At 61.3% G+C, this 230,686-nt stretch carries 204 protein-coding genes, 12 tRNA genes, 1 other RNA gene, 5 pseudogenes and 2 riboswitches (1 of these 224 only partly in view); of the genes and pseudogenes, 68 read left to right on the top strand and 154 right to left on the bottom strand.

Going from position 1 to position 230,686, the window contains the following annotated elements; translation table 11 throughout:
- Positions 1 to 137 precede the first annotated feature (137 nt).
- The 8 genes from secF to pdxT form a co-directional block, all read right to left on the bottom strand.
- Positions 138 to 1,133 carry a protein translocase subunit SecF gene (gene secF / locus BACI9J_RS08830; RefSeq protein ID WP_159734037.1) on the bottom strand — a complete coding sequence of 332 codons (996 nt, stop codon included), beginning with the start codon at positions 1,131 to 1,133 and terminating at the stop codon, positions 138 to 140.
- Positions 1,133 to 2,884, bottom strand: a complete 1,752-nt coding sequence (gene secD, locus BACI9J_RS08825) for a protein translocase subunit SecD (RefSeq protein WP_159734036.1) — start codon at positions 2,882 to 2,884, stop codon at positions 1,133 to 1,135. Before secD ends, secF begins: the two co-directional genes overlap by 1 nt.
- 114 nt (positions 2,885 to 2,998) lie before the next feature.
- The gene (gene yajC / locus BACI9J_RS08820) at positions 2,999 to 3,382 is read right to left on the bottom strand and encodes a preprotein translocase subunit YajC (protein WP_201296671.1); all 384 of its coding nucleotides are present in this window, start codon (positions 3,380 to 3,382) and stop codon (positions 2,999 to 3,001) included.
- A 143-nt stretch (positions 3,383 to 3,525) separates the two neighbouring features.
- Positions 3,526 to 4,602 carry a Holliday junction branch migration DNA helicase RuvB gene (ruvB, locus tag BACI9J_RS08815; protein WP_159734034.1) on the bottom strand — a complete coding sequence of 359 codons (1,077 nt, stop codon included), beginning with the start codon at positions 4,600 to 4,602 and terminating at the stop codon, positions 3,526 to 3,528.
- Positions 4,595 to 5,239, bottom strand: a complete 645-nt coding sequence (ruvA, locus tag BACI9J_RS08810) for a Holliday junction branch migration protein RuvA (protein WP_159734033.1) — start codon at positions 5,237 to 5,239, stop codon at positions 4,595 to 4,597. Before ruvA ends, ruvB begins: the two co-directional genes overlap by 8 nt.
- Before the next feature lie 113 nt (positions 5,240 to 5,352).
- Positions 5,353 to 5,931, bottom strand: a complete 579-nt coding sequence (gene ruvC / locus BACI9J_RS08805) for a crossover junction endodeoxyribonuclease RuvC (RefSeq protein WP_159734032.1) — start codon at positions 5,929 to 5,931, stop codon at positions 5,353 to 5,355.
- 65 nt (positions 5,932 to 5,996) lie between these two features.
- On the bottom strand, positions 5,997 to 6,752 hold the full coding sequence (locus tag BACI9J_RS08800; RefSeq protein WP_159734031.1) for a YebC/PmpR family DNA-binding transcriptional regulator: 756 nt from the start codon (positions 6,750 to 6,752) through the stop codon (positions 5,997 to 5,999).
- Between the two features lie 3 nt (positions 6,753 to 6,755).
- Positions 6,756 to 7,457 carry a pyridoxal 5'-phosphate synthase glutaminase subunit PdxT gene (pdxT, locus tag BACI9J_RS08795; RefSeq protein WP_159734030.1) on the bottom strand — a complete coding sequence of 234 codons (702 nt, stop codon included), beginning with the start codon at positions 7,455 to 7,457 and terminating at the stop codon, positions 6,756 to 6,758.
- 103 nt (positions 7,458 to 7,560) lie between these two features.
- Here pdxT and BACI9J_RS08790 point away from each other — a divergent pair, with 103 nt between their 5' ends.
- Positions 7,561 to 8,892, top strand: coding sequence for a Mur ligase family protein (locus tag BACI9J_RS08790; protein ID WP_159734029.1), 1,332 nt, complete (start codon positions 7,561 to 7,563; stop codon positions 8,890 to 8,892).
- Positions 8,889 to 9,665 (top strand): type 1 glutamine amidotransferase, encoded by a 777-nt coding sequence (locus BACI9J_RS08785; RefSeq protein WP_159734028.1) that lies wholly within the window; start codon positions 8,889 to 8,891, stop codon positions 9,663 to 9,665. The genes BACI9J_RS08790 and BACI9J_RS08785 overlap by 4 nt, the downstream gene beginning before the upstream one ends.
- Before the next feature lie 3 nt (positions 9,666 to 9,668).
- On the opposite strand, the gene BACI9J_RS08780 is transcribed toward BACI9J_RS08785, so the two are convergent.
- Positions 9,669 to 10,934 (bottom strand): CapA family protein, encoded by a 1,266-nt coding sequence (locus BACI9J_RS08780; protein ID WP_159734027.1) that lies wholly within the window; start codon positions 10,932 to 10,934, stop codon positions 9,669 to 9,671.
- A gap of 73 nt (positions 10,935 to 11,007) precedes the next feature.
- Between BACI9J_RS08780 and BACI9J_RS08775 the strand changes: the two are divergent.
- A pseudogene (locus BACI9J_RS08775) lies at positions 11,008 to 13,021 on the top strand (M3 family metallopeptidase).
- A gap of 61 nt (positions 13,022 to 13,082) precedes the next feature.
- Here the strand turns inward: BACI9J_RS08775 and pdxS are convergent.
- From pdxS to BACI9J_RS08740, 7 genes are all read right to left on the bottom strand, one after another.
- Positions 13,083 to 14,009, bottom strand: a complete 927-nt coding sequence (gene pdxS, locus BACI9J_RS08770; protein ID WP_105693961.1) for a pyridoxal 5'-phosphate synthase lyase subunit PdxS — start codon at positions 14,007 to 14,009, stop codon at positions 13,083 to 13,085.
- 254 nt (positions 14,010 to 14,263) lie between these two features.
- Entirely contained in the window at positions 14,264 to 14,893 is a 630-nt protein-coding gene (pgsA, locus tag BACI9J_RS08765; protein ID WP_159734026.1) for a phosphatidylinositol phosphate synthase, read from the bottom strand.
- Positions 14,883 to 15,476 carry an HIT family protein gene (locus BACI9J_RS08760; RefSeq protein ID WP_159734025.1) on the bottom strand — a complete coding sequence of 198 codons (594 nt, stop codon included), beginning with the start codon at positions 15,474 to 15,476 and terminating at the stop codon, positions 14,883 to 14,885. Before BACI9J_RS08760 ends, pgsA begins: the two co-directional genes overlap by 11 nt.
- 19 nt (positions 15,477 to 15,495) lie before the next feature.
- On the bottom strand, positions 15,496 to 17,505 hold the full coding sequence (gene thrS, locus BACI9J_RS08755) for a threonine--tRNA ligase (RefSeq protein WP_159734024.1): 2,010 nt from the start codon (positions 17,503 to 17,505) through the stop codon (positions 15,496 to 15,498).
- A 151-nt stretch (positions 17,506 to 17,656) separates the two neighbouring features.
- Positions 17,657 to 21,157, bottom strand: a complete 3,501-nt coding sequence (locus BACI9J_RS08750) for a DNA polymerase III subunit alpha (RefSeq protein WP_159734023.1) — start codon at positions 21,155 to 21,157, stop codon at positions 17,657 to 17,659.
- Positions 21,158 to 21,160: 3 nt separating this feature from the next.
- Positions 21,161 to 21,505: a DUF6504 family protein gene (locus tag BACI9J_RS08745; RefSeq protein ID WP_159734022.1), complete on the bottom strand. Its 345-nt coding sequence runs from the start codon at positions 21,503 to 21,505 to the stop codon at positions 21,161 to 21,163.
- 81 nt (positions 21,506 to 21,586) lie between these two features.
- The gene (locus BACI9J_RS08740) at positions 21,587 to 22,642 is read right to left on the bottom strand and encodes an FAD-dependent monooxygenase (protein ID WP_159734021.1); all 1,056 of its coding nucleotides are present in this window, start codon (positions 22,640 to 22,642) and stop codon (positions 21,587 to 21,589) included.
- 58 nt (positions 22,643 to 22,700) lie between these two features.
- On the opposite strand from BACI9J_RS08740, the gene BACI9J_RS08735 reads away from it, so the two are divergent.
- On the top strand, positions 22,701 to 23,237 hold the full coding sequence (locus BACI9J_RS08735) for a TetR/AcrR family transcriptional regulator (RefSeq protein WP_159734020.1): 537 nt from the start codon (positions 22,701 to 22,703) through the stop codon (positions 23,235 to 23,237).
- Between the two features lie 46 nt (positions 23,238 to 23,283).
- Entirely contained in the window at positions 23,284 to 23,673 is a 390-nt protein-coding gene (locus tag BACI9J_RS08730; protein ID WP_024816866.1) for a hypothetical protein, read from the top strand.
- Between the two features lie 3 nt (positions 23,674 to 23,676).
- Here the strand turns inward: BACI9J_RS08730 and BACI9J_RS08725 are convergent, their stop codons facing one another.
- Entirely contained in the window at positions 23,677 to 24,423 is a 747-nt protein-coding gene (locus BACI9J_RS08725) for an SOS response-associated peptidase (RefSeq protein ID WP_236558843.1), read from the bottom strand.
- Positions 24,424 to 24,592: 169 nt separating this feature from the next.
- Between BACI9J_RS08725 and BACI9J_RS08720 the strand changes: the two genes are divergently transcribed.
- The 3 genes from BACI9J_RS08720 to BACI9J_RS08710 all read left to right on the top strand — a co-directional run bounded on the left by BACI9J_RS08720 (position 24,593) and on the right by BACI9J_RS08710 (position 26,707).
- Positions 24,593 to 24,850, top strand: coding sequence for a mycoredoxin (locus BACI9J_RS08720; protein WP_018777778.1), 258 nt, complete (start codon positions 24,593 to 24,595; stop codon positions 24,848 to 24,850).
- 142 nt (positions 24,851 to 24,992) lie between these two features.
- Positions 24,993 to 26,078, top strand: coding sequence for an S-(hydroxymethyl)mycothiol dehydrogenase (locus BACI9J_RS08715; RefSeq protein ID WP_159734018.1), 1,086 nt, complete (start codon positions 24,993 to 24,995; stop codon positions 26,076 to 26,078).
- A complete protein-coding gene (locus BACI9J_RS08710) occupies positions 26,075 to 26,707 on the top strand; it encodes an MBL fold metallo-hydrolase (RefSeq protein ID WP_159734017.1) in 633 nt (210 codons plus the stop codon). Before BACI9J_RS08715 ends, BACI9J_RS08710 begins: the two co-directional genes overlap by 4 nt.
- A 42-nt stretch (positions 26,708 to 26,749) precedes the next feature.
- Here the strand turns inward: BACI9J_RS08710 and BACI9J_RS08705 are convergent, their stop codons facing one another.
- From BACI9J_RS08705 to BACI9J_RS08695, 3 genes are read right to left on the bottom strand one after another with little or no spacing between them, the layout of a single operon-like run.
- A complete protein-coding gene (locus BACI9J_RS08705) occupies positions 26,750 to 27,442 on the bottom strand; it encodes a lipoate--protein ligase family protein (RefSeq protein ID WP_442858659.1) in 693 nt (230 codons plus the stop codon).
- 56 nt (positions 27,443 to 27,498) lie between these two features.
- Positions 27,499 to 28,302, bottom strand: a complete 804-nt coding sequence (locus BACI9J_RS08700) for a thioesterase family protein (protein ID WP_159734015.1) — start codon at positions 28,300 to 28,302, stop codon at positions 27,499 to 27,501.
- A 31-nt stretch (positions 28,303 to 28,333) separates the two neighbouring features.
- Positions 28,334 to 28,822 carry a DedA family protein gene (locus tag BACI9J_RS08695; RefSeq protein WP_159734014.1) on the bottom strand — a complete coding sequence of 163 codons (489 nt, stop codon included), beginning with the start codon at positions 28,820 to 28,822 and terminating at the stop codon, positions 28,334 to 28,336.
- A gap of 80 nt (positions 28,823 to 28,902) precedes the next feature.
- On the opposite strand from BACI9J_RS08695, the gene BACI9J_RS08690 reads away from it, so the two are divergent.
- A complete protein-coding gene (locus tag BACI9J_RS08690) occupies positions 28,903 to 29,892 on the top strand; it encodes a hypothetical protein (protein ID WP_159734013.1) in 990 nt (329 codons plus the stop codon).
- On the opposite strand, the gene BACI9J_RS08685 is transcribed toward BACI9J_RS08690, so the two are convergent.
- A complete protein-coding gene (locus BACI9J_RS08685) occupies positions 29,889 to 31,391 on the bottom strand; it encodes an FAD-dependent oxidoreductase (protein WP_159734012.1) in 1,503 nt (500 codons plus the stop codon). The genes BACI9J_RS08690 and BACI9J_RS08685 overlap by 4 nt on opposite strands.
- A gap of 67 nt (positions 31,392 to 31,458) precedes the next feature.
- Positions 31,459 to 31,950 (bottom strand): DNA alkylation repair protein, encoded by a 492-nt coding sequence (locus BACI9J_RS08680; RefSeq protein ID WP_159734011.1) that lies wholly within the window; start codon positions 31,948 to 31,950, stop codon positions 31,459 to 31,461.
- A gap of 60 nt (positions 31,951 to 32,010) precedes the next feature.
- Here BACI9J_RS08680 and BACI9J_RS08675 point away from each other — a divergent pair, with 60 nt between their 5' ends.
- On the top strand, positions 32,011 to 33,099 hold the full coding sequence (locus BACI9J_RS08675) for a PDDEXK nuclease domain-containing protein (RefSeq protein ID WP_159734010.1): 1,089 nt from the start codon (positions 32,011 to 32,013) through the stop codon (positions 33,097 to 33,099).
- Between the two features lie 16 nt (positions 33,100 to 33,115).
- On the opposite strand, the gene BACI9J_RS08670 is transcribed toward BACI9J_RS08675, so the two are convergent.
- Positions 33,116 to 34,108, bottom strand: a complete 993-nt coding sequence (locus tag BACI9J_RS08670) for a dienelactone hydrolase family protein (RefSeq protein WP_159734009.1) — start codon at positions 34,106 to 34,108, stop codon at positions 33,116 to 33,118.
- A gap of 125 nt (positions 34,109 to 34,233) precedes the next feature.
- On the opposite strand from BACI9J_RS08670, the gene BACI9J_RS08665 reads away from it, so the two are divergent.
- Positions 34,234 to 35,640: an HNH endonuclease gene (locus BACI9J_RS08665; RefSeq protein ID WP_159734008.1), complete on the top strand. Its 1,407-nt coding sequence runs from the start codon at positions 34,234 to 34,236 to the stop codon at positions 35,638 to 35,640.
- Between the two features lie 58 nt (positions 35,641 to 35,698).
- Here BACI9J_RS08665 and nrdF read toward each other — a convergent pair whose 3' ends face one another.
- The 4 genes from nrdF to nrdH form a co-directional block, all read right to left on the bottom strand.
- Positions 35,699 to 36,673: a class 1b ribonucleoside-diphosphate reductase subunit beta gene (nrdF, locus tag BACI9J_RS08660; protein WP_011775019.1), complete on the bottom strand. Its 975-nt coding sequence runs from the start codon at positions 36,671 to 36,673 to the stop codon at positions 35,699 to 35,701.
- Positions 36,674 to 36,796: 123 nt separating this feature from the next.
- Positions 36,797 to 38,938 (bottom strand): class 1b ribonucleoside-diphosphate reductase subunit alpha, encoded by a 2,142-nt coding sequence (nrdE, locus tag BACI9J_RS08655; RefSeq protein ID WP_268891990.1) that lies wholly within the window; start codon positions 38,936 to 38,938, stop codon positions 36,797 to 36,799.
- 11 nt (positions 38,939 to 38,949) lie between these two features.
- Entirely contained in the window at positions 38,950 to 39,420 is a 471-nt protein-coding gene (gene nrdI, locus BACI9J_RS08650; protein WP_159734007.1) for a class Ib ribonucleoside-diphosphate reductase assembly flavoprotein NrdI, read from the bottom strand.
- A gap of 62 nt (positions 39,421 to 39,482) precedes the next feature.
- Positions 39,483 to 39,725 (bottom strand): glutaredoxin-like protein NrdH, encoded by a 243-nt coding sequence (gene nrdH / locus BACI9J_RS08645; protein ID WP_011775022.1) that lies wholly within the window; start codon positions 39,723 to 39,725, stop codon positions 39,483 to 39,485.
- A 396-nt stretch (positions 39,726 to 40,121) separates the two neighbouring features.
- On the opposite strand from nrdH, the gene BACI9J_RS08640 reads away from it, so the two are divergent.
- Both BACI9J_RS08640 and BACI9J_RS08635 read left to right on the top strand, forming a co-directional pair.
- Positions 40,122 to 41,087 carry a LysR family transcriptional regulator gene (locus tag BACI9J_RS08640; protein WP_159734006.1) on the top strand — a complete coding sequence of 322 codons (966 nt, stop codon included), beginning with the start codon at positions 40,122 to 40,124 and terminating at the stop codon, positions 41,085 to 41,087.
- A 50-nt stretch (positions 41,088 to 41,137) separates the two neighbouring features.
- Positions 41,138 to 41,641, top strand: a complete 504-nt coding sequence (locus BACI9J_RS08635) for a DUF2004 domain-containing protein (RefSeq protein WP_159734005.1) — start codon at positions 41,138 to 41,140, stop codon at positions 41,639 to 41,641.
- 24 nt (positions 41,642 to 41,665) lie between these two features.
- Here the strand turns inward: BACI9J_RS08635 and BACI9J_RS08630 are convergent, their stop codons facing one another.
- The 6 genes from BACI9J_RS08630 to BACI9J_RS08605 are packed head-to-tail and all read right to left on the bottom strand — an operon-like array spanning position 41,666 to position 46,763.
- Entirely contained in the window at positions 41,666 to 42,373 is a 708-nt protein-coding gene (locus BACI9J_RS08630; protein ID WP_159734004.1) for a hypothetical protein, read from the bottom strand.
- A complete protein-coding gene (locus tag BACI9J_RS08625; RefSeq protein WP_159734003.1) occupies positions 42,370 to 43,386 on the bottom strand; it encodes a vWA domain-containing protein in 1,017 nt (338 codons plus the stop codon). The genes BACI9J_RS08630 and BACI9J_RS08625 overlap by 4 nt, the downstream gene beginning before the upstream one ends.
- Positions 43,368 to 44,339 (bottom strand): vWA domain-containing protein, encoded by a 972-nt coding sequence (locus BACI9J_RS08620; RefSeq protein WP_159734002.1) that lies wholly within the window; start codon positions 44,337 to 44,339, stop codon positions 43,368 to 43,370. Before BACI9J_RS08620 ends, BACI9J_RS08625 begins: the two co-directional genes overlap by 19 nt.
- Entirely contained in the window at positions 44,330 to 44,800 is a 471-nt protein-coding gene (locus BACI9J_RS08615) for a hypothetical protein (protein WP_159734001.1), read from the bottom strand. Before BACI9J_RS08615 ends, BACI9J_RS08620 begins: the two co-directional genes overlap by 10 nt.
- Positions 44,790 to 45,743 carry a DUF58 domain-containing protein gene (locus tag BACI9J_RS08610; protein WP_159734000.1) on the bottom strand — a complete coding sequence of 318 codons (954 nt, stop codon included), beginning with the start codon at positions 45,741 to 45,743 and terminating at the stop codon, positions 44,790 to 44,792. The genes BACI9J_RS08615 and BACI9J_RS08610 overlap by 11 nt, the downstream gene beginning before the upstream one ends.
- Positions 45,744 to 45,755: 12 nt before the next feature.
- Positions 45,756 to 46,763 carry an AAA family ATPase gene (locus BACI9J_RS08605; protein WP_159733999.1) on the bottom strand — a complete coding sequence of 336 codons (1,008 nt, stop codon included), beginning with the start codon at positions 46,761 to 46,763 and terminating at the stop codon, positions 45,756 to 45,758.
- Between the two features lie 115 nt (positions 46,764 to 46,878).
- Here BACI9J_RS08605 and BACI9J_RS08600 point away from each other — a divergent pair, with 115 nt between their 5' ends.
- On the top strand, positions 46,879 to 47,082 hold the full coding sequence (locus tag BACI9J_RS08600; RefSeq protein WP_442858638.1) for a hypothetical protein: 204 nt from the start codon (positions 46,879 to 46,881) through the stop codon (positions 47,080 to 47,082).
- A gap of 7 nt (positions 47,083 to 47,089) precedes the next feature.
- On the opposite strand, the gene BACI9J_RS08595 is transcribed toward BACI9J_RS08600, so the two are convergent.
- The 5 genes from BACI9J_RS08595 to BACI9J_RS08575 form a co-directional block, all read right to left on the bottom strand.
- Positions 47,090 to 47,908, bottom strand: a complete 819-nt coding sequence (locus BACI9J_RS08595; protein ID WP_159733997.1) for a carbohydrate ABC transporter permease — start codon at positions 47,906 to 47,908, stop codon at positions 47,090 to 47,092.
- On the bottom strand, positions 47,905 to 48,774 hold the full coding sequence (locus BACI9J_RS08590; RefSeq protein WP_159733996.1) for a carbohydrate ABC transporter permease: 870 nt from the start codon (positions 48,772 to 48,774) through the stop codon (positions 47,905 to 47,907). The genes BACI9J_RS08595 and BACI9J_RS08590 overlap by 4 nt, the downstream gene beginning before the upstream one ends.
- Entirely contained in the window at positions 48,771 to 50,129 is a 1,359-nt protein-coding gene (locus BACI9J_RS08585) for an extracellular solute-binding protein (RefSeq protein WP_442858658.1), read from the bottom strand. Before BACI9J_RS08585 ends, BACI9J_RS08590 begins: the two co-directional genes overlap by 4 nt.
- A gap of 116 nt (positions 50,130 to 50,245) precedes the next feature.
- Positions 50,246 to 51,496 carry an ROK family transcriptional regulator gene (locus tag BACI9J_RS08580; protein ID WP_159733994.1) on the bottom strand — a complete coding sequence of 417 codons (1,251 nt, stop codon included), beginning with the start codon at positions 51,494 to 51,496 and terminating at the stop codon, positions 50,246 to 50,248.
- A 170-nt stretch (positions 51,497 to 51,666) separates the two neighbouring features.
- Positions 51,667 to 52,788 carry a class I SAM-dependent methyltransferase gene (locus BACI9J_RS08575; protein WP_236558598.1) on the bottom strand — a complete coding sequence of 374 codons (1,122 nt, stop codon included), beginning with the start codon at positions 52,786 to 52,788 and terminating at the stop codon, positions 51,667 to 51,669.
- 199 nt (positions 52,789 to 52,987) lie between these two features.
- Between BACI9J_RS08575 and BACI9J_RS08570 the strand changes: the two genes are divergently transcribed.
- Entirely contained in the window at positions 52,988 to 53,365 is a 378-nt protein-coding gene (locus BACI9J_RS08570; RefSeq protein WP_159733992.1) for a cupin domain-containing protein, read from the top strand.
- Between the two features lie 64 nt (positions 53,366 to 53,429).
- Here BACI9J_RS08570 and BACI9J_RS08565 read toward each other — a convergent pair.
- A tRNA-Ala gene (locus BACI9J_RS08565) sits at positions 53,430 to 53,502 on the bottom strand.
- 386 nt (positions 53,503 to 53,888) lie between these two features.
- Here BACI9J_RS08565 and BACI9J_RS08560 point away from each other — a divergent pair.
- Positions 53,889 to 54,479: a ScbR family autoregulator-binding transcription factor gene (locus BACI9J_RS08560; RefSeq protein WP_159733991.1), complete on the top strand. Its 591-nt coding sequence runs from the start codon at positions 53,889 to 53,891 to the stop codon at positions 54,477 to 54,479.
- A gap of 123 nt (positions 54,480 to 54,602) precedes the next feature.
- On the opposite strand, the gene BACI9J_RS08555 is transcribed toward BACI9J_RS08560, so the two are convergent.
- From BACI9J_RS08555 to BACI9J_RS08500, 12 genes are all read right to left on the bottom strand, one after another.
- Positions 54,603 to 54,675 (bottom strand) — tRNA-Ala (locus BACI9J_RS08555).
- Between the two features lie 116 nt (positions 54,676 to 54,791).
- Positions 54,792 to 55,196 carry a ribosome silencing factor gene (gene rsfS / locus BACI9J_RS08550; protein ID WP_024816897.1) on the bottom strand — a complete coding sequence of 135 codons (405 nt, stop codon included), beginning with the start codon at positions 55,194 to 55,196 and terminating at the stop codon, positions 54,792 to 54,794.
- Between the two features lie 59 nt (positions 55,197 to 55,255).
- A complete protein-coding gene (locus tag BACI9J_RS08545) occupies positions 55,256 to 56,479 on the bottom strand; it encodes a hypothetical protein (protein ID WP_159733990.1) in 1,224 nt (407 codons plus the stop codon).
- A 7-nt stretch (positions 56,480 to 56,486) separates the two neighbouring features.
- Positions 56,487 to 57,110 (bottom strand): nicotinate-nucleotide adenylyltransferase, encoded by a 624-nt coding sequence (nadD, locus tag BACI9J_RS08540; protein ID WP_236558588.1) that lies wholly within the window; start codon positions 57,108 to 57,110, stop codon positions 56,487 to 56,489.
- Positions 57,111 to 57,165: 55 nt separating this feature from the next.
- Positions 57,166 to 57,405, bottom strand: coding sequence for a hypothetical protein (locus BACI9J_RS08535; protein WP_159733989.1), 240 nt, complete (start codon positions 57,403 to 57,405; stop codon positions 57,166 to 57,168).
- An 83-nt stretch (positions 57,406 to 57,488) separates the two neighbouring features.
- Positions 57,489 to 58,853 carry a glutamate-5-semialdehyde dehydrogenase gene (locus BACI9J_RS08530; RefSeq protein ID WP_159733988.1) on the bottom strand — a complete coding sequence of 455 codons (1,365 nt, stop codon included), beginning with the start codon at positions 58,851 to 58,853 and terminating at the stop codon, positions 57,489 to 57,491.
- Positions 58,850 to 60,031, bottom strand: coding sequence for a glutamate 5-kinase (proB, locus tag BACI9J_RS08525; protein WP_159733987.1), 1,182 nt, complete (start codon positions 60,029 to 60,031; stop codon positions 58,850 to 58,852). The genes BACI9J_RS08530 and proB overlap by 4 nt, the downstream gene beginning before the upstream one ends.
- A complete protein-coding gene (gene obgE, locus BACI9J_RS08520) occupies positions 60,021 to 61,607 on the bottom strand; it encodes a GTPase ObgE (protein ID WP_159733986.1) in 1,587 nt (528 codons plus the stop codon). Before obgE ends, proB begins: the two co-directional genes overlap by 11 nt.
- A gap of 152 nt (positions 61,608 to 61,759) precedes the next feature.
- The gene (rpmA, locus tag BACI9J_RS08515) at positions 61,760 to 62,023 is read right to left on the bottom strand and encodes a 50S ribosomal protein L27 (protein WP_003803426.1); all 264 of its coding nucleotides are present in this window, start codon (positions 62,021 to 62,023) and stop codon (positions 61,760 to 61,762) included.
- Positions 62,024 to 62,084: 61 nt separating this feature from the next.
- Entirely contained in the window at positions 62,085 to 62,393 is a 309-nt protein-coding gene (gene rplU / locus BACI9J_RS08510) for a 50S ribosomal protein L21 (protein ID WP_024816904.1), read from the bottom strand.
- A 399-nt stretch (positions 62,394 to 62,792) separates the two neighbouring features.
- Positions 62,793 to 64,328 (bottom strand): bifunctional hydroxymethylpyrimidine kinase/phosphomethylpyrimidine kinase, encoded by a 1,536-nt coding sequence (locus BACI9J_RS08505; RefSeq protein WP_159733985.1) that lies wholly within the window; start codon positions 64,326 to 64,328, stop codon positions 62,793 to 62,795.
- Positions 64,319 to 64,417, bottom strand: a riboswitch (TPP riboswitch). (Overlaps the previous gene by 10 nt.)
- A 181-nt stretch (positions 64,418 to 64,598) precedes the next feature.
- The gene (locus tag BACI9J_RS08500; protein ID WP_201296540.1) at positions 64,599 to 67,769 is read right to left on the bottom strand and encodes an Rne/Rng family ribonuclease; all 3,171 of its coding nucleotides are present in this window, start codon (positions 67,767 to 67,769) and stop codon (positions 64,599 to 64,601) included.
- A gap of 469 nt (positions 67,770 to 68,238) precedes the next feature.
- On the opposite strand from BACI9J_RS08500, the gene BACI9J_RS08495 reads away from it, so the two are divergent.
- Positions 68,239 to 68,907, top strand: a complete 669-nt coding sequence (locus tag BACI9J_RS08495; protein WP_159733983.1) for a vitamin K epoxide reductase family protein — start codon at positions 68,239 to 68,241, stop codon at positions 68,905 to 68,907.
- Between the two features lie 79 nt (positions 68,908 to 68,986).
- Here BACI9J_RS08495 and ndk read toward each other — a convergent pair whose 3' ends face one another.
- From ndk to ileS, 4 genes are read right to left on the bottom strand one after another with little or no spacing between them, the layout of a single operon-like run.
- A complete protein-coding gene (gene ndk, locus BACI9J_RS08490; protein ID WP_062069281.1) occupies positions 68,987 to 69,406 on the bottom strand; it encodes a nucleoside-diphosphate kinase in 420 nt (139 codons plus the stop codon).
- Between the two features lie 41 nt (positions 69,407 to 69,447).
- On the bottom strand, positions 69,448 to 69,900 hold the full coding sequence (locus BACI9J_RS08485) for a DUF4233 domain-containing protein (protein WP_159733982.1): 453 nt from the start codon (positions 69,898 to 69,900) through the stop codon (positions 69,448 to 69,450).
- Between the two features lies 1 nt (position 69,901).
- A complete protein-coding gene (locus BACI9J_RS08480; protein ID WP_159733981.1) occupies positions 69,902 to 71,263 on the bottom strand; it encodes a bifunctional folylpolyglutamate synthase/dihydrofolate synthase in 1,362 nt (453 codons plus the stop codon).
- Positions 71,264 to 71,266: 3 nt separating this feature from the next.
- Positions 71,267 to 74,554, bottom strand: a complete 3,288-nt coding sequence (ileS, locus tag BACI9J_RS08475; protein WP_159733980.1) for an isoleucine--tRNA ligase — start codon at positions 74,552 to 74,554, stop codon at positions 71,267 to 71,269.
- Between the two features lie 325 nt (positions 74,555 to 74,879).
- On the opposite strand from ileS, the gene BACI9J_RS08470 reads away from it, so the two are divergent.
- A complete protein-coding gene (locus BACI9J_RS08470) occupies positions 74,880 to 75,944 on the top strand; it encodes an endonuclease/exonuclease/phosphatase family protein (RefSeq protein WP_159733979.1) in 1,065 nt (354 codons plus the stop codon).
- Here the strand turns inward: BACI9J_RS08470 and BACI9J_RS08465 are convergent.
- A complete protein-coding gene (locus BACI9J_RS08465; protein ID WP_159733978.1) occupies positions 75,941 to 76,732 on the bottom strand; it encodes an SDR family oxidoreductase in 792 nt (263 codons plus the stop codon). The two genes, BACI9J_RS08470 and BACI9J_RS08465, sit on opposite strands and share 4 nt — an antisense overlap.
- A gap of 72 nt (positions 76,733 to 76,804) precedes the next feature.
- Between BACI9J_RS08465 and valS the strand changes: the two genes are divergently transcribed.
- Both valS and BACI9J_RS08455 read left to right on the top strand, forming a co-directional pair.
- Positions 76,805 to 79,432 (top strand): valine--tRNA ligase, encoded by a 2,628-nt coding sequence (valS, locus tag BACI9J_RS08460; RefSeq protein WP_159733977.1) that lies wholly within the window; start codon positions 76,805 to 76,807, stop codon positions 79,430 to 79,432.
- Between the two features lie 342 nt (positions 79,433 to 79,774).
- A complete protein-coding gene (locus BACI9J_RS08455) occupies positions 79,775 to 80,650 on the top strand; it encodes an Fpg/Nei family DNA glycosylase (RefSeq protein WP_201296539.1) in 876 nt (291 codons plus the stop codon).
- A gap of 25 nt (positions 80,651 to 80,675) precedes the next feature.
- On the opposite strand, the gene BACI9J_RS08450 is transcribed toward BACI9J_RS08455, so the two are convergent.
- From BACI9J_RS08450 to BACI9J_RS08425, 6 genes are all read right to left on the bottom strand, one after another.
- Entirely contained in the window at positions 80,676 to 81,323 is a 648-nt protein-coding gene (locus BACI9J_RS08450; protein ID WP_159733975.1) for a mycothiol-dependent nitroreductase Rv2466c family protein, read from the bottom strand.
- Positions 81,324 to 81,371: 48 nt separating this feature from the next.
- On the bottom strand, positions 81,372 to 82,661 hold the full coding sequence (gene clpX, locus BACI9J_RS08445; RefSeq protein ID WP_062069254.1) for an ATP-dependent Clp protease ATP-binding subunit ClpX: 1,290 nt from the start codon (positions 82,659 to 82,661) through the stop codon (positions 81,372 to 81,374).
- 180 nt (positions 82,662 to 82,841) lie between these two features.
- Complete coding sequence (locus tag BACI9J_RS08440) at positions 82,842 to 83,501, bottom strand: ATP-dependent Clp protease proteolytic subunit (protein ID WP_024816918.1); 660 nt, start codon at positions 83,499 to 83,501, stop codon at positions 82,842 to 82,844.
- Between the two features lie 38 nt (positions 83,502 to 83,539).
- On the bottom strand, positions 83,540 to 84,151 hold the full coding sequence (locus BACI9J_RS08435) for an ATP-dependent Clp protease proteolytic subunit (protein ID WP_159733974.1): 612 nt from the start codon (positions 84,149 to 84,151) through the stop codon (positions 83,540 to 83,542).
- Positions 84,152 to 84,372: 221 nt separating this feature from the next.
- Positions 84,373 to 85,755, bottom strand: coding sequence for a trigger factor (tig, locus tag BACI9J_RS08430; RefSeq protein ID WP_159733973.1), 1,383 nt, complete (start codon positions 85,753 to 85,755; stop codon positions 84,373 to 84,375).
- A gap of 69 nt (positions 85,756 to 85,824) precedes the next feature.
- A tRNA-Pro gene (locus tag BACI9J_RS08425) sits at positions 85,825 to 85,899 on the bottom strand.
- A gap of 128 nt (positions 85,900 to 86,027) precedes the next feature.
- Here BACI9J_RS08425 and BACI9J_RS08420 point away from each other — a divergent pair.
- Positions 86,028 to 86,101 (top strand) — tRNA-Gly (locus tag BACI9J_RS08420).
- Between the two features lie 88 nt (positions 86,102 to 86,189).
- On the opposite strand, the gene BACI9J_RS08415 is transcribed toward BACI9J_RS08420, so the two are convergent.
- Genes BACI9J_RS08415 through BACI9J_RS08405 form a run of 3 tightly spaced genes read right to left on the bottom strand, consistent with a single transcriptional unit; the run spans position 86,190 to position 88,643 of the window.
- Complete coding sequence (locus BACI9J_RS08415) at positions 86,190 to 87,077, bottom strand: Fpg/Nei family DNA glycosylase (protein ID WP_159733972.1); 888 nt, start codon at positions 87,075 to 87,077, stop codon at positions 86,190 to 86,192.
- Positions 87,077 to 87,595, bottom strand: coding sequence for a ribose-5-phosphate isomerase (locus BACI9J_RS08410; protein ID WP_159733971.1), 519 nt, complete (start codon positions 87,593 to 87,595; stop codon positions 87,077 to 87,079). The genes BACI9J_RS08415 and BACI9J_RS08410 overlap by 1 nt, the downstream gene beginning before the upstream one ends.
- Positions 87,596 to 87,638: 43 nt before the next feature.
- Positions 87,639 to 88,643, bottom strand: coding sequence for a hypothetical protein (locus BACI9J_RS08405; protein ID WP_159733970.1), 1,005 nt, complete (start codon positions 88,641 to 88,643; stop codon positions 87,639 to 87,641).
- Positions 88,644 to 88,736: 93 nt separating this feature from the next.
- Between BACI9J_RS08405 and pepN the strand changes: the two genes are divergently transcribed.
- Positions 88,737 to 91,337, top strand: a complete 2,601-nt coding sequence (gene pepN / locus BACI9J_RS08400) for an aminopeptidase N (RefSeq protein WP_159736406.1) — start codon at positions 88,737 to 88,739, stop codon at positions 91,335 to 91,337.
- A 57-nt stretch (positions 91,338 to 91,394) separates the two neighbouring features.
- Positions 91,395 to 91,874 (top strand): OsmC family protein, encoded by a 480-nt coding sequence (locus tag BACI9J_RS08395; RefSeq protein ID WP_159733969.1) that lies wholly within the window; start codon positions 91,395 to 91,397, stop codon positions 91,872 to 91,874.
- Here the strand turns inward: BACI9J_RS08395 and BACI9J_RS08390 are convergent.
- Positions 91,871 to 92,869: an NAD-dependent epimerase/dehydratase family protein gene (locus BACI9J_RS08390; RefSeq protein ID WP_159733968.1), complete on the bottom strand. Its 999-nt coding sequence runs from the start codon at positions 92,867 to 92,869 to the stop codon at positions 91,871 to 91,873. The genes BACI9J_RS08395 and BACI9J_RS08390 overlap by 4 nt on opposite strands.
- Before the next feature lie 87 nt (positions 92,870 to 92,956).
- Between BACI9J_RS08390 and BACI9J_RS08385 the strand changes: the two genes are divergently transcribed.
- On the top strand, positions 92,957 to 93,655 hold the full coding sequence (locus tag BACI9J_RS08385) for a mechanosensitive ion channel family protein (protein ID WP_159733967.1): 699 nt from the start codon (positions 92,957 to 92,959) through the stop codon (positions 93,653 to 93,655).
- Positions 93,648 to 94,124 carry a globin gene (locus BACI9J_RS08380; RefSeq protein WP_159733966.1) on the top strand — a complete coding sequence of 159 codons (477 nt, stop codon included), beginning with the start codon at positions 93,648 to 93,650 and terminating at the stop codon, positions 94,122 to 94,124. Before BACI9J_RS08385 ends, BACI9J_RS08380 begins: the two co-directional genes overlap by 8 nt.
- A gap of 3 nt (positions 94,125 to 94,127) precedes the next feature.
- Here BACI9J_RS08380 and BACI9J_RS08375 read toward each other — a convergent pair whose 3' ends face one another.
- Positions 94,128 to 94,799 carry a hypothetical protein gene (locus tag BACI9J_RS08375; RefSeq protein WP_159733965.1) on the bottom strand — a complete coding sequence of 224 codons (672 nt, stop codon included), beginning with the start codon at positions 94,797 to 94,799 and terminating at the stop codon, positions 94,128 to 94,130.
- Between the two features lie 63 nt (positions 94,800 to 94,862).
- On the opposite strand from BACI9J_RS08375, the gene BACI9J_RS08370 reads away from it, so the two are divergent.
- Positions 94,863 to 95,768, top strand: coding sequence for an acyl-CoA thioesterase (locus BACI9J_RS08370; RefSeq protein WP_159733964.1), 906 nt, complete (start codon positions 94,863 to 94,865; stop codon positions 95,766 to 95,768).
- Between the two features lie 73 nt (positions 95,769 to 95,841).
- On the opposite strand, the gene ettA is transcribed toward BACI9J_RS08370, so the two are convergent.
- Both ettA and BACI9J_RS24310 read right to left on the bottom strand, forming a co-directional pair.
- On the bottom strand, positions 95,842 to 97,524 hold the full coding sequence (ettA, locus tag BACI9J_RS08365; RefSeq protein WP_159733963.1) for an energy-dependent translational throttle protein EttA: 1,683 nt from the start codon (positions 97,522 to 97,524) through the stop codon (positions 95,842 to 95,844).
- A gap of 57 nt (positions 97,525 to 97,581) precedes the next feature.
- The gene (locus BACI9J_RS24310) at positions 97,582 to 98,070 is read right to left on the bottom strand and encodes a DUF6993 domain-containing protein (protein ID WP_236558586.1); all 489 of its coding nucleotides are present in this window, start codon (positions 98,068 to 98,070) and stop codon (positions 97,582 to 97,584) included.
- A 115-nt stretch (positions 98,071 to 98,185) separates the two neighbouring features.
- Between BACI9J_RS24310 and BACI9J_RS08355 the strand changes: the two genes are divergently transcribed.
- Entirely contained in the window at positions 98,186 to 98,623 is a 438-nt protein-coding gene (locus BACI9J_RS08355) for an SRPBCC domain-containing protein (protein WP_159733962.1), read from the top strand.
- A gap of 41 nt (positions 98,624 to 98,664) precedes the next feature.
- Here BACI9J_RS08355 and BACI9J_RS08350 read toward each other — a convergent pair.
- Positions 98,665 to 98,737, bottom strand: a tRNA-Arg gene (locus BACI9J_RS08350).
- A 219-nt stretch (positions 98,738 to 98,956) separates the two neighbouring features.
- Between BACI9J_RS08350 and BACI9J_RS08345 the strand changes: the two genes are divergently transcribed.
- Complete coding sequence (locus tag BACI9J_RS08345; protein ID WP_159733961.1) at positions 98,957 to 99,511, top strand: single-stranded DNA-binding protein; 555 nt, start codon at positions 98,957 to 98,959, stop codon at positions 99,509 to 99,511.
- Between the two features lie 63 nt (positions 99,512 to 99,574).
- Positions 99,575 to 100,189 carry a GNAT family N-acetyltransferase gene (locus BACI9J_RS08340; protein ID WP_159733960.1) on the top strand — a complete coding sequence of 205 codons (615 nt, stop codon included), beginning with the start codon at positions 99,575 to 99,577 and terminating at the stop codon, positions 100,187 to 100,189.
- 27 nt (positions 100,190 to 100,216) lie between these two features.
- Here BACI9J_RS08340 and map read toward each other — a convergent pair whose 3' ends face one another.
- The gene (gene map, locus BACI9J_RS08335; RefSeq protein ID WP_159733959.1) at positions 100,217 to 100,984 is read right to left on the bottom strand and encodes a type I methionyl aminopeptidase; all 768 of its coding nucleotides are present in this window, start codon (positions 100,982 to 100,984) and stop codon (positions 100,217 to 100,219) included.
- Between the two features lie 101 nt (positions 100,985 to 101,085).
- On the opposite strand from map, the gene BACI9J_RS08330 reads away from it, so the two are divergent.
- The gene (locus BACI9J_RS08330; RefSeq protein ID WP_159733958.1) at positions 101,086 to 101,772 is read left to right on the top strand and encodes a DNA alkylation repair protein; all 687 of its coding nucleotides are present in this window, start codon (positions 101,086 to 101,088) and stop codon (positions 101,770 to 101,772) included.
- Positions 101,773 to 101,806: 34 nt separating this feature from the next.
- Here the strand turns inward: BACI9J_RS08330 and mptB are convergent, their stop codons facing one another.
- Positions 101,807 to 103,363: a polyprenol phosphomannose-dependent alpha 1,6 mannosyltransferase MptB gene (gene mptB, locus BACI9J_RS08325; RefSeq protein WP_201296669.1), complete on the bottom strand. Its 1,557-nt coding sequence runs from the start codon at positions 103,361 to 103,363 to the stop codon at positions 101,807 to 101,809.
- Between the two features lie 147 nt (positions 103,364 to 103,510).
- On the opposite strand from mptB, the gene orn reads away from it, so the two are divergent.
- The 4 genes from orn (at position 103,511) to BACI9J_RS08305 (ending at position 105,901) form a co-directional block, all read left to right on the top strand.
- Entirely contained in the window at positions 103,511 to 104,137 is a 627-nt protein-coding gene (gene orn, locus BACI9J_RS08320) for an oligoribonuclease (RefSeq protein WP_159733957.1), read from the top strand.
- A 141-nt stretch (positions 104,138 to 104,278) separates the two neighbouring features.
- Positions 104,279 to 104,354: transfer RNA gene (locus BACI9J_RS08315), tRNA-His, on the top strand.
- A gap of 104 nt (positions 104,355 to 104,458) precedes the next feature.
- The gene (def, locus tag BACI9J_RS08310; RefSeq protein WP_159733956.1) at positions 104,459 to 105,031 is read left to right on the top strand and encodes a peptide deformylase; all 573 of its coding nucleotides are present in this window, start codon (positions 104,459 to 104,461) and stop codon (positions 105,029 to 105,031) included.
- A gap of 3 nt (positions 105,032 to 105,034) precedes the next feature.
- On the top strand, positions 105,035 to 105,901 hold the full coding sequence (locus tag BACI9J_RS08305) for an acyltransferase domain-containing protein (protein WP_159733955.1): 867 nt from the start codon (positions 105,035 to 105,037) through the stop codon (positions 105,899 to 105,901).
- On the opposite strand, the gene BACI9J_RS08300 is transcribed toward BACI9J_RS08305, so the two are convergent.
- The 4 genes from BACI9J_RS08300 to rnpB form a co-directional block, all read right to left on the bottom strand.
- A complete protein-coding gene (locus BACI9J_RS08300; protein ID WP_159733954.1) occupies positions 105,886 to 106,686 on the bottom strand; it encodes an HNH endonuclease family protein in 801 nt (266 codons plus the stop codon). The genes BACI9J_RS08305 and BACI9J_RS08300 overlap by 16 nt on opposite strands.
- 135 nt (positions 106,687 to 106,821) lie before the next feature.
- Positions 106,822 to 107,031 carry a hypothetical protein gene (locus BACI9J_RS08295; protein WP_159733953.1) on the bottom strand — a complete coding sequence of 70 codons (210 nt, stop codon included), beginning with the start codon at positions 107,029 to 107,031 and terminating at the stop codon, positions 106,822 to 106,824.
- 73 nt (positions 107,032 to 107,104) lie between these two features.
- Positions 107,105 to 108,592 carry a glyceraldehyde-3-phosphate dehydrogenase gene (locus BACI9J_RS08290; RefSeq protein WP_159733952.1) on the bottom strand — a complete coding sequence of 496 codons (1,488 nt, stop codon included), beginning with the start codon at positions 108,590 to 108,592 and terminating at the stop codon, positions 107,105 to 107,107.
- 263 nt (positions 108,593 to 108,855) lie between these two features.
- An RNA gene (gene rnpB / locus BACI9J_RS08285) (RNase P RNA component class A) lies at positions 108,856 to 109,247 on the bottom strand.
- 58 nt (positions 109,248 to 109,305) lie between these two features.
- Between rnpB and BACI9J_RS08280 the strand changes: the two genes are divergently transcribed.
- Positions 109,306 to 110,070 carry a YaaA family protein gene (locus BACI9J_RS08280; protein WP_159733951.1) on the top strand — a complete coding sequence of 255 codons (765 nt, stop codon included), beginning with the start codon at positions 109,306 to 109,308 and terminating at the stop codon, positions 110,068 to 110,070.
- Here the strand turns inward: BACI9J_RS08280 and BACI9J_RS08275 are convergent.
- Positions 110,067 to 110,804 (bottom strand): zinc ribbon domain-containing protein, encoded by a 738-nt coding sequence (locus BACI9J_RS08275; RefSeq protein WP_159733950.1) that lies wholly within the window; start codon positions 110,802 to 110,804, stop codon positions 110,067 to 110,069. The genes BACI9J_RS08280 and BACI9J_RS08275 overlap by 4 nt on opposite strands.
- 87 nt (positions 110,805 to 110,891) lie before the next feature.
- Positions 110,892 to 111,803 carry a Nif3-like dinuclear metal center hexameric protein gene (locus BACI9J_RS08270; RefSeq protein WP_159733949.1) on the bottom strand — a complete coding sequence of 304 codons (912 nt, stop codon included), beginning with the start codon at positions 111,801 to 111,803 and terminating at the stop codon, positions 110,892 to 110,894.
- Between the two features lie 145 nt (positions 111,804 to 111,948).
- On the opposite strand from BACI9J_RS08270, the gene msrA reads away from it, so the two are divergent.
- The 3 genes from msrA to epsC all read left to right on the top strand — a co-directional run bounded on the left by msrA (position 111,949) and on the right by epsC (position 114,101).
- Complete coding sequence (msrA, locus tag BACI9J_RS08265; protein ID WP_159733948.1) at positions 111,949 to 112,473, top strand: peptide-methionine (S)-S-oxide reductase MsrA; 525 nt, start codon at positions 111,949 to 111,951, stop codon at positions 112,471 to 112,473.
- A 66-nt stretch (positions 112,474 to 112,539) separates the two neighbouring features.
- Complete coding sequence (gene cysK, locus BACI9J_RS08260) at positions 112,540 to 113,475, top strand: cysteine synthase A (RefSeq protein WP_024817121.1); 936 nt, start codon at positions 112,540 to 112,542, stop codon at positions 113,473 to 113,475.
- Between the two features lie 41 nt (positions 113,476 to 113,516).
- The gene (gene epsC, locus BACI9J_RS08255) at positions 113,517 to 114,101 is read left to right on the top strand and encodes a serine O-acetyltransferase EpsC (protein ID WP_159733947.1); all 585 of its coding nucleotides are present in this window, start codon (positions 113,517 to 113,519) and stop codon (positions 114,099 to 114,101) included.
- On the opposite strand, the gene BACI9J_RS08250 is transcribed toward epsC, so the two are convergent.
- A complete protein-coding gene (locus tag BACI9J_RS08250) occupies positions 114,098 to 114,937 on the bottom strand; it encodes an oxidoreductase (protein ID WP_159733946.1) in 840 nt (279 codons plus the stop codon). The genes epsC and BACI9J_RS08250 overlap by 4 nt on opposite strands.
- 119 nt (positions 114,938 to 115,056) lie before the next feature.
- Positions 115,057 to 116,493: an NADP-dependent phosphogluconate dehydrogenase gene (gene gndA, locus BACI9J_RS08245; protein ID WP_141285030.1), complete on the bottom strand. Its 1,437-nt coding sequence runs from the start codon at positions 116,491 to 116,493 to the stop codon at positions 115,057 to 115,059.
- Positions 116,494 to 116,715: 222 nt separating this feature from the next.
- Here gndA and BACI9J_RS08240 point away from each other — a divergent pair, with 222 nt between their 5' ends.
- The gene (locus BACI9J_RS08240; protein WP_159733945.1) at positions 116,716 to 117,444 is read left to right on the top strand and encodes a FadR/GntR family transcriptional regulator; all 729 of its coding nucleotides are present in this window, start codon (positions 116,716 to 116,718) and stop codon (positions 117,442 to 117,444) included.
- Positions 117,445 to 117,448: 4 nt separating this feature from the next.
- On the opposite strand, the gene BACI9J_RS08235 is transcribed toward BACI9J_RS08240, so the two are convergent.
- From BACI9J_RS08235 to BACI9J_RS08225, 3 genes are read right to left on the bottom strand one after another with little or no spacing between them, the layout of a single operon-like run.
- A complete protein-coding gene (locus BACI9J_RS08235; protein WP_159733944.1) occupies positions 117,449 to 118,498 on the bottom strand; it encodes an L-idonate 5-dehydrogenase in 1,050 nt (349 codons plus the stop codon).
- Positions 118,498 to 119,268, bottom strand: coding sequence for an SDR family NAD(P)-dependent oxidoreductase (locus BACI9J_RS08230; RefSeq protein ID WP_159733943.1), 771 nt, complete (start codon positions 119,266 to 119,268; stop codon positions 118,498 to 118,500). The genes BACI9J_RS08235 and BACI9J_RS08230 overlap by 1 nt, the downstream gene beginning before the upstream one ends.
- A gap of 35 nt (positions 119,269 to 119,303) precedes the next feature.
- Entirely contained in the window at positions 119,304 to 120,212 is a 909-nt protein-coding gene (locus BACI9J_RS08225) for an NAD(P)-dependent oxidoreductase (protein WP_159733942.1), read from the bottom strand.
- Positions 120,213 to 120,282: 70 nt separating this feature from the next.
- Between BACI9J_RS08225 and BACI9J_RS08220 the strand changes: the two genes are divergently transcribed.
- Positions 120,283 to 121,350, top strand: coding sequence for a D-2-hydroxyacid dehydrogenase (locus BACI9J_RS08220; RefSeq protein WP_159733941.1), 1,068 nt, complete (start codon positions 120,283 to 120,285; stop codon positions 121,348 to 121,350).
- Positions 121,351 to 121,358: 8 nt separating this feature from the next.
- On the opposite strand, the gene BACI9J_RS08215 is transcribed toward BACI9J_RS08220, so the two are convergent.
- The 9 genes and pseudogenes from BACI9J_RS08215 to BACI9J_RS08175 all read right to left on the bottom strand — a co-directional run.
- Positions 121,359 to 123,416, bottom strand: a complete 2,058-nt coding sequence (locus BACI9J_RS08215; RefSeq protein WP_159733940.1) for an acyltransferase family protein — start codon at positions 123,414 to 123,416, stop codon at positions 121,359 to 121,361.
- Between the two features lie 218 nt (positions 123,417 to 123,634).
- Positions 123,635 to 124,993 carry an MFS transporter gene (locus tag BACI9J_RS08210; protein ID WP_159733939.1) on the bottom strand — a complete coding sequence of 453 codons (1,359 nt, stop codon included), beginning with the start codon at positions 124,991 to 124,993 and terminating at the stop codon, positions 123,635 to 123,637.
- Positions 124,994 to 125,135: 142 nt separating this feature from the next.
- Positions 125,136 to 125,930, bottom strand: a complete 795-nt coding sequence (locus tag BACI9J_RS08205) for an IclR family transcriptional regulator (protein WP_159733938.1) — start codon at positions 125,928 to 125,930, stop codon at positions 125,136 to 125,138.
- A gap of 223 nt (positions 125,931 to 126,153) precedes the next feature.
- Positions 126,154 to 126,444 carry a hypothetical protein gene (locus BACI9J_RS08200; RefSeq protein WP_159733937.1) on the bottom strand — a complete coding sequence of 97 codons (291 nt, stop codon included), beginning with the start codon at positions 126,442 to 126,444 and terminating at the stop codon, positions 126,154 to 126,156.
- A gap of 113 nt (positions 126,445 to 126,557) precedes the next feature.
- Positions 126,558 to 126,630: transfer RNA gene (locus BACI9J_RS08195), tRNA-Val, on the bottom strand.
- Positions 126,631 to 126,696: 66 nt separating this feature from the next.
- Entirely contained in the window at positions 126,697 to 127,626 is a 930-nt protein-coding gene (locus BACI9J_RS08190) for an NAD-dependent protein deacetylase (protein ID WP_201296537.1), read from the bottom strand.
- Positions 127,627 to 127,655: 29 nt separating this feature from the next.
- Positions 127,656 to 128,153 carry a peroxiredoxin gene (locus tag BACI9J_RS08185; RefSeq protein ID WP_159733935.1) on the bottom strand — a complete coding sequence of 166 codons (498 nt, stop codon included), beginning with the start codon at positions 128,151 to 128,153 and terminating at the stop codon, positions 127,656 to 127,658.
- Complete coding sequence (locus BACI9J_RS08180) at positions 128,150 to 128,569, bottom strand: DUF3052 domain-containing protein (protein WP_026005795.1); 420 nt, start codon at positions 128,567 to 128,569, stop codon at positions 128,150 to 128,152. Before BACI9J_RS08180 ends, BACI9J_RS08185 begins: the two co-directional genes overlap by 4 nt.
- A gap of 526 nt (positions 128,570 to 129,095) precedes the next feature.
- Positions 129,096 to 129,980 (bottom strand): annotated as a pseudogene (locus BACI9J_RS08175) (class I tRNA ligase family protein); the annotation flags it as partial.
- A gap of 7 nt (positions 129,981 to 129,987) precedes the next feature.
- On the opposite strand from BACI9J_RS08175, the pseudogene aceE reads away from it, so the two are divergent.
- From aceE to BACI9J_RS08140, 7 genes and pseudogenes are all read left to right on the top strand, one after another.
- A pseudogene (gene aceE / locus BACI9J_RS08170) lies at positions 129,988 to 132,665 on the top strand (pyruvate dehydrogenase (acetyl-transferring), homodimeric type); the annotation flags it as partial.
- 1 nt (position 132,666) lies between these two features.
- A partial coding sequence (locus tag BACI9J_RS08165; RefSeq protein ID WP_442858637.1) for a transketolase-like TK C-terminal-containing protein occupies positions 132,667 to 133,008 on the top strand: 342 nt, incomplete at its 5' end.
- Between the two features lie 207 nt (positions 133,009 to 133,215).
- Positions 133,216 to 134,460 (top strand): PucR family transcriptional regulator, encoded by a 1,245-nt coding sequence (locus BACI9J_RS08160; RefSeq protein WP_159733934.1) that lies wholly within the window; start codon positions 133,216 to 133,218, stop codon positions 134,458 to 134,460.
- A gap of 88 nt (positions 134,461 to 134,548) precedes the next feature.
- On the top strand, positions 134,549 to 135,478 hold the full coding sequence (locus BACI9J_RS08155; RefSeq protein WP_201296668.1) for an ACP S-malonyltransferase: 930 nt from the start codon (positions 134,549 to 134,551) through the stop codon (positions 135,476 to 135,478).
- Positions 135,475 to 136,536: a beta-ketoacyl-ACP synthase III gene (locus tag BACI9J_RS08150; protein WP_159733932.1), complete on the top strand. Its 1,062-nt coding sequence runs from the start codon at positions 135,475 to 135,477 to the stop codon at positions 136,534 to 136,536. The genes BACI9J_RS08155 and BACI9J_RS08150 overlap by 4 nt, the downstream gene beginning before the upstream one ends.
- A 117-nt stretch (positions 136,537 to 136,653) precedes the next feature.
- Complete coding sequence (locus BACI9J_RS08145; protein ID WP_011692310.1) at positions 136,654 to 136,899, top strand: acyl carrier protein; 246 nt, start codon at positions 136,654 to 136,656, stop codon at positions 136,897 to 136,899.
- A 132-nt stretch (positions 136,900 to 137,031) separates the two neighbouring features.
- Complete coding sequence (locus tag BACI9J_RS08140) at positions 137,032 to 138,267, top strand: beta-ketoacyl-[acyl-carrier-protein] synthase family protein (RefSeq protein WP_159733931.1); 1,236 nt, start codon at positions 137,032 to 137,034, stop codon at positions 138,265 to 138,267.
- 114 nt (positions 138,268 to 138,381) lie between these two features.
- Here the strand turns inward: BACI9J_RS08140 and BACI9J_RS08135 are convergent, their stop codons facing one another.
- The 17 genes from BACI9J_RS08135 to BACI9J_RS08055 form a co-directional block, all read right to left on the bottom strand.
- On the bottom strand, positions 138,382 to 138,885 hold the full coding sequence (locus tag BACI9J_RS08135; RefSeq protein ID WP_018776197.1) for a DUF3145 domain-containing protein: 504 nt from the start codon (positions 138,883 to 138,885) through the stop codon (positions 138,382 to 138,384).
- Positions 138,886 to 139,123: 238 nt separating this feature from the next.
- On the bottom strand, positions 139,124 to 140,059 hold the full coding sequence (locus tag BACI9J_RS08130) for a tyrosine recombinase XerC (RefSeq protein ID WP_159733930.1): 936 nt from the start codon (positions 140,057 to 140,059) through the stop codon (positions 139,124 to 139,126).
- Between the two features lie 70 nt (positions 140,060 to 140,129).
- Entirely contained in the window at positions 140,130 to 141,362 is a 1,233-nt protein-coding gene (dprA, locus tag BACI9J_RS08125) for a DNA-processing protein DprA (protein WP_159733929.1), read from the bottom strand.
- The gene (locus BACI9J_RS08120; protein ID WP_159733928.1) at positions 141,359 to 142,900 is read right to left on the bottom strand and encodes a YifB family Mg chelatase-like AAA ATPase; all 1,542 of its coding nucleotides are present in this window, start codon (positions 142,898 to 142,900) and stop codon (positions 141,359 to 141,361) included. The genes dprA and BACI9J_RS08120 overlap by 4 nt, the downstream gene beginning before the upstream one ends.
- Positions 142,900 to 143,265, bottom strand: a complete 366-nt coding sequence (locus BACI9J_RS08115; RefSeq protein WP_159736402.1) for a YraN family protein — start codon at positions 143,263 to 143,265, stop codon at positions 142,900 to 142,902. The genes BACI9J_RS08120 and BACI9J_RS08115 overlap by 1 nt, the downstream gene beginning before the upstream one ends.
- Positions 143,266 to 143,377: 112 nt before the next feature.
- Entirely contained in the window at positions 143,378 to 143,722 is a 345-nt protein-coding gene (locus BACI9J_RS08110; RefSeq protein ID WP_018776202.1) for a DUF2469 domain-containing protein, read from the bottom strand.
- Between the two features lie 81 nt (positions 143,723 to 143,803).
- Complete coding sequence (locus BACI9J_RS08105; RefSeq protein ID WP_159733927.1) at positions 143,804 to 144,604, bottom strand: ribonuclease HII; 801 nt, start codon at positions 144,602 to 144,604, stop codon at positions 143,804 to 143,806.
- Positions 144,605 to 144,620: 16 nt separating this feature from the next.
- Complete coding sequence (gene lepB / locus BACI9J_RS08100; RefSeq protein ID WP_159733926.1) at positions 144,621 to 145,490, bottom strand: signal peptidase I; 870 nt, start codon at positions 145,488 to 145,490, stop codon at positions 144,621 to 144,623.
- Positions 145,491 to 146,168 (bottom strand): signal peptidase I, encoded by a 678-nt coding sequence (lepB, locus tag BACI9J_RS08095; RefSeq protein ID WP_159733925.1) that lies wholly within the window; start codon positions 146,166 to 146,168, stop codon positions 145,491 to 145,493.
- Positions 146,169 to 146,248: 80 nt separating this feature from the next.
- Positions 146,249 to 146,602 carry a 50S ribosomal protein L19 gene (rplS, locus tag BACI9J_RS08090; protein ID WP_014922079.1) on the bottom strand — a complete coding sequence of 118 codons (354 nt, stop codon included), beginning with the start codon at positions 146,600 to 146,602 and terminating at the stop codon, positions 146,249 to 146,251.
- Positions 146,603 to 146,868: 266 nt separating this feature from the next.
- Positions 146,869 to 147,669: a tRNA (guanosine(37)-N1)-methyltransferase TrmD gene (trmD, locus tag BACI9J_RS08085; RefSeq protein WP_159733924.1), complete on the bottom strand. Its 801-nt coding sequence runs from the start codon at positions 147,667 to 147,669 to the stop codon at positions 146,869 to 146,871.
- A complete protein-coding gene (rimM, locus tag BACI9J_RS08080) occupies positions 147,670 to 148,224 on the bottom strand; it encodes a ribosome maturation factor RimM (protein ID WP_159733923.1) in 555 nt (184 codons plus the stop codon).
- Between the two features lie 131 nt (positions 148,225 to 148,355).
- Positions 148,356 to 148,598, bottom strand: a complete 243-nt coding sequence (locus BACI9J_RS08075; RefSeq protein ID WP_011775119.1) for an RNA-binding protein — start codon at positions 148,596 to 148,598, stop codon at positions 148,356 to 148,358.
- A 1-nt stretch (position 148,599) separates the two neighbouring features.
- Positions 148,600 to 149,019: a 30S ribosomal protein S16 gene (gene rpsP, locus BACI9J_RS08070; RefSeq protein WP_017199647.1), complete on the bottom strand. Its 420-nt coding sequence runs from the start codon at positions 149,017 to 149,019 to the stop codon at positions 148,600 to 148,602.
- 234 nt (positions 149,020 to 149,253) lie between these two features.
- Complete coding sequence (locus BACI9J_RS08065) at positions 149,254 to 149,706, bottom strand: hypothetical protein (RefSeq protein ID WP_159733922.1); 453 nt, start codon at positions 149,704 to 149,706, stop codon at positions 149,254 to 149,256.
- A 107-nt stretch (positions 149,707 to 149,813) separates the two neighbouring features.
- Complete coding sequence (locus BACI9J_RS08060) at positions 149,814 to 150,686, bottom strand: VOC family protein (protein WP_159733921.1); 873 nt, start codon at positions 150,684 to 150,686, stop codon at positions 149,814 to 149,816.
- Between the two features lie 98 nt (positions 150,687 to 150,784).
- Complete coding sequence (locus BACI9J_RS08055; protein WP_159733920.1) at positions 150,785 to 151,867, bottom strand: amidohydrolase family protein; 1,083 nt, start codon at positions 151,865 to 151,867, stop codon at positions 150,785 to 150,787.
- An 82-nt stretch (positions 151,868 to 151,949) separates the two neighbouring features.
- A riboswitch (TPP riboswitch) is annotated at positions 151,950 to 152,057 on the top strand.
- Between BACI9J_RS08055 and thiC the strand changes: the two genes are divergently transcribed.
- Positions 152,053 to 153,891 carry a phosphomethylpyrimidine synthase ThiC gene (gene thiC / locus BACI9J_RS08050; protein ID WP_159733919.1) on the top strand — a complete coding sequence of 613 codons (1,839 nt, stop codon included), beginning with the start codon at positions 152,053 to 152,055 and terminating at the stop codon, positions 153,889 to 153,891. (Overlaps the previous riboswitch by 5 nt.)
- On the opposite strand, the gene BACI9J_RS08045 is transcribed toward thiC, so the two are convergent.
- Both BACI9J_RS08045 and ffh read right to left on the bottom strand, forming a co-directional pair.
- Entirely contained in the window at positions 153,879 to 154,601 is a 723-nt protein-coding gene (locus tag BACI9J_RS08045) for an alpha/beta hydrolase (protein WP_159733918.1), read from the bottom strand. The two genes, thiC and BACI9J_RS08045, sit on opposite strands and share 13 nt — an antisense overlap.
- Before the next feature lie 95 nt (positions 154,602 to 154,696).
- Positions 154,697 to 156,277, bottom strand: coding sequence for a signal recognition particle protein (ffh, locus tag BACI9J_RS08040; protein ID WP_159733917.1), 1,581 nt, complete (start codon positions 156,275 to 156,277; stop codon positions 154,697 to 154,699).
- 30 nt (positions 156,278 to 156,307) lie between these two features.
- Here ffh and BACI9J_RS08035 point away from each other — a divergent pair, with 30 nt between their 5' ends.
- Positions 156,308 to 157,846, top strand: coding sequence for a glucose-6-phosphate dehydrogenase (locus BACI9J_RS08035; protein WP_159733916.1), 1,539 nt, complete (start codon positions 156,308 to 156,310; stop codon positions 157,844 to 157,846).
- 92 nt (positions 157,847 to 157,938) lie between these two features.
- On the opposite strand, the gene BACI9J_RS08030 is transcribed toward BACI9J_RS08035, so the two are convergent.
- Positions 157,939 to 158,277 carry a P-II family nitrogen regulator gene (locus tag BACI9J_RS08030; protein ID WP_017199639.1) on the bottom strand — a complete coding sequence of 113 codons (339 nt, stop codon included), beginning with the start codon at positions 158,275 to 158,277 and terminating at the stop codon, positions 157,939 to 157,941.
- Positions 158,274 to 159,602, bottom strand: coding sequence for an ammonium transporter (locus tag BACI9J_RS08025; protein ID WP_159733915.1), 1,329 nt, complete (start codon positions 159,600 to 159,602; stop codon positions 158,274 to 158,276). The genes BACI9J_RS08030 and BACI9J_RS08025 overlap by 4 nt, the downstream gene beginning before the upstream one ends.
- A gap of 276 nt (positions 159,603 to 159,878) precedes the next feature.
- Between BACI9J_RS08025 and BACI9J_RS08020 the strand changes: the two genes are divergently transcribed.
- Complete coding sequence (locus tag BACI9J_RS08020; protein ID WP_159733914.1) at positions 159,879 to 161,099, top strand: MFS transporter; 1,221 nt, start codon at positions 159,879 to 159,881, stop codon at positions 161,097 to 161,099.
- Between the two features lie 64 nt (positions 161,100 to 161,163).
- On the opposite strand, the gene ftsY is transcribed toward BACI9J_RS08020, so the two are convergent.
- Positions 161,164 to 162,369 (bottom strand): signal recognition particle-docking protein FtsY, encoded by a 1,206-nt coding sequence (ftsY, locus tag BACI9J_RS08015; RefSeq protein ID WP_159733913.1) that lies wholly within the window; start codon positions 162,367 to 162,369, stop codon positions 161,164 to 161,166.
- Between the two features lie 20 nt (positions 162,370 to 162,389).
- Complete coding sequence (gene smc / locus BACI9J_RS08010; RefSeq protein ID WP_201296667.1) at positions 162,390 to 165,968, bottom strand: chromosome segregation protein SMC; 3,579 nt, start codon at positions 165,966 to 165,968, stop codon at positions 162,390 to 162,392.
- 349 nt (positions 165,969 to 166,317) lie between these two features.
- On the opposite strand from smc, the gene BACI9J_RS08005 reads away from it, so the two are divergent.
- Positions 166,318 to 171,240: a DUF4082 domain-containing protein gene (locus BACI9J_RS08005; protein WP_159733911.1), complete on the top strand. Its 4,923-nt coding sequence runs from the start codon at positions 166,318 to 166,320 to the stop codon at positions 171,238 to 171,240.
- A 131-nt stretch (positions 171,241 to 171,371) separates the two neighbouring features.
- Here BACI9J_RS08005 and BACI9J_RS08000 read toward each other — a convergent pair whose 3' ends face one another.
- The 8 genes from BACI9J_RS08000 to coaD all read right to left on the bottom strand — a co-directional run bounded on the left by BACI9J_RS08000 (position 171,372) and on the right by coaD (position 177,762).
- Positions 171,372 to 172,400: a TolB family protein gene (locus BACI9J_RS08000; RefSeq protein WP_159733910.1), complete on the bottom strand. Its 1,029-nt coding sequence runs from the start codon at positions 172,398 to 172,400 to the stop codon at positions 171,372 to 171,374.
- Positions 172,397 to 173,620, bottom strand: coding sequence for an MFS transporter (locus BACI9J_RS07995; RefSeq protein WP_159736401.1), 1,224 nt, complete (start codon positions 173,618 to 173,620; stop codon positions 172,397 to 172,399). Before BACI9J_RS07995 ends, BACI9J_RS08000 begins: the two co-directional genes overlap by 4 nt.
- An 80-nt stretch (positions 173,621 to 173,700) precedes the next feature.
- Complete coding sequence (locus BACI9J_RS07990; protein ID WP_159733909.1) at positions 173,701 to 174,441, bottom strand: hypothetical protein; 741 nt, start codon at positions 174,439 to 174,441, stop codon at positions 173,701 to 173,703.
- Positions 174,442 to 174,621: 180 nt separating this feature from the next.
- Entirely contained in the window at positions 174,622 to 175,593 is a 972-nt protein-coding gene (gene mutM / locus BACI9J_RS07985) for a bifunctional DNA-formamidopyrimidine glycosylase/DNA-(apurinic or apyrimidinic site) lyase (protein ID WP_159733908.1), read from the bottom strand.
- 3 nt (positions 175,594 to 175,596) lie between these two features.
- Entirely contained in the window at positions 175,597 to 176,307 is a 711-nt protein-coding gene (gene rnc, locus BACI9J_RS07980) for a ribonuclease III (RefSeq protein WP_159733907.1), read from the bottom strand.
- A 23-nt stretch (positions 176,308 to 176,330) separates the two neighbouring features.
- A complete protein-coding gene (gene rpmF / locus BACI9J_RS07975) occupies positions 176,331 to 176,534 on the bottom strand; it encodes a 50S ribosomal protein L32 (RefSeq protein ID WP_011775139.1) in 204 nt (67 codons plus the stop codon).
- Positions 176,535 to 176,567: 33 nt separating this feature from the next.
- Positions 176,568 to 177,095: a YceD family protein gene (locus tag BACI9J_RS07970; RefSeq protein WP_011775140.1), complete on the bottom strand. Its 528-nt coding sequence runs from the start codon at positions 177,093 to 177,095 to the stop codon at positions 176,568 to 176,570.
- 166 nt (positions 177,096 to 177,261) lie between these two features.
- Positions 177,262 to 177,762: a pantetheine-phosphate adenylyltransferase gene (coaD, locus tag BACI9J_RS07965; protein WP_159733906.1), complete on the bottom strand. Its 501-nt coding sequence runs from the start codon at positions 177,760 to 177,762 to the stop codon at positions 177,262 to 177,264.
- Between the two features lie 35 nt (positions 177,763 to 177,797).
- Between coaD and BACI9J_RS07960 the strand changes: the two genes are divergently transcribed.
- Both BACI9J_RS07960 and BACI9J_RS07955 read left to right on the top strand, forming a co-directional pair.
- Entirely contained in the window at positions 177,798 to 179,063 is a 1,266-nt protein-coding gene (locus BACI9J_RS07960) for an aminotransferase class I/II-fold pyridoxal phosphate-dependent enzyme (protein WP_159733905.1), read from the top strand.
- Between the two features lie 131 nt (positions 179,064 to 179,194).
- Positions 179,195 to 179,854 (top strand): spermidine synthase, encoded by a 660-nt coding sequence (locus tag BACI9J_RS07955; RefSeq protein WP_159733904.1) that lies wholly within the window; start codon positions 179,195 to 179,197, stop codon positions 179,852 to 179,854.
- Between the two features lie 22 nt (positions 179,855 to 179,876).
- Here the strand turns inward: BACI9J_RS07955 and rsmD are convergent, their stop codons facing one another.
- Genes rsmD through BACI9J_RS07935 form a run of 4 tightly spaced genes read right to left on the bottom strand, consistent with a single transcriptional unit; the run spans position 179,877 to position 184,834 of the window.
- Positions 179,877 to 180,443 carry a 16S rRNA (guanine(966)-N(2))-methyltransferase RsmD gene (rsmD, locus tag BACI9J_RS07950; protein ID WP_159733903.1) on the bottom strand — a complete coding sequence of 189 codons (567 nt, stop codon included), beginning with the start codon at positions 180,441 to 180,443 and terminating at the stop codon, positions 179,877 to 179,879.
- Positions 180,444 to 180,476: 33 nt separating this feature from the next.
- Positions 180,477 to 182,732, bottom strand: coding sequence for an ATP-dependent DNA helicase RecG (locus BACI9J_RS07945; protein ID WP_159733902.1), 2,256 nt, complete (start codon positions 182,730 to 182,732; stop codon positions 180,477 to 180,479).
- Positions 182,722 to 183,798, bottom strand: coding sequence for a DAK2 domain-containing protein (locus tag BACI9J_RS07940; RefSeq protein WP_159733901.1), 1,077 nt, complete (start codon positions 183,796 to 183,798; stop codon positions 182,722 to 182,724). The genes BACI9J_RS07945 and BACI9J_RS07940 overlap by 11 nt, the downstream gene beginning before the upstream one ends.
- 22 nt (positions 183,799 to 183,820) lie before the next feature.
- Complete coding sequence (locus BACI9J_RS07935; RefSeq protein ID WP_201296534.1) at positions 183,821 to 184,834, bottom strand: thiamine-phosphate kinase; 1,014 nt, start codon at positions 184,832 to 184,834, stop codon at positions 183,821 to 183,823.
- Between the two features lie 229 nt (positions 184,835 to 185,063).
- On the opposite strand from BACI9J_RS07935, the gene BACI9J_RS07930 reads away from it, so the two are divergent.
- The gene (locus BACI9J_RS07930; RefSeq protein ID WP_159733899.1) at positions 185,064 to 185,573 is read left to right on the top strand and encodes a DUF3515 family protein; all 510 of its coding nucleotides are present in this window, start codon (positions 185,064 to 185,066) and stop codon (positions 185,571 to 185,573) included.
- Positions 185,574 to 185,608: 35 nt separating this feature from the next.
- Here BACI9J_RS07930 and BACI9J_RS07925 read toward each other — a convergent pair whose 3' ends face one another.
- From BACI9J_RS07925 to leuC, 6 genes are all read right to left on the bottom strand, one after another.
- Positions 185,609 to 186,745: a D-alanine--D-alanine ligase family protein gene (locus tag BACI9J_RS07925; RefSeq protein ID WP_159733898.1), complete on the bottom strand. Its 1,137-nt coding sequence runs from the start codon at positions 186,743 to 186,745 to the stop codon at positions 185,609 to 185,611.
- The gene (locus tag BACI9J_RS07920; protein WP_159733897.1) at positions 186,745 to 187,797 is read right to left on the bottom strand and encodes an NAD(P)H-dependent glycerol-3-phosphate dehydrogenase; all 1,053 of its coding nucleotides are present in this window, start codon (positions 187,795 to 187,797) and stop codon (positions 186,745 to 186,747) included. Before BACI9J_RS07920 ends, BACI9J_RS07925 begins: the two co-directional genes overlap by 1 nt.
- Positions 187,794 to 188,567 (bottom strand): lysophospholipid acyltransferase family protein, encoded by a 774-nt coding sequence (locus BACI9J_RS07915; RefSeq protein ID WP_159733896.1) that lies wholly within the window; start codon positions 188,565 to 188,567, stop codon positions 187,794 to 187,796. Before BACI9J_RS07915 ends, BACI9J_RS07920 begins: the two co-directional genes overlap by 4 nt.
- An 11-nt stretch (positions 188,568 to 188,578) precedes the next feature.
- Positions 188,579 to 189,904 (bottom strand): UDP-N-acetylglucosamine 1-carboxyvinyltransferase, encoded by a 1,326-nt coding sequence (gene murA / locus BACI9J_RS07910; RefSeq protein ID WP_024817180.1) that lies wholly within the window; start codon positions 189,902 to 189,904, stop codon positions 188,579 to 188,581.
- Between the two features lie 208 nt (positions 189,905 to 190,112).
- On the bottom strand, positions 190,113 to 190,721 hold the full coding sequence (gene leuD / locus BACI9J_RS07905; RefSeq protein WP_062068930.1) for a 3-isopropylmalate dehydratase small subunit: 609 nt from the start codon (positions 190,719 to 190,721) through the stop codon (positions 190,113 to 190,115).
- A 9-nt stretch (positions 190,722 to 190,730) separates the two neighbouring features.
- Positions 190,731 to 192,182 (bottom strand): 3-isopropylmalate dehydratase large subunit, encoded by a 1,452-nt coding sequence (gene leuC / locus BACI9J_RS07900; RefSeq protein ID WP_159733895.1) that lies wholly within the window; start codon positions 192,180 to 192,182, stop codon positions 190,731 to 190,733.
- 123 nt (positions 192,183 to 192,305) lie between these two features.
- On the opposite strand from leuC, the gene BACI9J_RS07895 reads away from it, so the two are divergent.
- Together BACI9J_RS07895 and BACI9J_RS07890 are read left to right on the top strand one after the other, a co-directional pair.
- Positions 192,306 to 193,025, top strand: a complete 720-nt coding sequence (locus tag BACI9J_RS07895) for an IclR family transcriptional regulator (RefSeq protein WP_014922101.1) — start codon at positions 192,306 to 192,308, stop codon at positions 193,023 to 193,025.
- Between the two features lies 1 nt (position 193,026).
- Positions 193,027 to 193,563 (top strand): DUF1697 domain-containing protein, encoded by a 537-nt coding sequence (locus BACI9J_RS07890; protein WP_159733894.1) that lies wholly within the window; start codon positions 193,027 to 193,029, stop codon positions 193,561 to 193,563.
- Here the strand turns inward: BACI9J_RS07890 and BACI9J_RS07885 are convergent.
- From BACI9J_RS07885 to BACI9J_RS07840, 11 genes and pseudogenes are all read right to left on the bottom strand, one after another.
- The gene (locus BACI9J_RS07885; protein ID WP_159733893.1) at positions 193,560 to 195,179 is read right to left on the bottom strand and encodes a GTPase; all 1,620 of its coding nucleotides are present in this window, start codon (positions 195,177 to 195,179) and stop codon (positions 193,560 to 193,562) included. The genes BACI9J_RS07890 and BACI9J_RS07885 overlap by 4 nt on opposite strands.
- Complete coding sequence (locus BACI9J_RS07880) at positions 195,176 to 196,957, bottom strand: dynamin family protein (RefSeq protein ID WP_159733892.1); 1,782 nt, start codon at positions 196,955 to 196,957, stop codon at positions 195,176 to 195,178. The genes BACI9J_RS07885 and BACI9J_RS07880 overlap by 4 nt, the downstream gene beginning before the upstream one ends.
- A gap of 105 nt (positions 196,958 to 197,062) precedes the next feature.
- Positions 197,063 to 197,138 (bottom strand) — tRNA-Glu (locus BACI9J_RS07875).
- A 126-nt stretch (positions 197,139 to 197,264) separates the two neighbouring features.
- Positions 197,265 to 197,336 (bottom strand) — tRNA-Gln (locus BACI9J_RS07870).
- Between the two features lie 137 nt (positions 197,337 to 197,473).
- On the bottom strand, positions 197,474 to 198,202 hold the full coding sequence (locus BACI9J_RS07865) for an HAD family hydrolase (protein WP_159733891.1): 729 nt from the start codon (positions 198,200 to 198,202) through the stop codon (positions 197,474 to 197,476).
- Positions 198,203 to 198,217: 15 nt separating this feature from the next.
- Entirely contained in the window at positions 198,218 to 199,738 is a 1,521-nt protein-coding gene (gltX, locus tag BACI9J_RS07860; protein WP_159733890.1) for a glutamate--tRNA ligase, read from the bottom strand.
- A 121-nt stretch (positions 199,739 to 199,859) separates the two neighbouring features.
- Entirely contained in the window at positions 199,860 to 200,636 is a 777-nt protein-coding gene (locus tag BACI9J_RS07855; RefSeq protein WP_159733889.1) for a fumarylacetoacetate hydrolase family protein, read from the bottom strand.
- A complete protein-coding gene (locus tag BACI9J_RS07850) occupies positions 200,615 to 201,457 on the bottom strand; it encodes an MBL fold metallo-hydrolase (protein WP_159736400.1) in 843 nt (280 codons plus the stop codon). Before BACI9J_RS07850 ends, BACI9J_RS07855 begins: the two co-directional genes overlap by 22 nt.
- Before the next feature lie 219 nt (positions 201,458 to 201,676).
- Positions 201,677 to 201,906, bottom strand: a pseudogene (locus tag BACI9J_RS24765) (branched chain amino acid aminotransferase); the annotation flags it as partial.
- Position 201,907: 1 nt separating this feature from the next.
- A pseudogene (locus tag BACI9J_RS07845) lies at positions 201,908 to 203,017 on the bottom strand (branched-chain amino acid aminotransferase); the annotation flags it as partial.
- A 348-nt stretch (positions 203,018 to 203,365) separates the two neighbouring features.
- Positions 203,366 to 204,418: a 3-isopropylmalate dehydrogenase gene (locus BACI9J_RS07840; protein ID WP_159733888.1), complete on the bottom strand. Its 1,053-nt coding sequence runs from the start codon at positions 204,416 to 204,418 to the stop codon at positions 203,366 to 203,368.
- A 135-nt stretch (positions 204,419 to 204,553) separates the two neighbouring features.
- Between BACI9J_RS07840 and BACI9J_RS07835 the strand changes: the two genes are divergently transcribed.
- From BACI9J_RS07835 to BACI9J_RS07820, 4 genes are all read left to right on the top strand, one after another.
- Entirely contained in the window at positions 204,554 to 205,738 is a 1,185-nt protein-coding gene (locus BACI9J_RS07835) for a sensor histidine kinase (RefSeq protein WP_236558583.1), read from the top strand.
- 2 nt (positions 205,739 to 205,740) lie between these two features.
- Complete coding sequence (locus tag BACI9J_RS07830; protein WP_159733887.1) at positions 205,741 to 206,454, top strand: response regulator; 714 nt, start codon at positions 205,741 to 205,743, stop codon at positions 206,452 to 206,454.
- An 88-nt stretch (positions 206,455 to 206,542) separates the two neighbouring features.
- Positions 206,543 to 207,337, top strand: a complete 795-nt coding sequence (locus BACI9J_RS07825) for an ABC transporter ATP-binding protein (protein ID WP_159733886.1) — start codon at positions 206,543 to 206,545, stop codon at positions 207,335 to 207,337.
- Positions 207,338 to 207,340: 3 nt separating this feature from the next.
- Positions 207,341 to 209,806, top strand: a complete 2,466-nt coding sequence (locus tag BACI9J_RS07820) for an ABC transporter permease (protein ID WP_159733885.1) — start codon at positions 207,341 to 207,343, stop codon at positions 209,804 to 209,806.
- A gap of 113 nt (positions 209,807 to 209,919) precedes the next feature.
- Here the strand turns inward: BACI9J_RS07820 and metG are convergent, their stop codons facing one another.
- From metG to BACI9J_RS07775, 9 genes are all read right to left on the bottom strand, one after another.
- Positions 209,920 to 211,479 (bottom strand): methionine--tRNA ligase, encoded by a 1,560-nt coding sequence (metG, locus tag BACI9J_RS07815; protein ID WP_159733884.1) that lies wholly within the window; start codon positions 211,477 to 211,479, stop codon positions 209,920 to 209,922.
- A gap of 34 nt (positions 211,480 to 211,513) precedes the next feature.
- Positions 211,514 to 212,269: an ABC transporter ATP-binding protein gene (locus BACI9J_RS07810; protein ID WP_159733883.1), complete on the bottom strand. Its 756-nt coding sequence runs from the start codon at positions 212,267 to 212,269 to the stop codon at positions 211,514 to 211,516.
- A complete protein-coding gene (locus BACI9J_RS07805) occupies positions 212,266 to 215,076 on the bottom strand; it encodes an FtsX-like permease family protein (RefSeq protein ID WP_159733882.1) in 2,811 nt (936 codons plus the stop codon). The genes BACI9J_RS07810 and BACI9J_RS07805 overlap by 4 nt, the downstream gene beginning before the upstream one ends.
- A gap of 208 nt (positions 215,077 to 215,284) precedes the next feature.
- The gene (gene serA / locus BACI9J_RS07800) at positions 215,285 to 216,880 is read right to left on the bottom strand and encodes a phosphoglycerate dehydrogenase (RefSeq protein ID WP_159733881.1); all 1,596 of its coding nucleotides are present in this window, start codon (positions 216,878 to 216,880) and stop codon (positions 215,285 to 215,287) included.
- 287 nt (positions 216,881 to 217,167) lie between these two features.
- The gene (gene ilvC, locus BACI9J_RS07795) at positions 217,168 to 218,193 is read right to left on the bottom strand and encodes a ketol-acid reductoisomerase (protein ID WP_159702194.1); all 1,026 of its coding nucleotides are present in this window, start codon (positions 218,191 to 218,193) and stop codon (positions 217,168 to 217,170) included.
- A gap of 66 nt (positions 218,194 to 218,259) precedes the next feature.
- Complete coding sequence (gene ilvN, locus BACI9J_RS07790; RefSeq protein ID WP_011775174.1) at positions 218,260 to 218,772, bottom strand: acetolactate synthase small subunit; 513 nt, start codon at positions 218,770 to 218,772, stop codon at positions 218,260 to 218,262.
- A 2-nt stretch (positions 218,773 to 218,774) separates the two neighbouring features.
- Positions 218,775 to 220,679 (bottom strand): acetolactate synthase large subunit, encoded by a 1,905-nt coding sequence (locus BACI9J_RS07785; RefSeq protein ID WP_159733880.1) that lies wholly within the window; start codon positions 220,677 to 220,679, stop codon positions 218,775 to 218,777.
- A gap of 295 nt (positions 220,680 to 220,974) precedes the next feature.
- On the bottom strand, positions 220,975 to 222,696 hold the full coding sequence (gene ilvD / locus BACI9J_RS07780) for a dihydroxy-acid dehydratase (RefSeq protein WP_159733879.1): 1,722 nt from the start codon (positions 222,694 to 222,696) through the stop codon (positions 220,975 to 220,977).
- A 69-nt stretch (positions 222,697 to 222,765) separates the two neighbouring features.
- Positions 222,766 to 223,689, bottom strand: coding sequence for a LysR family transcriptional regulator (locus BACI9J_RS07775; RefSeq protein ID WP_159733878.1), 924 nt, complete (start codon positions 223,687 to 223,689; stop codon positions 222,766 to 222,768).
- A gap of 180 nt (positions 223,690 to 223,869) precedes the next feature.
- On the opposite strand from BACI9J_RS07775, the gene BACI9J_RS07770 reads away from it, so the two are divergent.
- The 4 genes from BACI9J_RS07770 to BACI9J_RS07755 all read left to right on the top strand — a co-directional run bounded on the left by BACI9J_RS07770 (position 223,870) and on the right by BACI9J_RS07755 (position 226,467).
- Entirely contained in the window at positions 223,870 to 224,838 is a 969-nt protein-coding gene (locus BACI9J_RS07770) for a sunset domain-containing protein (RefSeq protein WP_236558581.1), read from the top strand.
- 39 nt (positions 224,839 to 224,877) lie between these two features.
- Complete coding sequence (locus BACI9J_RS07765) at positions 224,878 to 226,005, top strand: PQQ-dependent sugar dehydrogenase (RefSeq protein WP_159733876.1); 1,128 nt, start codon at positions 224,878 to 224,880, stop codon at positions 226,003 to 226,005.
- 117 nt (positions 226,006 to 226,122) lie between these two features.
- Positions 226,123 to 226,198: transfer RNA gene (locus BACI9J_RS07760), tRNA-Lys, on the top strand.
- Between the two features lie 193 nt (positions 226,199 to 226,391).
- Positions 226,392 to 226,467 (top strand) — tRNA-Lys (locus BACI9J_RS07755).
- Positions 226,468 to 226,560: 93 nt separating this feature from the next.
- Here BACI9J_RS07755 and BACI9J_RS07750 read toward each other — a convergent pair.
- Positions 226,561 to 227,016: a MarR family winged helix-turn-helix transcriptional regulator gene (locus BACI9J_RS07750; RefSeq protein WP_159733875.1), complete on the bottom strand. Its 456-nt coding sequence runs from the start codon at positions 227,014 to 227,016 to the stop codon at positions 226,561 to 226,563.
- Positions 227,017 to 227,100: 84 nt separating this feature from the next.
- Here BACI9J_RS07750 and bcp point away from each other — a divergent pair, with 84 nt between their 5' ends.
- The 4 genes from bcp to BACI9J_RS07730 all read left to right on the top strand — a co-directional run.
- Positions 227,101 to 227,574, top strand: coding sequence for a thioredoxin-dependent thiol peroxidase (gene bcp / locus BACI9J_RS07745; protein ID WP_159733874.1), 474 nt, complete (start codon positions 227,101 to 227,103; stop codon positions 227,572 to 227,574).
- Positions 227,575 to 227,635: 61 nt separating this feature from the next.
- Positions 227,636 to 227,717 (top strand) — tRNA-Leu (locus BACI9J_RS07740).
- A 168-nt stretch (positions 227,718 to 227,885) separates the two neighbouring features.
- The gene (locus tag BACI9J_RS07735) at positions 227,886 to 229,553 is read left to right on the top strand and encodes an ABC transporter substrate-binding protein (protein WP_159733873.1); all 1,668 of its coding nucleotides are present in this window, start codon (positions 227,886 to 227,888) and stop codon (positions 229,551 to 229,553) included.
- A 79-nt stretch (positions 229,554 to 229,632) separates the two neighbouring features.
- Positions 229,633 to 230,686, top strand: partial view of a malate:quinone oxidoreductase gene (locus BACI9J_RS07730; RefSeq protein WP_159733872.1) — the 5' portion only. 452 nt of this gene lie beyond the right edge of the window; only the first 1,054 of its 1,506 coding nucleotides appear in the window; the start codon lies at positions 229,633 to 229,635; the stop codon falls past the right edge of the window.

Here is a 230,686-nt window from a genome sequence, read left to right as displayed (position 1 = left end):
CTCCCAGTCTATTCCCGCAGGTGAATGCTTCTGCAACCGGGCAGCACATGACGATGACACAGGCAAGTCAAAGAGCCGGCCTCCGCACTGGTGCGGAGGCCGGCTCAAGGCAAATCAAAGGGCTGTTCAGAGACTGTCTAGGCTCCGACTGCGGCTTCAGTCCTGCGATGGGCAACCCTCTTGGCTTGCTTCACCAAGTCAGGCTCGCTCTGGCGCAACCATGCATACAGCGGTGCCGCAATAAAGATCGTGGCAGCAGTACCAATGAGGATGCCCACAAACAAGGCCAATGAAAGATCCCGCAGCGTACCTGCCCCGAGAAGCCCGGCGCCAATGAAGAGGATCGCTGCAACCGGAAGAATGGCCACCATCATGGTGTTGATGGAGCGGACCAGGGTTTGGTTGACAGCAAGGTTGACCTCTTCGCCGAAAGTGCGGCGAGTGGACGTGGAAATGTCCGAGGTGTTCTCGCGGATCTTGTCGAAGACCACCACTGTGTCATACAACGAGTAGCTGAGGACGGTCAGGAAGCCAATGATTGCCGACGGCGTGACTTCAAAATCGCTCAGCGCGTAAACACCCGCTGTGGTGAACATGGTGACGAGCATGCCCACCAGTGCTGACAATGACATTTTCCAAGTTCGGAAATACAGCGCCATCAGAACAGCTGCCAATCCAACGAAGACCAGCAGTCCAATCAATGCTTGACGCGTGACGTCCTGACCCCATGTTGGTCCCACGAAGTTGGACGTTACCTCGTTCTCGGTGACCCCGTAGGCGCTGGTGAGGCCATCCTTGATCCGGTTCGTCTCGTCATCGGTCAACTGGTCCGTTTGGATGCGCATGGTGTTGCCGGCCACGTTGGCTACACGCGGAATGGCTCCCGGGACCACGTCATGAACGGCCTTTTCGCCGAGGGCGGCATCCGTGGTGCTCACGTTCGAAACGGTGAATTCCGAACCGCCACGGAACTCGATCCCAAGGTTGAAGCCGCCCTTGGCGACCGGAACCAGGATGGAGATCGCCACGGCGACGGCCGCAATGAGGAACCAGATCTTCTTCGAATTGACGAAGTTGTACGAGCGCTTGCCCGTGTAGAGCTCATGGCCGAAGGTCGCGAAGCTCGTAGTCATTACTTCTCCTCCTTGGTGCCGTTCGAAGTACCAGTCAGCTGGCCCTTCTCGGCAAGGCGCCTCTCGGCGATGGTCATGCGACGTTCGGCTTCGGCAGCAGCGCCGGCGTTGCGCGGCCTGACCACTACGGGCTTTTCGGCAGGCGTGCGAAGTCGGCCGGCGCCACGGTAGAGCGGGACTGCGCCGAGCCGGTCAGGAGAAAGTCCGGAGAACCGGTGTCCTTCGCCGAAGAACTTGGTGCGCGCCAAAACCTGCAGCATGGGGTGCGTAAACATGAACACCACGAGGAGGTCAGCCAAGGCGGTCAAGCCAAGGGTGAAGGCAAAACCGCGGACGTTGCCAACAGCAACAAAGTACAGGACCAAGGCCGCGAGAAGGTTGACGGCTTTGGAGGCCAGCACGGTGCGCTTGGCCCGCTTCCAGCCGTTCTCCACGGCGGAGACCAGTCCACGACCCTCGCGCAGCTCATCCCTGATGCGTTCGAAGTAAACAATGAATGAGTCCGCAGTCTGGCCGATGGCCACGATCAGGCCGGCTACACCGGCCAAGGAGAGGCGATAATTTTCCGTCCACCCAAGGATCGCGATCGCCAGATAGGTCAGCACACCGGCAACCACAAGGGAGGCGATGGTTACCAGGCCAAGAGCACGGTATTGGAAGAGGGAATAGACAACAACGAGCAACAGACCAATCATGCCCGCCAGCAGCCCGAGGCGAAGTTGATCGCCACCAAGCGTGGCCGAAATCTGCTCCTGTGATTGAATCTCAAAGCTAATGGGAAGGGCGCCGAAGCGGAGCTGATCCGAGAGGGCCTTCGCGGACGCCTGGGTGAAGTTGCCCGTAATCTGGGGCTTCCCGTCCGTAATGACAGCCAGGGCGCGCGGGGCGGAAAGCACTTTGTCGTCCAGGACAATTGCGAACTGCGACTTGGGATCGTCGGTACCCTGGGCCTGCGCCGCAACATAGAACTGGTTCAGGCGTTCGGTGACTGCCTTGAACTTGGCCGTGGCATCCGGGTTGAAAACAATGTTTACGCCCCAGCTGTTGGTCACGGAACCCTGGGCACCCTGAACCTGCGTGAAGGTGGAATCACTGATGTCCTGGCCTTTGACCTCAACCGGGCCAAGGATGTATTTGATGGCCGGAGTCTTGTCCGTGGCCGCCTCGCAGGTAACCAGCGGCTTGGCGGGGTCCGAACGGTCGCGCTTTTCAGCGGAGGGATTCACACAATCGAGGGCCTCAAATTCCTTGACGATGTCCGCAGTGACCCAGTTGATGTCGCTGGCATTTGCGGGCGCCGCCGTGGGCTTGGGAAGCTGATCCTCAGGGGTCCGCTGCTCTGCCGGTACAGCCGCAGGATCACCATAGGTGATGACCGGGCGGAAGTTCATGTCCGCCGATGCCTGAATGAGGTCGCGGGTCTCCTTGGAAGGAGTTCCCGGAAGACTGACCACAACATTCCGGCCCGACTGGGTGCTGATTTCGGCTTCGGCAACACCGGAGCCATCCACACGCTGCCGGATGATGGCAACTGCCTGGTTGAGTTGCTCCTCATTGATCTCACTGGAACCCTCCACCCGGGGTGCCAGGATCATCTGGGTTCCGCCTTCAAGGTCCAGAGCAAGCTTCGGAGCCCAACTGGCGTTGCCAGTGACTACTCCGCCAGCCAGGACAGCGGTTAATACAACGAAAATTGCTCCAAGCCAGGTCAGCACCCTGCGGGCTGAGTTTTTGGGGCCGGTCCGTGCCATTATCGATCTTCCTGTTATCGCCGGACAGCCGCCGGCCGACGCTGGTAAGCGTCTGCCGGCGGCTCTCCGCTGCCGTAGAAGTTGCCTTGCGCGGTGTCGCCGCGACTGACGGAGCTAGATGTCCTTCTTGTCCTCTTTGTTGAGGCGCGCGATGGTTTCTTCGGGTGTCTCGACGGCGGCAGGAGCTTCAGTCTGCGCGGCGGTCAGGGAAGAAGCGTCATCCGGAACGACCGGAGCTTCCTCGGGGGTCGTCTCGACCACCTTGGTGACAGCCTGACGGTGAACCGTGGCCTGGTTACCCGGGGAAAGTTCAATCACGACTTTGTTCTCGGCTTCGTCAATGGACACGATGCGGCCAAAGAGACCAAAGCTGGTCATGACGTCGACGCCCGGAGCGAACTTTGACTGCATTTCAGCCTGCTGCTGCTGGGTCTTCTTGTTTCGGCGGAACATCATGAAGACAAAGAGTCCAAGCATGACGAACAGCAATATGGTCATTGGATCCACAGGGAAGTTCCGTTCTGTACTTACGTTTTGGTTCACGGCAACGTCCCTGGCAGATCCGCAAGAGCGGCATTGATCAAGGACTCGAACGTGCCGAGCGTCATACCAGTCTAGTGGGAAAAGCTGAACAGAGCGTGTTAACCGATGGTATCGACGCTTTCGGCGTGGTTTTCGTCCTCACCGAACAGAGCAAGGGTCTCCTGACCAAAGACTCCGGCCGGGACGGCATAGCCAAGGTGGGTCCAAGCGGACGCCATGGCGATCCGCCCCCGGGGTGTGCGGCCCAAAAGACCCTCCCGGACCAGGAACGGCTCGGCAACGGTCTCCACGGTTTCTGGTTCTTCGCCCACCGCAATGGCCAAAGTGGACAGACCCACAGGGCCACCGTTGAACTTGGTGATGAGGGCTTCGAGGACAGAGCGGTCGAGCCTGTCCAAGCCGCGCTCGTCCACTTCATACATATCCAACGCCGCAGAGGCCGAACGTGCATCAATTTGATCAATGCCATGAACCAGGGCCCAGTCACGGACCCGGCGCAGGAGCCTGTTGGCAATACGCGGCGTTCCCCTGGACCGGCCCGCTATCTCCGTGAAACCCGCAGAGTTCACTTTCAAGTCCAGAAGACCTGCAGAACGCCGGAGGACGAGTTCAAGTTCTTCCACTGAATAGAACTCAAGGTGGCCGGTGAAGCCGAAGCGGTCCCTCAACGGACCCGGTAGAAGCCCTGCACGGGTTGTGGCGCCCACCAGTGTGAATGGCGGCAGTTCCAAGGGAATGGCAGTTGCCCCTGCACCCTTGCCCACCACGATGTCCACGCGGAAGTCCTCCATGGCCATGTACAGCATTTCTTCAGCCGGCCTGGACATGCGGTGTATCTCGTCAAGGAACAGGACCTCGCCCTCCGAGAGCGAGGAGAGGATGGCGGCCAGATCTCCGGCATGCTGGATGGCCGGGCCGCTGCTGATACGCAGGGGTGCGTTCATTTCTGCTGCGATGATCATGGCAAGGGTGGTCTTACCGAGTCCTGGAGGCCCGGACATCAAAACGTGATCGGCGCTGCGGCCACGCATCTTTGAGGCTTCAAGTACCAGGGCGAGTTGCTTGCGAACGCGGTGCTGACCTACGAAATCATGCAGGTTCTTGGGCCGGAGAGCGGCCTCAATGACCCGCTCTTCCGGTTCCTCTCCCCCGCTGACGAGTGACTGCTCAGCCACGGCTGCCTACACGGTTGCCTGCGCGGGCGCCGTCCTGGCCAAGCCAGCGAAGCGTAGCGCGAAGGATTTGGGCCACGTTTCCTGCGTCCACGAGTTCCGGCGAGTCTGCCATGGCTTTATCGATGCTGCCGTTGGCGTCCTTCTCGGACCATCCCAGGCTTGTCATGGCTGCGACAACCTGCGGCTTCCATTCGGCGTTGGGAGCTGCGGCGGGAGCGGTACCGGTTCCGGTTCCGTGGGGCACCAGCTTTCCGGCCAGCTCGAGGACGATCCTGCCGGCTACCTTGGGACCGATACCCGGCACCTTGGTGAACGTCTTGCTGTCACCGGTATGCGCCGCCACGCGGATGGCCTCCGGCTCGTGCACGGCCAGCACGGCCAGGGCCAAACGCGGCCCCACCCCACTGACGCTGAGCAGGACGTCAAAGACTTCGCGTTCGTCGTCGTCGGCGAAGCCGAACAGCGTCAGGGAATCCTCGCGGACGATCATGGACGTGAAGAGCTTGGCTTCACTTCCTGTTTTGAGGTGGCTCAAGGTCTGCGGTGTGGCGAAGACACTCATTCCCGCACCGTTGAGGTCGATTACAGCGGTGGACAAACCAACGTGGGCTACGGTTCCACGGAGAAAACTGATCAAGACCCGGCTCCTGAAATACTGCCTGCTCCGTTGCGTCATACTGCTGTCAGTATTGCGACCAAAGCGGACTATCCGAACATATCTACGAATACCCTAGCAAGGGGAGCTGACAATCAGCGTTTGCGGCGCGCTTTTGCTTCGGCGTCAGCCCATGCTTTCTGGGCGGCAGTGAGACCTCCCTCGCCGTTCGCACCCCCTGCTGAGCCCATTCCACTTCCTGCCCGCCATGCGTGGGTCAAGGCCAGCGCAAGAGCGTCCGCAGCATCGGCCGGCTTCGGCGGTGCATCCAGCCGCAAAATCTTGGTCACCAGCTTGGTAACAGCATCCTTGTTGGAGGTGCCGCTGCCGGTGACTGCCGCCTTGACCTCCGAGGGTGTGTGCAACGCGACGGGGATGCCTCGCCGGGCGGCCGCCACGATCACAACGCCTGATGCTTGGGCTACGCCCATCACGGTGCTGACATTCATCTGCGAGAAGACACGTTCGACGGCGACGACGTCCGGCTTGTGCAGGTCCAGCCATTCATCGATGGCCTGGGCAATCACCAGCAGCCTCTTATCCAGCGTCAGTTCAGCAGAGGTCCCCACCACCCCCACTGCCACCATGGTGGCCCTGCGGTTCTTCTCTATGTCCACTACACCGATGCCGCAACGGGTAAGGCCCGGATCGACTCCCAATACGCGAAGAGTCAAGTCCGGGCCTTCCTGGTTGATGCAAAGCTGCTATGTATCAAACTGACGCGGTGCGCCTGGGCCGGCTATTCGGCGTCGAGGGCAGCCTGGACTTCCTCGCTGAGGTCCGCATTGCTGTAGACGTTCTGGACATCGTCCAGGTCTTCAAGGGCGTCCACAAGCTTCATGAACTTCTTGGCGCCGTCAACGTCCAGGTCCACCTGCATGGAGGGAACGAATTCGGCTTCGTCGGTGTCGTAATCGATGCCGGCTTCTTTCAGGGCGTCGCGGATGGCCTGAAGGTCAGAGGGCTCCGAGTGAATTTCCCAGTTCTCACCACTGTCCTTGACTTCTTCGGCCCCGGCTTCCAGGACCGCCATCAGGATGTCATCCTCGCTGAGGCCGTTCTTGGGCAATACGACAACACCCTTGCGGGCAAAGAGGTAGCTCACGGAACCGGGATCGGCGATGGTGCCGCCGTTGCGTGAGATAGCCAGGCGCACCTCGGATGCAGCGCGGTTCTTGTTGTCGGTCAGACATTCGATCAACAGGGCAGAACCCTGAGGACCGCGGGCCTCGTACATGATCTCGGTGTAATCCACCACTTCACCGGTGAGGCCTGCCCCACGTTTGATGGCGCGGTCGATGTTGTCATTGGGAACCGAAGTTTTCTTGGCCTTCGTGACCGCAAGTTCCAGGCCAGGGTTGCCGGCGAGGTCCGGGCCACCCATGCGGGCAGCAACTTCGATGTTCTTGATCAGCTTTGCGAACGACTTTGCACGCCTGCCGTCAATGATGGCTTTCTTGTGCTTGGTGGTCGCCCATTTGGAGTGGCCTGACATGCTTTACGCTTCTCCTCTGATCATTCGAATAAAGAGTTCATGCACGCGTTTCTCTCCCGTCACTTCCGGGTGGAAGGAGGTGGCCAGCAGTTGGCCCGAACGCACTGCAACAATTCTAGCCACTCCATGCAAAGTAGCCGTGTGGCTGGCGTGATCGGGGTCAACCTGGGCAAGGACTTCCACGCCCGGGCCAACTCGCTCCACCCAAGGACCCCTAATGAACACCGCGTGAACGGGATCCACGCCGGACTCCCCTGCGCTGAAATCAAGGGCTTTGAAATCAAGGTCGGTTTCGAAGGACTCACGTTGACGTCCAAAAGCGTTCCTGCGGACCGTGATATCCAGCCCGCCAAACGTCTGCTGGGGATTTCCGTTCACGTCAGTTGCGGGATCGGCAATTTCATTGGCCAAAAGGATCATGCCGGCACAGGAGCCATAAACCGGCAAGCCCTCCGCGATGCGCTTTTGAAGGGGGTCACGGACTTCGAAGATCCGGGAGAGCTTGTCAATGGTGGTGGATTCGCCGCCTGGGATGATCAGGCCGTCAATGTCGTCGAGCTCTGAAGGGCGGCGAATACCCACGCCGGTGGCGCCGGCGGCCTCTACAGCGTGGATGTGCTCGCGGAAGTCGCCCTGGAGAGCCAGCACGCCGATCCGGAGTCCTGAACCCACGCGTGACGAAGCGTCGGAAAGGGGGTTGGTCATTCGACCATCATAGTGGTCCACGGCCTTCGTGACGCTGCCCGCGGTTGCCAAGCGGCCATGCCGGTCGCCGGCTCCATGCCCTGACTGGGATATATTACAGAGCATGCTTTCCTTCAGCGTTCCCCTCGGCAAGCTGGTCCGCACACTGTCCCGGCTCCGGGGCGGAGGCTCAGCTTTTCCCGGCTTGGTGGTTGAGAAAATCGATCCCGGCTTCATGCAGCGAACGCTGGCTTCGCTCCCCCTTGGCGTAGCTGTGGTCAGTGGCACCAACGGCAAGACCACCACTACGAAGATGGTGGTGGAGCTCCTCGAAAGCCAAGGCCTGAAGGTCTTCACCAACCGCAGTGGCAGCAACTTCACCCGTGGTGTGGCTGCCTCCCTGTTGGGCGATGTGGATTGGCGTGGCCGCCTCGACGCAGACATCGCCATTTTGGAACTGGACGAAGCTCACGCCGTGCACTTCGTCAACAAAGTGGAGCCGCGTTTCAGCCTGCTGCTGAACGTGCTGCGCGACCAATTGGACCGCTTCGGTGAAATCGACAAGACGGCCCGGCTTCTGGAGCACATTGCCTCCAAAACCACCGATACCGTTGTCCTGAACCGCGAAGACCCCCGCGTCGCCCGGATTGCCCAAGCCATCAACACACTTGACGCCGTTCACCATCCCGAAGTCCGCTACTTCGGCCTCGACGAGTCTTTGCGCAGCACCTTCCCCAACGACGACGAGATGCGCACCACCGGCATCGGCCCCTCCCCGTCAGGGACCTCTGTTGCCGCAGAGACCGGCGAGGACGTAGACCTGCCGGCTGCCGACGTCGTGCTCCGACGGGTCGGTGCCCAGGACGCCGATTTTGAGTTCGACGGCGAAACCGTCACCACATCCATGAAGCTGCGTGGCGTCTATAACATCTTCAATGCAGCGGCGGCTTTGTCGCTAGCGAGGTCCATTATGGGAACCGGACCCGTTGATACCCCCAAATTAGTGAAGGCTCTGGGGGAAGTTGCTCCCGCCTTCGGCCGTGGTGAAAGCCTCACAGTGGATGGACAACCACTGGAACTGGTGCTGGTGAAGAACCCCAGCGGTTTCCGGCTGGGGCTGAAGTCCTTTCCCGCCGGCGGATACGCCACCATGATCGCCATCAACGACAACTACGCAGACGGCAGGGACATGTCCTGGCTGTGGGACGTCGAGTTCGACTCCCTGCGCGAAGGAGGCGTTGAAGTCCTCACCGGCGTACGCGCTTACGACATGGCGCTTCGCCTTCAATATGACGACGTTCACTTCGGAGTGGTGGAACCAGACATCACAGCAGCATTGCGCGCCTTCATCGACGGTTCCCGGGGCAAGCCCAAACGCGTCTTCTGCACTTACACTTCCATGCTCGCCATCCGCCGCGAACTGGCCAAAATCACCATAGTTGAGGTGGTCTCATGACTTCGGAAGCCCAGCCCACACCAGATACCCATCCCACGCCGGACAACCAGTCCAGCAAGGGGACAATCCGCGTGCTCCAGCTCTACCCGCGCGAAATGAACATCTACGGCGACTGGGGCAACGCCCTGGTCCTCAAACAACGGATCAAGTGGCATGGCTACACCCCGGAGTTGCTCGAGTACAACGTGGGTGACGAATTCCCGGACGACATCGACATCATTGTGGGTGGAGGCGGGCAGGACAGTGGCCAGCTGGTCATTCAGAACGACCTCCAGGCGCGCGCCGCTCAGCTGAAGCAACTGGCGGAGGAGGGCGCGCCCATGCTGGTGATTTGCGGGCTCTACCAGTTGTTTGGGAAGTTCTTTAAAACCAGCACAGGACCTGTCATTCCCGGCATCGGCATCCTCGACGTTGAAACGCGCGGCACGGATGAACGACTCATCGGCAACGTGACCATGAAGTCCACCGAGTTCGGCGACATCCTTGGCTACGAGAACCACAGCGGGCAGACCACGTTGGGACCCGGCGTCGAGCCCTTGGGCACCGTGACAAAAGGCGCGGGCAACAACAGCAAAGATGGCCACGAGGGCGCCCGCTACAACAACGTTGTAGCGAGCTACCTGCACGGTTCGTTGCTCCCGAAGAACCCGGCCATTGCCGACTTCCTGATCCGCACGGCAGCCGAGCGCAAGTTCGGTAGTTTCGTGCCGGGAACGCCCGACGACGACTATGCACGCCTTGCGCGTGAACACGCCGCCCGCCGGCCGCGCTGAGCGCTACTTTTCTTTGGTGATCAGCAGTTCATGCGCCCCAGCGGTGGCTGCGCCCATCGACTCAACTACTGATTTGGTACGCTGACGGGTCTCAGCATCGGCCGCAGGGGTGGCGCAGACTCCCTGCGGTGCGTCGCTTGCCACGGAGCACCAACGGTACGGATCCCGAACGATTACCGACGGTGCCCAAGCAAGGTCCGAAGCAGTCCACACCCCTGAAGTGTTCTGGCTGAACTGCGCCCGAACCAGCAGCCCTTCATTGTTCAGGACATACCACGGTGACAATTCGGTGACACCGTTGCCCAAACCGTAGACGATCCACGTGCCCTTGTAATTTTCGATCGGCAACACCGAATGCGTGTGGTGACCGTAGATCATGGTGAACTGGCCGCTGTCCACCAACGCGTGCGCAACGTCCTGCTGCTGGGCGTTGGCTTCACTGGCGTACTCATCTCCGGCATGCATGACGCCCAGCACAATGTCAGCTCCAAGCGCCTTGGCTTGTGTTGCCTTCGCGATCATTGCCGCTGGATCCAGCTCGTCAACCAGCCAAGGGTATTCCGGAATCTGACCATTGTGGCCGTACGTGCCAATGATGACGGCCACCTTGGCAGCGTCCGTCTGGAGCATGAGAATCTCCTTGGATGCGGCCTCTGTCCTGTACGAGCCCGTGTGCTTCAGGCCTGCTGCATCCAGGGCGTCCAATGTTCGCAGCAATCCTTCAGTCCCGCGATCAATGGTGTGGTTGCTGGCCGTCGTGCAGGCCTTGTAGCCCACATCCTTGGAGGCCGTGATGATTTGCGGTGGCACGTTGAAAGACGGGTAGGCTGAGAATGGACCCTCCGGTGTAGCAACGGGCGTTTCCTGATGACAGATGGCGAGGTCGCTGTTGCGGATGTAGCGTCGCTGCCCTTCCAGAAGCGGAACGAATGTGTACCCCGGCTGTCCCAACGCTGCAGCGTCAGCTCTGGCTTGCTGCCAGAGCTGGGTATGAACCAACATGTCCCCGGTCACGGTAATGGAGGTGCAGCGGAGTTCCGGGCAAGCAGGCCCCTTGCCTGGGGTGGGGTTTGGTGCGGGGGTACGGGCTGGGCTTGGAGTCCCGGTGGCCGGTGCCGAAGCAGCGCTGCTGCGCTCAGCGTCATCGTTTTCTGCAATAACGCCGCAACTGCTCAGTGAGAAGGCAAGAACCATGCCACTGACCACGAGTGCCGCTTTGTGAGGGCGGAACCGGCCCACGGAAAATGTGATTTTGCCCATGAATTTCATCCTACGGCCGAAGCCCTGCTGATCAGGGCGTGCCGCCCTTGAGGACACGATTCTTACGTGAAAGAGTCACTTCATGACCAATCCGCTCTTGAGCCCCAGCACATTGCCCTACGGGCTTCCGCCCTTCTCCGGCATTTCGCCAGAGCACTATGCCGAGGCCATAGAGGCAGGTTTATCGGCGCATCTCAGCGAAATCGCCAGGATTGCCGATAACCCTGAGACGGCCACCCTGGAAAACACAGCCATGGCCATGGAGCGGTCCGGACTTCTCCTCAACAGGGCCGCCGCGGCGTTCTTTACAATGGTTTCTGCAGATGCTTCTGACACCATTAAGTCGCTGGAAACAGAGTTGTCCCCCAAGTTCTCAGCGCATCAGGACGCTCTTTACATGAACCGGGAGCTCTACGAGCGATTCGCAGCGATCAATACCACCGGCTTGGATCAGGAGTCGGCCCGCTTGGTGGAGGAGTACCTCAAGGAGTTCCGACAGTCCGGTGTTCAGCTCGATGATGCCGGGCAACAACGCCTGCGTGAGGTGAACGCCGAACTGTCCCGTTTGGGGACCGAATTTGGTCAGCGCGTCAAGGAAGCCATGAAGTCCGCCGCTCTGCTTCTTGACGACGCCGGTGAGCTCGCCGGCCTGCCAACGGAAGTGATCACCGGTGCCGCGGAAGCAGCAAAGTCTGCAGGTCATGACGGCAAGTTCCTGCTGACCCTGATCCAACCCAGCAACCAGCCCGCCCTGGCGTTCCTGGAGAACCGGTCCATCCGCCGTCGCCTCTACGAAGCGTCCCTGGCGCGCGGCACTGATGGCGGCCCCTTGGACGTTCGCGACCTGGTGAAAGCTACTGTCCGGTTGCGGGCGGAGAAGGCAGCTCTCCTGGGCTTTGCGAATTTCGCAGAGCTGGTGGTCGACCAGCAGACGGCGCCCGGTTTCAGCGAAGTGCAAGCCATGTTGGGTAGGCTGGCGCCGGCGGCCGTGCGGAATGCGCAATCGGAGGCGGACGCGTTGGCGGAAGCCGCGGGCCACGAACTCCAACCATGGGACTGGGCATACTATTCTGCCCGGGTTCGCAAGGAAAAGTTTCAGGTGGACGAGCAGGCGCTCCGCCCCTACTTCAGCCTCGAAACTGTCCTCAATGACGGCGTCTTCCATGCGGCGACACAGCTCTTCGGGGTGACTTTCCATGAACGCGACGACCTGGAGGGCTATCACCCGGATGTCCCGGTGTGGGAGGTCCGCAATGAAGACGGCAGTGGCCTCGGGCTGTTCCTGGGCGACTACTACACCCGGGAATCCAAGCGCGGAGGTGCCTGGATGAACTCCCTGATGGATCAGTCCCACCTGCTGGGAACGCGGTCCGTTGTCATCAACAACCTCAACATCACCAAACCGGCTCCCGGCGAGCCCACGCTTTTGTCTTTGGATGAGGTCCGTACGGTCTTCCACGAGTTCGGCCACGCGCTGCACGGCCTATTCTCCGATGTCACCTATCCGCGGTTCTCCGGAACGTCCGTACCGCGGGACTTTGTGGAGTACCCCTCCCAGGTCAACGAAATGTGGATCATGTGGCCTCAGGTACTGGGCAACTACGCCCGGCACCACTCCACGGGAGAGCCGCTCCCCCAGGACACGGTGGACAAACTCAATGCTTCAATGCTGTGGGGAGAAGGATTCGCCACCACCGAATACCTCGGAGCCGCGCTCCTTGACCTTGCATGGCACGTCATCTCCGAGGCGGAGGTGCCGGATGACGTTCTCGCCTTCGAGGCCAAGGCACTGGCCGATGCAGCCATCGCCCACCCCCTGATCCCACCGAGATACAGGACGGGCTATTTCCAGCACATCTTCGCCGGCGCGGGCTACGCAGCCGGATACTACTCCTACATCTGGAGCGAGGTGCTGGACGCCGACACCGTGGAGTGGTTCAGGGAAAACGGTGGCCTTACCCGGTCAAACGGGGAACGATTCAGGTCCGAGCTGCTCTCACGGGGTAACAGCAGGGACCCCTTGGAGTCATTCCGCCGCCTTCCGAGGTCGTGACGCAAAGCTGGAACCCCTCCTGAAACGCCGAGGACTGGACTAGTACGACGCCGGGCCGGTCACCTTGGAAGGTGACCGGCCCGGCGTCGTAGTTCTCCTGCTGTTTACCAGCCGCGCTCTGCGAGGCGGTGCGGCTGCGGGATCTCGTCCACGTTGATGCCCACCATGGCTTCGCCCAGGCCGCGGGAGACCTTGGCGATCACGTCAGGATCGTCGTGGAAGGTGGTGGCCTTCACGACGGCGGCGGCGCGCTCTGCCGGGTTGCCGGACTTGAAGATACCCGAACCAACGAACACACCGTCGGCGCCGAGCTGCATCATCATCGCAGCATCAGCCGGCGTGGCGATGCCACCGGCGGTGAACAGGACAACGGGGAGCTTGCCGGTGGCGGCAACTTCCTTGACCAGCTCGTACGGGGCCTGCAGTTCCTTGGCCGCAACGTACAGCTCGTCCTCGGGGAGGGCTGCGAGCTTGGCGATCTCCGAGCGGATCTTGCGCATGTGCCCGGTGGCGTTGGAAACATCACCGGTGCCGGCCTCGCCCTTGGAACGGATCATGGCCGCGCCCTCGTTGATGCGGCGCAGGGCCTCACCCAGGTTGGTGGCACCACAGACGAAGGGAACGGTGAAGTTCCACTTGTCGATGTGGTTGATGTAGTCGGCCGGGGTCAGGACCTCGGACTCGTCGATGTAGTCAACACCGAGGGACTGCAGGACCTGTGCTTCAACGAAGTGGCCGATGCGGGCCTTGGCCATCACAGGGATGGACACCGCGGCGATGATCGCATCGATCATGTCCGGGTCCGACATGCGGGAGACGCCGCCTTGGGCGCGGATATCGGCAGGTACGCGCTCGAGCGCCATGACGGCGACGGCACCGGCGTCCTCAGCGATGCGGGCCTGCTCGACGTTAACGACGTCCATGATGACGCCGCCCTTGAGCATCTCCGCCATGCCCCGCTTGACGCGGCTGCTGCCCGTGACGCTGTTCGCGGACGAACCGGCTTCGTTGCTTACATCTGGTGTAGACACAAAAACCCCTATGGGTAGATAAACGACCTTCTTGCCGGAGGCGCGCGCAGCCACACGACCGCAATCAGCGCACACCGGGTTTCAGGTCAAGGTGACCAAGTACTAGTAATAGTAGTCCCACCTTGCATGCCGGCAGTACATTCATTACCCCTGTAGAGGGCAACAAAGCGGGCTGTGGTAGGTCAGCTGCACAATTGAGCTGGAACGACTTTGGTCGGTTGCCAGTTCCCTGGGAGCGACTGGCCTCTCGAGCATTACGCTGCGGCAGTTCCGTCTGCTTCGGCCATTGCCTGCCGCCGCACGGTGGACATCCGCTGGACAATGGTGATCACACTCGCCAGGGCCAAAAGGATCAGCGTCCCGAATAGAACAACAGGTGGCAGGCCCAGCCCCGTGAGCCCGGTGATAAACAGTACGGACGCGAGTCGTTCTGCACGTTCTGCGATTCCCACACTGGCCTGGTAACCCAGGGATTCCGCTTTGGCCCTGGCGTAGGAAACAACCATTCCAAGAACCAGGCAGATGACGGCAGCAGTAGCAATCGCAGGATCGTCACCACCGGTGAAAAACCAGATGGTGAGGCCTGCAAAAATGGCGCCATCAGCGAGCCTGTCGAGGGTGGAATCCAGGAAGTTGCCCCAACCTCCGCTGCGGCCCTGCAGCCTCGCCATGATTCCGTCCACTACGTCCGAGAAGGCGAAGAACGCAACCACCACTGAGCCCCACCATAAGAAGCCCAGCGGGTAAAGGACGAGCCCGCCCAAAATCACCCCTAAGGTCCCTGCAATGGTCACGGCGTCCGGAGACACACCGATCTTGAGGAGCCAACGCGCTAAAGGAGTAAAAAGTGAAGTGAAGAAGCCGCGCGCATGCCTATTGAGCATTCGACTCCCCCGGCCAGGCTTCGGCCACAAGCTTGCGGACCTCATCGAGTGTCTGCGTGATGGCCTTGGTCTGGGCGATGATGGGGAAGAAGTTTCCGTCCCCGCCCCAGCGCGGAACCACATGCTGGTGGAGATGCGCGGCGATGCCGGCACCTCCGGTCACGCCTTGGTTCATGCCGAGGTTGAAGCCGCTCGGATTCGAAACCTTCCGCAGCACGCGCATCGCCGTCTGCGTAAGTTCAGCGAACTCGGCCGTTTCCTCCACGGTGATGTCTGTGTAGTCGGGGACGTGCCGGTAAGGGCAGATCAACAGATGACCGGGATTGTAGGGGAACAGGTTGAGGACAACGTAGCAGGTCCTTCCCCGATGCACGATCAGGGATTCCTCGTCCGAGCGGGTTGGTCCTACACAGAACGGGCAATCATCCTTGTTTTTGAATTGATCCTGCCCGCCCTTGATGTAAGCCATCCGGTGCGGAGTCCACAGGCGCTGAAAAGCATCCGGTACGCCCGCCAATCCGAAGTCATCGGTTACGTCGGCGTCACCCGGTAGGTCATGTGCCGCGCCTGTGTTCTCCTGCACCGTCTTTGTTTCCGTTCCGTCAGCTCTCGCGGTTCTTGACGGCGTCAACGATCCTTCGGACCGCCTCGGCCACTGGAACGCCGTTGTCCTGGCTGCCATCCCGGAAACGGAAGGACACTGCACCGGCTTCGGCGTCCTCTCCACCTGCAATCAGGACGAACGGGATTTTGTCCTTGCTGGCTGTGCGGATTTTCTTGGGGAACCGGTCCGAGGAGATGTCCACCTCGGCACGGATGCCGGCCGCCTTGAGCTGTCCCACGACGTCGAACATGTAGTCGTTGAAGGTCTCGGCCACAGGAATGCCCACTACCTGGACGGGGGCGAGCCAGGCCGGGAAGGCTCCGGCATAGTGCTCGGTAAGCACGCCCATGAAGCGTTCCACGGAACCGAACAGTGCCCGGTGGATCATAACGGGCCGCTGGCGTGTGCCGTCGGCTGCCTGGTACTCCAGCTCGAAACGCTCCGGCAGGTTGAAGTCCAACTGGATGGTGGACATTTGCCAGGTCCTGCCAAGTGCATCCTTTGCCTGGACAGAGATCTTGGGACCATAGAATGCTGCTCCGCCCGGATCCGGAACCAGTTCCAGACCCGAGGCAGCAGCGACCTCGGAAAGCGTGCGGGTGGCTTCTTCCCAGGCGGCATCGTCACCAACGAACTTCTCTTCGTTCTTGGTGGAGAGCTCCAAGTAGAAGTCATCCAGACCGTAGTCCTTGAGAAGGCCCAGCACGAAGTTCAGCGTAGTGGTGAGTTCATCCTTCATCTGCTCGCGGGTGCAGTAGATGTGGGCGTCGTCCTGTGTCATACCGCGGACACGGGTCAGGCCGTGCACAACGCCGGACTTCTCGTAGCGGTATACCGAACCGAATTCGAACAGCCGCAGCGGAAGTTCGCGGTAGGACCGGCCCCGTGAGCGGAAAATCAGGTTGTGCATGGGGCAGTTCATCGGCTTCAGGTAGTAGTCCTGAGCCGGCTTCCGCACAGAGCCGTCTTCGTTGAATTCGGCGTCCACCTGCATCGCCGGGAACATGCCGTCCTTGTACCAGTCAAGGTGCCCGGAGACCTCGTAGAGGTGGCCCTTGGTGATGTGGGGTGTGTAGACGAATTCATACCCGGCATCCACGTGGCGCTGGCGGGAGTAGTCCTCCATGGCCTTGCGGATGATTCCGCCCTTGGGGTGGAACACAGGCAGGCCGGAGCCCAGTTCATCGGGGAAGGAGAAGAGGTCAAGTTCCACGCCGAGCTTGCGGTGGTCGCGGCGCTCAGCTTCGGCAATGCGTTCCTGGTACGCCTTGAGGGCTTCCTTGGTGGGCCACGCCGTGCCGTAAATGCGCTGCAGCTGCTGGTTGTTCTGGTTGCCGAGCCAGTATGCCGCGGAAGAACGGGTCAAGGCGAAGGCGTTGGAGATGATCTTGGTGTTTTGCAGGTGAGGACCCCGGCAAAGATCACACCAGATGCTCTCGCCGCTCTTGCGATCCACATTGTCGTAGATGGTGATGTCGCCTGCACCGACCTCAACGTTGACGCCTTCCGCGGCGTCCGTGGAGTCGTTCTTCTTGCCCAACAGCTCCAGCTTGTAGGGCTCGTTGGCCATGGCTTGGCGGGCCTCGTCCTCGGTGACAACACGACGCACGAATTTCTGGTTCTGGTTGATGATTTTTTGCATCATCTTTTCCAGTGTGCGCAGGTCTTCAGGGGTGAACGGCTCAGCGACGTCGAAGTCGAAGTAGAAGCCGTCAGTGATGTAAGGGCCGATGCCGAGTTTGGCATCGGGGCGCAACTGCTGCACAGCCTGGGCCATGACGTGAGCTGTGGAGTGGCGAAGAACGTTGAGACCGTCGGGGGAATCGATGGTGACGCCTTGGACGTCAGCGCCCTCGGTGAGTACCTGGTCCAAGTCTTTAAGAACACCATTGACACGGGCTACAACGACGTCGCGGCGCTCGAAGAAGAGTTCCGCGCCGGTAGTCCCTTCCGTCACCTTGGTCTCTTCGCCATCGACGATGAGGGTGATCTGTTGGGCATCTGACACGGGTGTCTCCTATTCATAGTTAAGGCTTCATAGCTTGTGGCGTACGGGGACCACAGCCAGCCACCGTCAATCGTATCTGCTTCGGTGAAGGCGTCCAAAGCAGCGCGCCGTGGCCGGATCGGGCTGCTCGAGGCAGGAGTTTGTTGCAGGTTCAGCTTCCCAGACCTGTAATGGCAAGGTTCCTGGAGATACCGTGGAGCGGCCCATGACGGGTGTATTCGTCCGATAGCCCAGCCTCAGCAGGAAGAAGCTCGGAATAGGGCAACTCTTCGGGACGGCTGAGGTCCCAGGCTTTGCTGGCACTAAGGCTGATCCCTTTGGGCCCGGTCCGCCTGGTGGTTCCCCTGATCAGCAGCAGGCGGGTACCAAACAGCAAAGGTCCGGACTCTTCCTGGGCCTCATGGAAGAAGACAGAGTCCACACAACCGGTGCCGTCATCAATGCTGATGAAGACAACACGCCGCCCGCCCCGCATGGGAGGGGTCTGGGTGGCAACCCGGACCCCTGCCACCAGGACTTCGGTTCCGTTGCGTAAGCCCAGGAGCTTATCGGCAGTTGTGACCCCCAGTTTGTCCAAGAGGGGTCGATGGCTTTCCATCAAGTGTTCACTGACGTCCACAGCCATGAGATCAAGTTCTGCCCTGACGTTATCCACCATGGTTGGCTCAGGAAGTTCGGGAGCAAGGTTTCTCAATTCAACATCACCCAGGGCAAATGACAGCTGGCCCTCAATGACATCCGGAGCTTTTTTGGTGGCGCTGCTTTGCAGGGCCTGCAAATGGTGCACCAAGTCAGCACGGTTGGCTTTTCCACCGGAGTCCTTATGCAAGGCATCAAAGGCGCCCAGCTGGGCCAGTCTTTTGATGTTCGGCTTACTTACCCTTGCCCTGGCCCGCAGGTCTGCCAGGGAGTCGTAAGGCTGCCCGGCAACGATCCTCTTAAGTTCCGCTCCGGAAAGTCCATAAATGCCCGTCAGGCTCAGGCGGATGCCCAGCTTGCCCTGATCCGGGCCGTGCAGGATCTTCTCCACTCTGTATTCCGCCTGGCTCCTGTTGATATCCAAAGGCAGGATGGGAATGCCAAGACGTCGTGCCTCAGCTACCAGCAGCCGCTTGGGATACATCCCGGGATCGTGTTCCCATAGCCCTGCCAGAAAGGCCTCCGGATGGTGGGCTTTGAGCCAGGCCGATTGATAGGTAGGTACGGCAAAGGCAGCGCCATGGGCCTTACAGAAGCCAAAACTGCCGAAGGCTTTCAGCGTTCCCCAGACTTTATCCACTACTTCGGGTGAGTACTTCTTTATTGCTTCTCGTCTGAAGTACTTCTCTACTCCCGGCTCATGCACTTCGTCACCAAGGGCGCGGCGAAACTCGTCAGCCCTGTCCAAACCGCAATCGGTCATGACGTGGAAGGTCTTCAGGATCTGCTCATGGAAAACGGTCACCCCGTGCGTTTCCTGGAGGACGGGTTTGAGGTCTTGATGGGGATAAATCTCAGGAGCAAAGCCGTGCCGGTGCTCCAGGAAGGGCCGCACCATATCCGACTTCATGGGTCCGGGCCTGAAAAGGGAGATATCGATGATGAGGTCGTTGAATTCCCTGGGAGCCATCTTGCCAATGAGTTCACGCTGTCCCGGTGATTCGATTTGGAAACAACCAAGTGTGTGGGTACTGCGGATCAGTTCATAGGTGGGTTCATCGTCGAATGGAACGGAGTTGAGGTCAATCCTGCCGTCAGGAGCAATGTAGTCAGGACCACTTCCACCTGGCTCCACCGGGTGCTTCCCTGCTGCGACCACTTCAGCTTTGGAGGGATGAAGACGAATCACTTCCCGGACAGCGAAGGCCATTGCACTCTGCATCCGGACGCCCAAGACATCCAGCTTGAGCATCCCCATGGGATCCATGTCGTGTTTATCGAATTGGCTCATGGGCAGGCCCAACCCGCTGGGTTGGACAGGGGTTCTATCCAGGAGAGTGGCATCTCCCAAGATCACTCCGCAGGGATGCATTGAAATATGCCGGGGCAGACGATCCAGCCTTTCGGTGAGATCCACCAACAGATCCAACTGTTGATTCTCCTCCAGGGCTCCCCGCTCCACCCGGCCGGCAAAATCCCGAAGCTCGGGCTTCTCCACCAGGGCTTCCCTGAATTTGCGTGCAGAGAATCTCCACAGTTGCTTGGCAATCTCACCGACTTCCTCGTCCGGCATTCCCAAGGCCATACCGGCATCCCTCACGGCACCACGCGCCCTGTACCCGTTTTGCATGCTCATCAAGGTGACGCGCTCGGCCCCGAATCGGTCAAAAATCTTTCGGTAGACGTTGTGCCTTTCGGCACTTTCCACATCAATATCGATGTCAGGAAGGGTTGACCGACGACCGGAGAGAAAACGTTCGAAAATGAGGTCGTGGCGTATCGGGTCAACCTGGCTGATATCGATCAGGTAATTGACAAGGCTTGAAGCGCCGGATCCCCGGGCGGCTACCCGCACACCCATATCGAGGATCATCCTTGAAACCTCTGCCACTGTGAGGAAGTACGAGGCAAACCCGAGCCGGCTGATGATCCCCAGCTCATGCTCCAACCGCGAGTGCAGTTGCTTTTCTGCATCCCCGTTGATGCCGGGGAAGCGTCTGTTGATTCCTGCTTCGCAGCGTTGGGAAAGTTCCACCATGGGGTCTGCATCGATGCCGATGATGGAGGCTTCGGGGACTACCGGCCTTTTCCAACCCATGTCCAGGATGGGGTCGATGCGGCATTTGTCTGCGAGCGCTTCGGTGTTTGAGAGGAGCTTGGTGAGGTCCGCTTTTCCTTGGCCTGCGGAGTTCATGATCTCTTTGGCGAGTTGGAGCATTTGCTGAGGGGTTTTCAGCCATCCCTGTCCTGTTGGTTGGAGGAGGGGTTCTGTGGAGAGTTCCGGAAGGGATTTGAGGGTGCGGGCGGAGTCGAGGACGTCTGCGGTGGCGGCGCCGTCCTGTGCGCAGTAGCGGACGGCGTTGCTGAGTATTGCGGGGATGTTGTATTCGAGGGCGAGCTTGAGCATTCGTACTGCGTGGGCTGTGCTGAGTGGTTCTCCCGGGGCGCTGAGGTGGGAGACGACTTCGGCCACCATGGTGCCGGGAGGCATGGCGTCGATCCATTGTTTGAAGAGGGTTCTGGGTTTGAGGTATTTGCGGCCTCCCATGGCTCGGCCTACATCGGAGTCTGGTCCTATGAGTACGGTGAGGACTGGTTTGAGGGTTTTGGGGTGGAGGGTTCTTGAGGCGAGTTCTCCGCGTGTGACTGCAACGGGGATTGTTCCGCCGGCTTTTCCTGAGGTGCGTGCATGGGCGTCGGATATGAGGCGGCATAGTGCCCTGTATCCGGCGCCGTTGTTGTTTCCGTGGGCGAGTACGACGACGCGGCCGGAGACTTGTGTGCGGTGGTCGCCGTCGTCGTCGAATACTGCGAGGTCTACCCCGACGATGGGGTGGATGCCTGCGTCCATGCACGCTTTGAGGTGTTTGATGGTGCCGTACAGGCCATCACGGTCTGTGCAGGCGAGAGCCGTGGCTCCGTCTGTTGCTGCTGTTTGGGCCAGTTCTTCAGGCCAGGAGACGCCGTAGTGTGCGCTGAAGGCTGTGGAGACGTGCAGGTGGGTAAAGCTCAAGGTTCACGCTGCTTCTTCGGGTTCTACGGCGCGGGATGGCGCGGCGTCGTGGATGCGCAGGAGTCTCCAGCGGCCGCTGCCCAGGTGGCGGACGAGGTCCAGCGTGATGGAGTGGCTGGTTTCTGTTTCAGCTGCGGAGGGTTGGAGTTGTACCCGCCAGATCTCGTGGTCAACCAGCCCGGCTCCGCTTCCCAGGGGGGCACGGTTTTCTTCAACCCACCATTGGCGGCGTTCATACCAACGCTCAGGTTTGTTGGCTACTGCGTACAGTGTGCCTTTCCATTGGACTCCCTGCGGCTGGCCTGTGTCCGTGCAGTTCACAGCTATTGATTCACTGAACAGCCCCATATTTTCACCTCTTCACGCCGGAAAACCTGATTCGAAAGTATGTTCGAATAAATCCAGTTTACGCTGACGCTCCGGCAAAACCTACTTCGAAGTTTGCGCCTTCTCCCGGGTTCGCGACACCCGCTTCCCCACCTGTTTGATCAAGGCGTCGCGCATCGGTTGTGCACTCCGGGCGAGCGCCACGTTCCCCATGAGGGATGAAGCAATCCGAAGTAGTTGCGTGCGGATGACCCTCTTTCTGCCATAAGCCGCGAGCGCCTCTTCCCTGGGCAGCTCGTTCAGAAGTCCTCCCAGCGTCACGGCATCGATCAACGCTTCGCAGGCGCCCCGTCCCAGGTTGGGGGTCATGGCATGGGCGGCGTCCCCCACCAGCACAGTATTCCCCTGCGCGTAGTGCGCCAGGGGTGGTGAAATCCAGATCCGTTGGGCCAGGGAGGTTTCCGGGGTGGCTTTTGCGAGTACATCCTGAACAGCGCGAGAGTGGTTTGCGTAGCGGTTTCTGGTCACTTCAAGGGCCTCGGCGACGTCTACTTTTTCCGGCCCAAGGTCCGAGCGGAAGGAGGCATACCAGTTGCTCCCGCCTCCGGCCGGGGCCAGCCCGAATATTTGACCACGCCCCCAGTATTCGCCGATGTCCTCTTTGTGCGGGGTTCCGGGAATGACACCCCTGACGGCCAGGAACGGTGTGGGCCTGGCTGCGCTTTGCCTTCCCAGGAGTTCCCGCCGAACCACGCTGTTGACCCCGTCCGCCCCCACGGTCAAGCCTGCAACATCCGGCAGGCGCTCCACCCTGCCTGCTTCCCGGTGCACAGAGCGGGGAACTGCACTGTCCAAAAGCTTCAGGAGCTCGGGCCGGGATATTCCTACCAGCCCTTCGCCTTCCATGGAGAGCAGGGGTTCTCCCGACGGTCTGCGAAGTGCCCCGGTTTTGATGATGGCGCCGCGGCTCCGGACGGCGCCAAGGAGCCCAAGCTTTGAGAGCGCCTGCTGCGCTTCGGGCCACATGGCCAGTGTTGTGCCGACAGCGGGGAGTTCAGGTCTCTGCTCGAAGATGGTGACCTCGAATTTGCCGGGGTCCAGCATGCCTGCGAGCGCCAGTCCAGCGATTCCTCCACCAATGATGTCCACTTTTTCCATTGGCTCACTGTACTACTACATTTGTAGTATCCATAGGGGTTGAAGCTAGACTTTCGCCATGCCGGACCGCCGAACAGAACTTGCCGACGCCGCCCTGGCCGTTGTTGCCGCCAAAGGCCTGAAGGGACTCACCCACCGTGCCGTCGACGCTCAAGCCGGCGTTGCCGTAGGAACTACCTCGAACTATTTCCGCAACCGCGCCGCACTGATGGGCGCCGCCGTCGACCGCGTTGAAGAACGCGACCGCCTTCTGCTGCAGCAGGGTGGAATGGTCATCCCGACGTCGGTAGCCGCCTTGGCCGGGCAGATCGCCGAAGCAGTATTGGGGCTCGCGCAGGAGAACGCCGAACTGACCCGCGCCAGATTCGCCTTCGCCCTGGACCAGCCCGGCGTTGTGGCCGCCGGGCACGAGCGCCTGGTATCGGCGCTGGCACAACTGCTCGAAGCCCTGGATATATCAGAGGCACGGGACCGGGCAGAGTCCGTATCCGACTACAGCGACGGCCTGGCGATGCACCTGCTGACCGCCCGTGAAGGGCAGGATATTGACCGTGCCGCCGTGGCGAGGAGCATCCGGCGACTCTTGGAAGGATGAGAGCCAAGGGGTGGACGCCAGCCGGTCCGCAGAGCAGGATTGTGGCATGAGCACCAATGACGCACTCCTGAAGCAGGTCAATATCTCCGCCGAAGAGGACAACCTCGTGGCACGGTTTGAAATCGATGGCAACATACCAGGCTCCGGCGCTTACGTCGTGGGCCTTGTTGCTGCCAGCGAGGACTATTCCTCACAGCGCAGGCTCGGCATCGAGTTCATGAACGGCGAGGCGATCTCCTTCTATTCCTTCAACCACTCCCTCAGCGCGGAGGAGAACTACGACATCAAGGGCGTGGAGCATTCCGGAAACGTCATCACCGGGAACTTCCCGATGTCGGCCATCCACGGACTCAGCAAAGGCCATGTCATGACAGGCTTCAGCGAAGCCGACGGCCGGGAGTTCCAATCCGGCGTGCCCGTCACCGAAGCTCTCTGACCCCTAAAAGAGCGCTTCCACCGGTTCAATAAGTTCCGGTGAGTTATTGCGGACATTACCCACCGCGGCGCCCACCGCGTCCAACGTCCACCCAGCCGCGGCGTCGTGTGCCCGGGAACGGACCAGATCCACCAACCCTTGGGCGTCTTTCTCCCGCGGATCCAACCACGCTTCCATCGTCTCAGTGCTCATGGGCAACGGAACGCGGTCATGAAGTGACGTCAGTTCGTCAAACACCGAAGCACTGCGCCGGGTCTTCGCCTCATCAACCGTAGGGGTATCGGCAGTGAGGATGGACATGGACAACAACCAACGCCCCGGATCATCATCGGATGCCGACTGATCCCGCCACCACTCATACAAGCCCGCAAAAACCAGACCATGCCCACCCCCCGGGTGCACATAATAGGGTTGCTTGTTCTTCCCCTCACCCTTTTTCCACTCGTAATAGCCATCCGCCGGAACCGCGCAACGCCTGGCCACAGCGGCCTTCTTGAAAGACGGCTTCTCCAGCAGCGTCTCACTCCTGGCATTGATCAGCCGCGCACCACCCTTGGGGTCCTTGGCCCATGAGGGAACCAGGCCCCACTTCGCCACATGAAGCTGCCGTTTCACGGCATCGTCAACCAGCCGCTCAAGCACAATGGGAACGGCATCGGTCGGTGCCACGTTCCATGACTTCTCCAGCGCAATCTCGTTTTCAAGTTCGGCATCGAAATCGGCGAGCAAATCCCCCACCGCACGAGCCATCACATAGCGTCCACACATGGCAACAGTCTGCCTTCTGATCGCACAACGCACCAGCACAGGCATGTGACGTAACCCTGCTTCGCCGCCCAACGGGAATTATTCGGATGCGGGTTACCGTTGATGACAACGAACCATCCCGTGCAAACCACCAAATACCAAGGAGAGCTCTGTGGACTTCACTCCCGACTCCGGCACCATCACCATGTTCTCTACCACCTGGTGCGGCTACTGCAACCGCCTGAAGAAGCAGCTGGACGCCAAGGGCATCGGCTACACCGAGATCAACATCGAAGAAGTCGATGGCACCGCCGAACTCGTCGAGCAGCTCAACGGAGGCAACCGCACCGTGCCCACCGTGCTCTTCCCCGACGGAACCGCGGCCACCAACCCGTCCGCCTCCGAGGTTGAGAGCCGTCTGGCCGCATAGGCTGCCACCCACAGTTGAGGGCCCGCACGGAACAATCCCACTCTGTCTGTCACCTGTGATAGACAGAGTGGGAATCCGTAGCGGGCCCCTTTGTCTTTAAACAGGACCCGCTCCCCAAACAGCCCGAAGGGAACATCTCTCCATGGTCCACGCAGTCAAAGGCGTCGTCGTCCGCTCCAAAGGCGCCCCCGCAACCCTCGAAACCATCCTGGTTCCCGAGCCCGGCCCCGGCGAAGCATTGGTGGACATCCTCACCAGCGGCGTCTGCCACACAGACCTCCACTACAAGCTCGGCGGCATCAGCGACGATTTTCCATTCCTCCTCGGCCATGAAGCCACCGGCGTCGTCAGCGCAGTCGGCCCCGACGTCACCGATGTAGCCCCCGGGGACCGCGTTGTCCTCAACTGGCGAGCCGTCTGCGGCAACTGCCGCGCCTGCAACCGGGGCCAGGCCCAGTACTGCTTCAACACACACAACGCCACCCAAAAGATGACACTCGAAGACGGCACGGAACTCTCACCGGCCCTCGGCATCGGCGCGTTCATCGAAAAGACCCTGGTGGCTGCCGGTCAATGCACCAAGGTAGACCCCGACGCCGATGCCGCCGCAGTGGGGCTCCTCGGCTGCGGCGTCATGGCAGGTTTGGGCGCAGCGATCAACACCGGCAACGTCAAGCGAGGCGACTCCGTTGCCGTCATCGGCTGCGGCGGGGTGGGCGTAGCAGCCATCGCCGGCGCCGCGCTCGCAGGGGCCACCACCATCATCGCCGTCGACATCGACGCAAAGAAGCTCGAGCGCGCCAAGGACCTCGGCGCGACCCACACCGTGGACTCGTCCGCATCTGATCCCATCGAAGAAATCAGGGCCCTCACGGGCGGCTTCGGCGCAGACGTGGTGATTGACGCCGTCGGACGTCCCGAAACCTATAAGCAGGCCTTCTACGCCCGCGACCTCGCAGGCACTGTTGTCCTGGTTGGTGTTCCCACACCGGAAATGACCCTGGAACTGCCGCTGCTGGACGTCTTCGGCCGCGGCGGATCACTCAAATCATCCTGGTACGGAGACTGCCTGCCCTCCCGGGACTTCCCCATGCTGGTAGACCTGTACAAGCAGGGCAAGCTGGACCTGGACGCCTTCGTCACAGAGCGCATCACCATCAACCAGGTGGAAGAAGCGTTCGATAAAATGCACGAAGGCGCAGTCCTCCGATCGGTGGTTGAGCTGTGAGCACCCTAACAATTGACCACGTGGTCACCTCCGGCACATTCTCCCTCGACGGCGGAACATGGGATGTGGATAACAACGTCTGGATAGTCGGCGACGACTCCGAGTGCATCGTCATCGACCCCGCCCACAACCCCGAAGCAATCCGGGAGGCAGTGGGTGACCGAACCGTCAAAGCCATCTTGCTGACGCACGGCCATGACGACCACATCAGTTCCGCGGGCGCTTTCAGGGAGCTCGTCAACGCCCCCATCCACCTGCACCAAGACGACTGGATGCTGTGGAAGGCCGTGTTCCCGGACGCTGATCCGGATGTCGCGATCGCAGATGGTGACGAATTCACTGTTGCCGGTGCAACACTGAAGGCGATCCACACGCCCGGACACTCTCCAGGCTCCGTGTCCTTGCACCTGGCCAGCGAGGACACACTCTTCAGCGGAGACACGCTGTTCCAAGGAGGGCCTGGCGCGACGGGACGCTCCTACAGCGACTTCCCTACCATCCTTGAGTCCATCAGGACCAGGCTCCTCTCACTGCCGGAGGAAACCGTGGTCCGCACTGGCCACGGCGACTCCACCAGCATCGGTGCAGAGAAGCCTCACTTGGATGAGTGGATCGCGCGGGGTCACTGACCCGAACGAGGTCTCCTTCCGCAGCCTGGGACGGTAATCCCGTTACCCCACCAGGCTGCGGAAGTCGCCGTCGACGATCTCTGCGTAACCGCGGTAAGCCTCAATCACAGCGTCCTCCACGGTTGGTACGTCCAGATGCGGGAGAAGGTCGTTGGCGGCCCCGGCCGTGGCGGTGTCCCATTCCAGGCCAAGCGCGGCGTACGACGCTGCCAGGACCTCGCGAATAGGTTTGGAGTTTTCCACCACAATTACTGAGCTGAAGAGCCAGCCTCCGGAAACAACGCGCTGGGCCGTGCCGATGAGCTTAATACGGTGCGCAGGGAAATCAGGGTCCTCACCGTGGACACTGAACTCCCCCGGACAGTACTCCCCCGGGATTTCGCCGACGGCGGCATGGACACCAACGCTGCGGAGGGCGCCGGCCAACAACTCGCCAAACTCCGAAAAGCGCGCCTTGGCGCGAACGATTGCGTCCGGGTGCGGCTCGATGTGATCGATCACCAACGTCCCTTGGTGATACGCAGCGGCACGGCCTCCGGCCTTGCGTATTAGAGGCTCGAAACCGAGCTCCCGGCAGGCCTCCTCCGCAGCGTGAAACCCCGGCAAGTTTGCATCGCGCTGACCGAAAGCAACAGTTGGCTGAGGTCGGTACAGGCGCAGGGAGGGGCCCAGCTTGCCGTTACGTGCGCGCTGAAGCAGCTCCAAAGCGAAGTCGAGGTCTCCCGCTGCACCCATGGATTCCGTCTGGCGGTAGACCGTGAGCGTGCGTGACCCTGCTCCCGTCCCGGCCACTAGCTTTTCCTCAAGGTCAGGATCTGCTCGGCCCGCCCGAAGGGTCCGTTGACATCATGGAGGACGGTGGACGTCAGCCCGATGCCGTCCGCTCCAAAAGAGACCTTGTTGTCCAGGCCCAACCATTCACCGGATGGGGCACGATACATATGGATTTGAAGATCAACGTTGGGAAAAATGTAGCTGTTCTCCCCCGGAGGAACGCGGGCTGCTATGCCGTTGGCGGTATCCACCAGGCCCATGAGGCGGGCCAGATCAGAACTTTCACGGTTGTTCGTAAGCGGGTGGGACGTGCGGATCCACACCTTGCCGGATCCCGGACGGTGACCCTCGGCAATTCGCATCTCCAGGGACCGGATGTATCCCCCTGGCCATACGCTGGCGCCGTCCCATGGCTTGCATTCATCAGGGGCCGGCATGGGCTCATCTTCCACTGCCGCAACAGCGCTGGTGTCGCTGGTGACCATGCGCCAGGAGGCAGCACGGATGGCCACACGGCCTCCCGCTGACAGTTCTGCCTGGATGAGTTCAATGGTCCTTCCCGGCCTCAACGTCGAGGTGGTGATCTGGAATTCACCGCCGGGAATCAGCCCAAGGATTTCATAGCTGATTCGCGCCAGTCGGACGTCATCCCGTGGCTCGTGACGGACCAAGGCATCTGCGATGATGCCCGACGCGGGAGCCATATGTTGCTCGTGGGGATTCCATGCACCCTGGGCATGGATAGTGGACCTGTAACGGCCCTCGCCCAGAGACTCGTAGTAAAAGTCGCCGTCCGCCAGTTCCGGTAATGCAGTAGTCAACTCAGGCCTTTCGCCGATCCAGCTGTAGAACTCAGACCACTGTATCCGCTGATTTGGCCCTCGTCCGACGCCGACGGAACACGAGAACCCAAGCACTAATTGCCGCCCAGGCCGCTACACCCACTGCAGCTCCTATGGGTGAGGCCGCCGCTACCGCCAGCCAAGCCTCCAAGGCAGCAAGACCAATGGTCGCGTAGAGCAGCGCCCACACGACAGAACCTGCCACGGCTGCCGGCAGGTACCGTCGCAGCGGCATGCGGGCGGCACCGGCTGCGAGGTTGATGGCCGTTTGGAGGCCAATGGTCAGAAAAGAGAGTACGACGGCGTAGGGACCCCAGCGCTGGATCAGCGCCTGGGCGCGGGCTGCTTTGGGCCGTTCCAACGAGCTCCCGAAGCGGGTGTGAGCGAGACCTGCTACGGCTCCCCGCCCGATCCAGTAGGTCACATTGACGCGGATCATCACAATAGCGAAGAGCACCGCGAGTGCGACGCCGAAAGGCAAACTCATGATCTGATCCACTCGACTTAGGCTACCCTAAGCCGCGGGTCAATGAAGACTCGGTCCCGTGGTCTGTTGTGGAGAAACCCTAGGATGAGTGCATGGACCTCCGCGACGCCGCCAACGAGTTGTACGCCGTGACACCTCGTGAGTTCACGGCCGAACGAGCCGGACTGGCCCGCAGAGCCAAGGATGCCGACCAGAAGGACTTGGCCAAAGAGATTGGCGGTCTCCCCAAGCCGGCCGCCGGCGCCTGGGCCATCAACATGCTCGCCGTTCACAAGCCCGAGGTGATTGACGGCGTCGTACGCTTTGGTGTTTCTCTGCGAACCGCTCAGGAGGATGGCGACGCAGAAGCCTTCCGTGAACTGGGGCAGCAACGCCAAAGCCAACTGACAGCTGCCGTGCATGCGGCCAAGGATCTTGCGTCCGAGCTTGGCGCTCCCCTGAGTGCAGCCGCAGCATCCGACGTTGAGCAGACATTCAGGGCAGCCATGGCCGATGCCGGAGCCGCTGCCGCGGTAAAAACAGGGAGGCTGGTAAGGGGGCTCAGCGGCAGCGGCTTCGAGGCCGTTGACCTCACTGGTGCCATTGCTGCAGCAGGTCCCGACGACGAGCCCGCCACTGAAGCTGGAAATGCGCCTGCCAAACGTTCAGCCAAGACCAAACCCGCGCCACTTTCCAAGAACGTGGCGCCTTCCAGAGACGCTCCGTCCAAGGAGAAGGCACCCCCGCAGAAATCCTCTCAGGACGAAGCCACATCCTTGGCCGATCGGCGGGCAGCCAAGCAAAAAGCAGCATTGGAAGAGGCCCGCCGCGAATTCGAGGCCGCAGACCAAACAGCCAAGGAAGCGGAAGCGGCAGCATCTGCAGCGTGGGACACCGTCAATGACTTCGCAGAACGCCGGGCAAACCTCAAATCCGGGATTGAAGACCTCAAGAAACGTCTGGCCACCCTGGAAGCCGAACTCATTGGGATCACCCGTGATGCCGAATCTGCGGAATCGGACAAAAAACGTGCCGTACGTGCGGCAACACAGCAACGACGCGCCGCGGACCAAGCCCAACGGCGCGTCGACCGGCTGAGCTAGTCCTTCTTCTTGACCGGCGATTTCTGCAAATGATGCGTCGCCGGGCCCTCGAGGTACTTTCCTTCCGGGGTGAAGCGCGAACCATGCAGGGGGCAGTCCCAGGACTTTTCGGCGTCGTTCCAGCTCACAATTCCACCCAGGTGCGCGCAGCTCGCGGAAACCATGCAAACTTTGCCGTCCACGGTGGAGACTGCTGCCGGTTCACCCTTGTACAGCCCCACCACGCCCGTTCCCTCTTCGGGGCGCGTTTGGTCTGTGATTTCAGCATTAGCCTTGATTTTTGCCCTATCCTCCACCATTCGCTTGGTAGTGCTCGCATTGAGCCGTACCGCCTGGAGGGCACCTTGGGGTGAGGTGACGCGGTGATGGATCACAGTTGCCCAGTCGGACTGGCCGCCCAGGATGTCAGAGGTGATGGACAGGGCTGCAGCGACCCCATTGCTCATCCCCCACTTGTTGTAGCCGGTGCCAAAGAAGATCCTTCCATGGCCGCGGGGAAGCTTGCCGAAGAACGGCATGAGGTTGGTGGCTTGGTAGTCCTGGGCCGACCACGTGTGTGTGACCTCCCCACCCGGGTAGTGCTGCGTTGCCCAACCGAGCAGGTCATCCAGATGCGACTTCGGCGATTTCGCCCGGCCCGCCGTGTGCCCGTATCCGCCCACCAGGAGCAGCTCGCCTTCAGGTGTTGGTTGCGTGCGCTGGGAACGGGTGGGCGAATCGATGGACAGGTACATCCCCTTCGGGATCTCGCCCGGGACCTTCAACGCTGCAGCATAGGAGCGGTTTGGCTCAAGCTTGGCAAAGTACAGGCCCCTGTCCAAGATGGGGGTGCCCGTAGCAATCACCACAGTGTCGGCCGTGAAAGTGCCCTTGCGGGTGGAGACCTCCATGGGCTGCTCCGAACCGACGTTCTGCACCTGCATGTCCTCGACGATCATGCCGCCGTGGTCCCGGATGTCCCTGGCGAGTGTTTCCAAGACATCCATGGGGTGAATCTGGGCCTGACCTTCCAGCTCCAACGCCTCCACTACCGGAAACGGCAGCCCGGGGTCACGACTGAAGTGGACGTCCAAACCTGCGTCCCGCGATACCGCAGCCTCCTCGCGGAGCCGCCGGCCGCCGTCGTCGGTGGTTGCGAACGTGACCGCAGTCCGGCGCTGGAAGGGGATACCCTGCTGCTCCATGTACTGCGTCAGCCAGGCCTGTCCGCTCTTGTTGGCCTCCACGTACGCTTGCACCACCTTGAGGGAGTACTGGCCGCGAAGGTTCGAGAGTGCTCCACCTTGGAGGAGGCTCAGCTTGCCGGTGGTATTGCCGGTGGTCACCGCCCCCAGTGTTCGGGCTTCGAAGACGACTACCCGCTGGCCGGACCTGGACAACAGCAGGGCGGCCACCATTCCGGTGAGCCCGGCGCCTACAACTATGGTGTCAAAGTGCTTTTCTTCGGGGATTGAGTCGGACATGAAGCGGGATTCCCGGTCCAACCACAGCGATTTCATCGATTAGCCTGCCTCTCAATTCACTGGCATGTGGTGAGGGAAACGCTAGGCGGCTCGCAGGTGCATATCAAGGGGTGGCGGTACCTGTTGCCAGAGCCGCCGCATGCTGTAGTTCGGGGTCCGGATCTGCAGCCCAGCGTTCCAGTACCCGTTGGGCACGTTCCTTCGCGAGGCCGTCCAGGCGCGCCATCAACGGCCTCACGACGTCCGCAGCCAGGGGATCCACCAGTTCCCTTGTGCCGGCGCTCCTGATGAAGCCTTCAATACGGGTGAGGTCGGTGTTGACCAGGACTCCCACTTTGCTTTGCAGCAGAACCACTGCTGCCAGGCGCCGTTCAAACACAGGTTCGGCCCACAGCTCCGAGCTGAGGGCAGTGACGTCGTCGTGGTCCAGGTTCTTGTACCGCTTGAGGGTGTCCCGGATGGTTCCGCGCACGGCACCCACGGACGCGCCGTACACCTTCAGGCGGCCGCCCAGACGCTCGCTGGCCTCCGCAGCTTTCTCCCACGTGGACTCCATCTGCAGCGTGTAATCCACGAATTCACCGGCTTCACTCACTCGTCTATTTTGTCAGTGCCTCACCTTAGCGTGGTCACACCAGCAATCGACAGGAGCACCATGACGTCCCAAGAGCTCGCCACAGAAGCATCTTTTCCGGGTGTCCCGGCTGCTTCATCCATGCCCCACTGGTACCCCACACTGCTTAGCACTGTGGCTCAGGAGGTCCGCGTGGGCAGGACCCGGGCTGTGGCGGCGGCCAACAGCGAGCTGTTGAACTCGTACTGGAGCATCGGCCGGCAGCTTGCGGAACGTGAATCCGAGCAAGGCTGGGGCGCCAAGGTTGTTACCCGCTTGTCTGCCGACATCCGCACGCGGTTTCCGGAAGCAAAGGGCTTCTCCCCCAGAAACCTGCGGTACATGAAGAGCTTTGCCCAGGCTTGGCCGGACTTCCCAATGTTGCAAGCGCCGCTTGCAACATTGCCCTGGTACCACCAGATCGCACTGCTGGAAAAGCTCGACGACGCCGCCACGCGCCTTTGGTACGCTGCGGCGGCTGCCCAACACGGATGGTCCCGCAACGTGCTGACGCACCAGATTTCAACGCGCCTGCACGAGCGATCAGGCCAAGCCATCACCAACTTTGCCTCCACCATGGTTCCTGCAGATTCGGATCTGGCGCAGCAGGCAACCAAGGACCCCTACGTCTTCGACTTTTTGTCCATGACTGACCGGCACACTGAACGGGACTTGGAGCTGCAGTTGGTGAAACATGTGGAGAAATTCCTGTTGGAGCTGGGCCAAGGCTTTGCCTTCGTGGGCGAACAGGTCCGGCTGGAGATTGCCGGCGACGAATTCTTCGCTGACCTGCTCTTCTATCACCTGAAGTTGCGTTGCTACATGGTGATCGAGTTGAAGGCCGTGAAGTTCGAGCCCGGCTTCCTGGGTCAGCTTGGCATGTACATGGCAGCCGTGGATGATCTCATGGCGCATCCTGACGACAAACCCACCATCGGACTGCTGTTGTGCAAGGAGAAGAACAGCGTGGTGGCAGAGTATGCACTGCGTGGATTCAACGCTCCCGTGGGCATTGCGGAGTGGAAAACCTCCCTTGCTGACTCCTTGCCCGACGAACTGGTGGCGAGCCTGCCGAGCATCGAGACCCTGGAGGCCGAGCTGGCGAGTGAAGCTGCACGGCTGCAGGGCTGACTTCGGGTAGGGCGGCTTAGAGGTTGTCCTTGAACCACGCCAGGGTGTCGTTCCACGCTGCCGTTGCCTGGGCCTCCACGTAGCGTTCACTGGTGTCGTTGTGGAAGGCATGGTCCACTCCGGGGTACACCTTGAGCTGGTGCTTGACGCTGGTCTTGTCCAGCGCTTCTTGGAGTTGCGGCATGGCTCCGGTGATGCGTGCGTCGTTCTCGGCATAGACACCGAACACGGCCGGCTTGATGGTGGGCACTTTGGCCAGGTCCGGCGCGGGACCATAGAAGGCTGACGTGGCCTTGAGCCCGCCGATTTCCGTGGACGCCTGCCAGGTGATGCCGCCGCCGAAGCAGAAACCGATCATGGCGATCCTGCCCTCTTCTACAAATTCCTGGCCGTTGAGGTACTCGAAAGCGGCTTTGAAATCATCCACGTGACGTTGGGCCCCTGCCTGCGTCAGCGCGCCCGGGACAGCATCCGGATCCATGTTGGCCGTGCCGCCCTCCCTGCTGAGGAGGTCCAGCGCCAATGCGGCGTAGCCTTCCTTGGCGAAGCGCCGGGCGACGTCCTGAATGTGCGGCGTCAGCCCGCGGTTCTCGTGGCAGATCAGCACGCCGGGCCCCTTCTGCCCACCCTCGGGCCTGGCAAGGTAGCCGCTGATTTCCGTTCCACCGGAGTCGAAGGTGATGGTTGCTGTTCTCAGTCCAGCTGCGCCTTCCGGGACAGACAAGGGACTCTTGGCGTTGGGAACTACGGTTGTGGCGTTCCCAGACGTTGCCGCCGTCCCTTGCGAGACCACGGAGGACGAGGGCGAAGGCATGGGCATTGGGTCCGTGGTTCTGGGAACCTCCTCGGGAGTGCAGCCCACCAAGGTCATGGCCCCAGCGGCCGCGGTCATGCTTCCCATAATGAACGCCACCCGCCGGGTGAACGTCGTGTGCGACATTTCCCCCGAGCGGAAGTCATCGTAGAACTCTTCGATCAAATACTTCTCGAACTTTTCCAGCTGCACCATGGTGAACCTTTCCAGACGATGTGATGATCCTCTCCTGATGTGAAGACGCGGGCAAGGGTGGGAGGCTCAACGCCGTTGCCGGGCAAGGGTCCAATAATGTCAGTGCCCCCTGCGAGACTGGGATCATGAAGCAGATCCGGGAAAAGCAAGCGCAGACGACGACGTCCGTTGCGCCTTGGGCCGCATCCCGGAGCGTGGCTCAGTGCGGCACCGTAAGTAGTGATTTGATCGAGCAGTTGCGGGTGCTGGAGGAGATGAAATCGGCCATCACGGCTTTGCAGGCGCGGGTTGCTGTGGCTTTTGATCTGGCCCAGCGTGCTGAGCAGGCTGATGCCGGTGTGCCTGCCTCGGAGCGTGGTCAGGGGGTGGGTGCTCAGGTGGCGTTGGCGCGCCGAGAGTCCCCGAATCGTGGCTCGAGGTTGTTGGGGTTTGCGAAGGCTCTTGTCACGGAGATGCCACACACGTTGGCGGCGTTGAATTCGGGGTTGTTGAATGAGTGGCGGGCCACGCTTCTGGTGAGAGAAACAGCGTGCTTGAGTGCTGAGGACCGGGCTGCTGTGGACGAGGAGCTCGCCCCGGATGCCGGGACCTTTGAGGGGAAGGGTGATCGGGCGATCGTTGCGGCGGCTAAGGCTGCCGCGTACCGTCGTGATCCGCGGTCGGTGGCGGGTCGTGCGAGCCGTGCTGCTGCGGAGCGGACCGTGAGTCTGCGTCCTGCGCCGGACACCATGACGTACCTGACCGCCCTGCTTCCCGTGGCCCAAGGCGTTGCGGTGTACGCGGCGTTGACACGGGCGGCTGATTCGGCGCGTTCCACCGGGGAGGCAAATCCTGGCGGGGTTGTCCGGACCCGTGGCCAAGTCATGGCGGACACTTTGGTCCAACGGGTCACCGGTACACCGGGTGGGTTCGCGGGGATCAACCTGGACCTGGTCATGACCGACCGCACCCTGTTCCAAGGCGACAGTGAACCAGCGCGGTTGCAAGGCTACGGAATCGTCCCGGCGGAATGGGCAAGGGAGCTAGTCGCCCGGGGCCCGGGCGGCAGCTCACGTCGGATGCTCGGTTCCGGACGGTCAGCGGGGGCGGCCCAGTCAGCGGGCGCAACGCAGGAAGCCCAGTTAGCGGGGGCGGCCCAAGCAACACGGGACCCGGAGTTCGATGTTTGGCTTCGCCGGCTCTACACGGCGCCGGCTACGGGAGAACTCCTTGCTACCGATTCCAAGGCCAGGCTCTTCACGGGCCGGTTGCGGCGTTTCATTGAAATCCGCGACGATACCTGCCGCACGCCCTACTGCGACGCGCCCATCCGGCACATTGACCATGTGGTTCCGTGGCGTTCCGGCGGCAAAACGAACCTTGGGAACAGTGCCGGGTTATGCGAAGCCTGCAACCACACCAAAGAAAACCCCGGGTGGAGCAGCAGAGAGGTTCACGCCGATGTGAATACCTTGGAAATCAGCACCCCAACCGGCCACACCTACCATTCAAAAGCACCGCCCCTGCCAGGGCATTCGTCGTCTAGAACGTGATCAGACACAAAAAAGGCGGACAGCGACTGCTCGCTGTCCGCCTTCCAAAGACGTCTGCTTAGAACTCCCAGTCCTCATCCTCGGTGTTGACAGCCTTGCCAATCACGTAGGAGGAGCCCGAGCCGGAGAAGAAGTCGTGGTTCTCGTCCGCATTCGGGGACAGGGCCGACAGGATGGCCGGGTTCACGTCGGTGACGGAAGCCGGGAACATGGCCTCGTAGCCGAGGTTCATGAGGGCCTTGTTGGCGTTGTAGTGCAGGAACTTCTTAACGTCCTCGGCCAGGCCGACTCCGTCGTAGAGGTCGTGCGTGTACTGGACTTCGTTTTCGTACAGCTCGAAGAGGAGTTCGAACGTGTAGTCCTTGATTTCCTGCTTGCGGGCCTCGGAAACCTTCTCCAGGCCCTTCTGGAACTTGTAGCCGATGTAGTAACCGTGCACGGCCTCATCACGGATGATGAGGCGGATAAGGTCAGCGGTGTTCGTGAGCTTGGCTCGCGAAGACCAATACATGGGCAGGTAGAAGCCCGAGTAGAACAGGAAGCTCTCCAGCAGCGTGGAGGCAACCTTGCGCTTCAGGGGATCGTCGCCCTGGTAGTAGTCCATGACAATCTGCGCCTTCTTCTGCAGGTTCTCGTTCTCGAGGGACCAGCGGAAAGCGTCGTCAATCTCCTTGGTGGAGCACAGGGTGGAGAAGATGGACGAGTAGGACTTGGCGTGCACCGACTCCATGAAGGCGATGTTGGTGTACACGGCTTCTTCGTGCGGAGTGATCGCATCCGGAATCAGCGAAACAGCGCCCACGGTGCCCTGGATCGTGTCCAAGAGCGTGAGCCCCGTGAAAACGCGCATGGTGAGCTGCTGCTCGTCCGGCGTCAGGGTGTGCCACGACTGGACGTCGTTGGACAGCGGCACCTTCTCCGGGAGCCAGAAGTTGTTGACCAACCGGTTCCAGACTTCCACGTCCTTGTCGTCCTGGATCTTGTTCCAGTTGATGGCCTCGACGTGTGTCAGCAGCTTGACCTTTTCGGTCATTTCATCCCCTTTAAGCGATGGTTTTTCTTGAGATAAGCCTACGACGGCGGGTGGTGGCCCGCCGTCGTAATCTTTAGTTTTGGATGCGGCCAAGGCCACAACTAATCAACCGGTAAGGGTTGACTAAAGCATGCAGCTAACGCAGCCTTCCACCTCAGTGCCCTCCAGCGCGAGCTGGCGGAGACGGATGTAGTAGAGGGTCTTGATGCCCTTGCGCCATGCGTAGATCTGCGCCTTGTTGATGTCACGCGTGGTGGCGGTGTCCTTGAAGAACAGTGTCAGGGACAGGCCCTGGTCCACGTGCTGCGTGGCAGCAGCGTAGGTGTCAATGATCTTCTCGTAGCCGATTTCGTAGGCATCCTGGTAGTACTCCAGGTTGTCGTTGGTCAGGTACGGAGCCGGGTAGTAAACGCGGCCGATCTTGCCTTCCTTGCGGATTTCAATCTTGGCGGCCACCGGGTGGATGGAGGACGTGGAGTTGTTGATGTAGCTGATGGAACCGGTAGGCGGCACGGCCTGCAGGTTCTGGTTGTAGATACCGTGCTCCATGACCGAAGCCTTCAGCTCGCGCCAATCATCCTGGGTGGGGATGTGGTGGCCGGCGAACAGTTCCTTGACGCGGTCCGTTTCCGGAACCCATTCCTGCTCGGTGTACTTGTCGAAGAATTCACCGGATGCGTAAGTGGACTTCTCGAAGCCGCCGAACTTCTGGCCGGTCTCAATAGCGAGACGGTTGGAGGCGCGCAGAGCGTGGAACAGCACCGTGTAGAAGTAGATGTTGGTGAAGTCCAGGCCCTCTTCGGAACCGTAGTGGACGTGCTCGCGGGCAAGGTATCCGTGGAGGTTCATCTGGCCGAGGCCGATCGCGTGGCTCTGGGCGTTACCCTGCGCGATGGACGGCACGGAGTTGATGTAGGACATATCGGACACGGCGCTGAGGGCGCGGATGGAGGTCTCAATGGAGCGACCGAAGTCCGGGGAATCCATGGTTTTGGCGATGTTCATGGAACCGAGGTTGCAGGAGATGTCCTTGCCCACGGTCTCGTAGCTGAGGTCCTCGGCGTAGATGGACGGTGAGGAAACCTGCAGGATCTCCGAGCACAGGTTGCTCATGGTGATCTTGCCGTCGATCGGGTTGGCCCGATTCACGGTGTCCTCGAACATGATGTACGGGTAGCCGGACTCGAACTGGATCTCCGCGAGGGTCTGGAAGAACTCGCGGGCGCTGATCTTGGTCTTCTTGATCCGGGAATCGTCAACCATCTCGTAGTACTTCTCGGTCACCGAAATATCGGAGAACGGAACACCGTAAACCTTCTCCACGTCGTACGGGGAGAAGAGGTACATGTCCTCGTTCTTCTTGGCGAGCTCAAACGTGATGTCCGGAACCACAACACCCAAGGAGAGGGTTTTGATACGGATCTTCTCATCAGCGTTCTCGCGCTTGGTGTCCAGGAAGCGGTGGATGTCCGGGTGGTGGGCGTGCAGGTAGACGGCACCTGCACCCTGGCGGGCACCGAGCTGATTGGCGTAGGAGAAGCTGTCTTCGAGAAGCTTCATCACGGGAATGACGCCGGAGGACTGGTTTTCGATCTGCTTGATCGGAGCACCGTGCTCGCGGATGTTGGTGAGCGAGAGAGCCACACCGCCGCCACGCTTGGAAAGCTGAAGCGCGGAGTTGATGGCGCGGGCGATCGACTCCATGTTGTCTTCGATACGGAGCAGGAAGCAGGAGACGAGCTCGCCGCGCTGTGCCTTGCCGGCATTGAGGAACGTGGGGGTAGCCGGCTGGAAGCGGCCGTCGATGATTTCATCGACGAGGCGGTTCGCCAGGTCTTCGTCGCCGCGTGCCAGGTGCAGGGCAACCATGCAGACGCGGTCTTCGTAGCGCTCCAGGAAACGCTTGCCGTCAAAAGTCTTCAGCGTGTAGGACGTGTAGAACTTGAAAGCGCCGAGGAAGGTCTCAAAGCGGAACTTCTTCTTGTACGCGCGGTTGAAGAGGTCGCGGATGAAATTCATCGTGTACTGGTCAAGGGTTTCGCGCTCGTAGTACTGGTTCTTCACCAGGTAGTCGAGCTTCTCTTCCAGGTCATGGAAGAACACCGTGTTGTTGTTCACGTGCTGCAGGAAGTACTGGTGGGCAGCTTCGCGGTCAGCTTCGAACTGGATCTCGCCGTTGGGGCCATACAGGTTCAGCATGGCGTTGAGCTCGTGATAACCCAAGCCCTTGAAAGCCTCAGGCAGCGGCTTCTTGACCGTGTCCACAGCGCCCCCGGTTACTTCTGTTTCTGCGACAGTTGTGTCCAAAACTTTTCCAGCCCTTCGTTGACCCGCTGAACGTCTTCCGGCGTTCCCATGAGTTCAAATTTGTAAAGATGCGGCACCTTGCACTTGACGGAGATGATGTCCCCCGCCGCGCAGTAGTTGTCCGCGAAATTGGTGTTTCCTGCTCCGATAACACCGCGGATCAGTTCCCTGTTCCTGGGATCGTTAAGAAATCTGATGACCTGCTTCGGCACGGAACCTTCGCCGTTTGTCCCGCCGTAAGTGGGCAGTACAAGGACAAAGGGTTCGAGGGCTCTCAGCGGAGCATCCTGGGCATATAGCGGGATGCGTGCAGCATCCGTACCCAGTTTTTGGACGAATCGTTTGGTGTTCTCGGAGGTCGAGGAAAAGTAGATGAGGTGACTCCTCGTGGTCACAGCTTCCGCAGCATCGCGTACGGGTGCCGCTGCCAGCGGTGCCATGGGAGTCACCTCCACTACATAGGAATTCTTAGTGTGCTGTGGTGGCGAAGTTTGAATGAAACTTAGGCCACGGAGGAAACGGCCTGGGCCAGTTCCTCGATCTTGTCCGGGCGGAAGCCAGACCAGTGGTCCTGCTCGGTTACGACAACCGGCGCCTGCATGTAACCCAGCGCCTTGAGACGCTCGAGGGCCTCGGCATCCTGCGAGATATCCACGCTCTGGTAGGCAATGCCCTTTTTGTCCAGTGCCCGGTAGGTTGCGTTGCACTGAACACAGGCCGGCTTCGTGTAAACCGTTACGGTCATGATCCCTGTCCCCTTAGTTGAAGTCTGTCGCTCTTCGTATCTGGCGGGCTCAACCGGAACTAACTACTGAATCCGATACCGGCCCGCGGGCTGCCGTGACAGCCAACACGCTCTGATTTTGTCTTGTGCTGGTTTCCCGCTCAATCCGTAAATCGATACTACATGTAGTGCAAGAGAAGAACTGGAACCCCAAGATGATGTATTACAAGTATGTCATTCAATCCACCGCTCGTCCACAGGCAAGGGCTCTCAAAATGTCCGCGATTCCGCCGAATTGAGAGATGTCATCCACACCCTGTGGACTACTTAGCCACATTTAATCTCCAGCGTGTCGCCCGGATACGGCGTGTCGTGACACTTTGAAAATGTGGCGTGGCGAACAGCTAAAATCGGCTGATGGTCAACCTTCTCCATCTCCGCACCTTGATGGAGGTCACCCGGCTGGGATCCTTCGCCGCCGCTGCCGCCCAGCTCGGTTACACAGCCTCGGCAGTCTCCCAACAGATGGCAGCGCTGGAACGCGATACCGGCGTCGAACTCTTCCAAAGGTCAGCACGCAGCGTTATTCCAACGGAGGCCGCGATGACCATGACCCGGCACGCGTCCAAGGTACTGACCGACGTCGAGGCTCTCATGGCAGCAGCCTCGAGGACCAACGACTCCCCCGCGCAGGAACTGCGGCTGGGTATCTTCCCCAGCCTGGCTACCTACGTGCTGCCGGAGATTTTGCGGAACCAAAGGTGGAACGGGCTGGGCATTGAGTTGCGCGTCTCCGTGGCCGAACCGGCGCAGACCATTCAAGGCCTGCGCAGCGGCGGCGAACTGGATGTGGCGCTGGTCTATCAGGTGGGTCAATCCGGCCTGGCATGGCCACATTCACTGGAGCGACAGTGGATTGGCGACGACGACTTCCGGGTAGTGCTGCCTGCGTCCTGGAAAATCCGGGAAGACGCCGAGATTGAAGCCGCACACCTCTCGGACATGCCATGGATCGTCCACCACCCCGGCACCAGTGATGCCCTGGTGATCGAACGCCTCTTCGCCAGCTGCAACCTCCACCCCCGCGTGGTGGCATACAGCGACGACTTCCATGCGAGCTTGGAAATGACCGCCGCCGGCCTGGGTGCCTCGCTGGTACCGGAACTGGCGCTGCGGAACCGACCGCCCGGCGTCGTGGTCCTTGACGTTCCGGACATCCGGCTGGCGCGGAATGTGTTCGCCTTGCTCATCAATGAAAAGCGCACAGCCCAAGTGCAGTTGTTCACACAGTTGCTTGCGGACACCCTCCGGGACACCTCGGGAAAGAGCGGGCTCCACCCCCTGAAATCCGCTCCTGTCAAGGGCCGGAACCTCAAAAGGTGAATTGGTGCGAAGTGCTGGAACCCGCCCGTTGTTGGGGTTAGATTGATCACATGGGCAAGGTAGCGAGCAAACATTTCGGGGAGATCGAGCTCAACCACGGGCGTGAACATTGCTTCGTCGCAAGACACGAACTCGGCGGCAACCAGCTGGAGCTGGACCTCAACGTCACCGCGCACGACCACTTCGACGAGGCGGCCATGCGCAAGGTGGACTACAGATTGCGCTTCCTGCCCGAGCTCGTGGATCAAGTCAGGGAAATGATCGCCGACGAACTGGACCAGGACGGCACCAACCCCCAACAATTCCTGCACTTCCACAGCTCCCAGCTAAAAGAAGAGCAACTCGAGTCCGTCTTCGGCGTCACCGACAAAGGCCAGCTCACCAACGACATCTTCCTCAAAGCCCTCAAACTCGGCCACGTTGCCATCTACCCGGGCCAGCCGGAGCGGTACTTCGTGCTGGACTTCACCCTCGGTTCACACTTCACGGACGAGCTGCTGGTGGCGGCCGCCGACGAAGACGGCGTGGTGGACGACGAAATCCTGTGGGAGTAGCCCCCTTCCTGAATTTGGCTAAGTTCACCACGGCCGGTCCACGCCCGGGGCTTTGTCCGGCCCCCGCAGGTACTCGCCACGCTCCTGGCCCTCGGAACGACCACGCTGGGCTTGTTGCGCACTCTCTTCAAGCCGCTGAAGCTGCTCCTGGTTGGGGGCTGATGGGGTGTCTTGGGTAGGTGCGGAAGGGTCCTCGGTTGGCGACTTACCCGCAGAGATCTTGCCATTGAGACGGTCTTGAGCCGCGTCCAGGCTCTCACCCTCACCAGCTGAGTTTGCCGGCCCGGCCGCATGGCATTGCTGCGGAGCACTTTCCACTGCGGCCTTGGCTTCCTTGAACAATTGGACCGCAGCATCCGGTTCCCCGACCCCGTCACCCAATTTCTCTATGCTCAACACCAGGTTCACGCGCACCCTGCATTCATCAACGCCCGCCCCCGCCGCCAACGCCGACTCAAAGTCCTTCCGTGCAGAAGCGAAGTCACCAGCCATAACGTGGGCGTCGCCCGAGGCGAAGAGTCCCTTATGGGGTTCCAGAAGGTTGGCCACTTGCAGCCACGACGCCGCATTGGCCACCCCCTCCTGTTCGCCGGCGTCGAAGGACTGCCCGGCCGAAGCGCCCAGCACACCAACACTCAAGAGCTTCGCGGCGACGGCGAGCGCCAGGAGCGCAGGTGGCGCTGACCAGAGCGCGAGCCGGCGTCGCCGTCGTCGTGAGTTGTCCTGGTTCATGGGGCGGGCTCCTTCCGCATGGCAGGCCGAAGGGATCGTAGGGCGGTGAAGTGCCGCAAGGGTTCCTGGATTGCCAGGAGGAACGCGGCCAGGGCGAGCAGCCAGTACAGTTCCACACGGCCCGGAGCGTCAGGGGTTATTGCGCCCATGGCACCGGGGCGGGCTTGGCTCAGCATTTCCGAGGTTGGCTCGGTGCCTGTCCTGTGGGTGTAAGGGACGTGGAGTTGGTCTGCGATAGAGCGCAACTGGCCTTCATCGATCCGTGAGACGGCGTCCTGCGGGGTATCGGAGGTTTTGTCCCTCACATAACCGGCGTCGGCTTTGGAGGTTTCCTTCATCCGGCCGCCTTGCCCGCTTCCGTAGCCGAGTACCGCTCCCCCGGCCACATTGCCGGCGTCCATGGGAGCCGGCGCTTCTGTACTGGTGTTTTCACCGTCGCCGGCGTAGAAGACCAGAGCGGGGCGACCGGGGTGTTGCTGCTTGGCGGCTTCGAGCCTTTCTTTCAGGAGTTGCGCCGCTCCGGTCACGCTGCTTCCTTTGGCGTACCTGCTGTTTTGGGGTTGCAGGGTAGCCATGGCGGTTTGTAGTGCTGTTGCATCCTGTGTCAGGGGCATGCGGACGGTGGCTTTGTTGTCGAAAGTGATAAGCGAAAATTTGGCTCCGGCGAGTTCTTTGGCGATGGCCATGACGTCCTGTTGGACTCCTGATAGCCGGGGGCTGGTTCCGTTGTAGTCTTCCGCGGCCATGCTGGTGCTGGTGTCAACCACGAAGAACACGTCCAGGTCCGTTGTGCCGGTTTGGGTTTGCCCGCCATCCCAGCCGGGCCGCAGAGCTGCAAGGAGTAGAAGTGCGACGGCGGCACTCCGCAACGCTGCCGGCTGCCAGGTTCGCTTCGGCCGGCTTCGTCCACGGTGAGCGAGGGTCCATGCGGTGAAGCCCAGCAAGGTGACGAAGCTCAGGGCCAGCAGGGGCCAGGGGATGATGGGTGCGAAGGTCATGGTTCCAGCCGCCATCCCAGCAGCAGCATGCCTGTACCGGCAAGCAAGGCGACTCCCAATGGCCAGTCCGGGGCGTCAGCAATCGCTACCCGGGGCGCTGCACGGTAGCTGGCGGCTTCAGTCTCCTGCACTTTCCGGACGATGCCCGGCACGGCGTCCGGGCTATCCAAGGTGAAGTAGCTGCCACCGGTTTGTTCAGCTGCTGCCTTGAGCAGGCCTCCGGGCTGCTCGGGTTGCCCGCCATAGTCCATGTCTCCGGGGTTGAGCGCGTGGACCTTTACTTTTTTGTCGGCGGCCACGGCTGCGGCTTCCTCCAAGGTAAAGATGGGTTCACCGGAGAGGAAGTTGTCCGTGGCCAGAACCACGGACCGCGAGCGCTCCCCTGCCTCGGTGCCGGGGAAGCTCTGCACGCAGGATGCCAGCCCGTCACCTATGAGGGAGGAGCCTTCTCCGTTCCAGGTGCCGTCAAAGAAGGACCCTGTACCGCTGTCCAAGGCTTCCTTGGCTTGGGTGAGCTGTTGGGCGGCGAATTGGTAGTCGTCGGTGAGCGGGAAGAGTTGGACGCTGCTGCTGTCGAAGATGACCATCCCGATTCTTTCACCGTCGAATTCCTTGGCCAGGTCTTCGAATACTGCTGCGATGGCGGCGTCTGTGCTGGTCATGGACCCGGACACGTCAAGGCACAGCACAATGTCCCTGTTCCTGATTTCCGGTTGTTCTGTTGTGCGGTGGACGGGTCTCGCCGCGGCCGTGACGGTGGCAGCGAGGAACACCGCGCCCAACACCACTGCGAGCGCCAGGCGTGTGCGGTGCCGGCGTAGGGCCTGCTGGTATTCAGGGAGACCGGTGAGCCGTTCACCGTGGGCGATGGGTCTGGTCTTTGAGGAACGACGACGGCCATACAGCCAGGCGGTGAAGGTCACCGCTGCTGCGGCCAAGGGAAGTATCCACCAGTAGCTCAGTTCCATGCGCGCACCACCTCTCGCGCGGCTTCTGCTGAATGCCTGACGGAGTGAACCGGCACGGATGCGAATTCGTTGGGATAGATTCCGGCTATACCTGATGCCAGGTCTTTGAATTCGTGGCGGTGGAGGTCTTCGAGGGTCATGGAGGTCATGGGCAGGCCGGTGGCTGCTCCGGCGAACTCGCGCACGAGCAAGCTCAGCTTTTGGTGGGCGTCGCGCTCGGGCAAGCGGCCGGCGTCGGCGTCCGTTGCTGTGGCGTCGATTGCAGCCAGGCAAGCGGTTCGAAGTGACTCAAGGTTAGGAAAACGTGGGGCCGGAGCACCCGGGTGGGCTGGAGCCTTCTGGCGGCCGGACAGGAGGATCCACGCGTACCAGGCTCCAATGAGGAACACCAGTACGATTCCAAGCCATAACCAGTGCGGTTGATACTGCAGAGGTGAATAGAAGCCTGCGTCATCCTGCACGGGTACCGCCCCTGCCGGAGGTCTTTGCCGTGAAAGCCCGTGAGCGGTGCTTTTCGAGGAGTGCGAAGACTGAGGTCAGGACGTCTTCACTGCCGGTTGTTTGTTCCTCTGCAATCCCGAGCCGGTAGAACACTTCCCGCCGCTGCCTCTCGCGTTCCAGTGTTGCCGCAGCGTAGGCGGCACGAACCTTCGCGTTTATGGCCAGGGAAAAGGGAATTCCTTGCCCCGTGCCTACATCGGTGCTCTCGGCCATAAGGCTCCCTGACCCTTCAATGGGTTCGGCGTCGGGCCCGGCAGCGAGTCGGGCGTCACGCACGGTCAACCACAGTACTTCGTGCCGGCCGCGCAGCCTGCGCATCAAAGTCTCCGTACGGGTATCGGGCAGGAACTCATCCGCAACGGCGACAATGAGCAAACGGCCCTTCAAGTACCTCAACACGTAATCCAACTGTTCGGCGATCCCACTGGCCGGCGCCTCCAGGGATGCGCTCGCATCCACTTCGCGGAGCAGCCTTTCCAGATGCTCTTCGCCGCTGCTGGGCGGGAGGTACTTGGACGCAGTGGCGTTCCCGTGCAGGAGACCGACGTCGTCACCGTGACGGGAAGCCAGGTAACCCAGCACTCCGGCTGCATGGACGGCAATGTCCTTCTTGGGCTCCCCGGACAATGCTTGCGCGGCCATGTTCCTGCCCGTATCCACCAACAGGAGGACGGAGTGGCGGCGAACTGCCACGTAGCGCTTGACCAGTGGTGACCCGTGGCGGGCAGTGGCCTTCCAGTCGATGTCCCGGACCTCGTCGCCAGGGACATACGCGCGCAGTTCATCGAAGTCCAGGCTGCGGCCTTTGAAAACCGAACCGTATTCGCCGTCCAGTAGGGTCAGTGTCCGGCGGTGGGCGAAGATGAACATCTTCGATTTAACGCGGCGGAGGAGGCTGGGCACGTGCCGGCCCCGCTACGGCGTCTGAACGGATGCCAACACGGCATCGATCACGGTTTCTACGGAAATTTCCTCAACCACAGCATCGAATCCGAGGATGATGCGGTGACGAAGGATCCGATGCGCGAGGTTTTTGACGTCCTCAGGAATGACGTGGTCACGCCCCTTGAGCAGGGCCATGGCGCGTGCTGCCTGGCTGAACGCTATGCTCGCCCGCGGGCTGGCCCCGAATTCCACCACGTTGGCCAGCCGGGGCTCCAGATACTGTGAAGCATTGCGGGTGACATACGCGAGCCCCACTATGTAGCGAACGATCGCCGGATCTATATATACCCTGCGAACCAATTCCTGAACCTGCATCACAGCGTCAAGGGAGGCAGCGGCCGGAGGCTTCTGTTCCGCACTGAATACTCCGGAGTCAATCCGCCGGATGACTTCGGCTTCCTCCGCAGGGCTCGGATAGTCAAGAACGTCCTTGAGCATGAACCTGTCCATCTGTGCTTCCGGAAGACGATACGTCCCTTCCTGCTCGATGGGGTTCTGTGTGGCGAGCACCAGGAAGGGCTGCGGCAAAGGATAGGACTCGCCGCCGATGGAGGTCTGACGTTCCTGCATCGCTTCGAGCATGGCACTCTGCGTCTTGGCACTTGATCGGTTGATCTCGTCCAACAGGACAATGTTGGCGTGAACCGGTCCCAGTTGCGTGACGAAAGTACCTTTGGCGGCGTCGAAAATCTGCGTACCCGCGATGTCGCTGGGCAGCAGGTCCGGTGTGCACTGTATCCGGCGGAATTCTGCACTCACCGACTCAGCTATGGCCTGAGCCGCTGTTGTCTTGGCCAGGCCGGGCACGCTTTCCAACAGCACATGGCCCCCGGTCAACAAGCCGATAACCAACGTCTCACGCAGCCTCGCCTGGCCCACCACTTTATTTTCGAAGCTGCGGACGATGCTGCCCACGAGTTGCTGGGCACGCGCCATATCCGGGGCATCGATTCCGGCCATGGCTGTGATCTGTTGCACTCGTGGTCCCCTCGCTGGCGTTGATGTCAAACGGCCACTCTATCCAAGCCTTCCTGGATCCACCCCGCAATGGGGACCCCTCCCCATGTGGACTCCGGAGGTCTATCCTTTTGCCATGCATCAGCTACCAGCCGCCTATCAGAACTACCTCGCTTCCCAGGACCAGCACGTCATTGACGCCGTACGGCCGGTCCTGCTCCAATCCGCAGCGGACCAACGGCACGGAGTCCGGATTGTTTACAACACAGGGTCCACGGGCCACCAAGCCCACCTGGACGAATCAATACCTTACGGCGAAATCATCGAGGACATCGACTGAAAAACAGCTAGCCCTTCATAGCGCCGGAGAGGGCGAATGAGTTTCCCATGCCACGGAATACCAGCGCGTAAAGCACCAGCACAGGAACCGAATAGAGAATGGAGAACGCCGCCAGCTGGCCATAAGCAATAGCGCCGTGCTGGCCGAAGAAACTGAAGATGGACACCGCGGCCGGCTGCTTGCCGGTGGACAGCAACAGGATGAAAGGGACGAAGAAGTTCCCCCATGCCTGGATGAAAACGAAGATAAACACCACTCCCAGGCCCTGCCTCATCAGCGGCAACACAACGCGCCTCAGTGCTACAAGGCTCGATGCCCCGTCCACCCACGCTGCTTCCTCCAATTCAAGAGGCACCGAATCCATGAAGTTCTTGGTCATCCAAATCGCCATGGGCAAAGTGGTGGTGGCCATGAAAAAGATTGTGGCCGCCATGGAATCCAGAAACTGCAGCTGAACAAACAGACCGTAGACAGGCACCATGATGGCCGTCACCGGCAACGACGTTCCAAACAGCACCGTATACAAGAACGGCTTATTGAACCGGGACTGGTACCTGGACAACGGATACGCGGCGAGAACAGCAGCAACGACATTGACCACGGCAGTACCCGCTGACAACAGGAAACTGTTGGCCAAAGGCCGGAACAACAACTCTGGAGTCATCACAGCACGGAAATTCTCAACCGATGGCGCCACCGGAACTTTGGTCTGGTAACCGGCATGCGGATCGAAGGCTGCCAACAGCAACCACAGCAACGGCGCAACAAAGCACACACCGATTACCGCCAAAGCGATGTCCGCACCCGGTTTGGCCCTGGTGATCATGCCCGTTGCTCCCGTAGCAGCCGGACGTACACCACACCGAAAACCATGCCCAGGAGAATCAGTACGGAAGCAACAGCGGTGCCGTAGCCGATGTCACCGAACTTGAAGGCCTCCTGATACGCCAATACGGGCAACGTGGTGCTGGCATTGGCAGGACCGCCTGCAGTCATCACCCAGATCAGGGTAAACACGGCTAACGTCTGAAGCGTGATCAGCATCAGGTTGGTGGCTATGCTGCTCCGTATCAGCGGAAGCGTGATGAAGGCGAGCCGTTGCCAGCCTCGGGCGCCATCCATAAGTGCCGCTTCTGCCACATCGCGGGGAACATCGGCCAACGCTGCCCTGTAGACCAACATGGAGAAAGCAGTCCCCCGCCACGTGTTCGCCAGAACGATTGCCACCAAGGGAAACGAGTACAACCAATCCGGTCCCTCGCCTCCAAAGGAACCCAGCACTTGGTTGAGCGTTCCGTCCCTGTTGAAGTAGGCATACGCGGCAAACGCTGCCACAATCTCAGGAAGCACCCAAGCAGCCACCACGGCGGTTCCTACCCACGATGCCGTTGCCCTGCGCGATCGCGTCATCAGCAAGGCAATGCCCAAGCCCAACACGTTCTGTCCCACCACGGCGGACGCGGCAACGAACACCACCGTAAGCCACGCCGCCAACGGGAAGGAGTCATCGCTGAACATCCGAACATAGTTCTCCGCACCCACCCACTGCGGATCCCTCGCAGCCTTCCCCGACAACGCGGCGTCCGTAAACGATGCGTAAAAGGACCACAGCACTGGAGCCAGCAGGAATACCAGGAGCAGAAGAACAGACGGAACTACCGGGAGCAGCCGCAGGAAGCGGCGAATTCTCATTTCTCCAGGACCTTGTCCTCACCTACCAGCTTACGGACGGTGGCATCGTATTCAGCCGCTGCGTCCTCAGGACTTTGCTTACCCGTGATGACCGACTCAGTAGCTACTTGGACGGCAGTGGAAATCCGGGGGTAATCGGCGGTCGCAGGCCGGTAGTGCGTCACTTTCACCAAGTCCGATACATCCTTCACAAACGGGTTGGCTGCCAAGTAATCAGGCTCGGAGGCAACGTCGGTCCGCACGGCGATCTGGGAATTGCTGACGTTGTAGGCAAGGGCATTCTTCTTGTTCAGCACGGTGGTAAGGAAGCTAAAGGCAAGCTCAGGGTTCTTGCTCTTGGCCCCCACAGCCAAGGTCCAACCGCCGGACATGCTCACGCCGCCGGGATCCTGCCCCTTCTGTGTAGGGAACATCGCTACGCCCATGTCCTGCTCATAGCCGGCCCACTCATAGGTGCCGCCTTTCTGCCAGAACGACGGCGAATAGGAACCTTCCACGGTTGCGCCAAGTTTGCCTTGCGGGAACCACTCGCCAAAAACCTTCTTCCAGACGTTGGCGTCCAGCGCTTCGGCGGGACTCACGGCGAGTTTCTCGTCATACAGAGTCTTCAGGAATGCCAAGGAGTCGGTGAATCCCTGGGAACCCACTACCCATTTCTTTTCACCCGGGTCATACAAACTGCTGTCCGTGCCATACAGCAGCTCGTAAAAGCCCTGCATGACAGTCCCTTCGCCGGTGCCCTTACCTGCATACATATTGAAGGGGATGACATTGGGATCTGCGGCCTTCATTGCGCGGGCAGCGCTCAGAATCTCGTCCCAGGTTTTCGGCTGCCAAGGCACCGCAATTCCAGCCTTCTGCAGGACAGCCTTGTTGTACCAGATTGCCCGGGTATCGGTGCCCAACGGAACCGCATAGATACCGCCATCGTCCGCACGGCCGGCCTCCTTGGCTGCTTCGTTGAACTCCGACCAGTCATCCCATTTCTCAAGATAACCGTCCAACTTGAGCAGGTAGCCGGCGTCGACGTCGGAACGCACCTTGAAAGTGTCCTCATAGAAGACATCCGGTGCCGTGTCACCCGACCGCTGAGCCAAGGCCAGCTTGGTCCCATAATCGTCGTCATCGGCCTGGATGGGCTGGAGGTCCACTGTCACTCCGGTGTTGGAGGCTTCGAATTCTTTCTTTGCGTCCTGCATGGCCTCGTCCAAGGCCGTGAACGAATTGGTCTTCTGATAAACGATCTTCAGGGATTTGCCCGCCGCAGATTCAGGCGTTGAAGAACAAGACGTCGCTGCCGCAAGTACGGCAGCGACTGAAACAAGGGCGGCGGCGAACTTCACCTGTGCTTTTATCACTGGGCGGCGCATGTTGCTCCATTCAGTCGAACGTGGCTGCAGCCCCCATGCTTCACCGTGACACACCTGCGACGTGGCCGAGCCTTGTGGATATTTACTTGTCCTGCCTGAAGCTAGCCTTCCAGCAGGAGCCGCTGCGCCCGCGGTGCCAGCATGTGCTCCAAAACCAAGCAGGCTGCACCAATGGCGCCAACGTCTTCACCTACCCCGGAACCCACAACCTCGAGATCGTGGATCATGCGGGCTGCGTTGTTTTTCTCCAACAGTTCCGGAACGCGGGCCATGAAGTACGGCGCCATGCGCCCCCAAAACGGACCGCCGAAGACGACGCGCTCCACGTCCAGAGTGTTGGTCACTACGGAAACGGCACGTGCAACCAGTGTTGCGGACTTGTCCAGGATGGCGATTGCCTTACTGTCACCGGCATCTGCAGCGTCGCACAACTGGGCGTATCTTTCCTGGACTTCAGGCCCGTCCGCTCCGGCCCGGTGCCCTTCCAGAACACCAGCGGCCTCGGCCTCGGCCACCAGCACCTGCGGGATGCACGAGGATTTCACGCAGCCACGCAGCCCACAGTCACACTGCGGACCGCCGGGGTCTACGACGATGTGTCCGATTTCGCCAGCATTGCCCGAGGTCCCGCGCACTACTTCGTCATTGAGGACAATGCCACAGCCGATGCCGGTTCCCATGTACATGAACACGAAGCTTCCGGCACCGCTGGCTCCGCCAGCCCAGGTTTCCGCCACAGCGGCGCTGGTCACATCCTTGTCTACCAGCGTTTCCATGCCGGTCGCTTCGGCCAAAGCTTCCCTGATCCGTACGCGGTTCCATCGCGTCAGGAGCGGCGGCTCCACCACAGAACCTTCGTCGAGGTCGATCGGGCCGGGAACAGCGACGCCCAGTCCGGCGATCTTGGACGCATCCACCCCTGATTCCTCGATGAGGATATTGATCTGTCCTGCGATGCTGGTGATTACCCCTGCCGGATCCCCGCCGGGGGTGGCCATGCGGGAATGCTTGACGACGTCACCGAGCAGATCCAGAACAACAAAGGTAATGACGGCCGGGTCCAGGTGAACGCCCACAGCGTACATCCCGGCTGGGTTAAGGCGCAGTATGGTCCTGGGCTTGCCGGGCCCTGACCCTTCCTTGCCGGCCTCCATGATCAACTGCTGATCCAGCAGACGTCTGGAAATGTTGGAAATCGTCTGCGGGGAGAGGCCCACGATCTGGGCCAACTCAACGCGGCTAAGGCCGCCTGATGAGCGGCGGATCGCCTCCAGAATGACGGTTAGATTGAAGTCCCCCATGCGGGGAAGGTTGGTTCCGCGCCTCGGTGTCGGCTGCCGGATCTCAGTCACTGATGCCCCTCGTCATTGGGATGAACTTCGTCGATGTTGGTCTTTGTCTGAATCGTACGATACCGCTGCCCTTACGGATATGAGCACACGCGGACACCGGCATCAGGGCTTGGTAACGATGCCGTTGGAGTGCAGTGGCCGGCATGCGCTCAACTGCTTTTGGATTCCGCTCAGGACTTGCGGCTGCGCGTTACCGTGAATTTCGGATTCCGGCCTTCCTCCACTGTTGGCCCGATCTGCCGTTCAAGGGCAGCCCTGTATTGCAAGTGGCTGTTGTAGACGGTCCACAACTCGCCGCCCGGAGCGAGGACCCGGGCTGCGGCCTGAAACATTTTCAGCGCGGCCCCTGCGTGCACGCTGGCTCCCAAGTGGAACGGAGGGTTCAGAAGGATGAGGTCTGCGCTGCCCGGCTCCAAGGTGGACATGGCGTCATCGTGAATCACCACCACCCTCCCGCCCAGCCCGTTCGCCGCTGCGGTGGCCTTGGCTGATGACACGGCCGCCGCGGATTGGTCGGTGGCCACTACGCGGGCTTCCGGATGCCGAAGGGCGTACATGGTGGCGAGAATACCGGTTCCGCAACCCAGGTCCACAGCCCGCCGGGCGGGCGGCATACGGTCCATGAACGTCAGCAGATAGCGTGTACCTATGTCCAGGCGGGCGCCGGAGAAAGCCGCACCGTGCGCACACACTGTAATGCCCAGTTCCGGGAGGGTTTCCACCACCGGAAAGGGAAGCTCAACAGAAATTGACTTGGGGTCCCGCGCCATCAGGACCCGGGACTTCCGACGGGCAAGTTGCGGCTGGACTGAGGAGAAATAACGTTCCAGTACTGCATTCATGCCAAGGGACATGTGCTTGACGCGACCCCCGGCGAGCAGGACTGCATGCGGGGCTGCAAACCTGGCAACGGCGTCGGCGATTTCCTCCAACTCAGCCAGCGATTTAGGCAACTGCAGAAGCACGACGTCGGCCTCATCAAGTAATTCCCGGCCCAACGGGTGCTCAGTGAAGAGACCATCCAAACCGGAAGATGCGGCGTTGCGTTTCAGCGCAAGCCTTCCGGTGAAAAGATCCTGGTTGACGCGTACATGTCCAACGCCGAGCCCGGCCAGGGCGCCCAAAGTCAGAGCGCCGTAGCGGTCGCCAATGACAACTACCTTGGTGTCGGGGGCAAGCAGATCTGCAGCCGTTTCCAGCAGAAGCCTGTCTGTGGCGTCAAAGGCCTGCAGATTCTCCGCTTCGACGTCAGGAAGCCTGCTCAAACTACCCAAGAGCGCTTCAACATCCATTACCGTCACCGTGCGGTTCTCGCTTTCATGCTTAACTGTCTCGACTTTGGGGTGGCTTGGGAGGAACCTAGTGCTTGCACGATGCAAACACCTGCCATGCCCTCGCACCCCGGCGGAAGCAGGCATAGGTCGCGGCGGCCTCTGGAGCCAGGCACCGGGATCCACCTACCATTGGGCTCCCCTCCCTCTGTGAGAAGCCATGAGTGTCAATGTTGTCACGAACCTTGAAGTAAAGTCCCACAACTCTCCCGACGAAACGAGACGCCCCGACAAGACGGTGCTGGACCTCGTCACCGTGGGAGAGTACACCATCGGTCGAATGACCTTTGAACCAGGCTGGACCTGGGCCGACTGCGTCAAACCCGTAGTTGGCACCGACTCTTGCGAGCTAAGCCACGTGGGATTCTGTGTCTCCGGCACATTGGAAGTAGAAACCAACGACGGCGGCAAAATCAGCATTTCGGCCGGCGATTCCTACTCCATCCCGCCGGGTCACAACGCTCACGTGGTAGGTGACCAGGCGTTCCAAGGCGTTGAATTTGTGAGCGGCGCCGAATTCGCCCGCCCCGCCGGATAGTTCCAGGAGCGTGAATTGGAACAAAAAAAGACCCCGCTCAATGAGCGGGGTCTTTCAACCGAAGTGGAGCTGAGGGGACTCGAACCCCTGACCCCCTGCATGCCATGCAGGTGCGCTACCAGCTGCGCCACAGCCCCGGATTTTACTGAAACTACATTGACTGCAAACGGTTTGATTTCTCTTCCCGTCGAAGCAACTCGTCAATACTAACCACATTCACGTAAGAAGCGAAATCGCTGCAGCATGAGCTGCATCACTGCTCCCGCCTGCCCTGCTGAGGCCGGCAGCAGCTGAGGTGCGTTGGATTACTCCCCCGCACCTCCCCCCAAAACCAGCTGCGCTGGAGCCGCCTGATAAAGCGTGCGGGCTCTCTGAAAGTCTAGATTCTCATTCGCCCAAAACCAAACCGTTCAGTCGGTTTACAGCTCTGCCGTCCGTTAGGCCCCCGATGGTAGCGTTGTGGAGTCTCGACGGCGGCATGGCCCTCCGTCTCCCACCTCACCCGAGAGGCCATCCACCACCGATGCAACAACGCGCGAAAGACACCCGGCTCTCCGTCATCGAAGGCGCGGGCAGGGTTTTCGCCGAAGTCGGCTACGGGAACGCCAGCCTCACCGACATCACCAAGCGGGCAGGCGTGACCAAGGGTGCGCTCTACTTCCACTTCACCTCAAAGCGGGAATTGGCGCTGGCCGTGATCGAGGAACAGCACGCGATCGTGCTGGCGGCCGGGTCCGAGATAGCGGCCTCGGAAGCACCCGCCCTGGACAGGCTCATGGGACTCTGCAGAATGTTCGGGCAACAACTCCTGGACGAACCAGTGGTTCAAGGCGGCATCCGGCTCACCTTCGAAGCCTCTGCCTTCGACGCTGACGTCTCAGGCCCGTACCAGGACTGGATCAACACAGCAGAGCAACTGCTGCTGGAGGCAGCCATGGATGGCACCGTCCGCGCCGACGTTGATTCCGCAGCCTTTGCCAGATACCTGGTTGCCTCCTTCACCGGGGTTCAGATGGTTTCCGATGTCCTGACATCACGTGAGGACCTGATGCTCAGGATCGAACAGATGTGGCAGTTCATGCTGCCGGTGCTGCGTCCGGCAGCCACGAGCTAGCTGTACTGCCGGCCGGAGTTCCACTCAGAGAGATTTTTCGCACGGAGCCCCGAAACGGACTCCGGGCACGAAAAAGGCCCTGCCGTCTTCATGTGATTCATGAAAACGGCAGGGCCTCATTTGTGGAGCTGAGGGGACTCGAACCCCTGACCCCCTGCATGCCATGCAGGTGCGCTACCAGCTGCGCCACAGCCCCATATTCTTGCTGCTTCACGTTCAGCTTTTCAGCTTTCCGCGCCGAAGCAACTCAAATATCTTAGAACAGCATTTCCGAAAATTCCAAATCGGACATATTTCGGCTGGCCGCTGCTCTTAGTGCTCGGAATCCTCAACGGAAACAGCCTTGGCAGAAGCGTCATCACCCAATTCGAGGTCCACCACAGGGCAGTCCTTCCACAGCCGCTCCAGAGCGTAGAACACTCGATCCTCGGAGTGCTGGACATGGATCACGATGTCCGCGTAGTCCAACAGAACCCAACGACCCTCTGATCGTCCTTCGCGGCGTACAGGACGAAGGTCCTGCTTCATCAGTTCTTCCTCAATACCGTCAACAATGGCGTTGACCTGACGCTCGGTGGGAGCCGATGCAATCAGGAAAACGTCGGTGAGCGCCAATCGCTCGCTGACGTCCAGCGCGACAATGTCCTCGGCAAGTTTCTCTGCCGCGGCACGCGCGGCGTGACGGGCCAAGGTAATGGATTGTTCATGTGCAGACACGGGGTACTCCTTGTTGTGGCCAGGGGCCTATGTTTGGCGTGAGCCGTTGTTCAGCGGAATTAGCCGCTGGTGATCATAATGATGCCGACGATGAGGGCCACGATGCCCAATGCCAGGACGCCGAACTGCATCAACCTGTTTCGTTGCGCGCGGGCCAGGCCTGCAGTGTTGGCGTCCAGGGGGTCGAGGCCGTACGCGGCGCTGGCCGAAACCGGCAGGCGCTGCCCCTCTTCGCTTGCCTCCGCCGTAGGCTCGGCTCGGTTACGGGCCGACTTCGCTACCGCTTCTGCCCGGGCAAGAACGCCGGCGCGGCCACGTGTCCCCGGCTTTTTAGCGGGAGCCTGCCCGGAGCCTACTTTCGGCCCGGCTGAAGTGACCAGCGGGACAAACGTCGTGCTGGGGCGCTTCATGACAGGACGTTCGATTCCCGGCATCTTGACGAACTCCAACGGAGTCACCATTGCGAGGTTGTTGGCCGTGGACGGACCTGCAGTGGCGGACGGCGACTTCCCGTTCCCCCCGGTAGCCGAATCCGGCTTTCCGGCAACCGGCGCACTCTTTCCGGAATCAGGGGTGCTCTTTCCGGAATCAGTTTGGGTCTTCTCGGCAAGCTTCTGCTTGGCGGCGGCACGTTTGTTCAGGACGGCAGCACGCTCGGCGAGGGCAATCTGCTGGGCAAGAACATCAGGATCCACAGCCAAGGGATCCTGCTCGGCAATATGCTCCAGCTTTGCCGTCTGATTTTCCACCTGGGCGGCGATCAGTTGCCGAACAGCAAGTGCCTGCTCCACGGACATTTCGGACTCCGCGGGGGCCTTGCTGTTCCCCGCAGCATCCGCCGGGCGCACGGGAGCGCCCGGAGACTTCGGCTGCGGTGCGTCCTTTTCAGGCCCGGACGCCGGAACTGAACCCGCGGGCGCGGGAACAATGGGATTCATTGAGGTGGCAACTTCGGCCTGAAGTTGCTGAAGACGCAGCTGCCGACGTGTGGGGGGTCCCCCGCCGGAGAGTTGCTCTTCCTTGTCGGCCAGTTCCTTGATAGTGCGCAGGGCTGCACGATCCCTGGCGCGGATTTGGGAGGAACGTTCCTGGGCTGCCGGGCCCACGGCATCCACCGGAACATCGGCGGCACGTCGATTACGGCCGTTGGGACGCTCAGTGTGCGGAGGGTTTTCCACCTCCGCAGGCGCGGAGGTCTCCACTTGCTGTGCGTCGGGGTGTTCTTCCCGGGCGCGCCGAAGCTCACGCCTGCTGCGGATGGGTCGCTGGTCCTGGCTGCTCATTCAAAACTCATTCAGTACGTGCTTGGTCGTCTGATGCGGAAAGTGCGGGCGTCAGCTCCGCTGCATTGGCGGGCGCTGCGTAAAGTCCATACTTTGCGATGTACTGCACCACTCCGTCAGGTACGAGGTACCAGACCGGATTCCCTGCGCCCACTCGGGTCCTGCAATCCGTGGAGGAGATTGCCATGGCGGGGACTTCCAACAGGCTGACGTCATCGGTTCGCCCCAAATCATTGAGTTCATGTCCGGGACGGGTAACGCCGACGAAGTGAGCCAGGGACCACAACTCGTCCACATCCTTCCACGAAAGGATCTGAGCCAAGGCATCTGCGCCCGTGATGAAGAAAAGGTCAGCGTCAGGACGCTCTTCACGGAGGTCACGGAGGGTATCAATGGTGAACGTGGGGCCCGGACGATCAACATCAACCCGGCTGACTGTGAACCTTGGATTCGAAGCTGTGGCGATCACCGTCATTAAGTAGCGGTGCTCCGGCTGGCTGACCAGCTTGTGCGACTTCTGCCACGGTTGGCCTGTAGGAACAAAAACAACTTCATCCAAGCCGAACTTTGCTGCCACTTCACTGGCAGCAACAAGGTGGCCGTGATGGATGGGATCAAACGTTCCACCCATCACGCCCAGCCGGAGCCTGCGCCCCGCCTCCCCACGCGGTGTTGCGGCGATAATGTTAGTGGCCTTGGCCGTGCGTGTGCTTGTTGGGGTGCTGGCGGTGCGGATCAGCGTGCTCTTCCACAGCCTCATGGCGGTTGCCAAGGTTGGTGTAGGAAAGGGTAACGAACAGCAGAACCAGCATGAGGGTGAACATCACGACGCCGAAGACCCACGGCTCGGCCCACAACGGAGCGAGTTCCTCGTGGCCGCCTTCAGTTTGGGCGGCAATGGACGTGGCGATCTGCTGAAACAGCATCTTCTCCCCTAGTTGGTTCTCAAAGGATTTTCGACGGCAGGGCTCCCCACCGTTCCGGACTTCTGTTCTATGTTACCGCGTTGCTAGGCGCGGATCTGGCCCTCACCCTGGACGATCCACTTGGTGGTGGTCAGTTCCGTAAGGCCCATGGGACCCCGGGCGTGCAACTTTTGGGTGGAAATACCTACTTCGGCCCCTAGCCCGAGCTCGCCGCCATCAGTGAACCTGGTGGAGGCATTGACGATCACAGCTGCAGAATCAATGTCCGCAATGAACTTCTCAGCGTTGGCCAGGTTGTTGGTGAGGATCGCTTCCGTGTGGCCGGTGGTCCAGGTCCGGATGTGATTGACAGCCTCATCCAGGCTGTCCACCATGGCAACGGCGAGATCGAGGTCCATGTATTCGGTGGCCCAGTCCTCGTCATCAGCGGGAACAGTCTCAATGTCCTTGCCCAAGGCAGCAGCGATCCGCTCGTCCACGTGGAGCGTGACACCGGCTGAACGCAGCGCTTTGGCAACGGCAGGCAGCACGGTGGCGCCGGAATGCACCAGCAGGGTCTCCACCGTGTTACAGACGCTGGGACGCTGCGTCTTTGCATTGAGGAGAATCTCCACGGCCATTTCTTCGTTCGCGGACTCGTCGATGAAGATATGGACATTGCCTTCGCCCGTTTCAATGACAGGCACAGCGGAGTTGGTGACCACAGTCTGGATGAGATCGCGTCCGCCGCGGGGAATAAGGACGTCGACGCGGCCGCGGGCGCGCATCAGCACGTTGGCTCCTTCCCGCCCATACTGATCCACGGTCTGCACGGCGTCGGCGGGAAGGCCCACGGAATCCAGCGCTTCGCGAAGGATCCGAACCAGTGCCTCGTTGGTGTTTGCGGCGGCGGAACCCCCGCGCAGGATAACTGCATTTCCGCTCTTCAGTGCCAGTCCCGCGATATCCACCGTGACGTTCGGGCGGGCCTCGTAAATAGCGGCCACAACACCCATGGGGACGTTCACCTGGCGCAAGCGCAGTCCATTGGGAAGCGTCTGTCCACGGACCACATTGCCCACGGGATCGGGCAAACCCGCCAGGTTCTCCAAAGCGGCCACCAAGCCGTCAATGCGTGCGGGGGTCAAGGTCAAACGGTCCAGAAGTGCCTGTGAGGTACCGTTGGCGCGGCCCAAGGCCACGTCCTTGGCATTGGCCTCCAGCACGTGCTTCCGGTTCTCCACCAAGGCAGTTCCGATCGCGCGCAGGGCACGGTCCTTCCACGCCCGGTTTGCCTGGCCCATGCGGCGGGCAGCCTTACGGGAGCGGTCCGCGATGGCGTGAACGGCGGCCTGAACATCTTCCGCCGACAACGGCACGCCGCCCGCCGCAGGGTTCTCCGGCGTCTGGCCGGGCGTACCGGAAACGTCGGAGATCACAGGGGCGTCAGGGGTCAGCGCTTCAGTCATGCTCCAAGTTTAGATGAGCGCGAGGCCCTCAGGAGCACCAGATCGTCAACATGAACAACTTCGCGGTCGTAGCCGCGGCCCATGGCCTGTCCGAGCTCCTGGGTAGTACGGCCCAGCATGCGCGGGAGTTCCTCGGAAGAGTAGTTCACCAGGCCCCGTGCCAACACCGTCCCGTCATGGGCAACCATCTCAACAGGGTCTCCGGCTTCGAAGTCACCACTGATCTCTGTTATCCCAGCGGGAAGGAGTGACCTATGCCGGTCCCGCACAGCCTTCACCGCGCCGTCGTCGAGCATCAGCCTGCCCTGAACAGTGGCCAGATGCGCCAACCAGAGAAGGCGGACCGGCTTGCGGTTGCCGTTCACGGCAAACCAGGTCCCAACCTCTTCGCCGGCCAAAGCTGCGGCAGCGTTGGCCGTTGAAGTCACCAGGGCGTGGATACCGGAGCCGGCAGCAATGGACGCTGCCTCCACCTTGGTCATCATGCCGCCGGTTCCTACGCCGGCTTTGCCCGCCTTGCCGATGGTCACGTCCTCGAGGTCCTGCGGACCACGGACCAGCGGAATGCGTTGAGCCCCTTGGGACGGCGGGCCGTCGTAGAGGGCGTCGACGTCGGAAAGCAGCACCAGCGCATCGGCGCGGACCAGGTGTGCCACCAACGCAGCCAGGCGATCGTTGTCGCCGAAGCGGATCTCATGGGTGGCCACGGTGTCGTTTTCGTTGACTACCGGTACCACGCCGAGGTTCAGCAGCCTGTCCAAGGCGCGGAAAGCGTTGGTGTGCTGCGTCCGGCGCATGAGGTCATCGGCAGTCAGCAGCACCTGGCTCACTGTTACGCCATGGGCGCTGAAGGCTTGCGTGTACCGCGCCATCAGGAGCCCCTGCCCAACGCTGGCGGCAGCCTGCTGGGTGGCCAGGTCCTTGGGCCGCTTGGCCAGGCCCAAAGGAGCAAGACCGGCAGCGATGGCACCAGAGGACACCAGGATGATCTCAGTACCCGCGTTGCGCTTTTCGGCAAGGGCATTGACCAGCCCCGTGAGGGACTTTTCGGAGATGCCCCCCTTGATGCTGGTCAGTGAGGATGACCCCACTTTGACAACAATGCGCTTGGCGCTGGCAAGGGCTTGGCGTTCAAGGCCCTCAGCCGTGTCCGGAGCGTCGAGGGTCCTAGTCGTCATCACCGGAATCCAGGTGGCTTTCCTTCACTGCCTGGGCGCGGCGACCACTGACGGACTCAGTCCAAATACCGGCCTTGCGCTCAGCTTCAAGCTCGGCCCTCGCAGCTGCCTTTGCTTCGCGGCGCTCAATTTGCTCATCACGCTTCTGTGAACGCGTGGGGCGGTCGCCAATGTCCGCAACGCGAATATCAGTACCACGGGGCGTTGCCAGGAGTTCGGCACCGGCCATCATGGTGGGCTCCCAATCGAATACCACGCCGTCATCTTCACCAATGACCACGGTGTCGCCCGGCTTGGCGCCAACCTTGAACAACTCGGTTTCCACGCCAAGCTTGGCAAGGCGATCTGCAAGGTAGCCAATGGCTTCCTCGTTGGTGAAGTCAGTCTGCTTGACCCACCGCACGGGCTTTTCACCCAAGACGCGGAACAGCGGCTCGAGGTTCTTCTCCTCACGGCGGATCTTGAAGCCGGACTCGTTGACAGCGCGGGGACGCAGGACCGGAGGTGCCACCTTGGGCGGGGCAGTCTGAACGGCATCCCTTGCTGCCTTGACAATCTCAGCCATGGCAAAGCCAAGCTGACGCAAACCTTCGTGGCTTGTTGCCGATACTTCAAAGACGCGGTATCCGCGGGCTTCGAGGTCAGGGCGGACAAACTCGGCCATGTCCTTGCCGTCGGGAAGATCCACCTTGTTGAGGACTACCAGCTTGGGACGCTCATTAAGGGGCACCACTTCACCGTCAACGCCGGCGTAGCTCATGTCCACTGCGTACTTCTCAAGTTCGGCTTCAATGATGGCGAGGTCGGAGAGGGGATCGCGGTCTGACTCAAGGGTTCCGCAATCGAGGACGTGCACCAGTGCGGCGCAACGCTCCACGTGACGCAGGAAGTTATGGCCCAGACCCTTGCCCTCGCTGGCCCCCTCAATCAGGCCGGGAACATCGGCAATGGTGAAGCGGACCTCGCCGGCCTGCACCACGCCAAGGTTGGGAATGAGGGTGGTGAAAGGGTAATCGGCAATCTTCGGCCGGGCAGCAGACATGGCTGCAATCAGGCTCGACTTACCGGCAGAAGGGAATCCAACCAGCGCGATATCTGCAATCGACTTCAGTTCCAGGACGATGTCGCTGGACTCACCTTCGATGCCCAGCAGCGCAAAGCCCGGGGCGCGGCGCTTCTGGGATGAAAGGGATGCATTGCCCAGGCCGCCTTGGCCGCCGGCGGCCGCAATGTACTCAGTACCCTCGCCAACAAGGTCAGCCAGGACTTCGCCGTCCTTGGTCTTGACCACGGTGCCATCGGGCACGGGAAGAATCAGGGTTTCACCGTTCTTGCCGCCTCGCCAGTCACCCATGCCGGGGCCGCCGTTGGTGGCGTGGCGGTGGGGAGCGTGGTGGTAGTCGAGCAGTGTTGTGGTCTGAGCCGAGACTCGAAGAATGACGTCGCCGCCATTGCCACCGTTGCCGCCGTCAGGGCCACCGAGCGGCTTGAACTTCTCCCGCTTGACAGAGACACAGCCGTGGCCGCCGGTTCCGCCGGATACGTGCAGGACTACCCGGTCTACAAAGCTCGCCACGTGGATCTCCTCAGTTGCTGTCTTACAGCGTTTGTTGCTGTTGCCAGCTGTTGCAAAAACCAGTGCGCTAAAGCGCCCTAGTCGATTGTAATGCGGTTAAAAGAACGGTGGAGCGGGCCGCTTGGCCCGCTCCACCGGTTCAGAACTTGTTGTTACTCTGCAGCTGCAGCAGCAACAATGTTCACTACGCGACGGCCGCGGCGAGTACCAAACTCAACCGCACCGGCCTGCAGTGCGAACAGGGTGTCGTCGCCACCGCGACCGACGCCTGCACCGGGGTGGAAGTGGGTTCCACGCTGGCGAACGATGATCTCGCCAGCGGAAACTACCTGACCACCGAAACGCTTGACGCCCAGGTACTGAGCGTTGGAGTCACGACCGTTGCGAGTGGAACTCGCGCCTTTTTTGTGTGCCATGTGAAATGCCTGCCTCTAAATTTCTGGGGAAACTGAAAAACCTGAACAGCGGTAACGAAAGTTACGCGATGCTGGTGATCTTGATCTTGGTCAGTTCCTGACGGTGACCCTGACGCTTCCGGTAGCCGGTCTTGTTCTTGAACTTCTGGATGACGATCTTCGGACCACGGAGGTCCTCAAGGATCTCAGCCGTGACCTTGACGTTGGCCAGTTCCGCAGCTGCGGAGGTGACCTTCTCGCCGTCAACCAGGAGCAATGCGGGCAGCTCAAGCGTGCTACCGGCTCCACCGGGGACGCGGTTCAGCGTTACGTAGTCTCCAACGGAAACTTTTTCTTGGCGGCCGCCTGCGCGGACAATCGCGTACACCACTTGGGTACTCACTTCTCTCGACGTTTATTACAAAATTTGCGTGCGGAACCTTGGACCGGAATCAGGCCTGGTTCGCGCTGTGCCTCAACGCCGTGGACTTCTGATCGAAGTCCGCGAGTCATCCCATGAACAATTCCAAGGGGCATAACCCAAGTGTTGGCGTAAGCACCGAAGATCAAGATTACGCTAGTTTGACCTTCAGCTGCAAATTAGGCCGGGTCCGGAGGCTACCTGGTGACTTGCATCACCAGTTGTAACGGACCCTCCCGGCACCGTGCCCATACAGCCTACCGTGTTTGAGCGAGATTAACGCGATTCGGCCAAGGACGCGCGGACGTGTCCTTGCAAACGCACTGAATCCTGCGGAGGTGAGCCTGCGGAAGCGCGGCACGGAAAAGCTCAAGCAAACAACCTGGGGGCATCAAAGAACGCGGTCTCGTAGCGGCAGGACTGGGTAAAGGCGTCCATCATGGCGACCCTCTCCACGTCAGAAGCGGCGGCTGCTGCAGCATCAGTGAGATTGATCGCTTTCCGCGTTGCCGCAGCGAAGTCCTCGTCAGCATAAGTCGTCAACCAGTCGGCATATGCATGATCGGCGGGGGCTCCGGCATCCATATAGGCGGCATGCAGCTGCCGGCCTACCTCCGCGTACAGCCAGTAGCAGGGCAGGATAGCTGCAAGGACCACTGCGTAACTGCCGGAAGCAGACGTTGCCAGCAAGTGGTCCACGTAGGACTTGGTGACCGGACCGGTCTCCGTGGAGGCCTCGCGGGTGCTCAACCAGCTCCTGTGCAACTCCGACTCCACTTCCAAGCACTGTTGAGAGGCCTTAGCCCAGAACAGCTGTTCTTCCTCGGTGGGGGCAAGCGCGCCGGCACGCGCCAAGACCCTTGAATACCCGTTGAGATAGATCGCATCCTGGGCAAGGTAGTAAGCGAAATCACGTTCGGGGAGTTCACCGGATTGAAGTTGTTGAATAAACCGAAGCCCGTAGATTGACTCCAGTTCAGGAACAGCCGCTTTCCACAGAGTCGCAGCAAAGGCACCCGGCGATGACGCCCGCCGGAGGTGGTGGAAGTGATCAACAGGCCCGATCCCCTGCCCCACCCGGAGTTCTTCCGAGGCAGTCAACGCACCCTGCAGCCAAAGCTTTACCTCCCGCAGTGAAGCCTCCCAGTCACCCGTGCGGGCCTGGACCGTGGCCAAGGCGGAGGATAGAGAGCAACCGGTACCGTGGCTGTTCATCGTCAACACGCGAGGTCCCGTCACCTCCACCACGTCCCGCGACAGCAGCCCCGTGGTGTTCACCAAAGCATCAGGGCACTCCGTACCCGACAGGTGGCCGCCCTTGACCAGGACAGTATTGCCATACTCCGCAGCAAGCCGTTTGCCTTGGTCCAGCGCCGATCCCCAATCGGCAGCCTCGGGCTCCCCCAGCAACATTGCCAGCTCCGGAAGGTTTGGTGTCACCAGGTCAGCCAGAGGCAGCAGAGAACGCAGGGCCTTCCCTGCGGACTCCCGCAACAGGCGGTCACCGCTGGTTGCCACCATTACTGGATCAAGGATCACGACGGCGGGGCGCACCTCTTCGAGCCAGTCCCTGACCTGGTCAATGACGGCAGCATCGCCAAGCATTCCGATCTTGACAGCATCAATGGTGATGTCAGCGCTGATGGCGTCCAGTTGCTGACGCAGGAAGTGCGCGGGCGGGACGTGGACAGCCGTGACCCCCACGGTGTTCTGCGCAGTCAGGGCCGTGATTGCAGCCATGCCATACCCGCCCAGCGCTGCGATGCTCTTCAGGTCCGCCTGAATCCCGGCACCACCTGAAGGGTCCGAGCCGGCAATACTGAGAATGCGTGGAATGGCACGGGCCGCCGTGTGAGTCCCGGGAGCGTCGATCGGGTACACGGATGAGTATGTTGATAAAGCCATGAAGACATCCCTTCGCCGGTGCTAACCGGACAGGTTCAACGGGTCTGGATCTCAGCCTGGCCCAACGCCCGGCACCCCGTGTCAGTCCCCAAGCCTAGCCGGGAAGATATGTGGGGCGGGAACCAAACCACGCCAAAGCCCCGATGTGACCAGGGGATGCTTCCCCTGCCTTGGACTGAAGGGGACGCAAGAGGGCCCCGCACCACTGCCAATGGCAGTTGGTACAGGGCCCTCCCGGCGGCTTTTACGCTATAAGAGCGGCTTGTCTCATTAGAGCTCCGAGGCCGGAACCCCGACTCCAAGGATGATGGGCTCATCCGTGGATACCTTCTTAGCCGGCTCCACAGGCGCCTTGGCCTCATGAGCTGAGCCTCGGGTTGCTGATGCGGTCACCTCGTGGTGCTCCACACTGGTCTCATTGGCCGCACCCTGGGCCCTGCTGGCGCTCCGGTTGCGACGACCACGACGACCCCGCGGAGCTGAAGCAGCTTGGGGATCTTCCTCTGCAGCCTGTACCGGAGAGTCCGTCTTCGAGGACCCGGCGGCCTCCTGGGTAGCAGCAGCTTCCGGAGCAGCGCCGAGGTGGGAGAAAGCTTCTGCCAGGAGATCCAGGCTCATTGCCGGTTTGGCCGCCGGCGGTTCCTCGTGGTGCTCCACGAACGGCAAGGCAACTTCTTCCCCGCCGAAACGAAGGACCGGAGTGGACCTTGCTTCCTGGACAGCCGCTTCCTGGACAGCTGCTTCGCGGGCAGTCGCTGCTGCTTCGCTGCCGGTTGCCGGGCTGGCTGGCTCGTGTTGCACGCCGGCCCGCGCCTGCTCTTCAGCACGGTGCACTTCGTCGTCGTGCAAGTGCGCGGCGTGCGCAGCAGCTGCGATGGTTGCCAAGGCAGCCCTGGTGGCCTCGGCCTTGGCTTGCCGGGCAGGATCCTGGGTTTCAGCCGGGGTGGCAGGAGCAACCGGGGTGGACGTCGTCGTATGGACCTGCGCGGGAGCTTCGGCAACAGGTTGTCCCCCGCCCTTCCCGCGGCGGCGCTTGCGCTCGGTCCGTGCAGCAGGCTGCTGGACCTCGGCCTGGGGGCGGTGATGCTCAGCAGCCACCACGTTGGCGCGGCGGTGCTCAACGGGCTCGTCGTGAGTGACTACGCCACGGCCGGCGCAGTGCTCGCACTGCTCGCCGAAGACCTCAAGCAGGCCAGTGCCCATGCGCTTGCGTGTCATCTGGACCAAGCCCAGGGACGTTACCTCGGCCACCTGGTGCTTGGTGCGGTCGCGGCCGAGGCACTCCACCATGCGTCGCAGCACGAGATCGCGGTTGGATTCAAGGACCATGTCAATGAAGTCGATAACGATGATGCCGCCGATGTCGCGCAGACGGAGCTGACGAACCACTTCTTCGGCCGCTTCAAGGTTGTTCTTGGTGACCGTTTCTTCAAGGTTTCCACCACTACCGGTGAACTTGCCGGTGTTGACATCCACCACAGTCATGGCCTCGGTGCGGTCAATGACCAACGAACCACCGGACGGCAGGAAGACCTTCCGCTCCAGGGCCTTGTGGATCTGCTCATCGATGCGCCAGGCAGCAAAGATGTCCTGATCCTTGGTCCACTTTTCAAGGCGGCCCACCAGGTCAGGGGCAACGTACGTTACATAAGCCTCGATGGTGTCCCAAGCGTCGTCACCGGAGACGATCAGCTTGGAGAAGTCCTCGTTGAAGACATCACGGACCACCTTGATGGTGAGATCCGGCTCGCCATACAGGAGTTCAGGAGCCAGAACCTTGGTGGACGAGGCCTGCCCTTCGATGCCTTCCCACTGAGCGCGCAAACGGTTGATGTCGTGCGTCAGTTCTTCCTCCGAGGCACCCTCAGCGGCTGTGCGGACAATGACACCGGCGTTTTCCGGCAAGCGGTCCTTCAAGATGCGCTTGAGGCGGTTGCGCTCAACGTCGGGGAGTTTGCGGGAGATGCCGGTCATGGAACCACCGGGCACGTATACCAAGTAGCGGCCAGGAAGGGAGATCTGGCTGGTGAGGCGGGCACCCTTGTGGCCCACGGGGTCCTTGGTGACCTGGACCAGGACGGAGTCGCCGGACTTCAGGGCGTTCTCGATGCGGCGCGGCTGGCCTTCAAGGTTAACCGCATCCCAGTTGACTTCACCGGCGTACAGGACGGCGTTGCGGCCACGTCCGATGTCTACGAAAGCAGCTTCCATGGACGGCAGCACATTCTGGACCTTGCCCAGGTACACGTTGCCGATCAGCGAGTCCTGCTGGGTCTTGGACACGAAGTGCTCGGCGAGCACACCGTCTTCCAGGACACCGATCTGAATTCTGTCGTCGCGCTGACGGACAATCATTTGGCGGTCCACGGACTCGCGGCGGGCCAGGAACTCAGCCTCGGTGATCACTTGACGGCGGCGACCCGTCTCGCGCGATTCACGGCGGCGCTGCTTCTTGGCCTCCAAGCGGGTGGAGCCCTTGACGCCTGTCACGCGGTTGGACGGAGCCGTCTCTGTGATGGGGCGCGGGGCGCGCACGCGGGTGACCGTGTTGGGCGGATCATCATCCGAGCCGCCCGTCAGTTCAAGATCCTGGTCTCCACGACGACGACGGCGGCGACGACGTGACGTCACGCCTTCTTCGAGGGCTTCGGCTGCCGGCGCGTCCTCGTCCTCGGACTCGGTGCTGTCTTCAGCCTCGTTCTCCTCGCGCTCGGTTCCGCGGCGGCCACGGCGACCACGGCTCCTGCGGCGACGACGGCTTCCGGCGTCGTCCAGCTCGCCTTCGGCACCGGCTTCGGTTTCCTCCTCGGGCTCCTCCGCCTTTTCTTCCACGGGGGCAACACGGGGAACAGTAGTGAGGTCCGGAGCCTGGAAGATCATGGAGGTGATGGAAACGGGCTCCATGAACAGGGAGGTGGATGCTGCCGGGGCCTGCTCCTCGGAGGCGGCCTCCCCGGCTTCGGGCGTTGCGGCTTCCTCGGCTGCAGGCGCAGCGGCTTCCACGGCCGGGGCCGGATCTTCAGCGGCAGGCTCTTCGGGCTGGGAGCTGTTTCCCGGCGTCGTGGTTTCCTCGACTGCTTCCGCAGCAGCAGTCGCCTCCACGGCCTCAGCCTTGGGCTTGGTAGTACGACGACGACGGACCGGCTTTTCGGGGGCAGGCTCGTCAGCTGATGCGGGGATCGGTTCGGCAGTGGCTTCCTCGCCCAAGCCCGGTAGCGGCTCGGCGGTTTCCACCTTCTTGCGGGAACGGGTGCGGCGCACCGGTGCCGCAGTGGCTTCGGCGGCACCTTCCGGAGCGGAGACCTCCGCCGAAGGTGCATCTGCGTCGACAGCAACCTTGGGCGCAGCCTTGCGCCGGGTCCTGGTGGCTTTCTTTGGAGCTTCCGCAGTTTCCGCGGGAGCTGCCTCGTCATTAACGGCTACAACCTGGTCATTATCCATATGTGGCAACACTCCTGCCCCAGCGACACCGCCACATCCGGCGCCCAGTGGAGCAAATATTGTCAAAACCCGCAGGCGTTGACAGAAGTCGGCAGTATGCCTTCCGGTTCGCACCAGCATTGGGGTGCGGCAGCCCTGGAAGGCCGGCGGCTTTATTCTGAAACCCGTTGTTCTGCTGCCACAACCAGGTGCCGTCCATTGTCATGGCGGGCCTACCGGGGATCACGTGATCCAGGCATGCCCAGCTCATACTGGCGGTCTTGGGAACAAAGTCACCGGACCGGATGACGAATGTGGATCGACTCCCGGCCATGTTCATTCTCTCACACCCCTGCACATTCCCTGCGAAGGCCGCTGTGTCGCCGTTCGCACCCTCTTGCTGGGGCCTGCGTCCAGTCTTCAGAGTTACAATCCTCCCAAGAGCCATTCCCGGCTTCCGGGCCATTCGTCGAAAAGGATTACATCCGCGATGCCAAGCACCGCCAGGGAAAACCTGGCCAATCAAGCCACAAGCCGTGTGGAGGACGCATCCGCCTACCGGGATGACCTCCCTGCAACGGTCCGCGACAAGCCTTTCGCCTGGCTGCTGTTGATCACCGGGATTATTGGCTGGTTGGCATCCGGCGCCCTGGTGCTGGAGAAACTTGAGGTGCTCAAGGATCCCGACCATGTGACCGTGTGCGATGTAAATGCCTTCATCTCCTGTGGTGAAGTGATGCAGACACCGCAGAGCTCGGTGTTCGGGTTTCCCAACATGTTCATCGGGATCGTCGCTTTTGCCGTGATCATCACAACGGCTATGGGCATCCTCGCCGGAGCCAAGTATTCACGGGGTTACTGGCTGGGACTGCAAACCGGCGTCACCCTCGGCTTTGCCTTTGTTGTGTGGCTGTGGTCGCAGGCGCTCTATGTCATCCACGTGCTGTGCCCGTTCTGCATGGTGGTGTGGGCCGCCATGATCCCCCTGTTCGTTTGGGTGACCATCCGCAATGTCACCACCGGAGTCATCAAAGCGCCGCCGGCAGTGGTGAAGCTTTTGTCCGGGTATGGGTGGATCATCGTGGCTCTGCTGTACGTAGCCGTGATCGCCACGATCTTCTTTTCCTTCATGCACCTTTTCGTAGCCTCGACAGCATAGAACCACTGCTCGCGAGATAACAGTTAAGGCCAATGTTCATCAAGAACATTGGCCTTAACTGTTATCTCGGGGGGGGTGTTTAGCCCTCGAACCAGATCTTGATTTCACGCTCGGCGGAGTCAACCGAGTCGGAACCGTGAACCAGGTTCTGCTGGACAGCCAGGCCCCAATCGCGGCCGAAGTCGCCGCGGATAGTGCCCGGTGCCGCGGTGGTGGGATCTGTGGTTCCGGCCAGCGAGCGGAAGCCCTCGATCACGCGGTGTCCTTCGAAGACGGCCGCGATGACCGGTCCGCTGAGCATGAACTCAACCAGTGGCTCGTAGAACGGCTTGCCCACGTGTTCCTCATAGTGCTGTTCCAGCAGCTCGCGGGTGGCGTTGACCTTCTTCAGCTCCGCCAGGGTGTAGCCCTTGGCTTCGATCCGGGCGAGGATGGTTCCGCCCAGGTTGCGGGCGACGCCGTCGGGCTTGACCAGGACAAGGGTCCGTTCAATGCTCACAGTTGCTCCAATGCGGTAGGTAGGTGGTTTTCCCAGCCAGTTTACGGGGTTTGTGGATCGGCCTGGTCACCATGGGCTGCGTTCCATTCGGCTTGCTCGCGGTCGCGCTGGGCCACCTCGCGGTCAATCCGTATGCCTGCCCTGATCCCGTACCACCAGCAGATGGCAAACAGGATCCCCACAATGAACATGGTGGGTTCGGCAAAGCCCGTGAGGATCAGCACCAGCTGCAGCACCCAGCCCAGGGCGATGCCCCACGGCTTGGAGAGCACGGCGCAGGCCAAAACCAGCACCACCGTCAGGGCAATGCCCACCCCCAAAATGATGCCGGGGTCAACTTCCCCGCGCCTCAAGCCAAAGACCGCCAGTGTGCCGAAGAAGGCGACGAACGCTTCGAGCAGCAACACGGTGGAAGCGAACATCACCTTGGTGGACCGGCGCTTTTTGGGCATGCCCGGCCGCCACTCGCGCTGGGCTTTGGTCATTTTCGCCATGCTAGGCACTCGCCTTTCCCAGGAGGATCCGGGCCTCGGCCACCACAGTGATGGAACCAGTCACCAGGACGCCGCCGGCGAGGTCATCATTGGATTCGGCACGCTCAATGGCCCACTCCAAGGCGTCGTCGAGTTTCTCGGCGATGTGGACATTGTCCTCACCGAAGCCGAGGTCGACGGCGAGTTCGGCCAGTTCCGCCGCCGGAACGGCGCGGGCGGAGTTGGATTGGGTGAAGCAGAACTCCTCAGCCAGTCCACCGAGGGACTCCTTGAGGGTTTTAAGGATCTCTTCGGCATCCTTTTCCCGCAGAACGCCAACCACTACTACCAGCTTGCTGAAGCTGAAGGCCTCCTGGATTGCTTCGGCGGAGACGCGGATGCCGTCCGGATTGTGCGCAGCGTCCACCACTACGGTGGGGGCAGTGCGTACTACTTCGAGCCGGCCGGGTGAGGTTACCGTGCCAAAGGCTTCCTTGAGTACCTCGGCGTCGAGTTCCTTCTCTCCCCCACCGAAGAAAGCTTCCAGGGCGGCGACGGCGACCGCTGCGTTTTCGGCCTGGTGGGCACCATGGAGCGGCAGCAGCAGGTCCTCGTAGCGTCCGGCCAGTCCCTGAATGGTGAGGACCTGTCCACCCACGGCAACGCTCCGGGACTCGACCCCGAATTCAACGCCCTCAAACCGGAACGGAACGTCCACTTCGCGGGCTTTCTCCAACAGCACCTGCGCAGCATCCACCGGTTGTGCGGCGCTGACCAGGAAGCCGCCCGGTTTGATGATGCCCGATTTCTCGTAGGCAATCTCCTCAGTGGTGTCGCCCAGAAGATCCGTGTGGTCCAGCGAAATCGGCGTAATCACCGAGACTTGGCCGTCCCCCACATTGGTGGCATCGGTGATGCCTCCCAATCCAACTTCCATGACGGCAACATCAACAGGCTGGTCAGCGAACACCGCAAACCCCAGGATAGTGAGGCACTCGAAGTAGGTCAGCCGCGGCTGGTTGTCGGCAACAAGCTCACTGTCCACGATCTCCAGATAAGGGTGGATTTCGTCCCAGATGCGCACAAACGTGGCGTCCGGTACTGGTTCGCCGTCGATGCTGATGCGTTCTGTCACCTTGGACAGGTGCGGGCTGGTGTAACGGCCCGTGCTCAGCCCGTGAGCCCGCAACCCGGCCTCAATCATGCGGGCCGTGGAAGTTTTTCCGTTGGTACCGGTGATGTGGATGATCGGGTACGCCTTGTTCGGCTCCCCCAAGACGTCCATGGCACGGAACAACGGAGCCAGGCGCGGTTCCATCTTGTTTTCCGGGGCACGGCCCAGAAGTTCCGCGTAGACACTCTCAACCGAAAATTCGTCAGTCATGGATCAGGCCCCTGCCTTTGCAACCCTGACCTGGGGTTCTTCAACGCTTGCCAGCAGAACCTCCAGTTCCAAGGTCAACGTTTCGGTCTTGACGAGCTCCGCGTTGGCTTCCAAGGCGTCAACGACGTCCTGAGCGGCCTCTACGGATGTACGGATGCGGTCGCTCACTTTCAGTCCGGCGTCCTTGCGCGCCTGCTGGATAGCGCGAACCATGTCGCGGGCCAGCCCCTCGGCAGCAAGTTCCGGAGTGACCTCCGTGTTCAGGACCACAAAACCTCCGCCGGGCAGAACAGCAACAGCCGAGCTGCCGCCGTCGGCCGTTTCCGCCACCACTGTCTCCAGCGTGTATTCCTGCGGCTCAAGCTCCAGGCCGCCAGCCACTACAACGCCAGAGTCGCTGACAGACCAGTCGCCGGACTTTGAACCCTTGATGGCCTGCTGCACGTTCTTGCCCAGGCGCGGACCCGCGGCACGCGCGTTGACCACCAGCTTCTGCTCGATCCCGAACTCTTCAGGCGAGGCGGTCGCTGCGTCCAGCAGGCGGACCGAACGCAGGTTCAGTTCATCGGCGACGACGGCGGCAAAGCCTTCCAGCGCGTCCGCACCAGGTGCCACCACAGTCAGTTCCTGCAAGGGCAAGCGGACGCGCAGGTTCGCAGCTTTCCGCAGGCTGGAGCCGGTGGAGCAGATCTGCTGTACACGGTCCATTGCTTCAACCAGCCCGGGATTGGACGGGAACAGCGAAGCGTCAGGCCAGTCAGCCAGGTGGACCGAACGGCCACCCGTGAGCCCCCGCCAGATCTCTTCGGTAACCAGCGGCAGCAAGGAGGCAGAGACGCGGCACACTGCTTCGAGGGCCGTGTAAAGGGCATCGAAGGCGTCAACGTTCTCGTCGAAGAAACGCTGCCTGCTCCGGCGGACGTACCAGTTGGTGAGCATGTCCAGGTAGCTGCGCAGTTCATCGCAGGCTCCGGAGATGTCGTAGCTGTCCAGGCTTGCGGTGACGGTGCGGACCAGGTCCCCGGTGTTGGCCAGGAGGTACTGATCCAAAGTGTCGGCGTAGCCGTCGTAGCGCAGCTTCGCCTCATAACCAGCGCCACCGTTGGCAGCATTGGTGTAGAGCGTGAAGAAGCTGTACACATTCCACAGCGGCAGGATGACCTGGCGGACGCCGTCGCGGATGCCCTGTTCGGTGACCACAAGGTTCCCGCCGCGAAGGATGGGGCTGGACATGAGGAACCAGCGCATGGCGTCGGAGCCGTCGCGGTCCAGGACCTCGGAAACGTCCGGGTAATTGCGCAGGCTCTTGGACATCTTCTGGCCGTCTGAGCCCAGCACGATGCCGTGGCTGATCACATTGCGGAACGCTGGTCGGTCAAACAGCGCCGTCGACAGGATGTGCAACATGTAGAACCAGCCGCGCGTCTGTCCGATGTACTCCACGATGAAGTCGGCGGGGTTGTGGGTGTCGAACCATTCCTCGTTCTGGAACGGATAGTGAACCTGGCCGTACGGCATGGACCCGGAGTCGAACCACACGTCAAGAACGTCTTCTACACGGCGCATGGTGGACTTGCCTGTGGGGTCGTCCGGGTTGGGACGGGTCAGCTCGTCGATGAACGGCCGGTGCAGGTCAACCTGTCCTTCATTGTTCATGGGGAGCCGGCCAAAGTCGGCTTCAAGATCGGCCAGGGAACCGTAGACGTCGGTCCGCGGGTACTCGGGGTCGTCGGACTGCCAGACGGGGATGGGCGAACCCCAGTAGCGGTTACGGCTGATGGACCAGTCGCGGGCATTGTCCAGCCACTTGCCGAACTGGCCATCCTTGACGTTGCCCGGGATCCAGTTGATCTCCTGGTTCAACTCGGACATGCGGTCCTTGAACTTGGTGACCTCCACGTACCAGGAGGACACGGCGCGGTAGATCAAAGGGTTCCGGCAACGCCAGCAGTGCGGGTAGCTGTGCTCGTAGCTGGCCTGACGGACCAGGCGTCCGTCGGCACGGAGCACCTGTGTGATGGGCTTGTTGGCGTCGAAAACCTGGAGACCGACGATCGAGGCAAGCTCGCCGTTGGCAAAAAGCGGCAGGAACCTGGCGCCTTCGTCCACGGATAGGACCACAGGGATACCGGCGTCCTCACAGACTTTCTGGTCATCCTCACCGTAGGCCGGAGCCTGGTGGACAATGCCCGTACCGTCGGTGGTGGTGACGTAGTCGGCCACCAGGAAGCGCCACGCATTCTGCGTGCCGTATTTCTCGGCATCAGCAAAATCATTCCAGAGCGGTTCGTACTCGAGGCCCGCCAATTCGGTGCCCGTGTGGGTGGACACAACAGCGGCAGCCGCGGCAGCGGCGTCGTCGTAACCCAAGTCCTTGGCGTACGACCCCACAAGGTCAGTTGCCAGCAGGAAGCTGCCCGATACCGGCGCCTCAGCGGAGGCTGCCTTGACGCCGTTGGGTCCTGCAGGCAGGACGGCATAGGAGATTTCCGGCCCGACGGCGAGCGCCAGGTTGGTGGGCAATGTCCAGGGCGTCGTGGTCCATGCGAGTGCCTGGACGTCGGCAAGAGCCTTGGAGAGTTCGGAGTCCCCGGCTTTGATGGGGAACGTGACAGTGACTGTTTGGTCTTGGCGGTTCTTGTAGACGTCGTCGTCCATGCGGAGTTCATGGTTGGACAGCGGCGTTTCGTCTTTCCAGCAGTACGGGAGGACGCGGTAGCCGTTGTAGGTGAGGCCCTTCTGGTGCAGCTGCTTGAAGGCCCAGAGCACGGATTCCATGTACTCGACGTTGAGGGTCTTGTAGTCGTTCTCGAAGTCCACCCAGCGGGCCTGGCGCGTGACGTAGGCCTTCCACTCGTTGGCGTATTTCATCACGGAGGCGCGGCAGGCGTCGTTGAATTTGTCGATGCCCATGGCTTCGATCTGGGTCTTGTCGGTCATGCCCAGTTGCTTCATGGCTTCGAGTTCGGCTGGGAGGCCGTGCGTGTCCCAGCCGAAGCGCCGCTCTACCCGCTTGCCGCGTTGGGTCTGGTAGCGGCCTACGAGGTCCTTGGCGTAGCCGGTGAGGAGGTGGCCGTAGTGCGGGAGGCCGTTGGCGAAGGGAGGGCCATCGTAGAAGACGAACTCGTTGCTGCCGTCCTTGCCCGCATCGCGTTGGTCGATGCTGGCCTGGAAGGTGCCGTCTTCATCCCAGTATTTGAGGATGCGCTCTTCGATTTCCGGGAACTTCACGGAAGCGGACACGCCGTGCGTGCCGGAAGAAGACGCTGAGGCCTTGGGGTAGTGGGTCATCTCATATCCTGTGATAGCTGGTTGACTGTCAGGATGCGAGGACGGCTTCTGTGCTGCCTGTCGGCTGCGCAGGTACCGCGGTACCACCTCACTTACCGGAATGGATGTTCCGGCCTCTCATTACTGCTGTGACGGGCTTACCCGTCCGGTTCTACTGGGCGCAGGCCACCTTGCAGGGGTCAGTGCTGTTCTTCCGGAAGCTCACCGGTGATGGCCGGGTCAAAGCTGCTCCCCCAAGTCTAGCGTCAGTGCGGCGCCTGCTCTACCCGCGAGTTCATCCTGTGGTTGGAGTCCGGTGCGTGTGGTGGTGCATAGACTCAAGGCCATGACACACCCCATACCGGCCGTGATGGAAGCCCGCCCCGTGCCACGCCGCGCTTCGGTGGTGTGGTCGGTGTTGGCGCTGCTTGCTGCACTGCCCGTTTCCGGGGTGTCGATGTTCCGGGCCATTCCCGTGGAATGGCCCTTGATTGTGGTGCAGCTGCTGTCCTTCACTCCATGGTTGGTGCTGCCGGCAGCGCTGGCCCTGGCGCTTGCTGTTGTGGGGCGAAGGCTTTGGGTCATCGTCACCACCGTGGCGCTGTTGGCGGTTCAGCTGTTGTGGCTGTTCCCGCTGGACGCCGGAAAGCCGGAGTCCTTACCTGCCGGTACGCCCGCAGTCCAGTTGAGGGTGATGAGCCTCAACTCTGAATACGGGGAGGCGGATGCAGCGACCATTGTGAGGCTCGTCCGCGAAAACGGGATTCAGCTCCTCACCATCCAGGAGCACACACAGGGCCTCGAGGATGCCCTGCACTCCGCCGGCATGGAAGAGGTGCTACCGAACCTCCTCAGTGAACCCAACGACGACGCGTCCGGCGGCGCTGTGTTTTCCGTCTTTCCGCTTGAGGCCGTGGGGCTTTTGCCGGACACCCCGTTCCGGATGGACGTCATGCGGGTCCTCCTGACGGACCCGGCGTCCGGCGCCAAGTCCACGCTGAGCCTGACCAACGTGCACACACTGCCGCCGGTGGACGAGCGGATCGGTCAGTGGCGGAGCGACCTGGATAAAGTAGCCCGTCAGGCGTCCAGGCCAGGGAATCAGTTGCTGATGGGCGACTACAACGCTACGTATGACCACTCCGAGTTCCGGGCGCTGCTGGACACTGGCCTGAGTCGGCAGGACGCCCGCGCGGGCGTCCAGGATGGCAGGAAGCTCGTGGACGTAGGGACAGCCTCCGGTGCACGGTTCTCACCCACCTGGCCTATGGAAGGGCTTCCGCTTCCGGGCATAGTGCTGGACCACATGGTCACCTCACCCGGTATCGGCAGCAGTGACTACTCGGTTCACCAGATTCCCGGCAGCGACCATGCGGCCATCATGGCCACTCTGATCGTCCCGGCCGGTTAGCCTTCTTTGCGGACCAGCTTGTGGTTCGCGGCCTGCGCCACGGGGCGGATCACAATCTGGTCGAGGTTAATATGGTGCGGCAAGGAGACCGAGTAGGCCACTACTCCCGCCACGTCCTCGGCTGTCAGGGGCTTTTCCACCCCGGCGTAGACCTTAGCCGCCGCGTCTTTGTCGCCGAGCCGGTTCAGTGCGAACTCCTCAGTCTGCACCAGTCCGGGAGCCACCTCGATGACGCGGACGTTATTGCCCACTTCTTCCAGGCGCAGGGCGTTGGTCATGGCATGCTGGGCAAATTTTGCTGCGTTGTAGCCCGCCCCGCCTTCGTAGGCGGAAAGCCCTGCGGTGGATGTCAGGTTCAGGACGGTGCCTTCGCCGTTTGCCCTGAGCATGGGCAGGAAAGCCCGGGTGATTTTCATGGTGCCCAGGACGTTGACCTGGTACATCCAATCCCAATCTTCGGTGTCTGCGTTCGCGATGGTGTCTGCACCCCGTGCGCCGCCTGCGATGTTGATGAGTGTGTCAGCACCTCCGGCTTCGGTGACCGCGGCCAGCAAGGCGGCGACGTCGTCGTCGGCCGTGATGTCAGCCCGGAACGGAACAGCACCGGTGGCCGCTCCCAAGGCGTCGAGCCGGTCGGCCCGGCGCGCCACGGCAAAAACCTTCCAACCTGCAGAAACCAGAGCCTTCACCGTTGCCTCACCTATGCCTGTGCTGGCACCGGTGACCACCGCCGTCTTGTTGTTCCCTGCATTGTGTCCGGAAGGTGTGTTGTGCTCTGCCAAAGTCATGGCACTACCTTATCGGGGCGCATGCTCCTCCCACGGGCGGGAGGTAACGCCAGGCCATGAAACAATTGACCCATGGCTGAATCAACGCAGGGTACAGACACGCCCGCCACCGCCCCCATCAACGTTCCCGACAAGCCGGCCCTTGAAGGCCTTGAGGCTGCCCTGACGCAGCGCTGGCTGAAGGAAGGAACCTACAAGTTCAACCCGGACACCACCCGGGAGCAGGTCTACTCGATCGACACTCCCCCGCCCACGGCTTCCGGCTCGCTTCACGTGGGCCACATGTTCTCCTTCACCCAGACTGACGTCCAGGCCCGTTACATGCGCATGACCGGCAAGAACGTCTTCTACCCCATGGGATGGGATGACAACGGCTTGCCCACCGAGCGCCGTGTCCAGAACTACTACGGTGTGCGTTGCGATCCCGCCATCCCTTACAAGGCCGACTACACGCCCCCGGCACAGCCGGCAAAGAACCAGCGCGATTTCGACGTCGTTTCGCGCCAGAACTTCATCGAACTGTGTGAAGAACTCGCTGTTGAGGACGAGAAGGTCTTCGAAAACCTGTTCCAGACCCTTGGCTTGTCCGTGGACTGGGATCTGACCTACCGCACCATTGACGACACCTCACGTGCGGTGTCCCAGCGTGCCTTCCTCGCGAACCTCTCTGCCGGTGACGCCTACATGGCCGAAGCACCCACTCTCTGGGATGTGACGTTCCGTACCGCTGTTGCCCAGGCTGAGCTTGAGGACCGCGAAGTGGCCGGCGCGTACTACCGCTACCCTTTCTTCACCGAAGACGGCGAAAAGATCTTCATCGAGACCACCCGCCCGGAACTGCTCGCGGCCTGCGCGGCTTTGGTGGCCAACCCGGACGACGAACGGTACCAGCCGCTCTTCGGCAAGACTGTGAAGTCTCCGCTCTTTGACGTGGAGCTTGAAGTCAAGGCCCACCCCCTCGCCAAAGCGGACAAGGGCTCCGGCATTGCAATGGTGTGTACCTTCGGTGACCTGACCGACGTCACATGGTGGCGCGAGCTGCAACTGCCCACCCGCGCCATTATGGGCCGCGACGGCCGCATCATTGCCGAGTCCCCGGAGTGGATCACCACCGAGGCAGGCAAGGAAGCCTACGCCGCGATCGCCGGCAAGACCGCCTTCTCGGCCAAGGAAGCCGTAGTTGAACTGCTTAAGGCAGCCGATCTGCTGGACGGCGAACCGAAGAAAATCACCCACCCGGTGAACTTCTTCGAAAAGGGTGACAAGCCCTTGGAAGTTGTCACTTCCCGTCAGTGGTACATCCGCAACGGCGGCCGCGACGAGCAACGCCGTGAACGCCTGATCGCCCGTGGCCATGAAATCGCCTTCCACCCCGCGTTCATGCGTTCCCGCTATGAGAACTGGATCGCCGGACTCAACGGTGACTGGCTCGTATCCCGCCAGCGCTTCTTCGGCGTGCCCATCCCCGTGTGGTACCCGCTGGACGCCCAAGGCAACCCGGATTACGAGAACCCAATCCTGCCCTCTGACGAGATGCTCCCGGTGGATCCTGCCGCGGATGCAGCACCCGGCTTCGAAGAATCGCAGCGCGACCGAGCCAACGGCTTCACGGGTGACGCCGACGTGCTGGACACTTGGGCCACGTCATCTCTGACCCCCCAGATTGTGGGTGGCTGGAGCCGCGACGAGGAACTGTTCTCCAAGGTTTACCCGTTCGACCTCCGCCCGCAGGGACACGACATCATCCGCACGTGGCTGTTCTCCTCTGCAGTTCGGGCGGATGCCCTCCAGAAGAGCGCCCCGTGGAAGCACGCGGCTATTTCAGGCTGGATCCTTGACCCGGACCGCAAGAAGATGTCCAAGTCAAAGGGCAACGTAGTTGTACCCACGGATGTGCTGAACGAGTACGGTTCGGACGCCGTCCGCTACTGGGCAGCATCCGCGAAGCTCGGTGCTGACACGGCCTACGAGATCGCCCAGATGAAGATCGGCCGCCGCCTGGCCATCAAATTGCTGAACGCTTCCAAGTTCGTCCTGAACCTCGGTGCCACCGAGAATTCAGTGGTGACCTCTGACCTGTCCGTGCTGACCAACCCACTGGACCGGGCGCTGCTGGCACAACTCTCAGACGTTGTTGCCCAGTCCACCAAGGCGTTCGAAAACTACGACTACGCCCGCGCCCTCCAGATCACTGAGTCGTTCTTCTGGCAATTCACGGACGACTACGTGGAGCTCATCAAGGACCGCGCGTACGGGGCCGCCGGCGAGTCGGAACAGGCCTCGGTCCTGGCCGCTTTGGCCACCACGCTGGACTCGCTCCTGCGCCTGTTTGCGCCGTTCCTGCCCTTCGCAACCGAAGAGGTCTGGGGCTGGTGGCGGACAGGATCCGTTCACCGTGCCCCCTGGCCCGCAGCTTTGGAGATCACCGATGGTGACACCACCATGCTCGGGACCGTGGGCATTGCCCTTAGCGGTATCCGAAAGGCCAAGTCCGAGGCAAAGGTCAAGCAGCGGACCGTGGTGTTGACTGCATCCATCACAGCATCCGAAGTATTGGTAGCCCAGTTGAAAGCCGGCCTTGGTGACCTGAAGGCAGCAGCCAACGCGAAGGAGATCACCCTCCAGTCCGGTGAAGGCGAACTGACGGTCAGCGATGTGGAGCTGGCACCGGCCGAGGAATTGCCTGCGTCACAGCCGTAGCCCACAGCCCATTGGGCAGAAGTTTTTGGGCAAAGGGGAAGCCCCATCAGCGTTTTGCCGTTGGTGGGGCTTCGACTTTTCGGCTGTCCGGTGATGACTTGACAGTCTGGCGGAATCCTTGGAATTTCAGGTCTTCCTACCTCATCACTGGTAGGTTGCTTCCAACTTCGCCAGAGGCTGCGTTGGTTGCAATCACTGAATCTTTGGTTTCCGTGTCCCTCTTCTTTCGAAGTGGGTAAACCCATTGTTGTCCCGTTGGAGACGATTCACAAGGCCTCGGAAAGAACTACAAACCTGTAGTTCTCCTGCCACGGGATGGCCACCTATGGCAGAGTATTGACCATGCCGGAACTGCCCGAAGTGCACGGCCTGTGCATGTACCTGGATACCCAACTCCGTGGAGCCGTGCTGACTGAGGTCCGCATCAACTCCTTCTCGGCACTCAAGACGGCGGACCCGCCCTTCACGGCACTTGAAGGCAGGACCATTCTTGGTGCACAGCGCATCGGCAAGTTCGTATGCCTCGATGCTGACGGCCTGTTCTTTGTGTTCCATCTAGCCAAAGCCGGCTGGGTCAGGTACACCGAACACCCATCCTCTGCCGGGTTGCGCATGGGTAAAAGCAACATCTCAGCACGGCTCTTGCTCCACCGGCCTGCCGACGACGCGCACATCGGCGTTGACTTGACCGAAGCGGGAACCAAGAAGAGCCTGGCCATCTACGTGGTTAAAGATCCTCAGGACGTACCGGGCATAGCCACGCTGGGACCGGAGCCCCTCAGCCCCGATTTTGATCTGGATGCCTTGGCGGCCATCGTTGGGTCAAGCTCGCAGCAAATCAAAGGACTCCTGCGCAGCCAGAGCGTGATCGCCGGAATCGGCAACGCTTACAGTGATGAGATTCTCCACGCCGCCAGGATTTCACCCTTTGCCAGCGCCAAGTCCCTGGATCAGGCAACGGTGGCGCGGCTTTATCAAGCCATGCAGGAAGTCCTTGTGGGCGCCGTTAACGCAGCAGCCGGCAAACCCTCCAGCGAGCTCAAAGACACAAAGCGCAGTAACTTCCGAGTCCATGCCAGAACCGGCCAGCCCTGCCCGGTGTGCGGGGATACCGTCCGTGAGGTGTCCTTTGCGGACACCTCACTTCAGTACTGCGCCACGTGCCAGACCAATGGGAAGATCCTGGCCGATCGGCGTACCTCACGGTTCCTCAAGTAAAGGTTCCGCCAAATGAATTCGGGGACTAGTTGAATTCGGGGCTTTCGGTACGGCTGCGCTTGAGCTCGAAGAAGTGGGGATAGCCTGCCAGAGTTACCGTGGCGTCCCAGAGCTTACCGGCTTCCTCACCGCGGGGAATACGAGTCAGGACCGGACCAAAGAACGCCGTGCCGTTGACGGCCACCACGGGAGTTCCAACGTCCTGGCCAACCAACGAGATGCCGGCCTCATGACTGGCGCGCAGCTTGGCATCATATTCGTCCGAGTCTGCGAATCGTGCCAACTCAGCGGGAAGACCGGTCTCAGCCAGGGCCTTCTGGATCACCGAGGCACGGTCCTTGTTACCCTCATGGTGGATCTGCTCCCCCATGGCGTCATACAAGGGCTTCACGTAGCTACTGCCATGGATTTCCTGGGCTGCGATAATCACTCGAACCGGGCCCCAGCTGTCATCCATCATGGCCCGGTAATTCCCGGGAAGGTCGCGGCCTTCGTTGAGCACTGAGAGGCTCATGACGTGCCATTCGGTCTCGATGCCCCGGACCTGTTCCACTTCGCCGATCCAGCGGGAAGTGATCCACGCGAACGGGCAGACGGGGTCGAACCAGAACTCAGCCTTGTTGACGTTCTCTTCGGACACAGGTAACTCCTCTGAAGGGTATGAAAGCGACATGACGGCCACCCCAAAAGGGCACCCCGTCTTGTTTAGGCCAACAGGAGGCTAGGCCGACTTATTCCGGCGCTTGGCGACGACGTCGTGGGCAATCATGGTTGGTTGTGCGGTCTTGGCAACGACGTCGGCCGTGATCACCACCGTTGCGATGTCATCCCTGCTGGGGAGGTCGAACATAACGGGCAACAGTACATCTTCCATGATGGCCCTGAGGCCACGTGCGCCCGTGCCACGCTCAAGGGCCTGGTCCGCTATGGCGTCCAAGGCGTCATCCTCGAACTGCAGCTCCACACCATCAAGCTGGAACATCTTCTGATATTGCTTCACCAGAGCGTTCTTTGGCGTGGAAAGGATCTGAATCAACGCCGGCCGGTCCAAGCTGGAGACTGTAGTGATCACTGGAAGCCGTCCGATGAATTCCGGGATGAGGCCGAATTTGAGCAAGTCCTCCGGCATGACTTCGCCGTAAGTGTCAACATTGTCCCGGGCCTCGTTGAGCGGCGCACCGAAGCCGATGCCCTTGCGCCCGGACCGCGAACCAATGATGTCTTCCAGTCCGGCGAAGGCTCCGGCCACGATGAAGAGAACGTTGGTGGTGTCGATCTGGATGAATTCCTGATGGGGGTGCTTCCGGCCGCCCTGGGGCGGAACGGAAGCTACGGTGCCTTCCAGGATCTTCAGGAGAGCCTGCTGCACACCTTCACCGGAAACGTCGCGGGTGATGGAAGGGTTTTCGCTCTTCCGGGAGATCTTATCGATCTCATCGATGTAGATGATACCTTGCTCGGCCTTTTTGACATCATAGTCAGCAGCCTGGATGAGCTTGAGCAGGATGTTCTCTACGTCCTCGCCAACATAGCCGGCTTCCGTTAGAGCGGTGGCGTCAGCTACGGCGAACGGGACGTTGAGACGGCGCGCCAGTGTCTGGGCGAGGTACGTCTTTCCGCAGCCTGTAGGGCCGATCAGAAGGATGTTCGACTTGGCGATCTCCACATCCTCGTGATGGGACCCCTCACCGAGGCTGCCGGCCTTGGGTGCGTGTCCTGCCTGGATGCGCTTGTAGTGGTTATAGACAGCTACTGCCAACGAACGCTTGGCCGGCTCCTGGCCGATGACGTATTCCTGCAGGAAGTCGAAAATTTCGCGGGGCTTGGGGAGTTCAAAACTGCCGAGGTCGGAAACTTCAGCGAGCTCTTCTTCGATGATCTCGTTGCAGAGCTCGATGCACTCGTCGCAGATGTAAACACCGGGCCCGGCAATCAGCTTTCGTACCTGCTTCTGGCTCTTTCCGCAGAAAGAACACTTCAGCAGATCCGTGCTCTCGCCAATCCGAGCCATGTGGGAATCCCTTCGTTGCATGCGGGTGATGCGGCTCCACGCCGTACTCAAGTGTGCGGCTGCGCCGCGGTTGGCACCACCGTGACAACATCCACTCTAGGTCACAATGGGCTGCTTGGGTGGAAACAGAACGCCGGTGCGGTCCATATTTCGTGAACCACACCGGCGTCCGAATCCTTGCTACCGGGTAATTGCCTGAGGCTTGATCTTCCGCGAGTCCAGAACCTGGTCAATGAGACCATAGCTCAGTGCATCCGCAGCAGTGAGAATCTTGTCACGCTCGATGTCGTTGTTGACCTGCTCGGACGTACGGCCCGAGTGGTGCGCCAACGTGTCTTCAAGCCAGGTGCGCATGCGCATGACTTCCGCCGCCTGAATCTCCAGGTCCGACGCTTGTCCCCCCTGCCCACCGGAAAGGGCCGGCTGGTGGATCAGGACGCGGGCGTTCGGCAGGGCGAGCCGCTTACCGGGCGTACCAGCTGCGAGCAGGACTGCAGCAGCGCTGGCCGCCTGTCCCAGGCACACCGTCTGAATCTCCGGACGGATGTACTGCATGGTGTCGTAGATGGCCGTCATGGCCGTGAACGAGCCACCCGGCGAGTTGATGTACAGGGTGATGTCGCGGTCCGGATCAGTTGATTCCAGGACCAGCAGCTGGGCCATGATGTCATCAGCTGACGCGTCGTCCACCTGGACGCCAAGGAAGATGATGCGGTCCTCGAACAGCTTGGTGTAAGGGTCCTGGCGCTTGAAGCCGTAAGGCGTGCGCTCCTCGAACTGGGGCAGGACGTAACGGCTGGACGGGAGATTACCGGCAGACCATCCGAAGTTGTAGTTCATGTTCTTTACTCCTGGGTTTCAGTGGTTCTTTGTGCCGGTTAGTTGTCGGAGTTCGACTGGTTGGCCGTTCCGCCGCCACCGGCAACAGAACCGGCGTGCGCCGAGATCTTGTCGAAGAAGCCGTACTCCAGGGCCTCCGTGGCCGTGAACCACTTGTCGCGGTCATTGTCCTTGAGGATGGTTTCCACGGACTGCCCGGTCTGCTCTGCCGTAAGTTCGGCCATGACCTTCTTCATGTGCAGAATCAGTTCGGCCTGAATCTTGATGTCCGAGGCCGTACCACCGATGCCGCCGGAGGGCTGGTGCATCAGGATGCGGGCGTTGGGCGTTGCGTAGCGCTTGCCCTTGGTGCCGGAGGACAGGAGGAACTGGCCCATGGACGCGGCCAGGCCTGTTGCCACCGTGACGACATCGTTCGGGATGAACTGCATGGTGTCGTAGATGGCCATGCCGGCCGTCACGGAACCACCCGGGGAGTTGATGTACAGGTAGATGTCCTTCTCCGGGTCTTCGGCCGAGAGGAGGAGGAGCTGAGAGCAGATGGCATTGGCGTTCTCGTCACGGACTTCAGAGCCGAGCCAGATAATGCGCTCTTTCAGCAGGCGGTTGTAGATGTAGTTGTCCTGGGCTGCGGGATCGACAGTTGCCATCCGGGGAGCCTCTGATTGCTGTGACATAAGTACTTACCTCTCGCTGGTGCCAGTGACCTCACTGAACTTCACTACTTGGACACTAACCGTTTTCACGGGCGATTTGTTCGCCGAAATCGCACTGTTCGCTGACGGCGCACGTCTGCTCTCAGCATCAATGTTCAGCCCTTAAAGCAAACCGGCCCCGGATCGTCTGATCCGGGGCCGGTTGAAGTACTTGACTAGAACTTCACTGCTGCGGGGTCGTCGCTTGCAGCAACTTCAGCTTCTTCGGTTGCTTCAACGGCAGCAGCCTCTTCGGCTGCTGCTTCGCCTGCGGGGCGGACGAAGTCAGTGAGGTCAACCTTGTTGCCCTCGGAGTCCACTACCTCGGCCTGGCCAAGCACAACAGCCAGTGCCTTGCGGCGGCGAACCTCGGAAACCATCATGGGAACCTGGCCGCTCTGATCAATGATCTGGGCGAACTGGTTGGGATCCATGCCGTACTGGCTTGCCGTGGTGACGATGTAGTCGATCAGCTCGTTCTGGCTGACGTCTACTTCTTCCTTGTCAGCAATGGCGTCGAGGATGATCTCGTTCTGGAAGGCGCGCTCGGTGTTGGCCTTGACTTCGGCGCGGTGCTCTTCGGTGTCGTGGTCACCTTCGCCGTGTGCGTTCTCCGGGTTGAAGTGAGCTTCGATCTGCTCTTCGACGACGGAATCCGGAACCGGGACCTCAACAAGCTCAACGAGCTTGTCCAGAACCTTGTCGCGGGCTTCAACGCCCTGCTCCACTACCTTGGAGTCGGAAGCCTGCTTGGCGAGGTCCTCACGGAGTTCGGCAAGGGTGTCGAACTCCGAGGCGAGCTGAGCGAAGTCGTCATCAGCCTCGGGAAGCTCGCGCTCCTTGACGGCCTTGACAACAACCTTCACCTGAGCGGATTCTCCCGCGTGGTCGCCGCCCACCAGTGTGGTCTCGAAGATTGCTTCTTCGTCGGCAGAGAGGCCGGTCACGGCTTCGTCGAGGCCTTCGAGCATGGTGCCGGCACCAACCTGGTAAGAGAGGCCGGAAGCGGAATCGATGTCTTCGCCGTCAATCGTGGCGGTGATGTCGATGGTCAGGAAGTCGTCGTTCTTGGCAGGACGCTCAACGGACTTGAGCGTGCCGAAGCGGCCGCGCAGTTCGTCCAGGGCCTTGTCCACGTCAGCTTCGGAAGACTCAGCAGCAGCAACCTCAACCTTGATGCCGGCGTAGTCCGGCAGCTCGATTTCGGGGCGGACATCGATCTCTACCTGGAACTTGAGCTCGCCATCAGTTGCGGACGGGTCCGGAACTTCGGTGATTTCAACTTCGGGACGGCTCAGGGGGCGGACGCCCGTTTCCTGAACTGCAGCCTGGTACCAGCCGTTGAGGCCATCATTGATGGCGGTCTCCAGAACGTAGCCACGGCCAACGCGCTGGTCGATCAGCTTGGAGGGAACTTTGCCCTTGCGGAATCCGGGAACCTGGATCTGCGAAGCAACGGTCTTGTACGCGGCATCGATGCTCGGCTTCAGTTCCTCAAAGGGAACCTCAACGTTGAGCTTGACCCGCGTTGCGGTGAGGTTCTCGACAGCGCTCTTCACAGTCTAAGTACTCCTGAATTTGTGGGTATGGGGTTCTGTCGTGTCCCTGAAGCGGACACAAACACAGAGTCGGGGTGACAGGATTTGAACCTGCGACTTCCTGCTCCCAAAGCAGGCGCTCTAGCCAAGCTGAGCTACACCCCGAATGCACAGGACAGTCTACGGGGAAGCGGGCCCAGAATGCACATTTGACACTGCCGCCGGAATTAGGTTTAGTTGTACCCGGCTTCAACAGCCACCGGGAAGATGTCCGGAACACGGATATCCGTCCTGGGGACGTAGCTTAATGGTAAAGCCTCAGTCTTCCAAACTGATTACGCGGGTTCGATTCCCGTCGTCCCCTCCAACCAGAAGGGCCCCGATCCACGGATCGGGGCCCTTCTGTTGTTTGGAGTTTTGCTGTTGCTTGGAGACTTGTTATGTGGAAAGTGTTCTCACACCTGACAGCCGGGGCACCAGTAAAGTTTGCGGGCACCGATTTCTGTCATCCCCACCAGCGTCCCGCAGGCGCGGCAGGGCAATCCGTCCCGCTTATAGACAAAGTGGGCATCGGCGTCGGGCGCTATAACCCCGCCGCCGGTCCACAACGTGGATGGGGTCGTAACAATCCGTCCATCACGGACGCCATCGGACATGGTGTCCACGGTGTCATCCCAGAGACGGCCGGCAGTTTCGGCATCAATGCTGCTTCCAGGTGTCCAAGGATCCACTGCTTGCCGGAACAGTACCTCGGCCCTGTAAATGTTGCCTACGCCGGCCAGGACGGATTGGTCCATCAACAGCAGCGCCACGGGTGTTTTGCGGCGGCGCAGACGGCGGATGAACTCTTCGCGATCACCTTCGCGATTGTGCAGCGGGTCCGGGCCCAATCGTGCCAACACCGCAGCCGCCGCGGCTGCCGTTATCGCCGCGCAGGTGGTGGCACCACGGAGGTCCGCCCAGCCATGATCCGAGACCAAGCGGACCCGGACGGCACCTACCGGCGCGGGCGGTCCTGAATATCCACCGTCTTCGGCGGCGGAGCCGCTCTCCCGTTCGCCGATGCGGCGCGGAGCTCCAATGCTGGACGCGCCGGTGAAGGAACTATCGCCGCCGAAACTCCAAGCGCCGTAGAGGCCCAAGTGGACGTGCAGGAAGAGCTCATGGTCAAACCTGAGAAACAGCTGCTTTCCGTGAGCCATGGACTCCACCATGGCGTGCCCCGTCAGGAGCTGCGCACCGGCAGAAAACCTGCCCTGCGGGCTGGAAACATCCAAGCGCCGGCCCCCAAAAACATCCTGGAACTGGCGGGCCAGCCTATGGACCGAGTGCCCCTCAGGCACTACTCAACGATCTCGCCGGTGGATTCATACACCGCGATTTTTCCGATGCGGCGAACGTGGCGTTCGTCGTTGCTGAATGGTTCCTGCAGGAAGGCTTCAATGAGTTCGGTAGCTTCCTCAACGGTGTGCTGGCGGCCACCAACAGCCACCACATTTGCGTCGTTGTGCTCGCGGGCCAACTTGGCAGTGGAAAGGTTCCAGGCCAGCGCGGCACGAACGCCGTTGACCTTGTTCGCAGCAATCTGTTCACCGTTGCCCGAGCCGCCCAACACGATGCCCAAGGCGTGGACGCCGGCTTTCTGGTCTGCCACCACGGCAAGGCCCGCATTGATGCAGAAAGAAGGGTAGTCATCCAAGGCGTCGTACTCCTTGGGCCCGTGATCCACCACTTCGTAGCCTTTGGCCGTGAGGTGGCTGACCAGGTGGGCACTGAGTTCCATGCCGGCGTGGTCCGTAGCGATGTGGACGCGGGGTGTAGTCACAGGAAGTCCGTTCTTTCTGGCGCGCGGATGCGGCATATGGCCGGGCGCGACGATGAGGGATGCGCTACCTAGGGTACCGCTACCCGGGTTGTTGGGCCTGCCCGTCGCCGCGGGCTCGATGCGCCGCCCGGTTGAGGACTCCAGCGAGTTTGTCTGCTGAGGCCGCAGTTCCCGCACTGAGCGCCACCCGGCCTCCGTTAAGTTTCCTTACGACGACCGCAGGGCCGCTTCCTACGAGCATCGCGGTGGCGTCGTCATGGTGGCGCCAACCCCACCCCCCATAATCTGCCGCTTTTATTTCAGCCGGCGCCGCCGCAGCGATGTCGACGGCGGGAACGGTCAGGACGCGCACAATCCCCCCGGCGAACACCTGAAGCCCTCCCCTGTCGGCCCGTACCCGGGCGAACAGGAACCCTGCGCCAACCAAGGCAGCCGCTGCAACCAGAGCTCCAAGCCAAGGAACAGCCACGGCTATCAATGCCGCGGGGAACAGCGCCGAGACTACGATCATGATGAAAACCGAACTCCGGGCATGCACCCACAGCCGGAGCGTATCGCGGGCGAGATCCGGGTCCTCAAGAAGCCGCAGCTCTTGGGCAAGTGCGACATCGTCCTCGCGCGTCCAGCGGGGGTCAGGTTTGAAGGCGAACATCATCACCACGCCCAGAGCGAGGGCAGCGCCGCTGCCCATGGCCAGGACGATCGGGTCCACATGGGACTCGCGCGCATCGGCCAGGCCGGACTGGCCCACCAGCCCTGCTGCCACCACGGTGGTGATGAAAAGGCTCACCGTAAGGCCAAGGCCCATCATGACGCGACGCATGAGAACAGGCCTGGTGATGGATACCGCTTGGAGGAAGACCGCCCACCCGCACAAGGTGATGAGGGCAGCGCCGCCGGCCACATAGGCTCCGAACGGCGCGAACGAACTGCCGCCGTCGGCGTTCCACATCACCGCAACCGGATTGGGGAGGTTGTTGCGCAGCATCTGGGCGCACACCACAAACCCGACGGCGAGCAGCAGCGGAAAAGCCACCGCAAACCTCAGTGCGCGGAAATCGAGGGTTTCCCGGAACGATGCCATGATCCAACGCTACTCCGTGGGGCGACACTATGGTGCCCGCTCCTTGCCTTCCGGGCGGGGAGTGAAAGAATGGCTTCACACCAGCGTCCGGTCATGTCCGGCCGGTCATCCCAAAATCTTCGGAGGCACCACTTGCCAGGCCTGAACCTCACGCGCGATGAAGCCGCGAAACGCGCCGAACTGCTCAACGTCGAGTCGTACAACGTAACCCTGGACCTGACTCAGGGAGCAGAAACTTTCGGCTCCACCACCGTAGTCCGGTTTTCCGCAGAGCCGGGTTCGTCCACGTTCATCGATGCCATCACAGCTGCAGTCCACAGCGTGACCCTTAATGGCACCGAGCTGGACCCCTCGGAGGTTTCCGACGGCGTCCGCATACAGCTCCCGGATCTGGCGGCAGAGAACGAACTGGTAGTGGTGGCCGATGCTCCGTACATGAACACCGGCGAAGGCCTCCACCGCTTTATTGACCCTGTTGATGGTGAGGTTTATCTCTACACTCAGTTCGAAGTTCCCGACTCCCGGCGCATGTTCGCCGTCTTTGAGCAGCCCGATCTGAAGGCAAGCTTCACCTTCACCATCACAGCGCCGTCGCATTGGGACGTGATCTCCAACTCCCCCACTCCGGTCCCCGTTGAAGCGCCTGCTGCCGAGGACGGCCTGGCTCGTTCGGTGTGGAAATTCGCGCCGACGCCGCGCCTGTCCTCCTACGTCACCGCATTGATCGCCGGGCCATACCAGTCAATCCGCTCCGATGTGACCAGCTCCGACGGTCGGGTCATTCCCTTGGGAGTGTTTGCCCGCAAGTCACTCATGCAGTACCTCGACGCGGACAACATTTTCCAGCTCACCCGCCAAGGCTTCGAGTTCTTCGAGGCACAGTTCGGATTCCCGTACCCGTTCGAAAAGTACGATCAGTTGTTTGTCCCTGAATTCAACGCGGGAGCCATGGAAAACGCCGGTGCGGTGACCATCCTGGAAGGCTACGTGTTCCGCGGCAAGGTCACCGGGGCCCAGATTGAGCGCCGTGCCATCACCGTCCTGCATGAATTGGCACACATGTGGTTCGGTGACCTGGTGACCATGCGCTGGTGGAATGACCTCTGGCTCAACGAATCCTTCGCTGAATACATGTCCCACCTGGCCGCCGTGGAAAACACGGAATTCGATCGCGCCTGGACCACCTTCGCCTCCGTGGAAAAGACCTGGGCCTACAGGCAGGACCAACTGCCCACCACACACCCGATCTTCGCCGAAATCAACAACCTCGAAGACGTGGAAGTGAACTTCGACGGCATCACCTATGCCAAGGGCGCTTCGGTGCTACGGCAATTGGTGGCTTGGGTGGGTCCGGAACAGTTCATGGCCGGCGTCCGGACGTATTTCGCCAAGCATGCCTGGAAGAACACCGAACTCGCGGACCTCATGGTGGAGCTCGAGGCCGCCAGTGGCCGCGACCTGGACGCATGGGGCAAGCTCTGGCTGGAAACTGCCGGCGTGAACACCCTCGCTCCCGAGCTCTCCGTTGACGCCGATGGCACCATCAGCGCTTTCGCGATCCTGCAGACCGCGATCGATGAGCAGCCCACGCTCCGCCCGCACCGCCTCGCCGTCGGCTTCTATTCGCTTACCGGTGAGGGCAAGCTGGAACGGACCCACCGCGAGGAACTCGACGTCGATGGCCAACGGACCGACGTACCTGCCTTGGTTGGCAAAGCACGGCCGGACTTCATCCTGCTCAACGATGACGACCTCGCCTACGCGAAAGTCCGCCTCGATGAACACTCCCTGGCAACCGCCACGGCCCACCTGAAGGACTTCGCCGCCAGCCTGCCGCGTACCTTGGTATGGGGTTCGGCCTGGGATGCTGCCCGTGATGGTGAGACCCCTCCCCGCGGCTATGTGGAACTGATCCTGGCGAACATCGCCTCGGAAACAGATTCTTCGGTCATACTGGTCCAGCTACGCCAGCTCGCCACCACCCTGACCTACTATGTGGCGGCGGACCACAAGCTCGAGACGACGATCGCAGCCGCAGACAAGCTGTGGGAACTCGCTTCCACCGCAGTGGCGGCCTCTGATGCCCAGCTGCAATTCGCCAAGTCCTATGCCCAGTTGGCACGCAGCGGCGGGCAATTGGACCGAATTCAGGCCCTCCTGGACGGCACGGAAACACTTGAAGGCCTCAGCATCGACCAAGACATGCGCTGGGAGTTGCTGACCGCCCTGGTGGCCGGTGGGCGGCAGGACCAAGCCCGTATTGATGAGGAGCTTGCGCGGGACAACACCTCCAACGGCCAAAATGCGGCAGCACTGGCCAAAGCTGCCATCCCAACCCCTGAAGCCAAGGCAGCAGCCTGGGACGCGATCGTGGTCAAGGGAGAGCTCTCCAACGCCCTGCAGGCCTCTGCCGTGGCCGGCTTCATGCGTGTCACGGACACAGCTCTTCTGGAGCCGTTCGCCGAGAAGTACTTCTCGGCCGTTCCCGGAATCGTCGAGGAACGCACCCACGCACTGGCCCAGCAGATCGTGGTAGGGCTCTACCCTGCGCAGCTCACCACACAAGCGACCGTAGACCGCACCGATGAATTCCTGGCAGGACTTCCGGAGGACAGTGCAGCGCTGCGCCGCATGATGCAGGAAAACCGCGACGGCGTGGCACGGGCGCTGCGCGCGCGGGCGGCCGACGTTTAGACCTGCAGCTTATGAGGCCCGTGCGGACAGTGAATGCCATCTGGCTAGACTGTCCGCATGGGCCTCCACGAACACCACTACGCACTGACCGTCCGCTGGACCGGAAACCTCGGCGAAGGCACGGCCAGCTATCGCGGATACTCACGGGACCATGACATAGAAATCCCGGGTCTGCCCACACTGCAGGGCTCGGCAGATCCCACCTTCCATGGGGACCGGAGCCGCTACAACCCGGAACAGTTGCTGCTGGCAGCCCTCTCGCAATGCCATATGCTGTCCTTCCTGCATGTGGCGGTAAAGCACGGGGTGGTGGTGACCGGCTATAAGGACAACGCCGAAGGCCTCATGAAGCTCAATCGTGACGGCAGCGGCCAGTTCGAGAGCGTGACACTAAAACCGAACGTCACCATCGCCGATCCCGCTCACGCCGGCTTGGTGCCGCAGCTTCACCACGAGGCCAACCAGGTCTGTTTCATCGCCCGCAGCGTCAACTTCCCGGTACTCCATGAACCCATGACGACGGCGGACGCGGCCTAGCGCTGTTGCTCCCGCCAGAGTGCCACGAGCTTTTGTTCTGTGGCACGGCTCAGGCCGGCCTTCCGATCGCGGTCCAGACCCTTCTGCCTCTCATCCTCAAGCGTCGCCGCGAGGGTCTCCTGCCACGGCCTCAAGGTCATCCCAAGCTCACGTGCAGCGCGGTTGGTCCTCGCTTGAAACCCGTCATGGCCTTCCGGTAACCACAAGGGAAAGGAATCCGGTCCGGACCAGTGATCCACCCCTTGTTCCACCAGCCACTCTTCGGGAACCCGGAGGATGACTTCCGCCGTCGCCCCGGCTGCATGCCGGGATTCCTCCAGGTAATCCTCGAACCGCACCACCTCTCCGAGGGCGTTGTAGGCACCAGTCAGCCTTTGGTGGGCCGACTGCAGGATCCAAGCTGCGAGGTCCCTGACATCGATGATCTGCGTAGCATCATCCGGGATATCCGGGACCAGCACCGGATCAGCATTCGCAGCCAAGCGGGCCGGCCAGTAGCCGTATCTGTCAGTACCATCCCCAGGCCCGCCAATGAGCCCGGCGCGAACGATGTGGGCCTTCTCCCCCACGGCCGCAAGCGTCATGTGCTCGATCGCCGACTTGGACTCTCCATAGGTCTCCGGGGTGCCAGGCTGCCCCTGAGGCAAGGGCTCCAAAAGTGCCGCGCCCTCGTCCGCACCGGGTACCGAGTGGTCCGCATACACGGAGCAACTGGACACGAAAGTCCAATGAGCTGCGGCCGGGCCCAGCACATCCAGCGCCACAGCTGCCTGCACGGGATCACGGGAGACGTCCACCACCTCATCCCAGCCGCCGGCTACCTCCGCGAAGGCCGCAGCCCCCAAGGCGCGGTCGCCCCTTACCCAAGTGACGCCGTCGGGCGGGACAGCCGAGGTGCCCCGCGCCAAACAGGTGACATTGTGGCCGGCGGCAACGGCCTGCCGTGCAATTTCTGCCGACAGGAAGGCGGTACCGCCGAGGACCAGGATGCGCATACCGTCACGCTACGGGGCTAGGGTTGTAGGTGGACAGAGTGTTCCGCGCCCGGCGAACACGGGCCGACGACAAGGAGCTATTCAACCTTGACCTCCATCCCCCTGGCGGAGACCATCAACATCGAACCCGAAAAAATTGACCTCATGTCCATCCTCATCACAGTGGGCGTAGGCCTGGCTGTGTGGATCGTGGCACGGTTCATCATCCTGCGTATTACGCGACGAGTGTCCGCGGGCAGTTCCTTCTTCAAGAAGCCGCACTTCAAATGGGTGCAACCGGCGATCCGTGCACTGGATCACGAACGCCGCTCCCAGCGCGCCGAGACCATCGGTTCCCTGCTCACCAGCCTGGTGAGCGTCGTGGTGGTGGTGATCGTGATTATCTACGTCCTCAAGTACATGAATGTTGATGTGGCACCGCTGTTGACCAGCGTTGGAATCCTCGGTGTTGCCATCGGCTTCGGCGCCCAGCAGTTGATTCGTGACTTCCTCGCAGGAATCTTCATCACCATTGAGGACCAATACGGGATCGGTGACGTCATTGTCACCAGCGAAGTGATTGGTACCGTTGAATCGGTGGGCCTGCGCATTACAAGGGTCCGCGCTGAGGACGGAGCCATCTGGTACCTGCGCAACGGTGAAATCCTCCGCGTGGGCAACCGATCACAGGGCGACTACGTGCCGGTGGAGACACCTGACCCCAGCGACCCAAGCGACGCTGCAGCTGCACCCGTCACAGCAGGCGCACCGCGCGTCACCAAAGCCGAGGAGAAGTCCAATGAGTAACACTGCAGGCGGACAGCCACCGGCACCGCAGGCCGGTCCCCGACGCCAACTGATGCAGAACGATCCGTTCAGCCAACCCGCCTACACGGACAGCTTTTACGCCGCAATCGGAGGGCACGAGACGTTCGTGAAGCTGATCGACGTCTTCTACGACGGCGTTGCCACGGATCCCCTGCTGCGGCCCATGTACCCCGAGGAAGACCTCGGCCCGGCCAAGCGCCGCTTCCTCATGTTCCTGGAGCAGTACTGGGGCGGCCCCACCACTTACGGTGAAGAACGCGGCCACCCACGGCTGCGTATGCGCCACATGCCATTCCAGGTCACCCCCGAAGCCAAGGACCGCTGGCTGTTCCACATGCGGACGGCCGTTGACTCATTGGAGCTCCCGCCCCTGCATGAGGGCACGCTATGGGACTACATGGAGCGGGCAGCGCTGACCATGGTCAACAGTCCTTCAACCGGTCCCTGAGGTCTAGAAGCCCAGCCCCAATCCTGCACCGGTACGTACAAGCACGTGGCCGCGGGGGCCACTCAGGCGGAACCAGCGGCCATTGCGGAAGATCTTCTGCTCGGCGTCACCCAGGAAACCCAAACCAAAAGCGGCGAAGGCCGCACCGGCCGGCAACTCGTCCAAACCCGGGAGTTCCCGGCCCCACACGGCCGCTCTGGCGCTGTTGACCACCGCGGCACCAGCCAGGTTAGGGATGACGCCGGCCACCTCCGCGATGCCTGCCTCAGCGGCCGACTTGAGCTCTGCGTCCGGAACCGTTCCTTGGGGTTCCCACCCCGTCCTGGGAGCGCCGACGCCCGCCCAGGACTCGGAAACGGTAGACGGCGGAATGGGCAGTTCCACGTCATCGGCACCTGACCGGGCCAGTCGGTCCATGACGGACGCGAGCGTCACGGTGACGTCGGCGTGGGCAGGCTCCGCCAGTGCCATGGTCCTCAGGCCGAGGATGGTGGGAGTGGATTCGCCCAGGATGCGAGGCCTCAGGACACACACGTAGGCGGCCAGGACGTTGCCGGCGGCCTGGAGGCGGATGGCACCGTCGTCGATGCTTTTTGCCCTCGTGACGAAGGTTCGCAGGTCTGCGAGGTCACGGGGATCGGCGAAGCGGAAGGACTGGGTCAAGACGTCTGTCACATCATCGACTCTACCGGCATGTCCCCGGTTGAGAGGGGTCGGGGCGGCGTCTAAAGTCGAACCATGACTGAGACGAACGCTGGCCTCGAGGTGGAAGCACCCGTAGAAGACCCCATGGAAGTGCTGATCGGCCTGCTGGACCTCGGTGACTTTGACGGAGCACGGACCAACGAGGACATCTTCCTCGGTCCGTCCCAAAAGCAGCCCCGGCATCGTGTTTTCGGCGGCCAGGTCCTGGCGCAGTCCATGATGGCCGGTATGCGGACCGTGGAGCCGGACCGCGTGGCCCACTCCATGCACGGATACTTCCTGCGCCCGGGTGATGCCAACAAGCCCATCACCTTCGGGGTGGAGAGGCTTCGGGACGGCCGGTCCTTCTCCGCCCGCCGCGTACACGCCTACCAGGACGGTGTGCCGATTCTCTCCATGATCGCTTCCTTCCAAGTGGAAGACAGCGGCTTGGATCATCAAGCGCAGATGCCCGAAGGCATCCCGGATCCGGAATCCCTGCCCAGCACCGCCGAGCTGTTGTCCCACTACGACCACCCCATGGCGCGGCACATGTCCTCTGAGCGGCCCTTCGACGTCCGACACATCGACCCCGCCCTTTACGTGTCCCCGCCTGCCGACCACGTAGCTACCAACGCTGTGTGGATGAAGACCATTGGCCCCCTGCCCGAGGACCCCAACCTCCACCGGGCAGCCCTGGCATACGCGAGCGACTACACACTGCTGGAGCCAATACTCCGCAAGCACGGCCTCGCCTGGATGACGCCCGGCATGAGCGTAGCCAGCCTCGATCACGCCATGTGGTGGCACCGTCCCGTGCGTGTGGATGAGTGGATGCTCTACGTCCAGGAATCCCCCAGCGCCCAAGGCGCCCGCGGACTGGCCACCGGCCGCATCTTCAACCGGGACGGGCAACATGTTGCCACCGTGGCCCAGGAAGGCATGGTCCGGATTCCGTAGACCCTTTGGTCCGCGTTAATACAGAAAGGCCGGTCCCTGGCGGGACCGGCCTTTCTACGTTTGCGGCTTGATTCTAGTCGCGGGTCAGGCGGCGGTGCGTCACGCGGTGCGGCTTGGCGGCATCGGGCCCAAGGCGCTCCACTTTGTTCTCCTCGTAGGAATCGAAGTTACCCTCGAACCAGTACCACTTGGAGGGGTTCTCGTCATCACCTTCATAGGCGAGGATGTGGGTGGCTACCCGGTCAAGGAACCAACGGTCGTGCGATACCACTACGGCGCAGCCCGGGAATTCGAGAAGGGCGTTCTCAAGGCTACCCAGGGTTTCGACGTCGAGGTCGTTAGTAGGTTCGTCAAGGAGGAGAAGGTTGCCACCCTGCTTGAGCGTCAGTGCCAGGTTGAGGCGGTTGCGCTCACCACCGGAGAGCACACCTGCCTTCTTCTGCTGGTCCGGACCCTTGAAACCAAAAGCGGAAACGTAGGCCCGCGAAGGCATTTCAACGTGACCGACCTGAAGGAAATCGTGGCCTTCGGAGACCACTTCCCAGAGGGACTTGTTGGGGTCAATGCCGCCTCGGGACTGGTCCACATAGGAGATCTTCACGGACTCGCCGATCTTGAGCTCACCGTCGTCCAAAGGCTCCATGCCAACAATCGTCTTGAACAGTGTGGACTTACCCACACCGTTGGGGCCGATGACGCCCACAATGCCGTTGCGGGGAAGAGAGAAAGAGAGCCCATCGATCAGTACTCGATCATCGAAACCCTTCTTCAGGTTCTTGGCCTCAATGACCAAGGAGCCCAGGCGCGGTCCCGGCGGAATCTGGATCTCTTCGAAGTCCAGTTTGCGCGTGCGATCAGCCTCTGCAGCCATTTCTTCATAGCGGGCCAAACGGGCCTTTGACTTGGTCTGGCGGCCCTTGGCGTTTGAGCGCACCCACTCAAGTTCTTCGGTAAGGCGCTTGGAGAGCTTCGCATCCTTCTTGCCCTGAACCTCCAGGCGGGCTTTCTTCTTCTCCAAGTAGGTGGAGTAGTTGCCCTCGTACGGGTAGAGGTGCCCCCGGTCGACTTCTGCAATCCATTCAGCCACGTGATCCAGGAAGTAGCGATCGTGGGTCACGGCGAGAACTGCACCGGGGTACTGGGAGAGGTGCTGCTCCAGCCACAGTACGCTCTCAGCGTCCAAGTGGTTGGTGGGCTCGTCAAGGAGCAGGAGGTCAGGCTTCTGCAGAAGAAGCTTGCAGAGCGCTACGCGGCGACGCTCACCACCGGACAGAACCGTGACGTCTGAATCAGCCGGCGGGCACCGCAGTGCATCCATGGCCTGCTCAAGCTGGGAATCGATATCCCACGCGTCCGCAGCGTCAATGGCTTCCTGAAGCTTGCCCATCTCGTCCAGCAACGTGTCGTAGTCCGCGTCCGGGTTGGCCATTTCTTCGGAGATCTCATTGAAACGCTGGATCTTGCCGTAGATCTCGCCAACGCCCTCCTGGACGTTGCCCAGGACAGTCTTTTCCTCGTTCAGCGGCGGTTCCTGCAAGAGGATGCCCACGGTGTAGCCGGGGCTCAGGCGGGCCTCGCCGTTTGACGGGGTGTCCAGTCCGGCCATGATCTTGAGGATGGTGGACTTACCAGCACCGTTCGGGCCCACGACGCCGATCTTCGCGCCAGGGAAGAACGACATGCTGACATCGTCCAGAATAAGTTTGTCGCCAACGGCCTTGCGAGCCTTGGTCATCGTGTAAATGAATTCCGCCATGCCGTTAAATCTAATGGGTAGGCGTACTTAACTCACATTCGGGGCACTGCGGCGGAACTAGCGGGCGTCTCCCACGAAGCATTTCCCTGTTGCCAACACGGGCAGCACGGTGACTACTACGCCGCCATCGCGGATTTGCCCCATGACGCAGCTGTCGCCGGTCCGCGCGGCGGCTTCCATGGCGTCGACGTCGAGTCCCGTGGGCGTGCGGCTCACGGAAACCTCCACAGCATCTTTGGGGATGCCCGCTGAGACCAAGGCAGCCCTCAACGCCTCCCGGTCGGGTTTGGCGTTACCGGCAACCAAGGTTTTCAAAGTGGACTCCACGGCCGAGGTGGTTGCTGCAACAGCAGGATCAACGCTCGCTGTGGCTTGCGGACCAGCGGATGCAGAGGAGGAAGCCGTGGGCTGCACGGGTGAAGACGCCGGCGCTGCCGTGCAAGCGGTCATCGTCAGTGCTGCGGCAATCATCAGCACCCATCCGGCCACGCGGACTCCCGATGTCTCTGCTGCCCTGCCGTTTGCCTGTGCGGTTCGCCTGCTCATCACCTAGCCATTCTGCCATTCAGCGCCGGTTGCACCATTCACGTGGCGTATTGACCGGCGTAGCGTTTCCCCTACAGGGGTTTCCCGCCGTCCGGTCGAAAGGTGGATCTTCACAATGAGGGGAAAAATTCAGGATGCGGTGGCATCGACCGTTGTGGCCGCCACGCCGGAAGAAGTTTGGGTGGCATTGACAGACCCGGCGCTTATTAGGAAGTACTTCCTGGGGACCAACGTCACTACGACGTGGAGGGTGGGTGATCCGATTACGTATGAGGGAGAGTACAACGGGAAGCCGTACCAGGACAGCGGCACCATCCTTGCTTTCGATCCCCCGAAGTTGCTGAAGACCACGCATTACAGCCCAGCGTCGGGGCTTCCGGACGCTCCCGAAAACCACCACACCGTGGAATACAGAGTGACTGAAGAGTCCGGGGGAACAACGGTGACCATCAGCCAGGGCAACAATTCGAGTCAGGAAGAAGTGGATCAATCCACAGCGACCTGGCAGGTGGTTCTCCAAAATCTCAAGGAGTTTCTCGAGTCAAGGCCTTAAGGAACAACCCCCTTGGACGTTGATCCAAGGGGGTATCTCTGTGCCCCAGGAGGGAATCGAACCCCCGACCGGCGGATTAGAAGGCCGCTGCTCTATCCCCTGAGCTACTGGGGCGCACTGCGTAGTGCCAACGTGGGCCGCTTGCGCCACAAAGAGTTTACAGTGTGATCGTCAAACCGCTTGCCACCACCACGCAGTCAGCTTCTACTCCTCCACAGTGGCTGTATTTCCAAGGTTATTCACATACGCAACTGCGGCCCTCCCCTCCCGGACTTCACTGGATGAAGCTGGAAGAGCCGGACAGGCACTTCCCTACACCGAGAAGGACCATCAATGAATGACATGATCAGCGTCCGGGGCTTCGTCGCCTCGGAGGTCAAGAGTTCCACCACTACGCGGGGCACCGCCACTGCATCGTTCCGCCTCGGAACTACTGAGCGCCGCTATGATCGAGCCACCAACACGTGGGTGGATGGAAACACCAATTGGTACACCGTTCAATCATTCCGCTACCTCGCCGGGCATGTTGGATGCAGCATCAAGAAGGGACAACGGGTGCTCGTTGTTGGGAAGCTCCGGCTGCGGCAATGGGAACACGAGGGCCGCGTCTATCATGTAGCCGAAATCGACGCCGAATCAGTAGGGCACGACCTCATGTGGGGCTCCGCCAACTTCACCCGAATGAATGGGTCCTCAGCTCCGGCCGATTCAGCGCCTGCTGTGGAGGCGGCCGGGCCCTTGGATAGCAGCAACGAGTGGGACTCGGAGGACCACGAGCAAATTCCGCCGGAAGACGAGTCCATCGCAAGCAATCTGGACAATCCTGACGGCACGGGCCCCCTACTGGTCAACACCACAACAGGGGAACTGGTGGGTGCCGGCGTTTGATCGTCGCGCCAAAGCCCATGCGCCTGCGGGACCAGCCCTACGGGTGAAGCCTATTCTGGGTCCATGGCACAGAACCATGCTGCTTCGAGGATCACAACGGCTCCTGCTACTTGGTTGGCCGTTGAGGAATTGTTCGGAACCAAGGGCGAACCCTCCCGGTGCTGGTGCCGGTGGTTCGCCCTTAGCGCCAAAGACTGGGCAACCTCATCCCCGGGAGACCGCAAGAAATCGTTGAAGTCAGCGTTTCAGTCGGGTGCGGCGCCCGGCGTTCTGGCCTTCCGGGATGGAAGTCCGGTCGGCTGGTGCGCAGTAGAGCCACGGCAAAGTTACCCGCGACTGAAAACGTCACAGGTACTTAGGGCGGTGGATGCAGAGATGCAGGAACAAGCCAAGGTGTGGTCGGTAAGTTGCTTCGTCGTGGCACCTCGGCACAGGCGCACGGGCGTGTCCTCCAGGCTGCTGACTGCCGCGGTTGACCACGCTTTCCATCACGGTGCTGAGGTAATTGAGGCATACCCGGTGGATACCGATCAAAGAACCAAGGCGACAGCCGCAGAGCTGTTCCACGGCACACTCTCCCTTTTCACCGCTGCCGGCTTCCATCCAATTTCAGAATCGGTTCCGGGGCGGCCCGTCGTCCGGCTCCAGAAGAGAAAAGCGGGTTCACGGGAACAATAATGCGGTGCTATGGACCGGAACCGTCGCCTATGGCAGCGTCAGGATGACCGGACCGTCAGCCGTGATGGCTATGGTGTGTTCGCTGTGGGCAGCGCGTCGGCCGTTTGCTGAACGAAGAGTCCATTCGTCCTCGTCATGGTAGTAGTCGTCCTTGCCACCCAGGATCAACATGGGCTCAATGGCGATCACGAGGCCCTCTGCAAGCTTCATACCCCGACCAGGGCGGCCGAGGTTGGGAACGGGAGGCTCGGCATGCATTGTCCTGCCTATGCCGTGCCCACCATGGTCAGCCAACAGCCCGAAGCCCGCACGCTTTGCCTCACCACCGATCGCATAGGCCAAGTCACCCATTTTGTTGCCAACGCGGGCTGCATCGATGCCGCGCGCAAGTGCCGCTTCCGTGGCTTGCACCAAGCCCTGATCCTCCGGGGCCGCGGCGCCTACAACAAAGCTGACAGCAGCATCGCCGCACCAACCTTCCAGGAAGGCACCACAATCAATGCTGAGCAGATCGCCGTCCTCAAGGACATATCCATTCGGGATCCCGTGCACCACGGCGTCATTGACGCTGGTACAAATAACTCCGGGGAATGGCACAGCCGCCCACCGGGGATGGTAATCGAGGAAAGCGGGCTTCGCGCCGGCGTCGGAGATCACGGCGGCCGCGACGTCGTCGAGCTCCTTCAGTGAAATACCCACACCAGCGTGCTCCTGCACGGCGGACAATGCATTTGCTACAACGCGCCCGGCCTCACGCATCATTGCAATCTGGTCCGGTGATTTCAGCAGTGACATCTCCCCACTCTACGGCGGCGTCATAGCGGGAGCGAGTGCCTTCAGATTCCTTGGCTACTTCAGGAATCCCGTGGAGTCATCACGGACCCTAGAGTTGTGGCATGACCAACAACGTCCTGGTGCCATCTATCCGGGCTGCTCTCCATTCAGCCGCCGACGCCGACCGGGCACGCGGCGCCCAGGCATATATGAAGTCCGACATGCCCTCTTTGGGCGTCCGGGTTCCCGAGGTACGCAGAATTGTAAAGGCGGCAGTGAAGCAGTTTCCCGTAGCGTCACCGGATGATCTGCGCCGCGTTGTTCTTGAGCTGTGGCGCAATGCTGAGGCCCGTGAAGAGCGCTACGCAGCCATCGACCTGACAGGCCTGCGAATGGTTAAGGAAGACCTGCACATGCTGCCCATCTACGAGGAAATTGTTCGTACCGGTGCTTGGTGGGACCTCGTGGACGGAGTTGCGCATCGGATCGGTGGACTCCTGATCGCCCACCGATCCACCATGACTCCGACACTCCTCCAGTGGTCCAGGGATGAGGACATGTGGATCCGGCGGGCAGCCATCACCGCACAGCTGGGAGCCAAATCGCAGACTGATGCCGGCCTTCTGAAAGCCGTTATCACCTCGAACCTGGCGGACAAGGAGTTCTTCATACGCAAGGGCATTGGATGGGCGCTTCGTGAATACAGCAAAACGGACCCTGGATGGGTCAGGCAGTTCGTTACCAACAATGTAGATGCGCTTAGTCCGCTGTCCACCCGCGAGGCTTTGCGGCTACTGCCATCCCGCTGAGCAGCATGGCTGCTGACCGAACCCAACGGTGTCTTCAGATAATGGGACGCAGCCCGGATTCGCTTCTGACCCGGAATAAGGTCTTGGTCTTCGGATCCATGAAAATAAGGTAGATAGCGAAGAACAACGCGATGAGGGCCGCCCCGATGCGGGCCAACAACAGTGCCAAGCCCAGGTCTTCACTCTGCAGGTATGGGAAGACGTCCAACTGGTCGGAGATGGCGTAGACCATGAAGAACGACACAACGAAGTACAGCGCCTTGACCTGCCAGTCATTACGGATTCCGGTGACGGCAAACAAGGGGATCAACCACACGACGTACCACGACTGAATCATTGGCGCCAGCAGGACGATGGCAGCAAATGCCAACGTGAGTCGCCGCATGAGTCGGTCGTAGTCTCCCCGGAAGATCATCCAGCCAACAGCTGCAAGCATGAGGACCTTGCCGGCGTCATAAACCACCTTGGCCATGACTGCCCCGTCCAGTCCCAAAACGTTGGAAATCGAAGCGACAGCCAAACCGATGAGGCCAACGGGTGCATACCAGATTGCTACGCTTCCCGGTGCGGAAAGCCCATTGATCCACCCAAATCCAAAGCCATTGACCAGGCTGAGTGCGTAGAGCAGTCCGAAACTCAGAGCCGCCGTAAGGAACCAGTAAAGGAATTTGCGCGGCCAGGAGGCATGCTTGCCCGCCCATAGGAGTCCAATGAAGGGAAGGAATACCACCGTGATCGGCTTGACTGAGATAGAGAGCGTGACCAGCACGAGCCCGGGAATCACGCGACGGGTAGCGCAGTAGTACAGGCCTGCCAGTGCGAGCCCGATCATCAGGGCGTCGTTATGGACGCTGGCAATGAAGTTAGTGAGAAAGAGCGGGTTGGCAGCTGTCAGCCATAATGCCCTGTGCGGATTTACACCGTGGAGTTCGGCCAGTTTCGGCACGTAGATGATGCAAAGAACCACACCGACTGCAGCCACCAGGCGGAAGAGCATGATGCTTGCTTCCGGCTGGACGTTGGTGACCCACACCACAAACTGTTCAATCCACAGGAACAGTTGCCCATAAGGCACCGGCGCCTCTGTCCACTGCTTGTCCGCGCCCAATTGGAAGTAGTTGGGCAACGCCGATATGCCGTTCTCATAAGGGTTAATGCCTTCCACCATCAACCGGCCTTGGCCGATATACGCATAAACGTCCCTGCTGAAAAGGGGAACGGTGAACATCATCGGGAGGCCCCAGGCCGCCACTGCCTGCAGTGTCACTTTGCGGGCTTCCAGGCCCCACACCCGGACGCGTTGGCCCAGGCGAAGCCAGGCACGGACGAGCAACATGCCACCCATGGCCAGCAAAACTATGGAAAGTCCAACCCCCACCCCCTCCGTTCGCATCCAGATGAACAGCGGGAGGCGACGGAGCTCGGAGACCGGCGCAAGCCAACCAACGCCCAACGAACCGAACACCATGAACATCGAACCGATGAAGCCGGCGATCAATGGCGAACGTGCGTTATCTACCTCGCCGGCTACGGCGTCGGTTGACGGCGTTGCTGCCCCTGCCAACTGGGCGGCGGGTACTGGCACCGTCATGTGGTCGTCATCCAATCGTTCACCCGCTGTGTTCGGGTCAAAATTCTGCGTCATGGGGGCTTTCGGCAACAGGAATAAACGACACTGCCGCGCTCAAAAATCGTACCATCGGAGCACTTCGAAGCCACTGAGCGATAGGCTGGGCGCGTGCCTATTACTAATGAACGCATCGTCTGGATCGACTGCGAAATGACCGGCTTGGACCTCATTAACGACGCCTTGATAGAGGTCGCGGCGTTGGTGACAGACTCCGAGCTCAATATTCTGGGCGACGGCGTAGATGTCGTCATCAAGCCCGATGATGCCGCGCTGGAGCAAATGAACGACTTCGTGCGGGATATGCACACCCGCTCCAAGCTCCTGGACGAGCTCCCCCATGGCAAGACAATGGCCGAGGCCGAGGCACAGGTCCTTGAGTACATCGAAAAGTGGGTCCCGGATCCTCGCAAGGCTCCCTTGGGCGGAAACTCCGTGGGAACGGACAGGATGTTCCTTGCCAGGGACATGCCCAACATTGTGGAACACCTTCACTACCGCGTGATCGATGTCAGCACCATCAAGGAACTCTCACGCCGCTGGTTCCCCCGCGCTTATTTCCAGTCTCCCGCCAAGCATGGCGGCCACCGCGCGCTGGGCGACATCAAAGACTCCATCGACGAGCTTCGTTACTACCGCCAAGCAGTGTTTGTTCCGGCGCCGGGACCGGATACCGCCACGGCGCAGCGCATTTCCAAGGACATCATTGCCACGGCGGAGACCTTGGGATCTGCCTAGAGGGTGTGATCTGCACCATTTTTAGAGGTTTTTTCGCGAAAACCGGCAAAAGTGGACTTTGCACCCCAAAACAGCAGGTAAGCTATTTGTCGTTGCCTTGAAGGAAAGCCGGTCAAACGGTTCAGCCGAAAAAGGCACATGGTGGGCTTAGCTCAGTTGGCAGAGCGCCTGGTTGTGGTCCAGGAGGTCGCGGGTTCAACCCCCGTAGCTCACCCCACCGAGATTGGCTCCAGAGCCGGTTTCCACAAAGGCCGCACCGGTTATCCGGTGCGGCCTTTCGTTTTTAACCGGGCTACAGCGCTAGACGAAGGAAATACTGAAATGACCGTCCTGCCAGTCACCATCTGGGGCGAACCTGTGTTGCACCGCCGGGCAAGCGAGGTGGAGGTTTTCGACGACGAACTCCGCACCTTGATCGCGGACATGTTCGAGACCAATGATGCCGCCAATGGTGTCGGGCTTGCTGCCCCTCAGATCGGTGTTGGTAAGAGACTCTTTGTCTACAAGTACGCCAACGACGACGACGTTCCCGAGCAGGGCGTGGTGGTCAATCCGGTACTGACACTTTCCAAAGTTTCAGGTGCACTTCCCGATCCCGACGAACACGTTGAAGGATGTCTGTCGTTCCCCGGGGAGTACTACCCGTTGCAGCGCGCTGAATGGACGCGGGTTCAAGGCTTCGACGGTGACGGCAACCCTTTGGACTTTGAGGCGACAGGCTGGTTCGCCAGGATACTGCAGCACGAGTTCGACCACCTGGACGGCAAGCTGTACGTCAACCGACTGGTGGACCGTTACTCAAAAAAGGCGCTCAAGCAAGCCAAAAGGAATGGCTGGGGCGTGCCCGGCCTGACCTGGATGCCTGGTGTCGATCCCGATCCTTTCGGACACTGAGCCATGGCAGTCACCCAGCATGTGGAGCTTTTGACGCTCCTGGACATTACCGGCGAGGACGCCGTTGAGTGCGCGCGTCTCCTGGATACGCCTCCGGAAGAGCCTGTATTGCGGGCGATCACGGCAATGCAGGAGAGGCTTGGAACCTTTCCGCTGGACAGCATCCGGGCAGAGGATGCCGGACGGGATGGGGGCGCTGTCCGGAATGACGGCGAGGAGACTGTCTGGATCGAGGCCCTCCTTCGGTTCGCCCCGGTGGTTCACGCTTACCATCTGGATCTGGGCATCAGTCCGGACGTCTCGGCTGCTTCCTTGGCCGATCTTGGTTTACAGCTGCGCATCAATCGGAGGGTCCACGGTCGCTTTGGACTGGATACCTGGGCTTGGCTGACATTGCATATGGCAGGAAATCTGTTCCGACTGGGCCGGCTGCAATTCCATCTGGTGCCTGCCGGGGGGCATCTGGTGCCTGCCGGGGGCCAAGGCTCAGAGTGGGTTCTTGGCGTCCATATTCCCGAAGATGGTGGCCTCTCCCCTGATCTGGTGGATGCCAGTTTCGACGAGGCCAAGTGGTTCTTCCCCCGGCATTTTCCTGACAAGCCTGCCCGCAAAGCCACGTGTGATTCCTGGATGCTGGACCCTTACCTGGTTGAGCGCCTGCCTCAGAGCAACATCGCGTCCTTTGCCCGGCGCTTCACGCTGGATCGCTGCACTGACGCTCCTACTGATGCCATCTACTTCACGTTTAGGCAGCGGGGGCTCGATGCCTTGGATAAGCTCCCACGGGAGACCTCACTTCAGCGCGTGGTCCTGGAACGGATCGACGACGGCGGCACCTGGCAGCTCGGGCACGGTCACCTGGCGCTGTAGATGGTTTCCTGCTCCGGGCAGGAAGAAAGAACCCTCTTCATAACGTCTTTTTCGGCCTGGGTAACCCAGAGCTTATAGGCCGTCTTAACGGAGACCTGCCGTGCGACATAGTGACAGCGGAAGTTCTTGTTGGCAGGCAGCCAGGTGGCTGCATCCCCTGCACCCTTTTTGACGTTGGCGGGACCGTCTGCCGCGATCAGGTTCAGGGGATCGTTGGCGAACATTTGCCGTTGCTGAACAGTGAGTTGCTGGGCGCCCTTCTGCCAGGCATCGGCGAGGGCAACCACGTGATCGATTTGAACAGCAGAGCTGGTGTCCTGGCCTCTTTGAAAAGTGATCTGCGTCCCTGTATAGGGTTCGTGGAAGCTACCGCCGGAGACCTTGCAGGACGAACCCTCCGTGAATTGAACCCCGGCGAGGTCCCTCCGCAGAATGTCATTGCGGGTATCGCAGCCGTTGCGGTCAGCGTCTGCCCAAGCCTGACCGAAGGCGGACCTGTCATAGTCCGATTTTGCCGCCCGCCCCTTCACCGGAAGCCGTTCCAAGGCATCGCTTGCCTTCTCAGGGGCAACGGGGGCCGCGCCGCGGAGTGGTTTCATCCAGTCAGGATTGAAAACAGGTGCTTCGGTGGGTCCGGCTGCCCATGGTTCAGCAGCGTTGAATTGTCCAGTGGTGAAGTACCAGGAGAGACCAGCGACCACCGTTGCAGCTGCCAATCCTAGAATGGCCCAGGCTTGACGTGACCTTCTGCGGGCGCGTTTGTAGGCAGACCAAGTAGTACTCAAGAGACTCCATCCGAGGGAAAGCAATGTCCTACGAGCGTAGGACATTGCCCCGACAGTCAGAGCCGATATCCACAGTGTGCAGGAAGAGTCACGCTGTGGAGGTGGAGTCACATGTGGAAGTGAAGCACCGGTGGACTATTGCTCGCGCGTCACACGCTGCAGGTCCTCTGTTGCCACCGCGAGGAGGCTTCGCAGCTGTTCTACGCGCTGATCCGTGACGTCTCCGGCGGCGTTGGCTGCGATGGCCTGATCCAGAAGTTTTTGGGCTTGCTTGTGGTTGGCCTTTGCTACGTCCAAGGCGTGTTCAAGCGTGGTTTCATGTTCCAACGTTGATTCATTTTCCATGAACCCATTTTGGTCAGGTTTCCCGGCTGTTACCAGTGACGCAGCCGGGGAACCTGCCAATACTTCAAAGTTCCTAGGCTCCGGCCGCTTCCAGCACGGCGATGGGAGCAACTACGTCGCGCGCCGGGAATGATGGCGGGTTCACGCCGGCCATTTCCTCCATGACACGAACAACCTGGCAGGAGTAACCAAACTCGTTGTCGTACCAGACGTACAGCACAAGGTTCTTGTCATTGGAGATCGTGGCGAGGCCGTCAACGATGCCTGCCCGGCGGGAGCCAACGAAGTCGGTGGAAACAACATCCGGCGAATCGATGTAGTCGATCTGCTTGCGCAGGTCCGAGTGCAAAGACATTTCACGGAGGAAGTCGTTGACTTCATCCCGCGTGGTGCCCTTTTCAAGGTTGAGGTTCAGGATAGCCATGGAGACATCCGGGGTGGGTACGCGAATGGCATTGCCCGTGAGCTTGCCCTGCAGTTCCGGGAGCGCCTTGGCTACCGCCTTGGCAGCACCGGTCTCCGTGATGACCATGTTCAATGCAGCAGAACGTCCTCGGCGATCGCCCTTATGGAAGTTGTCAATCAGGTTCTGGTCATTAGTGAAGGAGTGGACCGTCTCCACGTGGCCGTGAACAATGCCGAATTTGTCGTTGATGGCCTTCAGCACCGGCGTAATGGCATTGGTGGTGCAGGATGCCGCGGTGACGATCTTGTCCTCATCCGAGATGTCACGGTGGTTGATGCCGTGGACAATGTTCTTGAGTTCGCCCTTGCCCGGCGCAGTGAGCAGGACGCGGGCTGCACCATTGCTCTGCAGATGCTGGGAAAGCCCATCGGCGTCGCGCCAGCGGCCTGTGTTGTCCACTACCAACGCATCCTTGATGCCGTAAGCGGTGTAGTCCACCGTGGCCGGGTTGTCCGAGTAAATGACCTGGATCTGGACGCCATTGGCGGTGATGGTGTTGGCTTCCTCGTCAACCCGGATGGTGCCCTCGAAAGAACCGTGCACGGAGTCACGGCGGAGCAGGGAAGCTCGCTTGACGAGATCGTTCTCAGCGCCCTTGCGGACAACGATCGCGCGCAGACGCAGCCCGTGTCCGCCGCCCGCCTTCTCAATCAGGATGCGGGCCAGGAGACGGCCGATGCGGCCAAAGCCATACAGCACGACGTCGGTGCTGGTGCGATCGTCAGCGCCACGCTTTCCCACGATTTCTGCGAGTTCGGCGCGCAGGTATTCGTCCAGCGAGGCACCGTTGCCTTCGGCACGGAATTTCTCGGTCAAGCGCGCAATATCAATAGCGGCTGCGCCGAGTTCCAACTCCGAGAGCGCATTCAGAAGCGGTGCGGTTTCTTCAAGCAGCAGCTCGTGGTTACTCATCCGGCGCGCAAAGCGGTGGGCCTTCAGGATGTTCATGGTGGACTTGTTGATCAGGCTCCGGCCGTGGATGCTCGTGACCACATTGTTTTCCCGGTACAACCGGCCGATTACCGGAATCATGGCCTCGGCGAGAGCCTCCCGGCCCATCCACTTATCAAGACAAGAATCTGACGTCTGGCTCACAGAACTACCTTCCTTGGGTCAACCACATACGTCCTCGTATGCAGATGGCAGCGGCCGCCCGGAGTAGTCCTGCGGCACATGCGCCGGCGGGCTTCGGTCCACCCACAGCGCCTTGAACGAGAGCAAAGAAAATCCGCCGGCTGCGAACGCAGTCCCGGCGGCAGAACATCTACGTTCAGTAACCATTCTAGGGCGGAAGGAAGGGGCATAGGCCGTCCGGCGGCGTGAAATCACTCACACGTCTGATTGGCGGCGGTCATAAATGGATGGGTCGACCGATACGCCGGGTTCTGTCATCCCTGCCGTTACCGGATAGGGAGTGGCGGCCATCCATCTACGAACGCCGTTGCCGACGCCCTCCAGCAGCCTACCCGGACACTCGGGCGAGCAGCCCTCAAACGTGTCCTGTCTGGCCTTGCTCCGGGTGGGGTTTACCTAGCCTCCCCGGTCACCCAGGGAGCTGGTGGTCTCTTACACCACCGTTTCACCCTTACCTGCTGCCCCGTGATGCAAAACATCACAACGCGCAGGCGGTCTGTTCTCTGTGGCACTGGCCTGCGGGTTACCCCGAGTGGGCGTTACCCACCACCCTGCTCTGCGGAGCCCGGACGTTCCTCGAGCCACTTTCGTGACGCGCGACCGCCTGGTCGACCCATCCGCTGTCCAGTCTACCGGGGTCGGGACGTGCTGAAGTCCGACGGTAATATCTACTGGTGCTGATTCTGCTGCCGCCTTCCGAAGGCAAGACCCCTGCTGCCAAGGGCCCGTCCATCAACTGGGATTCGCTCAGCTTTCCAGAACTGAACCCCTACCGGGCCAAGGTGCTCGACGCGCTGGGGTTGGTGAGCGCGCACGAAGACGCACTGGCACTGTTGGGGGTTGGCGCATCCTTGAAGGACGACGTCGAACGCAATACGAGGCTGCATGTCGAACCGGCCGCGCCCGCGCACCAGGTCTATTCAGGTGTCCTGTACGACGCCTTGGGCTACAACAGCATGACGCCAACCCAACGCCGCAAGGCCAACGAATCCATCCTGGTGGTTTCTGCCCTGTGGGGTGCCATTGGCTTTGGTGACCACGTGCCTGCCTACCGGTTGTCCATGGGAACGGCACTGCCCGACGTCGGACGCCTGGCCTCTTACTGGAAGCCGCAACTTACCGCTGCCCTTGCTTCGCGGAGCGAAGGCGAACTTTTAGTGGACTGCCGCTCCAGCACTTATGCCGCAGCCTGGGCTCCGCCGGCGTCACAGACGGTCAACGTCAACGTCTTCAGCGAGGCGAACGGCAAGCGAACGGTTGTCAGTCACTTCGCCAAGCACACCCGCGGCGAACTGGCGCGGCACTTACTGACCAGGCGCGGTAAGGCGCCGGCATCACCGGAGCAACTTCTGAAGGCTGCCACTGAAATGTGGACTGCCGAATTTGTTGAGGGCACGGCCCGCAAGCCGCACGCGCTCAACATCGTCCTGGCGGGCTAGTTCCACTCCGCTGAGCGAACCAGGATCACGCCTGAATCCGGGCAGAAGACGATCTCGTCTTCAGCTGCGGCTTTGACTTCAGCGAGGTCGCCGGGGCTGAGCATCATGCCGGAGCCCTCAGACTTACCGTGGAAGAGCCGGGCTGCGCCAACTCCCCGCTTGGCAATGGTCTTCTCATAGATGGCAAGAACGCCGGCGTCCAGGGATTCCGTGAAGGCGGCCCGCTGCCCGCGAACTACGGTTTCTTCCGCCGCGATCTCGGCAATAGCTTCATCCAGTTCAGCCCGAATGCTTCCGAAGGAACCCTGGATGTCGTCAACGATCGCCTGCTGGGCAGCCTGACGTTCCCGCAACGTATCCAAGCGTTCCAGGATTTCGAGTTCAACATCTTCAAGGTCCGAGCGACGCTTGTTGAGGGAGGCAATATCACTCTGCAGGGCCACCAGATCCTTGGACAGGCCAGTGCCGCTGTTAAGCCGGGTCTCGTCGCGTTCAATACGGGTGGCTACCTGCTCCACATCTGCTTCCGCGCGCTTAAGCTCGGCTTCGGCGTCATGGACGGCAACCTTGGCCGAGCCAAGCTCACCGTTGGCTACGTTCAGGGCATCCGTGAGGTCGGTAATTCGTGGATCCGTTTCCAGAACCTTCCGGCGGCCGGCAAGCGACCTGAGCTTGGCATCCAGTCCCTGCAGTTCAAGCAATTTCAATTGTTCTGCCGGTGCTGCCTTCGCCACGCTTACCTCCGCTGTTAGCCACCGGCTCTGGGGATCAGGCCGGCCGAACCGCCACTATGCATCAGGGCTGTCCGTATCTTCTAGACTCTAGTCCCCGCCGGGAGTGAGTATGAAGTCCCACGGATCGCTGTTGGTGCCGCTGACACGGATCTCGACGTCGTAGCCCTGGTCCGCGAGCACGTTGCCCAAGGCGTCAGCGGCAGCAGGCAGCCATAGCCATTCGCTGGCAAAGTGCGAAACGTCGATCAAGTAGGGCCGGCCGTTGGTGGCGCCTTCCCGGGCCTCGGAGGCAGGGTGGTGACGCATGTCTGCCGTGACGTAAACATCAGCGTTGCTGGCCCGCACGGCGTCGAACAAGCTGTCTCCGGCTCCACCACAAACGGCAACTCGCCGGACCAGGCCGTCTTTGTCTCCGGCTACCCGGACTCCGCCTGCCACAGCGGGAAGCATTTCAAACACGCGGGCAGCAAAATCACCGAGCGTCTCCAGATCAGGGAGGTCGCCCACCCGGCCGATGCCTTCCTCCGGCAAGCCGTTGCTGGCCGGCGTCAAGGGTGTGACATTCTCCAGGCCGAAGGCGTCAGCCAGGACATCGGAAACCCCGCCAACGGCGGAATCTCCATTGGTATGAACGGTCAAAAGCCCTGTCCCGGCCTCTATCAAGCGGTGTACGGCAAGGCCCTTTGCTGACGTGGCTGCCACAGAGTTCACCCCTTTGAGCAGCAGCGGATGATGGGTGATCAGCAGCTCAGCCCCCCACTCCACAGCCTCATCGATCACGGCAAGCGTGGGATCCACGGCAAAGAGGACTTTGGTAACGGGAGCGGTAGGACGGCCAACCACGAGGCCCACCTCATCCCAGTCTTCAGCCAGGGACTCCGGCCACAGTTCCTCCACAGCCAGCAACACCTGGCCGAGCGTAGGATCACCGCCGGCGTCCGTTGTCTCGTCCTCTTCGACGGAATCCACATCGGAAATGTGGGTGTTTACTGCTTCCATGCTCTTATTGTTCCCTACTGAGCCCGATTTCTTCCCTACTGAGCCCCCATCGGGTAGCCGCCGCTCCGTGGCACCTCCCCGGTGCCGTAATTCTCCCGTAAGGTGAAGCGGGAATCATCAGGCCCTCCGTTCCATTGAAGAGAACATGAAAACTTTCGTACTTGGCGGCGGCTGCTTCTGGTGCCTTGATGCCGTTTACCAGAAGACCCGCGGCGTCAGCTCTGTGGTGTCCGGTTACACCGGTGGCCACGTCCGCAATCCCGATTACTACGAGGTATGTTCCGGAACCACTGGCCATGCGGAAGTCGTGGCGGTGACTTTCGATGAAACCGTGGTTCCGGAAGAAGTCATCCTGGACATGTTCTTCGCCCTCCACGACCCCACAACGTTGAACAGGCAGGGTTACGACGTCGGAACCCAGTACCGTTCGTCAATGTTCTACACAACCACGGAAGAAAAGGTGTTGTTCGAGGAAGCTATCGAGCGCAACCAGTCTCTCTGGTCCGATCCGATTGTGACCGAGGTCAGCCGCCTTCCGGAGTTTTACGACGCCGAGGAAGTCCACCAGAATTACTATGCAAAGTTCCCTTATCAGGGGTATTGCCAGGTGATCATCAACCCGAAGTTGGCAAAGGCCCGGAAATATTACTCTGCATGGCTTACTGCTTAGCAGCGTTTCGATCCCGCTGGTTAGGCTGACCTCAGCATTCCCTCTTCAGAGATAGGCGTAATTTTCATGGCAAGGATCTACGACGACGTCACGCAGCTGGTCGGCCGCACTCCGCTGGTTCGTTTGAACCGGCTGACCGAAGGCCTCGACGCCACCGTTGCAGTCAAGCTCGAGTTCTACAACCCGGCCAACAGCGTCAAAGACCGCATCGGCGTGGCCATCATTGATGCTGCCGAAAAGTCCGGAGCCTTGAAGCCTGGCGGAACCATCGTCGAAGGTACCTCGGGCAACACCGGCATCGCCTTGGCACTGGTAGGTGCAGCGCGTGGCTACAAGGTCATCCTGACCATGCCTGAGACCATGTCCACCGAGCGCCGCGTCATGTTGCGGGCCTACGGCGCCGAGATCGTCCTGACTCCGGGGTCCGAAGGTATGCGCGGCGCCGTGGAGAAGGCGCAGGAAATTGTCGCCAACACGGAGAACTCCATTTGGGCCCAGCAGTTCGCCAACGAGGCCAACCCTGCGATCCACCGCGCCACCACTGCCGAGGAAGTCTGGGAAGACACCGACGGTGAAGTGGACATCTTTGTTGCCGGCGTAGGTACAGGCGGCACCATCACAGGTGTTGGCCAGGTCCTCAAGGAGCGCAAGCCCGGCGTGCAGATCGTGGCCATTGAGCCCAAGGACTCCGCGATCCTCAACGGCGGAGCCCCTGGCCCGCACAAGATTCAGGGCATCGGGGCGAACTTTGTTCCGGAAATCCTGGACACCAACGTCTACGACGAAGTCCTTGACGCCACCCTGGAAGATTCAGTCCGGGTAGCCCGTGAACTCGGTGCCCGTGAAGGTATCCTGGGCGGCATTTCCTCCGGCGCCATTGTGTGGGGTGCTTTGGAGTTGGCCAAGCGTCCCGAGAACGCAGGCAAGCTGATCGTCGCCGTCGTGTGTGACTTCGGGGAGCGTTACATCTCCACCGTGCTGTTCGACGACATCCGCGGCTAAGACAACGCCCGCAAACCTTCATTTCCTGTAGAAAGGTCTTTGTGAGCTTCTTCGCAAGGCTTAAGGAAGACCTCGACGCCGCCCGGTCCCACGACCCGGCGGCTCGAGGCTCTTTTGAGAACTTTTTCGCCTACTCCGGCCTGCACGCCATTTGGGCGCACCGGATAACGCATCGGCTCTGGAAGAATCCGGCGCTCCGATTTCCAGCGCGCCTGATTTCCCAGCTGGCAAGATTCCTTACCGGAATTGAGATTCATCCAGGGGCAACCATCGGCCGGCGGTTCTTCATTGATCACGGCATGGGCGTGGTCATTGGTGAGACTGCCGAGATCGGTGAGGACGTGATGATCTATCACGGCGTAACTCTGGGCGGCCGCTCGTTGGCCAAGGTCAAACGCCACCCAACCATCGGCGACCGCGTCACCATCGGCGCCGGCGCAAAGGTCCTGGGTCCCATCACCATCGGTGCCGGCAGCGCCATCGGCGCCAATGCCGTGGTGGTCAAGGACGCCCCGCCGGAATCCATCATCACCGGCATCCCCGCAACGTGGCGACACCGTGATGCACGATCCGAAACCAAACCGGCAGTGGATCCGGCAGAATACTACATCGAATACCGGATCTAGCCGGCCAGCCTTCGGTAGAAATTCCAGAAGACGGCATCGAAGGCGCGGTCCGGAAGTATTCTGCGCAGTGCCAGCACGCTCCAGGCACCCCTACCCACCGGGTAGCGGGTCCTGGGGCGTTTTGCCGTTGCGGCTCTGACTATGGTTCCCGCCACAACCCTCGCCGGCGTAGACACCACGTGGCCTGTTGAGGATGTGGACGCCAGCGCAGCGGCAACAATGTGGGCTTGATCTTTGTACGGCCCATCACCGGAAGCAAGCAGGAGGCCCTCCCCCGCTATGGTTCCCCATTCACTGTCTGTTCCCGATGGTTCGATAATTACCACGTCGATACCGTGCGGCCGCAACTCCAGCCGGAGGGAATCGCTCATTCCCTCCACGGCAAACTTGGTGCCGTGGTACCAAGCGCCCAGCGGCTCGTATATCTTGCCGCCAATGGAGGTGACATTGATGATCCGGCCCGCGCGTGCTTCACGCATCCCGGGAATCACGAGTTGGGTCATCCTCGCCAAACCCATAACGTTGACGTCGAATTGTCGCCGGCCCTCAGCCAGCGGAACCTCCTCCAGCGAGCCGTAAGACCCGTACCCGGCGTTGTTGACCAGCACGTCAACGCGGCCATGGGCAGCTTCAATCAACGCCACCGCGGAAGTCATCGATTCCTCCGAGGTGACATCCAAGGGCAGGACGGTGATGCCGTGCTCTTTCAACGGCTCCATCTTGTCTATACGACGTGCGCCTGCGTAAACAGTAAAGCCGGCTGCACTGAGAGCAATGGCAGTGTCAAAACCAATTCCGGTTGAGGCACCGGTGACAAACGCAATGCGGGATGCCACGGTTGGTCTCCTTCAGATAGGTAACGCAAGCAGCGAAAATAAAGTCTCCATGTACGGCAAAGGCCGGTTCCACCCAGCGTATCTGGGAGGAACCGGCCTTCGGCTGCTGATAGCTACTGCTAGTGGGTGTCGACGGCCGAGATCTCGGACTTGTCTTCGCCCCAGAGGGTGTGGAACGTGCCCTCGGTGTCCACGCGGCCGTAGGTGTGTGCGCCGAAGAGGTCGCGCTGGCCCTGGATCAGGGCAGCGGCAACACGCTTCCGGCGCAGGCCGTCGTAGTAGGCCAGCGAGGAGGAGAACACCGGTACGGGGATACCCAGCTGTACAGCCGTGGCTACTACTCGGCGCCAAGCCGGAAGTGCCTCAGCGATTGCCTTGGTGAAGGCCGGGGCGAACAGCAGGTTTGCCGGCTTCTCCTCAGCGGCGTACGCCTTGGTGATGTCCTTGAGGAGTTCTGCACGGATGATGCAGCCTGCACGCCAAAGCGAAGCGATTTCATCAAGCTTCAGGTCCCAGCCGTATTCCTTGGCAGCGGAGGTGAGCATATCCAGGCCCTGGGCGTAGGAGACCAGCTTGGACGCGTACAGTGCCTGGCGGACGTCCTCAACGAACGTCTCCGGGATCTCTACCGTGGCTTCTTCACCGGCCAGCAGTTCCTGGCCCAGCTTGCGCTGCTCGGTCTGGGAAGACAGTGCGCGGGCGAACACGGACTCGGCAATGCCGGAGACCGGGGAACCGAGTTCCAGGGCGGAGATGACGGTCCAGCGCCCCGTGCCCTTCTGGCCTGCGGCGTCCACGACGACGTCCACGAACGGCTTGCCCGTTTTGGCGTCAACGTGGCCCAGGACCTCGGCGGAGATTTCGATCAGGAAGGAAGACAGATCGCCCTTGTTCCACTCAGCGAAGATCTTTGACTGCTCAGCGGGCTCAATGCCGGCGCCGGAGCGGAGGAGGTCGAATGCTTCACCAATGACCTGCATGTCGGCATACTCGATACCGTTGTGGACCATCTTCACGAAGTGGCCGGCGCCGTCCGTGCCGATCCATGCGCAGCAGGGCTCGCCGTCCACCTTGGCGGAAATCTTTTCCAGCAGCGGGCCGAGGGCGTCGTAGGACTCACGGGAGCCGCCGGGCATGATGGAGGGGCCGTTCAGAGCGCCCTCTTCGCCGCCGGACACACCGACGCCGACGAAGTGGAGGTCCTTCTTGGCCAACGCGGCTTCGCGGCGGCGGGTGTCCTCGTAGTGCGAGTTACCGGCATCGATGATGATGTCGCCGGCCTCGAGCAATGGTTCGAGCTGCTCAATCACGTTGTCAACGGGAGCGCCTGCCTTGACCATGATGAGGACACGGCGGGGCTTTTCGAGGGAATCTACAAGTTCCTGCAGGGTTTCCGTGCGGATGAAGTCGCCGTCCGTGCCGTGCTTTTCAAGCAGGGCGTCAGTCTTTTCCACGGAGCGGTTGTGGAGAGCCACGGTGAAGCCGTTGCGGGCAAGGTTGCGGGCCAGGTTGGCGCCCATCACCGCAAGGCCGGTGACACCGATGTGTGCTGACATCAAAACTCCAATTCGTTCGTGTACAAACAGTCCCACCTACCCCCCTGGGGGCACGCAGGAAGCGATTTCAAAACCAAGGGCTGTAATAAACCATACGTATTTAAACCATGCTCGGGAAAGCGGCGCCCACGTTTTGGAACGGCGCCGCGTCATAAACAGTCTATGATGCGGCCCCGGATTCCACTGCGCGCCGGATGGCGCCGCGCCACTATGCTTACCTCTATGTCAACCAGCCTCCACCACCGCGCCGTAGAGCACTTGGGCACCAGAATCGTCGGCGGCGCCCTGCCCACCGGCCATGTCATGCTCGCCGAGCATCTGGAAGACGAACTCAAAGTCTCGCGCTCCGTTGTCCGTGAAGCTGTCCGTGTCCTGCAGTCCCTGGGACTGGTGGAGACGATCAAACGCGTGGGTATCCGGGTGTTGCCGGCACACCGTTGGAACCCCTTCGATCCTCTGGTGATTCGGTGGCGGCTTGCCGGCGAGGGACGGGGCGCCCAGTTGAGGTCGCTCGCAGAGCTGCGTTCCGCCGTCGAGCCGGTAGCGGCAGAACTGGCTGCCGGCAACGCCCCCGAAAGTCTTCGGCAGGAATTGGTGGGCATTTCCCTTGCCATGAAGGAAGCCGGGGATGCCGGGGACATGGCCAGGTTCCTTGACCTCGATATCCGGTTCCATGCACTGGTCCTCTCCGGCTCCGGCAACGAAATGTTCGCCAACCTGATTGGGCAGGTCACGGAGACCCTGACAGGCAGGACCGTCCACGGGCTCATGCCCGAACACCCCCAGAAGCAGGCACTCCAGTGGCATATGGACGTGGCTCACGCGATCGATGCCGGAGACGGTTCCTTAGCGCGCGAGGCGGCGGCCAAAATAATGCGGCAGACCATTGCGGAGCTGGCGCCCAGCTGGGATGACCAGCCCCGCGTGTTCGTCCCTGTTGCCAAAAACTAGCCGGCTACTGCTGGAAATTCAGCAGCACCTTGCCGGACTCGGCTGAGTTCCTGGCTACTTCAAAGGCTTCCAGGCCATGGGAGAGGTTGAACTCATGGGTCACAACCGGGTCCACAAACAACGAACCGTCGGCCAGGGCAGCAATGACATCGTCGATCTCGTCATTGAAGCGGAACGAGCCCAACAGCTCCAACTCCCGGGTGATGGCCAGGGAGATGAACACGGGCTGCGGTCCTGAGGGCAGAAGACCCACCATCACCACTTTGCCTCCACGGGTAGCGCCCTTGATAGCCGAGGCAAGGCCAAAATGGCTTCCCGAGGATTCAATGACGACGTCGGCGTCCACTGCCGCGATGGCCTCGGCATCATCGCCCTTCAGGACTTGATCGGCGCCGACGGCACGGGCAATCTCCAGGGGCTTGTCATGCATGTCCACGGCGACGATCCTGGCTGCCCCGGCGCGCTTGAGGACGGCGACGGCGAGCGCACCGATGGGTCCGCTGCCGATGACCAGTGCGGTCTTTCCTTTGACATCGCCCGCGCGGCCAACCGCGTGCCAAGCAACACTGGCGGGCTCAACCAGTGCTGCTGTGCGAAGCTCCAGGCTCTCCGGCAGTTGCCTCAGCATCCTTGAGGGCAGGTTGGCGTAGCGGCTGAAGGCGCCGTCCGTGTGGGGATGCCGGGCAGCACTGCCCAAATAGGTGCAGCCCGGGGAGAGATTGGGCCGGTCCTCGGGGTATCTGACATCTCCGGGTGCCGGCGTTGCGGGGTGGACGGCCACGGCAGTTCCCACTCCAGGGCCGCTGCCATCGGCTGCTTGCCGGACCACCACGCCCACAATTTCGTGTCCAAGGACCATGGGTTCTTTGAGGATGGACTCCCCTGCTGCACCGTGCAGCCAGTAATGGAGGTCCGAGCCGCAGATCCCGCCGTAGGCAATCTCCACGATTGATTCATTGGGGGCCGGTGCGGTCAGTGGAATCTCTTCAACCCTGAGATCGCCCTTGCCGTGGGCAACGACGGCGAGGCCTGTGGCCGGGAGGGTGATGCTCATCAGACCACCACCGTCATTCCACCGTCGACGAAGATCGTCTGGCCGTTGACGAAGTTGGACGCCTGCGAGGCAAGCCACACCGTTGGCCCGGCAAGATCGGCCACCGTCCCCCACCGGTTGGCCGGCGTCCGGCCTAGGATCCATGAATTGAAATCAGGATCGTCCACCAGGTTTTGGGTCATTTCCGTGTGGATGTACCCCGGCGCAATGCCGTTGATCTGCAACCCGCTGGACGCCCATTCGGCTGTCATTGCGCGGGTCAGATTGCGCAGTCCGCCTTTGGCGGCCACATAGGGAGCGATGGTTGGGCGGGCCAGGTCCGTCTGGACTGAACAGATGTTGATGATCTTTCCTTGTCCCCGGGGGATCATGTGCCTCGCCACTTCCCGCCCTACCAGGAAGGCGCTGGTGAGGTTTGTGGTGATGACCCGGTCCCAGTCCTTGACGTCGAGGTCCAGCATGGGCACGCGGTGCTGGATTCCGGCGTTATTTACCAGGATGTCCAGTGGTCCGACGTTCTCCTCGACCCACGCCACTCCGGCAGCCGCGGCCGTGGCATCCGTGACGTCGAACGCGCGGCTGTGGATCCGCCCTTTTGGGTAGTCGACACCCATGGCCTGGTGGGCTGTTTCGAGACGTTCCGGACTGATGCCGTTCAACACCACCGTGGCGCCGGCGTCGGCCAACCCTCTGGCCAAGGCATTGCCAATCCCCCGGCTGGAACCAGTGACCAAGGCAACCCGCCCGGTCAGATCAAAAAGTCCACTCATAGTTTGTTTTTCATTCCTTCTTCGGTTGGGCCGGTTCAGTTGTTATTGGCCGATGCGGTTGATATCCGGCTGAGGTTCGCGATGGTTTGGCGGACGACGGCCAGGTCCTGATCCCCCAGCCCTTGGCGCTTGAGTTCGGCGTACAGGTCGATTGCCGCGGTCGCCATGGGAACAGCGGAACCAACGGCTTCGGCGCTGCTGATCACGAAGCCCAGGTCCTTGTGCATGAACTTGGCCGGTCCGGTGGGGGCATAATCCTTGGCGGCCAGCCGGGGACCAACATTGTCCAGAACCCTGCTCCCGGCAAGCCCTCCGGAGAGGACGTCATACAGAGCGTCCACATCCATGCCGGAGCGTTCGGCGAGTTCGGCTGCTTCGGCGAGGGCCGCCGTCGTGGTTCCTACGATCAGCTGATTGCAGGCTTTGGCGAGCGACCCCGATCCCAAGGGCCCCATGAGGCGCACTGTGGTTCCCATGGTTCCGAGAAGCGGCTTGAGCGATTGGAACTGGCTTTCGGTGGCACCCACCATGATGGCAAGGGTTCCGCTGCCGGCGCCGGCGGTGCCACCGCTGACCGGAGCGTCCACCACCACTGCATTGCCGCTGGAGGCCTGGTGGACTGCTTCACCAAACTGCCGGACTCCGGTAGGGGAAACGCTGCTCATGATGACGACGGCGGTACCAGGCACGGGCGGTTTGCTCCGCCAGGACTCAAGCAAGTCCGCTGCAGCTTTTTCGATGAAGGGAAGGTCGGGGAGCATGAAGATGATGGCGTCTTCGTTGCGTAGTTCGGCGACGCTGGCAGCGCGCTGGACGGAGAGACCTTCAAAGGCGGCCTCCGATCGGTTCCAAGCGGTGACGTGCCAACCGGCTTTGGCAATGTTTGAGGCCATGGGCGCTCCCATGAGACCCAAGCCAACGAAGCCTACGCGTGTGCTTGTCACGACAGGTAACACCTCACTTCTTTGTGGTCATTCAGGACTAATCTGTTCAATATCCTAGCCTCCATTCAGTATGATGAACACTATGACGACTGATGAACTTACCATCGCCATCGCTGTACCCCTCGAAGCCGAGCATGTAGAGCTGATCCGCGCCGTTGATCCCTCCATAACAGTTCTCTATGAACCCGAACTCCTCCCGCCGGAACGTTTCCCGGCCGATCACGCCGGTGATCCCGGATTCAAGCGCACACCAGAGCAGGAGGAACGCTACTGGGACCTGCTGAACCGGGCACAGATCCTGTACGGATTCCCCAACGAAAGCCCGGCCGGCCTGGCACGTATCGCCGGCAGCAACCCCCACCTGCAATGGATCCATGCCATGGCCGCGGGAGCCGGCGGCGCGGTGAAAGCTTCAGGGCTTGACACCGAAACTCTGCAAAAGTTCCGTGTGACAACGTCCGCAGGCGTCCATGCCCTGCCACTGGCAGAGTTTTCCGCTTTCGGCATCCTCAATGGTTTCAAGCGCAGCTCAGAAATGGCACAAGACCAAGCAGCCAAGGTCTGGCCTGATCTGAGGACGCCAACCAAGCTGGCCAACGGATCCAGGGTGGTGATCGCCGGCCTCGGTGAAATCGGCCTGGAAACCGCCCGAATCGCTCGAGCCCTGGGGATGACCGTCAGCGGAACCAAGCGCAACGTTGAAGCCATTGAAGGGATCCACCAGGTCACAGACAACGAGGGCCTGCCCGGTCTGCTGGCTGAGGCGGACGCAGTGGTCAACACACTTCCGGGCACGCCGTATACAGAAAAGCTGTTCAACAGCCACATTTTCTCCGCCATGAAACCGGGCACCGTCTTCGTCAACGTGGGCCGAGGCACCGTAGTGGATGAGGACGCTTTGCTCGAGGCCTTGAACAACGGCCAGGTTTCATACGCTTGCCTCGATGTTTTCGCGGTGGAACCGCTCCCACAAGACAGCCCCCTGTGGAGTCACCCCAACGTCCTGGTGTCACCGCATACCTCGGCACTGAGCGCAGCCGAAAACCGGCTCATCGCAGAACGATTCTGCAGCAACCTACGCACCTTCTTGGATGGCGGGGAACTTCCCCACCTCGTTGATCCGGTCCACTTCTACTAGGCCGGCAACTACCATCCTGTGGCCTCCAACCACCTCTCGGACAACGCGTCGGTCATGGTCCTGGCATAAGTGCTCGAGAGGTGGTTGTCGTCGAGGTAGACGTAAACGTTGCCCACAATCCCAGGACAAGACGTGCTTTCACAAATGAGGTCCGTCATGTCCAAAATCGACAACCCGGTGAAAGAGCCCTCCAACTGATCCAGCGGATTGGTTTCGGCAAGCACCGAAGACAAGGCCGGCCGGCAACGCGGATCATCCACCCCGGACGCCATGGCACACTCACTGGGACTGAAGGAGAAGCGCGGGTTGTCCCGCATGGCGATGACTTCCACACCTTGATCGGTGATTTCGCCGACCAGCTCGTCAAGACCCCAGGTGAGGTCTTCCTCCGGTGAGTCGGGAACTGCTGCCGTCCCCACCAGGAAGACAGCATCAGGCCGATGAATACGGATATGTTCACGAACATTGCGGTTGAACGCATTGCATTCGTCCCCCACCTCATCGGTTTCGGTCATAAAGGGGCAGGCACCAAAAGTGATGGCCTGTACACGCCAGTGCTGTTCCTTCGCCAACGGACCGATCGCCCCGAGCCACTGCAGGGAATGGGACTGACCCACCACAAAGACTGTCTTCACGGCATCAGTGTTGACGTCATTCTGCTGACACTCGGCAAAGAGCACCGGATCGGCGGGGCGGAGATCGCCGGTACATGGGCCGTCCAGTTTTCCCCAGTCCTCCGGAAGCTGCTCCGGGGTAGGCAGCGTCCGCGCACCCTCACCCACCCGATCAACATAGCCCGGCAGCAAAGCCCGCGCCCCCGGGTTGTCATCGGCATCCTGTCTGGCGATCAGGTTCTTCTCCGCTTGCTGCTGGAACCCAAACTGCACCATCGGTGCGGCCCCCACGGCCAGGCAAACCATTACGGCCGCAGCCAGGCGACGTCGTTTGGCTTCGGGCCACCGCCATGCACGCAGAGGCTGCTCCACAAACCGTGTGGTGAGAAATGCCAAGAGCAGGGACACGCCAACAATCAAGGCACCGGTTAAAGCATCGGCATGGTCTTGGCCCATCCACACCAACGTGATGACCAGCAGCGGCCAATGCCACAGGTACAGAGCATAGGAAGTGGAACCCAGTCCTACCAGGAGCTTGGATGAAAGGATGCGGTCCACCCCGAAGCGGCTTCCCGACTGTCCTGCGATGATCACGGCTACGGCCGCGAGGGTGGGCCACAGGGCTACGTAACCGGGAAACGCGGTCTGAACCTGGAGTAGTGCGCCACAACTCAACATCGCCGCCACCCCCACCCACCCAAGCACGCTCCTCAGGCCGCGGTGGGGCTGAAAATAAGGAAGCAGGAGCGCCACAAGGGTGCCCAGGGCGAACTCCCACAACCGTGCAAAGGTGTCGAAATAGGCCAGTTCCTGATGGGCGGCAGTGAAGTAGACCGAGTACGCCAGAGATGCGGCAAAAATCAGCCCGAAGACCCCCAGCAACACGGCCCGATAGCGCAGGCTGAAGCGTCTGCACAACCAGGCAGTGGCAACAAAGATGGCCGGCCACATAATGAACACCTGTCCCTGAATGGACAGCGACCAAAAGTGTTGAAAAGGGCTGGCCACGCTGTGATCGGCCGCATAGTAGTTGACCACTTGCCGCTGGAGCAGCCAATTTTGAACGTAAAACAGGGACGCCCAGCCTTGGTTGACGATCTCAATCCAGCGGGTGCGGGGAATGACCACGTACGTGGCCGTTAACGTACCAAGCAACACCACGACGACGGCGGGCAGCAGCCGCCAGAACAGGTGCAACCAGTGCCGCACCAGTGATACCGGCCGGGCATCCTCGAAGCGGCCCACGAACTGCAGGGTCATCAGGAACGCCGAAATCAGCAGGAAGACGTCCACCCCACCGGAAACCCGCCCAAACCAGATATGGTACGAAACAACCATGAGCACGGCCAAGGAACGCAGGCCCTGAATTTCAGGCCTGAACGCGGTACCTCGTCCACCTGCCCGGACTTGACCTGGACTTTCCGGTGACGCAAGGCCCTTGGTAGCCGTCATGGACACGCTCCTCTTTCGCTGCACCAATTCTGCACTGCCACGGGTCTTTTGCCACCACACCCTCCGGACGCATTTCTGTGTCTGTCCGAACCTGCATCCCCCGAACAAATTTGCATCCCCGAACAAAGCAGCGCGGCACCCTCCATATGGAGGGTGCCGCGCTGATGATATTCGTTTTTGCGGGTTACTCCGTCTGGTTGTTGACGGTTCCCGGGAAACTACTTCGCGTCTTCGGTGCTGACGAGGTCCCTGCCTGCAGTCTCCGGCGTGAAGAATGTTGTCACGAAGGAGATGAGTGCCAGAACCAGCGAATAGATGGCAAGGACCAGCCAGGAATGGTTGGTTGCGGCCAACATCAGTGCGCCGAGCAGCGGAGCCAGGCCACCGGCCAGAACCGCTGAAATCTCGCGGCTCATGGCCACCCCGGTGAAGCGGTACTGCGAGCCAAAGAGTTCAGGCAACAGCGCGCACTGCGGACCAAGCATGGACTGAACGCCGATTGCGATGCCTACGGCCATGACTACCCACACCAGTGTGACGTTGCCCAAAGTGACCAAGTAAAACGCCGGGACCGCGATGACCGCTTGGAACAATGCGCCATAGCGGTAGACAGGAACACGACCAAACCTGTCAGAGAGTGCACCGAAAGTGACCACCAGAACCGCGGCGAACCCGGCCGCAATCAGCAAGCCAACAGGACCGATTGAATTATTGCCTGCAAAGACACCTGCCGGCATGCTCATGAAGGACACCAGCAGCGCGGAGTAGATGGACGAGTTCCCGTTCTCCCCCATGCGAAGACCGATACCAAGCAACACATTCTTCTTTGAGTGCTTCCAGAGGGCGCCGATAGGGTTCTTGACCACGTTCTTGTGCTTCTCAAGCTCCTTGAAAGCAGGGGTTTCCTTGAGCTTGAGCCGGATGAAGATGGCCACTGCGATCAGAATGAAGCTGGCCAGGAAGGGCACGCGCCACAGCCAGCCCTGAAGGACGGACTTATCGGCCATCGTGATGAGCGCAAAAGTTCCGGCACCAAGGAGCGTGCCCAACTGGATGCCGACGAACGGCAGGGAAGCGAAGAACCCGCGACGCCGACGCGGAGCCACTTCTGAAATCAGCGTTGTCGCGCCCGCCTGCTCCGCCCCTGCACCCAGTCCCTGGATGATTCGCAGCGTAACCAGCAGAACAGCGCCGAGCATTCCGGCCTGTTCAAACGTGGGAAGCAGTCCAATGGCGAAGCTCGCCGTTCCCATCAAGGCAATGGTCAGAATGAGGACCATCTTCCTGCCGAACCTGTCCCCGATGTAACCGAAGATCAACCCGCCGAACGGACGTGCTGCGAAGCCGACACCATAGGTGGCGAAGGATGCAATCAGCGCACCATCGGGGCCGAGCGGTGAGAAGAACAGCGGGCCGAAGATGAGCGCCGACGCCAGGCCGTAAATATAGAAGTCATAGTATTCCAGCGCGGAACCTACAGAGCTGGCCAACGTAGCCCTGCGGAGCTGTTCCGGCTCAACTACAGCGTCGTCAGCCTCGGCTGCGAGCTTTTCATTTGCACGAGTTATCACAAGCACTCCCTCAAAATCACCCCGGGCCCCCGTTGGCCCAGCGAGATAGTGATGGCATCACCGCCAAGATCACTATGATGAACAGCGTACAGCTTGTTGAACTCAGTGCCAAGGTTGTAATCAGATTTATTTGGAGGGTGCTGGAAGACTAGCCCATGGGGTTGCCCAGAGACCGGGCCAACTCCTTGAGTTCCTTGACCATGAGGGCACCTTGCTCTTCGGAATACGTGGCCTTCAGCGCCGTCACGGACAAGCCCAGACTTGGGCCATGGGCGCCATGAGTGGGGACGGGCACAGCCAGGCACACCACCCCCACAGTGGACTCTTCGTCCTCAAACGCGTACCCCCGCTGGCGGATCGCAGCAATCTGCGCCTTGAGTTCTTCGGCAGTCCTGAGCGAGTTGGCAGTCATGGTGGGAAGCTTCAAGCCATCAGGGAACATCGAGTCGATGTCGTGATCGTGCAACTGGGCGATCAGGGCCTTACCCGCACCGCAGAGAGAGACAGGCATCTTGTCGCCGATGTTTGACGTCAACCTGACCGCGGGGTGGCCCTCGTATCTCGCCAGGTAAATGACATGGTCGCCATCGAGCATCGCGATCCTCACAGTCTCCCCGGACAGTGTGGGAGCCTGCTCGCAGTACTTGTAGAACTCCTGGACTTCGTCGAGGCGGCTGAGATAAGCAGCTCCCAATTCAACGAGCTTCCTTCCCAACGCAAAATCCGCCCCCTGCCTGGTGATGAGGCGCGCTTCTTCAAGGGCCAACAATAAATTGGACGTAGAGGACTTGGGGATGCCAAGTTCGCGGGAAAGGTCGCTCAGCGTCAGCCGGCCCGCCGGAGATTCTGCAAGCGCCTCAAGCACCGCAGCGGCACGGGTAACGGCGGGCGCCGGCGATGAGGCACCCAACCCTTCAGAACGTGGGGCGCGGGAATCGGCCATGATTCTCCTTCAACATCGCAGATCAAGTGTTCATTCTGCTGAACAATACTCATCATAGTGGAATGCGAATGACGGAGCAGGGTCCTGACCAAATGCGCTTCCGCCCTTGACGCAGGCAATACTTTTCAAACTCAAAAGTTCTCTGTATATTCATCTTCGAGCTCTCCACCGCGGCATCCCCCAATAGTCGTGGTGGAGAGCTCATCCATTTGCCGGACCAAGGCTATGCCGCAGCGAGTTCCTCGCCTCGGATCCACCAGCCCCCACCGGAACCATCCCGCACCAATTCCCAAGTGACGATGCCGGATGCCGGGTTGTTTCCCAAGCGAACCTGGACCTGCCGGACTTCAATATCAACCCGCCCTTGCCCTCGGGGCATTCGCCGGGATTGCTCCCACCAGGCAACCCGCTCAAACCAGCGGACAGGTTCCACAACCAGGCGCCACTCCCGGCCTCCACGCACTATTACTGCCGGCGCACCTGGGTCAACCGTTGGGATGTATACCTGTTCCATGAAATGAACCCTAGGGCGGTGCTCCGACATTAAAGGCTCGCGAAAAGGAGGAGTAGACAGAAAAAACCCCGCCTTCCAAGCCTTGCGACTCGGACGACGGGGTTTTTGTTCAGTGGGTCCTACCGGGATCGAACCGATGACATCCACGGTGTAAACGTGGCGCTCTACCAGCTGAGCTAAAGACCCAAACCGCTGAATCCACGCTTCGTAACTTCCTCAGCGCTTCAACCAACGAACAATGACTCTACATGATCAACCGCCGGAAACACCAATCGACGCAGAAGCCGGTGGAAGATCAGGCAGTGAACGCGCAAGGTAGTCCAACGCGCCACTGACTCCCAGCTCCAGCTTCAGCTCGGCAAACTCATCCCCACGGGTAGTTCCGCGGTTGATGATGACTACCGGCTTTCCTGCTTTTGCGCAGTGACGCACGAAGCGCAGTCCACTCTGAACAGTCAGCGACGATCCCGCAACCAAGAGGGCATCAGCGTCATCAACCATCTGGTACGCACGGGCCACACGATCCTTGGGGACGTTCTCGCCGAAGTAGACAAAGTCCGGCTTCAACGTCCCGCCGCAGATGGGGCAAACAGCCATAACGAACGATGTGATGAGCTCAGAGTCCTCCACCGTAGCGTCAGCATCCGGGGCCATTTCCACCACGCCGGACTCCAACGCGGCTTCCAGAAAACCCGGATTGATCTCTTCAAGGACCGAAGCGATCAGACGCCTGCTGAAGGTGTGACCCTTTTCGAGGCAAATCACCTGATCAAAGCGGCCGTGCAGATCCACCACATTGACGCTTCCGGCGTCCTCATGGAGCCTGTCAACATTTTGCGTGATGAGTCCGGTCAGCAAACCGCGTCGCTCAAGGAGCGCGACCGCAACATGGCCGGCATTAGGATCGGCGTGCCTGAGGTGAGACCACCCTATGTGGTTCCGTGCCCAATAGCGGCGACGATTCGCCTCACTCCCAATGAACTCCTGGAAGGTCATGGGATTCCGAGGCGCAGAGCCAGGACCACGGTAATCAGGAATCCCGGAATCGGTACTCAACCCTGCACCTGTGAGAACCGCCAAGCGCTTACCCCCGAGAAGATCCGAGGCAGCCCTCAGTGCTTCCAGTTCCTCGGGGTTCAGTTGCGCCACCGGCGAAGGTGCCATGCTGGCGAATCCGGTCATACCAACACCAGGGCTGTGATGGCTCACCGCTACTGCCCCGCCAAGGACGACAACGCCTGACGGTATTCGGCAAAGTCCCTTGCCTGGCCACGCGGGTTGACAACCACATAACGGACAATTCCCGAGGCGTCGATGATGAAGGTCCCCCTCAATGCCATACCACTGGCTTCGTCGAAGACACCGTAGTTTCTCGCTACCGCTCCATGTGGCCAAAAGTCCGCCAGGAGGTCAAAGCCAAACTGTTCCTGCTCAGCGTAGGCCCGCTGGGCGAACTTACTGTCTACGGAGATAGCCAGTACTGTGGCACTGGAATCCTTGAAGGCAGCGATGTTGTCGCGAATCTCACAGAGTTCCCCGGTGCAAATACCGGAGAAAGCAAAGGGAAAAAACACGACAACAACGTTGCCGCCCCGGAAGTCGGTCAAGCGAACAGGTTCGCCGTACTGATTCAGCAGTTCAAAATCCGGTGCAAGCTGCCCTGTTCGGGGGGCGAGCACGGAGGAGGGTGCCTGCTGGAGTTCGGTCACTTGTTCTTCTTAGGCACCAAACGCGTGGCGCTCCAGTCCTTTGAAACACCTGCTGAGGTGGTGAGGTGCAGCCCGGAGGTGGGCGCGGCATCCTGGATGTCTGCCGGAGATACGTAATTGTCACGGCCTGACTTTGGCGTCAATACCCAAACAACTCCGCCTTCCTTCAGGTTGGTGAGCGAGTCCATGAGGGCATCAACAAGGTCACCGTCGCCGTCCCGCCACCAAAAAACGACAGCATCCACGACGTCATGATCATCTTCATCCAACAACTCGGAGCCTGTGACATCCTCGATGTCGTCACGCAAGTCGAAATCGACGTCGTCGTCGTAGCCGCGTTCCTGAATCAGATCCCCATCTTTGAAACCCATTCTTTCCGCCACATTTACCGATGTGGCGGCGTCGGCCTCGCTCACGTTTCCTCCTTTTGCAGTGACTTCCATTACTAACAGCCAACACCCTTTGGGCGTGTGCTTCAAGCTATTGTCCCAGCCAGCGGCCATATTCCGCATTCCACACGGTGTTTCGAGTCCACGAGGATTGCGTGCTTTGCGTCACGGAGGCCGCGGGAGTGTGACATACAACGCCCCCGGGGCCCTACGGCTACGCATCGCGACGCCTCGAAAGCTAGAGTGGCCATGAGCGCTACGGCTGCAGGGCGATCGCCCCGTGAAGTTCCACAGGCAGCCAAGCGCTCACAAGACCTGCCCGGCGCATCCGACCGGGCTGTTGAAACAGAGATGTCGCACACGACGCGTTCACGACGGGCAGATACCCTGCCGGACTTGAGGCGCCGATGCATGCGCCTAAAGGAAGGTTGGACGTGGCTGCAGGAGAAGAGACCTCACACATCCTCAGCGGGTTGACTGCCCAGCTGCCTGATCGTGATCCGGAAGAGACCGCGGAGTGGATTGAGTCCCTTGATGCGTTGATCGCGGAGCGCAGGTACCGGTCGAGCACGTCGGTGCTCGCGGTGCTCCGGGTGGCCTGGTAGCCCGACTCCCCGGAGGCGTTCGCGTACAGGGTGAAGAAGTAGTACGTCGACCACAGCGGCAGCATGAACTCGCGGACGCCCTGCCGGATCCCCTCTTCGGTGACGACGAGGTTGCCGCCGCGGATCACCGACGAGGACATCAGGAACCAGCGCATGGCGTCGGCGCCGTCGCGGTCGAAGACCTCGGAGACGTCCGGGTAGTTCCGGAGCGACTTCGACATCTTCTGGCCGTCCGAGCCGAGGACGATGCCGTGGCTGATGACGTTCTGGAAGGCGGGTCGGTCGAACAGCGCGGTGGAGAGCACGTGCATGACGTAGAACCAGCCGCGCGTCTGCCCGATGTACTCGACGATGAAGTCGGCCGGGTTGTGCGACTCGAACCACTCACGGTTCTCGAACGGGTAGTGCACCTGGGCGTACGGCATCGACCCGGAGTCGAACCACACGTCGAACACGTCGGTGATCCGGCGCATCGTCGAGGTGCCCGTGGGGTCGTCGGGGTTCGGCCGCGTCAGGTCGTCGATGAACGGGCGGTGCAGGTCGACTTCGCCCTCGGCGTTCACCGGCAGGCGACCGAAGTCGCGCTCGATGTCGGCGAGTGAGCCGTACACGTCGGTGCGCGGGTACTCGGGGTCGTCGGACTGCCACACCGGGATCGGCGTGCCGAAGTAGCGGTTGCGCGAGACCGACCAGTCGATGGCGTTGCCGACCCACTTGCCGAACTGGCCGTCCTTGACGTTGTCCGGCACCCAGTTGATGTCCTGGTTGAGCTGGCCCATGCGGTCGCGGAGCTCGGTGACGCGGACGAACCACGACGAGACGGCCTTGTAGAGGTTGGACGTGGCTGCAGGAGAAGAGACCTCACACATCCTCAGCGGGTTGACTGCCCAGCTGCCTGATCGTGATCCGGAAGAGACCGCGGAGTGGATTGAGTCCCTTGATGCGTTGATCGCGGAGCAGGGTACCGAGCGTGCCCAGTACATTATGCGTTCGTTGTTGCAGCGTGCTGGTGCCAGGTCGGTGGGTGTGCCGATGGTGACGACCACTGATTATGTGAACACGATCCCGGTGGACCAGGAAGCAGAGTTCCCGGGGAACGAGGAGTTCGAGCGCCGGTACCGGGCGTATATGCGGTGGAACGCTGCGGTGATGGTTCACCGTGCGCAGCGGGCTGATATTGGTGTGGGCGGGCACATTTCCACCTATGCCGGGGCTGCGACGTTGTATGAGGTGGGGTTCAACCACTTCTTCCGCGGCAAGGACCACCCCTCGGGCGGAGACCAAGTGTTTTTCCAGGGCCACGCCTCCCCTGGCATGTACGCGAGGGCGTTCATGGAAGGCCGTCTCACGGAAGAGGATTTGGACGGGTTCCGTCAGGAAAAGTCCAAGGCCGGCCATGCCCTGTCTTCGTACCCGCACCCGCGCCTGATGCCTGATTTCTGGGAATTCCCGACCGTGTCGATGGGTATCGGCCCGATGAACGCGATCTACCAGGCCCAGTCCAACCGGTATTTGCAGAACCGTGGCATCAAAGACACCTCCGACCAGCAGGTCTGGGCGTTCCTGGGTGACGGGGAAATGGACGAGCCCGAGTCCCGTGGCCTGTTGCAGCTCGCCGCGAACGAGAACCTGGACAACCTGAACTTCGTGATCAACTGCAACCTCCAGCGCCTGGACGGACCGGTCCGCGGCAACGGCAAGATCATGCAGGAACTCGAAGCGTTCTTCCGCGGTGCGGGCTGGAACGTGATCAAGGTCGTCTGGGGCCGCGAATGGGACCACCTCCTGGAAGCGGACAAAGACGGGGCGTTGGTGAAAATCATGAACGAAACCCCCGATGGTGACTACCAAACCTACAAGGCCGAGTCCGGCGGGTTCGTGAGGGAACACTTCTTCGGCAAATCCCCGCAGACCAAGGACATGGTCGCGGATTTGGACGACGAACAGATCTGGGGCCTCAAACGCGGCGGTCACGACTACCGCAAGGTCTACGCCGCGTACAAGGCAGCCACCGAATTCAAGGGCAAACCCACCGTGATCCTGGCCAAAACGGTCAAGGGCTACGGACTGGGCCCGCACTTCGAAGGCCGCAACGCCACCCACCAGATGAAGAAACTGACCATGGAAGACCTCAAAGCCTTCCGTGACCACCTCCGCATCCCCATCAGCGACGACCAGCTCGACGCTGACCTCTACCGTCCCCCGTACTACCACCCCGGCATGGACGCCCCCGAAATCAAATACTTGATGGATCGCCGGGCAGAACTTGGCGGGTTCGTCCCCGAACGCCGCCGCACCCACACCCCCGTGACCCTGCCCGAGGCCAAATCCTACGAAGTGGCCAAACGCGGGTCCGGGAAACAACAAGCCGCCACCACCATGGCCTTCGTCCGGTTGTTGAAGGACCTGATGCGGGACAAGAACTTCGGTGCCCGGTTCGTGCCCGTCGTCCCCGACGAATCCCGGACCTTCGGGATGGACGCGTTCTTCCCCACCGCGAAAATCTACAACCCCAAAGGCCAGAACTACCTCTCCGTGGACCGCGACCTCGTCCTGGCCTACAAAGAATCACCCGCCGGACAACTGATCCACCCCGGCATCAACGAAGCCGGAGCCGTGGCAGCCTTCACCGCCGCCGGCACCGCCTACGCCACCCACGGCGAACCCCTGGTCCCGATCTACGTGTTCTACTCCATGTTCGGCTTCCAACGCACCGGAGATTCCTTCTGGGCCGCAGCAGACCAAATGACCCGCGGATTCATCATCGGCGCCACCGCAGGACGAACCACCCTCACCGGCGAAGGACTCCAACACGCCGACGGACACTCACCCCTGCTGGCCTCCACCAACCCCGCCGTGAAAACCTACGACCCCGCCTACGGCTACGAAATCGGCCACATCATCCGCCACGGCCTCGAAGAAATGTACGGCGAGAACGCTGACGCGCAAGGAATCAGAGCTGCGTCAGATAAAAACGTGATGTACTACCTCACCGTCTACAACGAGCCCATCACCCAACCCGCGGAACCGGAAAACCTCGACATCAACGGGCTCCTCAAAGGCATCTACAAACTCGCAGAAGCCCCCGCGGCCGCAACAGAGGGGAACAACGGCAACAACCGGCCCACCGCGAACATCCTCGCCTCCGGCGTCTCCGTCCCCTGGGCACTCGAAGCCGCCCGGATCCTGGCCGAAGACTGGAACGTCGCCGCCACCGTCTACTCCGTGACCTCCTGGAACGAACTCCGACGCGACGGACTCGCCGCCGAAGAACACGCCTTCCTGAACCCCGGACAACCCGCACGCACCCCGTTCATCACCGAACAACTCGCCAACACCACCGGACCAGTCATCGCAGTCTCGGACTACATGAAAGCCGTCCCCGACCAAATCCGCCAATTCATCCCCAACGACTTCGCCTCCCTCGGAGCAGACGGCTTCGGCTTCTCCGACACCCGCCAAGCCGCACGCCGCTACTTCAAAAACGACACCCACTCCATCGTCGCCAAAACCCTCCANGGACAACCCGGACGCACCCCGTTCATCACCGAACAACTCGCCAACACCACCGGACCAGTCATCGCAGTCTCGGACTACATGAAAGCCGTCCCCGACCAAATCCGCCAATTCATCCCCAACGACTTCGCCTCCCTCGGAGCAGACGGCTTCGGCTTCTCCGACACCCGCCAAGCCGCACGCCGCTACTTCAAAAACGACACCCACTCCATCGTCGCCAAAACCCTCCAACTCCTCGCCGCCAAGGGCGAAGTTGAAGAAGGCGCGCTGGAAAAGGCGATCGAGAAGTACCGGCTCCTGGATGTCAATGCCGGCACCACCGGCGGCGCAGGCGGCGACGCCTAACTGATGGTGCAGTAACTCCTGCAAGCACCAGCATTAACCGCGACGGCGGCTTTCACCACAAAGGTGAGGGCCGCCGTCGGGCGTTAACCGCGCAAAGGCATGCTTAACCGGCTTGGGGCACGCATGCCAAGGACGTGACCAGCAACAACTGCAGTTGTAGCCTTCTCACAAATGGAGCTTGTCCGGGATGGGCCGTATGCTCGTTCCATGGCAGAGCCGAGCAAAACAACTACCAAGCGCAAGGCAGCGCCCCAGGCATTGTCACCCGAAAAGGCCGAAACCCTTCGGCAACTCCGCGCCAATGTGGGCCAACTGTCCACCAGCACCATGCGGCAGCTGGAGAAATCACTGCCTTGGTACAGTCGCCTGAGCTCTGATGAGCGTTCGGCATTGGGTCTTGTGGCCCAGAACGGCATAGCTGCCTTCGTGACGTGGTACGAACGCCCCAGTTCGCCGTCGTGGATTCTTACCGACGTCTTCGGCAACGCCCCTACGGAGCTGACCCGCTCCATCAGCCTGCAAAAGGCCCTGCAACTGATCCGGATCGTTGTGGAAGTCGTGGAGGATCAAGTTCCCGTCATCGCGCCGGAATCGGACCAACCTTCACTCCGGGAAGCCGTCCTGCGCTATTCACGGGAAGTGGCCTTCGCGGCCGCAGATGTGTACGCGCGGGCTGCGGAATCCCGTGGATCGTGGGATACGCGCCTAGAGGCATTGATTGTTGACGCGATTCTGCGCGGTGAAAACACTGATGCGTTGAGGTCCAGAATCGCAGCCCTCGGCTGGAAAGCGCAGGAACGATTCACGGTAATGGTGGGAAATTCGCCCTCGGAGCCAAGTGCAAGCTACGTCAGCGAACTACGCCGTACCGCCGGGCGCTTCGCCGAAGATGCGCTCGTGGGAATCCAGGGTGACCGGCTCATCCTCATCCTCGGAGGTGTGCAGGACCGCGACACCGCGTACGTCAAGCTCAGTGAGCTCTTCGCCCCCGGGGCCGTAGTTTACGGCCCGGAAGCGAGTTCCCTCTTGGAGGCGAGCGGCTCTGCCCAAGCGGCGTTCGCCGGGCTCACCGCAGCCCGCGCATGGCCTTCCGCGCCGCGCCCCGTAGCGGCCGACGACCTCCTTCCGGAACGCGTTGTTTCCGGTGATGATGCGGCCCGCAGATCACTGATCAAGAACATTTACAGGCCATTGCTGGCTGCATCGAACGGCCTTGTTGAGACCCTGGGGACCTATTTGGAACTCGGCCACTCACTGGAGGCCACGGCGCGCGAACTGTTCGTCCATGCCAACACCGTGCGCTACCGTTTGAAGCGGGTCTGCGACGTGACAGGATGGGATCCGCTACTCCCCCGCGAGGCATTTGTACTGCAAACAGCCTTGGTGGTGGGCCGTCTTTCAGCCCAACCAAAAGCTGCGCCCGAACGTCACACGTCACGTTCACAGAACTGAACCGTTGTAGACTTCCTACAAACTGACCCAGTGAGCTTGGTGTACCAAAACACCAGTGGATCACGTGGCAATTTGGAAAGCTGGATACGTGCTTGCAATCGTCTGCCCTGGACAGGGCTCCCAGACCCCCGGTTTTTTGGCCCCTTGGCTGGAACTCCCCTCCGTCGAAGGCCAATTGGCCGAACTGAGCGAAATCGCAGGCATTGACCTCAAGGCCCACGGAACCACTTCGGATGAAGAGACCATCAAGGACACTGCCGTAGCGCAGCCCCTGATCGTCGCTGCCGGGCTGGTTGCTGCCAAGTCCTTGTTCGATGTCGAACTCAGCACCCTTCCCGTGATCCTCGCGGGGCATTCCGTTGGTGAGATCACAGCTTCTGCCCTTGCCGGAGTCCTTACCGAGTCCGAGGCCATGACCTTCGTTCGGGAGCGCGCCAACAGCATGGCCGCAGCAGCTGCCGTGACGCCCACGGGCATGAGCGCAGTTGTGGGCGGAGACCCCGCCGAGGTCCTGGCCGCGATCGAAGCCGCCGGGGCCACTCCGGCCAACGTCAACGGAGCCGGACAAACAGTCGCCGCCGGAACGTTCGAGCAGCTCAAGGCCTTGGCAGATAACCCGCCGGCCAAGGCACGCATCATCCCGCTCAAGGTTGCCGGGGCCTTCCACACGTCCCACATGGCACCGGCAGTCAGCGCCCTTGAAGCGCTCAAGCCGTCCTTGTCCCCGCAAAACCCGGCCGTCCCGCTGTTGTCCAACTTCGACGGCAAGGAAGTTACGGCAGGTCCTGCGGCCGTGGAAAGCCTGATCGCTCAAGTCTCCCGGCCCGTCCGATGGGATCTTTGCATGGAAACGCTGGTTGAGCGTGGCGTCACCGGTGTCATTGAGCTTGCCCCTGCCGGAACGCTCGCCGGTCTCGCCAAGCGCGGCATGCCCGGCGTGAAGACTGTTGCCGTCAAGACCCCGGACGACCTGTCCGCGGCTCTGGCGCTCTTCGCAGAATTGGAGGGACAGGCATGAGCACTCCCGTATTGAACAAGGCTGTTATCAACGAGAATGCCCGCATTCTGGGCATCGGCGCCTACCGCCCGGATGTCATCGTCACCAACGACGACGTCTGCCAGTGGATCGATTCCTCGGACGAGTGGATCCGCCAGCGCACCGGCATTATCACCCGCCACCGCGCTGCTGCTGATGTCAGCGTGATCGACATGGCAGAAGGCGCTGCACGCGAAGCGCTCCAGCAAGCCGGAATTGACGCGTCCCAGCTGGGCGCCGTGATCGTCTCCACCGTGACGCACCCGTACGCCACGCCGTCGGCTGCCGCTGCGCTCACCGAGCGTTTGGGCGCAACGCCGGCACCGGCCTACGACATCTCTGCCGCCTGTGCCGGGTACTGCTATGGGGTGGCCCAGGCCGATGCCCTGGTCCGTTCCGGTGCAGCCCAATACGTCCTGGTTGTCGGTGCGGAAAAGCTCTCCGACGTGATTGACAACCACGAACGCACTATCTCCTTCCTCCTCGGTGACGGAGCAGGCGCTGTAGTGGTTGGCCCGTCCGACACTCCCGGCATCGGCCCCTCGGTCTGGGGATCGGACGGCAGCAAGTGGGACGCCATCGGCATGACCCACTCGCTCGAGGACGTCAAGAAGCTGGGTGAATCCGCGCGGCACTCCGACGAAATCGACGATCCCGCCATTCTTTCGGCTACCCAGGACGTGTGGCCCACCCTGCGGCAAGACGGTCAAACCGTGTTCCGCTGGGCTGTCTGGGAGATGGCAAAGGTTGCCCAGCAGGCCCTGGATGCCGCGGGCATCGAAGCCAGCGACCTCGCTGCCTTCGTCCCCCACCAGGCGAACATGCGGATCATCGACGAGATGGTCAAGAAGCTCAAGCTTCCCGAATCTGTTGTCATCGGCCGCGACATCGCCCAAGCGGGCAACACTTCCGCGGCATCCATCCCGCTGGCAACACACCGCCTGCTTCAGGAGAACCCTGAGCTAAGCGGCGGCCTGGCCCTGCAGATCGGGTTCGGCGCCGGACTGGTCTTCGGGGCCCAGGTAGTGGTTCTGCCGTAGGCCAGGTCTCCTTCGGGCCACCGGCAGCCAACTGAATACGACTTACAAACCCAAACCGCAACCCGCGGTTTGCCCCCTTTCCGGCAGTAGCCGGTCCAACAAGAAAAGGAGCCAACAATGGCTAGCAACGAAGAGATCCTGGCCGGCCTGGCTGAAATCGTCAACGAAGAAACCGGCCTCGCCACCGAAGCAGTCGAGCTGGACAAGTCCTTCACCGAGGACCTGGACATCGATTCCATCTCCATGATGACGATCGTCGTCAACGCCGAAGAGAAGTTCGGCGTTCGTATCCCGGACGAAGAGGTCAAGAACCTCAAGACCGTCGGCGACGCAGTCAGCTTCATCGCCAACGCACAGGCCTAGTCCTGACACCAGCTGTGCCGGGCCGGGATTTCCTTCCTTGCGCCCGGCACAGCCGCAGTAACACCCATAGATTTTCAAGCCTCCCCCTGTGTACCGCGCATGCGGGACGGCTATCCGACAGAGAGTGATCGCATGGCACGCAAAGTAGTCATAACCGGTCTGGGGGCCACCACTCCCATCGGCGGCGACGTACCCACAATGTGGCAGAACGCGCTGAAAGGGGTCTCCGGCGCCCACACGCTCGGCGACGAGTGGGTGGCCAAATACGACCTCCCGGTCCACTTTGCTGCCCGGTGCTCGACGCCGGCGCTGGAGGTCCTGAGCCGCGTAGAGGCAAAGCGCATGGACCCCTCCACGCAGTTTGGGGTCATCGCAGCCCGCGAGGCGTGGGCTGACTCCGGCCTTGAAGACATTGACCACGACCGGCTGGCCGTAGCATTCGCCACTGGCATCGGCGGCGTATGGACGCTCCTTGACGCGTGGGACACCCTCAGGGATAAGGGTCCGCGCAGGGTCCTGCCCATGACCGTTCCCATGCTCATGCCCAATGGCGTGGCAGCAGCGGTCAGCCTCGACCTCGGCGCCCGCGCCGGAGCACACACGCCCGTATCGGCGTGCGCGTCCGGTACTGAAGCGCTCCACTTGGGATTGGACCTGATCCGTTCCGGCAAAGCGGACGTTGTAGTGTGCGGTGGTGCTGAAGCTGCTATCCACCCGATGCCTATGGCCGCGTTCTCCTCCATGCAGGCCTTGTCCCGTCGCAACGACGAACCCGAACGAGCCTCGCGTCCGTACGACCGCGACCGTGACGGCTTCGTTATGGGTGAAGGCGCCGGCGCTTTGGTCTTGGAGGCCGAAGAACACGCAATCGCCCGGGGCGCCCGCATTTACGCCGAACTCGCCGGAACCTCGGTGACTGCCGACGCCTATCACATCACAGCACCGGACCCTGAGGGCCTTGGGGCCACCCGTGCCCTCAAGGCTGCAATGTTCGATGGCCGGATCCAAGCCGAGGACGTGGTGCACGTCAACGCCCATGCCACCTCCACTCCTGTTGGTGACAAGCCCGAGTACACAGCCCTGCGCGCTGCCCTGGGGACCCACGTGGACAACGTTGCGGTCTCCGCCACCAAGTCGCAAATGGGCCACCTCCTGGGAGCGTCAGGGGCTGTTGAAGCCGTACTGACCGTCCTGGCCGTCTACGAACGCAAGGCGCCGGTCACCATCAACCTCGAAAACCAGGACCCGGAGATCCCCCTCGACGTGGTGACCTCCGTTCGCGATCTTCCTGCCGGAGACATCGTGGCATTGAGTAACTCGTTCGGCTTCGGCGGCCACAACGCCGTCATTGCAGTCCGGAACGTCTGAGTTCAACTTTGGACCAACGTCTCCTTGAGACAAGAGAAGGGCCCCACCAACAGGTGGGGCCCTTCTCTTTGCTATGGGAGACGCTTTCGAGTCAGCGCCGTCAATGGACTGCCGCTAGCCAACCTGGTGGAGCCACCGCACGGGAGCACCTTCAGCCGCGTGGCGGAAGGGCTCCAGTTCCTCATCCCATGCCTCGCCCAAAGCCAATGAGAGCTCGTGATAAACAGCGGAGGGATCTCCGGCGCCGGACTCGTAGGCGTACCGGATACGATCCTCTGTGACCATGATGTTGCCGTGGACATCAGTGACGGCATGGAAAATGCCGAGCTCAGGGGTGTGCGACCACCGTGCCCCGTCCACACCTTGGCTGGGTTCTTCCGTTACCTCGTAACGCAAGTGTGCCCAGCCCCTCAGAGCAGACGCCAATTGAGCCCCCGTACCGGGAGCGCCGGTCCACGACAGCTCAGCCCGGAACATTCCCGGCGCGGCCGGTTGCGGGGTCCACTCCAGATCGGTTCGCTTATCCACGACCGATCCAATGGCCCACTCAACGTGCGGGCAAAGTGCTGTAGGGGCCGAGTGCACGAACAAGACACCGCGGGTTGTTGCAACAGACATTCCATCCTCCATAGCTGTAGGTACGTCTTCCCCAACGACCTCTGCCTGGATGTTTGCTGTTGCTGCCGGATGCCTTGGAAATCAAAGGGCCCTGACAGGCTATTAAGTTTTGGTTGTGACTACTACAGACGATACTGGCACAGTTCTAACCCTCAACCGTGAATTGAAGGTTTCCCCGTGGTGCTTTCATTTTGCCGTACCCTGCCCGTTTCCGCCAGTGCAGCATTGAGGGACACCATCAGGCCCTTGGGTGCGCTTGCTGGTAGCTCTTCCTAAGGCGGTCCACCGACACATGGGTATAGATCTGCGTAGTCGCAAGGCTGCTGTGCCCAAGAATTTCCTGCACGGCGCGCAAGTCCGCTCCCCCGTCCAGCAAGTGGGTAGCCGCACTGTGCCTCAGCGCGTGCGGTCCTGTGGCGGATGTATCGCCCAACGCTTGGAGCAGCTCGCTGACTACTGCCCGGATTTGGCGCGGATCAACCCGGTTGCCACGCAGTCCCAGGAACAAGGCCGGCCCACTCGCGGCCGTCACCACTGCCGGCCTGCCTCGCCTGAGCCAGTCATCCGCCGCCACAGCTGCCGGAACACCGAATGGAACGGTGCGTTCCTTATTACCCTTACCCAGCACGCGCAACGTACGTCGATCAGGATCAAGGTCATCGATGTCCAGCCCCGCCAGTTCACCGACACGGACCCCGGTGGCATATAAGAGTTCCACCATTGCCCTATTGCGTAACGCGATTGGACCACCTTCAGCGGCCGCAGCGTTCAGATCATCCACCATCCTGGTGACCTGCTGCTGCTGAAGGACCCCTGGGAGGGACTTGTCCCTCTTGGGCGCCTGCAAACGGACTGCCGGGTCTGTTCCGATGAGTTCCTCCCGAAGCGCCCAGCCCGTAAAGGAGCGGGCCGTTGCTGCCCGGCGCGCCAGCGTGGCCCTTGCCATGCCCGATTCGCTTTGCGCTCCAAGCCAGCGCCGTAAAGAGCCCAACTCCAGTTGCCCAAGTTCCTGCACCCCCTCAGACACCGCGAAGCCGAGGAGACTCTCAACATCGGCCAAATAGGCGCGGACTGTGTGCACCGACCTGGCTCGTTCGCCTTCCAGGTAGCGTCGAAAGCCCTCAATTGCATCTTGGAGGGGTGCTGGCAATGTTTGTCCGTCCACCCTTCCCACTGTGCCAGCCGAAGGCGCCAACCAGGCGCACCAACATGCTTTTCCTCACCACCATGCTTCTCCTCAGGGGCTATGAAGTCTTGGTCCTCTTCCAGGCACCCCGTTCGGAGCTGGCCAGTCCCAGCAGACCCAACCGCCCCAGGCCCGCACGCACAGCTTCCACGCTCAGACCTGCTACCACAGTCAGCTTCTCCACCGAACTGACGGATCGGAGCGGCAAGGCGTCCAGAAGAATTAGATCCTCCAGGGACAGTCCATCGTGCACGGCAGCCCGGGCGTCCCGGTCCTCACTTGCACTTTCACCTATGCCCCCTGCAAGCTCGGCAATTTCCCCGACGTCCGTGACGCAGACGGCTCCCCCATCCCGGAGGAGACGGTGACAGCCCGCTGAGTTCGCACTGTGAATGGAGCCAGGCACCGCCGCAACAACCCTTCCGATCGTTTCTGCATGGTGGGCCGTATTGAGGGCTCCGGATCGCCAACGTGCTTCAACAACCACCGTCACTGAAGCCAAAGCCGCGATGATCCGGTTCCGTTGCAGGAACCTGTACCTGGTGGGAGCGGAACCTGGTGGTACCTCTGACATGACAGCCCCTTGAGTGGATACTGCCCTGAGGAGGTCTTCGTTACCTGAAGGGTAGAAGCGGTCCACGCCGCCTGCCATGACGGCGATGGTGGGCACGGTGGCGACACCACCGCTCAGGGCTCCACGGTGGGCATGGGCGTCAATGCCGTAGGCTCCGCCGGAAACCACGGTAAATCCGCGCTGAGCCAGGCCAAATGCGAGGTCGCCTGTGACGGATGCGCCATAGTTGGTGCTGTCCCGCGACCCAACCAAGGCGATCGCTTGTCCGGCGATTGGCAGCGGCTGTTCCTGGCCCCGCCACCACAAGCAAAGCGGCTCCTGGAGGCCAAGCGCTTCCAGCTGCTCCGGCCACAATTCATCGCCCGGGATGATCAACCGTCCACCAAGTCTGTTCATGGTTTCAAGGTCCCGTTCCGGTGCAAGGTCCCTGACGCGGGGCGCCCATCGACGAATGCTCGCAGGTAATCCGGCCCACGAAGATGCCCCTCCCGCATCAACCAGCAATGAAGAAATCTCCCTTTCCAGGTTCGGACCTGACGCCAGCTCGCCGCTCGCGATACCCAAGGTTTCCACCGCCCCTACGGCCTGGACCAATGCCAGGCCTACGGAATCCTGTGGTTCCATGAGCCGGGACAGTGCCGCCCTGGCAATTCGTTCTTTGTCTTGCTTCCCCAGTACAGCCATGGCCGTGAAACCCTTCGATTCGGTATTACTCATGTCGCGGCCGCCGCTTGCCGCAGTCCCAAGGCCTGGCCAATATGATCGATGTCCGGTGTATCGCTGTGCCCCAGATCTGCGAGCGTCCATGCCAGCCGAAGGACGCGATCGTAGCCTCGTGCAGTGAGGGTGCCTCGTTCCAGCGCAGTGTCCAGGATCCGGGTGGCCACTGGAGCCAACCTCAACTCCCCCCGCAAGGTGCGCCCGGGCACCTGTGAATTGGTTTCAAGCCCCATGGCCTGCAAACGTTCCAGTTGCCGTTCCCTGGCGGCCGAAACCCGTGCAGCGACAGTGTGTGTATCTTCTTCCTCGCCGGCCTGGCCAAAATCAGCCAAGGACACCCGTTCAACCTGTAACTGAATATCCACACGATCCAACAGCGGACCCGATATCCGGCCGAAGTAACGGCGGCGCATCATGGCAGTGCACGTACAGTCCATGCCCTTCCCCGACGCTTTGCCGCACGGGCAGGGATTTGCGGCAAGTACCAGCTGAAACCGGGCAGGGTAGGCTGCAGTTCCCGCCGAACGGTGTATGACCAGCTCTCCGCTCTCCAGAGGCTGCCTGAGGGCGTCCAGGACCCGGCGTTCGTATTCAGGGGCTTCGTCCAGGAACAAGACACCGCGATGCGCACGTGAAGCGGCGCCAGGCCTGGGAAGTCCCGAGCCTCCACCGATAATGGCGGCAGAGGTGGCACTGTGGTGGGGATTTTCAAACGGAGGCCTGCGGATGAGACTCGCAGCTGAAGACTGGACAGCGGCCAGCGAGTGGATTGCGGTCACTTCCATGGCCGCTGTATCTGTCAGGTCCGGAAGCAAGCCTGGCAGGCGCTCTGCCAACATCGTCTTACCGGCCCCCGGTGGTCCGGTCAATAACATGTGGTGTCCGCCTGCTGCGGCTACCTCCAAGGCACGCCGCGCCTCGGCTTGCCCCGACACGTCACAAAGATCCGGTACCAGCGGGGCCATCTCAGCGTCATCATCAGGCACATCGACGTCAACGGGGTTGTAATCGAGTGCGAGGTCCCTGGGATCCGCGCCAAAGTCGAAGGCCAGCCGGGCAAGGGTCTTGTAACCGCGTACCCTCGCTCCAGGGACCAGCGAAGCCTCCGCAGCGTTGGCATCAGCCACCACAATATCCGGGTAGCCTGACTGAACCGCGGCCATCACGGCAGGAAGGATGCCACGTACTGGCCTCAATCTGCCGTCCAGCCCAAGCTCCGCAATGAACACGGTCCCGCTGATTTCGCGGATGTCACCGGCCGCATGGAGTACCGCCATAGTAATGGCGAGATCGAATCCTGAGCCCCGTTTGGGAAGGGAGGCCGGAATCAGGTTGGCTGTGATCTTCCGTCTGCTCAAGGGGATTCCGGAGTTTTGGGCGGCCGACCGGATGCGCTCCTTGGCTTCGTTTAAAGCTGCATCGGGTAACCCCAGGATGATGAAGTTCGGGAGGGTTTGACCGATGTCGGCTTCAACCTCCACGATGTAACCGTTCAGCCCCAGCAGGGCAACGCAGTAGCTGCGCCCGACACCCATCAGCCAACACCGCGCAAATGCTCGAGCTGCGGCTCACCGATGCCGCTGTCAATGACGGCCACAACATCTATTCGTCTTCGCAGCGCGTCCAGGTCATGCTCCCGGCACCATGATGAGGACAGCCGATGAAGACGCGCAAGCTTGGCTGCGTCCACAGCCTCAAAAGGATGACCGTAGTTCAAGCTCTTCCGGGTCTTTACCTCGGCAACAACCAACGTGTCACCTTCGATCGCCACGATGTCGATCTCACCGTCCGGGCACCGCCAGTTGCGATCGACGATCCGCATTCCCTGGTTCTCCAGAAAATCCGCCGCCAGCGCTTCACCGTTACGGCCAAGCAGGTCTTTTGCTCTCATGACCACCACCTCCAAACACCAGCTTTCAGGCTGGCGGGGCGCGGCGGCAGGGGGTCACTGCGCTATGTGGGTAAAGCTCATGAAGTCAGCCCTGTGGAGGAATACTGACCGATAAAGGGGCCTAGTTGCCGAGATCTCCCAGGTCGCCAAGTCCGCCATCCTTCGGCAAAGCCAGGTCCTCGCTCCGGGGCAGTTCTTCGACATTGACGTCCTTGAATGTGATCACCCGGACATTCTTGACGAACCGGGCAGAACGGTAGACGTCCCAGACCCAGGCATCCTGCAACGTGAGGTCAAAGTAAACTTCGCCGTCGGCACTGCGGGCCTGCAGGTCCACGTGGTTGGCCAGATAGAAGCGCCGCTCGGTTTCCACTACATAGCTGAACAGACCGACAACATCCCGGTACTCACGGTAGAGCTGAAGCTCCATGTCGGTTTCATAGTTCTCAAGGTCCTCGGCGCTCATAGTTCCATCTTGCACTATCAGCCGGTCACCATGCGCCACACGTGGTGCCGGCGCGGGTCAGGAGGCCGAGTCAGGCACGCTTCAGGCAAGTTCAGGACCGGTGAGGTTCCAGCTGGTGCGGTGATGGACACTGGGGCCTTGCAACCGGATGACGTCCCGGTGGGCAGAGGTGGCATAGCCCTTATTCACATTCCAGCCGTAGGAGGGAATTTCCGAATGAAGGTCCACCATGATCCGGTCCCTGGCGACTTTGGCCAAAACGCTGGCAGCGGCAACACTAAGGCAGCTCATATCCGCTTTGATCCTGGTGTGCACCGGCGCCTCGCACCACGGACCGGGGTCCTGGGTGTCGAAGAGTGAAGCTTGAACGTCCGGCGATAACCAATTGTGGCTGCCATCGAGCAAGACAACGTCAGGAGTGATGCCACCGGCGAGGATCTCCAGCCAGGCACGGGTACCTGCCAGGCGCAGCGCAGCAATGATGCCAATGTCATCAATTTCCCGGGAGGAAGCGTGCCCTACAGCGGAGGCCACAGCCCATTCACGAACCAAGGGTTCAAGCCTGTCCCGGTCCTCGGGCTTGAGCAGCTTGCTGTCCCTGACGTCAGCCAGGAGACCGTGCTCTTCAAGATTCACCACAGCAATCCCAACACTGACCGGCCCCGCCAACGCTCCCCTGCCAACCTCGTCCACACCCGCCAGCAAGCGCACGCCGGAGGATAGGAAGGAGCGTTCGATATCCAAGGTAGGGAAATCCACCGGGCTCTTGGCCTTCGCCGTGGATTTGGCCTTAGCGGTGGACCTGGCCTTCGCAGGGGATTTGGCCTTTGTGGCGGGCTTGGCCGGAGCTTTGCCCTTGGAGCCGGTAGCCGTTGATGCCATGAGTTTGCCAAGAACCTTACTTTGCCGGGGTGCCTTCAGGGACGTCACGGAAAACGTCCTGATAGTTATCGAGGATGGTCCAACGGTTAATGGGCCAGGCAATGACGGTGGCTTTGCCTTCAACATCTTCAATGTTGATGAAACCGCCGTTGACCTCCTGGTGCATCCGGGAATCTTCGGAGTGGTTGCGGTTATCTCCCATAACCCACACCTTTCCTTCCGGAACCACAATATCGAAGGTCTTCGGCTGCGGCACCTCAGCGGGGTTGATGTAGGTCTCGTTAACCGGCACGCCGTTGATGGAGAGACGGCCCTCTGCGTCACAGCAGGAAACCCTGTCGCCCGGAAGACCAATAATGCGTTTGACCAGATGCTGATCAGTATTATCAGGAGCCAAACCAACGAACTCCAAGCCATCTCCCACCCAGTCCATAGGCCCGGCAGGCTTCGCCGCCACTGGAGGCAACCAAGCCTGCGTATCCCTGAACACCACAACGTCCCCGCGCGCGAGATCGAAGGGACCAGGCACCAGGAGATTGATGAAGATGCGATCGTTGACATCCAGAGTGCTTTCCATGGACTCGGACGGGATGTAGAACGCCCTGAACAGGAAAGTCTTAAGAAGGAAGGACAACACCAGGGCGATCGCCACTACTGTGACGATCTCCTTGACCCATACGAGCACGGGGTTCCTGCGCGGTTTCTCAGCTGCGTGGGATCCTCCCTCGGAATCCCTCGACCGTGACTCGTCCGCTGCGGCGCTTGCACCGGGCCTGACGTCGTCAACGGGGCGGGACTCAGCCGTGCCCGCGGCCCTGGCCGTTCCGTCCGAGAGCCGGGCGTCGTCGTCGTACCGCTCGGGATTCTCTGGAGCTTTGTCCGGCATTTACTGTCCGTTCCTCGGTGGTGTTTCGGCCTGCGCTGAGCGAGGCACCTCTGCAAATCTATCAAGTGGCCAGACAATCCGGACCGGCCGGCCTAAAACGCGCTCAACGGGGACCATGCCGCCACCCGGGGCACCCAGCAGCCCCCGCGAATCAGCGGAACGGGAACGGTGGTCACCCATGAGCCAGAGCCGGTCCCCAGGGACCACGACGTCGAATTTCTGCTGGCTGGGTTCGTCTCCCGGATACAGATAGGGTTCCTCAAGAACCTGACCGTTCACCGTGAGCTGCCCCGCTGCATCGCAGCATTGGACGTGATCCCCGCCCACCCCAATGACCCGCTTGACGTAGGTGGTGTCGCTGCCCGTGAGCCCGAACCACTGGCTTGCGGCCGACACCGCATCCACAAAAGGCCCCTGTCCACTGCTCAGAGGGGCGAAGGAACCTCGGCCGTCGAAGACCACAACGTCACCGCGGCGTATCGGCTCAGTATCGAAGGCCGTCCGCGAGACGAGGATCCGGTCCCCTTCTTCGAGTAAGGGTTCCATGGACTCGGACGGGATGTAATAGACATCCAGCCATAAGGACCGAACCAAACCGCTGATGGCCACGGCCAACACCAGTGCGAGCAAAACAAAACGCCAGCCCTGTTTCCGGGGCTGGCGTTCTGATGTGTCCATGACTCGTATCCCTGTTGCGTTGCGGATTGCTCCGGAACAACCGGGCACGAATCCTGGACCCGTTACATAAGTCGGAGGACTTACTTGGCGAAGTCGCGCTTTTCCTTGATCTTTGCAGCCTTACCGCGCAGTGCGCGCATGTAGTAAAGCTTGGCGCGGCGGACGTCACCCTTGGTGACGACCTCGATCTTGTCGATGATCGGGGAGTGTACCGGGAAGGTACGCTCTACGCCGACACCGAAGGAAACCTTGCGCACGGTGAAGGTTTCGCGAACGCCGTCACCCTGGCGGCCCAGGACGAAGCCCTGGAATACCTGGACACGGGAGTTCTTGCCTTCGATGATGTTGACGTGAACCTTGAGGGTGTCGCCCGCACGGAACTCCGGAACATCATTACGCAGCGAGGCTGCATCTACGCTATCGAGGATATGCATTAATCCACTCCTGGTGAACGCCACAGGTCATTCACTTTGGGTTACGGCAGACAAGCCCGGCGCACGAAGGCATACCGGAAATCTCCGCCGAAGTTTCTTAGTGTCCGGCTCCGCCACTGATTGGCATCGCCGGGTTGTCCGACTGTTGGCTGAACTCCCCCTGTGGCAGGTGTCAGCCCAGCAGACACAAGGGTTAATTCTGCCATAGTCGCAACCATCCGGCCAACTGCCCGTCCCCCCGCAACTTTCGACGGCGGGAAGTGCGCTTAGTTTTCCGTCTTGCCGCCGTGCTTGGCACGCAGGCGGCCATCAACGACGTCGTACCCGAGGTCCGCGAGGGCCTGCCGGTCTGCGCGACTCAGGACACCGGCGTCGAACCCTTCCATGAGATCCGGCCTGCGCTCGGCGGTCCGGCGGTACTGCTCATGCCGGCGCCATTGCGCTATCTTGCCGTGGTTGCCGCTGAGGAGGATGGGAGGAACATCATGATCCCGCCACGCTGAGGGCTTGGTGTAAACGGGGTACTCCAAAAGGCCATCAGAGTGGGATTCCTCAATCAGTGACTCCGGATTGCCCACCACTCCTGGCAGGAGGCGGCCGATCGCTTCCACCATGGCCAAAACTGCCACCTCGCCACCATTGAGGACGTAGTCGCCCAGGCTGACAGGCCGGACAGTAAAGTGGTCCTGAGCCCAATCAATAACGCGCTCGTCAATGCCTTCATAGCGGCCGCATGCGAAGACGAGTTGCTCTTCTTCTGCGAGCTCGTAGGCCAGGGCCTGGTTGAACTTCTCCCCTGCCGGCGATGGAACAATCAGGACCGGCTTGGAGCCTTCACGGACTGCGGCCACCGATTCCAGCGCTTGGGCCCACGGTTCAGGTTTCATGACCATTCCGGCGCCACCACCGTAGGGGGTGTCATCCACCGTCCGGTGCCTGTCCGTGGTGAAGGTACGCAGATCATGGACGTTCAACTCCAGCAACCCGTCCTGGCGGGCCTTGCCTATGAGTGAAAGTTCCAGCGGTGCAAGGTACTCAGGAAAGATACTGACAACATCGATCCTCATTCAGGCATCATCCCCGGCGCTGTCCTTGGGCTCCTTGGGGTTCTCGTCATTGATCTCGAAAAGGCCCGCCGGCGGAGTAATGAGGATGTAGCCATCCTGGACGTTGACCTCCGGGACGATTTCATCGACGAAGGGTATAAGGATTTCCTTGCCGTCCGCAGCCTTGACAGTGAGCAGGTCCTGGACGGGCAGGGTGGTAAGAGCGGCGACCGTGCCCACTACTTGCGAACCAACCCGGGCTTCCAAGCCAACCAGCTCGTGCTCGTACCAGCCCTCGTCGTCGTCTTCGTCGTCGAGTTCCTCGGTTTCGATGAAGAGCTTCGCCCCCCGGATCACCTCGGCCGCATTGCGGTCGGCAATCTCTTCGAAACCCAGCAGGAGGATGTCCTTATTCCACCGCGCGCTGCGGATGGTCAGGGGGCCAGCGGAGGCCGGCTCCACCACGAACTCGGTTCCGGCGACGAAGCGCTCGGAAGGGGCGTCGGTGAGTACCTGCACCGTAACCTCGCCGCGAATGCCATGGGGTTTGCCGATCCGGGCCACCTGGAGCTGCATGGGTTCCTCTGAATTCTTCTAATGCCCACGCCGCGTTCCGGCAATGAACAGGAAATGATGGATAAAGCAATCCGGCCCCTCCACCATATTCGGTGAAGGGGCCGGATCTAAGACAAGTAGTGCTGAGCGCGTTACCGGCGACGGTCGGTGTCGACGACGTCAACCCTGACCTGCTCGCCACCAGCCAAGGCTGCAACCACAGTGCGCAAAGCGCGTGCGGTGCGTCCCTGACGGCCGATCACCCGTCCGAGGTCCTCCTGGTGAACGCGCACCTCGAGGGATTCCCCGCGGCGGTTGTTCTTGGCACTGACCTTGACATCCTCAGGGCTGTCAACGATCCCACGGACCAAGTGCTCGAGCGCTTCTGCCAGCAACTTACTCAGCCTCGGTGGTCTCTGCTTCAGCCTCGGCCGGAGCTTCGGCTTCGTCCTTCTTGGCCTTCTTGGTGATGGCTTCCGGAATGATGACGGAACCCTTCTCCGGGGCTACGAAGGCTTCCTTCGGAGCTTTGGTCTTCAGGGTGCCTTCCTGGCCCGGCAGGCCCTTGAACTTCTGCCAGTCACCGGTGATCTTGAGGATCGCGGCAACCTGCTCGGTGGGCTGGGCACCAACGGAAAGCCAGTACTGGGCGCGCTCGGAAGCGACCTCGATGTATGACGGCTCTTCGGTGGGGTGGTACTTACCGATCTCTTCGATGGCACGGCCATCGCGCTTGGCGCGGGCATCCATGACGACAATGCGGTAGTACGGTGCGCGCATCTTACCGAAGCGCTTAAGGCGAATCTTTACGGCCACTTTTGTGGTCACTCCTGTTTCTGAAACGAGGTTGAACCCGACGTTCTGCACCCGTGGGGCGGGCCATACTTGACGGTTCGAAGGACAAGATACGAGCACGGAGAGAGGGGCCGCACCGATCGAGTACCTGTCTATTGTGCCAGATGCCCGGAGTAAATACGACTTCGGGCACGAGGGCCGGCGTGTTCTTGCCCACACTCCCCTATATTGTGCGGTCCAACGCCGTCCGGAGCCTCATTCAGACCAGACGTAGAGGCCGGTCCGCTCCGCCTTCTCAGCGTCCGTTGCGAGGACAGCCAGCTGCTGGACATATTGGCGCGATTGCGTGGCGTCGAACGGCATATCCTCCTGCGCCGCCCAGGCGGCCGCGACGTCGTCAAGAACGTTGGCGTCGCCTTCGCTCTCGTAAGTGAGAAGCTCGGCAAGAGCCCGCACCATGGCTTCGGGGACACCCAGGAGAGCATCACTGGTGACATCCACCAAGGCAAGCTCGTAATCAGCTCCCGCGGCATGGACGGCCTGACCTGCAAGATCACCCAGTTGTTCGACCTCGAAGTCGGTAATGCCGTCAATCCGCACGGCCGGTCCGGTCACATCCGCACCTTTATCCAGGGCCGCAGCCCGCTTGAGTGCTTCGTCGTGGGTGGCTACAAAAATTTCGGCAAAGCCCATGGAAAGTGCTCTCATTCCTTTGTGCTGACGGGGCGGCGGCACGGAAACCGAATGGATCCGCGCCGTCTCCGTCCAGCCTAGTGCAGCACATCGGACACGCGGGCAATCCGGCGGATTTGGCTTTAGCGGACTGCAACCCGCAGTTTGTTCCGCCAGGGATCCTCGAAGTGGAGCTCGGCTCCGGTGTGATGATTCCGCACACCCGCAACTTTGAGTCGGTCCGCCAGCGCTGCTATGTCGTCACCGGCGGGGACCTCGATCAGTACTTCACCCAAGCCCAGGGTGTCCTTTCGCGGGCCTGCTCCCCGGCTGTTCCAGACGTTCATGGCCATGTGGTGGTGGTAGCCACCTGCCGAAACGAACAGTGCCTGGCCGTGCCAACCTGCGGTCCGCTCGAACCCAAGGGTTTCCACGTAAAACTCTTGCGCAGTCTCCACGTCACCCACCTGCAGGTGAACATGGCCAATGCCCGCCGCGGCCTCGAGCTGGCCTGTCACGGCGGCTTCACTAAGGTGCTGTTGGAGGAAGCGCTGCGGGGGCAACGCCACGTTGTCCATCACAACATTCTTGCCGTCCCACTGCCAGAACTCGCGCGGCTTGTCGTAGTAAAGCTCAATTCCATTGCCTTCGGGGTCGGTGAAGTAGAAGGCTTCGCTGACCAGGTGGTCAGCGCTCCCCGCGAAAGCACGGGGTTCGTATTCCGCGGCGGTGGCGATCGTCGCGGCAAGCGATGGCTGGTCCTTGAACAGTATTGCCGTGTGGAACAGCCCGGCTTCCCCCCTCCCCGGGACCTGAAGTCCGGCTGCCGGGGCCAGGTGGACCACCGGCTTACCCACGCGTCCCAGGTAGAGTCCACCGTCTTGCTCGGCCACAACCTCCAAACCAAGGGCACGCTGGTAGTAATCGCTCATGACCTTCATATTGCCCACCTTGAGCATGACGGTGCCCATGGTGAGTTCGGCAGGCAGAAGATCCTGGCTGGATGATGAGGTCATGTGAAGCTCCCGGTTCTGAGGTTGCCGCGCATCGGCACCTTCCTACCTCTATAAATTACTTGAAGCTTCAATTTATTCCTAATGGAGCACTTTCTGCCCTAACGGACCACCTTGCCGCGTATAACGATGTGTTTTAACGCTGCAACAGTCGCAAGTTCGCGCCTCGGATCCTCACTGCACACTACGACGTCGGCACTCGCACCTTCGCTGATACCCTCCGCCCCCAGCCACGCCCGGGCGCCCCATGTTGCGGCGTGCAGGACCGCCGCCGGCGGCAGGCCGGCGTCGTGCAGTTCCTGCATTTCATCCGTAATCCGGCCGTGCTTGATGACGCTGCCCGCATCTGTGCCGGCATAGATGGAAACCCCCGCCTCGAAGGCCTCCAACACGCGCTCACGACGACCATCCCAGAGCCGAAGCATGCGCTCCGCGTAATCCGGAAATTTAGGCGCAGCCTGGGCGGCTATATCCGGGAAAGTAGCGATATTGACCAGCGTGGGAACAATCGGAACTGACTGTTCAACCAAACGCGCAAGATGTCTGGGAAGCAGACCGGTGGCGTGCTCAATGCAATCGATGTTGGCATCCAGCATGTGATCGATCGTGTCCTCACCGAAACAGTGAGCCGTAACTCTGGCGCCTTCATTATGTGCCGCTGAGATGGCTTCCTTCACGGTCCGGGCGGGAAAGGAGGGCGCGAGATCACCAATGCTGCGATCTATCCAGTCACCCACCAGTTTTACCCAACCATCCCCGTCCCGGGCTTCCTTTCGGACGGTCTCAACAAGTTCATCAGGCTCAATTTCGTGGCCCAGTCCTCGGAGGTATCGCCGGCTTCGGGCAATATGCCGGCCTGAACGGATGAGCCGGGGCAGGTCTGTTCGTTGCTGCACCCAGCGGGTATCGCCTGGTGATCCGCAATCGCGGATGAGCAGCGTCCCGGCCTCAAGGTCCGCTTGGGCCTGAAGGAGGGTAGCCTGCTCATCCACCGCTCCTCCTGCGCCGAGTCCGATGTGGCAGTGGGCGTCAACCAGACCCGGCAGGACCCAGCCCTCCAACACCCTGTCCGGCGCAGAAGCAGGGCGCTGGAACGTCAAGGTACCGTCCACGGACCACAGACCTTGGCGCTCTTCGTGCGCCGAGACAAGTGCAGGACCCCTGAATTCGATGATGTTGGCCATCATAAAAGCGTAGCGGGATGGTGCGGCAGAACCCTCTTGATGTTTATGACTGGGCGGCTGTTCGGAGCTGTGGTAGCTTCGTCTACGACCACACGGGGGCCCCTGCAGGGGCTGAGATCGGACTGATGCAGTCTGCGACCGTTGAACCTGTCCGGGTAATGCCGGCGAAGGAAGTGAGTAGTCCCTTGAGCACCACGGAAACACAGCACAGCCCTGCCCAAAATCAGGTTGTTACGCAATCTCTGAAATCCCATTCCTTGGCTTGGTTGGAAAATCCCCGGCATTCAATACGCGTCCCTGTTACGGAGATCGCGTTGGAACCCTCGCCCAACGGCCAAGCCAACCCGCCTTTACAGGTTTACCGAACCGAAGGCCCGGGCAGCGATCCCGTGGTAGGTCTGGCGCCGTTCCGTGTGCCTTGGATTGAAGCCCGCGCAGACACTGAGGCCTATTCCGGACGCAAACGGAACCTGCTGGACGACGGCAAATCCGCCGTTCGGCGAGGATCAGCGTCAGCGGAATGGAAGGGTGCGCAGCCGGTACCCCGCCGCGCAGTCCCGGGCAGGACCGTCACCCAGATGCATTATGCGAAACAAGGCATCATCACGCCGGAGATGCAGTTCGTCGCCTTGCGTGAGAGCTGTGATGTTGAACTGGTGCGCCGTGAAATCGCCGCGGGCAGGGCGATCATTCCCAACAACATCAACCACCCCGAATCCGAGCCGATGATCATCGGTAAAGCGTTCCTGGTCAAGATCAACGCCAACATTGGAAACTCGGCGGTCACCAGTTCCATAGCCGAGGAAGTGGACAAGCTGCAGTGGGCAGCCCGGTGGGGCGCTGACACCGTGATGGACCTCTCCACGGGAGAGGATATCCACACCACGCGCGAGTGGATCATCCGCAACTCGCCCGTCCCGATCGGAACAGTGCCCATCTACCAGGCGCTGGAAAAGGTGAACGGCGAGGCAAACAAGCTGACATGGGAAATCTTCCGCGATACCGTCATTGAGCAATGCGAGCAAGGCGTGGACTACATGACCATCCATGCGGGCGTCCTGCTCAGGTACGTGCCACTAACCGCCAACCGGGTCACGGGAATCGTTTCCCGCGGCGGCTCCATCATGGCCGGGTGGTGCCTGGCGCACCACCAGGAGAACTTCCTCTACACGCACTTTGACGAGCTGTGCGAAATCTTCGCGCAGTACGACGTCGCCTTCTCCTTGGGAGACGGGCTGCGTCCGGGCTCAATTGCAGACGCGAACGACGCCGCGCAGTTCGCCGAGCTGGATACGCTCGCAGAGCTGACACAACGGGCGTGGGAGTTCGATGTCCAGGTGATGGTGGAAGGCCCCGGCCACATTCCCTTCCATTTGGTGCGCGAAAATGTGGAGCGCCAACAGGAGCTGTGCAAAGGTGCCCCGTTCTACACGTTGGGTCCTTTGGTGACTGACATAGCCCCCGGTTATGACCACATCACCTCAGCTATCGGCGCCACGGAAATTGCACGCTACGGCACGGCAATGCTCTGTTACGTGACACCGAAGGAGCACTTGGGGCTCCCCAACAAGGACGACGTCAAGACCGGTGTCATAACGTACAAAATCGCGGCGCACTCAGCTGACCTCGCCAAGGGGCATCCGGGCGCCCATGAACGTGATGATGCACTGTCCAAGGCACGGTTTGAGTTCCGCTGGAGGGACCAATTCGCTTTGTCCCTGGATCCGGTCACGGCAGAAGCATTCCACGACGAGACACTGCCGGCGGAACCGGCAAAAACCGCCCACTTCTGCTCCATGTGCGGTCCCAAGTTCTGTTCGATGCGCATCAGCCAGGACATCCGGGATGAGTACGGTTCGGCCGAATCGCAGGCAGCAATCGCCGGAATGTATGAGGGGATGCGCGAAAAGAGCCAGGAGTTCATGGCATCAGGTGGAAAGGTGTACCTACCGGAGCTTCAGATTCCCGCGAACCAGGTCAGCAGCGGAACCAAAGAAGCACTGGAGTCAGCTCAGGAAGCCTGAACTGACATGGCACGGCCAACATCGGCGATGAAGGAGCGGATAGCCTGATCGCCGTCAACGGAATCCTGGGGCCGGTGCCCGCCCGCTGCCACCCGGCGGACGGCGCCGGTCTCCTGGAGGTAGCCGGCGATTTCCTCGTATAAGGGTTCCCATCCACCGGTAAGAACCAGCGTGGGGACGCCCGGAACAATGTGAAGCGGGGCTTCCCACGGCGGGGCCTGGAGCCGGAGCCTATGGGCAGACCGCCGGGCCTCAGGGGTGTCCAACCCACCCGTCTCGGCCGAGAAAGCGCGCCTGTAGAACTCGCGCTGGTAATCGGCGTCGTTAAGCTGGTCCCGCACCTCAAACAAAGGTTCCATGAGGGCCCTGTACGAAGCGGTGGCCGGTAGTTCAGCCGTCAGCGACAAGCAGGACGGTTCCACCAAAGAGAGCGAGTACACCAGGTCAGGGCGCTCGACGGCGGCCAGCATGGCCGAAATTGCTCCCTGTTCGTGGGCAACGATGTGACCGCCGCCGGAATCAACCAAAGCGTTGATAACTATTGTGATGTCCGACGCGACGTCCGCCTCCACAGGGTCCGCAAGGGCATCGAAGCCGTGCCGCCGAAGAAAGAGGGCGTCATAAGCAAGGGCCATGCCATGTTGCTTCGGCCATGCGGCAGCACCAAAACTGCCCATGCCGTGGACGAAGACTACGCGCTGCTTATGCATTGATTCAGCCTATTCCACGGCTCAGACATCTCAACAGCGACCATCCCCACAGCGGCCATCCCAAACAGCGAAGCGGTGGGGATGTCAGCTACGGACTATTTGCCGAGGAACTTCTCGAAGCCCTTGGGAAGATTGAGCGATGACGGATCAAAGTCTGCTGCGCCTTGGCCAAAAGCCGCTCCAGTGGGAGCTGCGGAGGCTGCGTTTGCCCGCTTGGCTTCGGCATCACGAAGCTCCTGGGCTGCCTTGGCAGGGTTGCCGGAGCGCGCCTTCTTTTTGGGCGCGTTCTTGCCGCCCTTGCGTCCACCGCCAGGACCACCGAGGCCAGGCATTCCCGGCATACCCGGCATGCCGCCGCCCTGGGCGAGCTTCTTCATCATCTTCTGGGCCTGGGCGAAACGCTCCAGCAGGCCGTTGACCTCGGACACATGCACACCGGAACCCTTGGCAATACGTGCACGGCGTGAGCCGTTGATGATCTTCGGAGCAACACGCTCGTGCGGAGTCATGGAGCGGACGATTGCTTCGACGCGGTCGATCTCTTTTTCATCGAAGTTCTCCAGCTGCTGGCGGATGTTCTGCGCACCCGGCATCATCATGAGCATCTTCTTCATGGAGCCCATGTTGCGGATCTGCTGCATCTGGGCGAGGAAGTCGTCCAGGGTGAAGTCTTCCTGATCGGCGAACTTCTTCGCCATCCGGGCAGCTTCGTCCTTGTCCCATGCCTTCTCGGCCTGTTCGATCAAGGTGAGGACATCACCCATGTCCAGGATGCGGGAAGCCATGCGGTCCGGGTGGAAGAGCTCAAAATCATCCAGGCCTTCACCGGTGGAGGCAAACATCACCGGCTTGCCGGTGACGGACGCAACCGACAGCGCGGCGCCGCCGCGGGCATCGCCGTCGAGCTTGGACAGCACGATGCCCGTGAAGTTGACGCCCTCATCGAACGCCATCGCCGTGTTTACGGCATCCTGGCCGATCATGGAGTCGATGACGAAGAGGACTTCGTTGGGGATGATCGCCTGACGGATGCGGCGGGCCTGATCCATCATCTCGGCATCCACGCCAAGACGACCGGCAGTGTCAACAATCACCACGTCATGCAGCTTCTGGCGCGCTTCCTCCACACCGGCCTTGGCTACGGCGACGGGGTCGCCGGCCGGGTGCTCAAGCTCGGAGGTGGCGCCGGGGTGCGGGGCGAACACGGGAACTCCCGCGCGCTGCCCAACAACCTGGAGCTGAGTTACAGCGTTGGGACGCTGAAGATCGCAAGCCACCAGCATGGGGCTGTGACCCTGGGACTTAAGCCACTTGGATAACTTGCCGGCAAGGGTGGTTTTTCCGGCACCCTGGAGGCCGGCAAGCATGATGATGGTGGGGCCGGTCTTGGCCAAACGGATACGGCGGGTTTCGCCGCCGAGGATCTCCTTGAGTTCCTCGTTGACGATCTTGACGATCTGCTGGCTCGGGTTCAACGCTCCCGAGACTTCGGCGCCCAAGGCGCGTTCACGAATACGCCCGGTGAACTCGCGGACCACGGATACTGCAACGTCCGCATCCAACAAGGCACGGCGAATCTCACGAACGGTGGCGTCGACGTCAGCCTCGGTGAGGCGGCCCTTGCCACGAAGGTTCTTGAAGGTTGCTGTCAACCGGTCAGAGAGTGAATTGAACACGCGCCGCGCACTTCTTTCGATGGTCTACGAATGGCGGCCAATGCGGCACGCCATAGTCCTGATCATTCTTGCCCCGGCACATGTGCCTCAGCCAACAATTCTGTTTCGACTACGGGACTCGACTATCTAGGGTACCAAGTCGCACCTGCAAGATGGCATGCTGGCACAGTGACCAGCAAAACAACTGTAAAAACGTTGCTCATCCTCGGCGCGTCCGGGGACCTGACAGGCAGGCTGCTTCTGCCCGGACTTGCCGGACTCCTGGCTTCCGGCCGGGCCCCCGGCCTTCGTTTGGTGGGTGCGGGTTCTGACCCGTGGTCCCCCGGGCAGTGGCAGGAACGGGTCAACACTGCGTTCGCTGCAGCATCAAGCGCCGCCGACGCAGCAGGCCGCGCTGACGTGGCTGCCGTTGCGGAGACCACCGAATATCATCAGGTGGATGTCACCGCTGACGGCCCGCTGGCCGGGCTGCTGGCCAAGCTGGAGGGGCCGGTGGCCATCTACTTCGCCCTGCCGCCCCACGTTAGCCAGAAGGCCTGCGAGGTGCTCCACCGGGATCAACTGCCCGCTGGAACCCGCTTGGTGATGGAAAAGCCCTTCGGCTCCGGAACAGAATCTGCCCATGAGCTCAACAAGACACTCGCTGCCCTGGTCCCGGAAGACCACATCCACCGCGTGGATCACTTCCTCGGCAAAGCCACGGTGCTCAACATCCTGGGACTTCGTTTCGCCAACAGGTTCCTGGAACCGGTGTGGAACCGGGACCACATCGAGAAGGTTGAGGTCATCTTTGATGAAGACCTGGCACTTGAGGGCCGGGCCAGGTACTACGACACTGCCGGCGCATTGCGCGACATGATCCAGAGCCATCTCCTTCACATCATGGCGTTTCTTGCCATAGATGCCCCGGCCACCATTGAGGAACGGGACCTGCGTGACGCTGTTGCGACGGTGCTGCGGGCCAGCAGCATCAAAGCCCCGTACAGCGACACCACACGCCGGGCGCGTTACAAGGCGGGGACACTCGGCGACCGGCCGGTGCCGGATTACGCTGCCGAAGAAGGCGTTGACCCTTCCCGCAACACCGAAACCCTGGCAGAGGTCCGGGTGGAGATAGACAACTGGCGCTGGAAGGGTGTCCCGTTCATCCTTCGCTCCGGCAAGGCCATGGGACGCCGGCGGAAGGAAGCGGTGATCACCTTCCGGCCGGTCCCCCACCTGCCCAATGGCTTCACCGGCGTGGACTCCCCCAACCAGCTGCGGATCGGTTTCGGACCGGATGTACTGGAACTCGACGTCGATGTGAACGGCCCCGGCGACATCTTCAGCCTGGACCGTGCAAGCCTGGTGGCCCAGCTCAACGCAGCCGGAATGCTTCCTTACGGTGAAGTGCTCGAAGGCATTCTGAACGGCGACCCCCTGCTCTCTGTTCGGGGAGATACCGCGGAGGACTGCTGGCGGATCATCGAACCGGTCCTGCGCGCCTGGGAGGGCGGCGACGTCCCGCTGGAAGAGTACGACGCCGGCGGCGCGGGCCCGGCGAACTGGCCCACCGGCGTCGTGGACTAACGAAAGCCCTCCACAACCGCAAGCGGGCCGGGTACCTTGACTGGTACCCGGCCCGCTTTTTGCTTCGGTAAGGACTTTGTTGCCCGGAGGGCTTAGATTGCGGCTGCGCCGCGCTCCCCTGTCCTGACCCTGACTGCTTCGTAAACATCCACGGTCCACACCTTGCCGTCACCGGCTCGGCCTGTGTTTGAGCTGGCGATGAGAACATCCAGGATGTCGTCTGCCTGCTCATCCGTGGCGAGGACCTCGATGCGGATCTTCGGCAGAAGATCCACGTTGTACTCCGCTCCGCGGTACACCTCGGTGTAGCCCCGCTGACGGCCGTAGCCACTGGCCGCACTGACCGTCAGCCCTTGAACCCCGTAAGCTTCGAGGCCTTCGCGGACTGCTTCAAGCTTTTCGGGACGGACGATCGCTGTGATGAGCTTCATGCCTGGACACTCTCCTTGCCTTCTGCGGGGGTCTTCTCTGCCGCAGTCTCCGACTTTCCTGTCATGGCCTCGTGCAGCGGCTGGAAGCTGCCACCGTGGCCGTTGACACCGAACTCGTAAGCCGTCTCAGCGTGGAGGCTGAGGTCTACGCCAACGTTCTCCTGCTCGGTGGACACCCGGAAGCCCATGGTCTTGTGGATAGCCAAGGCGATGATGGCCGTCATGATGGCCGAGAAAGCGATGGCAATGCCGGCTGCTGCCAGCTGTGCCCACATTTGCGTCATCCCGCCGCCGTAGAAGAGACCGCCGCCGACGCCGTCCGTGGGAAGGGCAATGAAGCCCAGAGCCACGGTGCCGATGATGCCGGACACGAGGTGGACGCCAACAACGTCCAGGGAGTCATCGAAGCCCCAGCGGAACTTGAGGCCCACAGCAAGCGCTGATGCTACACCGGCAACTACACCGAGTCCGAGGGCACCAACAGGGCTGACATTGGCACATGCGGGGGTGATGGCAACAAGGCCGGCAACCACACCGGAGGCTGCGCCCAGCGACGTCGGGTGTCCATCGCGGATACGTTCGGTGATGAGCCAGCCGATCATGGCTGCGGCCGGGGCTGCAAGGGTGTTGATCCAGATGAGGCCGCCTTGCTCGGCAGTGGTGGCTGCACCACCGTTGAAGCCGAACCAGCCGAACCAGAGAATGGCTGCGCCGAGCATCACGAACGGGATGTTGTGCGGGCGGTGGTTCGGGTCTTTGCCGAAGCCGCGGCGGTTACCAATGATGAGTACCAGAACCAGTGCAGCTACACCGGCATTGATGTGCACCACGGTGCCACCGGCGAAGTCGATGGCCGGGCCGAGGGCCTTGCCGATTGCGCCTTCGGGGCCGAACAGGCCGCCGCCCCACACCATGTAGGCCAGCGGGCAGTAAACCAGGGTGACCCAGACCGGTACGAAGATCGTCCATGCACCGAACTTTGCGCGGTCAGCGATAGCACCGCTGATGAGAGCTACGGTGATGATGGCGAAGGTGGCTGCGTAGCCTACCTTGATCAAGCCATCCGGGGTGTTGATGCCTTCAAGACCGAAGGTGGCGAACGGGTTGCCCACGATCTCCAGGAAGCCTTCGCCGGAACTCATTGATGCGCCCCACAGCACCCAGACGACGCCGACGATGCCGATGGAGATGAAGCTCATCATCATCATGTTCAAGGCTGCCTTGGCGCGTGTCATGCCGCCGTAGAAAAATGCCAGACCAGGTGTCATGAACAGCACGAGTGCCGCCGCCACCATGACCCATACGTGACCTGCGGTAAGTTCCATGGTGCACGTTCCTCTCTTGCTTGGTTCTGCGGTTCAACCGCTGTCCTGACGCCGTTTGCGTCCTGCTTAAGAGTTTTGTGCCGCCGTGTTTCACCTGCGCAGGTTTTAGATGTCGGGCTCGTTACAACAACCTCCCCAACGTAAATGGTGCATATCCCCGGTGTTACGGATATGTTTCAGGCGTCGGACTTCACTGGAAATGTCCGGTTTTGGACCACACACACCTCATGAGCCCCAGAAGTACCACCGAGAATCCACAAGAAGGACCAGCACTGTATGACTGAGTCGCCCAGATCCGTTCAAGCCCCAAGGATCAGGTCGGAGAAGACTCCCCTCCCGCGCGATATCAAGGTGATGTTGGCTGCGGCGTTCCTGATTGCGCTGGGCTTCGGCTTGGTGGCCCCGGTTCTGCCGCAGTTCGCCACCACCTTCGATGTTGGCGCCACTGCTGCGGCGGTGATTGTAAGTATCTTCGCGTTCATGCGGCTGGTCTTCGCCCCGGCCGGCGGCGCCTTGATTGGACGGTTCGGCGAACGGAATGTCTACGTCAGCGGTTTGCTGATCGTGGCAGTCTCCACCGCGGCGTGCGCCTTCGCGCAGGATTATTGGCAGCTGCTGATCTTCCGGGGTCTGGGCGGGGCCGGCTCGGTGATGTTTACCGTTGCCGCCATGGGCTTGCTTATTCGCCTCGCCCCGCCTGAGCGACGGGGTCGCGTGTCCGGCGCCTATGCCTCCGCATTTCTGATCGGAAGCGTGCTGGGCCCGGTAGTGGGAGGTCTGCTGGCAGGCTTCGGCCTCCGGGTACCTTTCCTGGCCTACGCAGGAGCGCTGCTGGTGGCCGCCCTGGTGGTGCGGACCATGCTCAGCGGCCCAGGCAACGCGGCGGAGGACACCGCACCTGCCCCGGCCATGACGGTCAAAGAAGCCTTGGCGGACTCCGCCTACCGTGCCGCCATCTTTTCCAGTTTCGGGAACGGCTGGGTGACGTTCGGCGTTCGGATGGCCACCATTCCGCTTTTCGCGGTGGCAGTCCTGCAGTCCGCTCCGGAGACCGCGGCGTGGGCACTGGCCATTTTCGCCGTGGGTAACGCCTTGGCACTAACCTTCAGCGGGCGGCTCGCAGATTTCTGGGGTCGCAAGCCGCTTCTGATCCCTGGTTTGCTCATCACAGGTACGGCCACCGGCGTCATCGGGCTCACGACGGACCTGACCGGATTCCTCATCGCATCCGCAGTGGCAGGCTTCGGCTCCGGCTTACTGGGCCCTGCGCAGCAGGCCGCCGTGGCTGATGTCATCGGGCGCGGACGCTCGGGAGGGAAAGTACTGGCCATCTTCCAAATGGCCGCGGACACCGGGGCGATCATCGGTCCGATCGTGGCCGGGCTCCTCGCTGACCGCCTGGGCTACGGCTGGGCTTTCGGCATCACCGGAGGCGTGCTCCTCCTCACCGCCGTGGCCTGGCTTCCGGCACGGGAACCCCTTAAACCCAAAAACTGACTGGCGGCGGGGTGCTCTGAGTTTTCAGAACAACCCCTGCTGCCAGCCAGTCAGGTGAGGCACGTTAGTTGAGCAGTGCGTCCACGAAGCTTTCGGCGTCGAACGGCGCGAGGTCGTCCGGGCCTTCACCCAAGCCAATGAGCTTCACCGGAACACCCAGTGACTTCTGAATGGCCACAACAATGCCGCCCTTGGCAGTTCCATCAAGTTTGGTGAGCACGATGCCCGTGATGTTCACTACCTCGGCGAAGACGCGCGCCTGGTTCAGTCCGTTCTGCCCGGTGGTGGCGTCCAGGACCAGCAGGACCTCATCCACTTCGGCCAGCTTCTCAATGACCCGCTTGACCTTGCCGAGCTCATCCATCAGCCCAGTCTTGTTCTGCAGGCGTCCTGCGGTATCAACCATGACCACGTCGACTTCCTGATCGATGCCTGCCTTCACGGCTTCGTAGGCCACGGAAGCAGGATCGGCGCCGTCAATGTCAGACTTCACGGTGGGCACACCGACGCGCTGTCCCCAGGTGGCCAGCTGCTCGGCAGCAGCAGCCCTGAAAGTGTCAGCGGCGCCCAACAGGACGTCCTTGTCCTCGGCTACCAGAACACGTGCCAGCTTGCCCACGGTGGTGGTTTTGCCTACACCGTTCACGCCAACAACAAGCACGACGGCGGGACGGTCACCCTTGCGCTCGACGTTCAAGGAACGGTCCATGCCCGGATCCACCAGCTTGATGAGTTCCTCACGGAGCATCGCCTTGACGTCCTCGGGGCTGCGGGTGCCCAGCACCTTGACGCGCTCACGCAGGGCATCCACCAGCTGCATGGTGGGTTCGGTGCCAAGATCAGCCAGGAGGAGGGTCTCTTCCACCTCGTCCCACACGTTTTCGTCGATCTTGTCGCCCGACAGCAGAGCCAGCAGGCCCTTGCCCAGAATGTTGTTGGACTTGATCAAGCGGGCACGAAGGCGGGTGAGCCTGCCTTCCACCGGTGCCGGAGTGTCAATGGCGATGGTCTCGAGCCCGGCGACGTCGTCCGGGACATCGGTATCATCCACCGCCCCGTCGAAAGTGGGAGCCGGGGCCTTGACCGCGTCCGGGCGGTCCTCCACAAGGGTTCCGCCGCCTGCTGCCGATGACTGGACGGGATCGTTTGCGTCACGCGTGCCGGGGTACTTGGCGCCGGTCTTCCGGGCTTTCATCAGTACCGGCACCAGTCCGCCAACCACGACGAGCGCAGCGAGAATGGACAGAATTATGGGTAGGAAATCGTTCACTCCCCTACCTTCTCACAAAGCTATGCCCCGGCACCGAGCCTCTGGCTGATGACTGTTGAGACGCCGTCGCCCCTCATTGTCACTCCGTACAGCGCGTCTGCAACTTCCATGGTGCGCTTCTGGTGGGTGATCACAATCAGCTGGCTGGACTCACGCAGCTCCTCAAAGATGGTGATGAGCCGGCCCAGGTTGGTATCGTCCAGCGCCGCCTCTACCTCGTCCATGACATAGAAGGGCGACGGCCGGGCTTTGAAGATGGCCACCAACAATGCCACTGCCGTCAGTGAGCGTTCGCCACCGGAGAGCAAGGAAAGCCTCTTGATCTTCTTGCCCGCCGGCCGGGCTTCCACTTCAATGCCGGTTGTCAGCATGTCGTCGGGGTCGGTGAGTACCAAGCGGCCCTCACCGCCGGGGAAAAGCCTGGCGAAGACGTGGTCGAACTGTGCTGAGGTGTCAGCAAAGGCCTCCGTGAACACCTGCTGAACACGGTTGTCCACTTCTTTGATGATGTCCAGCAGGTCCCTGCGGCTGGACTTAAGGTCTTCAAGCTGCGAGCTGAGGAACTGGTGCCGCTCTTCCAGGGCTGCGAACTCTTCCAACGCCAGCGGGTTGACTTTGCCAAGAGCCGCGAGTTCGCGCTCGGCTTTCTTCAGCCTCTTCTCCTGCTCAGCCCGTACGAACGGAATCCCCTCAATGATGGCCTCGCCGTTTTCATCAACGGGGGCCCGGAGTTCGGCCCACTTATCCGTGGTGGCTCCAGGAGGCAGCGGAACGGGTTGATCAGGGCCGTAATCGGCGACGAGTTGTTCGCCGGAGAGACCCAGTTCTTCAACGGACCGCGTTTCCAAAGCCTCGATGCGAAGCCGCTGCTGGGTCCGGGCCATCTCATCCCTGTGCACCGAGTCCGTCAGTTCGGCAAGCTCCCGGGCCAAGGCGTCGTTGCCGGAGCGGACCTCGGCTAGTTCCTTCTCCAGCTGCTCCCGCTGTTGTTCGGCAAGGTCACGCTCATAGCCGGCAACGTCCACCGAGACATCAATAAACCCGAGAGCCTGTTCCCCCGCTGAGGCGACTGCCGCCGCACGCTGTGCCTGCGCGCGACGGCGTTGCGCGCGTCGGGCGGCCTCTTCCCGGGCACGTCGCTCGGTCGCTGCGGCCCGCTCAAGGGATGCCGCCCTGTTGCTGATGGCTCCCAACTGTTCCTCGGACGTCCGGAGGGCAAGGCGGGCTTCGGTTTCGGCTGCCCGGGCAGTCCTGGCTTGGGCTGCGAGTTCGTCCCGTCGATCCGTGGACGGTTCTTCGTCCGGAGCTTCCTGAGCCGCTGCCAGACGTTCTGCCGCGACTTCAAGATCCAGCTGTGCTTCTGCGATGTTGGCTTCAGCCCTGGCCATGGACGCAGCGAGCCTTTCACTTTCGCCAACGGCGCTGCGAAGAAGAGAGTTGAGATGACCGAGTCGCTCAGCTACAGCGGCAAGGCGGGCATCCGATTCATGCAGGCGTTCCAACGCGGCGTCTGCGCGATCCTGTGCCTCGGCACGGCGCGATTGCGCCCCGGCCAAAGCGAAGCGTCCACGTTCCAAACGCGCCGTGACCTCCTGGAGCCGGGTAACGGCGTCGTCCACTGCAGCCTGAACTTCCAGCAGCGACGGCGCGCTGGCGGAGCCACCGGTGACTGTCAGTGAGGTGAGGACGTCACCCTCACGGGTAACGGCCCTGAGGTCGGGATGTTCGGCGATAAGGGCAGCCGCCGCTTCCAGGTCATCAACGACGGCGGTACGGGCCAGGAGCCCGATCGTTCCGTGGATAGCGGGATCAGCAATCGTGACAACATCCACCGCCCAACGGCTTCCGACAGGAAGTGCGGAGTTGGCTCGGGCGTTTTCAGCTGCGGCAGTACCGCCGGCAAGAAGCAGGGCTGCCCTGCCGGCGTCGTCATCCTTTAACATCCGGATGGCCGCTACAGCGCTGTCCGGATCGGCAACCACCAAAGCATCCGAGGCGCTCCCCAAGGCAGCAGCTATGGCTGCTTCATATCCCGGTTCGATGGTAACCAGCGCCGCCAAAGGTCCAAGGACGCCGTCGGCGGTCAAAAGACTTCCGGAACCATCCTTGCGGTTAAGCCCAAGCTGTAGGGCATCCCGCCGCGCCGTCAGAGCGTCCCTCTCACGGACAGCTTCCCTCTCAGAAGCTTTCAGTTCCTCGATCTCCGCCACGACTGCATCCAGGAGATCGTTGGCGTCCTCGTAGTCGGCATCGAGGCTCTCTTCGCCGTCTTCAACGCCCGCTACTTGAGACTCGAGGGCGGTGAACTCGCTCTGAGCCTTGCGGCGACGTTCATCACCGGCAGCCAGGGACTCCCTCAGGCGACCACGTTCAGCCTCGGCAGCCTCAGCCCGGGACCTGGCGGCGGCCACTTGCCCTGCCAGCCTGGCCAACCCTTCTCTGCGGTCTGCTGCTGCCCTCAGCATTGCCGTCAAGCGCTTGTCCTCCGCGGCTGCGAGCGCTTCGGCTGAGTCCTTCGCCACAGTGGCTTCCAAAAGCGCGGCCTGTTTGGCAAGGATGTCGTGTTCAAGGGCGGCCTGTTCCTCACGGACCCGGGCAGCCTGGCGTTCAAGTTGTTCGGGATCGCGTCCAGTGTCCGGGGACGCCTCTGCGGAGCCCAGGAGCCGCCTGCGTTCGGTGGCCAGGGAGCCGAGGGAGCGCAGCCTTTCCCGGTTTGCCGACAGCTGGTACCAATGATCGCGTGCGGCGTTCAGCCGCGGTGTGGCTTGGGCGGCTTGCTGCTCCAAGGCAGCTTGGCGGCGCCGGCCCGTGCCAAGCCCTGCCTCAACCACCTGGCGGCGTTCCTTGAGGGCTGCTTCGTCAGCAACGTCCTTTTCAAGGGTGGTTCTCAGTTGAACGAGGTCGTCCGCCAAGAGCCGGGAGCGGGCATCGCGGACATCGAACTGAACCGTCTGGGCGCGGCGGGCTATTTCCGCTTGCTTACCCAAGGGCGTGAGTTGCCGCCGTATCTCTGCCGTGAGGTCACCGAGCCGGGCAAGGTTGGCCTGCATGGCTTCGAGCTTGCGGACAGTCTTTTCCTTGCGGCGGCGGTGCTTGAGGATTCCTGCAGCTTCTTCGATGAAACCCCGGCGGTCCTCGGGGGTGGCATGGAGCACGCGGTCCAGTTGCCCTTGTCCAACGATGACGTGCATTTCGCGGCCCAGTCCGGAGTCGGAGAGGAGTTCCTGGATGTCCAAGAGCCTGCAGGGTGCGCCGTTGATGGCGTATTCGGAACCGCCCGTGCGGAAGAGGGTCCGGGAGATGGTCACTTCGCTGTACTCGATGGGAAGTGCGTTGTCCGCATTGTCGATTGTCAGTGCAACGTGGGCCCTGCCCAGGGGTGGACGGCCGGAAGTACCTGCGAAGATGACGTCTTCCATTTTGCCGCCGCGAAGAGTTTTGGCGCCTTGCTCTCCCATGACCCAGGCCAGGGCATCCACTACGTTGGATTTGCCTGATCCGTTGGGACCCACGACGGCGGTGACGCCGGGCTCAAAGTCGAAGGTGGTGGCCGACGCAAACGACTTGAATCCTCGGACAGTCAAACTTTTCAGGTGCAAGGCGCTTCGGTTCTCCTGGATGGCCCGGGTGTCTGTATCCACTAAATCTACTGCGGTTTGTGCAAAATCTGCGGATCTGAAAGCGGAAGCCCTTGCGGCCGCCATGCCGCACCCCTACACTCCTGCCAAGGGTTACTTGGCGGATTCGTTCCTGTGATCCGGCTTCGGCTTGAACTTCTGTTCGGTCATTGCCGGTTCCGGTCCCGATCTTTGGAACATTCATCCGTACCAACCCTGCAGTTCACAACTGAAGATCTTGGTTTGACCCTGGCTGGGGAGCGGCAAGCAGGGGCTGCGTTTATTTGCGTGGCCCTGTCTTAGCAATCGGCGTACCACTCCAGGAGTTCTCATGCCCGGTCCTTCAGCTACCCAACCGCAGCGGGTTTTCAAGGGTTTCCTTGTGCCCTTGGTGCTTGCCATGGTGGCCGCCCTGCTGCCCCTTGCAGCGCCGGCCGCAGTCGCGGCAGGGCCGTGCGATCCGGCAGTCAACCCGGTGGTCTGCGAGAATTCCAAACCAGGGAGCCCGCCATCGGAGTGGGATATTGACGGCGCCGGGGATGACAGCATCCAGGGCTTCTCCACCGAGATCAGCGTTAACGCCGGGCAGCCCATCCGTTTCAAGGTGGACACCAAAGCACCCAGTTACACCATCGCGATTTACCGGACCGGCTGGTACGGCGGCAACGGCGCCCGAAAGATCGCCGATGTGACTCCCTCGGTCTTACGCCAAACCCAACCTGCCTGCAGGAGCGATCTCACCACGGAGTTATACGACTGCGGCACGTGGGCTGTTTCAGCAACCTGGCAGGTACCGGCGACGGCGGTCTCAGGGGTCTATGTGGCTCTGCTCACCAGGCCGGACACCGGCGGCCAAAGCCATATCACCTTTATTGTCCGCAATGACGGCAATCGATCCTCAATTGTGTTCCAGACGGCTGATCAGACGTGGCAGGCGTACAACACCTATGGCGGCGCCGACTTCTATCAAGGGGCAGTCAACGGGCGTGCATACAAAGTCAGTTACAACCGGCCCGTGAACACGCGCGACGGCATTGGGGGCCGCGATTTCTACTTCGCCAACGAATACCCCATGGTTCGGTTCCTTGAGCAAAACGGCTATGACGTCAGCTATGTCAGTGGACTTGATGTGGACCGCAATGGTGCGGAACTGCTCAACCACAAGGTGTTTCTTTCCGTAGGGCATGACGAATACTGGTCCGGACCGCAGAGGGCCAGCGTTGCTGCCGCACGTGACGCAGGCGTCAACCTTCAGTTCCTCTCCGGCAACGAAATGTATTGGCGCACGCGGTTTGAACCTTCTTCCGTGGACGGCGCTGCCGGCAGGACTTTGACGTGCTACAAGGAAACCTGGAGCAATGACAAGATTGACCCCTCAAGCCAATGGACAGGCACGTGGAGGGACCCCCGCTTTGCTTCCCAGGCGAACGGCGGCGGCCTGCCTGAAAACGGCCTGACAGGCACCCTTTACATGTCCAACTACTCCGACCTGCCAGTGACGGTATCAGCCGCGGAAGGCAAGACGCGCTTGTGGCGGAATACCTCGTTGGCTTCCTTGGCGGCAGGTTCCACAGCCGCGTTGGCGCCACATACTGTGGGTTACGAGTCCGACGAGGACCTGGACAACGGCTTCCGTCCAGCGGGCCTCGTCCGGCTCTCAACAACAGTCGGCAGCGTCGCTGAATACCTGCAGGACTACGGCAACACGGTCAAACCAGGGACCACAACCCATAACGTGACCCTTTACCGGGCCGCCAGCGGGGCGTTGGTTTTCTCAGCCGGCAGCGTCCAATGGAGTTGGGGTCTGGACCAGGAACACGACGGCGATGGCGCGGCCGCTGATGTGCGGATGCGTCAGGCACAAATCAACCTTCTTGCCGACATGGGAGCCCAACCGGCAACACGTGCGGCAGGACTCGTTGCTGCGAGCGCCAGTACTGATTCGACTGGCCCCGCTGTGTCCATCACGGCCCCCGCCAACGGCGCCACCGTCCCGCAGGGAAACAGTGTCACGGTCAGCGGAACTGCCACGGACACCGGCGGCGTAGTGGCCGGCGTCGAGGTTTCCACCGACGGGGGCAGCACGTGGCATCCGGCACAAGGCAAATCGTCCTGGACTTATACCTACATCCAGAAGGGCCTGGCCACGGCAACGGTGCAGGTACGGGCGGTAGATGACAGCGCCAATATAGGCCCTGCTACCACAAGGAACCTGACCCTCACTGGCCCGTACACCGTCTTCGGCCAAACCGTACCGGCGACTACGGACTCCGGCGACGGCGGCGCCTACGAGATGGGCATGCGGTTCAGTCCTTCCGTGGACGGGTTCATCACAGGGGTTCGCTTCTACAAGAGCACTGCGAACACCGGCGCGCACATCGGTTCATTGTGGAGCTCCACCGGTACGCGACTGGCCACCGCCACGTTTGCCAACGAGACGGCCTCGGGATGGCAGAGCGTGCTGTTCAGCCAGCCAGTGCCTGTTACGGCCGGACAGAAATACACGGTCTCCTATTGGGCCCCAAGAGGGCACTACGCTACAAAGGACTTCCAGTGGGCGAGCTTTGGATTCACCGATCCCCCGCTGAAGGTGGCCGGTGGCTTCGGTGCTGAGCCCGCCGGCGTTTACAGCACATCCCAAAGCTTTCCGACCACGAGCTTCAATGGCGGCAACTACTTTGTTGACGCGGTCTTCAGCACCGTGGACACCTCCCCTTTGACGGTCACGGGACAATCGCCCATCCCCTCGTCCTCCAGCGTTGCTGTCACCACCAAGGTCAATGCAACGTTTTCCAAGCCTGTCACCGCGGCAAGCGTCCAGCTGACCCTAAAGTCCTCTGCAGGACCGGTGGCGGGTACTGCCACCTATGATGCGACAACACGAAAGGCTACGTTCACACCTACTTCGCAGCTTGCCTTCAGCACCGTGTACACGGCGACCTTGGCAGGGACAGACAGCACCGGAGGCCAAGTAACCTCAGGCGGCACGTGGACGTTCACCACGGCAGCCACCGCGTCGGTGCCTGGTTCCTGCCCTTGCAGCCTCTATGACGACACCGTCACCCCGGGCATTGCAGAGATCCAGGATGGAGTGCCGTTGACATTGGGTGTCCGTTTCTCCAGTGTCTCTGACGGGCAGGTTGCCGGTATCCGCTTCTACAAGTCAGCGGGCAACACAGGCTCCCACACGGGCACACTCTTCACAGCCGGCGGGCAGCAGTTGGCGACGGTAACCTTCGCCAACGAAAGCAGCTCCGGATGGCAGACAGCCATGTTCAGCCAGCCGGTCCAGATCACGGCAAACACTGAATACATAGCGTCGTACAAGTCACCCACGGGAGCCTACTCAGCCACTGCCAACGGCTTTGGCCAGGGACTTAGCGTTGGCCCCCTGAGGACCGTTTCCGATGCCGGAGCCTTCACCTATAGCGGGGACTTCCCCTCCTCACGGTCCTCCTCCAGCTATTTGGTGGACGTCGTGGTGCTGGTCTCTGCACCACCGTTCACGGTGGGCGGCCATAACCCGATCCCCAACGCTTCGAGCGTCCCGCTCAACACTACGGTCAGCGCAGTCCTCTCAGAAGCCGCAGTAACCTCGAGCGTTGCACTAACGCTCAAGACCGCGGCAGGGGTGTCAGTTACCGGGAGCACTGCCTACGACACAACTACCCGAAAAGTCACCTTCACCCCGGCAGCATCGCTGGCAGCAGGGACTTCCTACACGGCAACGGTGACGGCGACTGCTGTATCCGGGCAACCGATGTCCGGTGGTGGATCGTGGCAATTCACCACCGTCGCGGCGGCGGGCACACCTGGTGCGTGCCCCTGCACCTTGTACGCGGATACGGTGACGCCTGCAACCCTGGAAGTCAATGACGGGGTCCCGCTGTCATTGGGCGTCCGATTCACCAGTGACACCGCCGGCCAGGTAACCGGAGTGCGCTTCTACAAGTCGGCCGGCAACACCGGGACCCATACCGGATACTTGTACACGGCAGCCGGCCAGGTCCTGGCGACGGTGACCTTTGCCAACGAATCCAGCACAGGGTGGCAGACGGCATCCTTCAGCCAAGCTGTGAACATCCAGGCGGACACAGAGTACATCGCCGCCTACAAGACACCTACCGGCAAATACTCCTACACTTCCGGAGGGTTTGGCGACGGCTTCACCAGCGGTCCGCTCAAGACCCAACCGGATTCCGGGGCGTACTCCTACAGCAGTGACTTCCCGAATACGTCATCCACAGCAAGTTACCTGGTGGATCTGGTGTTCGCGGTAGCGGCGCCGCCGCTAAGCGTCAGCGCGCAGGTACCCGGGCCGGGAGCCACCGCCATTCCCACGGATGTGAAACCATCCATCACGTTCTCTACCGCCATCAAGCCCGGCGCCTCCTTCACGTTGACAGCGAACGGCTCGGTGATCGCCGGGACGGCTGCGTTGTCTGCGGACGCCCGGACCATCACTTTCACACCAGCGGCCGTCCTGCCGGCCAATACTGTGATTTCCGCAAGCGTTTCCGGTGTCGCCTCCTTGAGTGGTCAGACCCTGCCGGCAAGCAACTGGCAATTCACCACTGCCGCAGCATCTGTGCAGTCCTCCACTATTTTCGGATCGTTGATTCCACAGACAGCTTCGAACTCTGATGCGCTGTCTGTGGAACTGGGTACTGCGTTTACCGTCTCCCAAGCGGGAAATGTGACAGGCATCCGCTTCTACAAGGGAACCGGTAACACCGGAACCCACGTGGGCTCGCTCTGGAATGCGGCCGGCACCCGCCTGGCTCAGGTGACCTTCACCAACGAGACCGCAACAGGCTGGCAAACCGCTACCCTGGCAACACCGGTGGCTTTGTCTACAGGGCAGACGTACGTGGTGTCCTACCGGGCACCGAACGGCCGCTACTCCTCGACCCAAGGCTTCTTCAACCAGACGTGGACAAGCGGGGTCTTCACGGCCATCGGCCCGAACAACGGGCGGTACCGGTACGGCACGGGAGGCGTGATGCCCAACAATTCCTGGAACGCTACGAACTACTTTGTTGACGTGGTGTACTCCACCACTGCACCGGCCCAACAACAGGCAGCGCCGTCACCGTCACCGACAGCGACTCCGACGGCCACGGCCACGGCCACGGCCACACCAACCGCAACAGCAACTCCGACGGCGACGGCGACGCCCACGGCAACTCCGAGCCCCTCGCCGAGTCCCACACAAACCGGCGGCCTCCTTTGCGGGTTGTTGCAGGTCTGCTGATCCCTGACCGCAGGCGAGTTTCTTCCGCCGGCGTCCGACCCCTGAACTCCGGGCCGGGTGCCGGCGGACCTATGCTGCAACACCCGCGTGGCAACGCCGGCTTGATCCGGGGGTACTCTCCGCGGAGGCCTTTAACGAACGACGCTGGGCGACCAAGCATGAGCAATGAAGAGGCTCGGTTGGGACCCGGGTACGGATCCCAGCTTCCATATGTTGCTGTCGCCTTCGATGGTTTCATCAGCCAAGCCATACAGAAGGTTTTGGTTATCCAGCCATTCGATCTGGTCATCAACGCTGCGCTTCTCTGACAAGACGGTTTCCTGTCCCGTAGCGAGGTCCAGCACAGCGACGTTCCAGTGAGCTGTCAGCGCCCCGCCGTCGTTCTTCTTATACGCAATACGTGTACCGTCAGGAGAGATTGACGGACACTCCACATGATCGTGAATAGCGGTCAGGGTCTTGGCGGACAGGCTCCCCCGCACCAGCCAGATGCGTCCGGAAGAAGCGGCCGTGGCGTAGAAAACATCACTCTGGCCGGGAGCGAACGTGACACCCCATATGTTTCTATCAGTGGCAAGCAGCCGCTCACCGTTGACCATCAAGGCGAAATCCTCAAGGTTTCCGGCTGTGCCGTCCTGAAAGCTGATCTCTGTAGCCGTCGAAAAGCCCGCGGCGGCGTAAGAGTGGCCGGAGACAAATACCGTGGTGGCGATCATGGACCCATCAGGGCTGATGCGGGTCCTGCTGGGAATTCCCGGAACCGGCCACACCCGTTGTTGCTGCCAGTTGCGGTCCAGGACAGCAGCCTCAAACGCTGTCACCAGCCCCCGGTTCGTCTTCAGGCAGACCACCTTTTCCGGCGTTCCGTAAACGCGATCGCATTCCTGCCCGCTCACGGCCCGGGAGCCGCCGGGAGAGGACAGCGGGACCGTGGCTGCGTTTCCATAGCCTTGGCCCGAAGCAGTGTTCCGGAAGAGGATGAAGGAACCGGCAGGCAGCGGCTGGCTCCCCGTGACACCCACCGACGACGCTGCAGTTCGGCTCTCTTCGAAACGCTGGTAAGCCGCCACCGCGTAAATACCGGCCGCAACAACAACAAGTGCCGTGACGGCCAGGAGGGCGCCCCACCGCAGCTTGCTTTCCGTCAGCAAACCGCTCATGCGACGTTGCTCGAATCCTCTGCCGGTGCAACCCGTGCGCCACGAAGGATGAAGGCCACAGCCATAACAGCGCAAGCCAACAATCCGCCCGCCAACACCATGGCCGTCGATGCACCTAGTGCATACCAAAGGACCCCAAAACCTGCCGATGCCAGCATCCTGGTGAGCGCCACCACCGTCTGCGCAGACGCGATCCCCGTGGCAAGCTTCCCCGGCGGTGTCAGTTGACTGGCCAAGGCGGCCAGGACGCCGTCGGTGGCTGCGTAGAACGCCCCCAGAAGAATCAGGCAGCCCATGGTCGCCCAAAGCCCTCCGAAAGGTGCAGCAGCAAGAAGATACGTCGCCAGCAAGGCAATGTGTCCGCCTACGAACACCGGGACTTTCCCCATCCGGTCCGCCAGCCGGCCCAGCGGAATGGCGAACGCCAGGAACATCACGTTGGTGCCTACAAACAACAGCGGGAACCATTGAACGGCGAAAGAATCCCGCGCCTGCAGGACCAGGTAGATGAAGCCGTCGCCAATGGTGACCAAGCCCAGGAGGCCCGCAGCAATCAGCAGCTTGCCCAGCCCCGGTTCCTTCAGGTGGCTCCAGGAAAAAGCAAACAGCCGCCGGGCCTCGCGCTCCTCCATGCCTTGAAGCCCACGTGCCTTGATATCCGGCACCACCAAGGCCAGGACGGCCACACCAATCACTGCGAAGGCCAGTGACACCACAAATACCGTACTGAAACCGTTGGGGATCATCAGCAAAACGAAGAACGCAATCAAAGGACCTGCTGCCGCGCCGATGTTGTCCAACATCCTGTGGACGCCAAAGGAGCGGGCCAAATGCTCAGGCTGCGCAGACACTGAAATGAGGGCATCCCGGGGAGCCGTGCGAATACCCTTGCCCACTCTGTCGCCGGCGACGATCGCCGTGATCGCCCAAAAGCCTCCAGCCACGAGGAAACCGATCCTGGCGAGCATGGATAAGCCGTAGCCCGCCAATGCTATCCGTTTGGGGTGGCCGCTGCGGTCCGCAGCCCAGCCGGCAGCAATCCTGACTATCGCGCTGGCACCTTGGTTGATGCCATCGATGAAGCCGAAGGCAATGGTGGACAAACCGAGGAAACCGGTCACATACAGCGGCAGGATCGCAGTGACCGATTCCGAGGAAACATCGGTCACCATACTCACAATTCCCAACCACAGGATGACCGGAGACAAACGGAACGGCACTTCGCTCGATAGTGCCGTTCGTGTTCCCTCCGGTTTGTTCCGTTTACCGCGGTCCGAGAGTGAAATGTACATCGCTGCCCCTAGTCCGCCGCCGTGCGCAGGCTGCCCAAAAGTTGGAAGCGTGAATTGCCTGTACCTGTCGTCGACACCGAGACCGTGACTGTGTCCGCGCCTCGTACGAATCGTTCGGCCATGGCACCCTCCGTAGCCGGGGCGGCCTCGGACCAGAACCCGTGGGACACCAACGACTGGCGGAAGGAGGCCAATACCTCAGCCTGTGGCTTGGCAATGATGCCATCCGCGGCAACCTGGAGGACGTCACCAGAGGTGGACACTGACGTGGAACCAATGGTTGTACCTTCGGGCAAGGTCAGGACGCCTGCGGGCCAACCATCCACGACTTCACCGGCAGCGCTGCCCGGCTGAGGCAAGGAACCGGTAATCAACGGGGCGGGGGCAGCAGGTTCAGGCAAGCCCGTGGGGGTAGCTGTTACCGGCGGCAGGACCTCAAGCGGCTTAGCCGTGGCCGGGCTGCCGTCGCCCTCACCGCTGTTGCCCCCACTGCCGCTGCCGCTTCCGCCGCCTTCGGTGAGCGAGGACGGACTGCCGGACGTCTGCTGGGGGAACGGAGCCTCACCGGAAGCCCCTGATTCCGCTCCCCCTGACGCACCGGCGCTCGAGCCTGCACCCGGAGCGGATGTCGAGGTGCTTTGTGCAGCAGAAGGCCCTGGCTTCCCGGCCATCTGGTCCAGGACGATGGCGACGGCTGCGATCAGCACAGCAAGGCAAATGCCTGCAAGCACCAGCCGCCGCGCCATCATGGCATGTCCACAGTGACCGTGAAGCCAAAAGGTTGGTGGGCTATGTCAGAAAACACAGCGGATAGAACTGACGCCACCGAAATTGTGGTGGCGTTCAACCTTGCGATGGCGATTCGACGCGCCAAGCTGTTCATGGGGACAGTCTGCCATTGCCACCCTGATTCCGGAACAGTTTTGGGCCTACCAACGTCCATTCCGCGGCCGCGGTTGGCACACCGGGCAGGTATAGGAGGAACGGTTCATGAACTGTTCCCTCTTCATGATGCTCCGCAGGCCGATTGACTCGCAGCGGCCGCAGGGTTCACCAGCACGTCCGTAGGCATTCAGTGACCGGGCGAAGTACCCTGAATCGCCGTTGACGTTGACGTAGAGGGAGTCAAAACTTGTCCCCCCGGCGTCGAGGGCGGCATTCATGACGTCCTTCGCAGCCTCAACCAAGCGCTCCGCGTCTGCCCTGCGAAGGGTATCCGTGGCCTTGGCGTAGTGGAGGCGGGCGCGCCACAGGGCTTCATCAGCATAAATGTTGCCGATTCCTGAAATCACCGATTGATCCAGCAACGCACGCTTCAGGCCCGTCTTCCGGCCTTTGACCTTTCGGTAGAACGCGTCGAAGGAGAAGAAAGGGTCCAGCGGGTCCCTGGCAATGTGGGATGCTTCTTCCGCAATCTCCGGCAGCGGCGTTTCGCCCAAGCCTCCAGGACCGCCGTCTACCGTTGGCACCAACGACGTCACGAACAGGCCACCGAATATCCTCTGGTCAACAAACCGCAGTTGTTGGGGCATGTCAGCTACGGGACTGAGCCTGATTCTGACTTTGAGGTGCTTTTCATCCGCTACACCGGGATCCTGCATCAGCAGTTGCCCGCTCATTCCCAGATGCGCCATCAGCGCCACCTTTGAGAGGTTCTCCCCGTCGGTTCCCAATCCAGGATCTGGCGAGCCGGACATGGCAAGGGGCATCCAGAGAAATTTCCCTCGCCGTACAACATCCAGCACCGTGGCATGTTCAAGATTGCCGATGAAGTCTTCGGTTCCGAGCGCGTGCCTTCGGATGGAGCGGGGATCGAGGACCTCCACGCCGGTGATGGTCCGTCCGCGGACCCAACGGGCCAAGCCCCGGCGGACTACCTCTACTTCGGGAAGTTCAGGCATAGGTCAGGAGGAAGCAGGACCGGCAGTTGTGGGATCCAAAGCGGTCAGGGCGCGCCAGGCATCGGCGGCGGCTTCCTGTTCCGCTTCCTTCTTGGAATGCCCGGAACCCCGGCCGTACGGTGTACCACCGATATTCAGCACTGCCTCAAAGGTCCGGGCGTGATCCGGCCCTGAGCCTTCCACCGCATAATGGATGGCACCCAGTTGCCGACTCGCCGTGAGCTCCTGGATGCTGGTCTTCCAGTCAGTTCCTGCCCCAAGTGCACCGGCATCCTTCAGGAGCGGGCCCACCAGGCGCATTACCAGTTGGCGTGCGGTCTCAATATCGTTCGAGAGATAGGTGGCGCCAATCAACGCCTCCATGGTGTCAGCCAGGATGGAGGCCTTGTTCTTGCCGTCCGTCAGCTTCTCGCCCTGCCCGAGGTAAATGAATTCGCCAACGCCGATCTCACGGCCAATTCCAGCCAAGGCACGCGTACTGACGACGGCGGAACGTCGCTTGGCGAGCTCGCCTTCGGGCAGCGAGGGGTTCTCACGGTAAAGAGAATCGGTGACGGAGAATCCCAGAATGGAGTCGCCGAGGAACTCGAGGCGCTCGTTGGTGGGAATCCCGCCGTTCTCATACGCATATGAGCGATGTGTCAGAGCAAGACGAAGCGTCTCGGTGTCAATCGAGACACCGAGACGCTTCAGAAGCTCTTCAGTTGAAGACATCCTTAGTCAGCCTGTACGGCAGATTAGGCGTCTGCGACCTTGCGGCCCTTGTATTCAAGGAACAGCGCGGTGCCGGCAGAGTCAGTAACGACCTTTGCCTGGTGCGGCAGGCTGTAGGTAACCTGACCGTTTTCGATGGTCTTGACCAAGTTGGGGGCAGTTGCCTTCCACTGGGCACGGCGGGCGCGTGTATTTGCGCGAGACATTTTCCGCTTGGGAACAGCCACGGCTATCTCATTTCTCTCTTAGACGAACACTTACTAATCGGTTTGCCGGTCAGTCTTAGCCAGATCAGCTAGGGCAGCCCAGCGAGGGTCAATGACCTCGTGGTGGTGCCCCGGCTCGTCTTCCAGGCGCGCTCCGCATTCGGAACACAGACCCTGGCAGTCTTCCCGGCACACCGGCTGGAACGGCAGCATAGTGACAACTGCGTCCCGCAACACCGGCTCAAGATCGATCAGATCGTACTCGACTCGACGTTGCTCTTCATCGTCTTCTTCGCCTGAAAGCTCAACACCTTCATAGAAGAAAAGTTCTTGCACATTGACCTCAAGGTCATACGCAAGGGGATCCAGGCATCGACCGCATTCGCCCGTTACTTCGACGTCTACGGTTCCGGATACCAGAATTCCTTCGTGTACGGCCTCAAGACGAAGATCCAGCTCGATATCCGAGCCTTCCTTTACGCCAATGAGCGCCACACCAAGGTCACTTGGCGCAGGTACATGCTCGTTGAGTGTCCGCATGGTCCCTGGACTACGTCCAAGGTCCTTGACTACCAGCGCCAAGGGCGAACTTGCATCTCGCTTAATGAGAACTCCTGTAGAACATATGACCGACGTACCATCTTAGCCTGATCACGCTTGAGGACTCAAACCGACGCCGGGCACAGGTGAATGCGCAGTGGTTTCAGCTTGGGAACTCCGCGCTAAGGGCGCAAGGTACCCGTCAAGCCTACCCCTTGCGAGGCTGATCCGTTGCCGGCTCGCCAGCGAGAAGCCTTTTCAGCACCGATTTGGGGACAAAGTCCGAGATGTCACCACCAAGGACGTTGATCTCCTTGATCAAGGTAGAGGAAAGGTGCAGGTAATGCGCTTCGGCAGGCAGGAAGACCGTTTCGACGCCGGTCAACTGGCGGTTCATGGTGGCCATTGGCAGTTCGTAATCGAAATCCGAAGATGAGCGAAGGCCTTTGACTATGGCTGAAACACCCCGGTGGCGGCAGTACTCAGCCAACAGCCCCTCACCCATGGGCTCAACGATGATCCCGCGCAAGGAGGCCAGCGTTTCGCGGGCCATCTCCATGCGGTCCTCAAGACTGAACCTGTACTTCTTGGCGTAATTGGTGGACACGGCCACGATGACTTCGTCGAACAGGCCGGCAGCCCGGGCGATGACTTCGAGATGTCCGTTGTGGATAGGGTCAAAGGATCCAGGGCATACCGCGCGTCTCATGAGACGAACCTACCCCATGACTTCGCCGGGATACCATGGCTGACATGGCATCCGCAGGCAGCAGCCCTTCCCTTGATTTGAGCGCCGGCACTCCCCGGGACACCAAGCCGGCACCCTGGCAGCGGGCAGCCATGGGAGCCAACCTGCTTTCCCCCGGAGGAGGCCTGGGAGTGACAATTTTCGAGGAAATGACCACCCTGGCAGTGTCCACCGGCGCCATCAACCTCGGCCAGGGGTTTCCCGACGAAGACGGCCCGGCAGAGATCAAGGCCGCGGCCCAATCCGCCATCACGGCCGGCGCCAACCAATACGCCCCCGGCAAAGGCGTTCCGGCACTCCGGGAAGCCATCGCCGCGCACCAGCAACGCTTCTACCGGCTGACCCCGGATCCGGAAACCGAAGTCCTGGTCACAACAGGGGCCACAGAGGCCATAGCAGCCACGCTGCTCGCTTTCGTCCAACCCGGCGACGAAGTCCTTACCTTCGAACCCTTCTACGACTCCTACGGCGCCATCATCGGCATGGCCGGAGCCAAACACGTTACGGCTCCCCTGCTGGCCCCGGATTTCCTTCCCGACCTGACCGTTTTGGAAAACTCCTTCAGCAGCCGCACCAAGGTTGTCCTCCTGAATAATCCGCACAACCCCACAGGCGCCGTTTTCCCGGAATCCGTACTGGCCAGGATTGTGGACCTGGCCGCAAAGTACGGTGCCATCATTGTCAGCGACGAAGTGTACGAGCACCTCACGTTCGGCGTGACGCACCTTCCCATCACCTCGCTACCCGGCGCCGGCGAACGCACCATCACCATCTCCTCTGCGGGTAAGACCTTCTCCTTCACCGGGTGGAAAATCGGCTGGCTTACCGGCCCCGAACATTTGGTAGCCGCGGTTCGCACCGTCAAGCAGTTCCTGACATATAGCTCCGGCACGCCATTTCAAAGCGCCATCGCCGTAGGCCTGGGCCTTCCCGATGAGTTCTATACCGGCATCGCCGCTACCCTGCGCCGCAAACGGGACATCCTTGCCAAGGGGCTGCGCGCTGCCGGATTCGGCGTGTACAACCCCAGCGGCACCTACTTCATCAACGTGGACACTGCCCCCTTGGGCATCCTCGACTCCGTTGAACTGGCCAGGCGCTTGCCGGGGCTCGTTGGAGTGGCAGCCATCCCGGTCCCCGTGTTCTGCCATCCGGAAGGCGCGGACCGCACACGCAGCCTGCTCAGATTCGCGTTCTGCAAGAAGACCGACGTCCTCGAAGATGCCGCCGCACGGCTCGCCACCCTCAAGGACAGGCTCTGAACGCCGCGGGCTCCGGCCATCACCAGGCAACGCGCTTCCTGCGAACCACAGGCCAACACGCGAGGATCGAGGCCGACACACTTATTGAGGGCAGCTATATCCTCAGCATTGGCGGCGCCGAACAATCCCATGTGAACCTGGCCGATCCCTCCCACATCTTCTACGAATACCTGCGAAGGATCGGGCATGTAGTTGACTTGGCGGCAGAGCCCGGAAAGCCCATCAAAGCCCTCCACCTGGGCGCGGGGGCCCTCACTTTGGCACGCTATATCCAAGCCACCCGGCCCGGCTCCGAACAATTCGCCGTAGAGCTTGAGCGGGAACTCCTGGACTTCGTACTCCAGAATCTGCCCATGCCTGAGGGCACCGCGTTGACCACACTTATAGGCGACGCCCGGGAATCGTTGGCTGAGCTTCCCGCCCAGGTGATGTTCGACGTCGTGATTCTGGACATCTTCTCCGGGCCGGAGGCCCCTGCCCATATCGCCTGCCGCGAATTCTACGAAGAAGCAGCGGCGCGGCTCCAGCCCGACGGCGTGCTGATCATCAATGTGGGGGACGAACCTGCACTGACGCTCGTTCGCAGCCAGGTGGCCGCACTGCGCCTGGCCATGCAGGATGTGGCAGCCTTCGCTGAAACCGGGATGTTCGCAGGACGCTACCCGGGCAACATCGTCCTGGTGGGCACCGGCAAACCGTGGCCTCAGGAGTGGACAGCGCAACTGCTGACCCACGGCCCCCACCCTGCCACTGTCCTCACGGGCGTTGCGCTGGACGCAATATCAGGCTAGCGCCCCCTAAAGACCCGCAGCCTTAGGCCGGTTCAGCGAACCACAGCTTGGTCTCACCGTACTTCTTGTCGGCGAAGCACTCCAACGCCTCCGGCCATGACGGTTCCGGGCTCCGCGAACTCCGCTCCACCACCACAACAGCCCCCCCGTCCACATGCGGCGCCAGCTTTGCCAGCACAGCGCCCAGAGCCGGCTCATCCAAGGGATAAGGCGGATCAAGAAAAATCAGGTCCCACACGTCTGCATCGCCTGCGCGCTCCAAAAATGACTCCACCTTGGAACGATGAACAGAAACCCTCTTGCCGCCGAGCAGCTGGTTCACCAGATCCGCATTGCGCTGGCAGACATCGCTCGCTTTGGCATCGAACTCCACCAGGTCCACGGTCCGGGCTCCCCTGCTGGCACTTTCAACGCCCAAGGACCCCGAACCTGCGTAAAGGTCCAGCACCCGGGCACCGTCAATGACGGCCAAGGACTCCAGACGGGAAAACAACGCTTCCTTTACCCGGTCCGTGGTGGGACGCGTGGCCGTTCCGGGGACGCTGGTCAGCGGGTTTCCACCACCGACTCCGGCGATGATCCGGCTCACAGGGATTCTCCACGCCGGCGCGTGCGGGGATCTCTAACCGCGTTCAAGGAACGCCTCCTTCTCAGGGTTCAAATATTCGTCGATTGCGGCGGCCAAGGCGGGCTGATGGTCCAGGGCCGCGTCTTCGGACACCAGGTTTTGGGCGTCGGTACGTGCCCGGGCAATGATGTCTTCATGCTCAAGTACGCGGAGCAACTTCAGCGTGGAGCGTCCGCCCGATTGCGAGGCACCCAGGATGTCTCCCTCCCTCCTGAGTTTCAAATCCTCCTGGGACAGCTCAAAACCGTCCGTTGTTGAAGCCACCGCGTCAAGGCGCCGACGACTCGGATGCCCGGGCTCCAAAGTAGTCACCAGCAGGCATGTGCCCGGCAATCCGCCGCGGCCCACCCGGCCGCGCAACTGGTGGAGCTGCGAGATGCCAAAACGGTCGGCATCAAGGATCACCATGAGCGTGGCATTGTGGACATCCACACCCACCTCAATGACGGTGGTGGACACGAGCACTTTGGTGTTGTTGGAGGCGAACGAAGCCATGGTCTCCGACTTTAACTGCGGATCCTGGCGCCCGTGAAGCGGCGCTACGGGGACGCCGGCCAGCGCCGGCTCCTCCAACAGGGCTTCGACAACCGCCGTCACCGAAGCCAGTTCCCGCGCCGGGCCTTCGTCTGCGAGGTCCGCATCGCTGGGTTCCGCTTCGCCCGGGCTGAAGTCGCCGTCGTCGTCCGAACCAATCTTGGGGCACACCACGTAAACCTGATGACCGGAGTCGACTTCCTCGCGTGAACGCTTCCAGATGCGGTCCACCCAACCGGGATTCTCCGCGAGCCCCACCACGTGCGTAGAGATGGGTGCGCGCCCGGCCGGCAGTTCATCGAGGATGGAAGTTTCAAGGTCGCCGAACACGGTCATGGCCACAGTGCGGGGAATCGGCGTGGCGGTCATGACCAGCAAATGCGGCGGCCGTTGTGCTTTGGCCCGGAGGGCATCGCGCTGCTCAACGCCAAAGCGGTGCTGCTCATCCACCACAATCAATCCGAGGTCCTGGAAGCTGGTCTTATCGCTCAGCAGAGCATGAGTGCCTATGACGATGCCGGCGTTTCCAGAGGCCGCATCCAGCATTGCCTGCTTGCGCACAGCCGTAGGCATGGAGCCGGTCAGGAGCGTCACCTGCACGGCTTCCTGGGCCGGGTCACCACCGAGCATGCCCGCACCACCAAAGACCTGGTCACGGGCCAGCGCCCCCAGAGTTTTTCGGATGGAGTGAAAATGCTGGGCCGCCAAGACCTCGGTGGGAGCCAGGAGCGCAGCTTGGCCCCCTGCATCCACAACCTGCAACATTGCACGCAGGGCCACAATCGTCTTGCCCGAACCCACCTCTCCCTGGAGCAATCTGTTCATGGGATTGTCGCGCCCGAGCTCTTCAGCCAGCGTCTTTCCGACGGCGGATTGGCCGGCGGTCAGCGTAAAGGGCAGGTTCTGATCGAATTTGCTGAGAAGACCGTTCTTGCGCGGGCGGCGCGCAGTGGCTTCTTCAGCGGCAAGCTGGGCGCGCCTCCGCGCCAGGGCCGTTTGCAGCACCAGGGCTTCCTGATACCGGAAGCGCTCCTGGGCGCGCTGCCAATCTTTGGCGACCTCGGGTGAATGGATCAACCGGTATGACTCAGCCACGCTAAGCAACCCGTCTCTTCGGACGATGCTTGCCGGAAGTGGATCCTGCATGGAATCAAGGTCCATGGTTTGCAGCAAAGCCATAATCACCTTGTGAATGGACCAGCTGGTCAACTTGGCCGTTGCAGGATAGACGGGGATGGGCATGGCAGCGAGCTTTTCGGGATCCACGGAACCCTCGGCTTCGGGGTCCTCGTCCAGTAGAAGAAAGTCAGGGTTGGTCAGCCCAAGGGCCCCGCCGTATCGCGATACCTTGCCCGAGAACATGGCCCGTCGGCCTGGAAGAAGTTCTGCCTTGGCCCGGAACCCGTTGAAGAAGCTGACCTTCAACGTACCCGGAACACCGGCTCCTCCGGCCTCGTCAGTGACCACGACGTCCGTGATCGAACCCCGCCGCGCCCGCATTTGGCGCGTGCTGTTCGACAGTACCCGGGCAATCAGCGTGACTTCCTCATCCAGCGGAAGGTTACTGATGGGCGTCAGTTCACCACGGCTCAAGTACCTGCGCGGGAAGTAGTTCAGCAAAGCTCCGGTGGTTTTGAGGCCCAAGTGTTTGTCGATGACGGCAGCGGAGCGCTTGCCTATCCTACGTTCCAGGGGCAGTTCCAGCTCAGAATTCATGCCGTGACGGGCCCGGAACATTGAAGGTTTCGTGAAAGCTGCCGGCCTCGCTGTCCGAGGCTTCGTCAGTGGCAGGGTCCTCGCCGTTCTCACGCGGTATGGCCAATTGGCTGACCGCGATATCGGTGGGCTCTCCCAAGGAACGGATAAGTGCCACTGCCGGCTCCGGATCCGGGACATGTACGTGAACGCGCCATCTGTAGCTGACTTCGACGCTTGATTCGTCGTCGTCATCATCCCTGCCCTGAGCTCCGCCCACCTGGCTCATAATCACCGATTCGCCCATCTCGTCCAGGCGCTGCCGGAGGATGGCCGCGTTCAACGGCGAAAGGTTGATGGTGCACATGACTTCCACGCCGTCGTCGGCCGGCATGCGCTCATGGATGTGCGGATCCTGCAACTTGTAACCGTGGAGGCCATCGAGCAGTTCATCCTGGAGTTCTTCGCCGAGGACGGCGGCGCGCAGGCAATCGAGGACCAACAGCATCCCTACGCCTCCTGCGTCCACAACCCGTGCTTCATGCAGCTGGGCAAGCTCATCCTCGGTCCGGACTACAGCTTGGTAGGCTGCCTCGACCACTGCGTCCAGGGAGAGCCCCAGTGCATGGTTGCTGTCGTCGCCGCTCTGGGATGCGTCTACAGCCTGGGCAGCGTGTGCGGCGGCCTCCAAGACCGAGAGCATAGTGCCGGCCACAGGCTCGCTCAAGGCAGACCAGGCCCGGATCTGTGCCCTGTTCAGCGCAGTTGCAAGCAGCGGCGCGCTAAGGCGCGATTTGCCGGCCAAGGGCTCTGCAGCGGCGCACAGGAACACGGCAAAAAGGGTGCCGGAGTTGCCGCGGGCCTGTTCCATGGCTGCCTGCCCGGCGCGGGACAGCAAGGCCCCTACGTCGTTTCCGGTTTCCGTAGCATCAGTGGCTGTTCCACCCAAGGCAGCGACGGCCGCCCGGACGGTGAGGTACAGGTTGGTTCCGGTATCGCCGTCAGCGACAGGAAAAATGTTAATCGCGTTCAGTCGGTCGCTATGGTTGCCCAGGACCACCTCCGCCTTGCCGAGCCAACGTTTCATGGCGTGCGCATTCGCGGCGATCTTAGTCTGCAAAGTGATCCCATCCAACGGTGTCCGCAGTTTGCCCGGAAATCCGGACGCCACTGCCTGGCGGCTCGACAACGGCTTGAACCGAGCCTATCGCAGTGAAGCCCTGGGGTAGCTGAATAGTTGCCGGAAACGTGGCCAGCAAACCATGGTCTTCTCCCCCGCCCAATACCCATCTCATGGCATCTGCATCAAGCGCCGTCGCTGCGGGTAACAAAGGAACTGCATAATTCTCCAAGGCCGCGGGATCGAAATCCAGGACCACGTTGCTCGCTTCGGCCATGCGGCTTCCGTCGCGCATCAGGCCATCGGAAATGTCCAACATGGCGGTGGCGCCGGCACGCGCAGCCAAAGGTCCGGCGGCCAATGGAGGCAGCGGCCTGCATTGCTTTTCCACCAAACTCCGCAACTCCGCTGACAGGCTTTCCAAGGGAATGTCGCTTTCCAGCAGTGCCCAGCCGGCAGCTGCCTTCCCCAACGTCCCCGAAACTGCCAACACATCCCCGGGCCTGGCACCGGACCTCAGTACCGGCGCCAAACCGGCAAGCGTGCCGACGACGGCGACAGTCACCGCCAGCTCGCGCCCGCGGCCCAGGTCTCCCCCGGCCACCGAGCAGTCCGGGGCACCCAGGCCCACAATCGCCGCCGTCAGTCCATCGGCAAACGCTTCAACCCATGCGACGGGCGTTTCCGGCGGCATTGTCAGACTCACCACGAGACTGGTTGCGCTGCCGCCCATGGCATTGATGTCGCTGAGGTTTTGCGCCGCGGCTTTCCACCCGACGTCGTATCCGGTGGTCCGGTAGCCGTTGGGCCACTCAAGCCGGAAGTCCTGGTCCTGCGTCTGGGTATCGATGGAGATGAGGGTCCGGCCATCCGGTGCTGCGATCAGGGCAGCGTCATCGCCGGGGCCCAGCAGAACGGAGGGGGTGTGATGCAGTCGCGGAAAGATCCTGGCGAGGAGCGCAGACTCCGAGAGGTCTTGGACGGTCAACTGTTCTACTGGCACTGCACTCGATTCTTCTCTTGACACGACTCCCGGCCTTTCCGGTGACACTGCATCCGGATCTTATCCCGGCACTGCTTTACGGTATCGTGACCCACCGACAGGATAATGCGGCACTTCCCCGCGGCGTTCCAACGGGGCTTGCGCCCGGGATTTCAACAGGCGGTCCACCGGAATGTGACCTGCGACAAGGCGGATCTTCCAGCCAGCGCGTGCGGGATAGGCTGGACGGATGCACCGAAAGACCCTGCGCCGGACTGCTCTGGCCATCACCCTGGCTTCCGTATCCGTCACCGCTTTGTCAGCCTGCGCCCCGGCCGTGGACGTCACAGCAGCCGCAGATGCTGCCAACCCTGCCTGCGCACCCATGATGGTTGCCCTTCCCGATCAGATCGGCGATGCTGCCCTTCGCAAAACCAACAGCCAGGCGACTGCGGCCTGGGGCGATCCTTCCCAGGTCATTCTCCGCTGCGGCGTCAATGTTCCCGGCCCCACTACGGACCGTTGCGTGAGCGTCAATGACATCGATTGGGTCATCAAGGAAGGCGATCCCGTCTACACCCTGACCACGTTCGGTCGCCAACCTGCCACCGAAATCCTGATTGATCCGGTCAAACTTGAGGCAGCGAACATCAGTTCTGCAACTGTGCTGACGGAATTGGCAGCTGCGGTTGGCAAGATCAAGGCAACAGGAAAGTGCGTGGGCCAGGAAGACCTTCAGAACCTGCCCTCCGCACAGTAGGGACCTCCGGCGAGGCTAATCCAATTCCTGTGAGGTCAGCGCAGCCCTGTCTTGCGGGTCAGGGCCAGATGGATCAGTTCATCGATCAGGTCACCGTAGGCCAAACCGGATGCCGCCCACATCTGCGGGTACATGCTCTTGGGCGTAAACCCTGGCATCGTATTGATCTCGTTGATGATCAGCTCCCCGGCCGGGGTGTAGAAGAAGTCCACACGGCTGAGTCCTTCTGCTCCGACGGCGTCAAAAGCAACTGCAGCGAGTTCACGCACCCGTGCGATTGCTTCATCCGGCATGTCAGCCGGGCAGCTCAGGGCCGCAGCCCCGTCCTCAACATACTTGGCCGCAAAGTCGTAGAACTGGTGCTCTCCTGCTGCCACGGCGATCTCTCCGGGCATGGACGTACGGGGAGCCTCGGTACCACGGCCCTGAAGGACCGCACACTCGATCTCGCGGCCCACGATGCCTGCTTCAATGACCAGCTTCAGGTCGTGGTGGCGGGCTTCCTCTATTGCTGCGTCCAGCCCTTCGATCGAGTCCACCTTGGAGATACCCATGGACGAGCCTGCACGGGCAGGCTTGACGAATACAGGGAATCCAAGCTTGTCCACGCGCTTACGAACAGCCTCGGCGTCAGTGATCCATTCACGGTCCGTAACAGCCACGTACGGGCCAACGCTTAACCCGGCGGATTCGAACACCACCTTCATGAAGTGCTTGTCCATTCCCACTGCCGACGCCAGAACGCCGGCGCCCACATAGCGGGTATCCGAAAGCTCCAGGAGGCCTTGGATGGTTCCATCTTCTCCCCACGGCCCATGCAGCAAGGGAAAGACAACGTCCACTGCACCCAGTTCCAGGGGTACGGCATTGGGCTCGGTCACGATGAGCTGATGCTCGCCCCCCACCTCGGCCAGAGTGACGGTTTTGCCCGACGGCGCCACTTCCGGAAGCGCTGCAGAGCTCAGGGACCACTGGCTGGTGTCGCCCGAGGCAAGAACCCATTGGCCTGATTTGGCAATGCCGATCGGTATGACTTCGTACTTGTTTTTGTCGATCGCGCCCATGACACCGGCCGCGGTGACGCAGCTGACGGCGTGTTCGCTGGAGCGCCCTCCAAAAAGGATCGCTACGCGGGGTCGGCCCGTCACGGGGGTGGATTGGTCAGTCACCATCAGTAGTCGCCTTCGGACTTCAGTGCCCGGGCCAGTAGTCGCGGCCCCAGGTCATCAACGGACATTCTGCCTTCAAGCACCGCCACGACGGCAGCAGTAATAGGCATTTCAACATCTAATTTGCCGGCGAGTTCATGCACAGCAGGGCCGGACTTTATGCCCTCTGCTGTCTGGGTCATGCGTTCAGCAACTTGCTCAAGGGTGAGACCTTCCCCAAGAAGCCTGCCTGCGGTGTGGTTGCGTGAGAGGGCTGAAGAGCACGTGGCAACAAGGTCTCCGAGACCGGCAAGACCGGCCATGGTGTGGGCTTCTCCGCCAAGGGCCAGCGCAAGCCGGGACGTCTCTGCGAGTCCACGTGTGATCACGGAAGCCTTGGTGTTGTCACCCATCTGCCGGCCTTCGCAAATGCCCACGGCAAGGGCAATCACATTCTTGACGATTCCACCGATTTCCACGCCTACAACATCGGTACTGGTGTAGGGCCGGAAGTACGGTGCCGTGCAGCACAGCGCTATGGCAGCAGCGGTCTCGGCATCGCTGCAAGCAACAACGGATGCCGTTGGTTGCTCCCTGGCAATCTCCATCGCCAGATTGGGGCCGGAGACCACTGCCACACGCGACTCAGGAAGACCCAACTCCTGGGCAATCACTTCACTCATCCGGGCGTCCGTGCCCAGTTCCAGTCCCTTCATCAGGGAGACAACCACGGCATCCGGGGCGAGAAACGGTTTCCACTCTCCGAGTTGCGGTCGCAGGGATTGAGCCGGAACGGCGAGGACCACCAGCGTGGCCTCCTTGAGCACTTCCTGCACGTCCGTTGAGGCCGTGACAGAAGGTGGGAGGTCAATATCTTTGAGATATTGCTCGTTGCGGTGCGAAGCATTGATTTGCTCCACCACCTCGGAACGGCGTCCCCAGATCCGGATGCTGCGCTCGGATCCGGTAGCCGCAGCTGCGTCCGCCAAGACCTTGGCGAACGTGGTTCCCCAGGATCCCGCCCCCAAAACAGCCACAACGTCCGGTGTGTTGACGGTGCCGTCCACGGTGGTCACTCGCTGTCATTCCCTTCTTGCGCATCAGGAGAGCCGCCTTGGATGAAGCGGCCGTGCTTGGACTGTTTGTGGACAGCCGGATCCCACCGCTCAGCCGGGGCATCTTCACCTCGAAGTTTTTCAAGAAGCTCAGTGATGGCGTCCATGATGACGTCCGTGGCGGCGGTCAGTGTTGCCCGGTCCATGGGCCGGCCGCTGAACGCACTGAGATCAACAGGCTTCCCTACCAGCACGCGAACAGTTTTGCGAGGGAACACATGGAACCGCTTGGCATACCGCGGGAAAACTTCCTGTGCACCCCAGTGCGCCATGGGAACCACCGGCGCACCGGTCTGCAACGCAAGCCTCGCCGCCCCTGTATGGCCTTTCATCGGCCACAGATCGGGATCCCGGGTGAGAGTGCCCTCGGGATAAATGATGATGGCACCTCCGGCGTCCACCACTTCTTTGGCGACTTGCAGCGAGCGGTTCGCTCCCGCCGTCGAGCGTTCAACGGGAATCTGGCGTGTGGCGTGAAGCAGCGATCCCAGTACAGGGACTTTGAAGAGGCCCGTCTTCGCGAGGAAGTGCGGTGGCCGCTTCTGGTTGTACACCATGTGTCCGATCACGATGGGATCGATCTCAGTGCAATGGTTGGGTGCGGCGATGAAGCCGCCGGGCGGAAGATTCTCCAACCCTTCCCACTTCTTGGACATCAAGAGGTTCATCAGCGGACGGGCGAGGCCGGCCAGCAGCACGAACGTTGCACGGCTCTTGGCCGATTCCTTCAAAGGAGCCCCCGCTACTTGGTGGTGGTGATATCGAAATCGGCGCCCAGGCCGGCCAGCTTCTCGGTGAAGCGCTCGTAACCGCGGTTGATGATGTCGATGCCCGTAACCCGGGAAGTTCCTGTGGCAGCCAGTGCTGCAATGAGGTGGCTGAAACCACCCCGGAGGTCCGGAATGTCGATGTCGGTGCCCCTGAGCGGAGTGGGACCTGAAATCACGGCTGAGTGCAGGAAGTTCCGCTGCCCGAACCGGCAGGGGACACTGCCCAGGCACTCGCGGTGGACTTGAATGTTCGCACCCATGCGCGCAAGGGCTTCGGTGAATCCGAAACGGTTTTCATAGACAGTCTCGTGGACAATCGAGACACCCTCCGCCTGCGTAAGGGCTACCACCAAGGGCTGCTGCCAGTCCGTCATGAAGCCCGGGTGGACGTCTGTCTCCAGGACCAGCGGGGAGAGTTTACCGCCCTGGTGGTAAAAACGGATGCCGTCGTCGCCGATGTCCATGCCACCGCCAACTTTGCGGTAGGTATTGAGGAAGGTCATCATGTCCCGCTGGGAAGCACCCTCAACAAAGATGTCGCCGCGCGTAACCAAGGCAGCAGACGCCCAGGATGCGGATTCGTTGCGGTCCGGAAGCGCACGGTGGTTGTAGCCACGCAAGTCCTTGACGCCTTCAATGCGGATGGTCCGGTCCGTCTGGACGCTGATGATGGCGCCCATTTTTTGGAGGACCGCAATGAGGTCGATAATCTCCGGCTCCGTGGCCGCGCCAATGAGTTCGGTGATGCCCTCCGCACGTGTTGCACTGAGCAGGACCTGCTCGGTGGCCCCCACCGAGGGATAAGGCAGCGAAATCTTGGCTCCATGCAGGCCGTTCGGGGCGGAGATGTGGATGCCGCCGGGGCGCTTTTCCACCACGGCGCCGAACTGCCGCAGCACGTTCAGGTGATAGTCAATGGGCCTGTCGCCGATCTTGCACCCGCCCAGATCCGGAATGAAGGCCTCGCCGATCGCATGGATCAGCGGTCCGCACAGCAGGATGGGAATCCGCGAATCACCGGCATGGGCATCGATCGCCGTGCTGGAGGCCGTCTTCGCGTCCTTGGGATCCAAAGTGAGGTCGCCCGATTCGGGATCCTTCACAACGGTCACGCCGTGCAACTGCAGCAGGCTGGTGACAACCTCTACGTCCTTGATTTCCGGCACGTTCCTCAGCACCGATGGTTCGCTGCCCAGCAACGCCGCCACCATGGCCTTGGGCACCAGGTTCTTGGCACCGCGAACGGTCACGCGCCCGGTCAACGGGACGCCACCGCGGATTGTCAGAACACTACTCATCTATACCGGTTTCCTCACGACTACTCGCCCCCCAAACTTACAAAGGCTCCAGCTAAGCATAGAAGCTCGCTTTACCGATCCGAAATGGAACCGCCCGACGCGCCGCTGATCAGGCTCCGGAAATACCACAACGAAAAAGGACCGGCCAGGCCTCCCGAAGGGGGCCCGCCGGTCCATTGGCCGCCAGGTGGCGGCCTCATGCCAAGGGTTAAAGGGCATCAACTTTCGCCGGCAACGTCTTCGGTTTGAAGGACGGGCGCGTAGCCTCGTATGCCGTGATGTCCTCCTCATGCTGAAGGGTCAGGCCGATGTCGTCGAGGCCTTCCAGGAGGCGCCAACGCGTGTAGTCGTCAATCTCGAACGGTGCCACCACATTGCCGCATTCAACCGTCTTGGAAACCAGGTCCACCTTGATTTCAGTACCGGGATGATTCTCCAGGACTTTCCAGATCAGTTCGATGTCGTCCTGGGCCACCTGGGCAGCCAGCAATCCCTGCTTGCCGGAGTTACCTCGGAAGATGTCAGCGAAGCGTGAGGACAGGACGGCCTTGAAACCATAGTCCTTCAACGCCCAGACGGCGTGTTCGCGGGATGATCCCGTACCAAAGTCGGGGCCGGCCACCAGGACCGAGCCGGCGTTGAACGGTGCCTGGTTCAGGATGAAGGACTCGTCCTTGCGCCAGGCGGCGAACAAAGCGTCCTCAAACCCCGTGCGGGTAATGCGCTTGAGGTAAACAGCGGGGATGATCTGGTCCGTGTCCACGTTGCTCTGGCGCAGTGGAACGCCGATGCCGGTGTGGGTAGTGAATGCTTCCATGGGATCCTCCTAGACTGCGATTCCGGACAGGGTGCCTGCGGCAGCGGACTCAAGGTCCGACGGTGAGCTCAGCGTGCCTCGAACAGCCGTGGCCGCAGCCACCACCGGCGAGACCAGGTGCGTGCGGCCGCCCTTGCCCTGGCGTCCCTCAAAGTTTCGGTTGGATGTTGAAGCACAGCGCTCCCCCGGTTCCAACTGGTCCGGGTTCATGCCCAAGCACATGGAGCACCCGGCGAAACGCCATTCGGCACCAAAGTCCTTGAAAACCTTGTCCAAGCCCTCTGCTTCAGCCTCCAGCCGGACGCGGGCAGAACCTGGTACCACCAGCATGCGGACGTTGGGGTCCTTTTGACGACCACGGATAATGTCTGCAGCAGTGCGCAGGTCCTCAATGCGGGAGTTGGTGCAGGATCCCAGGAAGACGGTATCCACACGGATGTCCTTCATGGGGGTGCCGGCTTCCAAGCCCATGTACTGCAGGGCGCGCTCGGCAGCTGCCTTGGCGTTCTCGTCACCGAATTCTTCAGGCGAGGGCACCTTGGCGGACAGTGAGACGCCCTGGCCCGGGTTGGTCCCCCAGGTCACGAACGGCTCCAGGGTGTCAGCGTCAAGGTCGACTTCGACGTCGAAGCTTGCATCGGCGTCGGTGTTCAGCGTGTTCCAGTACTCGACGGCGGCATCCCAGTCTGCGCCTTCGGGGGCGTGGGGGCGGCCCTGCATGTAGTCGTAGGTGGTTTGATCCGGAGCCACCATTCCGGCGCGGGCACCGGCTTCGATGGACATGTTGCAAATGGTCATCCGGGCGTCCATGGACAGTGCACGGATGGCTGAGCCACGGTACTCGAGCACGTATCCCTGACCGCCGCCGGTCCCGATTTTGGCGATAACAGCCAGGATGATGTCTTTTGCGGTGACGCCGGGGCGCAAGGTTCCTTCGACGTTGATGGCCATGGTCTTGAACGGCTTCAGCGACAGCGTCTGGGTGGCCATGACGTGCTCCACCTCGGAGGTGCCAATGCCCATGGCCAGCGCACCGAACGCGCCGTGGGTTGATGTGTGCGAGTCGCCGCAAACCACGGTCATACCCGGCTGCGTCAGGCCCAGCTGCGGGCCCACCACGTGCACGATTCCCTGTTCCTTGTCGCCAAGGGAGTGGAGGCGGACGCCGAATTCCTTGCAGTTGGCACGCAGGGTTTCAATCTGTGTGCGGCTGGTCAGGTCCGCAATCGGTTTGTCGATGTCCAACGTGGGAGTGTTGTGATCTTCGGTGGCGATGGTGAGATCGGCCCGGCGCAGTTGCCGGCCGGCCAGGCGCAGGCCCTCAAAGGCTTGCGGGGACGTTACCTCGTGGACGAGGTGCAGGTCGATGAAGAGAAGGTCTGGCTGGGCATTGGCTCCTTCGCCCTCACCCTTGCGCACTACGTGCGCGTCCCAGACTTTCTCGGCCAGTGTCTTTCCCACGGCCTTGCTCCCTTCACTGCGATTGGCTTGTTGCGTTGTTCTTGTTCCACTGAAGCAGCCCGGCGCCAAAATAGGCCAGCGAAACAACTTGCATCTCAGATATTGAGACGGCAATATCATTACATGGACAATTCTAGTGGAGTCGGTGTCATTGATAAAGCGGCCCAAGTACTCGATGCCCTTGAGGCCGGGCCCACCACTCTTGCGCAGCTTGTGGCGGCCACAGGCCTTGCCCGGCCCACAGTTCACCGGCTTGCGCTGGCACTGGTTCACCACCGCCTGGTAAGCCGGGATATCCAAGGACGATTCGTCTTGGGCAGCCGGCTGGTGGAACTCGCCTCCGCTGCCGGTGAGGACCGGCTCATCGCCTCTGCAGGCCCCGTCCTCATTCAGCTCCGTGACGCCACGGGTGAAAGCGCGCAGATCTTCCGCCGGCAAGGCGACTGGCGTGTCTGCGTAGCATCCGCAGAGCGGCCCATCGGTTTGCGCGACACCATTCCGGTGGGGACCCAGCTCTCCATGAAAGCCGGCTCTGCCGCGCAAGTCCTCCTGGCGTGGGAAGACCACGACCGCCTCTTGGAAGGACTGCAAAACGCCCGCTTTACGCCCACCGTCCTGGCAGGCGTACGACGCCGGGGCTGGGGTCAGAGTCTCGGCGAACGCGAGCCCGGGGTCGCCTCGGTTTCAGCCCCCGTTCGCGGGCCTTCAGGCAGGGTCATTGCTGCAGTGTCCATTTCAGGTCCGATTGAACGCCTCACCCGCCAGCCGGGCCGCCTTCACGCCGAAGTGGTTTGCAATGCCGCCCGGGTCCTGACCGAAGCCCTGCGCAAGAACAACGACTAGCGTGAACAGCTACGCAGTCTTTCTCCGCGGCATCAACGTAGGCGGCATCAACATCAAGATGGCTGAGCTGACATCGGCCCTGAAGGACTTCCCGTTCACCAAGGTCAAAACCCTGCTGGCCAGCGGGAACGTAGTGCTGCAAAGCGAACTCAGTGCCAAGGACGTCAAAGCACAGTTCGAGAAGTGCCTGCGGGACAGATTTGGCTACGACGCCTGGGTGGTTGTCCTCACCGCTGAAAGGGTTGGCGAATTGGTGGACGCTTGCCCTTATCCGGCTGACGATAAATCCACGCACAGCTACATCACCCTTTCCTCCGATACAGCCATGCTTGACGAACTGTTCCAAGCCGGCCAAGAGCTCGGTGGAGTGCAACAAGTGCGACTCGGCCCGGAGGCTTCCGCCTGGCTGGCCCCTGCCGGCGGGACGCTGGACAGTCCGTTCAGCAAGCTTTCGGCCAAGGCGCGCTACAAAGCCAGCACCACTACCAGGAACCTGCGCACCCTCATCAAAGTCAGGGACGCCGCTGCGGGTCTCTAACCGGAGCGTGCAGACTTCAGGGCGGCATTAAAGGCTTTCAAGCGGATAATTTCCACCTCCACGGGCTCCACGATCCTCTGCTCAGCAACCGTCGCAACGGCGGCTCGCAACCGCCTTTTTGCCCTTGAAGCCCTGACCCGTGCCGCCCAACCGCCAAGAATCCTCCCGGTGATGGCAAGGGCGATCCCCAGCACTACTCCCCCGGCAACCATCAAGGTGGGCCAGGGCCACCCCTCAGTTCGGGGCACCTCCGGCACTGGCATTTGGAAGTAGCTGAGTGCCGCCAAAACACCCAGCCAGCCCAAGCCACCTACTGCGAGCACAAGCGCGATCCATTGGAGGGTGTTGAAAAGCACCCACCAAAGGGGACGTTTACCCGCCAACAGGTCAGTGCTTGCAATGGCTTGATCAAGTGCGTCAGGCAACTCCTCCCGCCCGTCCCTTGCCGCACTGCGGATGGCAGCACGCCAAGGACCAGGAGCACCCGATGACGCCTCATCCGCAAAATCCCTCACGGCCGCATCCGTCCGTGCCCTCTCGGGCGCGCCGGCAGGTGGCAGGGACGTCCTGTTCAGCTCCGGCCTGGCGTCATCCCTGCCCAGGTTCAACCGTCGCAACGGATCCGGACGGAAACGCAAAAGCCACCGTGTAACAGGCCACCCTGTCCTCTTGGCCGACTCCCGCTTGAAAGATCGCTCAACGGCGTCCACCACCACCGGAACGTTCGCCGCCGTCGAGAGTTCAGACGCAAGGCGGGCCTTCGTTCCACCCTTGACGCCTTGGGCTTCACCCTCACCCGAGGCCACGGCAAGTTCCTTGGCCGCCTTTGTAACGTCTGCTGCCAAGCGCTCCGTGGTTGCCTCCCGCTGAACCACCACCTTCCTGATGGCCCCGCGGAGGGCCTGAACGCCGTCGCCCGTTATCGCTGATGCACTCAGGACCCGGACTTTGCCCAGTCCGTCCCGCGCCAGGATCCCTTCCAAGGACTGCATCACGGCGGTTGCGTCAGAGGGGGTGAGCTTATCCACCTGGTTCAGGACAACCAAGGTGACAGCTCCGTGGGAGGCCATGGGCCGGAGGAAATCATTATGAACTGCAGCGTCGGCGTATTTTTGCGGGTCCAGAACCCACACCAGGACATCCACCATGCCTACCATGCGCTGGACGATCTCCCGATTTTCCAATCTGGTGGAATCGAAGTCGGGCAGGTCCAGCAGCACCAGCCCGGTGTGGTCATCGGCAAGCCCCGGGACAGGCGGCAGGGCATGCCGCTCCTTGACGTCCAGCCAATCAAGCAAAGGTCCGCTGCCTTCCTCACCCCAAATACCTGCCAAAGGTGCAGACGTAGTGGGCCGCCGCGCAGTTGCAGTTGCGAGCTCGCTGTCGGAAACAGCATTGAACAAGGAGGACTTTCCGCTGCCTGTGGCCCCGAAAAATCCCACCACAGTGTGATCTGCCGATAGTGACCGCCGCGAGGTGGCACGCTCCAGAACCTCGTAGACGGATTGCAGCTCCGGATCCGGGAGAACACCTTCAGCAAGCTCCCGCGCGGTATTGAGGGACTCCAGCCTTCGCTGCAGCAGCGAGGACTCACGGACCTGTCCGTGGCGGCTCATGCGGCCCCTGCCAGGCCACGCAATGCGTGGGCAAATCGGGCGAGCTCATCTCCGGAACCAGGATTGTTGGCCTCAACCCGGCCAAGGAACCGTTCCCTCTCATCATCCAGGAGCCGTTGGCATTGAGTATGCAGATCATCCCTGGCCTGCTGGGCCAGACGACGCACTGCGTCCTCACCGAACACCGCTTCCAGCAGCTTCTGGCCAACAACGGCCGTTCCCCCTGCAATGCCGATCTCCAATCCGCTCAGGCCGGCAGTCATGGAAAACACCACCACCATCAGCGCGGCGCCCAGCCCGTTAACCCCCAAGGACAGCCACCGGGCCTGCGTTCGTTTGCCCTGTCCCTGGGTCCGGATCATCTCCATCAGCCCTTCCTGCCAGGATCGAATGGCGGCTGCGGCCTTCGCGTCAAAGCCATCACTGGTCCCCGACAGGTCATCCGAACCCAAAAGCTCCCGGCCGGCAGCATCGGCACGCCAGCGCCTGTCCACGTTTTCAGCTGCGTTCGCAGCCTCATCCAGAATCACCGCCTGCAAACCTGTTTCAATGGCAGTTTCAACCTTCACAGCCGGAGCGGGCTCGCCGCGGAAGAAGGCTCCCACACGGTCCCGCATCCGCCCGATATTCTGCTCGAGCGCCCGGAAGAACTCACCTGTTCCCACGAAGTCCTGCCACCTGGCCAACACTTCACCGCGAAGCAATGCGCCGTCCTTCGTGGCTTCGAGAATGCGCGAAAGCGCCTGCTCATACTCCACAACACTCGTTTCGCGGAGATCGTGTGCGGCGGCATCCTGGGCAGCAACTGCGCCGGCAATGCCCTCCAACCGGACACTGACCGCTTTAACAGCGCCATTGAGGGTTCGTCGGGCCACCTCCGCCCGTCCGGCTGCATCAGCGGCCAGGGCACCCAGCCAGTGGCGCAAGGGGATCACGGAATCCTCAGGAAGCATCCCCAGCCCGTCCAAGGCACTTTCCGGAACAACGAAGAGCTTCGCCTCAGCCAGCCCTTGGCGGTCCAGCATTGCTTGGAGGTCGGTCCTGACTTCCTCTTCCGCAGCAGCGGGAACACGGTCCAGGACAACGGCTACGGTGATATCCCGCGACGCTGCGTCCAGGAGCAGACGCCAAGGCACGGCGTCTGCGTAGCGGTTTGCTGTGGTGACGAACACCCAGAGATCAGCGGCAGCAAGCAGTTGCCCGGCGAGCCTGCGGTTGTCATCGGAGATCGAATCGACGTCGGGAGCATCCAGAAGTGCTATTCCTTGGGGCACTGCTGCGTGTCCCACCAGAACCAATGACGTGATGGCCTGCGCGTCGGGGGCGGCACCTGCCTGATGCGCCGGAAGAGGACTGGACGAAACAGTGCCGCGGATTCGGTCCAGGCCGGGAAGTATCCGCTGACCTTCAAACCACTCCGCGTCCAGAGGATGGTGGAGGAGGATGGGTTGGCGGGTGGTGGGCCTGATAGCGCCGGCGCGGGTCACCGGGAAGCCGATCAGCGCGTTGACCAGCGTGGACTTCCCTGCGCCCGTGGAGCCGCCCACAACCGCCAGCAGCGGAGCATCCAGACTCCGGTAGCGGGGAATTACATAGTCGTCCAGTTGCGCCAGGGACTCACGAATCCACTGGCGGGCCTCACGGACCTCCGGCACGGCGAGCGGAAGGGTTGTGGCAGCAAGTTCTGCACGGGCCGCTTCCAAGGTCTCGACGGCGGCTGCCGCGCCTTGGGCAGCTTGGCTGGCCCTGGGTGTTCTCTGATCATCATTTGCGGTCACAGCATCATCATGCCAGCCCGATCCCTGCCACAGGGGCGGCGCAAGCACAGAGAACCAAACCGGAAAAAAAGAAATCCCCCGGAACCGTAGTTCCGGGGGATTCGTTGGTGACCCCAGCGGGATTCGAACCCGCGTTACCGCCGTGAGAGGGCGGCGTACTAGGCCGCTATACGATGGGGCCCTGTACTTTTTACGCCGTTTCCGGCGATCAAGCTGAATGAGTATTTCACACTTTCAGCTTCGCTCCAAATCGACTGAGCGACTTGAAACATCCGAATTTCCAGCTAATACAAGCGGATTTTCAGAGCTGGGATACCAGGACTCGAACCTAGAATGACGGTACCAGAAACCGTAGTGTTGCCAATTACACCATATCCCAAAGTGACTTTCGGACCGGAGTTGTACGCTTTGGTTTCCCTCAGCTTTTCCCTCCGTGCCCCTCAGCACGAGTAATGACTCTACCGGAGTCTGGTCACCTGCACAAATCCGAAAGCCGTTACCTGCATCACACAATTCTTATGCCGCGGAAGGAGCTGTCACCAGCAGCCGCGACAGCGAGTCCACCTGACGCCCGGCGAACTCTTCCACCACTTCCCCGGTCCTGTTAAGCCACACGCCGATCAAGCCTGCAGCCGTCGCCCCGTCAGCATCAAGCAGCCTGTTGTCGCCAACGTACAGGGTCTCCGCCGGCCCGGTACCCAGCAGCCGAACGCCTTCAAGGTATATTGCGGGGTCAGGCTTCGGCACCCCTACCGTGTCCGTTCCTACGAGGATCTTGATCCTGGACAGGCCGGCACCGTCAAGCTTCGCCCGCTGGTAGTCATGAACATTGTTACTCACGGCGCCGTACGGAATACCTGCAGCATCGAGGGCATCAAGAACGCCTTCAACGTCCTCAAATGCCCGCACGTACGCCGTCTGGCGCTGGTGATACTCGGCCACCCAGGCTTGGGACTCCTCCCCGTCCTGGAGCTCCACGCCAAAGTGTCCCAAAGCAGCCCTGCCCCGTAGGAGCCGCTGCTCGTTGAAGGTCAGCTCGCCGGCCAGATAACGGTCATAGAAGTGCGTGGTCTCATGAGTGAAGATCCGCCCGAACTTCACCCACCCGGCCTGGTCCAGGCCGGGCAGGAGATGCTCACTGACATCGCGGAGCGCGGTTGTCATGGCGTACTCAAGGTCCACCAAGGTGTCGTCAATGTCGAAGAGGACACCACGAACGGTGCCAAAAGAACTCGCGATAGCCATGACTGCTTCTTGCTGCTAGCCGCGGAAGGCGCGGACGCGGGCGAGTGAGGAATCCTTGCCGAGGATCACCATTGACTCGAACAACGGCGGAGAAATGCGACGTCCTGAAATGGCGGTGCGTACAGGCCCGAACGCGGCGCGGGGCTTAATGCCCAGGTCCTCCACCAGGGCCTGCTTAAGGGCGGCCTGGATGTTCTCTGCCGTCCAATCACCGATCGGTTCCAATGCCGCCAAGGCAGCATCGAGTACTTCCTCCAGGTTCTGCGGAAGACCCTTGCGGGCGTCGTCGGCAACATCAATGGCGTCATCGGCCTTGAAGAGGAAGGCCAGCATCTCGGGGGCTTCGCCCAGGAGAGTGATGCGCTCTTGGACCAGAGGGGCCGCCTCGGCCAGGATCTCCTCCTGGCGAGGCGTAAGGATTTCCCCTACGAAACCTGCAGCACGAAGGTACGGAACCAAGCGTTCTTTGAAATCCTCCGGCGCGAGCATCCGCACATGGGTTCCGTTGATGGCTTCGGCCTTCTTGATATCGAAACGCGCCGGGTTGCCCAGGACGTCATGGATATCGAAGTTGGCCACCAACTGCTCCACGGTGAAGATGTCTTCATCCGCGCTCAAGGACCAGCCAAGCAGCGAGAGGTAGTTGAGCAGGCCCTCCGGTATGAAGCCGCGTTCCCGGTGCAGGAACAGGCTGGACTCGGGGTCGCGCTTGGACAGCTTCTTGTTGCCCTGGCCCATGACGTACGGCAGGTGCCCGAACTCCGGCATGTACTCGGCCACACCGATTGCGTACAGCGCACGGTACAGCGCAATCTGACGCGGCGTGGAGCTCAGCAGGTCTTCGCCACGGAGTACGTGGGTGATGCCCATCAGGGCGTCGTCCACGGGGTTCACCAGGGTGTAGAGCGGAGCTCCGTTGGCGCGAACAACAGCGAAGTCGGGAACTGAACCCGCCTTGAAGGTAATCTCACCACGGACAAGGTCGTTGAACGTCAGGTCCTCGTCAGGCATGCGGAGGCGCAGGACAGCTTCGCGGCCCTCGGCCTTGAACTGTGCCAGCTGCTCATCCGTCAGGTGCCGGTCGAATCCGTCATAGCCCAGCTTGGGGTCGCGGCCGGCAGCCTTGTGACGGGCTTCGATCTCATCGGGGGTGGAGTAGGACTCGTAGACGTGTCCCCCGGCTTTGAGCTTGGCGATGACGTCCTGGTAGATATCGCCGCGCTGCGACTGGCGGTACGGCTCGTGCGGTCCGCCCACTTCCACGCCCTCATCCCAGTTGATTCCGAGCCATTTCAGGGCGTCCAGCAACTGGTGGTAGCTCTCTTCGCTGTCGCGTGCCGAGTCCGTGTCCTCGATGCGGAAGATCAGCTTGCCACCGGTGTGGCGTGCGTAGGCCCAGTTGAACAGAGCGGTCCGGATCAGGCCAACGTGCGGCGTTCCCGTGGGTGACGGGCAAAAACGGACGCGGACCGGAGTCTCGGCGTTGACGGCAGGGATGGCGCTGGAGGCAGCGTTCGACGCAGAAGCAGTAGTCATAGTGGTTCCAACTTTACCGCTTGGCACCGCTCCGTTTTCCCGGGTTAGGGGCCGACGACGGCACTCGCCTTTCATATGTGAGGCGAGTGCCGCCGTCGAGGTTTGGCGATTGGCGGGGTGCCTAGCGGCGAACCACCGGGTTGGAGAGTCGGCCGATGCCTTCAATCTCCACTTCGAAACGGTCGCCCTCGCTGACAAGGCCAACACCGGCGGGGGTTCCGGTCATGATGACGTCGCCCGGAAGCAGGGTGAATGCGTGCGAAACGATCGAGACAAGCTCGCGAACGCCACGGATCATCTGATTGGTACTCCCGTCCTGGCGGAGTTCGCCGTTCAGACGGCCCTGAATAGCCAGGTCCTCGTGATCCAGGTCCGTTTCAATCCAGGGACCAAGAGGCGCGGAGGTATCGAATCCCTTGGCCCGCGCCCACTGAAGGTCGGTCTTCTGGACGTCGCGGGCCGTGAGGTCGTTGCCGCAGGTGTAGCCGAAGATGACGTCATCAGCCCGGTCCTCGGGAACGTCCTTGCAGATCCTGCCGATCACCACGCACAGCTCAGCTTCGAACGAAACCTCCTCCGAGAATTCAGGAAGGATGATGGGATCGTTGGGGCCGATCACCGAAGTGTTCGGCTTCAGGAACAGCAGCGGTTGCTGGGGAACCTCGTTGCCGAGCTCGGCGGCGTGCTCGGCAAAGTTCCGGCCGACGCCAATGACCTTGCTTCGGGGAATGATGGGAGCGAGGAGCCGTACGTCTTCAAGCTTGTGCTTCACGTGGGTACGTTCCACGCCGTTGAAGAAGGGGTCGCCGTTGATGACAGTGATTTCCTCACTGCCGGGCTCACCTTCAACAACGCCGTAAAGGGGATCAGAATCAACTACAAACCGGGCGATACGCATGGACTCAAGCCTACAGTCCGGCCCTGGCCTCGAAGGTAATCCAGCTGGGCTGCGACCGAAGTCTCCGCAGCCCACCTGACGGAAGGGTCGACGTCGGGATAAACCGCATCAGTGACGTCAGCAATGGACGCTTCATTTCCCAGATGTTTAAGCGCCTCCCTGATTTGATCGAGCCGTTGTTCCCGGTGATCCCGGTACTCGCGGCACTTCTTGTCCAAAGCCGGAAGCACGGGCCCGTGTGCGGGAAGCAGGGTTGCAGGGCCTAGTGCTTCCAGCCGGTCCAAGCTGGCAAGGTAATCGCCCAACCGGCCATCCGGGTAATCCAGCACAGTGGTTCCGCGGCCCAGGATGGTGTCGCCGGTCAGGACGGATCCGGCTGGACCGTCATAAGGGAGGTGGAAGCAGAGGGAGTCGGATGTGTGGCCCGGCGTTGCCACCACATGGATCTCCACGCCACCCGCCGTCAGGACTTCGCCGTCCTCCAAGGGCTCGCCGCCGTGGCAATGCTCCATCAACGCAGCACGTACCGGCGCCCCTGTGATCTGGTGAAAACGCGCCGAAGCCTCTGTGTGGTCCGCATGCCTGTGCGTAATGAGGACTACATCCACAACACCAGCCGATGCCAACACGGACAAGTGCTTTTCGTCTTCGGGGCCCGGGTCCACCACCGCCACGTGGCCGGAGCCCTGCACACCGATGACGTAGGAATTGGTGCCGTCCAGGCTCATCGGACCCGGGTTCGGGGCCAATCGGAAACGCGTGAGCTCACTGCTGCGCTGCAGAGAAGAGCCGTTGGTAGGTGAATTGCCTGGAGTCGCCATTGATTCTGAAGTCACCGTCCCATCTTGGCACTGAACGCGCGCTCTCTCACATCCCAAGCCCTTCGCGTCAACGCCCGCTCACATCCCGCCGGGAAGTGGAAGAGCGTTCGCCGCAAGCCCGCGGGAAGTGGAAGAGCGTGTGGGAAAAGCAGAACGGCGGCCCTTCCGCTTGTTTGCCAAGGGGGAAGGGCCGCCGTCGTGCGTTCTGTTCGCCGAAACTTAGACCAGGCGGGTCAGCCAGCCGTGGGTGTCCTCGACGGTTCCGGTTTGGATGCCCAGGAGCTGGGTGCGGATGGCCATGGTGGTTTCCCCGGCCTTTGCGTCCTCGGAACCAATGAATTCGGTGGCGTCCATGAGCACACCAATCGGCGTGATCACTGCTGCCGTACCGCATGCGAAGACCTCGGTGATCTCACCGGATGCCACGCCGTCGCGCCATTCGTCGAGGGNGACCAGGCGGGTCAGCCAGCCGTGGGTGTCCTCGACGGTTCCGGTTTGGATGCCCAGGAGCTGGGTGCGGATGGCCATGGTGGTTTCCCCGGCCTTTGCGTCCTCGGAACCAATGAATTCGGTGGCGTCCATGAGCACACCAATCGGCGTGATCACTGCTGCCGTACCGCATGCGAAGACCTCGGTGATCTCACCGGATGCCACGCCGTCGCGCCATTCGTCGAGGGTGATCTTGCGCTCGGTGACTTCGCGGCCCATGTCCTTGGCCACCTGGATGACGGACATGCGTGTGACGCCCTCAAGGATGGTCCCGCTCAGGGCCGGGGTTACCAGGGAGCCGTCCTTCATGACGAAGAAGACGTTCATGCCGCCGAGCTCTTCCACGGCGTCGTCGTTGAAGTGGTCCAGGAACAGGACCTGCTTGCACCCGTTCGCTTCGGCTTCCTGCTGCGCGATCAGGGAAGCGGCGTAGTTGCCGCCGCACTTGGCAGCACCGGTACCGCCGCGACCTGCACGTGCGTATTCGCGGGAGATCCAGATGGAGACCGGCTTGAGTTCGCCGCCGAAGTAGTTCCCGGCAGGAGAAGCGATGACGCGGAAGGAGACCTCACGGGCAGCACGCACACCCAGGAACGCCTCCGTGGCAATCATGAAGGGGCGCAGGTACAGGGCCTCACCATCGCCGGAAGGAACCCATTCCTGGTCAGCTTGGACGAGTTCGCGGATGGCGCCCAGGAAGTACTCTTCGGGCAGTTCCGGGAGGGCAAGGCGGCGTGCGGACTTGTTCAAACGCGCCGCGTTGGCTTCGGGCCGGAAGGTCCACACGGAACCATCAGCATGACGGTACGCCTTTAGACCTTCAAAGATCTCCTGGCCGTAGTGCAGGACAGCCGCCGAGGGGTCCAGGGAGATGGGGCCATAAGGCTCAATCCGGGCATTCTGCCAACCGCCATTGCCATCGGCATCAACTTTGTAGTCGACGACGGCGGTGTGGTCGGTGAAGTAGTCGCCGAAGCCCGGGTTCGCCAGGACGGCTGCACGCTCCTCAGCAGACTTCGGGGTTTCCGAAAGCTGCTGGCTGAATTCGACGCCATGGGCAGTCTGAGTCATNAGGACAGCCGCCGAGGGGTCCAGGGAGATGGGGCCATAAGGCTCAATCCGGGCATTCTGCCAACCGCCATTGCCATCGGCATCAACTTTGTAGTCGACGACGGCGGTGTGGTCGGTGAAGTAGTCGCCGAAGCCCGGGTTCGCCAGGACGGCTGCACGCTCCTCAGCAGACTTCGGGGTTTCCGAAAGCTGCTGGCTGAATTCGACGCCATGGGCAGTCTGAGTCATGTTTCCTCCACAGTCAGCTACCTGGCAGGGCCGAACCGGGTCCCAAAAAGGGTGTGGTTCAGCGATGGACCAGGGAAGCAGGTAAATAATTCAACACAAGCTTACGCCTGAGAATCGGGCCTAAAGTGCGTCCGCAATAGCGTCGCCAATGGCAGCAGTGCTGCGTGGCTCGCCGGTGCGGCTTTCGACGTCGGCGACTACTGCCGCTTCGATCTTGCGGGCCGCCGTGGTGTAGCCAAGGTGGTCCAGGAGCAGCACTGCGGAGAGGATGGCCGCGGTGGGATCGGCTTTCTGCTGCCCGGCGATATCCGGAGCTGAGCCGTGGACGGGTTCAAACATGGACGGTGCCGTACGGTCCATGTTGATGTTGCCCGATGCCGCCAGGCCGATGCCACCGGTGATGGCAGCAGCGAGGTCGGTGAGGATGTCGCCGAACAGGTTGTCGGTGACGATGACATCAAAGCGGGAAGGGTCAGTCACCATGAAAATGGTGGCTGCATCAATGTGCAGGTAGTCATGGGTGACCTCGGGGAATTCCTTGGCCACGGCCTCCACGGTGCGCTTCCACAGGTGTCCGGCGAAAACCAGGACATTATGTTTGTGGACTAGCGTGACGTGTTTGCGGGGGCGATCGTTGGCGCGGCGGAAAGCGTCCCGGACTACGCGCTCCACACCGTGGGCGGTGTTCAGGGAAACTTCGGTGGCCACCTCATGGGGAGTGCCTCCGCGCAACGTGCCGCCGTTGCCCACATAAGGGCCTTCGGTACCTTCGCGGACCACAATGAAATCGATGGTGCCGGGGTTTGCCAGGGGGCTGCCGACGGTTCCGTACAAGCGGGACGGGCGCAGGTTCACGTAGTGGTCCAGACTGAAACGGAGCTTGAGCAACATCTCGCGTTCAATGATGCCCGAGGGGATGCGGGTATCGCCGGGAGCGGCGCCCACTGCGCCAAAGAGAATGGCATCGCGGGTGCGCAGATCGGCCAGGACCTCATCCGGCAGGGTCTCGCCGGTCTCAAGCCAGTGCTGGGCACCAAGCTTGTAGTTTGTCAGCTCGAGGGCAACGCCTTCAGCGGCGACAGCCTTTTCCAGAACCTTGACGGCTTCGGCGATGACCTCGGGGCCAATGCCGTCGCCAGGGATGACAGCGAGATTGATGGACGTTGCACTCATGCTTCTATCTAGCCAAGCAATCCACATGCTGGTCAAAATCGTCTCACTCCTCGAACACCCGCCGTTAGCAATGCGCAGGGAGTCTCAGACCAGGGCATGATGCCCGTGCCGGGACCCAGCGCATAGAGTCATAGCGTGGATAGAAGGCACGCAGCGTACGAATGGTTCCGGATCAACCGCTTCAAAGTGGACATGACGGCAACCTGCCTGCTGATTCTCCTCTTCGGTCCGGTGTATCTGGTGGCAGATAGGCCTTGGCTTTTCCTCCTGTCCTGCAGCCTCCTGTTCCCCCTCGCTTGGCGCCGGACGCGCCCGGCGGTGGCGGCCGGCGTCGTCATCCTGGTATGCCTCATCCAATGGGCTGTGGCCGCAGAACCCGTGGCGGGCCAGATCGCGGTGCCGCTGGTCATCTACGCGACGGCTGCTTACGGACCCGCGTGGGCGAGCCGGACAGTTCTATTGGCCGGCCTCCTGGGTGGGGTCATGCTCACAACCCGGCTCTTTTCCACTACCGCCGAATCCGGAATTCTCGGCCTTACCATAGGCGCGCTCTACACCGTGCTCATCTGGATGTTGGTGTTGGTGAGTTGGACGCTTGGAGACCTCACGCGCGTCCGCCGGCTTCAGCTTCAGGCACTGGAGGACCGGACACGCAGGCTCGAAGTGGAACAGATGCAGGAGCGGAAACTGGCTGCTGCAGATGAACGCTCCCACATTGCCCGTGAGATGCACGACATCGTGGCGCATTCGCTGTCCGTCATCATTACCCAGGCGGACGGAGCACGTTACGCTGCTGCAGCGAAACCCGAGCTGGCCACCGAAGCCCTGGCCACCATCGCAGCCACGGGCCGGGACTCCTTGGGCGAGATGCGAAGACTGCTGGGGGTCCTCCGCTCCGACGACGACTCCCCTACGCGTCCACAACCCCGGCTTTCGGACCTGGACGAACTCCTCCTCGGATTCCGCGCTGCCACCCTCCAGATCACTTTTGAACAGACCGGAGTCCCCCGCCGTCCCCTCCCCGCCGGAGCCGAACTCACCGCCTATCGAATTATTCAGGAAGCACTCACCAACGTGATGAAACACGCCGGACCCAAGGCGACGGCGGGCGTCACCCTCACGTGGCAGGCCCGCGGACTGCAGTTGGACATCCTCGACGACGGCCGGGGTGCCGCTGCCGATCCACCCACCGCCGGTGGTGGTAACGGACTGCCGGGAATGGGCGAGCGGGTCTCCCTCTACGATGGTTCCTTGACCGCAGGCCCGGTGCAGGGCGGCGGTTTCCGCGTGTCCGCTTTCATCCCTTATTCGGAGGCCTAGCCATGACTGAACTTCCCGCGCCCATTCGGGTGGCTCTCGTTGATGACCAACAATTGGTACGGTCCGGTTTTGGCATGCTGATCAATTCCCAGCCGGATCTTGAAGTGGTTGCTGAGGCGGGAAACGGGATCGAGGCCGTCCAGGCCCTCAGCGCCACCGCCGCGGATGTGGTCCTGATGGATGTGCGCATGCCGGGGATGGACGGCATTGAAGCAACCCGACGCATTCTGGAACAAGCTGCGGCGCAGCCCTCCGGCTCCCAACGGGCTGAGATCAAGATCGTAGTCCTCACCACGTTCGATCTGGATGAGTACGCTTTGGCCGCCATCCAAGCAGGTGCCAGCGGCTTCCTCCTGAAGGACGCCCCGCCGGAGGAACTGCTCGAGGCCATCCGCACCGTTTACCGCGGCGACGCCGTGATTGCCCCTTCCACCACCCGGCGGCTGCTTGACCACGTGGCACCCCTCCTGAGGACCCAAACCCCTGAACAGACTGAACATGCTGCCGCCGTGGAGCGCCTGACCACCAGGGAGCGTGAGGTGTTCCAACTGATCGCACAGGGTCAGTCCAACCCGGAAATTGCAGCGGGACTTTTCCTTTCCGAAGCCACGGTAAAAACCCACGTGGGCCATATCCTGGCAAAGCTTGGCGCCAGGGACCGCGTTCAGGTTGTGGTCATTGCCTATGAGACCGGTGTTGTGGCCCCGGGCACTTAGAAGTTCAGACCACGGTATGAGGAAGCCGCCGGGATAATGGGACCACCGCCCGATCCTGCAGGGCATGGCTGAAACATAGCGTGGAACCATGACAACTTTCACGTCTCTCCCCCACCCCTCAGGACCCCGCCCACCCTCAGGTTCGGACGGTACCACTGCCCCTCCAGCGGTCGAGGCCCATGAGCTGAGCAAAAGCTACGGGCGTGCCGATACCACTGTCACCGCCCTGAACAAGGTCTCCGTGAGCTTCGACGCCGGAAAGTTCACTGCCATCATGGGCCCATCCGGTTCCGGCAAGTCAACGCTGATGCACTGCCTTGCCGGGCTGGATACTGCGGATTCCGGGAAGATCGTGTTGGGCGGCACCGAGCTGACCGGGCTCAACGACCGCCAACTCACCGCCCTCCGCCGCGAGCGGATCGGCTTCGTTTTCCAAGCGTTCAACCTGGTCCCGACTTTGACTGCCGAGCAGAACATCACACTGCCGCTGGCTTTGGCCGGAAGCACGGCCGACGCGGGATGGCTGGATACCGTTGTCAGCACCCTGGGGCTCAAGGACCGGTTGAAGCATCGGCCACATGAGCTGTCCGGAGGCCAGCAGCAGCGCGTGGCTGTTGCCCGCGCGCTGCTGACGCGTCCCGACGTCGTGTTTGGGGACGAACCCACCGGCAACCTCGACTCGAGGGCCGGCGGCGAAGTCTTGGCGTTGTTGCGCCGAAGCAGCCAGGAAATGGGGCAAACCATCATCATGGTCACCCACGATCCTGTTGCGGCGAGCTATGCGGACCGCGTGGTGCTGATGAGCGACGGAGGCTTGGTGGGTGAGATCAACCAACCCACGGCTGATTCTGTGCTGACCGCCCTCGGCAAGCTGGGGGCCTGAGGCATGTTGCGGGTTGCCCTGTCCCAATTGACCACTCATGCCCGGCGGTTCGTCGCCATTGGGTTGGCGGTCATGTTATCCGTCATGTTCCTTTCGGCCACCCTCATGGTTGGCGCGAGCACCAACGCGTCCTTGGGCGCGAGCATCGGCGAGGCGTACCGCAATGCGGACCTTGTTGCTACGTCCAAGAACGGGGAGCCTTTCACGCAGGCGGCGGTGGATGCGGCGGCTTCCTCACCATCAGTGGAGGAAAGCTACGCCGAGCGTTCCACTTACGTAACCTTCGAGGCCGGTGGTGGTGAACAGTACGGGCGTCTGCGCAATGCGGCGCCGGCTTCCCTTGATGGAGCTGTGCTGTCCTCCGGTTCCATGCCGTCGAAGGCCTTGGAAGCGGTGATTGATGTCAAGACGGCTGAGCACCTGGGGCTGACCGTCGGCAGCACCTTGGAACTGCGCGGTGCAGGACCGGTGAAGGCGGCAAAGGTCACCATTTCGGGTCTGACGAAGGCAACGAACGATCCTTTCTCCTCCTCGGCTGCCCAACTGGTGGGTTCCGAGTCAGTACTGAACGCCGTCCAGGACGCGGGCGCCGGATACTCCGGGCTGCAATTCACCCTCATGCCCGGCGAAGACGTCAATGCCGCCAAGGACTTCATCTCCCACCGCATGGAAGCAGCAGGCGCCGTTGAGCCCATGCTGGAAACGGCGCAGGAGAAGGTCACCTCCACTGTGGCCATGCTCAGTGCCGGACAGGATCAGCTGACCGTTGTGCTGCTGGCCTTCGCTGGCGTGGCCATCCTCGTCTCCACGTTGGTGGTAGCCAATACTTTCTCCGTCTTGGTGGCCCAACGGACAAGGGAGTTGGCCTTGCTACGCTGCCTTGGCGCGGGCCGGGCCCAGATCCGTGGATCCGTAATGGTGGAAGCGCTGGTGGTCGGTTTCATTTCCTCGGTGGTGGGCGTCCTCGCTGCCACTGGTCTGATGACGGGCTTGATTGCCTGGGCCAAGTCCCAACCCGAACAGGCCTTCGCCACGTTGGCGGTACCGCCGTCGGCCATTATCGTCGGGCTGGTGGCTGGAACATTACTAACCGTTGTGGCTGCACTGGTACCCGCGAAGGCGGCCACAGCCGTGGCTCCGCTAGCGGCCCTCCGCCCGGCCGACGACGCCTCCGTAGGCAATCGACGAGGCAAGGTTCGCCTGGTGTTTGGCCTGGTGGCACTGCTGGGCGGAACCGCCTTGCTGGTCTATGGCAGCATGACTGTTTCCTTGATGGTGGCGCTGCTTGGCGGTGCAGCCTCGTTCGTGGGCATCCTGCTGTGCTCCACCCTTTTCATCCCCTCAGTGGTGGCGATGGCGGGGCGACTGGCGGCACCGGCCGGGGTACCCGGCAAACTTGCCGCCGTCAACGCGACCCGAAACCCGGCCCGGACCTCAGCCACTGCCGCAGCCTTGCTGATCGGCGTCACCCTGGTGTCCCTCATGATGACAGGGGCAGCTACCTCCAGGCAGGCGTTCAACGACACCTTGGCTGAAAACTATCCGGTGGACTTGTCCGCTCAGACCGCAGTGGACGCCGGTAACCCTGCTCAGGCGTTATCCCGGATCAAAGCGCTCGACGGCGTCAGCACTGCAGTGCTGCTGCAGCCTCTGGGAACGCTGAATGATGAGGCGACACCCGACGGCGGCAGGACCATCTATGGGCTCTCCGCCGCCGACGCTGAATCGGTGCTGCGCGACACCCACCTGAAGCCGTCCGTAGGAACCGTCTACCTGCCCGAGGATTCTCCGCAAGGCCCTGCAAGCATCACGACGGCGGTGGGTACCGTTTCCCTGGACGCCAAGGTCCTGCGTACCCGTCATGTACCTGCCTTTGTGGAAACCTCGAGCATCGCTTCTGGCGCACTACCTGAAACGCCGGGCATGGTGTGGGTAAAACTGGACGATTCCGTGTCCGGGGATCGCGTGCAGGCCATCCAGAAGGAGATCGCCGCAGCATTGGGTGTGCATGAGCGCACTGTCAGCGGCGCAGCCATTGAACGCGTGACCTTCAACAGCATCATCGACGTCCTGTTGTTGGTGGTTACAGGGCTCCTCGGGGTGGCAGTGGTGATCGCCTTGATCGGCGTGGCCAACACCTTGTCCCTTTCAGTCCTGGAGCGGACACGTGAGAACTCATTGCTGCGTGCCTTGGGGCTGACCAGGGGCCAACTTCGCGGAATGCTGGCCATCGAGGCAGTCCTCGTTGCGGGCGTGGCCGCAATCCTCGGGGCAGGCATGGGCATCGTTTACGGCTGGCTCGGCGCGCAGGCAACCCTGGGAGGCGTGGCCACTGTTGTCCCGGCGGTGCCGTGGGTCCAGGAGGCGGCTGTCTTTGGAGTAGCCGTGGTGGCCGGTCTCCTTGCTTCCGTGGTTCCTGCCCGGCGGGCTGCTCGATTGTCTCCGGTGGAGGGACTGGCCACAGCCTGAATCGCGCTTTCACATCATCACGCCAAACGAGAATCGCTCTCTCACTCCCCGCGGTCATACCGATGGGAAGTGAGAGAGCGATTCCTCTTAATGGATGTTATGTGAGGGAGGGTTTACGCCTCGGCGGGTTCTTCGTAGCGCGGGAAAACAGGAGCTGGCGCCGGGAGTTGTGTTCCGGCAACTATGGGCGTTGCAATCGCGGCGAACTGGCGCGATTCGCCTTCCGGCTGTCCCAGAACCTCAAGGAGCTTCGCGGACGACGACGGCATCACCGGCTGGGCGAGGATCGCCACAATGCGGACAACCTCCAAGGTGACATACAGGACGGTGTTCATGCGCTCAACATCGGTCTTGCGCAGCACCCACGGAGCCTGCTCCGCAAAATACGCATTGGTATCGCCCAAGACAGTCCAGATCGCTTCGAGCGCACGGCTGAATTCCTGTTTGTCGAAGGCGGCACGCGCAGTGTCCAGCAACTGCCCGGCCTGCGCCAGCAAAGCGTTGTCCTCGGCCGTGAATTCGCCGGGAACCGGGACCTTGCCTTCACAGTTCTTTGCCACCATGGACAGCGAACGCTGGGCAAGGTTGCCGAAGTTGTTGGCGAGGTCAGAGTTCATGCGGCCCACGATTGCTTCGTGGTTGTAGTTGCCATCTGCGCCGAAAGGTACTTCCCGGAGGAAGAAGTAGCGGCACTGATCCAAACCGTACTGGGCCACGAAATCCTGCGGCGCAACAACGTTGCCCAAGGACTTGGACATTTTCACGCCATTGTTGGTGAGGAAACCGTGGATCATGACGCGTTCGGGCAGTTCCAGCCCTGCGCTCATGAGGAAGGCGGGCCAGTAGATCGCATGGAAGCGTGAGATGTCCTTGCCGATCACATGGACGTCTGCGGGCCAGAACTTCTTAAAGGACTCCGAGTCGATGTCCGGGTAGCCCACACCGGTGAGGTAATTGGTCAGGGCGTCAACCCAGACGTACATGACGTGCTTCTCATCGCCGGGAACCGGGACGCCCCAGTCGAACGTGGTGCGGCTGATGGACAGGTCTTCCAGGCCTCGGCGGACGAAGCTGATGACCTCGTTGAAGCGGGACTGCGGCGCGCCGAACTCGGGCTGCTCCTCGTAGAGGGCGAGCAGCTTTTCCTGATAGTTGGAGAGCCGGAAGAAGTAGCTTTCCTCAGCTGTCCAGGTAACCAGGGTGTCCGTTTCCTTGGAATAGCGGAGCCCGTCCTCCTTCACCACGGTGTCGTCCTCGACGTAATATGCTTCGTCGCGGACGGAGTACCAGCCCTCGTACTTGGACAGGTAGATGTCGCCGTTGGCTTCCATCTTTTTCCAAATGGCCTGTGAGGCGGCGTAGTGGTCCTGGTCCGTGGTTCGGATGAAGCGGTCGTGGGAGATCCCCAAATCCTGGCTCATCTGCTTGAAGGCTGCCGAGTTGCGGTCAGCGAGCTGTTTGGCAGTAATGCCTTCCTTCTCGGCCGACTGCTGCATCTTGAGTCCGTGCTCGTCCGTTCCGGTCATGAAGAACACCTCATGGCCGTCAAGGCGCTTGAAGCGTGCCATGGCATCAGTGGCAATGACCTCATAAGCGTGGCCGATGTGCGGCACGCCATTGGGGTAGCTGATTGCGGTGGTGATGTAGAACGGGGATTTCTCTGGAGACGTCACTCTAAGAAGTTACCTTTTTTCGGGATGGAATAGCTTAGTTAAGTTCGGTCAGCGTATCGCTGAGCCGTACCAGCTCGTGATCGTGGGATGCAACCAGAACGGCAATGCCATCGCTGGTGGTGTCCTTGAGGATCCCGATGATGCGGTTGGCAGCCGCACGGTCGAGGCTGGCTGTGGGCTCATCCACTACAAGCACGCGGGTTCCCAGAATCAGGGCGCGGGCGATGGCTACGCGTTGGCGTTCGCCACCGGACAGCTGCGCTGGACGGTGCCGCATACGGCGGCCGAGGCCCACCAGATCCAGGAGGTCCTTGGCCATCTCGGTACGCTGTTCCACTTCGCCATCGGGTACAGCGGGGAGCAGGACATTCTCCAAGGCGCTCATACCGTCAATCAAGGCGCCGCCCTGGTCCACGTAACCGATCAGTGCGCGGCGACGGTCCGCGATCTCGTCGTCCCCCATGGCGTCCAGCGGCTGGCCCTCCCAGAAGACCTTTCCCGACGTCGGGAGCGTGAGTCCGGCGCTGACCGTCAGGATGCTGGTCTTACCGGAGCCGCTTCGTCCCGCGATACAGTGCATCTCGCCCGAATGGAGGGTGAGGTTGAAGTCGTCCACAACATCGACTTCCTCGGCGCCGCCTTTGTCGCCACCATAGTGGATGGTGACCCGGCTCAGTTCAAGGGGTGTTGCGTGATCCGTGGCCCTCACGATGGTGTTGGCACGGGTCTGCAATGACTCTTCCGCGGATCCCGGGGTAGCCGTCAGCTCGGGGTTGAGGTTGTCAGTCATTTGACTACTTTCGTTGCAATCGGAATCCAGCAAATTACGGCCAGCAGACCGGCCAGCCCGGCCCAAAGAGCCGCATATGGTGCCAGGAGCAGTCCCAGCCCCAGGGCGCCGAGGACACCCAGGGGAAGTGCCACGGTGCCCACAAGTGCGTTTTCAAAGAAGCGAACCTGGCCAAGCATGTCCGGGTTCCAGCCCATGGCACGCAATGTACCGAGGTACTCGCGTTTGGCATGGAGTTCGAACCGGCCGGTGACCAAGGTCAGGAGGAGCCCAACAACTACCCCGAAGACAGCAAGGATGACACTCGGCAAGGCGATGCTTGCTGCGGCCAGACCACTCAGGGCACTGGCGCCGGCAGCCCGGGGAATGTCTATCAGGAGTGAAATCAGGGCACCCACCGCAGCACCGAACACACCCACGGCCACAGCAAGGGAGATGGAGTTGAAGCGGTTGGTGGTCAACTGCCTGTTGGCAAATGTCAGGGGCGAGTCCACAGTCACCAGGCGTTCGTCGTGCTGTGGTTCCTGATCAATGACCACGCGGTGTCGCAACTGCTGGGCGGCCAGCAACGCTGCGCCACTGTAGATGACCAGCATGGTCACCGAGACGATCACGGTGGCTATGTTCCAGCTGAGCAAGCTCAACACGAGGCCTACGGCAGCCAAGGCTGCGGCACCCACGGCGAACTCTTCCAGTACCCAGGATCGGATGCGCTTCTGTGTCCAGCCCATGGCGCGGAGGATTCCGGCTTCACTCCGGCGCTGGCGGATGTAGCTCACGGTGGAGGCACCCGTCAGGAGGGTGGCGCCAAGAAGCGTCAGGAACAGCAGGGTGATGTTGGTTCCGGTGAGGGAGCCGGAGACGGCGTCGGCAGCGTCCTGGCGAACCCACGACTGTTGCACGGTGCCCAGCGGCGACTCCTTGCCGGCGTCGTCCTTGCTGTAGCCGGGAACAAAGATGTTGGCGTCCTCGCGGGCAGAACCGGCCACCACTGTGGCCTCGAGGCCGAGCTCACGGATCTGGGTGGCAAGTTTTTCCACCTCGGGCTGCGCCGTCTTCCAGTTGCCGCTTGCCGATGCCTTTACGCGGATCGCGTCAATGACGTCGGCGTTGGTGTCGTAACCACGCGCCGCCGCCAGGCCGTAGTAGTCGGTAATGGCACCGGCGGACTGGCTGACCAGCCCCGTAGCGCTCAAGGACGGCTTCAGTTCCGTGCCCTGCACCTCTTTGCCTTCAGCATCCTTGCTCAAGGTCATGGGAGTGGGGTCATAGCCGCCCAGGGGAAGCTTGTTGACGTCCCCGGCAGCGGCCTTCACCGCGGCGGGGTCAAAAGTTCCGTACACCATAGGCAGAGGCGTAGCCGGCTTCTTGCCCGTTTCCAGGTCTTCCCGGTAGGAACGCTCGTCTACGGGCTTACGCTGTGTCTGGTCCACGGGCACCCCGAAGGAGGACTTCTCCGGCAGACGATTGACCGTTACCCAATCCCCCGGCGTAGCACTCTTGTCCGTTGCTCCGTTGGCGGCTTCATCGCCGTCCTGATACTGCGGAGCGGCAGCGAATGCCGTGCTCCAGGTGGCCGGGTTGTACAGGCCCTGGCTAAAGGAAGCCGTGCTGCCCAGCAGTTGGCTGTGGTCAGTGGATCCCGGCCATTCGAGGGCAAACGGGGACTTGGACACGAACGGCAGGTAGTCCTTGTCCAAGGACCGCGTTACGGTGCCGACTTCATTGACCACCTTGCCGCTTGCGTCCAGTTCCTCGATCTTCACCGAGTACTGCAGGTCAAGGGAGGTACCGGAGCGAACAATCAGCGGGATGGCCTGGGAATCATCGGTCAACAGGCCGTCGCGCTTGGCTTGTTGGTACTGCGTCATCAGAGGTGCCCAGTACTTGAGCTTGACGCCCAGGAAATCCGGGCCTTCCTCCAGTTGGTCCATGCTGAGGCCGGTGGTAAAAAGACTTTCAAAGTGGCGTCCAATGGCGCCGGCATCACGGGCATCTGCCGGAGGAGCCTTCTCCAGCGGCGCCAGGAAGTCTCCTGCGGAGCCCAGGAGCGCACGCTCAGCGGCGGGGTCGACGGCGACGACGGACTCCGTCACCTCCGGCGCCAAGGGAAGCGCCACGGAGAGATTGAACAGGTTGTGCTCCGAGCCCAGCGCGGGGGCCGGGAACTTGACCCCCGTCTCGCCCTCAGGGCCGGCGATCCGGACATTGGTGCCGCCGGCAGTCTTTTCCTGGATCAGGCGGCCCTTGCCCAAAGTGCCTTCTGCGCTGGTCTTGAAAAGGGTCTGCTGGTTCACACCGTCAGAGCTCGTGGCAGAAGCGGTCAAACGGTACTTCTTGGGAGAATCGGACAGCACGGATTCTGCTGCAGGCCACTTGCTCGAATCCATGGCGGAGGGGTCCCCCGCAGTGATTGCGCCGGCGAGTCCGGCGTTGTACCCCAGGTAGTCCATGGCATTGAGGCGCGGAGCCTCGAGGTTCTGCGAAACACGCGAAACCAGGCTGATGGGTGCGGCCACAGCGGTTTGGCCCATGGTCCGGATCTTTTCCAGCTGTTCGAAACTGATCCCGCCCTGGCCGTTGGCGATTTCCGGCTGGATCAATGCACCGCCGTCGCCATCTTGTGACTGGTCAGGCTTTGCCTGAACCAGGATGTCGTAGAGTCCCCGCGAGTTCTCGTCCACTGTCCTGTTCAGAGCCGCCTGCGACTGGCTCTGGACGAGGACGGACAAGCACATGGCGACGATCAAAATGGCCGCGGTCAGCAGCAGCACACGGCTTCTGATGAACCTTTGGACGGCGTTCATTGGGCTCCCTGAGACCTTGATTGCGGGCGCGCACACATGCTCCGTGATTCCTCAAAGGCGCAGAGGGATACCGGGCTGTATGTGCAAAAAGTTGTGGCCGGCCTGCTGCCGGATCCGAATTTCGGACCCAGCCATTGTAAGCAGACCGGCCACTCCTGCGTGCCAGGGTGTGTCGCCGGCACGCGAACCTCACTGATAAGGATCAGTGCTAGTCCTCCAGGTCCACTTCCCGGACCATATCTGCACCGATACCGGCCTTGATGGCCTCCAGAACCTGCTGCGGAACGGAACTGTCAATGGTCAGGAGGGCCAGGACCTGGCCGCCTTCAGTCTGGCGGGCCACCTGCATGCCGCCAATGTTGATGTTGTTCATGCCCAGGATGTGGCCGATGGTTCCGATCACGCCGGGACGGTCCGCGTAGGCCACAACAACCAAGTGCTCGCTGATGGGGATTTCGACGTCGTATCCATTGACGCCCACGAGCTTCTCCACCTGCTTGGGACCCGTGAGGGTACCGGCAACGGAGATCTGCGAACCGTCGCTGAGTGCGCCACGGATGGTCAGGACATTGCGGTAGTCCTCGGCGTCCGGAGTGGTGATGAGGCGGGTGTTGATGCCGCGCTGCTCAGCGATGACCGGCGCATTCACATACGAGACCTGCTCTGTGACGACGTCCGCGAATACGCCCTTCAGTGCAGCAAGTTCAAGCACCTTGACGTCCAGTGCGGCGATCTCACCGGCTACCTCGACGTCGATCTGCGTCAGTGAAGCGTGGGTGAGCGCAGTGAAGATCCGGCCCAGCTTTTCGATCAGCGGGATGCCCGGACGGACATCCGGAGCGATGACTCCGCCGGCCACGTTCACAGCGTCCGGTACAAGCTCGCCGGCAAGGGCGAGACGGACGGACTTGGCCACCGAAACGCCGGCCTTCTCCTGGGCCTCGTCAGTGGACGCACCAAGGTGCGGGGTCACAATGACGTTGTCGAACTCGAAGAACGGCAGGTCCGTGCTGGGCTCCTTGACGAAGACGTCAACGCCGGCTCCGGCGATCTGGCCCTCCTTCAGCGCAATGTGGAGTGCTTCCTCGTCCACGAGGCCACCGCGGGCCACGTTGACCACGTAGGCGGTTTCCTTCATTTTGCGGAAGGCGTCAGCCCCGAGCATCCCCACCGTTTCCGGTGTCTTGGGCATATGGATGGTGATGAAGTCTGAATTCTCCAGAAGTTCATCCAAGGTCACCAGCTGGACGCCCAACTGGGCCGCACGGGCGGAAGTGATGTAGGGGTCGTACGCCAGGATCTGGGTGTCGAATCCCTGCAGACGCGCCGCCACCAAGGCGCCGATCCGGCCCAGGCCGATGATGCCGATCTTCTTTTCGAAGAGTTCGATTCCGGTGTATTTGGAGCGCTTCCACTCGCCGTTCTTCAGCGCGGAGCTGGCCTGCGGAATGTGGCGGGCGAGGCTGAGGATGTGGCCCACGGTAAGTTCTGCGGCAGAGACGATGTTGGACGTCGGGGCGTTGACCACCATGACGCCGGCCTGCGTGGCAGCCTTGATGTCCACGTTGTCCAGTCCTACGCCTGCACGGGCGATGACCTTGAGGTTCTTGGCTGCAGCTATGGCTTCGGCGTCCACCTGGGTGGCCGAACGTACCAGGATGGCATCGACGTCGGCAATTGCGGACAGCAGCTGGGAACGGTCAGCGCCGTCGGTCTGTCGGATTTCAAAGTCCGGGCCCAATGCCTCGACTGTGGCGGGCGAAAGTTCCTCGGCGAGGAGGACGACGGGTTTGCTGGCTGACACGGGTGGCACCTTACTTTGGACAACTTTGGGACAGAACTGGACAAGGAGCGGATGCGTGGCCCGGGGCACGGCGCCGGGACCAGCCCAGAATATCGAATTCGGGCAGGGATTCCGGTGCCGGGGAGGGATGTTACGGCCGGACCGGTAGCTGTTGTGAAGAAGTTCACAGCCAAGGCTGCTGAGCAAATCGGTGGAGAACGACGGGTAAAACGGCGACGCCCGCCCGGCTGTGTTGGCCGGACGGGCGCCGTGCAGGGCATGCGCCGCGGGGCTCATGCACTAAAGGATCAGCGGGCTGCGGAACCTTCGACGTAGTCGGCGTCCTGCTGCTGCCAGGAGAAGAGGGAGCGCAGTTCGCGGCCTACCTCTTCGATGGGGTGCTGCTCTGCCTTGGCACGCAGTTCCTTGAACTCGGCGCCGCCGTTGTCCTGATCGTCAATGAAGCGCTTGGCAAAAGCACCGCTCTGGATGTCCGCGAGGACAGCCTTCATGTTTTCCTTCACCTCGGGGGTGATGACGCGCGGGCCGGAGACGTAGTCGCCGTACTCTGCGGTGTCGGAAACGCTCCAGCGCTGCTTGGCAATGCCGCCCTCCCACATGAGGTCAACGATGAGCTTGAGCTCGTGGAGAACCTCGAAGTAGGCGATCTGCGGCTGGTAGCCGGCTTCGGTCAGGGTCTCGAAGCCGTACTGGACGAGCTGGGAGACACCACCGCAAAGGACGGACTGTTCGCCGAAGAGGTCGGTCTCGGTCTCTTCGGTGAAGGTGGTCTTGATAACGCCGGCGCGGGTGCCGCCAATTGCCTTGGCGTAGGACTTTGCCAGGTCCCATGCGGAACCGGAAGCGTCCTGCTCAACGGCGATGATGTCCGGGATACCACGACCAGCTTCGAATTCGCGGCGAACGGTGTGGCCGGGAGCCTTCGGAGCGATCAGGATGACGTCAACGCCGGCCGGGGCTTCGATGTAGCCGAAGCGGATGTTGAAGCCGTGTGCGAAGGCAAGTGCCTTGCCCTCGGTCAGCTTGTCCTTGATGGAATCGTTGAAGATCGAGCGCTGGTGCTGGTCCGGTGCCAGGATCATGATGACGTCTGCCCATTCGGCAGCGTCCGCAACGTTCTTGACCGTGAAGCCTGCATCTTCTGCCTTGGCGGCCGACTTGGAGCCGTCCTTCAGGGCAATAACGACCTCGACGCCGGAATCGCGCAGGTTCAGCGCGTGGGCGTGGCCCTGGGAACCGTAGCCAACGATCGCTACTTTGCGGCCCTGGATGATCGACAGGTCTGCGTCGTCGTCATAGAACATTTCAGTCACTTGCGTAACTCCTCTTGAGTGGTTTCTTAGATATTGATTGTGGTGCTGCGGTACTGGACGCACTGCTCACGCGGAGCGGAGCGCCCTGTCACTCATGGAGCGGGATCCCCGTCCAACGGCCAAGGTGCCGGACTGCACGATTTCACGGATGCCGAACGGCTCGAGCACTGACAAGAGCGCAGCGAGCTTCTCGGGGGTACCGGTTGCCTCAATCACCAACGAGTCTGTGGAGACGTCGACGACTGCGGCACGGAACAGGTCTGCAGCTTGGGTAACCTGCAGACGTGTCGCGGCATCCGCACGTACCTTGACCAGGATGTGGTCACGTTGTACGGAAGATTCGGAAGTCAGCTCAACGATCTTGATCACGTTGACCAACTTGTTGAGCTGCTTGGTGACCTGCTCAATGAGGTCGCCGTCGGCGTCGACGACAACCGTCATGCGGGACATGCCTGGAACCTCGGTGGGTCCCACAGCAAGGGAATTGATGTTGAATGCACGCCGGGCGAAGAGGCTGGCCACGCGGGTCAGCACGCCGGGCTTGTCTTCGACCAGAACGGACAGTGTGTGACGGCTCATGCCTAGTCCTCCTCTTCCCATTCCGGGGTCATGTTGCGGGCAACCTGAATCTGGTCATTGCTGACGCCCGAAGGCACCATGGGCCACACCATCGAGTTGGGGCTGACGACGAAGTCGATGACCACGGGGCGGTCATTGATTTCGAGCGCCTTCTGGATGGTGGCGTCGATGTCTTCGTCGCGCTCACAACGCAGTGCTGCGCAACCATAGGCATCAGCCAGTTTCACGAAGTCCGGAATCCGGACGGTGTCATGGCCTGTATTCAGATCAGTGTTTGAATAGCGGCCCTCGTAGAACAGCGTCTGCCATTGGCGGACCATGCCCAGGGAGGAGTTGTTAATGATGGCAACCTTGATGGGGATGTTGTTGATGGCGCAGGTGGCCAGCTCCTGATTGGTCATCTGGAAGCAGCCGTCACCGTCGATGGCCCACACCACGCGGTCCGGTTCACCAACTTTGGCGCCCATGGCTGCCGGAACCGAGTATCCCATGGTTCCTGCGCCGCCGGAGTTCAGCCAGGCGTGAGGGCGTTCGTACTTGATGAACTGCGCCGCCCACATCTGGTGCTGGCCTACGCCGGCTACGTAGATACCTTCGGGACCGGTGAGCTCACCGATGCGCTTGATGACGCGCTGCGGTGCGGTGAGGCCGTCTTCAGGCTCGGTCCAGCCCAAGGGGTAGGTATCCCGCAGGTTGCCCAGGAAGGCCCACCAGGAATCCAGGTCCGGAGTCCCGCTCAGTTCGAACTGCGTCTTCACGGCTTCGGTGAGTTCGGGAATGATTTCCTTGACGGAACCAACAATGGGGACGTCGGCAGTGCGGTTCTTGGAGATTTCCGCGGGATCGATGTCAGCGTGGATGACCTTGGCAAACGGGGCAAAGGTCTTCAGCACACCGGTGACGCGGTCATCAAACCTGGCTCCGAGGGTGATCAGGAGGTCGGCCTGCTGGAGGGCGGTAACGGCGGAGACGGAGCCGTGCATGCCGGGCATCCCCACGTGCTGCGGATGCGAATCCGGGAAAGCACCACGGGCCATCAGGGTGGTGACCACGGGAGCACCGGTAGCCAGCGCAAGTTCCATGAGCTCTGCTGAGGCATGGCCCTTGACCACACCACCGCCCACGTAGAGGACCGGCTTGCTGGAGGCAGCGATCAGCTTGGCAGCTTCGCGGACCTGCTTGTTATGGCCCCGCACCACGGGACGGTACCCGGGCAGGTCCACCTTGGGCGGCCAGGAGAAGGTCATCTGGCCCACCTGGGCATCCTTGGCGATGTCCACCAGCACAGGGCCCGGGCGGCCCGTGGATGCCAGGTGGAACGCTTCTGCCATAACGTGCGGGATGTCGTTGGGGTCAGTGACCAGGAACGAGTGCTTGGTGATGGGCATCGTGATTCCCACGATGTCCGCTTCCTGGAAGGCATCGGTGCCGATGACTCCACTGGATACCTGGCCGGTAATGGCAACCATGGGCACGGAGTCCATGTGGGCGTCCATGATGGCGGTAACGAGGTTGGTGGCACCGGGTCCCGAGGTGGCGATGCAAACGCCAACCCGTCCGGTAACCATGGCGTAGCCTTGCGCGGCGTGGCCGGCTCCCTGTTCGTGACGGACCAGGATGTGATTCATGCTGGAGGCCATCAAGGGGTCGTAGGTGGGCAGGATCGCGCCACCGGGCAAACCGAAAATATCGTCCACGCCGAGTTCTTCGAGCGAGCGGACAATTGCTTGCGAGCCGGACATCACCGTTGGGGGTACAACGGTGTTCGGCCCAAGTACAGGAGAGAGAGGTGCAGCAGCGTCGACGACGACGGCCTCAGCCGTACGGTCGACCTTTTCCGGAGCTTTGTGGGCTCCAGCGGACTTTGCAGCCATCAGCGAGGGGCTGATCGGCGATCCTTTGCTCATCGGACTCTTCCTTAGTGGATCTTCAATAGATGGATCTTGCTTCGGGGGAATAAAAAAACCCCTCAGCCTTCCGGCTCTTCGAGGGGTTTGCGCGTGACGGTTCGTTACCAGTCGGGCTAAGCCACGCGCTTGGTAAGGACGACGACGCCGACGGTAACGAATGTGATCATGCGTTCAGTGTTCCCTCTAAGTGAGATACGTGTCAATTGACCACTATCGTATCTCACTATTTGGACAGCGATGTCCGCCTGCCGGACTCCGGCTGTCTGGTGACAACCGGAGTCCATAACAGGAATTAGCCGCAGTACGCCCCGGTGGATGCACTGTGGACGAGTTTGGCGTACTTGGCAAGCACACCCTTGGTGAATTTGGCGGGAAGCGGCTCCCAGCCCTCCTTGCGGGCTTCGAGCTCCGCCTCGTCCACGAGGAGGTCGAAGGACCGGGCAGCGATGTCCACACGGATACGGTCGCCGTCCTTCACAAAGGCAATGGGCCCGCCGTCGACGGCTTCGGGTGCCACGTGCCCGATGCAAAGGCCTGTTGTTCCTCCCGAGAAGCGGCCATCTGTCAGCAGCAGGACATCTTTGCCAAGGCCTGCGCCCTTGATGGCTCCGGTAATGGCCAGCATTTCACGCATTCCCGGCCCGCCCTTGGGTCCTTCGTAGCGGATGACAACGACGTCCCCCTTGCTGATTTCGCCGTTATCCAACGCGCTGAGGGCACCCTGTTCCCGCTCGAAGACACGAGCAGTTCCTTCAAAGACGTCGGCGTCAAAGCCGGCACTCTTCACTACGGCGCCTTCGGGGGCCATGGATCCGTGAAGGATGGTGATGCCGCCGGTCTTGTGGATGGGGTTGTCCAGGGCGCGCAGGATCTTGCCATCCAGATCCGGCGGGTTGATCGAGGCGAGGTTCTCAGCGAGCGTCTTGCCGGTAACGGTGAGGCAGTCACCATGCAGCAGTCCGGCGTCGAGCAGTGCCTTCATGATGACCGGAACGCCACCGATCTTGTCGACGTCGGTCATAACGTAGCGGCCGAACGGCTTCAGGTCCCCCAGGTGCGGGATTTTGTCGCCGATGCGGTTGAAGTCGTCCAGCGTCAGCTCAACTTCGGCTTCGCGGGCGATCGCAAGCAGATGCAGCACGGCGTTGGTGGAGCCGCCGAAGGCCATGGTGACGGCAATGGCGTTCTCGAACGCCTTTTTGGTCATGATGTCGCGGGCCGTGATACCCAGGCGCAGAAGGTTGACTACCGCTTCGCCGGACTTGCGGGCGAAATCATCGCGACGGCGGTCTGCCGAGGGTGGGGCAGCTGAACCCGGCAGGGACATGCCCAGGGCTTCGCCGATGCACGCCATGGTGTTGGCCGTGTACATGCCGCCGCAGGCGCCTTCGCCGGGACAGATGGCCTTCTCGATGCGCGTGAGGTCTTCCATGCTCATTTTGCCGGCGGCGCAGGCACCCACTGCTTCGAAGGCATCAATGAGGGTAACCTCCTTCTCCGAGCCGTCTTCCAGCTTGACCCAGCCGGGCATGATGGAGCCTGCGTAAAGGAAGACCGAGGCAAGGTCCAGGCGGGCAGCAGCCATGAGCATGCCCGGAAGGGACTTGTCACAGCCGGCCAGGAGTACCGAGCCGTCGATGCGCTCGGCCTGCATCACTGTTTCCACGGAGTCTGCAATCACCTCGCGGGAAACCAAGGAGAAGTGCATGCCCTCGTGACCCATGGAGATTCCGTCCGAGACGGAGATGGTGCCGAACTGCATGGGAAAACCACCGCCTGCATGGACGCCTTCCTTGGCGCCTTGGGCGAGGCGGTTCAGGGAAAGGTTGCAAGGTGTGATCTCGTTCCAAGAACTGGCAACGCCAATCTGCGGTTTGGCAAAGTCGTCATCGCCCATGCCCACCGCACGGAACATGCCACGGGCAGGTGCTGCGTGGATGCCGTCGGTCACCACCCGGCTGCGGGGTTTGATGTCCGGGGTATTCTCTGTCGCAATCCTGGTGGTGTCAGTCATGGTCCAAAGTCTATGTGTACCGGGCGCTGCAGGACGTTGTTGCACGCCGGGTTAAGCCCGGACTTTCGATTATTGCGATTCATCGAGTTCCTTGGCGATGGCTGCCGCCTCGCTCTTGAGCATGTCCACAACCATGCCGATGGTGGCCCGGGCGGCAACCTCCTGCCGCGACAAAGCCACGATGCTTCTGCTCGCTTTCACCCCTGTGAGCGGCCTAAGAACCAGGCCACGCCGTGCACTTGCCCGGGCCGTGTAGCGGGGCAAAAGGCAGATGCCGTGCCCTGCCCCCACCAAAGCCTCAAGCACTCTCAGATCCGGGTACCGCTGGCCCCTGGAGGCCTGCCTGCCCGCATGGAGTTCAATCTGGCGGAGCACGGTGTCGAAAGGGAATCCTTCAGGTACGCCGATCCACGGGTAATCAACAACATCCTGAGGGCTTAGCCTGGCTTTGGCGGACAGAGGATGACCGGCGGGCATCGCTACGTCCAGCGCCTCTTCCAGAAGCGGCACTACAGTCAGTCCCCTCCTCGCGAACACTTCCGGGCCGTCTACGCTATGCGCCAGGACAACGTCGTAATCGGCCACCAAGGGAGCGAAGCGGGCGGTGCCCGGGTCCTCGAAATGGGCATCAAAACTCAACCCTTCCACGGAGGCAACCCGGTGCAACACTCCGGGAAGCAGCATTTCCGCGGCACTGGGAAAGAAGGCTGCCGAGACCCTCGTTTGCCAACCTTTCCGGTAGGTGTCAATGGTGGACTCGGCCCGTGCCATGGCAGTGGCTATATCCGATGCCGCAGCCGCCATGGCCAGCCCCGCTTCCGTAAGCTGAACTCCGCGGCCCACCTTTTCCACCAGGACGACGCCAATCTCCGCCTGCAATGTTTTCAGCTGCTGCGAAACCGCCGACGCCGTGACGTTCATGGCCTCGGCGGTGGCGCCAACACTTTGCCGGTCTGCCAATTCGCGCAGAATCTGCAGCCTTTTGAAGTCCATGGAGCCAGACTAGGCGACTGAAGGGAAATACCCCGCCCCGAATTATTCCCCGCGCCCGTATAGTCAGGAAACTGATAATTTCGGGCGAAGCAGCAGGTCAAACGCTGGACAGCCCAATTGCAGGCACGTAACGTCGGGAATACCACGAGCTGCACCCCTGTGAGCAGAAGGGCCTTCACCATGGACTGGTTAATTTGGGTCATTGTCATTGTTTTGGTTGTCGCGATTGTTTGGTGGCTGATGAACCGCAACAAGACGGGAAATATCGACACCCACTCACGCCAAGCTCCCGCCGATGACCGTATTTCGGGAACATCCGGCACTACCGCACCAGCAGCGATGGAGTCCGGCAACACCGGCTCCATACCGGATACCGGAGTAGCCGCAGCTGGCGTGGCGGGTTTGGCGGGGGTGACCAATCTTGGAAAGTCAGCCGCCGAGGGCAGCGGCCCAACAATGGACGAACCTGATGTCACCGACGAGACGCACGGCGCCTCCCCCGCCGGAGCTGACGTGGAGCCCGGGCCGTCTACCGTCGTCAATGATTCACCGGCGGTTGTCGCCTCTGACGTTCAGCCGGCATCAACACCAGGGCTGACCGTTGAGGAACCTGTCATCGCGTCCCCTTCCGTGGCGGAGCCTGTGATTGCGGAGCCGGTAGTGGACGAACCCGTAGTGGACACTGAGGCGAAGGTTCACGCGGCAGACGCCGGCGATGTGGATGACTGGGACGCAGGTTCTCCGGCCGCCTCTGCCCCGGAGGCTTATGGGGAAGCGCGTATGGACGCAGAAAGCACGGACTCTGCGGCAGACAAGGCGGAGTGGGAATCTTCATGGACGGATGCCGGCGGCGCCCCGATCCATCACCACGAGTACACCGACGCCCATTCACCCACACTGCCTGGGGCCGAGTCCGCCGCGGCCGAAGATTCGGCGGGCTCAGGTCATCTGGCCGTCGAGCACCCTTACGGTACAGGCTCCTCCAGCTCACCAGGGGACGCTTATCCCGTCAAAGCCAGCGCATCTGCCATGACTTACCACGACGAAGATACTGCGGGCTATGACGAAGCACCTGCGGATGTGTGGTTCGAATCATCCGCCCACGCCGAAGCTGCCGGCTTCCGGCCACCCCGCCGAAGCAGGCACTGAGACCCGGCCGCCGGTCAGGAATACAGAAATACGGCAGTCATGAACAAAGGCAGGCACCCTTCGGGACGTCGAAAGCGTCTGGTGCCTGCCTTTGCTCTTGCCCTGCTGCTTGCCCCGTTGCTTGTCTTGACGGCATGTACCGGCAGCCCGTCCTCGCCCGGCACCGCGGCCACACCCCGGACATCGCTAAGCCAAGGCACCACTGCTGTACCGGAAGTGGCTCAAAAGCTCGACGTCGGACTGGAGCTGCCGTGGTCGGTGGTCTTCTTGCCGGACGGCACAGCTTTGGTGTCCGAGCGCGACTCCGGCCGGATCAAGAGCATCCGAAACGGCCAAGCCACAACCGTTGGCACGGTGCCCGGCGTCGACCCTGGCGGAGAAGGCGGCCTATTGGGCTTGGCTCTTTCTCCAGACTTCGCATCGGACCGCTGGTTGTACGCATACTTCACCTCTCCGGGCGATAACCGGGTTGCGCGGATGAAACTGACCGGGGGTACAGGCGGTTCCTTGGTTTTGGGTGAGCCTGAGGTGATCTTTGCGGGAATGCCCAAGGCCTCCACGCATAACGGTGGCCGGATCCGGTTCGGCCCGGATGGATTCCTCTACGTAGGCACTGGCGACTCGCAACGCCGGGAACAGCCCCAAGACAGAAACGCCCTGGGTGGCAAGATCCTTCGGCTCACGCCCGAGGGCCGCCCTGCACCGGGGAATCCTTTTGGCGACAATCCTGTGTACAGCTACGGGCACCGAAACGTGCAGGGACTGGCGTGGGACAGCGACGGACGTCTTTGGGCCAGCGAATTCGGCCCGGATGTGGATGACGAACTCAATCTGATCATCCCTGGAGGCAACTACGGTTGGCCCACAGTGACCGGAGCCCCGGGCCGCAGCGGCCTGATCGATGCGAAAGTGGTCTGGCCGTCTACGTCCGATGCCTCACCCAGCGGGCTCGAAATTGTTGACGGTGTTGCCTATACAGGTGCTCTTAGAGGGCAACGGCTCTGGGCGGTTCCGCTGGATGGCGAGACGGCGGGCTCGCCTGTGGCTTATTTCACAGGAGAATATGGGCGCTTGAGGGATGTTGCACGCGCTCCCGACGGTACCGTTTGGGTGATCAGCAACAACAAGAACCCTGATTTTGCGCTGATTCTGAGGCTAAGCGGGTGAAGCCACCGGCGGGGAGCCGCAGATTTCCCACTTCGGCGGAAGTCGTGTAGAGTTACATGTCGTTGCGGAGATCGCCGGAGAAAGAAAAGCTCTCGGGTGAGATCGAAATCAACAGCTGCACCTCTAGCTCAACTGGCAGAGCAATTGACTCTTAATCAATGGGTTCCGGGTTCGAGTCCCGGGGGGTGCACCAAGGAAAAGGCCTTGGAGTGAATATCACTCCAAGGCCTTTTGTGTTATTCGCTCCAGTTCTGAAAGCCAACTACATGGCGTACATCACGCCTTGCCCATTGTGGTCATTGGCCACAAAAAACTGGTGTAGAGTTTTTGTCGTTGCGGAGGTCAACGGGGAATGCGAATTCCTCTAATGGACCGAAACAATAGCCGCACCTCTAGCTCAACTGGCAGAGCAATTGACTCTTAATCAATGGGTTCCGGGTTCGAGTCCCGGGGGGTGCACCACAAGAAAAGGCTCCGGATCGTAGAGACGATCCGGAGCCTTTTTACGTTTTCTTGCCGGAGCCACCCGAAGGAAGCCCCGGCCAGGGTCTTGGGTCAGGCTTGCGGCAAATCGGTGTCTGCTTGCTCCGGCGCCGGCAGCCCGGCCAGGCCCCGGACAACGATCCGAAGTTCCTCGCGAAGCCGCGCGGTATCCACGGCAACGGGAGACAAAACATCCTGCTCAAGCTTTACAGCTTCTGCAAGTGCTGCAATACCGGCGTCAGTAAGGGTCACCACGTGACTTCGGCGGTCTGAATCGCTACGTTGCCGGGTGACATGCCCGTGCAGCTCAAGCCTTGCGAGGGTAGTACCCATCGTCTGGGCCTTGACCCGTGCAACTTCGGCCAACGCCGCCTGGGTGATGGCACCCTTGGCAGCCAACACTTGCATGGCAATGACACCGGCGTGGGTAAGACCGATGGACTTCAATTTTTCGTTCCACGAGATTTCCACCAGGCGCGCAGCTGTCGAAAGCAAGCGGGTGGTGGGCCATCTCTCCATATCTGGCATGCCGACAGTATATGCGCGGAAGCGGGGAGGACGCGGCTTCTCCCACTAAACTGAAAAATCGCGAACATTGGCAAGGAGCATATTTTGGCTGAACGACTTATCCCGGGCGACATCGCCCCGGACTTCACACTTCAGGATGAAACCGGCAAAAGCGTGAGCTTGTCGGACCTTCGCGGACACAAAACCATCCTCTATTTCTACCCTGCGGCTTCCACTCCCGGATGTACCAAAGAAGCATGCGATTTCCGCGACACGCTGGCGTCCCTGCAGGCTGCCGGATACGAAGTTGTGGGCGTCTCCCCCGATTCCGTCAAGGCACTTGCAAAGTTCGCCGAAGAAGAACAGCTGACCTTCCGGCTGCTCTCGGACGAGGACCATGCAGTAGCCGAGGCGTACGGGGCCTGGGGGGAGAAAAAGAACTACGGGCGCAGCTACATGGGACTCATCCGATCCACCTTGGTGATTGACCCCGAGGGAAAGATTTCCCTGGCCCAATACAACGTGCGCGCCACCGGGCACGTGGCCAAGCTCCGGCGGGATCTCAAGCTGGACAACTAGCGGGTACACTGGAGGCCGGTAAAGGCAGTGGCCCTCTGTTCATGCGGCTGATTGCCTGCCAGCGCGAGTGGTGAAATTGGCAGACACGCAGGATTTAGGTTCCTGTGCCTTCGGGCGTGGGGGTTCAAGTCCCCCCTTGCGCACAGATACGTAAATACCCCCGGTTGCAGGACCGGGGGTATTTTTCTCCTCAAGCAGCCGGGGGACTCCTGGAAGTGTGCTGGAAAGCGCACTCAGGACGTTCAACTAGACTGGAATGCGGTCTGGCCGAAGCCGGCCACAGCACTTCCAACCGGCTTGAGGGGACACGAGTGGCAAGCAGCAAAATGCGGCGCCTAAGCATGCAGTTCGGAGCTGCCGTACTGGCTTTGGGGTTGGCAGGGTGCACCGGAACCCCGGGACCGTCACCGTCGTCGTCCACCGGCAGTTCCCCCACTGTTGAACCGACAGCAACTTTCAATTTCGGTACAGCGTCCATGCCTTTGGGCCTTGATCCTGCCGTGACCGCCGATTCCGAGTCCTACCGGGTCACCCGCCAGGTCCTCGAAGGACTCGTGGGGGTGGATGGCGAAACAGGGCAAACCACTCCCCTCCTCGCCACGGAGTGGAAGGACAGCAACAACGGGCTCAGCTATGACTTCAAGCTTCGTTCCGGCGTGACCTTTCACGATGGCACTGCATTTGATGCAACGGCTGTATGCGCCAACTTCAACCGCTGGTTCACGTTTCCGGAAGACCTCCGGAATCAGGCGCCCGGAATTTCCTTCCAAAGCGTCTTCAAGGCTTACTCGGACCAGCCGGTGTTTTCCATCTTTAAAGAATGCAAGGTGGTCTCGGCCGGAGATGTCCGGATCAATCTGACGCGCCCGTTCACCGGGTTCCTTCAGGCACTGACGCTGCCGGCCTTCGCAATCTCATCCCCTGCCGCCATGGAGGCGCAGAAAGCCAACGTCCTTGACCAGGTACGGAACGGCCAGGCCATGTCCACCTATGCCGGCCATCCGGTAGGCACGGGACCCTATGAGTTCACCGGGTGGGATGAGAAAAAGCTCACACTGTCCAGCTACAAAGGCTATTGGGGCAACAAAGGCCAAATAGCAACCATCAACTTCATCCCCTACGATCGCGCCGAGTCACGCCAGCAGGCCCTCCTTGACGGCAAGATTGATGCCTACGACCTCGTGACCTCCGGGACCTTTGACCAATTGGTCAAAAAGGGTGTCCAGATCATCCAGCGTGACCCCTTCTCGGTGATGTATTTGGGGATCAACCAGGCCGTTGCACCACTGGAAAAGCCTGAAGTGCGCCAAGCGATCGAGATGGCGATCGACAAACAGACCTTGATCCGCAAGTTCTTCATCGACAACACGGCACAGGCATCACAGTTCGTGCCGCCCAAACTCAGCGGCTTCAACAACAACGCTCCTTCCCTCGGATACAACCCGGAGAAAGCGAAGGAGCTGTTGAAGAAGGCCGGCTACAAGGGCGAAGAGCTGAAGTTCTACTACCCGCTCAACGCAACACGGGCGTACATGCCCACTCCCGAGAAGATCTACGCGGAGCTCAGCCGCCAACTCGTCGCTGTCGGCTTCAACATCAAGCCGGTTCCCATCGACTGGGAAGACGGCTACCTCCAACGAGTCCAGTCGGCCGGCGACAGGGGACTTCACCTGCTCGGTTGGAACGGGTCCTACGCAGATGCAGACAACTTCCTGGGACCGCTCTTCGGCGAAACCCGCGCCGAGTTCGGGTACGCGGACTCAGAAGTGTTCCACAAGATAGAACGCGCGAGGGCCATGCCCGACGGCGATGACCGTAACGCGCAGTACCAGGCCATCAACGCGGAGATCGCGGCGTCCGTACCGGCTGTGCCCATTGCCTTCCCCATCTCGGCGCTGGCTCTGTCCAACAAGGTGGAAAGCTACCCGGCGTCCCCGGTCCTCAACGAAGTTTTCACAAACGTCCGCCTAAAGCCTTGACGATTCCCCGCAATTTCAGTATTGAGTCTGCGCGGGGATATTCTGTGACAGCCAGTGCCGCCGCTAACGGAGATTGATCGTGACCTTCATTTCCAAGACTCAACATGCCGACGTCGTCCTTATTGGCGGTGGAATCATGAGTGCCACCCTTGGTGCGTTCATCAAGCAACTTGAACCCACCTGGACCATCTCCCTGTTCGAACGACTCGACGAAGCAGGGCTCGAGAGTTCCGGACCCTGGAACAATGCCGGCACGGGCCATGCTGCGCTGTGTGAGCTTAACTACTCCCCCGCAGCAAAAGACGGTTCCGTGGACCCGTCCAAGGCCTTGCACATCAACGAGCAGTTCCAGCTCTCCCGCCAGTTCTGGTCCCACCTTGTGGACAGCAAGGTCATCGGGTCCCCCAAGGGCTTCATCAACACGGTTCCGCACATGAGCTTCGTGATTGGCGATGACCACGCTAACTTCCTCAAGACCCGGTACGAGGCTCTCAAGCCCAACACGCTGTTCCGCAGCATGGAGTACACCGAGGACCAGGACCAGATCGCCAAGTGGGCCCCGTTGATCGTCAAAGGCCGCGACCGCAAGCAGCGCGTGGCCGCAACGCACGCCGCTGAAGGCACCGACGTCGATTTCGGCGCCTTGACCCGTGAGCTGACGGACTACCTGCAGGGCAGCGGTGCCGAGGTCAACTACGGACATGATGTCACCAACATCCACCGCGCAGCAGGCGGTGGCTGGGATCTGTCCATCAAGCACCCCAAGTCCGGCGAGCACGGCCGCATCCACGCAAAGTTCGTCTTCGTCGGAGCCGGCGGCGGCGCACTCCACCTGCTCCAGGCATCGGGCATCCCTGAAAGCAAGGGCTACGGCGGCTTCCCCGTCTCCGGCCAGTTCTTCCGCTGCACGGACGACGCCGTCACCTCGCAGCACAGCGCAAAGGTTTACGGCCAGGCGTCCGTCGGTGCGCCGCCCATGTCCGTCCCGCACCTGGACACCCGCTACGTGGACGGTAAGCGCTCCCTGCTCTTCGGCCCGTACGCCGGGTTCTCCACCAACTTCCTGAAGACCTCAAGCTACCTGGACCTTCCGCTGTCCATCCGCCCCGGAAACATCATTCCCATGCTGGCCG

The sequence above is a fragment of the Arthrobacter sp. 9V genome (assembly GCF_902506065.1).
Taxonomy (GTDB): Bacteria; Actinomycetota; Actinomycetes; order Actinomycetales; family Micrococcaceae; genus Arthrobacter.
Note: the sequence above shows the minus strand (reverse complement) of the source record. Positions and strands in the feature narration are given on the sequence as shown.

Excerpts from the sequence above, each read along its gene's own strand:
- BACI9J_RS08035 (WP_159733916.1), top strand. The coding sequence starts at position 156,308 with ATGGCGGCCAATGCGGCACGCCATAGTCCTGATCATTCTTGCCCCGGC.
- gltX (WP_159733890.1), bottom strand. The coding sequence starts at position 199,738 with ATGACTACTGCTTCTGCGTCGAACGCTGCCTCCAGCGCCATCCCTGCC.
- yajC (WP_201296671.1), bottom strand. The coding sequence starts at position 3,382 with ATGACCATATTGCTGTTCGTCATGCTTGGACTCTTTGTCTTCATGATG.
- BACI9J_RS08205 (WP_159733938.1), bottom strand. The coding sequence starts at position 125,930 with ATGGCCGATTCCCGCGCCCCACGTTCTGAAGGGTTGGGTGCCTCATCG.
- cysK (WP_024817121.1), top strand. The coding sequence starts at position 112,540 with ATGGCAAGGATCTACGACGACGTCACGCAGCTGGTCGGCCGCACTCCG.
- map (WP_159733959.1), bottom strand. The coding sequence starts at position 100,984 with ATGTCACTGCTGAAATCACCGGACCAGATTGCAATGATGCGTGAGGCC.
- pgsA (WP_159734026.1), bottom strand. The coding sequence starts at position 14,893 with ATGCTCAATAGGCATGCGCGCGGCTTCTTCACTTCACTTTTTACTCCT.
- BACI9J_RS08500 (WP_201296540.1), bottom strand. The coding sequence starts at position 67,769 with ATGGATAATGACCAGGTTGTAGCCGTTAATGACGAGGCAGCTCCCGCG.
- BACI9J_RS08390 (WP_159733968.1), bottom strand. The coding sequence starts at position 92,869 with ATGCGCATCCTGGTCCTCGGCGGTACCGCCTTCCTGTCGGCAGAAATT.
- BACI9J_RS07765 (WP_159733876.1), top strand. The coding sequence starts at position 224,878 with ATGAACAAAGGCAGGCACCCTTCGGGACGTCGAAAGCGTCTGGTGCCT.
- BACI9J_RS08060 (WP_159733921.1), bottom strand. The coding sequence starts at position 150,686 with ATGACCTCATCATCCAGCCAGGATCTTCTGCCTGCCGAACTCACCATG.
- BACI9J_RS08215 (WP_159733940.1), bottom strand. The coding sequence starts at position 123,416 with ATGACGGCTACCAAGGGCCTTGCGTCACCGGAAAGTCCAGGTCAAGTC.
- BACI9J_RS07895 (WP_014922101.1), top strand. The coding sequence starts at position 192,306 with ATGGACAATTCTAGTGGAGTCGGTGTCATTGATAAAGCGGCCCAAGTA.
- BACI9J_RS08640 (WP_159734006.1), top strand. The coding sequence starts at position 40,122 with ATGGTCAACCTTCTCCATCTCCGCACCTTGATGGAGGTCACCCGGCTG.
- BACI9J_RS07930 (WP_159733899.1), top strand. The coding sequence starts at position 185,064 with ATGCACCGAAAGACCCTGCGCCGGACTGCTCTGGCCATCACCCTGGCT.
- trmD (WP_159733924.1), bottom strand. The coding sequence starts at position 147,669 with ATGAGGATCGATGTTGTCAGTATCTTTCCTGAGTACCTTGCACCGCTG.
- BACI9J_RS08675 (WP_159734010.1), top strand. The coding sequence starts at position 32,011 with ATGACGTCCCAAGAGCTCGCCACAGAAGCATCTTTTCCGGGTGTCCCG.
- BACI9J_RS08745 (WP_159734022.1), bottom strand. The coding sequence starts at position 21,505 with ATGGGGCTGTTCAGTGAATCAATAGCTGTGAACTGCACGGACACAGGC.
- BACI9J_RS08800 (WP_159734031.1), bottom strand. The coding sequence starts at position 6,752 with ATGTCAGGCCACTCCAAATGGGCGACCACCAAGCACAAGAAAGCCATC.
- BACI9J_RS08470 (WP_159733979.1), top strand. The coding sequence starts at position 74,880 with ATGACACACCCCATACCGGCCGTGATGGAAGCCCGCCCCGTGCCACGC.
- clpX (WP_062069254.1), bottom strand. The coding sequence starts at position 82,661 with ATGGCTCGGATTGGCGAGAGCACGGATCTGCTGAAGTGTTCTTTCTGC.
- BACI9J_RS08120 (WP_159733928.1), bottom strand. The coding sequence starts at position 142,900 with ATGGGTGTCGGGCGCAGCTACTGCGTTGCCCTGCTGGGGCTGAACGGT.
- BACI9J_RS07820 (WP_159733885.1), top strand. The coding sequence starts at position 207,341 with ATGTTGCGGGTTGCCCTGTCCCAATTGACCACTCATGCCCGGCGGTTC.
- BACI9J_RS08690 (WP_159734013.1), top strand. The coding sequence starts at position 28,903 with ATGGACCTCCGCGACGCCGCCAACGAGTTGTACGCCGTGACACCTCGT.
- BACI9J_RS08235 (WP_159733944.1), bottom strand. The coding sequence starts at position 118,498 with ATGAGCATCACCCTCCCGGCCACAGGCCTCGCCGTCGTTGCCCACGGC.
- BACI9J_RS08025 (WP_159733915.1), bottom strand. The coding sequence starts at position 159,602 with ATGGAACTTACCGCAGGTCACGTATGGGTCATGGTGGCGGCGGCACTC.
- BACI9J_RS08110 (WP_018776202.1), bottom strand. The coding sequence starts at position 143,722 with ATGAGCGCCGAGGACCTTGAGAACTATGAAACCGACATGGAGCTTCAG.
- BACI9J_RS07855 (WP_159733889.1), bottom strand. The coding sequence starts at position 200,636 with ATGCGTATCGCCCGGTTTGTAGTTGATTCTGATCCCCTTTACGGCGTT.
- BACI9J_RS08705 (WP_442858659.1), bottom strand. The coding sequence starts at position 27,442 with ATGGGTGCAGCGGGAGACCTCGACTTCGCTTTGGAGCTGCTTCAGCGC.
- BACI9J_RS08535 (WP_159733989.1), bottom strand. The coding sequence starts at position 57,405 with ATGCTGTTTCAGCAGATCGCCACGTCCATTGCCGCCCAAACTGAAGGC.
- BACI9J_RS08455 (WP_201296539.1), top strand. The coding sequence starts at position 79,775 with ATGCCGGAACTGCCCGAAGTGCACGGCCTGTGCATGTACCTGGATACC.
- rnc (WP_159733907.1), bottom strand. The coding sequence starts at position 176,307 with ATGTCTTCAACTGAAGAGCTTCTGAAGCGTCTCGGTGTCTCGATTGAC.
- BACI9J_RS08670 (WP_159734009.1), bottom strand. The coding sequence starts at position 34,108 with ATGGTGCAGCTGGAAAAGTTCGAGAAGTATTTGATCGAAGAGTTCTAC.
- BACI9J_RS08715 (WP_159734018.1), top strand. The coding sequence starts at position 24,993 with ATGGTCCACGCAGTCAAAGGCGTCGTCGTCCGCTCCAAAGGCGCCCCC.
- BACI9J_RS07830 (WP_159733887.1), top strand. The coding sequence starts at position 205,741 with ATGACTGAACTTCCCGCGCCCATTCGGGTGGCTCTCGTTGATGACCAA.
- BACI9J_RS08405 (WP_159733970.1), bottom strand. The coding sequence starts at position 88,643 with ATGGCATCGTTCCGGGAAACCCTCGATTTCCGCGCACTGAGGTTTGCG.
- BACI9J_RS08105 (WP_159733927.1), bottom strand. The coding sequence starts at position 144,604 with ATGGCATCAACGGCTACCGGCTCCAAGGGCAAAGCTCCGGCCAAGCCC.
- BACI9J_RS07885 (WP_159733893.1), bottom strand. The coding sequence starts at position 195,179 with ATGAGCCGCCACGGACAGGTCCGTGAGTCCTCGCTGCTGCAGCGAAGG.
- BACI9J_RS08725 (WP_236558843.1), bottom strand. The coding sequence starts at position 24,423 with ATGGCTCGTGCGGTGGGGGATTTGCTCGCCGATTTCGATGCCGAACTT.
- BACI9J_RS07805 (WP_159733882.1), bottom strand. The coding sequence starts at position 215,076 with ATGAACGCCGTCCAAAGGTTCATCAGAAGCCGTGTGCTGCTGCTGACC.
- BACI9J_RS08270 (WP_159733949.1), bottom strand. The coding sequence starts at position 111,803 with ATGGAAGCAGTAAACACCCACATTTCCGATGTGGATTCCGTCGAAGAG.
- rpmA (WP_003803426.1), bottom strand. The coding sequence starts at position 62,023 with ATGGCACACAAAAAAGGCGCGAGTTCCACTCGCAACGGTCGTGACTCC.
- secD (WP_159734036.1), bottom strand. The coding sequence starts at position 2,884 with ATGGCACGGACCGGCCCCAAAAACTCAGCCCGCAGGGTGCTGACCTGG.
- BACI9J_RS07945 (WP_159733902.1), bottom strand. The coding sequence starts at position 182,732 with ATGAATTCTGAGCTGGAACTGCCCCTGGAACGTAGGATAGGCAAGCGC.
- BACI9J_RS08730 (WP_024816866.1), top strand. The coding sequence starts at position 23,284 with ATGAGCACCAATGACGCACTCCTGAAGCAGGTCAATATCTCCGCCGAA.
- BACI9J_RS08530 (WP_159733988.1), bottom strand. The coding sequence starts at position 58,853 with ATGACTGAAGCGCTGACCCCTGACGCCCCTGTGATCTCCGACGTTTCC.
- BACI9J_RS24310 (WP_236558586.1), bottom strand. The coding sequence starts at position 98,070 with ATGAGCAGGCGAACCGCACAGGCAAACGGCAGGGCAGCAGAGACATCG.
- mptB (WP_201296669.1), bottom strand. The coding sequence starts at position 103,363 with ATGACGGTGCCAGTACCCGCCGCCCAGTTGGCAGGGGCAGCAACGCCG.
- ilvD (WP_159733879.1), bottom strand. The coding sequence starts at position 222,696 with ATGACTGACACCACCAGGATTGCGACAGAGAATACCCCGGACATCAAA.
- BACI9J_RS08465 (WP_159733978.1), bottom strand. The coding sequence starts at position 76,732 with ATGACTTTGGCAGAGCACAACACACCTTCCGGACACAATGCAGGGAAC.
- BACI9J_RS08780 (WP_159734027.1), bottom strand. The coding sequence starts at position 10,934 with ATGAAATTCATGGGCAAAATCACATTTTCCGTGGGCCGGTTCCGCCCT.
- BACI9J_RS08600 (WP_442858638.1), top strand. The coding sequence starts at position 46,879 with ATGCATCAGCTACCAGCCGCCTATCAGAACTACCTCGCTTCCCAGGAC.
- BACI9J_RS08355 (WP_159733962.1), top strand. The coding sequence starts at position 98,186 with ATGAGGGGAAAAATTCAGGATGCGGTGGCATCGACCGTTGTGGCCGCC.
- BACI9J_RS08625 (WP_159734003.1), bottom strand. The coding sequence starts at position 43,386 with ATGGCGGCTGGAACCATGACCTTCGCACCCATCATCCCCTGGCCCCTG.
- BACI9J_RS08410 (WP_159733971.1), bottom strand. The coding sequence starts at position 87,595 with ATGCCGCATCCGCGCGCCAGAAAGAACGGACTTCCTGTGACTACACCC.
- gndA (WP_141285030.1), bottom strand. The coding sequence starts at position 116,493 with ATGTCAGCACACATCGGTGTCACCGGCCTTGCGGTGATGGGCGCCAAC.
- BACI9J_RS08590 (WP_159733996.1), bottom strand. The coding sequence starts at position 48,774 with ATGAGAATTCGCCGCTTCCTGCGGCTGCTCCCGGTAGTTCCGTCTGTT.
- BACI9J_RS07770 (WP_236558581.1), top strand. The coding sequence starts at position 223,870 with ATGGACTGGTTAATTTGGGTCATTGTCATTGTTTTGGTTGTCGCGATT.
- BACI9J_RS08505 (WP_159733985.1), bottom strand. The coding sequence starts at position 64,328 with ATGGCTTTATCAACATACTCATCCGTGTACCCGATCGACGCTCCCGGG.
- BACI9J_RS08395 (WP_159733969.1), top strand. The coding sequence starts at position 91,395 with ATGGGCCTCCACGAACACCACTACGCACTGACCGTCCGCTGGACCGGA.
- BACI9J_RS08560 (WP_159733991.1), top strand. The coding sequence starts at position 53,889 with ATGCAACAACGCGCGAAAGACACCCGGCTCTCCGTCATCGAAGGCGCG.
- pepN (WP_159736406.1), top strand. The coding sequence starts at position 88,737 with ATGTCCGGCCGGTCATCCCAAAATCTTCGGAGGCACCACTTGCCAGGC.
- dprA (WP_159733929.1), bottom strand. The coding sequence starts at position 141,362 with ATGAGTAATACCGAATCGAAGGGTTTCACGGCCATGGCTGTACTGGGG.
- BACI9J_RS08000 (WP_159733910.1), bottom strand. The coding sequence starts at position 172,400 with ATGAGCGGTTTGCTGACGGAAAGCAAGCTGCGGTGGGGCGCCCTCCTG.
- BACI9J_RS08305 (WP_159733955.1), top strand. The coding sequence starts at position 105,035 with ATGGCAGTCACCCAGCATGTGGAGCTTTTGACGCTCCTGGACATTACC.
- BACI9J_RS07750 (WP_159733875.1), bottom strand. The coding sequence starts at position 227,016 with ATGCCAGATATGGAGAGATGGCCCACCACCCGCTTGCTTTCGACAGCT.
- BACI9J_RS08785 (WP_159734028.1), top strand. The coding sequence starts at position 8,889 with ATGACTTCGGAAGCCCAGCCCACACCAGATACCCATCCCACGCCGGAC.
- BACI9J_RS08220 (WP_159733941.1), top strand. The coding sequence starts at position 120,283 with ATGATGAACACTATGACGACTGATGAACTTACCATCGCCATCGCTGTA.
- BACI9J_RS08485 (WP_159733982.1), bottom strand. The coding sequence starts at position 69,900 with ATGGCGAAAATGACCAAAGCCCAGCGCGAGTGGCGGCCGGGCATGCCC.
- ettA (WP_159733963.1), bottom strand. The coding sequence starts at position 97,524 with ATGGCGGAATTCATTTACACGATGACCAAGGCTCGCAAGGCCGTTGGC.
- mutM (WP_159733908.1), bottom strand. The coding sequence starts at position 175,593 with ATGCCTGAACTTCCCGAAGTAGAGGTAGTCCGCCGGGGCTTGGCCCGT.
- BACI9J_RS07925 (WP_159733898.1), bottom strand. The coding sequence starts at position 186,745 with ATGGTGACTGACCAATCCACCCCCGTGACGGGCCGACCCCGCGTAGCG.
- BACI9J_RS08370 (WP_159733964.1), top strand. The coding sequence starts at position 94,863 with ATGACTGAGACGAACGCTGGCCTCGAGGTGGAAGCACCCGTAGAAGAC.
- BACI9J_RS08150 (WP_159733932.1), top strand. The coding sequence starts at position 135,475 with ATGAGCACTCCCGTATTGAACAAGGCTGTTATCAACGAGAATGCCCGC.
- BACI9J_RS08045 (WP_159733918.1), bottom strand. The coding sequence starts at position 154,601 with ATGCATAAGCAGCGCGTAGTCTTCGTCCACGGCATGGGCAGTTTTGGT.
- BACI9J_RS08345 (WP_159733961.1), top strand. The coding sequence starts at position 98,957 with ATGAATGACATGATCAGCGTCCGGGGCTTCGTCGCCTCGGAGGTCAAG.
- BACI9J_RS08160 (WP_159733934.1), top strand. The coding sequence starts at position 133,216 with ATGGCAGAGCCGAGCAAAACAACTACCAAGCGCAAGGCAGCGCCCCAG.
- BACI9J_RS07840 (WP_159733888.1), bottom strand. The coding sequence starts at position 204,418 with ATGAGTGCAACGTCCATCAATCTCGCTGTCATCCCTGGCGACGGCATT.
- BACI9J_RS08450 (WP_159733975.1), bottom strand. The coding sequence starts at position 81,323 with ATGTCGCTTTCATACCCTTCAGAGGAGTTACCTGTGTCCGAAGAGAAC.
- BACI9J_RS08575 (WP_236558598.1), bottom strand. The coding sequence starts at position 52,788 with ATGGATGTTGAAGCGCTCTTGGGTAGTTTGAGCAGGCTTCCTGACGTC.
- proB (WP_159733987.1), bottom strand. The coding sequence starts at position 60,031 with ATGACGACTAGGACCCTCGACGCTCCGGACACGGCTGAGGGCCTTGAA.
- BACI9J_RS07810 (WP_159733883.1), bottom strand. The coding sequence starts at position 212,269 with ATGACTGACAACCTCAACCCCGAGCTGACGGCTACCCCGGGATCCGCG.
- BACI9J_RS08735 (WP_159734020.1), top strand. The coding sequence starts at position 22,701 with ATGCCGGACCGCCGAACAGAACTTGCCGACGCCGCCCTGGCCGTTGTT.
- BACI9J_RS08230 (WP_159733943.1), bottom strand. The coding sequence starts at position 119,268 with ATGAGTGGACTTTTTGATCTGACCGGGCGGGTTGCCTTGGTCACTGGT.
- secF (WP_159734037.1), bottom strand. The coding sequence starts at position 1,133 with ATGACTACGAGCTTCGCGACCTTCGGCCATGAGCTCTACACGGGCAAG.
- BACI9J_RS07940 (WP_159733901.1), bottom strand. The coding sequence starts at position 183,798 with ATGAAACGTTGGCTCGGCAAGGCGGAGGTGGTCCTGGGCAACCATAGC.
- BACI9J_RS07990 (WP_159733909.1), bottom strand. The coding sequence starts at position 174,441 with ATGATGGCGCGGCGGCTGGTGCTTGCAGGCATTTGCCTTGCTGTGCTG.
- BACI9J_RS08140 (WP_159733931.1), top strand. The coding sequence starts at position 137,032 with ATGGCACGCAAAGTAGTCATAACCGGTCTGGGGGCCACCACTCCCATC.
- BACI9J_RS08295 (WP_159733953.1), bottom strand. The coding sequence starts at position 107,031 with ATGGAAAATGAATCAACGTTGGAACATGAAACCACGCTTGAACACGCC.
- nrdH (WP_011775022.1), bottom strand. The coding sequence starts at position 39,725 with ATGACCGTAACGGTTTACACGAAGCCGGCCTGTGTTCAGTGCAACGCA.
- BACI9J_RS08545 (WP_159733990.1), bottom strand. The coding sequence starts at position 56,479 with ATGAGCAGCCAGGACCAGCGACCCATCCGCAGCAGGCGTGAGCTTCGG.
- nrdI (WP_159734007.1), bottom strand. The coding sequence starts at position 39,420 with ATGGCACCGCTGGCAGCGGCACCCGTACGCGATGCTGCGGAAGCTGTG.
- BACI9J_RS08480 (WP_159733981.1), bottom strand. The coding sequence starts at position 71,263 with ATGACTGACGAATTTTCGGTTGAGAGTGTCTACGCGGAACTTCTGGGC.
- BACI9J_RS07960 (WP_159733905.1), top strand. The coding sequence starts at position 177,798 with ATGGCTGACATGGCATCCGCAGGCAGCAGCCCTTCCCTTGATTTGAGC.
- BACI9J_RS08135 (WP_018776197.1), bottom strand. The coding sequence starts at position 138,885 with ATGTCTGTTGCAACAACCCGCGGTGTCTTGTTCGTGCACTCGGCCCCT.
- BACI9J_RS07825 (WP_159733886.1), top strand. The coding sequence starts at position 206,543 with ATGACAACTTTCACGTCTCTCCCCCACCCCTCAGGACCCCGCCCACCC.
- BACI9J_RS08005 (WP_159733911.1), top strand. The coding sequence starts at position 166,318 with ATGCCCGGTCCTTCAGCTACCCAACCGCAGCGGGTTTTCAAGGGTTTC.
- BACI9J_RS08630 (WP_159734004.1), bottom strand. The coding sequence starts at position 42,373 with ATGAACCAGGACAACTCACGACGACGGCGACGCCGGCTCGCGCTCTGG.
- BACI9J_RS08635 (WP_159734005.1), top strand. The coding sequence starts at position 41,138 with ATGGGCAAGGTAGCGAGCAAACATTTCGGGGAGATCGAGCTCAACCAC.
- murA (WP_024817180.1), bottom strand. The coding sequence starts at position 189,904 with ATGAGTAGTGTTCTGACAATCCGCGGTGGCGTCCCGTTGACCGGGCGC.
- lepB (WP_159733925.1), bottom strand. The coding sequence starts at position 146,168 with ATGGACACATCAGAACGCCAGCCCCGGAAACAGGGCTGGCGTTTTGTT.
- BACI9J_RS08145 (WP_011692310.1), top strand. The coding sequence starts at position 136,654 with ATGGCTAGCAACGAAGAGATCCTGGCCGGCCTGGCTGAAATCGTCAAC.
- pdxT (WP_159734030.1), bottom strand. The coding sequence starts at position 7,457 with ATGACCAACCCCCTTTCCGACGCTTCGTCACGCGTGGGTTCAGGACTC.
- coaD (WP_159733906.1), bottom strand. The coding sequence starts at position 177,762 with ATGAGACGCGCGGTATGCCCTGGATCCTTTGACCCTATCCACAACGGA.
- ilvN (WP_011775174.1), bottom strand. The coding sequence starts at position 218,772 with ATGAGCCGTCACACACTGTCCGTTCTGGTCGAAGACAAGCCCGGCGTG.
- BACI9J_RS08790 (WP_159734029.1), top strand. The coding sequence starts at position 7,561 with ATGCTTTCCTTCAGCGTTCCCCTCGGCAAGCTGGTCCGCACACTGTCC.
- BACI9J_RS08340 (WP_159733960.1), top strand. The coding sequence starts at position 99,575 with ATGGCACAGAACCATGCTGCTTCGAGGATCACAACGGCTCCTGCTACT.
- leuD (WP_062068930.1), bottom strand. The coding sequence starts at position 190,721 with ATGGAAGCATTCACTACCCACACCGGCATCGGCGTTCCACTGCGCCAG.
- BACI9J_RS08495 (WP_159733983.1), top strand. The coding sequence starts at position 68,239 with ATGCCAAGCACCGCCAGGGAAAACCTGGCCAATCAAGCCACAAGCCGT.
- BACI9J_RS08330 (WP_159733958.1), top strand. The coding sequence starts at position 101,086 with ATGACCAACAACGTCCTGGTGCCATCTATCCGGGCTGCTCTCCATTCA.
- lepB (WP_159733926.1), bottom strand. The coding sequence starts at position 145,490 with ATGCCGGACAAAGCTCCAGAGAATCCCGAGCGGTACGACGACGACGCC.
- BACI9J_RS07850 (WP_159736400.1), bottom strand. The coding sequence starts at position 201,457 with ATGGCGACTCCAGGCAATTCACCTACCAACGGCTCTTCTCTGCAGCGC.
- BACI9J_RS08570 (WP_159733992.1), top strand. The coding sequence starts at position 52,988 with ATGAGTGTCAATGTTGTCACGAACCTTGAAGTAAAGTCCCACAACTCT.
- BACI9J_RS08190 (WP_201296537.1), bottom strand. The coding sequence starts at position 127,626 with ATGACCGGATTCGCCAGCATGGCACCTTCGCCGGTGGCGCAACTGAAC.
- BACI9J_RS08030 (WP_017199639.1), bottom strand. The coding sequence starts at position 158,277 with ATGAAGCTCATCACAGCGATCGTCCGTCCCGAAAAGCTTGAAGCAGTC.
- BACI9J_RS08740 (WP_159734021.1), bottom strand. The coding sequence starts at position 22,642 with ATGGAAAAAGTGGACATCATTGGTGGAGGAATCGCTGGACTGGCGCTC.
- rplS (WP_014922079.1), bottom strand. The coding sequence starts at position 146,602 with ATGCATATCCTCGATAGCGTAGATGCAGCCTCGCTGCGTAATGATGTT.
- nrdF (WP_011775019.1), bottom strand. The coding sequence starts at position 36,673 with ATGACCGAAAAGGTCAAGCTGCTGACACACGTCGAGGCCATCAACTGG.
- valS (WP_159733977.1), top strand. The coding sequence starts at position 76,805 with ATGGCTGAATCAACGCAGGGTACAGACACGCCCGCCACCGCCCCCATC.
- BACI9J_RS07865 (WP_159733891.1), bottom strand. The coding sequence starts at position 198,202 with ATGGCTATCGCGAGTTCTTTTGGCACCGTTCGTGGTGTCCTCTTCGAC.
- BACI9J_RS08055 (WP_159733920.1), bottom strand. The coding sequence starts at position 151,867 with ATGGCCAACATCATCGAATTCAGGGGTCCTGCACTTGTCTCGGCGCAC.
- BACI9J_RS08200 (WP_159733937.1), bottom strand. The coding sequence starts at position 126,444 with ATGGAACAGGTATACATCCCAACGGTTGACCCAGGTGCGCCGGCAGTA.
- BACI9J_RS07775 (WP_159733878.1), bottom strand. The coding sequence starts at position 223,689 with ATGGACTTCAAAAGGCTGCAGATTCTGCGCGAATTGGCAGACCGGCAA.
- rimM (WP_159733923.1), bottom strand. The coding sequence starts at position 148,224 with ATGCAGCTCCAGGTGGCCCGGATCGGCAAACCCCATGGCATTCGCGGC.
- BACI9J_RS08685 (WP_159734012.1), bottom strand. The coding sequence starts at position 31,391 with ATGAAATCGCTGTGGTTGGACCGGGAATCCCGCTTCATGTCCGACTCA.
- BACI9J_RS08020 (WP_159733914.1), top strand. The coding sequence starts at position 159,879 with ATGACTGAGTCGCCCAGATCCGTTCAAGCCCCAAGGATCAGGTCGGAG.
- def (WP_159733956.1), top strand. The coding sequence starts at position 104,459 with ATGACCGTCCTGCCAGTCACCATCTGGGGCGAACCTGTGTTGCACCGC.
- BACI9J_RS08595 (WP_159733997.1), bottom strand. The coding sequence starts at position 47,908 with ATGATCACCAGGGCCAAACCGGGTGCGGACATCGCTTTGGCGGTAATC.
- BACI9J_RS08440 (WP_024816918.1), bottom strand. The coding sequence starts at position 83,501 with ATGAACTACAACTTCGGATGGTCTGCCGGTAATCTCCCGTCCAGCCGT.
- msrA (WP_159733948.1), top strand. The coding sequence starts at position 111,949 with ATGAAAACTTTCGTACTTGGCGGCGGCTGCTTCTGGTGCCTTGATGCC.
- ileS (WP_159733980.1), bottom strand. The coding sequence starts at position 74,554 with ATGACCCACTACCCCAAGGCCTCAGCGTCTTCTTCCGGCACGCACGGC.
- BACI9J_RS08240 (WP_159733945.1), top strand. The coding sequence starts at position 116,716 with ATGTCAACCAGCCTCCACCACCGCGCCGTAGAGCACTTGGGCACCAGA.
- BACI9J_RS08065 (WP_159733922.1), bottom strand. The coding sequence starts at position 149,706 with ATGAGAGCACTTTCCATGGGCTTTGCCGAAATTTTTGTAGCCACCCAC.
- BACI9J_RS08380 (WP_159733966.1), top strand. The coding sequence starts at position 93,648 with ATGAGTAACACTGCAGGCGGACAGCCACCGGCACCGCAGGCCGGTCCC.
- BACI9J_RS08435 (WP_159733974.1), bottom strand. The coding sequence starts at position 84,151 with ATGGCAACTGTCGATCCCGCAGCCCAGGACAACTACATCTACAACCGC.
- BACI9J_RS08620 (WP_159734002.1), bottom strand. The coding sequence starts at position 44,339 with ATGGAACTGAGCTACTGGTGGATACTTCCCTTGGCCGCAGCAGCGGTG.
- BACI9J_RS07785 (WP_159733880.1), bottom strand. The coding sequence starts at position 220,679 with ATGAGCAAAGGATCGCCGATCAGCCCCTCGCTGATGGCTGCAAAGTCC.
- nadD (WP_236558588.1), bottom strand. The coding sequence starts at position 57,110 with ATGGGTGGAACGTTTGATCCCATCCATCACGGCCACCTTGTTGCTGCC.
- BACI9J_RS08665 (WP_159734008.1), top strand. The coding sequence starts at position 34,234 with ATGAAGCAGATCCGGGAAAAGCAAGCGCAGACGACGACGTCCGTTGCG.